The organism is Sphingomonas sp. CL5.1 (genome assembly GCF_013344685.1).
Lineage (GTDB): Bacteria > Pseudomonadota > Alphaproteobacteria > Sphingomonadales > Sphingomonadaceae > Sphingomonas.
On sequence record NZ_CP050137.1, the window covers coordinates 2225001 to 2452537 of the forward strand.

A 227537-nucleotide genomic window follows, 5' to 3' on the forward strand; every position below is an offset into this window, starting at 1 on the left:
AATGGCGTAACGACTTCCCCACTGTCTCCAGGACATGCTCAGCGAAATTGAATTCTCCGTGAAGATGCGGAGTACCCGCGGTTAGACGGAAAGACCCCGTGCACCTTTACTGCAGCTTCAGAGTGGCATTAGGAAGGAACTGTGTAGCATAGGTGGGAGGCTTTGAAGCATTGGCGCCAGCCGGTGTGGAGCCATAGGTGAAATACCACCCTGTTGTTTTCTGATGTCTAACCTCGATCGGTGAAGCCCGATCAGGGACCCTCTGTGGCGGGTAGTTTGACTGGGGCGGTCGCCTCCTAAAGAGTAACGGAGGCGCGCGAAGGTTGGCTCAGGACGGTTGGAAACCGTCTGTTAGAGTGCAATGGCATAAGCCAGCCTGACTGCGAGACTGACAAGTCGAGCAGAGACGAAAGTCGGTCATAGTGATCCGGTGGTCCCTCGTGGAAGGGCCATCGCTCAACGGATAAAAGGTACGCCGGGGATAACAGGCTGATAACCCCCAAGAGCTCATATCGACGGGGTTGTTTGGCACCTCGATGTCGGCTCATCACATCCTGGGGCTGGAGCAGGTCCCAAGGGTTTGGCTGTTCGCCAATTAAAGTGGTACGTGAGCTGGGTTCAGAACGTCGCGAGACAGTTTGGTCCCTATCTGCCGTGGGCGTCGAAATTTGAGAGGAGTTGACCCTAGTACGAGAGGACCGGGTTGAACGTACCTCTGGTGTACCTGTCGTCGTGCCAACGGCGCAGCAGGGTAGCTATGTACGGACGGGATAACCGCTGAAAGCATCTAAGCGGGAAGCCTCCCTCGAGATAAGATTTCTCAGGACGGTGGTAGACCACCACCTTGATAGATCGGATGTGGAAGCGCGGTAACGCGTGGAGCTAACCGATACTAATTGTCCTATTCGCGCTTGAGAGTCCCGCCATCAATGACAGCCCTGGGCTGAAATGATGACGTGGATGATCCAGTCGAAGCCAGAAAAGTGCGCGCATCGATTTTATACCCTTTCCCAACGCTCACCTGCTTCATTGCCTGGTGGCCATAGCGTCGGTGTCCCACCCGATCCCATCCCGAACTCGGACGTGAAACCCGACAGCGCCGATGGTACTATCGCCTAAGCGATGGAAGAGTAGGTCGTCGCCAGGCATTGCAGCCGGTGAGCATGGGAAAACCCACAGAACCCATTCACAATCAAAGCCCCGCAAGGGCGCTACGACGCCTCCGCTCGCACGGAGGCGTTTGCTTTTGCGGGAACACGCGGCCATATACGCCGCACACATGGTGACGCGGGGTGGAGCAGCCCGGTAGCTCGTCAGGCTCATAACCTGAAGGTCACAGGTTCAAATCCTGTCCCCGCAACCATCAATGTGCCCCCCCACACACACAGACCGCACTCAGCGCAAAACGGATGTTTATAATCGCAGTTGAAGCTCCGGTATTCGCCACAGATCAATGTTGACGAATGTCAAAGTGAGCGCAGAGAAAATCTGCTGGCGATAGTTTTCACACGCCTTGAACAAGCCCCCTCACAATCGTGTTTGAGCCGCGAGAAACCAGATACATGACATTTGGATTGGCGTGGTCCCATGCCATATTGGTGGGTACGTTCACGAGGCTACCATCGGGATCATGATAAGCGATTAGCAATTTCATATCGGGCATCAGGACGGCAATCTTATTGGCGAACGGAAGGGTTATCCAGAGATTGCCTGTTCGATCAAAGATAATGCCGTCGCAATAACCGAGTTGCGCACGATCATCATTGTTGAGTTGGCGTATGGCTTCAATGGACTGATCGTCAATGGTTCTCCCAAGCTTGGGTCCATATGATTCCTTTTGCCCAAGCGATCCGTCCCCCCGTCGCCTGTAGCGGAAAATGCGCCCTTCGGCCGTCGAACATACGTAGAGATACGTCTCGTCCTTATTCAGACAGGTACCGTTGGCGCCACGGATGTCTCTCGCAACGATTCTGACTTCGCCGGACGGGAGCACGGCGTAGACGAAGCCATCGGCACGGACCTTGCCGATCAGAGCCACATCGTCCCATGTCGAATGAGAACAGTAGATCGTGCCGTCAGAGGCAACAATTGGATTGTTGGAGGCGACCAATGGCCGTCCTTCCACGGATGAAGCAAGAACGTCGATCTTTCCCGTTGAAAGGTCAACCCGCTGGAGAATGCCGGGCTTCCCCGACAGCAAGCCCATATTGGCGACGATCGCATTGCCGTTGCGATCCACGGCCACGCCGCAAGGAGCCACGGCGGTTCCGTATCTGACGACCTCTCCTTCAAGCTTCCTGATTGAAACCGCGGCGTGGGCGTCGGAGAATATGATAGCGCCGCCCTGCCTCACAGCGATGCCTTCGGGATGATCCAATCCTTCGACGATTACGCTCAACCCGCTCAGGCTTGGTCTGACGTTCGCTTTGCCACCGCTTCGGAAAGCGGATGCAAAGACTGTGAAGCTCACTGCGGAGGCAAGGAGGTTGCGCCTGTCCAACTTTGCTCTCCTGTATCGATGGCTCTTTGATGACTTTCCGGGCGCAACGCCGTCAATCGCAAAGTCGCCTCTGGAAACTCGTGGTTCACTAACTCCGCACCGCGACGCCCGCCGCCGCCAGCGCGGCGTGGGCTTCGGCAATCGTCGCTTCACCGAAGTGGAAGATCGAGGCGGCCAGCACGGCGGAGGCATGGCCTTCTGTCACGCCGGCGACCAGATCCGCGAGGGTGCCGACGCCACCGGAGGCCACCACGGGCACGCTCGCCCGGTCCGCGATCGCACGGATCAGGTCGAGGTCATAGCCGTCGCGCGTGCCGTCCCGGTCCATCGAGGTGACGAGCAACTCGCCCGCGCCTAGTTCCGCGAGGCGTAGCGCGTGCGACACCGCGTCGATCCCGGTGGCGCGGCGACCGCCGTGCGTGAACACTTCCCAGCCGCCGCCGCTGCGTCGTGCATCGATGCTGGCGACACAGCACTGGCTGCCGAACCTTTCGGCGATGTCGGACACCACTTCGGGCCGCGCGACGGCGGCGGAATTGACCGCCACCTTGTCCGCCCCGGCGAGCAATAGCGCGCGCGCGTCTTCCGCCGTGCGTACGCCGCCGCCCACCGTCAGCGGCATGAAGCACACCGCCGCCGTGCGCCGCACCACGTCGAGGATCGTGTCGCGACCCTCATGACTGGCGGTGATGTCGAGGAAGCAGAGCTCGTCCGCCCCGGCGGCGTCATAGGCGCGGGCCTGCTCCACCGGGTCTCCGGCGTCGATCAGGTCGACGAAATTGACGCCCTTCACCACGCGGCCGTTCGCCACGTCGAGGCATGGGATCACGCGCGCCCGGACGGTCATGCGATGAAACTCCGGATGATGGCGGCGAGGGAGCCGATCACGATGAGCAGCATCAATGCGATCTGGCCGGTGACGGACACCCAGTAAAGCAGCGGATGCTGGTCGCGGCGCACGATGATCGGGCGGACCGGGCCGGTCAGCGGGATTGGGATTGCGCCGTCCTTTATCTGATCGCGCACGATCGTCACGTAAAAAGCGGTGACGCCGAGGCCACACACCGCCGCGACGCCCGGATTCATGCCGCCTTCGCCATCGCGAGCGCGGTGGTGAGGTCGAGCCTGCCGTCATAGAGCGCGCGGCCGGTGATGACGCCCTCCACCCCGTCGCGGGCGTGGAGCGCGAGGACGTGGATATCGCCGATCCCCTTCACCCCGCCGCTGGCGATCACCGGGATCGCGACCGCGCGGGCGAGATCGACCGTTGCCTCGACATTGCAGCCCTTGAGTAGCCCGTCGCGGCCGACATCGGTGAACAGCAACGCCGCGACGCCGGCGTCCTCGAAGCGGCGCGCCATGTCGATGACGCTGACGTTGGACACCTCGGCCCAGCCCTTGGTCGCGACCATGCCGTCGCGCGCATCGACCGCCACGACGATTCCACCGGGGAAGGCGGCGGCCATGTCGCGGACGAATTGCGGATTCTCCAGCGCCGCCGTGCCGATCACCACGCGCGCCACGCCGATGTCGAACCATGCCTCCACCGCTTGCGGCGTGCGGATGCCGCCGCCGAGCTGGACATGGCCGGGGAAGCGGGTGACGATCGCGCGCACCGCCTCGCCGTTCACCGACTGGCCGGCGAACGCGCCGTCGAGATCGACGACATGGAGATGCTCGGCGCCCGCCTCGGAGAAGATCATCGCCTGCGCGGCGGGATCGTCGCCATAGACGGTCGCGCGATCCATATCGCCCTCGGCCAGGCGCACGACCTGCCCCTGTTTCAGATCGATCGCGGGAAAAACGATAAGGCTCATGGACGCCACACCAGGAATTTCTCGAGCAGCGCGAGGCCGTAGCGCTGGCTCTTTTCAGGATGGAATTGCACGCCGAGCAGATTGTCGCGGCCGATCGCGGCGGTGACCGGGCCGGCATGGTCGGTGCGGGCGAGGACATGCTCGCCCTCGAAGGCGTAGCTGTGCAGGAAATAAGCCTCGCCCGCCGCCAGCAGCGGATGCGGGGCGAGAGGGATCACGTCGTTCCAGCCCATATGGGGCACCTTCGCCATCGGGTCGGCCGGCGTGAGCAGGCGGACGCGGCCGGCGATCCAGCCGAGGCCGCGATGCGTGCCCATCTCCTCGCCGGAATCCGCCATGAGCTGCATGCCGACGCAGATGCCGAGGAACGGCGCACCCTCTTTCAGCACGCGCTCGGCCAGCACCTGCTCGAGACCGTCGATCTTGCGCAGGTTCGCCGCGCACGCTCCGAAAGCGCCGACGCCGGGCAGCACGATGCGCTCGGCGCGGGCGATGACATCCGGATCGGCGGTGACGGCGATATCGTCCGCGCCGGCCGCGCGCAGAGCATTCTCCACCGAGCGCAGGTTGCCCGATTCGATATCGACCAGCGCGAGTGTCATTTGGCGAGCCTCGCGAGCGCATCGACCGCGAAGCTGGCCTTGAACTCCACCACCTCCGCCTCCGCGACGCCGCCGGTGACGAAGGGATCGGTTTGCGCCAGCGCCTCGATGTCCTCGGCGATGCCGCGGCACAGGATCACCCCGCCGGTGCGCGGCTCGCGCCGGCCGGCGACGAGGAACACGCCCTCGGCGAATCCGCGCTCAAGGAAGGCGACATGCGCCTTCATCAGCGCATCGACCTCGTCCAGCGGGCGGACATATTCCAGCAGGATCAGGCAGAGATGCCCCTCGGCGCGGAACCCGCCCGCCGCCATCACAAAGTCCCCTTGGTGGAGGGGATGGCGTCGGCCTTGCGCGGGTCGATCTCCACCGCCTGCCGCAGCGCGCGGGCGAGGCCCTTGAACGCACTCTCGGCGATGTGATGATTGTTCTCGCCGTATAGCGTTTCGATATGCAGCGTGATTCCAGCGGCTTGCGCGAAGGAGTGGAACCAGTGCTTGAACATCTCGGTATCCATCTCGCCCAGCCGCTTCTGGCTGAACTCGGTGTTCCACACCAGCCACGGGCGGCCGGAGATGTCGAGCGCGACGCGGGTCAGCGTCTCGTCCATCGGGGAGAGCGCGTCGCCGTAGCGGCGGATGCCGCGCTTGTCGCCGAGCGCCTTCGCCATCGCCTCGCCGATCGCGATGCCGGTGTCCTCCACCGTATGATGCTGGTCGATATGCAGGTCGCCCCTGGTGCGGACGTGGAGGTCGATCAGCGAATGGCGGGCGAGCTGCTCCAGCATGTGATCGAAGAAGCCGATGCCGGTTTCCACCTCATACAGGCCGGTGCCGTCGAGATTGACGGTGACGGCGATGTCCGTCTCGCTGGTGGCGCGGGTGATCGTCGCGGTGCGCATGGCGCGCTCCATAGCGCGCGTGCGGCATTTGGGAAGGAAAGCTTTGCTTGACCACGCCCGCGACGCCGCTACCCATAGCCGCCATATGGATGATTCCGCGCCCGACAGCCTGATACCCTATGATGAGATCGTGCAGGAGGCCCTGCGCGCCGTGGTCGGCCGCGTGCTCGGCTCGGTCGCCGAGAATGGCGGCACGTTGCCGGGCGAGCACCATTTCTACATCACCTTCAAGACGCAGGCGCCCGGCGTCGACATCCCCAAGCGGCTGATCGAGCGCTTCCCGGACGAGATGACGATCGTCCTCCAGAACCGCTTCTGGGACCTGACGGTGGACGATCGCCGCTTTTCGGTGGGCCTGAGCTTCAACCAGGTGCCGTCGAAGCTGGTGATTCCCTATTCCGCGGTGACCGGCTTCCACGATCCGGCGGTGAATTTCGAACTGCGCTTCCAGGCGCAGGAAGGGCCGGAGGACGGCCCCGGCGGTCACGATCCGGCGGAGAACGACGGCCCGAACGCCACGCCGATCGAGGACGGATCGAACGTCGTCGCGGTGGATTTCAAGAGGAAGAAGTAGGCCGGAACGAGCCGTGCAAATCCGTTGCACGGCGTTCGCACAGCGACGCGAACGGCCGGCCGGCGCGGCTGAAGCCGCAGCCGACGTCGCGGGATTTACTCCCGTGACGGCCGCTCGTTATGGTGGGGCGACATGACCCAGACCCGTACCGAAACCGACTCGATCGGCGCGATCGAAGTCCCCGCCGCCGCTTATTGGGGCGCGCAGACCCAGCGCAGCCTCGAAAACTTCCCCTTTGATGAGCGCGAGCGGATGCCGATCGCGATTTCCCACGCCCTCGCGCTGGTGAAGCGGGCGGCCGCGCGCGTGAACCGCGGCCATGGCCTGCCGGCGGAAAAGGCCGACGCGATCGAGCGCGCCGCCGCCGAGGTGGTCGCGGGCGAGCATGACAGCCAGTTCCCGCTGGTGATCTGGCAGACCGGCAGCGGCACGCAATCGAACATGAACGCCAATGAGGTGATCGCCGGCCGCGCCAACGAGATCCTCACCGGCCGGCGCGGCGGCAAGTCGCCGGTCCATCCCAACGACGACGTGAACCGCGGCCAATCGTCGAACGACAGCTTCCCGACCGCGCTGCACATCGCCGCGACGCTCGGCGTGCGCAACCGGCTGCTTCCGGCGCTCGACCGGCTGTTCGATGCGCTGGACGGCAGGGCGAAGGCGTGGGCGGGCGTGGTCAAGATCGGCCGCACGCATCTTCAGGACGCGACCCCGCTGACGCTGGGGCAGGAATTCTCCGGCTATGCCAACCAACTCTACCGCTGCCGCCGCCGCATCGAGCCGGCGGTGGAGCACGGCACGATGCGGCTGGCGCAGGGCGGCACGGCGGTCGGCACCGGGCTGAACGCGCCGCCGGGATTTGCGGCGGACTTCTGCGCCGCCTTGCGCGACATCACCGGCGAGCCGTTCATTCCGGCGGAGAATTTCTTCGAGGCGCTCGGCTCGAACGATCCGCTCGTCCATCTCTCCGGCACGCTCAACACGCTGGCGGTGGCGCTGACCAAGATCGCCAACGACATCCGCCTGCTCGGCTCCGGCCCGCGCTGCGGCATCGGCGAGCTAGACCTGCCGGCGAACGAGCCGGGCAGCTCGATCATGCCGGGCAAGGTCAATCCCACGCAATGCGAGATGCTGACGATGGTCGCGGCGCAGGTGATGGGCAATCACGTCGCGATCACCGTCGGCGGCGCGCAGGGGCATCTGGAGCTGAACGTGTTCAAGCCGGTGATCGGCGCGGCGGTGCTGCGCTCGATCGACCTGCTCGCGGTTGGGATGGATTCGTTCGCCGAGCGCTGCGTCGAGGGGCTGGAGGCGAACGGGCGTCGGATCGCCGACCTGCTCGATCGTTCGCTGATGCTGGTGACAGCGCTCGCGCCCGAGATCGGCTATGACAATGCCGCGAAGATCGCCAAGCACGCCCACGCCGAAGGGTTGACGCTGCGCGAGGCGGGGATCGCGTTGGGCCTGGTCGATGCCGCGACCTTCGATCGCATGGTGCGGCCGGAGGCGATGCTGGGAACCTGACCGGCTGGCGCGCGGTTTAACGATCGGATCTTTCAAGGGGTTTCTGGATGCTTCGTACCATTATCGGCGCCCTTGTCGGCAGCGAGCTTGAGCGGCGCGAGGGCGGCGGTGCGGTCAAGGGCGCGCTGCTCGGCGCGGTGCTGTCGCGCGCGGTGACGCGGATGGGGCCGCTCGGGCTGGCGCTAGGCGGGGCCTATGTCGCGAAGAAAGCCTATGACCGGCGCAAGGCGCGGCGGGTCGATGCCGGCGGAGCAAGCGCCGAATAAGGTTTCCCGCCATTCGCGCGATGGCCTGAAACGCGGGGCCGCGTCGGCCATCCCGGCTTGACGCGCGGCCCATGCCCGCGCCACTAGCGCGCATGGCCGATCCCTCCCAGCCCGACCCGCACGGCTTTAAGCGTCGTGGCGTGCTTTTCGTGCTGTCCTCGCCATCGGGCGCGGGCAAGTCGACCATCGCGCGCAAGCTGCTCGCCGCCGAGCCGGACCTGTGCATGTCGGTCTCCGCCACCACGCGGCCGATGCGGCCCGGCGAGGTGGACGGCAAGGATTATCACTTCGTCACGCTCGATCGCTTCCGCGAGATGGCGGCGGCGCACGAGTTCCTCGAATGGGCGCATGTGTTCGACGAGCGCTACGGCACGCCGAGGGCGCCGGTCGACGAGATGCTCGCGGCGGGCAAGGACGTGCTGTTCGACATCGACTGGCAGGGCGCGCAGCAGCTCTACCAGATCGCGGGCGGCGATGTGGTGCGCGTGTTCATCCTGCCGCCGTCGATGGAGGAGTTGCACCAGCGGCTTCTCAAGCGCGCGACCGATTCGATCGCGATCATCGACCGCCGCATGGCCCGCGCGGCCAATGAGGTGAGCCACTGGGACGGTTACGATTACGTCCTGGTCAACGACGATATCGAGCAATGTTTCGAGTGTGTCCGCACCATCCTGGCGGCGGAGCGGCTGAAACGCTCGCGGCAGACCGGGCTGATCGGCTTCATCCGCAAGCTGCGGCGGGCGAGCGAGGGCGCGGCGCCCTGATCGCTGTGGGCGTGCGTCAGGGGCGGCGCAGGAAAAGCAGATAGATCGCGCCGAACGCGATGACGACGACGCAATTCACCGCCAGCCGCGCCCAGAAGCGATGGCGCAGGAAGGCGAAGTCCACGCCGATGATGACCGCCGCCATCATCGCCACGGAGAGAATCGTCGGAAATCTGCCCATCGCGAAATTCCCTTCGGAATCGATGATCCTCCCTAATCCCGCCGCAGCGCCGCAAGAAAGCGCGCCGCCGCATCGAAGCTCGCATGCTTCGCCTCGCGCGCCTGCTTCGCGAGTTCGTCCTCGCCCCATTGTTCCGCCTGCCAGTCCTCGTCGACCTGAGCGGCCCGCCACAGGGTTTCCGCATCGACCGTGCCCTCGGCCAGCGCCAGCGTGCCGACGATCGAGCCGGTGGCCGAAACGATCGCCTGCAATGCCGCGAGCGTGAAAGGATCGCGCACCGCCACCGCTTCGGCGAGCCGCTCCAGCGTCGCCCGCGGCTGGGCGACGTGCATCACGCCGGCGGTCGTCTCGAGATGCACGTCGTAGCGCTGCCGCGCCCAGTCGAGCAAAGGATCCCACGCCGCGCGCTGGCGCTCGACCAGCGCGGCGGGCGCATCGGCGCGGTAGCAGGTGAGGTCGGTCTCGGCGTAGCGCGCGATATCGGCAGCATACGGGACGGGATCGGGCGTGATCCGGTCGATCGCGGCATTGGCGAGGCCGGTGAGCGGCATCGCGCGCGGATCGAGTGTCTCGCCCACCGCGCGCCATTCGTCAGCCACCGCCTCGGCCAGCGCGTCGGTGGGGAGGGCGAGCGGCGCGCGGCCCGGCGTGCGCACCGGGCGGCCGTCGAGCAGCACGCCGCGATCGGCATCCAGCGCCACCTTCTTCCAGAAGCGCTTCATTCGTCCCGGCTTCGCCAGCGGCGCGCGAGGCTGCGCGGCACGATCGCCATCATCGCCAGCGCGGAGAGCACGATCGCACCGCCGAGCAGCTTGCGCCCCACGGTGTCGCCGCGCGCCAGCAGCAGCACGCCCAGCACCGCCCCGCCCGAGGCGGCGAGCCGGGAAAGCGTGATGTAGAACCAGCGGACCTTCGCCGGGTCCTGATCGGGTGCGGCCATGCGCCGGCTATGGCCGATCCGCCGCCGCCGCGCCAGCCGTCGCGACGAAACGCGCCGCGCGAACGCCGAACGTCGCGTCAACCGCTTGGTAAGCTCGATGGGTCATGGTTAAGGCGGAAACGAGCGGGCCGGGGGGCACGCCGGCTGTTTGACTGGAGACGAGGGCGAATGGTCGGCCCGATAGTGTTCACTTATGGTTTGCTGATGAGCTTCGTGCTGACCGGCGCGTCGCGCAACGCGAGGTTGCGGCGGCCCAATCCGCCGATCATGCAATATACCGGCTACGTGCTGTGCGGCCTGACCGGCGCGCTTTCGCTGATGCTGTTCGCGGTGGCGGCGCTGGACGTCATCGGCACCGCGCTGGTCTAGGACGGATCGACATTCAGCCTATGCGGGGCTGCAAATGGCGGTCCTCCGCGCTTCCGGTGCTCACGGACCTTTAGTCCGCTGCGCTCCGGGTCATGGAAAACCACCATTTTCGCCGACGTCTGACCTGAATGTCGATCCGTCCTGGAGCCGCGCGCGGTTGGCGCGCTCAACCAGGTCCGCGGGATGATCCTTGCCGGCGCCGCGCAGACCGGCGATCACGCCGCGCACGTCGGCCGCCGGTTTGTTCTGGCTGAGCTTCGCCGTGCCGCGCCATTGCTCGACATGGAGCGCGAACCCCTCGATCGCCGGGCGCATCGCGTCGAAGCGGCGCGGGTCCATCTTGCCGCGCGTCCATTCCGGTTTCGGCGCGAGCCGGCTCTCCTGCGCATGTGAAGCCGCGTCGAGATGCGCGATCAGCCGCTCGTCGTCGAACGGTTCGATAACGCCTTCCGCCTCGGCCACGACATAATTCCACGTCGGCACCTGATCGGCGCCTTCATACCAGTCCGGGCTGACATAGGCGCCGGGGCCGCCGAAGCTGGCGATCGCGCGCGTGCCGGCGGCGATCGGCATCGCGCGGTTGCGCCGGGCGATGTGGAAGGAGAGGGTGCTCGCCGCATCCACCGTCACCGGCGCATGGATCACCATCGGCCGTTCGGCGACCGCGAGGAAGATATGCGCGAACGCCACGTCCGCAGCGAAGGCGCGCGCCTCGTCCGCTGACATGGCGAAGGCCGGATCGGGGTGCATCAGCCGCGCGCCGCCCCGCGCCCGCGCCGCTCACCGCGCCGCGCCTTGCGCACCGTCTTGGCATGTGCGCGCGCCTTGGCCTTCTTGTCCTCGCGGCTCGGCGGGGGAGTGGTGTCGGGCGGCAGATTGTCGCCCAGCGCCGCGTCGAAGCCGAGGCCCGCGAGGCTCTCCGCGAAATGCGCCGGCAGCGGGGCGGTGACGTCGATCTTGCCGCCGTCCGGGTGATCGACGCGGATGCGGCGCGCGTGAAGGTGCATCTTGCGGCTGATCCCGCCGGTCAGGAAGGCGGCCGCACCGCCATATTTGCCGTCGCCGAGGATCGGGTGGCCGATCGCCGCCATATGGACGCGAAGCTGATGGGTGCGGCCCGTGAAGGGCTGCAACTTCACCCAGGCGGCGTGGTTGCCGGCGCGCTCGATCACGCGGTAGCGGCTGCGCGCGGGCTGACCCTCCGTCTCGTCGACGTGCATCTTCTCGCCGCCGGTGCCGGGCTGCTTGGCGATCGGCAGGTCGATCGTGCCGTCCTCGATCGAGGGCACGCCGACCACCAGCGCCCAATAGACTTTCTTCGCCGATCGGCCGGAGAAGGCCTTGGAGAAGAACGCCGCCGCGCGCGCGGTGCGGGCGACGAGCAGCGCGCCGGACGTATCCTTGTCGAGCCGGTGGACCAGCTTCGGCCGCCCCTCCGCCTCGAACTGCAACGCGTCGAGCAGGCCGTCGACATGCGCGGTCGTCTTGGTGCCGCCCTGCGTCGCGAGGCCGGGCGGCTTGTTGAGCACCAGCGCGGCATCGTCCTTGTGGATCACCATCTCGCGCGCGAAGGCGATCTCGTCCTCCGACAGCGGCGGGCGCTGACGCACCGGGCGGGCAGCGGCGCGCGCCGGCTCGGCCGGGGGCACGCGCAGCACCTGTCCGGCCACGACCCGGTCGCCGGGGCCGACCCGCGCGCCGTCAAGCCGGAGCTGCCCCGTCCGCGCCCATTTCGCGACGATGGTGAAGCTCGTGTCGGGTAGGTGCCGCTTGAACCAGCGGTCCACACGGATGCCGTCGTCGTCGGGCGCGACGGTGAACTGGCGGACGGCTTCGCTCATGCCGCTATCTCGCGCACGATGATCGGAATGTCATGCATCCCGCCGCCCTAGCGCGGATGCCGCGCGGGCGGAAGGGAAGGCGGCTCAGTTCGCGCCGTCGGCCATCAGGTCCACCTCGGTGCCGCCGCCCTTGCGCGGGCGCAGCATGATGAAGAACGCGCCCTTGCCGCGCGTGGCGCCGGCGAGGACATGATCGCTGCCGTCGATGCCGTGCTGCGCGGCGATGCCGGCATCGGCCGCCTTGGTGAAATACCAGTCGAGCAGCCGCTGGAGCGGCGCGGCGCTGGCGAAATTGACGATGCGCAGCGCGCAGCCCCTGCCGTCCGCGCCGGCCGCCTCGATCACGCGTGCGTCGGGATAGAGCGGCGTCGCGGCGGGCAGGCGGTTCGCCCAACTTGCGGAATAGGCGACGTTGGCGACGCAGGTCGCGGGCGCGCCCTGGCTTTCCGCGAGCGAGCCGAGGGTCAGCGCGCGGCGGGCGGCGGTGCATTGCGGGCACGGACCGGGCGGCGGCGCGTGGCGCAGGTCGTCCTTCTCGGCCGGTTCCTTGCGCGCGGCGATGTCGTCGGGCGGCAGCGCGCCGCTGGCGGGCTGGGCCGGCGGCCGGACGGTGTCGGCATTGGCCTGCCGCACCAGCGCGGGATCGACCATGATCTGGTCGCGCAGCGCGCCACGGAGCGCCGGATCGTTCGCGGCGCTCGCCTCGTTCGTCGCCACGAGCATATTGCCGAGATCGTCGGCCCCGCCCGCCCCATTGTCCGGCGGGCCGCCGCAAGCGGCGAGGGCGATCGCGAGCGACAGGGCGAGGGGCGTGCGGATCATCACCGGCAAGCCATGCCCGATCATGGTTGCGGAAGCGTTGACGCCCGCCCCGTCTTATCCTTGCAATACACCGACAAGAGACCCATGTTGCGCGGCATGTTCAACATCATCTCGATCCTGATCGGCCTCGTCGCGCTGCTGTTCGCGATTCCGGGGGTGGTGCCGCTGCTCGGCTGGCTTAACTGGGCGGCGCTGCCGATCGCGGCGGTCGGCGCGCTGTTCGGCATGATCTCGTCAAGCGATTCGGGCCGCAACTTCAACCTCATCGTGCTGCTGATCGCGATCGTGCGGCTGGCGCTGGGCGGCGGCATCTTCTGAGCTAGGGGAAGGGGCGCAGCTCCGCGATCAGCTCCAGCAACGCGTCGGCCGCGCGGGTGCGATAGCGTTCCTTGTGGCGCAGCCCGAAGAAGGAGCGCGGGCCGAGATCGATCGGCAGCGCCTGAAGCCGCCCCGCGTTGATCGCCGGCACCACCACCAGCGAGGAAAGCGCGGCGATCCCCGCGCCCGCCTCGACCGCCGTGCGCGCGCTTTCGTTCGAGGGGAGGACGAGCACGACATCCAGCGCGTCGGGGTCGACGCCCAATGTGCGCAGCCCGTCGTTCAGCGTCGAGCGCGTGCCCGAACCCGGCTCCCGCATCACCCAGCGCGCGCGTTGCAGCCATGCCGCGTCGATCGGCGGCAGTTCGGCGCTGGCGGCGGCGATCAGCACCAGCCGGTCCTCGCCCAGCGGCCAGTGCGCCAGCATCGCGTCATCGACCTTCCCTTCGACGATTCCGATATCCGCCTCCCCCTCGCGGATCAGGCTGGCGGCCTGCCCGGTATTGCCGATCGAGAGGTTGACCGCGATTCCCGGATAGCGATAGTGGAAGGCGGCGAGGATCGCGGGCAGCCAATAGGCCGCGATCGTCTGGCTCGCCACGACGCGCAGCGAGCCGCGCCGCAGGCCGCCGAATTCCTCGAGCAGCAATTCCGCCGCCCCCGCCCGCGCCAGCACGCCGCGCGCCTCCTCCAGAAAGGCGCGCCCGGCCTCGGTCAGCCGGATGCCGCGCCCGACGCGATCGAACAGCTTGATCGCGTGGCGCTCCTCCAGCGCGGCGATCGCGGCGGATGCGGCGGATTGGGTGACATTGAGCGCGCGCGCCGCCGCCGTCACATGCTCGCGCTCCGCGACGCCGACGAAGATGCGGAGCTGTTCCAGGGTCATGCGTGCTTCTTGCCATGAATCATCGTGATCCGCGATTGGAAAGACAAGAATATCGCGTTGGATCGATCAGAATCCCCGGTCTACACTGGCGGCGAAAGGATCAGCCCGTGGCGACCGCCTTCTCCGCCATCACGAACGTTCGCAAAAGCAGCGACTTCGCCGCGAGCATCGCGCCCGGCGTGTTGCTGTGCCTCGCCGTCACCGCCGCCGCCTGGCTGCTGGAGCACGGGGAGACCGCGCTGTTCGGCAAGGCGTGGCTGGAGGCGCTGGTGCTGGCGATCGTCATCGGCACGATAGTCCGCAGCCTGTGGACGCCGCCGGCGCGCTGGCGGCCGGGGATCGCGTTCAGCGCCAAATATCTGCTCGAAGTGGCGGTGGTGCTGCTCGGCGCCTCGGTGAGCGCGGCGACGATCCTCCATGCCGGGCCGGTGCTGCTCGGCGGGATCGCGCTGATCGTCGCGGTGACGATCCTGTTCGGCTTCACGGCCGGGCGTCTGCTCGGCCTGCCGATGCGGATGGCGCTGCTGGTCGCTTGCGGCAATGCGATCTGCGGCAATTCGGCGATCGCCGCCGTCGCCCCGGTGATCGACGCGGACGCGGACGACGTGGCCGCCGCGATCGCCTTCACCGCCGTTCTCGGGGTGGGGGTGGTGCTCGGCCTCCCGCTGCTCGGCATGGCGCTCGGCATGAACGCGATCGCTTATGGCGCGTTCGCCGGACTGACCGTCTATGCCGTGCCGCAGGTGATCGCGGCGACCGCGCCGATCGGCAGCGCGGCCGTGCAGATGGGCACTTTGGTCAAGCTCGTCCGCGTGCTGATGCTCGGCCCGGTCTGCCTCGTCCTCGCGCTGGTGACGCGGCGTCCGGCGACGGACGGGGCGGCGACGGCGAGCCTCTCGTTCGGGCGGCTGGTGCCGTGGTTCATCATCGGCTTTCTCGCGCTGGTCGCCTGTCGCTCGTTCGGCGTCGTTCCGCAGGCGGCGATCGCGCCGCTGGGAAAGGTCGCGACCATGCTCACCGTGGTGTCGATGGCCGCGCTGGGGCTGGGCGTCGACATCCGCTCGGTAGCGAAGGCGGGTGGGCGCGTGACGGCGGCGGTGCTGCTGTCGCTCGCCGGGCTGGGCGCGATCAGCCTCGCGCTGGTGACGCTGCTCCACCTGCGCTGACCGCGCGACACGCTTGCGCATCAGGCGCGGTGCGCCTACCGCACCCAACGCGTCGGGGAGTGGCGCAGTCTGGTAGCGCGCCTGCTTTGGGAGCAGGATGTCGCAGGTTCGAATCCTGTCTCCCCGACCAACCGGCCGGGATGCGGCCGATCTGCATTTCCTGGGCTTTCCCCCGATTCGACTCTCGTGGACGAGCACGTCATGCTCTCCTCATAAAAGGGAGATATGTCGTGCGATTCGGATGGTTAACGGCGCTCGCCGCCGCGATACTCGTTGCACCGGCGGCGAAGGCGGCGACAGTCATACAGGATTTCTCCTCCTCGTTTGCACTGCACGCCAGCCAGGGGCCTGGTTACGTCGGCGGGCTGAATCTGGCGCCGAACCAGTTCATCAAATCGGCTGTCATAGAATATTCAGCGGTAACCTCGTGGGAGACCGTTCTTCCACCAGAGCAGCAACAAGGGGTGAGCGCGCCGATCACGGCCGGAATCTACATCGAGAGCATATTCAGCGACTCTCGATCGATAGTCCAAAGCCCGAGCTGTTCATCGATATTCTGCGAATGGATCTATGGGTTTTCAGACACCTATGTCGTGCCCGGTTCCCTTTTCCCGTTGTTCGCGGGACCGACTCAACTTGGTGTCGCGCCGGACAGCGGCGCCGTTCCGCCGGGCTTTCTGAATCAATTTGGAACCGGCGCCGACGGCATCATCACCTTCGAGATCGGCGAAGCGGCGCTCCCCGAACCGGCGACATGGGCGTTGATGATCCTCGGTTTCGGCGTGCTCGGAAGCGTGATCCGCCGGAAGGATTTTCTTCTCAGCGCCAGGAGCGCATAGCGATTCAGGCCGGGTTTCCACCTACTGTCCGGCCATCGCGAAAAAACGATGGTGCGGCAGGCGCAAAGCGCGCAGTCTCCTCTTCCCGGGAGTGATAACGGATTGGGAAGGATATGCCATGCACCTAATCATCGCGTTGATCATGGGCGGCATCATCGGCTGGCTGGCCGGCATGGTGATGCGCGACCAGGGCGGGATCATCTGGAACGTCCTTGTCGGTTGCGTAGGCTCGATCGTCGGGCGCTTTCTGTTCGGGGCGCTGTCCCACGACAACCACCTGAGGGAAAATCCGTTCGATCCGATGACCCTGCTGGTCGCGTTCCTCGGCGCGGTGGTGCTGCTCGCGATCTATAACCTGGTACGGCGCGGCTCGTTGCGCTGAACCGCCGACCTGACTTCCCCGCGGGTGGCGGGGAAGTCAGGTCGCGCGCGCGATCAGCCGGGTCGGCAACATCGCCGATTTCGGACGGTGGCCGTCCAGAAGCTGCATCAGTTTCTCGACGAGCATGGCCCCCGCTATGGCCGTCGGCTGCTCGATCGTGGTGATCGCAGGCGTGAAATGCGCGGCTGGCGGGATGTTGTTGTATCCGACCAGCGAATAGTCCCGCGGCGTGAGATGGCCGTGTCGGGAGAAGGCGCCGATGATCGCCATCGCGGCGGTGTCGGAAAAGGCGAAAACCGCGTCGGGCAGCTCGCCGCGCGCGATATATTGCTCGGCCGCCTCCTGGATGGAAGCGAAGGCGAGCGAATCCGTTACGAGTTGCTCGACCCGCACCTCGGGGTGGGTGGCCGCGATCTCCGCCAGACCGTCGTAGCGCAGGCGCAATTCCTCATGCGCGGGATCGCCGACGAACAACCAGCGTCGGCGGTCCATCTTCAGGAAATGTTCGCCGGCGAGCTGGCCGCCGAGGAAATTGTCGCTGCCGACCGCGCAATAATCGGAAACCTCATGCACCGCGCCCCATACGACGATCGGGATGCCGCGCCGCGCCACGTCGCACAGCATCCACTCGCGCGCGCCCTGGCCCAGCACGATGAAGCCATCCGCGCCGCGCGAGCGATGCAGTTCGACGAAACCCTCCACGCGATCCAGTCCGACCGGGGAGAGGAGCAGGTCGATCTCCCGCACCGACAGCGCCTCCGAAACGCCGGCCAGCAGTTCGAAGATGAAGGGGTCGCCGATCGCGCCGTGGCGGTGCGAGCCGAAGTCGAGCACCACCGCGACGGTGTTGGCGCGCTCCTGCCGCAGCCGCTGGGCGTTGCGGTTGACGACATAGCCCTGCGCGCGCGCCGCCTCCAGTACGCGCTCGCGCGTTTCGGCATTCACCAGCGGGCTGTTGCTGAACACGCGCGAGACGGTGGGTTTCGACACATTCGCGGCGCGGGCGATGTCGGCCATGGTGGGCCGGGGCGGGCGGCGGTAGGAAGGTCTGTCTGAAACGTCGCTGGGCATCGGTGGCGGAGCCTATGGGACACGCTGCTCGCGCGCAATCGCCAAAGCGGCGCGATAGAAACAAATATTGAAACCGATTTCAGCAAGTGATAGCCAACCCGTGTCGAAGCGGGAAACACGCCCGCTCACATGGGGAGGGTGCTCGATGCGCGCGATTCGCAAATTGTCCTATGGCCTGTCCGCAAGCGCTTCGGCGTTCGCGCTTCTCGCCGCTGTCCCGGCGCTGGCGCAGGAGGGCGACGGGACGCAGGCAGCGCCCGCCGATTCCGGCCTCGGCGATGTGGTGGTCACCGCGCGGCGCACCGAGGAGCGCGCGCAGAAGGTACCGGTCGCGATCACCGCCTTCACGCAGGACACGATCCGCGAGAAGGCGATCAGCAACGGCACCGACCTCCAGAATTTCACGCCGTCGCTGACCGTGCTGGGCGATGTCGCGCGCAACCAGGAAACCTATACGATCCGCGGCATGGGTGGCACCGAGAGCCAGGGCGCGGGCAGCGGCCCCGGCGTGGTGGCCTATTTCGCGGAGGTGCCGACCTCCGCCAGCGGGCCGGGCAATTTCTTCGATCTCGCCTCGCTTCAGGTGCTGAAGGGGCCGCAAGGCACGTTGTTCGGGCGCAACACCACCGGCGGCGCGGTGCTGCTGGAGCCGGCGAAGCCTAAGATGAATACGGTCGAGGGCTATGTGCAGGGCACGCTCGGCAGCCTCAGACGGCGCAGCGCGGAGGGTGCGCTCAACGTGCCGATCATCGACGACGTGCTGGCGATCCGCCTCGCCGGACAGTTCGACAAGCGCGACGGCTATGTGAAGGATGTCGTCACCGGGCGCGACTATCTCAACCGCAACAATTACTCGCTGCGGCTGGGCATCCAGTTCAACCCGACCGATACGATCAGCAGCTATACGGCGGTCAACTACATCGACGTGGACGAGCATGGCGGCGGCAGCGTGCTGCTCGCGGTGCGGCCGGGCAGCCCCTATGCCGATCTGCTCGCGCCCTATCTCGCCGCGCAGCAGGCGCGCGGGCCGTACAGGACCGCGCTAAGCACGCCGACGTTCGAGAAGGCCAAGAGCCTGCTGATCCTCAACAATACGCAATGGCAGCCGACATCCACGCTGACGATCAAGAACATCTTCAGCTACGCCCACGACCGTTCGACCAGCGCGACCGACCGCGATTCCACGCCCTTGCCGATCGCCGACCTGCTCGGCGCTTTCCCCGGCAGCTACAACAACAACCTGGGCACGATCACCGAGGAATTGCAGGTCCGCTACGACGACGGCACCTTCCGGCTGCAGGCGGGCGGCTTCTTCCTCGACCAGAAAAGCCCGCAGTCGGAGCCGCTGACCTTCCTGACGCGCAACCCGTTGCAGGCGCTGGGCATCCTCGGCGGTGGCCCGGTCGTCCTTCCGCCGGCGCTGCAGGCGGCGCTTGGTGTCGACGGCCCGCTGCTGCCCGCATTGAGCGTTCAGCCCTATGCCTCGGTGTGGTCGCGCAGCAAGGCTGCCTATGCGCAGGCGCAATACAAGATCACGCCGACGTTGACCGCCACCGCAGGCTTCCGCTGGACGTGGGATTCGTTCGGCGGCAACATCATGGCCTATCAGGATCCCGCCAGTTATCAGGTGTTCAACCAATTGGCCGCGCTGGGCGTAATCACGCAGGATCAGGCGGCGCAGGTGATCGGCCTCAACGCCAATCTGTGCGTCTATGACGCATACAAGGCGGTGGCGGCGGGCGGATATCCGACGCTCTATTACCCGAATTGCACCAGGCCGACCTTCGGCGGAAAGAGCAACGGCCCGACCTGGCAGCTTGGACTGGACTGGCAGGCCGATCCCTCCACGCTTGTCTATGCCGTGTCGCGGCGTGGCTACAAATCGGGCGCGAACAACCCGATCGTCACGCTGTTCCTGGGTGACAATTATCCGCTGGCGATCGTGAAGCCTGAGCGCGTGACCGACGCCGAGATCGGCCTGAAGCGCGACTGGACGATCGGTGGAATGAAGGCGCGCACCAACATCGCCGCCTTCTACACCTGGTTCAACAATATCCAGGTGATCCAGCGCGCGGCGATCGCCGGGGCGGATATCCTTGCCAATGCGCAGAAAGCGCGCGTTATGGGGCTGGAGTTCGAGGGTGTACTCCAGCCGTTCCGGGCGCTGACGCTGAGCGGCACCTATTCCTATAACGACGCGAAATATCTCGATTATACGACGATCGCGATTCCCGCGATCCCCTCGGCTCTGACCGCGGCGCAGCCGTCGATGAACCTGTCGAGCACGCCGTTCACCTTCGTCGCACGGCACAAGTTCAGCGTCGACGGGCGGCTCGCGCTGCCAATCCCGGCGTCGGCGGGCGACATGGCGTTGCGCGCGACCTATGCGTGGCAATCGCGCGAGCGGGTGGCGTCCGATCCGCAGCCGTTCGATACGCAGGCGCCCTATGGCCTGCTCAACCTGCGGCTCGAATGGAACAACGTGCGCGGCGCGCCGCTCGATCTCGCCTTCTACGGCACGAACGTGACCGGCACGAAATATCGCGTCACGGCCAATACGGGCTACAACAACACCGGCTTCTCCAATTCTATCTATGGCGAGCCGGCGCAATATGGGTTCGAGTTGAGGTATCGGTTCTGATGCGCCGGGCGATCCTGTCGCTGGCGGCCCTGCTGCTCGCCTCGTGCGGCAGCGGGCCGGAGCGGCGGGCGATCGACGGCGCGCAGCAGGGGCTGGTCGAGCGGATGCGGCAGGCCGGCGCGACCGATCTCGACGCCACCGGCCGCGCCGATGGTGGGATGAGCGTGCGCGGCAAGCTTGCCGGGCGCGGCTTCGCGATCGCGGTGCCCGCCAGGTGGAACGGCGAGGTCCTGCTGTTCGCCAACGGCTATTCGACGCCAGGCACGCCGATCCGGGTGCCCGCTGATCCGGTCGTCAGCGATTCAACGCTGGGCCTGTTCCCCGCCGCCTATCGCGATGGCTTCGCGGTCGGCGAGAGCGCCTATGACAAATCGGGCATGGCGGTGAAGAGCGCCGTCCTCAACACGATGCGGCTGCGCGGCTGGTTCGCGAAGCTCGGCGCGACCCGCTTCTATGTCGGCGGCGGGTCGATGGGCGGCAACATCACGCTGGCGCTGATCGAGAAATATCCGACCGCTTTTTCCGGCGCGCTCGCGGCGTGCGGGGTGACCGGCGGCTGGGAGGAGGAGATCGGCCACCTCGTCGATCTGCGCGCGAGCTACAATTATTTCACCAAGGGGACCGATTACGCGCTGCCCGGCGACAAGGACATCACCAGCGACGGCATATCGTCGACCCCGCCGACCGGGCTGGGCTTCGCGCAGCCGGTGTGGTTGATGATGCAGGTAAAGCGGGTGGCGTCGCCGATCGCCCGGCTGTTCAAGGCGGCGCGCGCCAATCCGCAGGGGCCGGAGGCGAAGATGGTCGCGCGCATCGCCAGCGTCGCCGACGCGGACGCCGATCCGATGAGCGTCGCCTTCCCGATCCTGACCGCGATGGTGGGGATGGACGATATGAAGGCCAGCTTCGGCGGCCTCGTCTATGGCAACCGGCACAAGGCTTATGCCAGCCCGCTGCTGAACGCGGCGGAGACGGACGCGCTCAATCGCGACATCCAGCGCAACGACGCCGATCCGGCGGCGGTCGCCTTCGCCGACCAATGGTATCGCCCGACCGGCCGTTTCCTCACCCCGCTGATCGCGGTGCATAACCCGCACGACGGGCTGGTGTTCGCCGATCAGGCGCGGATGCTGCGCGCACGGGTCGACGAGGCAGGCAACGATGCGCGGCTGTTCCAGATCTGGGCGCCGTCGCAGCAGAAGGAAATCCCCACTACCGACCTGACCGGCTGGGGTCATTGCGCATTCACGCCGCGCCAGATGGGGGTGCTGTGGAGCACCTTGCGGCGCTGGGCCGAGACCGGGCAGCGTCCGGCGGACGGGAGATATTGAGATGACGATGATCGATCGGCGCGGCGCGATCGGCGTCCTGGCGGGCGGCGCGGCCGTAGCGGGGCTCCCCGTCACGGCGGCATCGAAGCCCGCCTTTCTGTGGGGCGCGGCGACCGCCGGGCACCAGGTGGAGGGCAATAACGTCAACGCCGACATCTGGCTGCTGGAGCAGGTCAAGCCCACCATCTTCGTCGAGCCGTCCGGCGACGCGTGCGACAGTCTCAACCGCTGGCGCGAGGATGTCGCGCTGGTGAAGGCGCTCGGGCTGAACAGCTATCGCTTCTCGGTCGAATGGTCGCGGATCGAGCCGGCGCGGGGGCAGTTCAGCCAGGCCTATCTCGATCATTATGCGCGCATGGTCGCTCATTGCCGCGAACAGGGGATCGCGCCGGTCGTCACCCTCAATCATTTCACCTGCCCGCGCTGGTTCGCGGCGGCGGGCGGATGGCTCCAGCAGGACGCGCCGGACCTGTTCGCGCGCTATTGCGACAAGGTGGCGCGCGCGATGGCGGCGGGGATGAGCCATGTGCTGACCTTCAACGAACCGAACGGGCCGCTCGCCGAGTCGTGGTCGCTCAATCCGCCCTCGGCGGCGCTGCGCGCGCAGGTGGCGGCGAGCGTCGCGGCGGCGGCGAAGGCGAGCGGGTCGGACCGTTTCTCGCTGCTCAACGGGGGCGATCCCGAACCGATGATTCCCGGCATCACCGCCGCCCATGTCAAGGCGCGCGAGGCGATCCGCGCGGCGCGCGGCGATCTGCCGATCGGCATGAGTCTCGCGCTGCCCGATGACGTGGCGGTCGGCGCGGACAGCGCGATCGAGCGCAAGCTCGCCGCCGTCTATGGCCCGTTCTTCGCGGTGATGGACAAGGACGATTTCGTCGGCGTGCAGACCTATGAGCGCCGCTATATCGGCCGCGAGCGCGAGGTGCCGCCGCCGCCCGGAACGCCGCGTCGCGCGAACGGCGCGGAATGGTTCCCGGCCGCCGTCGGCAACGCCGTCCGCTATGCGCACAAGGCGACCGGCAAGCCGGTGATGGTGACGGAGAACGGCATCGAGGCGAGCGACGATGCCGATCGCGCGCGCTTCATCCCGGAAGCGGTCGCCTCGGTCGAGGCGGCGATGCGCGACGGGGTGCCGGTGACGGGCTATATCCACTGGTCGCTGCTCGACAATTTCGAATGGATCAGGGGCTATGCGCCCAAATTCGGTCTGGTCGCGGTCGATCGCACGACCTTCAAGCGCACGCCCAAGCCCAGCGCACAGGTGCTGGGCCGCATCGCCCGCGCTGGCGGCACGAGGCGGGCATGATGCGCCGCGCGGCAATCCTCCTCGCCGGCATCGCGCTGATCGTTGGCGCGGCCGACGCGCAGCAGCTCCGCCTGTGGTCCGACACCATCTCGCCCGAGGCGAAGGCGGCGCTGGCGGCCGAGGCGACGCGCCCGCCGGCCGGTCCGACGCCCGAGGCGCAGCGCGCGCCCATCGATGCGGTGCAGCGCGATCTCGGCGGCCGTCGCCTCGCGCGCTATCGCGTGACGATGAAGGAGGATGTTGTCGCCGGCGTGCCGGTGCGGATCTTCTCGCCGCCGGGCAAGGCGAAGGAAGGCGCGGTGCTGATGAACCTGCATGGTGGCGGCTTCGTCACCGATGCCGGCTCGATCACTGAGAATGTCGCGATCGCCGCGCTGACCGGCTATCGCGTGGTGGCGGTGCGTTACCGGCTCGCCCCGGAACATCCCTTCCCGGCGGCGCTGGACGATGCGCTGGCGGTGTATCGCGCGCTGCTGAAGCAGGGGCGGATCGGGCTTTACGGAACGTCCGCCGGGGCGATCCTCTCCGCTGAACTGGTCGCGCGGCTGCGCGCGGAGCATCTGCCGCAACCGGCGGCGCTCGGTTTCTTCTCGGGCAGTGCCGATTTAGGCGCGATGGGGGACAGCGTTTCGCTGTTCGCGGACCCGGCGGCGCTCGCCGCAGTCACGAGCGCCTATCTCGGCGGCACCGATCCGGCCGCGCCGGCATTGTCCCCCGCGCGCGGCGACCTCAAGGGCTGGCCGGCGACCCTGTGCGTTGCCAGCACGCGCGATTTCCTGCTGAGCGCGACCGCCGCTTTCTGCCGCAAGCTCGACGCCGCCGGAGTCGATGCGCGGCTGGTGGTGTTCGACGGGCTGCCGCACGCCTTCTGGGCCTATATCGACGCGCCCGAGAGCGACGAGGCGATGGCCGCCATGGCCCGCTTCCTGTCGGCGCGACTGGAGGGAGGGAAATGAACCGATCGCTCGCGGCGCTGGCCGCGCTCTCGCTCGCCGCGCCGGCGGCGGCGCAGATCGCCGTGCCGGCGTTCAACCTGCCGATGTCGAACCAGCTCAGCCCGGAGGCGCTCAAGGTGTTGGAGCGGATGAAGGCCGCCACCGCGCCGCCCGAGATCGAGGGCGATGTCGCGAAGCAGCGCGCCTTCTACCAGAAATACAATGACGACCGGCTGGCCGAGATGCGCCGCCACTTCGCCACGCGCGAGACGCATACGACGATGGGCGGCGTGACGGTCGATGTGGTCGAACCGAAGGACGGGATCGCGCCGGGCAATGCGCAACGCGTGCTCATCAACGTGCATGGCGGGGGCTTCCTGTGGGGCGCGGGCAGCGGGGCGCTGGTCGAGGCGATCCCGATCGCCGCGACGATGCGCGTGAAGGTGGTGACGGTCGATTACCGGCTCGCGCCCGAGCATCGCTATCCGGCGGCGTCGGAGGATGTGACGGCGGTCTATCGCGAATTGCTCAAGAGCTATCGGGCGGAGAATATCGGCATCTACGGCTGCTCGGCCGGTGGAGTCATCACCGCGCAGGCGACGGCGTGGATCGCCTCGAAGGGGCTACCGCGCCCCGGTGCGATCGGCACCTTCTGCGGCACCGGCGCGCCGTTTTCGGGCGACAGCCCGTATCTTGCCGGGCCGATCACCGGCGGCGCGCCGCTGCCCGCGCCCGTGCTGCCCCCGGTGCTGCCGGTTTCATACATGGCGGGCGTTCCGGCGAGCGATCCGCTCGCCTATCCGCTGACTTCACCGAATGAGATCAAGGCGATGCCGCCGACGCTGCTGCTGGCGGGCGGGCGTGATTTCGCGGTGAGCGCGCTGACGCTGGCGCACCGCCGCCTCGCCGCTGCGGGCGTGGAGAGCGAGCTGCAAGTGTTCGACGGCTTGCCACACGCCTTCTTCGTCTGGCCCGACATGCCCGAATCGACCGAGGCGTTCGCGACTATCGCGCGCTTCTTCGATCGCCACCTGGGGCGCCGCTCGCGCTGATGCGGACGCGGACCATCATCGCGCTGGCGCTGGGATATGCGCTGGTCGGCATCCTGATGAACAGCGTCGGGGTGGTGATCCTGCAATCGATCCGCCATTTCGACGCGACCAAGCCGATGGGTTCGACGCTGGAGGCGTGCAAGGACCTGTCGGTGGTGGCGGCGAGCTTCCTGCTGGCGACGCGCATCCCCGCCTTCGGCTATCGCCGCACGCTGATGGCGGTGATGGCCGCGATGGCGCTGGCGTGCGTGGCGGCATCCTTCGCCAATGCCTTCACCGCGATGCAATTGCTGTTCGTGGTGACAGGCCTGTCGTTCGGCGCGGCGAAGGTGGCGACCTATGCGGCGATCGGCCTCGTCGCGCACGATGCCGACGATCACGCCGCCGTCACCGGGCAGATCGAGGGCGTGTTCATGATCGGGCTGCTGGCCGGCGTGTGGCTGTTCGGCGCGTTCGTCGCGCGGGATACGGCGGGCGGATCATGGCTCGGCGTCTATCGCCTGCTGGCGGCAGGCTTCGCGTTGGTCGCGCTGGCATGGCTGGCGGTGCCGCTCGACGAGCGCGGCGCGATCGCGCCGGAGGCAGCGCGCGCCGGCTGGCGGCAGATGGCGGCGCTGGCGGCCCTGCCCACCACGATCGCCGTGCTCGCGGCGCTGTTCCTCTACGTGCTGATCGAGCAGGGGGTGGGGAGCTGGCTGCCTACCTTCAACAACGAGGTGCTGCGCCTGTCGCCCGCGATGAGCGTGGAGATGTCCAGCATCTATGTCGGCGCGCTTGCGGTCGGGCGGTTCGCGTCCGCGCCGCTGTTCCGCCGGTTCGGCTGGCTGCCGGTGCTGCTCGGCTGTGTGGCAGGGGCGGCGGCGCTGATGGCGGTCGCGCTGCCGCTGGCGCGCGGCGTGGACGCCAGCGCGGCGCAGGGTTGGGCGGACGCGCCGGCCGCCGCCTTCCTCTTTCCGCTGATCGGGGTGATGCTCGCGCCGATCTATCCCACGCTCTGCTCCGTCGCGCTGAGCGGTCTCGCGAAAGGCCGGCAGGCGGCGCTGATGGGGCTGATCGTGATCTTCTCCGCGCTCGGCGGGACGCTCGGTTCGCTGATCGTCAGCCTGATGTTCCAGCACGCGCCGGGCCGATATGTCTTCTACATCCTGCTGCTGCCACTCGCGCTGATCGGCGCGGTCCTGCCCGTCATCCGGCGGCGGCAGGCGCCGGAGGTGGCGGCATGACGCTCGCCCCGCCGCCCTCCGCGCTGTTCGGCCCCTTGTTCGAGGCGGTGCAGCGCGCGCGCCTCCATGCCGATTCCAAGACGTTCGCCGACGCCGTGCCGCGCCGTGTGCCGGACGCCATCCTTGCCGACTGGCTCGCCGCCCCAGTTCGCGACGCCACCGCGCTCAGGACGTTCGTCGCCGCCAATTTCCAATTGCCGCCGGAGCGGGGCGACCTTCCCGCCGGGCTGGACGAGCTGGCCGATCACATTCGGCAGCTATGGCGCTGGCTGACTCGCCCGCCGCTGTCGCCGCGCGAGGGCGAATCCGCGCTGGCGGTGGCGCGATGCCATGTCGTGCCCGGCGGCCGCTTCCGTGAGCTTTATTATTGGGACAGCTATTTCACCATGCTGGGCCTCGTCCGGTCCGGGCGGCAGGATCTGGTGGAAGACATGATCGCCGTGTTCGGCGATCTGCTCGACAGCTACGGCCATATCCCGAACGGCACGCGCAGCTATTATCTGTCGCGCTCGCACCCGCCGGTCTTCTACCTGATGGCGGCCTTGTCGCAGGACGGATCGGAGGCGGCGCGGCGCCGGCGGCTGGAGTGGATGCGGATCGAGCATCGCTTCTGGATGGCGGGGGAAGAGAATCTGGCTCCCGGCGCGGCGCATCGCCGCGTGGCGCGACTCCCCGACGGCAGCCTCCTCAACCGTTACTGGGACGACCGCCCCGCGCCGCGCGACGAATCCTGGCGCGAGGACGTCGCGCTGGCCGAAGCCAATCCGGGCCGCGACGCGGGCGCCCTGTGGCGCGAGCTGCGCGCCGGAGCGGAGAGCGGCTGGGATTTCAGCTCACGCTGGCTGGACGATCCCGCCGATCTCGCCTCGATCCGCGCGACCAGCTTGCTGCCGATCGACCTCAACAGCCTGCTGCACGGGCTGGAGCGCGCGATCGCGACGGCGGCGGAGGAATTGGGCGAGGCACGGACGGCGGCGCTGTTCGCCGCCCGCGCGGCGGCGCGCGCGGCGGCGATCGAGAAGCATCTGTGGAACGAGGCGCTGGGCCATTACGCCGATCACGATCTTGCTCGCGGCTTGGTCGACCACCGGCTGACCGGCGCGACCGCTTTCCCCCTGTTCTGCGGCATCGCGCGACCGGATCGCGCGCGCCTGACGGCGGAGTCGCTCGCCGGCCTGCTGCGCGCCGGCGGGCTGCTGGCGACGACGGTCCATTCCGGGCAGCAATGGGATGCGCCGAACGGCTGGGCGCCGCTGCAATGGGTCGCGGTGGAGGGGCTGCGCGCCTATGGCTGTCGTGCGCTGGCGGAAGATATCGCCGGTCGCTGGGTCGCCATGGTCGAGGCGACCTATCGCGAAACCGGGCTGCTGTTCGAGAAATATGACGTGGAGGCGTGTCGCGGTGGCGGCGGCGGCGAATATGCGCCGGTCACCGGATTCGGCTGGACCAATGGGGTGACGCTGGCGCTGCTCGACCGAGTCGCGCTGGGTGAGCGATCACGCGAGAAGATCAGTGGCCACGGCCGGTAAATTGCTCCGGAAAATCGTAGTTAACATTAAAGTAAATAGTGCTTACGCGGAGTTTACGTTCAAGAAAAAGTCGGAATTGTGCGGATAATCGCCGCTATTCTGTAACGCTGCCGTATCTTTTAACTTGATTGACTCTTGCGGGTGATCGGTGAATGATCGCTGCAAGAAAAAGAGACATGGGCGGGTCGCGGATCGTCACTAGCTGACAGGGTGACTCGTATGGCCAATGTCTGGACGCGCTTGCTGCGCGGCTGTGGAGAATTTCTCGAAGCACGCGGCAATTCGCTGCTTTCCACCAGCTTCGCTTCGCCACCGGCGCTGCTCGCATCGCTCATCAACGGCGCGCAGCCGGAGGATAAGCCCGCGCTCCAGACGTTGCGCGACGCGCTGGGCAGCGGCACCGGCCTGACCGGCGATAACAAGACCTTGTGGGACGCGATCACCACCGCGATCGGCAAGCAGCACACCGCCATCACCACCATCTCCGCCAAGCTCGCCGTGGCCGATTTCGGGCTGTCGGAGGCCAAGGCGGTCGGGCAGGCGGTAGGCGATTTCGTCTCGGCCGGCACCGACGCGATCGGCAAGATCGCCACCAAGGTCGCGAACGGCGTCACGGACGTCGAGAACCGCGTCAACTCGAACATGGAGCCGTGGGCTGACGGCCTGCGCGACCTCGCCGGCAATGTACCGGGCAATTTCGACAAATTGTGCGTCACGATCCTCGACATCCAGAACGCGAGTTCCGGCCTGTGGCACGCGCTGGAGCTCGATCTGGCGGCGGGGTGGCTCAAGGTCCACCTCGCCGCGACCGGCGCGCACGGCATCGGCCCGGTCAATTTCGACGGGGCGGAGATCGAGGGGTTCATCCAGTTCAAGCCGCCGGTGCTGGTCGGCATCGCGCTCGTCTCCAAGATCAAGGCCGGGCTGCGCGGCGATCCGACGATGAGCAAGATCATCCCCGGCGAGGCGCCTACCGCCGATACCACCGATGCGGTGGCGATCCAGCTCGACAGCGATCAGGGCTTCTCGCTCGGCTCGGGCAAGACGCAGCGCGTGGTGCTGCCGGTGCGCTTCTCCTTCCCGATCATCGAATTGCGCGAGTTCGCCATCTCCAGCCCCAACGCCGACAAGAAGGACGCGCCGGCGCAGATCGACTTCACCACGGTGATCGCCGGCAAGTTCGGATCGGTGCTGTCGTTCGTCTGCGAAGGCGGCGGCGTCTCGCTGATCTCCGGCGACGGCGGCGATTATCAGGTGCAACCGAAGATGCCGGACGGGCTGGGCCTGCGCCTCTCCGCCGGGCCGGTGGTGGGCGGCGGCTATGTGCGGCACGATCCGGTCAAGAACGAATATGGCGGCACGCTGCAACTGACCTTCGCCAAGGTCGGCATCACGGCGGTCGGGCTGTTGCAGCCGGATACGATGGCGCTGCTGGTGGTGCTGGGCGTGCGCTTCCCGTCGCCCGGCATCCAGCTCGGCTTCGGCTTCACGCTCGACGCGGTGGGCGGGCTGGTCGCGTCGGACCGGCGGCTGGATATCGACCAGCTTTCCAGCAAGCTGAAGGACGGCGCGGTATCGAACATCCTGCTGCCGGACGACCCCGTCTCCTCCGCGCCGACGATCCTCAACCAATTGTCCGATATCTTCCCGCCGCAGGCCGGCGCGTTCGTCGTCGGGCCGATCGTGCAATTGGGCTGGGGGGCGAAATCGGGGCTGGTGGAGGCGCGTGTCGGCGTGCTGATCGCGCTGCCCGATCCGACGGTGACGATCCTCGGATCGTTGCAGGTGATGGTGCCGCCCAAGATCGTCGACAAGTCGCCGCGCGTGGTCGAGCTGAACATCGACCTGTTCGCCGCGATCGAGCCGGACGAGTTCTTCCTGAAGGCGACGCTCCGCAATTCCAAGATCGCCGGGCTCGCGGTGAGCGGCGATCTCGCGCTGCTGATCCGCTGGGCATCGGACAGCGCCTTCGCCTTCTCGGCCGGCGGATTCTTCCCGACCTATAAATATCCGCCGAAGCTGGCGGGGTTGCAGCGGCTGTCGATCAAGCTCGCGCCGCCGGTCAAATGGCTGTCGCTGTCGGTGACCGGTTATATCGCGGTGACCGGCAACAGCGTGCAATTCGGCGGCGTGGTCGATCTGTCGGCGAAGGTCGGGCCGGCGTCGGGCGAGGCGCATCTGTCGATCGACGCGATGTTCGTCTTTTCCCCGCGCTTCGCCTTCATCGTCGAGTTCAACGCATCGGTCGCGATCAAGGCGTTCGGCCATTCGATCGCCGGCGCGGCGTTCCGCGGCACCATCTCCGGCACCGCGCCGTGGCATGTCGAGGGATCGGCGAGCGTCTCGTTCCTGTTCTGGGACGTCGATTTCCCGGTCGGCCCGATCGAATGGGGTGATCGCGACACCTCCGTCCTGCCGCTGGTCGATTCGATGGCGGAGGCGCTCAAGGCGCTGAACGACGATGCCGCATGGATCGCGCTGCCCCCGGCGGTGAGCGATGCGGTGACGATCCTGCGCCCGGCGGCGAGCGACGGCAGCGACGCCGATCTGGCGCGATTGCTCCAACCCTTCTCGCTGATCGAGGCGAAGCAGCAGCTTGTGCCGTTCGATGTCGATATCAGCCGCCTCGGCTCTTATGCGAGCACGATCAAGCAGTTCAATTTCGCCAATCCGAAGATCAACGGGGCCGCCGCGCCCGCCTTCTCGCAGATCAACGCGCCGTTCGCGATGGGCCAGTTCCGCGAGATGACGCAGGACGAGAAAGCCTCGAAGCCCGATTTCGAGGATCATGTCGCGGGCATCCAGATCTCCCCCGTCGCCGGCACCGCGCTGGGGGCCAACGCCAGCGCGACGCTGGAATGGGACACCTTCTTCCCGCAGGAGCGCGGCGAGGCGCCGGTGCGCGGGAAATGGGCGCTGCCGAGCGACCTCAACCGCATGGTGCTCGCCGCCGGCGCGGTCGCGCGGCAGCGGCGCGTGTCGGGCAACCCCTATGCCCCGCCGCGCCCCGGCCCGGTCGAAATGGCCGATCCGGGCATGAAGACCGTCGTTCCACTCGTCACCGCGCACGCCGCCGCCGGCGTCGCGATGACCACCACCGAGGCCGATCTCCTCGCCGCCACTGGTCAGGAGATGCAGGTCGTCAGCCTGGGACTGGCCGCATGACACAGAGCCTCAAGACCTTCGCCGGCTATCGCGCCGACCTGCCGACGGCGGTGTTCGCCGGGGCGCCGTTCGTGCCGGAGCATGTCGATCTCGGCAGCTACAGCCTCGTCTCATGGGTGCGCAACGGGCTGGCCGCCGCGATCAAGGGGCCGCCGGTCAACCTGCGCGCGGCGGTGCCGGTGAGCTTCGACGTCACCGGCACGCCGCCGCCCGCCACGCCGCCCTATCCGGTGCAGACGCAGACCGTGTCGCGCACGCTGACGCTGCGCGGGCCGGGCGACGTGATCGGCATCGACCAGGCGCAGATCGTGCGGCGCTTCCCCGCGCCGAACGTCGCGCTGGGCGACGACAGCTCGCTGGCGCTGATCGAGTTCAACCGCCCCGACCTGCCGTGGCTGCACTCGCCCGAACCGGCCGGCGACCGGCTGAAGCCGTGGATCGCGCTGGTCGTGTGCGACGCCGCCAACGCCGGATTGTCGAGCGGCACCGGCGGGCTGCCGGATCGGCTCACCACGCTGCGCGGCGAGTTGCAGGGGCTGGACGACGCCTGGGCCTGGGCGCATGCGCAGGTGCTCGGCGCGAGCGCCGACCGCGACGATATCGCGGGCCGCATGGGCGACGACCATGCCGACGCGAACCTGTCGCGGCTGATCTGCCCGCGCCGGCTGAACGTCCACACCAGCTATGTCGCCTGCGTCGTCCCGACCTATGATTGCGGGGTGAAGGCGGGGCTGGGGCTGGGCGGCGGTACGCTCGATCCGGCATGGACCACCACCAATCCCAATGCCGAGATCACGTTGCCGGTCTATGCGAGCTGGCGCTTCGCGATCGGCGAAAGCTACGATTTCGAGGCGCTGGCGCGGCGGCTCGTGCCGGTCGACGCGCCGTGGCGGATCGGTCGCCGCGCGATCGACCTGCGCACGCCGCGTGGCGGGGTGAGCGATGGCACGACCGCGCCGGGCGGAGTGCAATATCTCGATTGCGCGCTCACCTCGCCGTTCGCGCCGACCGGCAACGACGCGCTCCCCGTCGCCGAATGGAGCGCCGCGCGCACCGTGGCGCTGCGCGAGCGGATCGAGGTCGATCACGACGATCCCAACCTGCCGCGCGTCGGCCCGCGCCTCTACGCGCGGTTCCAGCGCGGCAGCACCACCGTTCCCGGCGATCCCGCGACCATCTCCCCGCAATCGGACTGGTTCACCGCGCTCAACCTGCGCCCGCTCGACCGCATCGTCGCCGGGCTGGGAACGCGCGTGGTGCAGAACGATCAGGACAAGTTGATGCAGGCGGCGTGGTTGCAGGTCGGCAAGATCCGCGAGGCCAATGCCGCGATCGACCGCATCCGGCTGTCGCGCTACGTGGCGGAGGCGCTGGTGAGCAAGACGCTCGCCAGGCTGCCGATGGCCTCGCTCACCGCGACGACGCGGGCGGTGCACGGCAAGATCGCGATGCCGGCCGGCGCGCAGACGGTATGGGCGAACATCGCCGCCAGCGCGCTGCCGCAGACCGCCGCCGGCATGGCGTTCCGCCGCGCAATCGTCTCCGGCCCGCCGGTGCGCGGCGCGATCAAGGGCGTGACGCTCGACCGGCGCAACGCGATCGCCGCGATGATCGCCAGCGGCCCGACCGAGACGGCGAAGCTGCGCGACATGCGCGTCGATTATGCCGCGCCCGCAGCGCTCGGCCCGATCGATGCCGGGATCGCCGCGACATTGCCCACCGACCGGCTGGGCAAGACGCTGGGCGTCGATCCCGGCGTGGCGGCCAGGACGCTGGTGCAGCGGTTCGGCAAGGCGCCGGGCCTTGCCGCCCAGATCGCCACGCCGCGCGCGCAATGGAAGGTGCTCGCCGCCGCCAGCAGCGACGCCGCGACCGTGCTCCAGAAGCGGAAGCTGGCGGTGCTGGACGCCGCGACGAGGAAGCTCGCCTCGCTCAGCCCCGGCCGCGTCGAGGCGCTGGGCGCGCAATATGCCGTGCTGGCGCGGCAGGCCCCGTCACTCGCCACGCTGGCGGAGAGGCAGATCGCCCTGCTCGATCGCACGCTCGGCAAGGCCTCCATCCCGATCGTGCAACTCAACAAGCCGGCGCTCGCGCCGATCGTGCGGACGATGACGACGCCGGTGCGGGCGCCGGGCGTCACCCAGACGGTGGCCGCCACCACGGCGACCGCGACCACCATCAATCTCGCCGGGATCGACCGATATCGCGATCTCGGCCATATCGACCTGCCCGGCAAGCTGACGCCCAGGCTGCTGACCAACGCGGCGATGGCGGACGGGGTGGCGGCGCTCGTCGCCGGCATCGGCGTCCGCGCGATACCGGGCACCCCGTCGCTCGCCGCGCCGTCGGTCGATCGCGGCACCTTGCTCAAGGCGCTCGATCCGGGGCCGGCGGCGCGCAAGGCCGTCATGGCGCGGCTCAAGGTGTTGCCGGACTGGCTGCCGCTGGGCTGGTTCGACGATCTGCGCATCCGCCCGATCATGGCCGCCCCGCGCTTCGACCGGCCGATGTGGGGCGCGCTGGCCGATTGGGACCAGGACTGGCTGATCCCCAATCTCGGGCTGGTCGACGAAACCGATTTCGTCACCCTGCTGTTCGACAACCCGCGCTTTTCCGAAGCCTATCTCGTCGGCCTGTCGGACGAGATGGGGCGCGAATTGCTGTGGCGCGGCTTCCCGACCGACCAGCGCGGCACCTGTTTCTGGCGGATGTGGAGCGAAGAGTCCGACGACCTCAAGCAGCAGATCGCGCGCTTCGCCGCCGGGCCGCTCGGGAGCCATCTCGTCGGCGGGACGGAGCCGCGCGTGGTGATGCTGCTGCGCGGCGCGGTGGTGAAGCGCCACCCGGAGGCGATGTTCGTCGCGGTGCGGCGCAACGCCGCCAGCGGGGCATTCTCCGATCCGCCGACCAGCGGCACCGGATCGATCCTGTTCCACGCCGCGCTGAACACCGATACGATCCTCGTCGGCTTCGACCTCAGGCGCAGCGACATCGACAACGGCAATTGGTGGTTCCTGCTCGCCGAGCATCCCGGCGCGCCGCGCTTCGGCCTCGATCTCGCCGCCGGCACGCCGCCGTCCGTGCTGCCCGCGTTGGGCGGCGCGTCGACCGTCTCGATCGACGATGTGAAATGGGCGCAGCTTCCGATGCTCGGCGGCTTCCTCAACGGGGCCGGCAACGGCGCGACCGTCACCACCAGGGACGACGGCAATTTCAAATGGGCGCCGACCAGCGCCGATGTCGCCCGCATCCTTCTCCAGAATCCCGCCCGCGCCGCATTCGAGGCGAAGGCGATGATGCCGCAGGACCATTGACATGCCTGTCGATCCAGACCTCAAAGCCCTTCAGGCCGACGCGGCGAAGCTCAGCGCGACGTTGCAGGCGCAGCGCGACGCGGCGGCGCTCGCGCGACGGACGCTCGCCAATCTCGATCGCGGCGGCGCGGATGTGACCCCGGCTTCGCAGGCCCGCGCGCGGGCGACGGCGCAGCGGAGGCTGGCCGACGCGCAGGCCGCGATCATCGATGCGCAGCGCAAGCTCGGCGACCTGATCCGGCCGCGCGCGCTCGATCCGTGCGCCTGCGCCGGCACGATCCCGCTGCTGATGCTGCCGGTGCGGATCGAGACGCGGTTCGCCAAGCCCCCGGCGGGCGCCGCCGGCGCGGTGCTGCAAGTCCGCGTGTTCCCGGATACCGTCCATGTCGATGCGCTGCGCCGCGCCTTGAGCGACAAGGAGCTTGCCGCCGGGCGCGCCTATTGGGCCGCCCTTTGGCCCGGCGACGCGGGAAGCGCACCGTGGACCAACCTGAAGATGGCGGTCGGCCGCCGCGCCGGCTGGGTGGCGGAGGCGACGCGGCCCGCCAACACCGGGGATGCGCCGCATGGCGCGCCGGATTTCGCCGATCCCGCCGCCCCGGCCAGCGACAGCGTCACCGCGCGCCTGCTGCCCGATTGCTTCGTCGCGGTCGCGCGGCAGGGCGGCAAGGAATATCGCGCCACCGGCAAGCCGATCGCCGGTGATCCGGAAATGGGCGTGTTCCTGCCTGACGAGAATGAGGATGACCTGATCGACGTCAACGGCGTGAAGGTATCGCCCGCGAGCAAGTGGATCGTCGATTTCGAGGCGGCGGTGGAGGCCGGCATGGCGCTGACCATCGCCTTGCCGACCAGCCGGCCGGTCGAGGATCTCTACGTGTTCGGGGTGCGCCGCTCGCTCGATCCGAAGGCGGGGGCGGCGTCGCTCGACGACCTGCTCTCCGCGCATCGCCATTCGGTCGGCCTCGGCTTCGTCGAGCAGGGGACGCCGACCAACAATCTCGACGACCAGCGCGCTGGCTGGGACAGCGCGGGGGACGAGTCCGGCCCGACGCTCGACGGCGCGGCGACGCTGCCGGAAAGCGGCAACGGCGCGGCGCTCGCCTCGGCGCTGGGCATCGCGGGAAGCGCCTTCGCCGGGGCGGATGATGCGGCGCTGGACGAGGATGCGCTGGCGCGCGCCGCGAACATCATCGTGTGGCACGCCGCCTATGACGTGTTCCTCGATACCTTCACGACGATCGCCGACGATGCGGTCGGCGCGATCAGCGAGCGCGATCGTGAGCGGCTGCGGCGCATGCATCGCGACATGGTGCGCGGGCGCGGGTCGTTGCCGGCGATCCGCATCGGCAAGCAGCCCTATGGCGTGCTGCCGGTCGGCGCGACGGCGGACAAATGGGTGGAGAGCGATCCCTTCCTGTCGCGTGCTCTTGGCCTGATCCGCAACGCCCGCGCGATGTGGAGCGCCGCCGCCGGCGCGGTGCCGCACATCAATCCGGGGCAGGGCGTGGACGACGCGACGATGCAAGGCCTGCTCGGCATGAGCCCGGTGTCGCTCGGCGTGCGCGCCCGCGAGGCGGCCGGCACCGATATCGGCAAGGCGTTCGGCGCGGTGACCGGTGCGGTCGACACCGAGGCGGAGCTGGCGGCGGTGCTCACCGCGCTGATGATCCCGAGCGGCGGCAACCTGATGATCGACTTCATGCCCGCCGCCGTGCTGGGCGAATCCCGCCCGGTCGGGCTGCCCTATGCGCATGAGAGCGACAATGAAGCGCTGGCCGCGCTCGCCGATCCGGCGCACCGCAAGCTGGAGATCAAGAGCGTGTTGCAGGCGATGGCGCAACTCGCGTGGTCGCAGGTCGGCGGGCGGGTCGATCGCAACGGAACGGCGGAGCTGATCGGCTCGATCCTCACCAATGTCGCCGGTGTCTCCGCCGCGCAGCAAAAGGTGGTGCGGGATACCGCGCCGACCGCCGGCGGGGCGAGCGCGACGACATTGTTCGCCGCCGCCGACCAGCTTGCGCCGCTGGCGATGGAGGGTGTGAGCCTCGCCAGCTACCAGCCGGAACTGGCGACGCGCACCAGCTTCTCCGCGCTCGCCGCCTCCAGCACCAGCGCCGCCGCGCGCACCGAGTTCGGCCGCTTCGCGCTTTCCGAATGGTTCATCGGGCAGGGCGTCAAGGCGGAACTGATCGATGCGCTGGGCGTCCTCGCCGCCGAGCCGTCGCTCGACCGGCGGCGCATCGTCTTCGCCGAGGCGCTCGACACCGCCTCGCACCGCATCGACGCCTGGGTGACGGCGCTGGTCGACGCGCGCCGCCGTGTGCTGCGGAGCAGAACGCCGGCCGGCATCCAGATCGGCGCGTTCGGCTGGGTGCAGAACATCGATCGGCTCAACGAGCCGGAGAGCGGCTATCTTCACGCGCCAAGCATGGGGCAGGCGGTCACCGCCGGCATCCTGCGCAGCGCCTACCTCGCGCACAACAAGGACGGGGACGCGGCGTCCGACGGCGCCTTCGCGATCGACCTGTCGAGCGCGCGAGTGCGCGACGCGATGGACCTTTTGGACGCGGTGCGTGAAGGGCAGGGGCTGGCCGCCGCGATCGGCTATCGCATCGAGCGCGGCCTGCAAAATGCCGGGCTGGACCGGATCGTGCTCAACCTGCGCAAGCTCGCGCCGCTCGCCGCCGGGCAACTGGTCGATGCCGGCAGCCCGCCACCGGCCGATATCGCGACGCATCTCGCCATCGCCAATGTCGTCGACGGTGTGGCGCTGGTCGAGAAGGCGAAGGCCGATTTCAACGCGGTCGCCGATGCCGCCAGCGCCGTGCCGGCGGACAATCCCTATGTCGATGCGGCAAGCTGGCAACCGCTGAGCGCCGATGACAAGACAGCGCTTCAGGCGATCATCGCTGCCGCCGCCGCCTCGCTCGACGCGGCGAGCGACGTGCTGCTGGCGGAATCGGTCCATCATCTCGCGCAGGGCAACATGTCACGCGCGGCGGCGGCGATCGACGCGACGGCGAACGGCGATTCGCCGGTGCCCGTGCCGGATTTCGTCGCCACGCCCGCGACGGGCGGCATCGTCACGCACCGGCTGATGCTGGTGGTGCAGGGCGGCGATGGCTGGGGTACGCAGCAACCGCGCGCACTGGCCGAGCCGGCGCTGGAGCGTTGGGCGGCGTCGCGGCTGGGCACGGCGGACTCGATCGTCGTCGCGACCGGCCCGGATCGCACGCTGGCGGATGCCGGCCTCGCCGCGCTCGATATCGTTTATGGCAGCGCCGATCCGGCCGCGCTCGACATGCTGGTGCGCGCGCGGCTTGGTCTGCCGGCCGATGCGGCGCTGGCCGAAACGGCGCCGGCCGGCAAGCGCGCGTGGCGCGATGTGGCGCTGGCGGCGGCATCGTTGCGCACCGTGCTGGCGGGCGCGGCGCTGGCGCTGCCCAACGACCTGTGCGCGCCGCCGCTCGCGCCCGCCGATGGTCCGCCCCCGCCGCCGCGCCGCGAGTTCAGCGCGGCGGTGCTGGCCGATGCGGTCAACCGCGCCAAGGCGGCGCGCAACGAGCTTGCCGCGCGTCGTGACACGCTCGCCACCGCGCTGGGCCACGATCCGGTCGAGCCGGATGCGTTGCGTGCGGCATTGCTCGCGCTCGCCGATTTCGGGATCATCTCCCCGGCGGGCAGCACCGGCACCGATATCGCCGGCCTCGCGGTGGAGATGGCGGGGCAGCGGCTCGCCCGCGCCGACGCCCTGTTCGCCGCGACCGGCGCGATGGACGCGGATCGTATCGCGAAGATCGCGGTCGAGCTGTTCGGCGACGGCTTCTGGATCATCCCAGCGATCAGCGTGGTGACGGATGGGGCGGCCGACGAATGGGATACCGCCTTGCCCGGCCGCGCCACGCTGGCGAGCGCGGGAGGGCTCCGCCGCTGGGTCGCGGATACCGGATCGGTGCGCGGCGCGGTGGCGCGCTACGGCGACACTCTGCTGCTCGCCGACGCACTGGGGACCGTGCCGGCGCTGTCGGCGATGCAGGTGGCGGAGCGCGACTGGCCTGCCCCCACGGAATGGATCGGCACGAGCGCGGTCGAGCATCTCGCCGGGGCGTTCGTGATCGAATCGGTCGGCTGGAGCGAGCCGTTGCAGCCGGCGACCTGTCTGGTGCTGGATCACTTCGTCGAGCGGCTGCCGGGCGGCGACACCAACACCACCGGCATCGCCTTCAACGCGCCGTCGCCCAATGCCCGGCCGCCGCAGGCGTGGCTGCTGGCGATCGCGCCGGACGACAGGAACTGGACGACCGACTCGTTGCTGGCGACGCTGCGCGACACCGCCGATCTGGCGCGGGTGCGCGGCGTGACGCTGGAGCGGCAACCCTATCCCGCGCGCATCCTGCCGGTGCTCTATCAGCAGAGCTGGTCGCTGCGCGGCGAGGATGTGATCGACTTCTCGAAATTCCCGCTCGCGGCGGTGATGGCCGACAAGTCGCTCTATTCGCTTCGTTTCGTGAAGGACAATTGAGATGATCGTCGCCGAAGCCCGGCCCCTCGCGGCGGCCCTGGTCAACAGCGGATTGTTCGTCCGGCCGCCCGCATTCTCGCGGCTGGAGCCGCAATCGGTGACCGGCGATCCCGTCGCCGGGGTCGCGGCGGCGATGCATGATCCTTTGTGGGCGCTGCTGCGGCAATGGCAGGTGGGGGAGTTCGCCGGCGAGGATGCCGGCACCCCGCTCGCGGTGACGATCGAAACGGCCAGCGCGCCGATCGCCCTGTTCACTCCCGGCGTGCCGAATGGGCAGGGCGCGCTCGCCGGCCAGCCGATCGGCAGCCGCGCGACGCTCGACCGGCTGATCGAGGCGGAGCCGCCCGCGCCGGCGGGCAGCCGCCAGCGCGCCGAGGCGGGTGCGGCGCTGATCGCCGCGCTGGCGGAGGCCGGACTGGATGTCGCCACGACGCTGCGCGCGGGCTATCCCTTCGCGGCTGGCGCGACCGGCGATCTGCCGCGCCCGGCGCTGGCGGTGATGCTGCGCGGCGCGGCGGATGCGGAGGCGGTCGCGAGCGATCTGGAGGCGGGGACGCCCGACTGGCTCGCGCCCGGCAGCGCCGCCGCCAAGATCGCCGCGCAGGACTGGCTCGGCTGGTATCGCGCCGCCGTCTCGCCCAGCGCCGGCGGGGGTTGCTGGGATCCGATGCGGCTCGAATATCATTTCTCGGTCGCGACCGATGCCGGGCGCGGGCAGAAGGTGTTCGCCGCGCCGATGCACCTTGGCGGCGATGTCGACTGGTATGCGCTCGATCAGATGCCCCGCGCGACGATGAGCGGCGGCGGCGATCCCAGCTTCCCGATCGTGCCGCCCGACGCCGCGCCTGCCGGAGATGGCGCGCCGCCGGCCGCGCTGGTGTCGCCGCTGCGCTTCGCCGGCATGGCGGCCGATCGCTTCTGGGAGTTCGAGGACGGGCGCGTCAATTTCGGGGCGATGTCGGTGCAGGTCAACGATCCGGCGCGGCTGTGCCTGATCGAGTTCGCCACGGTCTATGGCTGCGACTGGTTCACCGCCCCGGTCGAGGTGCCGGCATCGGCCTTCACTACGATCACTTCGCTGTCGGTGGTCGACACGTTCGGCGTCAGGACGGAGATATCGCGCGCCGGCACCGGGCCGGCCGATGCGCGCTTCTGCCTGTTCGAGCCGAACGTCGCGGGCGGCACGGATACCGCGCGCGGCCTGCTCACGATCGGCGGGGCGCGCGGCGCGCTGGAAGGGCCGCCGCGCGAGACGGTGCTGTTCCTGCGCGACGAGACCGCCAACATGGTCTGGGCGGTGGAGACGACGGTGGAGGATTCCTCCGGCCTGACGCGCAGCCGGCAGGACGAGCGGCGCCCCGCGCCCGACTATCCAGCGCCGGATCCGCGCGCCGAGTTGCGCTACACGCTGGAGACGGAGGTCCCGCGCCACTGGATCCCGATGGTCCCGGTGCCGACGGCCGGCGCCGCCAACGGCTTCGTGCTGCGCAAGGGGACGATGACCGATGGCGATGACAGCCTCGGCCGCATCCTCGCCGGCAAGCCGCGCGACCTTTACGATCCGGAGGTGCCGCGCGGCGGCATCCGCGTCTCGCGCATCCCGACGCTGGCGCGCGACGCGGGCGGGCGACCGGTGCGCTGGACCGCGCTGCGCTCCGGCGAGGGCTTCGGCGAATTGACCAGCGGCTTCGCCTCCGACAGCGCGGAAAAGGTCGGCTGAACGACACGGCTTTCCCTGCTCGCGGTGCCGCTTTCCGTCATTCGCCTTTGCGTGATGCGAAAGGCGGGCTAACCAGCCGCGAACTGAAAGCATGGGGAGTTCGCCTTGGCCCGCAAACCGCCGCCGATCGATTTCTACGCGACGACGTCGAACAGCCTCGGCTTTCTGACCCGCATGGCCTTTCGATCCTTCACCCGGTCGCTCGAACGGCGCACCTTGCCCTATGGCGTTTCCGCCGGGCAATGGCGGTTCCTGCGCGCCTTGTGGGCCGAGGAGGGGCTGACGCAGCGGGAGCTCAGCCGCCGCGTCGGCATCCTCGAGCCGGCCGCCGTGATCGCGATCGAAGGGTTGGAGAGGGCCGGCTTCGTGCGTCGCGAGCGCAGTTCGTCCGATCGCCGCCGCATCCACGTCTATCTGACGCCCAAGGCCAGGGCGCTCGAAGCCGAGCTGCTGCCGCACATCGCCGAGGTCAACGAACTGGCGGTGCGCGGGATGAGCGAGGCGAAGGTCGCGATGCTGCGCACGCTGCTGGCGCAGGTCACCGAGAATCTGGCGGACGATCTTTCGAGCTGAATTTTCGTCCGGCTTGATCCGGGAAATGCTTCGATATAGAAGTATTTTCAACGAGCCGTCGCGCCGGTGAGATGCGACGACGGCGGTGGATCAGGAGGGATTGCTCGATGACGCTCGTGCGACCGGACAATTACGATGCGGCCGCGCTGGCGGCGCGGGCCGAGATCAGCGACGTGATCCACCGTTATTGCCACGCCACCGATCGCCGCAAATGGTGGCTGATGGACAGCGTGTTCCACGAGGATGCGATCTGTCATCTGTCGGTGATCGGCGGATCGTGGCGCGAATTCGTGAGGCAGGGCGCGGCGTTGCTGGAGCCGGTCGACGTCACCCATCATCAGGTCGGCAACATCCAGATCGCGCCGGATGGCGATGTCGCCCATGTCGAAACCTATGTCACCGCCTTCCATCGCGTGCCTGCCGACGCGCCGCCGGGCGGCCCATTCGGGGGGACGGGCGAGGCCTATGACGCGGTGTTCGGCGCGCGCTATATCGACCACTTCGAGCGGCGTGTCGGCCGCTGGCGCATCGCCGAGCGTCGTTCGGCCGCGGAATATCGCCATTATCGCCCGGTGCGCGAAGGGTCGCTCGCCAGCGTGCCGGCGCAATTCCGGGGCGCGTTCGGTGACGACGACGTCTCCGCGCCGGTCGTCGCACGGTGGGGCAGGGGCGCCGTCGAGCCGGACGAGATCGCCCTGCTCGCCGCGCGCGCCGAGATCGCCGATGTGGTGAACCTTTTCTGCCACGCGGTCGATCGACGGCAATGGGAGTTGATGACGAGCGTCTTCCATGACGACGCCACGTCCCGGATTCTCGACAAGGTGCGGACGCGGGACGAGATGGTCGCGACGGCTCGTCAGTCCATCGGCGCGCTTGGGCCGACGCATCACCAGACCGGCAACATGCTGATCGCCTTCGACGGCGACGTCGCGCACGTCGAAACCTATGTCACCGCCTATCACCGCGTCCCGTCGAGCGCGCCCGCGACGGGGCTGTGGGACGGCCGCAGCGAAGAATATGAAGGCGTCGCCGGCGGGCGCTACGTCGATCGCTTCGAGCGGCGGGGCGGCCGCTGGAAGATCGCCGAGCGACAGACCCTGGTCGAATGGCGCAACGATCGGCCGGTCGCTGAAGGCGGCCTCGGGAACGTCCCGCAGGCGTTCCGGGGCCAGCACGGCGATGCCGACGTTTCGCGGCCGGTGGTCGCGCCCCTGCTCGACAATCGGGTGTAATCGCCATGATCGACCTGCATTTCATTCCGTCCCCCAACGGGCGGAAGGTTTCCATCATGCTGGAGGAGGTAGGGCTGCCCTACAACCTCATCCCCTATGAGATATTGAAGGGCGATCACCTCACCCGTGAGTTCCGACGGATCAATCCCAACGCCCGGCTGCCCGCGATCGTCGACCACGATCCGATCGGTGGCGGGGAGCTGCTGGCGGTGTTCGAATCCGGCGCGATCCTGCTCTATCTCGCGGAAAAGACCGGCAAGCTGCTGCCGATCGCGCCGCACCGCCGCTCGCAGGCGCAGCAGTGGCTGATGTGGCAGATGGCCGGGCTCGGCCCGATGCATGGGCAGGCGCACCACTTCCTGCGTTATGCGCCGGAGGAGGTGCCTTATGCGATCGACCGCTACGGCAACGAGGCGCGCCGTCTCCTCGTGGTGATGAACCGCCGGCTGGGGGAGGCGGAATATCTGGCGGAGGAATATTCCGTCGCCGATATTGCCTGCTGGCCGTGGATCGGCGGCATCAGGGCGATCGGCTGGGACGTGGCGGACTATCCGCATATCCTGCGCTGGTTCGATGTGATCGGGCGGCGGCCGGCGGTGATCGAGGGATCGAAGCATCTCGCGCCCTCGCAGGTTGCCGGCGGGAAGGCCAATCTGACGCCGGAGCAATGGTCGAACGTCTTCGGCGCGAAGATGCTCGCCAATTCGCTCACCGATTAGGAGAGTTCCCATGGATACGATCGCCCTGCTGAAGCGGATCTACGCGCATGACCGGGAAGCGCTGTACGGGAACATGCGGCCGGACTTCACCGTCCACTCGCCGGGGCAGAACCTGATCGCCGGCACCTATGTCGGCCCGGAAGCCTTCAAGGCGCATATGGCGAAGATGCAATCGCTGTGTGGCAATACGTTCCGGGAGGAGTTGCAGGACACTTTCCTCGCCAACGACACCTGGGGCCTCGTCGTCCACCGCATGACCGCCGAGCGGAACGGCAAGCGGCTCGACACCTGGGGCTTCGGCCTGTGGCGCTTCGAGGATGGCAAATTGACCGATCATTGGGAAAGTGTCGGCGATCAGGCGCATTGGGATGACTTCTGGTCTTAGCTGCCGGACGCGATAAAATATGTTGTTTTTCAACGCGTAATGAGAAATTCCGTCTGTTGGATGGTCGCGCATAACAATTTGATATCGAATGATTGACGCGCGCCATATCGTTTCGTATTCAAAGTATCTGCTGTGTTTCAACAAACAGGTCCGGACAAGGGCCGGGTCAGGCACGGGGAGGATGATATGGCACGAAAGATCGCACATCTGCTGGTCGGTGTGGCGTCAGGGGCTTTTTGCCTGGCGAGTCCGGCCTTGGCGCAGACTTCGGATGGAAGCGCGCAAGCCGCTGCCGGCGGCCAAACCCAGTCGGTCGGCGCTCCCGATATCGTCGTTACCGCGCAGAAGCGCGCCGAGCGGCTTCAGGACGTGCCGATCTCGATGGAGGTGCTGACGACCAAGAACCTCGCCGCCTTCCACGCCGACAATTTCAAGGCGCTGGCCGTGCCGAACATGAATGTCGGCGAGATCGGCGGAAACCAGGTCATCTACATGCGCGGTTTCGGCTCGCCGTCGCAGAATTATGCGTTCGACCAGTCGGTCAGTCTCTATGTCGACGGCGTCTATGCGGGCAAGTCGCGGCAATTCACCTTCCCGTTCTTCGATCAGGAGCGGGTGGAGGTGCTGCGCGGTCCGCAGGGCGCCTTGTTCGGCAAGAACACCGCCGCCGGCGCGATCAGCGTCATCTCGGCACAGCCGACCTCGACCTTCGAGGGAAGTGCGACCGGGATCTACAATTTCGGCCTCCACGGCTATGAATTGTCGGGCTATCTGTCCGGGCCGCTGGGCGGCGGATTCAGCGCGCGTCTGGCCGGCAAGATCGTCGACAACGATGGTTATATGAAGAACCTCGCGTTCGATCGCCGCGAGCCGTCGAACAAGTCGCAGCTCGTCCGCCTGAGCCTGAAATATGACGGCGGCAATTTCGATTATGTCGCCAAGGTCGAATATGGCCACGCCAAGAGCCTCGGGAACGTCACGGTGTCCGGGCCGCTGACCACGGACCAGCAGCCTGTCCTGACCCGCTACAATATCGATGATTCGGTATATGGCCCGGCAGGCTTCGAGACGAGATCGTGGAACATCGCCGGCACCGGCAACCTGCATCTCGGCGATTTCACGCTTACCTCGGTCACCGGCTATTCCTATTTCAAGGCCGCGCACGTCAACAATTTCGACCAGACCATTCCGGGCGGCGGCATCACCAGCGCCAGCGTGTTCAACAGCTATCCGGAAAAATTCCATCAATTCTCGCAGGAAATAAGGCTGCAATCCCCGGTCGGCGGGATGTTCGATTACATCATCGGCGCGTATTACGACAATTCCAGATACGAGGTCTGGCAAGGTAGCGAATACAATATGTCGATCGGCAACTTCCTGTTGCACAGCGATTTTCACCAGCGCGCCGAATCTTATTCCTTCTTCGGGCAGGGATCGGTCCATTTCTCGGACGAATTCCGCCTGATCGGCAGCCTGCGCTATTCGCACACCTCAAAATCTGCCTCCTTCTACGGGACGCAGGATTCAGGCCCGTTCCCGTTCAAACCGACCACCACCGCCGATGGCTCGCTCAGCGAAGGGAAAGTCGATCCTTCCGTCACGCTGCAATATGATGTCGCGCGACGCGTGATGGTCTATGCGACTTATGGTCAGGGATCGAAGTCGGGCGGGTTCGTCTCGAATACCTATGGGACGACCAACGCGAATTTCATGTTCAACCCGGAACGGTCGCAGAATTTCGAGCTTGGCGTGAAGAGTACGCTGTTCGACGGCCGGCTCGTGGCGAATGCGGCGATCTACAAGATCAAGTTCGACGATCTTCAGGTCTCCACCTATAATTCGAACCTCCAGACCTATCTGGTCGGCAACGCGGCAAAGGCCAGCGGCAAGGGCATCGAAGGATCGCTCACCTGGTATCCGGCGCCCAATTTCGACATCACGGCGTCGGGTGCCTATCAGGACGTCAAGTATGACGACTATCCGGGGGCGCAATGTCTGGCGAGGCAGCCTGGCTGTGGACCGACCTCGGCCCCCGTCAATCTCGCCGGCTATCCGTTGCCGAACATCTCCAAGTTCAGCGGCAACGTGCAGGTCCATTATGTCATCGACCTGCCGGGAGACTTCAAGCTGGGCACCACGGTCGGCGTCGACGGTCGTTCCAAATTCTTCAACTCGGACGACCAAAGCCTGACCTATGGCGTGCAGAAGGGCTACGCCAAGCTGAACGCCCGGATCGAACTGTCGCCCGCCGACAGCCGGTGGCATCTCGCGCTGGTCGGCACGAACCTGACGAACAAGCTGACGACCTCGGGGGCGTTCAAGCTGCCTGTGCCGGTCACCGATGTGGCGCGCGCCCTCTATTGGGTCGATCCGCCGCGCAATATCTCGCTCGAGGCGAGTGTGAAGTTCTGAGCGGAACGCCCCGCGAGCATAGAGGAGAAGCGGAGTGCTGGACGGGAAGGTCGCGCTGATAACCGGCTCGGCGCAATGGCTGGGCCGCGCCTATGCGGAGACGTTCGCGGCGCGGGGGGCGGCCGTCGCGATCGCCGATATCAACGAGGCAGGGGCGGGGGAAGTGGCGGCGGCGATCCGGGCCAAGGGGGGAAAGGCCTGCGCCGTCGCCATGGACGTCTCGTCGGAGGAATCGGTCGCGCGCGGCGTGGCCGAGGCATGCGCGGCGCTCGGCGAGATTTCGGTGCTGGTCAACAACGCCGGCGGTCTGTTCGCCCCGGTGCAGAGCGCGGAAACCTTCACGGTCGAGCAATGGAATCGCGCGCTGGCGGTGAATCTCACCGGAAGCTGGCTATGCAGCCGCGCCGTCATTCCGCAGATGAAGGCGGCGCGGTGCGGCCGGATTGTCAACATCACCTCCACGACCTTCGATTATGGCCTGCCGACCGAGATGGTGCCCTATATCTCCGCGAAGGGCGGGATCGTCGGGCTGACGCGGGCGCTGGCGCGCGAACTCGGCCCGTACGACATCACGGTGAACGCCGTCGCACCGGGCCTGATCCAGCCGCAGGATCGGGCCGGACGCATCTCGCTTTCCGCCGAGAAGGCCAAGAGCATCACCGACATGGTCGTGCCGCACCAGTGCATCAAGCGGCCGGGCGTGGTGGGTGATCTGGCTGGCGCGGTGGCTTTCCTCGCGTCGGACGATGCGCGTTTCATCACCGGCCAGGTGCTGAACGTCGATGGGGGCTGGGCGCTCAAATAAGGCGTGCGCCACGCCGCCGGATATCGCGCAAATGGGAGAAGGTTCATGGGCCGACTGACGGGCAAGACCGCGATCATCACCGGCACGGGAAGCGGCATGGGCCGGGCGGCGGCGCTGCTTTTTGCCCGCGAGGGTGCGCAGGTCGTCGGTTGCGATATCGATGCGGCGCGCGGGGAGAAGGTCGTCGAGGATGTCCGACGGGCCGGTGGCACGATGGTTTCGCTGCACCCGCTCGACCTGTCGAACGCGGACGGCGCCGAGGCGCTGATCGCCTTCGCGCTCGACAATTATGGCGGATTCGACATCCTCTACAACAACGCCGCCATGGCTTATTTCGCCTGGGTAGCGGACATGGAATACGACACCTTCTCTCGGACGATGAAGGAGGAGGTGGACATCATCTTCCACCTCACCCGCGCGGCATGGCCACATCTCGTCGCGCGGGGCGGCGGGTCGATCATCAACACGGCATCGATGGCGGCGCGCAAGGGGTCGCTCACCTTGCCGGCGCTCGCGCATTGCGCCGCGAAGGGCGCGGTGGCGTCGATGACGCGGCAATATGCCACCGAGGGCGGCAGGCATCGCATCCGCGCCAACAGCATCTCACCGGGCCTCATCCGCTCCGCGCAGACCGAGCCGCTCATGGCGGACCCGGACTGGAAGGAACGGGCCTCCGCGAAGATCCTGCTTGGCCGCATCGGGGAGCCTGAGGACGTCGCCGCCTGCGCCCTGTTCCTCGCTTCTGACGAGAGCGCATTCGTGACAGGAGCGGATTTCGTCGTCGATGGCGGCGCGTCGGTGATCTGAACCGCACCGCGACTACGAACTGGGCGGATGAGCGCGCACCGGGGCTTCTGGCGTGCCGCAGGCTTTGCCGACCGCCGGAGACTGTCTGGCTAGCGCGACGCCCAGGCGCCGCCAGCGCCGAAGCATCCTGATTTCGTCGAGGTGGGTGGTGGGCCCGGCAGGACTCGAACCCGCAACCTAGCCGTTATGAGCGGCCAGCTCTAACCATTGAGCTACAGGCCCACGCGGCGTTGTGACTAGCAGCGCCGTTATCAGGTGCAAGGGGCTGACATGGCCTCTTGGCGCGTGGTCAAAGAAAAAGGGGCGCTCCCTTGCGGAAGGCGCCCCTGATTCCGTGCATCGATTGGCGGACCCGGAGGACCGCCAGGATATCAATGCGCGTTCGCAGCCGCGTCCTTGACGTTGTCAGCGGTCGCGTTGAGGTTGTCGGCGGCGTTCGAGAGCGCGTCGGCGGCAACAGCGTTCGAGGTGTTGTCAGCCATCGCGTCCAGGTTGTCCGCGGCGCTCTGGAGGTTGTCCGCCAGCACGTCGGCGTTGTTCTCGGCCGGGGTCTCCGGCTTCGAGCAGGCCGCAACGGACATCAGGCCGGCGGCAGCAAGAATAAAGGCAAACTTCTTCATTCGGATGCTCCCAAGCATAGCAATCTTCGCGGCCGACCCTGTCGCCGTCGCGAACCACCGAAATACCGAACCGTTTCGGTGGGTCAATGAGGAAATTCACCAAAAGGGAAGGATGCGGTGATCGGAACGACTTTTTTCAATGCGATTTGCGCGCCACCGGACCAATTTCCTCCGGCGCGTCGGCGACAATCGCCAGCATCGTCGTCCATGCCGCGACATTCTGGCGCAGCATTTCGGGATCGACGCGATCGAGCGTGTCGTCGGCGGTGTGGTGCGTGTCGAAATAGCGCAGGGCGGATTGGTTAAAGTCGATTCCCGCGACACCGGTCGCCACGATCGGGCCGATATCGGCGCCGTCGCCACCGCCCCCGTCGGTGTGGACGATGCCGAGCGGAACGAGCGCGCTGGCGAGGCGACCGGCGACGGGTGCCGCGCTACCCTCCAGCGACGACTGGAAGCGCCAGACGCGATCCGCGCCGAGATCGCTCTCCGCCGCGACGACATGGCGCTCGGCGCCGTGGCGGCGGGCGTAGTCGCGCGCGCCGAAACCGCCGACTTCCTCCGATCCGAACCACACGACGCGGATCGTGCGGCGCGGCCGCCTGCCCGAATCCATGATCCGTTTAGCCGCCGCGGCGGTGATCGCGACGCCTGAGGCGTCGTCGATCGCGCCGGTCGCGAGATCCCAGCTATCGAGGTGGCCGCCGACCAGCACGATGCCGGCGGCGGGGTCGCTGCCGGGCACCTCGGCGATGACGTTGCCCGATTCCCGCTCGCCGATCTGGCGCGGGGTGAGCACCAGCTTCATCGTCAGCGGCTTCCCGCGCGCCGCCATCGCCTCGATCAGCTTCGCGTCGGGAACGGAAAGGGCGGCGGCCGGAATCGGCTTCACTCCTTCCGGGAAGTTGGTGACGCCGGTATGCGGCGTGCGGTGCGTATCGGTGCCGATCGAGCGGATCACCATCGCCAGCGCCCCCCGGCGCGCCGCGATCCCCGGCCCGACGAAGCGCGCGACGCCGGACTGGCCGTAGCTCGATCCGTCCTGAGTCGGCGCCATTGCGTTGCCGACATAGACGATCCTGCCCTTGATGGCGCTGTCGGGGGCGTTCATGAACTCGCCGAAGGTCTTGAACACCGCGACCTCGGCGGTGAGGCCGGCGTCCGGCGTCGCGCCGGAATTGCCGAGCGCGGTCAGCACCAGCTTTTGCGGGAAGGGCGAGACGATCTCCGCGCGTTCCTCGCCGCGCACCCACACCGGCATGCGATAAGGCTCGCTGCGCACGTTCTGGAAGCCGAGCGCCTTGAGCTTCGCGACCGCCCAGGTCCGCGCGCGCGCCTCCGCCTCAGTGCCGGCGAGGCGCTGGCCGACCTCGGTGGTGAGGCCCTCGACGATATCATAGGCGACATCGTCCTTGAGCGCGGCGTCGCGCAGCGCGGCGACGGCGGGATCGACCGGGGCCGGCACCGGCGGCGCGGCGCGCTGCGCGAGGGCGGGGAAGGGCAGGGCGAGCGCCAAGATGGCGGCGAGAAAGCGGTTGGTCATGGCCACAGGCGTAAGGCGCGCGCTTGGCCGGGGCAAGCGGTTGCGATTGCGACCAATCCGCCGCCCTCGTTCGCGCTGAGCCTCGACAAGCCCAGCCCGAACGGAGGGACAGGGATCAGGCCCGGTTCGCCGCGCTCAGCACCGCGCGGACGCCGGCGGTGGCGATATCCGGGTCGATCCCGACGCCCCAGACGGTACGCCCGTCGGTGGCGCGGCATTCGAGATAGGTCGCCGCCTGCGCATCCGCGCCGTGGCCGATCGCGTGCTCGCTGTAATCGACCACCTCCAGCGCGGGACCGGTCGATTCGGCGAGCGCCGCGATCACGCCGGAGATCAGGCCGTTGCCACGCCCGGAAAGCGAGCGCTCCTCGCCGTCGATGGCGATGCGGCCGACGAAGCGCCGGTCGCCCGCCGCGCCCGTCTCCTCATAGTCGCGCAGCACGAAGCGGTCGGCCTCGGCGGGCAGATAGGTGCGCTCGAACGCGCCCCAGATGTCGGCGGCGTTCAACTCGCGGCTGGTCTCGTCGGCCAGCGCCTGCACGATGCGGCTGAAATCGGCCTGCATCCGCTTGGGCAGCTTCAGCCCCTTGTCCTGCTCCAGCACCCAGGCGACGCCGCCCTTGCCGGATTGCGAATTGACGCGGATCACCGCCTCATAGCTGCGGCCGAGATCGGCCGGGTCGATCGGCAGATAGGGGACTTCCCAATATTCGTCGTTGCGCGCGGACTGTGCTGCGAAACCCTTCTTGATCGCGTCCTGATGGCTGCCGGAGAAAGCGGTGAACACCAGATCGCCGGCATAGGGCGTGCGCGGATGGACGGTGATGTTGGTGGCATATTCCACCGTCTTCACCACCTCGTCGATGTCGGACAGGTCCAGCTTCGGGTCGACGCCCTGCGTGTACATGTTGAGCGCGACGGTCACGAGGTCGCAATTGCCGGTGCGCTCGCCATTGCCCAGCAGGCAGCCCTCGACGCGGTCGGCGCCCGCCATCAGCCCCAGTTCCGCCGCCGCGACGCCGGTGCCGCGATCGTTGTGCGTATGGAGCGAGATCACCACGCTGTCGCGGTTCGGGATGTTGCGGCCGAACCATTCGATCTGGTCGGCATAGACGTTGGGCGTCGCGCACTCGACGGTGGCGGGCAGGTTGAAGATGATCGGATTGTCCGGCGTCGGGCGCAGCACGTCCATCACCGCCGCGCATACCTCGACCGAGAAATCCAGCTCGGCGGTGGAGAAGGTTTCCGGGCTGTATTCGAACATCCACCTCGTGTCAGGCTGCTTCGCGGCCTCGTCGCGCAGCACCTTCGCGCCCTCGATCGCGATCTGGCGGATCTCGTCGCGCGACATGCCGAACACGATCTTGCGCCACGCCGGGGAGACGGCGTTGTAGAGATGGACGATCGCCTGCTTCGCGCCCTTCAGGCTCTGGAAGCTCGTCTCGATCAGGTCGCGGCGCGATTGCGTCAGCACCTGCACCGTCACGTCGTCGGGGATGCGTCCATCGGCGATCAGGCCGGAGATGAAATCGAACTCGGTCGCCCCCGCGCTGGGGAAGCCGACCTCGATCTCCTTGATGCCGATCTTCACCAGCAGGTCGAAGAAGCGGCTTTTCTTCTCCGCGTCCATCGGGTCGATCAGCGCCTGGTTGCCGTCGCGCATGTCGGTGGACAGCCAGCGGGGGGCCTTGGTGATCGTCTTCGACGGCCAGGTGCGGTCGGGGATGTCGATGGTCGGGAAGGGGCGGTATTTTACGGAAGGATCGCGCAGCATGACGGCTCTCTCGGATCGGGAGGGCTGGGGAAAGGTTCGGTCTGCCCTTAGGCGCGTCGGCGTGGCATGGCCACGCGGCAAGGTTCGCGCCTAAGGGCGCGTAAGTCGAAGGGTAAGGCCGAGCACCTGCGTCATCGCCTCTTCCGGTAGCGCCGGAGGGGGGCCGCTGTCTAGCCCCGACGCGCGAAAAGCCGGTCGAGCGGCGTCTGCGGCACGATCCAGAACAAAGCCACCAGCGCCGCGCAGGCGATCCCCAGCCACGGCGAGACGAAGGTTAGCGCGAGGCCGCCGATATAGACCGCCATCGCGAAATAGCCCTTGCGCGTCGTCTGGACGTGATAGTCGCGTGCTCGCTCATGCTGCGCGCCGGTTCGCGCGATCACTTTCTGGAGCCAGACATAGCCGAGCGAGGGCAGGATCAGCGTGACGAGATAGACCTGCGTCGCGGTGCGGCTGAATTCATGCTCGCCGAGATAGGCGGTGCCGAACGGCACGAGGCTGAGGCCGAACAGCAGCGCCAGATTGGACCAGATCAGCCCGTTGGTGACGCTGCGCGCATGGCCGAGCAGGCGGTGATGATTGCCCCAGTAGAGGCCGACATAGACGTAGCTCAGCACATAGGCGAGGAACAGGTGCCACATCGACAGGATGTGGCTGATCCCGTCCTCAACCGGCACCTTCAGTTCCAGCACCATGATCGTGATGATGATCGCGATCACGCCGTCGGAGAAAGCCTCCACCCGGCTGACGCCCTGGCCCTCTTCCCCTTCCGCCATCGCCGGGCCTTATTTCACGAACGCGGCGCTGATCTTCAGCTTCACCTCGTCCGACACCATCGGGATGCCGTAGGCGACGCCGAACTCGCTGCGGCGCAGTGTGGTCATGGCGGTGAAGCCGACATTGTCCTTACCGCCCATCTTGCCCGCGCCGTAGAATCGGGCGTCGAGCGTCACCGGCTTCGTCACGCCGTTGAGCGTCAGGTTGCCCTCGATCCTCGCGTTCTCGCCGCTCGCCGTTACCTTCGTGGAGACGAAATGCGCGTCGGCGGGGGCGGGACCGAAGAAATCGGCCTTCGCGCCTTCCTTCGGCGCGCGGAGCAGGTGGGCGGTGAGCGCGGGATTGGTGGTCAGCACCTTGCTCACCGGGATCGTGACGTCGACCTTCGCTTCATTGGGTTTGGCCGGATCGAGCGTCAGCGTGCCGGTGGTCTCGCCGAACAGCCCGAAATAGGGCGTGAAGCCCAGGTGATCGACGGTCCATTCGATCAGCGTATGGTTGGGATCGACGGCATAGCTGCCGGCCACCACCGCGGTGGGGTTATGCGATCCCGGCGGCCCCTTCGGCGCCTGCTGCGCGACGAGCGCGGTGGAGGCGAGGGCGACGAAGGCGATTGCGGCGAAGCGCATGGCAAGGCTCCCTTTTTCGATGGAGGCCATAGAACCACAAGCGCGGCGGCGGCGAAAGCGCGCAAAATCGAAACGGCGCGTTTCGCGCGCGCTTATTTCACCGCGCCTTGAATCAGATCGAACTTGATCCGCACCCAGGCGCCGATCATCGGCCGGTTGCCGACGCGCGGCGGGCGGACGAGGAATTGCCACGACGCCTGCCGCAGCGCGCGGGAAATGCCCGATCCCGGCGTCTCGCCGATCTCGCGGCAATCCTCGACGTGATAGCGCTCGGCGGTGCGGCAGATCACCATCCCCCAGCCGGCGGTCTGTCGCGCGGGGAGATAGGTTGCCATTTCGGCATGGGTCGGCTCGCGATACCATTCGGCGTAATAGAGGTCCTCGCCGCCCGGCGCGCCGCCGGCGGCCGCGACCTGCGCGCCGTTCGGCGTGGCCTTGTCGCCCGTGTCGCCATCGGCGCTCGCGACCTGTTCGCGGGTCGGCCTGATCCGCCCGATGTCGGAGGCGGCGAAATCCGCGCGGGAGAGCATGATGACGCCGGGCAGGGTGATCGGCGGCGTCGGCGCCGATTTCGCGCGCGGCGGCGGCGCGGCATGATGCCGTTCCTCCTTCGCGACCTTGGGCCGCTGCACGGCCACCCGCGTCTTGTTCTTCTGCTCGCCCTTCGTCTGGCTGACGTTGAAGGTGGAGAGCGGCCGCATGTCGACGATGATCGGCTTGCCGGTGATCGCGCCGACCGCGATGAGCGCCAGGACGACGAGCACGCCGACGCCCAGCGCAAGCAGCAGCGAGCCGGCGCGGCCGCGCACGCCAACTTGCGACTGGTACGACGATGAACGGTAGGACGCCGTACTGAGAATCACGCCCCCGCCTCTAGAGAGGCGAGGGCGTTAATGCACCAGCGATCGAACACGGTTCGTCGCGGATTTCGGATTACGGGTGGATTACGGCGCGGATCAGTTGCGCTCCTTGTCCACCAGCTTGTTCGCGCCGATCCACGGCATCATCGCGCGCAGGTTCGCGCCGACCTGCTCGATCTGATGCGCGGCGGCGAGCTTGCGCGACGCCTTCAGCTCCGGCTGGCCGGCGCGATTGTCGAGCACGAAATTCTTCACGAACCGGCCGGACTGGATGTCCGCCAGCACGCGCTTCATCTCCTTCTTGGTTTCCTCGGTGATGATGCGCGGGCCGGTGGTGATGTCGCCATATTCGGCGGTGTTCGAGATCGAGTAACGCATGTTGGCGATGCCGCCCTCATACATCAGGTCGACGATCAGCTTCAGCTCGTGGAGGCACTCGAAATAGGCCATTTCCGGCGCGTATCCGGCCTCGACCAGCGTCTCGAAACCGGCCTGGACCAGCGCGGTGGCGCCACCGCACAGCACGGCCTGCTCGCCGAACAGGTCGGTCTCGCATTCCTCGCGGAAATTGGTCTCGATGATGCCCGAGCGGCCGCCGCCGACGCCGGAGGCATAAGCCAGCGCGACGTCATGCGCGTTTCCGCTCGCATCCTGATGCACCGCGATCAGGCAGGGCACGCCGCCGCCCTTCACATATTCGCCGCGCACGGTGTGGCCCGGCCCCTTCGGCGCGATCATGATGACGTCGATGTCGGTCGGTGGGTCGATCAGCCCGAAATGGACGTTGAGGCCATGCGCGAAGGCGATCGCGGCGCCGGGCTTCATATTGCCCTTGAGATCATTCTCCCAGATCGCCGCTTGATGCTCGTCCGGGGCGAGGATCATCAGGATGTCGGCCCAGCCGGCCGCTTCCTTGTTCGACATGACCTTGAAGCCGGCGGCTTCCGCCTTCTTCGCGGTAGCCGAGCCTTCGCGCAGCGCGATCGCGACTTCCTTGACGCCCGAATCGCGCAGGTTCTGGGCATGGGCATGGCCCTGCGAGCCATAGCCGAGGATGGCGATCTTCTTGTCGGTGATCAGGTTCAGATCGGCGTCGCGATCGTAATAGACACGCATGTCATCAATCCTTTCGTGGAATCGTGAGAGGTGGGGCCGCGCGCGGCGGAGAGGTTCAGGCGGGTTCCTTGCCCCGGGATATCGCGACGATGCCGGTGCGGGCGACCTCGATCAGGCCGACCTCGCTCATAAGCTCGACGAATTTGTCGATCTTCTCGATGCTGCCCGTCACCTCGAACACGAAGCTGGAGGTGGTCGCGTCGACCACCCGCGCGCGATAGACGTCGGCGAGGCGCAGCGCCTCGATGCGATGGTCGCCGGTGCCGCGTACCTTCACCAGCGCCAGCTCGCGCTCGACGTGATCGCCTTCGGCGGTGAGATCGTGGACGCGGTGGACGGGGACGAGCCGGTCGAGCTGCGCCACGATCTGCTCCAGCGTCGTGGGGCCGGCGGAGGTGACGATGGTGATGCGGCTGACCTGCTTGTCGGCGGTGATCTCGCTCACCGTCAGGCTTTCAATATTATAGCCGCGCGCGGTGAACAGGCCGGCGATCCTGGCGAGGATGCCCGGCTCGTTGTTGACGATCACCGCGAGCGTATGGCGCTCGGCCGTTTCTTCCCTGATGTGCATGTCGTTATCCCGGCGGGTGCCGGAATCTCCCTGGAATAGAGCAATCTGGCAGCGGTCGAGAATCAGACGAGCGCCTTCGCCTCGTCGTTCATGGTGCCCGAAACCTCGTTGGCCTGAAGGATCATCTCGGTATGCGCCGCGCCGCTCGGGATCATCGGGAAGCAATTGGCGAGCTTCGCCACCATGCAATCGACCATCACCGGCCCGTCATGCGCCAGCATCTCCGCGATGCCGCTCTCGAGCTGGTCGGGCCGCTCGATGCGGATGCCCTTCCAGCCGTATGCCTCCGCCAGCTTCACGAAATCGGGCAAAGCGTCCGAATAGCTTTCGGCATAGCGGCTCTCATAGGTCAGCTCCTGCCACTGGCGGACCATGCCCATATATTCGTTGTTGAGGATGAACACCTTCACCGGCAGGCGATATTGCGTCGCCGTGCCCAGTTCCTGGATGTTCATCTGGATCGAGGCCTCGCCGGCGATGTCGATCACCAGCGCCTTCGGGTTGCCGAGCTGCGCGCCGATCGCGGCGGGCAGGCCGTAGCCCATCGTGCCGAGGCCGCCCGATGTGAGCCATTTGTTCGGGCTTTCGAAGCCGAAATGCTGCGCGGCCCACATCTGGTGCTGGCCGACCTCCGTGGTGATGATCGGTGCCTTGGCATGGGTGGCCTCCCACAGCGCCTTGATCGCGCGCTGCGGCATGATCGCGCCCTGAAAACCGTTCGGGCCGTCTTCCGGGAAATCGAGGCTCTTCACCGCGCGCCAGCCGTCGATCCGCCGCCACCATTCGGCGATGTCGGGCTTCGGGTGCTGGCGCGACTTCCAGATGCGGATCATGTCCTCCATCGCGTGCCCCGCGTCGGCAAGGATGGGCAGGTCGATGCGCACCGTCTTGTTCATCGAGGAACGATCGATGTCGATATGCACCTTGCGGCTGTTCGGGCTGAAGGCGTCGAGCCGGCCGGTCACGCGATCGTCGAACCGCGCGCCGATCGCGACGATCAGGTCGGCCTGGTTCATCGCCATATTGGCTTCATAGGTGCCGTGCATCCCCAGCATCCCCAGCCATTGCTCGCTGGATGCGGGGAAGGCGCCAAGGCCCATCAGCGTCGAGGTGACCGGCGCGCCGGTGATCTTCGCCAGCTCGCGCAGCAACTGGCTGGCGCCGGGGCCGGAGTTGATGACGCCGCCGCCGGTATAGAAGATCGGCCGTTCGGCCGCCGCCAGCATGTCCACCACCTGTTCGATCTCGCGACGGTCGGCCTTCACCGGCGGGCGATAGCTCGTGTGCTGGATCGGACCGGGCTTGCTGTAGGCGGCGGTGGCGACCTGCACGTCCTTGGGGATGTCGACCACCACCGGGCCGGGGCGGCCGGAGGTGGCGATATGGAATGCCTCATGGATGATCGGGCCGAGCCGCGCCGGGTCCTTCACCAGATAATTATGCTTGGTGCAGTGGCGCGTGATGCCGACCGTGTCCGCCTCCTGGAAGGCGTCCGAGCCGATCAGGTGCGTCGCCACCTGCCCGGTGATGACGACCATCGGGATCGAATCCATCAGCGCGTCGGTGATGCCCGTCACCGCGTTCGTCGCGCCGGGGCCGGAGGTGACGAGCACCACGCCCGGCTTGCCGGTGGAGCGGGCATAGCCCTCCGCCGCATGGGTCGCCGCCTGTTCGTGGCGGACGAGGATGTGGCGGATGCGCCCGGCGCGGAAAATCGCGTCGTAGATCGGAAGTACCGCGCCCCCCGGATAGCCGAAGATGACTTCCACGCCGAGATCGCACAGCGCCTCGACCAGGATGTCTGCTCCGCTCTTCTCGGTCACGTCGGTCACTCCTCTTTCATGCTGCGCCGGCGAATAGCCCAGGCGGATGGTGGGCGCTAGGGCATCGAAAATTACTCGTCAAGGCTTAATGTTGAAATATTCTTTCAAATTGCCTTCTGGTACCTGCGCAATGCATGGCCAGTCCGGCGGGGGCTGGTGGTGGAACCAGGTATATTGCCGCTTGGCATAGCGGCGGGTGGCGAGTTGCGCGGCGGCGAGCGCTTCCTCGCGGGACAGCGCGCCGGCAAGCATCGCGGCGATTTCCGGCACGCCGATCGCGCGGCGTACCGGTGCGTCGGCGGGCAGGTCGCGGCGCGCCATCAACGCCGCGACTTCCTCCACCGCGCCGCCTTCGAACATCGCGACGAGCCGCGCGTCGCAGCGCGCGACGAGTTTGGCGCGATCGGGCAGCAGGATCAGCGGGCGAAGGTCGATCGCGTCGCCGATCCCGCCGCTCCGCTCGGCCTGCCATTCGGCCAGCCTCCGTCCGGTCGAGCGCGCCACCTCCAGCGCGCGCGCCACCCGCGTCGTGTCGCCGGGATTGAGCCGCGCGGCGGCGGCCGGGTCCTCGCGGGAGAGGGCGTCATATGCCTCCGCCACCGGCATCGCGCGGATCGCGGCGCGGATCGCGGGGTCGATCTCCGGCACCGGGGCGATGCCGTCGATCAGCGTGCGCAGGTACAGCCCGGTCCCGCCGACCAGCACCGGCAACCGCCCCGCCGTATGCGCCGCCGCGATCTCCCGCTTCGCGTCGGCCGCCCATTGCGCGGCGGAGCACGGAGTTGCGCCGTCGAGATAGCCGAAAAGCTGGTGCGGCACGCGCGCCTCGTCGGCGGCATCGGGGCGGGCGGAAAGGATGCGCAGGTCGCGATAGACCTGGCTGGCGTCGGCGTTGATGACCACGCCGTCCGCCTGCCCGGCCAGCGCGATCGCGAGCGCGGACTTGCCGCTGGCCGTCGGCCCTGCGATGAGCGCGACCTTCTGGAGGGAGGCGGGTTTGTTCACGGCGACGCTGATAGCAACGGGGCGGCTCGACGCCCACATCCTCTCGGACGCGGTCGCGCGCCTCGCCGCCGCCGGTTGCGCGCCGGGCGATCCGGCATGGCTCGACGAGGGCGATGCGGCGGACATTCCCTTCGGCGACGCGCCCGCCGCCGCGCGGGCGGCGCTGGAAGGAGCGTTCGATCAGGTCGATCTCGTCGTCCAGCCAGTCGCCGGCCGCGAGAAGAAGCTGCTCGTCGCCGACATGGATTCGACCATGATCACCGTCGAGTGCATTGACGAACTGGCCGATTACGCCGGGATCAAGCCGCGCATCGCGGAGATCACCGAGGCTGCGATGCGCGGCGAGCTCGATTTCGCGCAGGCGCTCGACGCGCGGGTCGCGCTGCTGCGCGATCTCGGCGCGGACGCGATCGACCGCTGCCGCGCGGAGCGGGTGCGGATCATGCCGGGCGCGGAGGCGCTGGTGCGGACGATGCGCGCGCGCGGGGCGACCGCCGTGCTCGTCTCGGGCGGCTTCACCGCCTTCGCCGAACCGGTTGGGGAGGCGATCGGCTTCGACCGCGTGATCGCCAACCGGCTTCACGTCGCCGGGGACCGGCTGGCCGGCACCGTCGCCAAGCCGATCGTTGATTCATCCACCAAGGAGCGCACGCTGCGCGAGGCGCGCGCGGAACTTGGCCTGACCGACGCGGAGACGCTGGCGGTGGGCGACGGCGCGAACGACCTCGCGATGATCGGCATCGCCGGGCTGGGCGTCGCCTATCACGCCAAGCCGATCGTGGCCGCCGCCGCCGCCGCGCGGATCGACCACGGCGATCTCACCGCGCTGCTATGGGCGCAGGGGATCGCGCGCAAGGATTGGGTGGCGGCATAACGACGCCTGTCAGGTGGTGAACACCGCGTTCCGTCTCGGCCGCTCGTCGACGTGCAGGCTGAAGACGTCCGGCCGCGCATAGTGGCCCGCCACGTCCAGGTCGTAGCGCGCGCGGATCAGGTCGCCGGTGTCGATCTCCGCGACGAGCAGCCCGGTCTCGCGCTCCAGCGGCCCGGCCAGCACGTCGCCGAGCGGCCCGACGATCATGCTGCCGCCGCCGATCAGCGGCCGGTCGGCATCCCAATGCTCGATCTGCGTGCCCAGCTCGGCCGGGGTGGGCTGGACCTGACAGCAGCTCACGACGAAGCAGCGCCCCTCATGCGCGATATGCCGCATCGAACTGCGCCAGATATCGCGCTCGTCCACCGTGGGCGCGCACCAGATCTCCACGCCTTTCGCGTACATCGCGGCGCGGAACAGTGGCATGTGGTTTTCCCAGCAGATCGCCGCGCCGAGCTTGCCCGCGTCGCTATCCACCACCGGCATGGTCGAGCCGTCGCCCTGCGCCCAGATCAGCCGCTCCGTGCCGGTGGGCATCAGCTTGCGATGCTTCGCCACCACGCCCTCGCCGGGGCGGATGAAGACGGCGGTGCAGAACAGCGAGGAGCCGGCGCGCTCGATCACGCCGAGCACCAGGGTCGCGCCGGTGCGGGTGCTGAGGTCGGCCAGCTCGGCAAGCTCGGGTCCGTCGAGATCGACGGCATTGTCGTGGTAGCGGGCGAAGTCCTCGCGCCCCTCGGGCAGGCGATAGCCCAGCCGCGTGCCGAAACTCGCGCCCTTGGGATAGCCGCCCAGCAATGCTTCCGGCATCACCACCAGCGTCGCGCCGGATGCCGCGATCCGCTCCTCGAAGGCGAGGATGTTGCGCAGCGTGGCGGCCTTGCCGGCATAGTCGGAGCCGATCTGGAGCGCGGCGACGGTGACGTTGCTCATCGCGCGGCCATAGGACGCAACTAGCTAGGGCGCCACCACCACGCATTGCACGCCGGCCTTGCCGCACGCCGCCTGCGCCGCCGCGCGGCTGGCGAAGCCGCTTGCCTGCACCTTGGTGATGTCGCCCGTCTTTACGTAATTCACGCGGCCGCCGGTTTTGCCGCCGACCTTGCCCCACAGGGCATGGGCGTTGTTCTCGTCGCGGAAGGCGCCGAGCTGGATGCGCCAGTTGCCGCTCGCCGCCGTGGCGGGGGCAGGCGCGGGCTTCGTCTCTTTCGGCTTCGCCTCCTTAGGTCTGGCCGGCGCAGGCTCCGCCCTGGCTACCTTCTCCGGTTTTGGCGCGGGAGCCGGCGCGGCCTTCCCGTGTCCCGGCACCGGGTAGCTCGCCCCTGCCGCCTTCGCTGGCGGCGGCGGCGCGGGCAGGTTCAGCGCGGCGGCGCGTTGCGGTGGCTCAGACGCCGGCAGCGGAGAGGTGGCGGCGGCGAGGCGGGCGGCGCGCCCGTCGGCCTCGATCCGCTTCGCCATCGCGAGGCCCTGCTGGCGCTGCTCGGGCGTGATATACTGGTCCATCTGCGCCAGCGTCTGCGCCGCCTGCGACAATCCCTGCTCCTGCGAGCGCGAGACCAGCGCGAAAGCGCGCGCCCAATCCTTCGCCACCGCATCGCCGTTGAACAGCATCGTGCCCAGCACCAGTTCGGTGCGCTTCTCATCGCGCGCCACGGACTTTTCGAGCCACGGCAGCGCCTCGGCCTTGTGCCCTTCCTGGAACAGGATCAGCGCGTAATTGTCCTCCGCCTGCGCATGGCCCTTCATCGCGGCCTTGTGGAACCATTCGGTCGCCTGCCCGATATCGGTCGGCACGCCGCGTCCCAGCTTATAGGCCTGCCCCATGTTGAACTGCGCGTCCGGGTCGCCGTCGATCGCCGGCTTGCGCCATTCGGCGACGGCCTTGCCGTAATCGCCGCGACTCCACGCATCGACGCCGGCCTTCACGTCCGCCGTCGCCGGCCCGGCCATCGCGATCAGCGCCAGCGCGCCGAGATACGCCACCTTCATCGCCAAGCTCCCCGTCCCGTGATGTTCCGATACCATGCCCGAAGGCATAACAGGCGGCAATTAACCATTCCTTCCCGCCGAAGCCGCGACGGATCGGGCACCGGCGGGGGCGAGAGGATAACGGTGTTGCTGCCGCGCCATTTACCTTTCCTTATCCTGCCGCATGGCATCTCCATCCGCGAACAGGCGGATTTGAGGGATTCATGCGCGTTCTCGCAATGGCATCGCAAAAGGGAGGGTCGGGAAAGACGACCTTGTCCGGCCATCTCGCCGTGCAGGCGCAGCTTGCCGGCGCCGGTCCGGTCGTGCTGATCGACATCGATCCGCAAGGCTCGCTGGCGGACTGGTGGAACGAGCGGACGGCGGAATATCCCGCCTTCGCGCAGACCACCGTCGCGCGGCTCGCGGCCGATCTGGAGGTGCTGCGGCAGCAGGGCTTCAAGCTCGCCGTGATCGACACGCCGCCCGCGATCACCATGGCGATCCAGAGCGTGATCCAGGTGGCCGAGCTGATCGTCATCCCGACTCGCCCCAGCCCGCATGACCTGCGCGCGGTGGGCGCCACGGTCGATTTGTGCGAGCGCGCGGGCAAGCCGCTGATCTTCGTGGTCAATGCCGCCACGCCCAAGGCGCGGATCACCAGCGAGGCGGCGGTCGCGCTGTCGCAGCATGGCACTGTCGCGCCGGTCACGATCCACCAGCGCACCGATTTCGCCGCCTCGATGATCGATGGCCGCACGGTGATGGAGACCGAGCCGAACGGCCGTTCCGCCGGGGAGGTCCGCGCATTGTGGGATTATATCTCGGATCGGCTGGAGAAGAATTTCCGCCGCACCGTTTTCGCCGCGCCCGGCGCGGCCAACGGCTTCGCGGTGCCGCGCCCGGCTTCGGCCGGCTTCGGCCGGCGGGTGGTGGGCTGACGATGGGCGCGCCGAAACCGCTTGCCTCGCTGTCGTCGGGGCTGCTCGCGCGCAAGGGACAGGCCCGTCCCGCGATGCGTCCGCAGGGATTCGCCAGCCTTGCCGGGCTGTCCAGCGCGGGCGAGGATCTCGGCTGGAACGACATGGGCGAGCCGGCCGCCGCCGTGCCGCCGGTGCTCGTCGAGCGCGAGGCGCTGCACGAGGTGATCGCCACGCAGCCCGAGCCGGAACCGGTGGTCGCCGAGGCGCCCGCCCGCGCGCCGGTCGCGCTGATGCCGCTGCCGCCCGCGATCGACGTGTCGGTGGCGACCGCCGCGCGCATCCGGCGCGAGACGGCGCATCGTCGCAAGGCCGCCTTCACGCTGCGGATGGACGAGGAGCGCCACCTGCGGCTGCGACTCGCTTCCGCGACACGCAATCGTTCGGCACAGCAACTCGTCACCGAGGCGCTGGATGCCTTCATCGCCACCTTGCCGGAAGTGGAGACGCTCGTCGCGCAGCTCCCGCCGCGCAAACGGCGCTGATCGGGGTAATGGGGAAATGGTCATGAGGATTCGCGCGATCGCCGGCCTGAGCCTGTCGGCGCTGATGCTCGGCGGCACGATGGTCGGCTGCGCGCAGGACGGGGCGGGCATCGCCTCCGCCAGCAGCCGCGACGAGGCGGCGATGGCGAAGCGCGCCGTCGCCAGCGCCGAAAAGGCGCGCAAGGCGCTGGCGAAGGAGCAAGCGGCGCAGGCCGTGCCCTTCGCGGAAACCGCCGTGGCGATGCAGCCGCGCGACGCCGGCTATCGCGCCCTGCTGGCGCAGAGCTATCTCAAGGCGGGGCGCTTCGCCTCGGCCGAAGCCGCTTATGGCGACGTGCTGACGCTGACGCCGGACGATTCGCGCGCGGCGCTCAATCTCGCACTGGCGCAGATCGCCGGCGGGCATTGGGAGGCGGCGCGCAAGACGCTCGACGCTCATGAAGCGCGGATCGACCCGACCGACCTCGGCCTCGCCCTCGCGCTGGCCGGCAACCCGGCGCGCGGCGTCGACGTGCTGATCGCCGCGACCCGCTCGCCCACGGCCTCCGCCAAGACCCGCCAGAATCTTGCGCTGGCCTTCGCGCTCGCCGGGCGGTGGCAGGAGGCGCGCAACATGGCCGGCCTCGATCTCGCGCCGGCCGACGCCGACCAGCGGATCATGCAATGGGCAGCCTTCGCCAAGCCGAACCAAGCCGCCGATCAGGTCGCCGCGCTGCTCGGCGTGACGCCGGTGGCGGACCCCGGCCAGCCGGTCGCGCTGGCGCTCAACGCCTCGGTGCCGGTCGCTGTCGCCAATAATGACGCTGGCGCGGCGGTGATGGCGGCGCCCGAGCCGAAACCGAAGACGGTCGCGATCGCGGCGGCATCGCCCGCGCCGGTGGTGGAAACGGCCGCGCCGCCGGCGGTGGCGAAGATCACCTTCGCTCCGCGCCGCGAGTTCGTGCAGGCGCTTCCCGCCGTCGCCTTCACGCCCGCGAACATCGGCAAGGCGCCGATCAACGAGACGGTGCGCCGCCCCGCTGCCTCCTCCTTGCCGCGCGTGCGCGAGAAGGGCGACTGGTATGTCCAGATCGGCGCCTATGATTCGGCCGATGTCGCGCGCGATGCCTGGGCGCGCGCGCGGCAGCGTTTCGCCGGCTTCTCCGGCACCGCGCCGGCCGGCATGACCTTCAAGACCGCGAGCCGCGAATATTATCGCCTGTCGGTCGGCGGCTTCTCGCGCGCCGATGCCGACGCCACCTGCCGCGCCTATCGCGCGAAGGGCGGGACGTGCTTCGTCCGCGCGGGCGCGGGCGACCAGATCGCGCAATGGGCGAAGGGCGGGGTGCAGGTCGCCGCGCGCTGACCTGCGATCCTGACGGCGCGCGCGGGATCAGCCGATCTCGCGCCCGCCCTTGAACACCCGGCGCACGCGGCCCTGCACTGGGAGGCCGTCGAACGGCGTGTTGCCGGCCTTGCCGGCCATCCGCTCCGCGTCGATCCGCCACGGCGCCTGATCGTCGATCAGGATGACGTCGCCCGGCGCGCCCGGCGCCAGCCGCCCGGCGTCCACCCCCAGCACCCGCGCCGGATTGCGCGCGAGCAGCGCGAACAACCGGTCGAGCGGAATCCCCTCGTCCCGCGCGATGCCCAGCGCGAGCGCGAGCAACGTCTCCGCCCCCGACGCGCCGGGGCTGGAGTCGACGAAGGGCAGGCGCTTCTCCTCCGGCCCGCGCGGATCATGGCCGGACGAGAGCACGTCGATCGTGCCGTCCGCCAGCGCCGCCAGCGCCGCGCGGCGATCCTCCTCGCAACGCAGCGGGGGAGAGAGGTGCGCGAAGGTGCGGAAGTCGCTCATCGCATTGTCGGACAGCATCAGATGCGCCGGGGTGATCCCGCACGTCACCTTCACGCCGCGACGCTTCGCCGCGCGCACGAGGTCGAAGCCGGCGGCGGTCGTCACCTGGCGGATATGGATCGCGGCATCGGCATCCTCCGCCAGCATCACGTCGCGCGCGATCGCCAGCGCCTCCGCCACGGCCGGCGCGGAGGGCAGGCCGAGCCGCGTCGCCGTCTCCCCGCTGGTCGCCACCGCCTCGCCGATCAGCCCCGCATCCTCCGCATGGGTGACGAGGGTGAGGCCGAGGTCGCGCGCATAGTCCAGCACGCGGCGCATCACGCCCGAATCCGCGATCCAGCGCCGCCCGGTGCCCACGGCGCGCGCGCCGGCCGACTGGCAGATCGCCATCTCCGCCAGTTCCGTGCCGGCGAGGCCGCGTGTCGCGGCCGCGATCGGGTGGATCCACAGGTCCGGCTTGCCGATCAGGGCGGACCGCTGGACGATGCCCGGCTCGTCGAGCACCGGCGACTGGTCCGGCATCAGCCCGACGCGGGTGATCCCGCCGGCACGGAAGGCGGCGCGGTCGATCGTCGCCACGCCGAGATCGACGATGCCCGGCGCGAGGATTAGCCCGCCGCAATCCACCACCGTCGCGTTCCCGGCGGGCGCGTCGGCGATCAGGCCGTTGGTGATGCAGAGGTCGCCGGAGCGCTCGCCGCCTTCGGGGCAGACGATGCGGGCATTGCGCAGGTGGAGCGGCGGCGTCATGCCCAGCCCTCCACGCCGCGCGCGCGTCTCGTCAGCACGTCGAGGCAGGCCATGCGCACCGCCACGCCCATCGCCACCTGCTCGGTGATCGCCGAGCGCTCGACATGGTCGGCGACGCTCGAGTCGATCTCGACGCCGCGGTTCATCGGGCCGGGGTGCATGACCAGCGCGTCGGGCTTGGCGCGCGCCAGCCGCTCCGGCGTCAGCCCGTAGCGCAGGCGGTATTCGCGCGGGGAGGGGACATAGCCGCCCGACATCCGCTCGGTCTGGAGCCGCAGCATCATCACCACGTCCGCCCCCTCCAGCGCCGCGTCGAAATCGGTGAAGGCGGTGACGCCCATCCGCTCGATCGCCGGCGGCATCAGCGTGGTCGGCGCGCAGACCCGCACCTCCGCCGCCAGCGCGGTGAGCGCGAGGATGTTCGATCGCGCCACGCGGCTGTGCAGCAGGTCGCCGCAGATCACGACGCGCTGGTGCGCGATCGCGCCGCGCCGCCGCCGGATCGTCAGCGCGTCGAGCAGCGCCTGAGTCGGGTGCTCGTGCCGCCCGTCGCCGGCGTTGAGCACCGGGCAATCCACCTGGTCCGCGATCAGCCGCACCGCGCCGGACGACATGTGCCGGATGACGATCACGTCCGCGCGCATCGCGTTGAGCGTCATCGCGGTGTCGATCAGCGTCTCGCCCTTCTTCACGCTGGATTGCGCCGCGTGCATGTTCACCACGTCCGCGCCGAGCCGCTTGCCGGCGATCTCGAACGAGAGCAGCGTGCGCGTCGAATTCTCGAAGAAGGCGTTGATCTGCGTCAGCCCCGCGAGCCGCTTGTCGGGCGGGGCATGCTCGGCATTGGGGGCGATCCAGCGTTCCGCCTCGTCGAGCAGGAACATGATCTCGTGCGGCTGGAGACCCTCGATCCCGGTCAGGTGGCGGTGAGGGAAAACATCGCCTCCCGGGATCAGGGTGGCGGGGCGGTGGTCCGACGATTGAGGCATCGAGATTGGGCGGATAGTAGCCGGGGCGCCCGCGCGCAACGGTGTTTTCCGGTCAATCGCGCGGTACCATCGGTTTCGCGCCTTTCACCTCCGGCGTGACCGGCACCATTTCGTAGATGTCGAGCGTCGCGCCGCCGCCCGGTCGATCGAGGATCATCCGCCAACGGAAGGCGGAGACCCGCTCGACCAGCCCGACGATATCGCGCCCGCTGTCATCGCCGTAGCGATGCTGCGTCTTCTCCCCGGCGCGCCGCCAGGTGCCGAGCAGCACCATGCGCTTGTCGCCGTCGTCGTATAGCGTTCCCTCCGGCCGGTTCTCCCCGGTGGACTTGGCGAAGGCGAGGGTGCCAGCGTCGGCGAGGACGTAGCAGACGTCCGGCGGAAAGGCGCGCATCCCGCGGGTGCCGTCGAGCCGGATCAGCCGGCAGTGATATGGCCCCGGCGGCAGTTGCGGGGCGAGTTGCGCCGCCTGCGGATCGAGCAGCGCGCCCTCCGCCTGCGCGCGGGTGGCGGCGGCGCGGGGCAGGGCGTGGACGGTCCGGGCGAAATCGGCGTCGAGCGTATCCAGCGCGCGCAGCCCCGCCGGGGTTGCGGCCTGCATCCACGCCGGCTGGGGAGCGTTGGTTTCCACCGTGGCATGGGGTCGCGTCGCCGCCCGGTGCGCGGCGCAGCCGGTGAGCGCGATGCCTGCAAGCGTGATCCCCACCCAACGGCGAACCATCTGGATCTCCAAAAGAAAGCCGGCGACCCTAATATCTACTGAAGTCCGCAAACGAATGGTTACGGGCAATGGTTCATTTTGGCACAGTTTGTCGATCCTGACAGGCCCGAAACGTCACGTCCGCACCAGCGCGTCGATCGCGCCTTGCAGGATATAGGCGGCGGCCATCTTGTCGACCAGCTCGGCGCGTTTCGCGCGGCTCGCGTCCTGTTCGATCAGCGTGCGCGTCACCGCCTGGGTCGACCAGCGCTCGTCCCACAACAGGATCGGGCCGAGATCGGCGATGTTGCGTGCGAAAGCGCGGGTGGACTGGCTGCGCGGACTTTCGCTGCCGTCGAGGTTGAGCGGCAGGCCGACGACGATGCCGGCGACCTGCTGCGCCGCGATCAGTTCGGCCAGCGCGGCCTTGTCCCTGGTGAATTTGGCGCGGCGGATGAGCAGGGCGGGGCTGGCGAAGGCCCACCCTGCGTCGCACAGCGCGGTGCCGATCGTTTTGGTGCCGACGTCCAGCCCGATCAGCCGCCCGCCGTCCGGCAGCGCCGCGCGGAACTCGGCAGCGGCGGTGGCGATCATCGCGCCGCCAGCCGCCGCGCGACATCCGCGCGGATGTTCGCCCAGAACAGGGCATAGTCATAGACGTGGAAGTTGTTCCCCGGCAGCACATACGGCCCGAGCTGCGGCGCTTCCCCGATCAGCAGGAAGCCGCGTCCGGCGCAGCGCGCCGGTACCTTGCCCGACTCGATCGTCGCGCCGGACATGTCCTGCGCCGGGAACAATGTGCCTTTGTTGGCGCTGGCCGGGGCGGCGGCGTCGGCGGTGCCGGTCAGCGGGTTGGTGCAGACGATCCGCGTGCCGCGACGGGGTTGGCCGGTGAGGCCGGTGGTGCGATCGAACGTGTCGAGGATCAGCGTGGGATCGGCCGGCTCCGCGAAGCTCTGCCATGACAGGATGCAGCCGCGCTGCGCTGCGTCGGTGCATTCCGGCAGTCCCAGCATGGGCAGGTCGACGGTGCGGCTGATCGGCCAGCCGACGACATAGGCCGCGACGACGCGCTTCGCGAGCCGCGTACCCGCGACCCGCTCCTTCAGCAGCCGCATCAGATGCAGCGCGCCCTGGCTGTGTCCGGCCAGGACGATCGGCCGATGCGGCCCGATCTCGCGCAGGAACACATCGAACGCCTCCGCCACATCGCGATAGGCGAGGTCGAGCGCGCGACCGGCATCGGGCGCGGTGGTCAGGAACGAGCCGAACGTCGCCTGCCGGTAGCGCGGCGCCCAGATGTCGCCGGCGGCGTTGAAGGCGCTCGCCTGCCCGCGCAGGAACAATCGGGTGCGGTCGTTCGCCTCCTTGTCGTCCAGCGGCGCGTTCCAATGGTCGCGCTCGAGATAGGACGTGGGGTGGATGAAGAAGATCGCCGCCTTGCCCCTGGATTTCACCTGATAGCCCGGCGGGGTCCATGAGGCGGCGTCTTCCTCCACGCCGGGCCGCGCGAACCACATCTTCGGCTCGTCATAGGCGTCGGCGGGCAGCGGCGCCCGCGCCTCGAAGCTGACGCCGGGGACGAAACGCCAGCGGATCAGCTCGTTGCCCCAGATGCGGAAGATGAACGCCGCGGCGATCACCAGCGCGATCAGGAAGGCGACGATGTAGAGGAATTTGCGGGCCATCGCGCGTGTGACTGCCCCAGCGGACCGGCGCGCGCAATGCCGGGCATTGCTTTCCCGCGACGCACAATGGTAGCGGCGGCTCATGTCAGTCGACACCGCAACAGTGAAGAAGGTCGCGAGCCTTGCGCGCATCGCGATCGACGATGCCGCCGCCGAGCGGCTCGTGCCCGAACTCAACAACATCCTCGGCTGGATCGAACAGCTCGGGGAGGTCGATACGCAAGGGGTGGAGCCGATGACGGCCGTCATCCCCAACACGCTTCGGCTGCGCGACGATGTCGTCACCGACGGCGGCATCCGCGACGCGGTGCTGGCCAATGCGCCGGCCGCCGAGCATGGCTTCTTCACCGTTCCGAAAGTGATCGAATAGTGCCCGCTCTCACCGACCTCGGCATCCGCGAGATCCGCGACGGCGTGCGCGCCGGCACCTTCTCCGCGCGCGAGGTGGCCGAGGCGTTCAACGCCGCCGTCGCCGCCGCGAAGCCGCTCAACGCCTTCCTCGTCGAGACGCCCGACCATGCGCTTGCCGCCGCCGATGCGGCGGACGCGGCGCGTGCGGCTGGCGAGACGCTCAAGCCATTGGCCGGCGTGCCGATCGGCATGAAGGACCTGTTCTGCACCAAGGGCGTCACCAGCACCGCCGCGAGCCATATCCTCGAAGGCTTCACGCCGCCCTATGAATCCACCGTCTCGCAGAAATTGTGGGATGCGGGCGCGGGGATGCTCGGCAAGCTCAACATGGACCAGTTCGCGATGGGCTCGTCCAACGAGACGAGCGCGTTCGGCAACGTGATCTCGCCGTGGCGGCGCAGCGACGGGGGCAATGCCGCGCTCGCGCCGGGCGGCTCCTCGGGCGGCTCGTCGGCGGCGGTCGCGGCGCGGATCGCGCCTGGGGCGACCGGCACGGACACCGGCGGCTCGATCCGCCAGCCCGCTGCCTTCACCGGCATTGCCGGGATCAAGCCGACCTACGGCCGCTGCTCCCGCTGGGGCGTGATCGCCTTCGCCTCCTCGCTCGATCAGGCCGGGCCGATGGCACGCGACGTGCGCGACTGCGCGATCATGCTGGAGGCGATGGCCGGCTTCGACGCGAAGGACGCCACATCGCTCGACCTGCCGGTGCCGCAGTGGGAGTCGATGCTCGACGCCGGCCTCAAGGGCAAGCGCGTCGGCGTGCCGAAGGAATATCGCGTCGACGGGATGCCCGCCGAGATCGAGGCGCTGTGGCAGCAGGGCATCGCCTGGATGAAGGATGCCGGCGCGGAGGTGATCGAGGTATCGCTGCCGCATACGAAATATGCGCTGCCGGCCTATTACATCATCGCGCCCGCCGAGGCCTCGTCGAACCTCGCGCGCTATGACGGCGTGCGCTACGGCCTGCGTGACCTGCCGGACGGCGCGAACCTCCAGCAGATGTACGCCGCCACCCGCGCGGAGGGCTTCGGCGAGGAAGTGAAGCGCCGCATCCTGATCGGCACCTATGTGCTCTCGGCCGGCTTCTACGATGCCTATTACACGCAGGCACAGAAGGTCCGCACCCTGATCGCGCGCGATTTCGAGGCGGCGTGGGAAAAGTGCGACGTGCTGCTCACCCCCACCGCGCCGTCGGCGGCGTTCGCTTTGGGCGAGAAGCAGGCCGATCCACTGGCGATGTATCTCAACGACGTGTTCACCGTGCCCGCGAGCCTCGCCGGCCTGCCCGCGATGAGCGTGCCCGGCGGGCTTTCCGCCGAGGGGCTGCCGCTCGGCCTCCAGATCATCGGCAAGCCGCTGGACGAGCAGGGCGTGCTCGATGCCGCGCTGGCGATCGAGGAACGCGCGGGCTTCGCGGCCCGGCCGCAGGCGTGGTGGTAGAGTGAACCTCCAGTCCTCTGTGGATTGGCTGACATGGGCCTCGGTAATTTTGCCACTCATGGCAATCGCATGGTCTGCCGTTCAATACGTCCTCACTCAAAAGCGTGAGCAGAACTACCGAGAGTTCGAGAAATTTCATCGGATTATGGCCGAGTTGGGGTCGCCGAATACCACGGTGCTTGGGAATATGGCGTTGACCTACGAGCTGAGAAAATTTCCTCAGTATCGCGAAGTCATAATTCGAGCCCTAGAAAATATCGAGGTGAAAGGCTCCCGTGCTGATTTACTTGAGCATGAGTTTGCCCTGACCATCGAGTTAATGAAGAGGCAATAGCGTGACCGATTCCTATCGCATCAAGGGCGCCACCGGTGATTGGGAGGTCGTGATCGGCCTCGAGGTCCACGCGCAGGTCACGTCGAACGCCAAGCTCTTCTCCGGCGCGGCGACCGCGTTCGGCGCGGAGCCGAACACGCAGGTGAGCCTCGTCGATGCCGCGATGCCGGGGATGCTGCCGGTGCCGAACCGCGAGTGCATCCGGCAGGCGGTGCGCACCGGCATGGCGATCGATGCGTCGATCAATAAGTGGTCGCGGTTCGACCGGAAGAATTATTTCTATGCCGATCTGCCGCAGGGTTATCAGATTTCGCAGCTTTATCATCCGCTTGTCGGCGAAGGCTCGATTGAGATCGAGGACGACGGGACGGTCAAGATGATCGGCGTGGAGCGCATCCATGTCGAGCAGGACGCCGGCAAGCTGATGCACGACCAGCATCCGACGCGCTCCTATGTCGATCTCAACCGCTCCGGCGTGGCGCTGATGGAGATCGTCAGCCGGCCGGACATGCGTTCTCCCGCCGAGGCAGGGGCTTACCTCAGGAAGCTGAGGGCGATCCTCCGCTATGTCGGCTCGTGCGACGGCAATATGGAGGAAGGCTCGATGCGCGCCGACGTCAACGTCAGCGTGCGCAAGCCGGGCGCGGAGTTCGGCACGCGGACCGAGACGAAGAACGTCAATTCCGTCCGCTTCGTGATGGCCGCGATCGAGCATGAGGCGAACCGGCAGGTCGACGTGCTCGAATCCGGCGGCAAGATCGTGCAGGAGACGCGGCTGTTCAACCCGGACACGGGCACGACGCGCTCGATGCGCTCCAAGGAGGATGCGCACGATTACCGCTACTTCCCGGACCCGGACCTGCTGCCGCTGGAGCTGGACGACGCCTTCCTCGCGGAATGCCGCGCCTCGCTGCCTGAGCTGCCGGACGCCAAGCGTCAGCGCTACGAGGGGCTGGGCATCACCCCCTATAACGCGGATGTGCTGACCGCCGAGGTGGAGACGGCGCGCTGGTTCGACGCGCTGCTGGAGGCCGGCGCCGCGCCGGTCGCCGCGTCCAACTGGGTGACGGGCGAATTGTTCGGCGCGCTCAACCGCATCGGCAAGGGGATCGGGGAATCGCCCGTCACGCCGGGGCAGGCGGCGGAATTGCTCGCGCTGGTGGCGGACAGCACGCTTTCCGGCAGCCTCGCCAAGCAGGTGTTCGAGGTGATGCTCGAAACCGGCGACGCGCCGGGCAGGATCGTCGAGGAGCGCGGCCTCAAGCAGACCTCCGATACCGGCGCGATCGAGGCGGTGATCGCCGAGGTGCTGGCGAAGAACCCGAACCAGCTCGAACAATATCGCGGCGGCAAGGAGGCGCTGTTCGGCTTCTTCGTCGGCCAGACGATGAAGGCGATGGGCGGCAAGGCCAATCCGCAGGTGGTGAACGAGCTGCTGAAGAAGGCGCTCGCTTCCTGAGGTGAGGATAATGTGATCCCGCGACGACCAAAGCTGTTGCGCGGCTCCGGGGCGTGACCTAGCCTTCCTGAACGCGATGTGGGGACATCGCCGGATGGGGGAGTCACGATGGGGTCGCGCCTGATCGCCGCGCTTGCGGCTTTGCTGCTGGTCATTCCGGGCGTCGCGCTCGCCAGGATCAAGGCCGACGAGACATTCGTCTTTCCCGCGGGCAAGCCGGTGCGCATCATCTTCTTCCGGCCCGACGTGAAGGTGGGGTCGCTCGGCGTCGGATCGGTCGAGGAGCCTAACGCCGACTGGACCGCCGCCGCGCGCGAGAAATTGTCCGCCCAGGTCGCCGCCAACCAGAAGGCGGCGGGCAACGAGATCGTCTTCCTGCCGGAGCAGGAGGGCGACAATGCGCAGGTCGTCGCCGATTATCAGGCGCTGTTCCGCGTCGTCGCCGGTGCGATCGCGCAGCACAAGATGTTCCCCGGCGCGTCGCTGCCGACCAAGGCCGAGCGGTTCGACTGGACGCTCGGCCCCGGCGCGGCGAAGCTCGGGGAGATCGGCGGCGGGGACTATGCCCTGTTCGTCTCCACCCACGACGCCTATGGCACCGCCGGGCGGAAGGTGGCGCAATTGCTGTTCGCCGGCATGTTCGGCGGCTTCATCCCGGCGGGCATCCACAGCAGCTATGCCGCGCTGGTCGATCTCAGGTCCGGCAATATCGTGTGGTTCAACATCGATCCCGGCTCCGGCGGCGACGTGCGCACCGACGAGGGCGCGACCAAGCGCATCGGCCAGCTGCTCAACAAATTCCCCACCGCCGCGCCGCGCGCCGCCGAACCCGCGCCGGCCCCGGCGCAATGATCCGGGCGCTCGGCGGCGCGCTGGCGCTGCTCGCGGCGGCGCCAGCGCCGGCGACGGATCAGGTGACGCCGATCGGCGCCGGCTGGCAGCCCACCGACAAGGACGAGCGCGGCCTGTGGCTGGAGGTGGACGAGCTGGAGCGCAAGCTCAGGACCAGCGCCTTCGTCATGCGCGATCCCGCGCTCAACGCCTATGTGCGCGGCGTGTTCTGCCGGCTGGTGGGCGAGGCGGCGTGCGCGCCGGTGCGCATCTATATCCTGCGCACGCCGGTGTTCAACGCGGGCATGTATCCCACCGGCATGATGGTCATCAACTCGGGCCTGCTGCTCAGGATGCGCAGCGAGGCGCAACTCGCCGCGATCCTCGGCCACGAATATACCCATTACACCAACCGCCACGTCATCCAGGGCTTTCGCGATCTGAAGCGCAAGACCAGCCTGATGACATGGCTCGCGCTGGTGCCGGTCGGCGGCTATGCGGTCGCGGCGGCGCTGACCGCAGCGCAGCTCGGCATGATCGCCTCCGTGTTCACCTTCTCGCGCGGAATGGAGACGGAGGCGGACGCAGGCTCCGTGCCATTGATGCAGAAGGCGGGCTATGATCCCGCCGCCGCGTGGCGCGTGTGGGAGCAGCTTCGCGCCGAACAGGACGCGACCGCCGCCGCTCGCCGGCGCAAGAGCCGCAAGGATGCGGACGGCGGCATGTTCAACACCCACCCGCCGACCGCCGAGCGGCTCGCCGCGCTGAAGGAGCTGGCGGCGAAACATCCGCTCGCCGGCCCGCCCGATGACGGCGCGGCACGCTATGCCGCCGCGCTGCGCCCGTGGTGGCCGGCGCTGGTGGACGATCAGGTGAAGCTCAACGATTTCGGCGCGACCGATTTCGTGCTCGGCAAGCTGGCGGAGGACGGCTGGACGCCCGACCTGCTCTACGCGCGCGGCGAGCTTTACCGCAGTCACGGCGATCTCGCGCAGGCCGCCGGTTTCTACCGCCAGGCGACCGAGGCGCCCGGCGCGCCGCCCGAAGCGTGGCGCGGGCTGGGGATCGTGGCGCTGCGCTCGGGCGACGAGGACGGCGGCCGCGCGGCGCTGGGCACCTATCTGAAGCTGAAGCCGGACGCGGCCGATCGCTCGATGATCGCGATGATGGCGGGGGAGACGAATTGATGCGGAAAGTGGCGATGCTGGCGGCGGCGCTCGCGCTGGTGGCGGCTCCGGCGGGGGCGTACAAGCTGGTCGCGCACGGCGCGCGGGTCGCGGTGGCGAAGTCGGAGATGACGATCGACCCGCCGATCGACTGGAACCGCCAGCAATCCCGGCCCGGCCGCAACGCAGAGGCATGGACGCTCGACGGCATCCCGCTCAACGAGGTCACCTTCTACGGCGGGATCGAGGGCGGCAAGGCACTGTTCAAGGAAGTCGACAGGAAGAACAAGCCGCTGCCGGTGTTCAAATCCACGATGCTCACGCCCGACGTGGTGCAGCTTTTCGAGGCGAGCTACCGCATCGCGGGCGGCTCCTCGCTGTTCGAGGTCGGCGCGGTGGAGCCGGCCGAGTTCGCCGGCCACAAGGGCTTCCGTTTCCGCTACACCTTCACGCTGGAGGGCGAGGAGGTGAAGCGGCTGGGCGAGGGGACCGGCGCGGTGGTCGGCAGGAAGCTGTGGCTGATCACCTATGAGGCGCCCGCGATCCACTATTTCGACCACAATCTCGCCGATTACCGCGCGCTCGTCGCCAGCGCCCGGATTCCGGGGCCGCAGGTGACGGTGGAATAGCGGGAGCGCTATCGCTCGTTCAGCCGGGGCATCAGCTCGACGAAGTTGCAGGGGCGGTGGCGGCTGTCGAGCTGGTCCCTGAGGATGCCGTCCCACGCATCCTTCACCGCGCCGGTCGAGCCGGGCAGCGCGAAGATATAGGTCCCGCGCGCGACGCAGGCACAGGCGCGCGACTGCACCGTGGAGGTGCCGATCGTCTGGTAGCTCAGCCAGCGGAACAACTCGCCGAAGCCTGGGATCATCTTGTCGGCGACGCGCTCGACCGCCTCCGGCGTCACGTCGCGGCCGGTGACGCCGGTGCCGCCGGTGGTGATGACGCAATCCACCGCCTCGTCGTCGATCCAGCGGTGGAGTTGCGCGACGAGATCGCCGGCGTCGTCGCGCAGGATCGCGCGTTCCGCCAGCACATGCCCCGCCGCCGTCAGCCGCTCGACCAGCGCATCGCCGGAACGGTCTTCCGCCAGCGTGCGCGTGTCCGACACGGTGAGCACCGCGATGCGCACGGGGAGGAAGGGACGGCTTTCATCGATCGGCATCCGGCCCTCTGTCTTGCGGTCCACCGCACGTATTTTAGGAGCGAAGATCGCGTTTTCCTATATGGTTGAGCCGAATAATTCGATCGGGACGGACCCGTGCGAGAGGGGAAGATGACAATGTTCAAGCCGCTTTGGCTGCACGCCGCAGCCGCGATCGCGTTCGCCGTGCCGCTGCCGGCTGTCGCCGAGACGCGACCTGCGAAAGAGGCGCCGGCGGCGAGCGAGGATGCGCGGCTTTATGCGTTCCTCGATCAGGAGTTTGCCGAAGAGCTGCGCCAGCGGCCGCAACTCGCGACGCAGCTCGGCTCGAAGGAGGGTGAGGACCGGCTCGACGACATCAGCGACGCGGCCCAGCTTCGGCGGCTGGAATGGCGCCGCGCCAGCGTCGCGCGGATGAAGGCGCGGTTCGATCGTGCGAAGCTCTCGCCCACGGGACAGACCAATTACGACATCTGGGCGCTGGAACTGGATCGCGTCGAGCTGACCTATCGCTTCCGGCATTATGCGCCGCCATTTTATTCGTTCCTCTATTCGATCCATTCGCGGCTGCCCGATTTCCTGATCAACACGCACAATGTGCAGGGGGCGGCCGACATGCGCGCCTATGCGGCGCGTCTGCACGCGATGCCGGCGGTGCTGGACGAGGCGATCGCGCAGAGCCGCGCGTCCGACGCGCAGGGCATCCGCGCGCCGAAGTTCCAGATCGAGCGCGTGATCGCGGGCAGTCGCGCGATCGTCACCGGCGCGCCGTTCGACGACGGCCCTGCCTCGCCGCTGTGGGCGGACGCGCAGGCCAAGGTCGGCAAGCTCCAGGCCGGGGGTAAGATGACCCAGGCCGAGGCCGATGCTTTGCTCGCCGATACGCGCGCCGCCCTGCTATCGATCAAGCCAGCTTATGAGCGCGTCATCGCCTGGGCGCAGGGTGACTTGCCGAGCGCGCCGAGCGGCCGGGTTGGCGCCGTCTCGCTCCCCGGCGGGGCGGAATGGTATGCCGCCGCGCTGAAGCTCAACACCACCACCGATCTTACCGCCGAGCAGATTCACCAGACCGGGTTGAGCGAAGTAAAGAGGATCGAGGGCGAGCAGGATGCGCTCGCCCGGAAAGCCGGCTTCGCGGACCGGATCGCTTATTATGCGGATCGCGAGAAGCGCAATCCGCCCCGGCCGTGGACCGACGCGCTCCGTGCCGAATATCTGCGTGGCGCCAACGCCGCCATCGCGCACAACCGCACCTTGCTGCCCAGATATTTCGGCGTCCTGCCGGAATATCGCATGGAGGTGGTGCGCGAGCCGTCGTTCAGCGAGGTCGCGGGCGGGGCCGCGCACGCGGCGGGGCCGAGCCGCGACGGCGCGCGGCCGGGCCGCGTCTATGTCCACCTGCTCGGCGACACCAGCGATCCGGCGCCCGATGCGACGATCGACCTGATGTGTCATGAGGGCGTGCCCGGCCATGTCATGCAGGGCGATATCCAGGTGCGGCAGAGCGCCGGGCCGAAGTTTCGCCAGTCCGCGCGCTATGTCGCCTTCGGCGAGGGCTGGGCGCTCTATGCCGAGGCATTGTGCAAGGAGATGGGCGCCTATCCCGACGTCGCGAGCGACTTCATGCGGCTCGAGGCGGAACTGTTCCGCGCGGCGCGGCTGGTGGTGGATACCGGCATCCACGCCAAGGGCTGGACCGAGGATCAGGCCGTCGCCTACATGATCGCCTCAGGGCGCGCATCGCCCGATCAGGCCCGTTCGGAGGTCCGCCGCTACATCACGCTGCCGGGGCAGGCGACGGGCTACAAGATCGGCATGCTCAAGATCATGGAATTGCGCCGCAAGGCGGAACGCGAGCTTGGCGCGAGGTTCGACATCAAGTCGTTCCACGATCTGCTGATCGGCTCCGGCTCGCTGCCGCTCCCGATCCTGGAACGGGAGGTCGATGCGTGGATCGCCGCCCATAAATGAGGGCGCGCCGGGCACGACGTTCCAGGCGAGGGAAGAAATGGCGCACCCGGCATGAAAGCGATGGGCACTCAGATCATTGGGAAATTTCAGTTCGACGATGATCTGAACTGCGGAAATTCCGAAAGGAACGCCGCAGTTAGGATCAAGCCGCCTTCGCCAAAAGGCCCGCCAGTGTCATGCTTTCGGTGACGTCATGCTCGGACAGAAGTGCGTATCCCCATTCCTTGCCATCTCCCTCTGCCGCAAACTGGTTGGCATTCATTACCCAAGCCCGCGCTGCTCGCGCCTTTTCGAGGACCACAGCATCCGTCATATCCCGGTGAGCCTTCACTTCGACAATTAGTTTCCGGTCGGAGCACTCAACGACGAAATCCGGCTCGTAACGGCGGCCGCGGTCATATTCGATATCGAACTGACCAGCCGCAGGGCGAAGCCAGCGTAGCACGCCCGGCATATTGCTGCTGTCTATCAGCGCAGCGAAGCGACGCTCCGGATCGGAATCAAATTTGTGAAACTGGTAGGGGCTTTTCTTTGAGCCATAGAAGAGGATCCCCGGCGTGGACGAGAGCGGCGTTGCAGCCTCGGTCAACAGCAGCTTCTTTGACAGGCTGACGCCGAGCTGCTGAGGCTTCAATGCCTTGAAAGATCGGACACGGGTGGCGCGATACTCGACCGGCGTTTCCCGATAATGGCGGCGCATCTGTTCAAACACAAAGCGGGCCAGCGCCTGCCCATGCTCCAGCGCGACAGCCTCCACTTCCTCCTCGGTGCCGAGATAGGCGCGGAGTCGCTCAATCACCTGACTGGCCCATTTATAGAGCTTGGCAGCGTGGCTGTCGTAATCGACCTCAGGGAAGTCCATCAGATGCCGGATGATGTAATCCTCCGGGCGCTTCTCGCGTGGGCCGGCATTCGACCGTGCGAGTTCGCGCTGACTGTCATCGCGCAAGTTTCGGATCAGGATGGTGTCGCTGCTCGGGCGGAAACGGATGGTGTCCAGACCGTCCAGATCGAAATCGTCGAACCAGAAATTCACCTCGCGGCTAGGCAGCACCACGATTTCCGGGATTTCGATCGTGTTGTCGGCAACACCCACTGCGATCTGGGCGATGAGCTGCTCGACTTCGTCGTGCCCGAGCAGTGTGTCGAAGCTCCCTTGCGCGGCGGCCGTCGCGGCGCGGACATCGTGAGCAATTTCGGCCTGAACTTCGGGTTTCTTCAGATCAGCCAGGCCGCCGGTCAGCTTCCGCTCGAACTTGTCGCGGATCAGCGCCAACGTCGTATCGACATAGGCGACCTTCTCCGGCGTCGGCGGGATATAATCCGCACGCTCCTCGGCCACCACGCCGCCGCCCATTTCGGGCAACCGCCCCGTGAGGGCCGCTTCGAATGCCGTCGGCACGGTCATCACTTCACGCGCCTCGGGGGTGACGTCGCCGCCTTCGCCGATCGTAATTTCTTTCAGGCGAACAATTGAGCCTGGCTCCTTCGCCCGCTTGATGACCTCGTCAAAGCGATCGTGTGCGATAACGGTCAGCGTATCGACAGCTTCGACGCCAGTGCGCACCCCATAGGGCAGGCGCAGGCCGCGCCCCAGCGTCTGCTCGGTCAGGATTTCCGACGCCGAGGCACGCAGCGGCACAATCGTGTAGAGATTGGTGACGTCCCAGCCTTCCTTGAGCTTATTGACGTGCACGACGATGTCGGTCTGTGCGTCATGCTCAAGGCCGACGAGGCGGGCCATCGCATCATTCGACTCTTCGCCGGTCTGGTTCGAGTGAACCTCGATCACGCGACCACGATAGGCGCCATCGTGGAACTCCTCGCTTTCCAGATAGGCGCGGATCGCGCTGGCGTGCGCCGTGTCGCGAGCGACGACAAGCATGAAAGGGTGAACCTGCTGGCGACCACTCTGCCGGGCATAGAGGTCCAGCTCGACCTTCACATGCTCGTGATAGGTGATGCCATCGGCGAGCATGATCCGCTCGAGTTCCTCTGGCGCAACCCCGTCGGGTCGGAAGTCGGCGCGGGTGGCGACGGCTGGCTCCTTCACATAGCCGTCGGCCATCGCCTGACCGAGGCCGTAGGAGTAAACAACATTCTTGAAATCCTTAGGGCTGGCGCCGACCGTCTTGGGCGTGGCCGTCAATTCCAGTCCGATCCGGGGTGCAAGTTCGAACACCGCGTTGGCCGCCGCCTTTGCGCGGTAGCGATGCGCCTCATCCATCAGCATGACAAGATCCGGCAGGCGGGAGAGATAGTCGAAATAGCTCTCGCCCAGCGTCTCGCGGAACGATCGGATGCGTCCCTTCTCCTTGTTGATCTTGTCGACGTTGAAGATGTTGATGATCGCCTCGCCGCCGAACAGATCGGACCCGCGAATGCCGCGGCCTTCCTCCCAGGTATCGCCTGTGACTATGATTGGTGGGGTCTGGGCGAACTCGGCGATGCCGCGGAACACGTATTTAGCCGACGACTGGCGCGAGAAATCGGTGACCAGCTTGTCGTAGATCGTTGTGTTCGGCGCGAGGACGAAGAAGTTCTTCGACCGCCCGGTGAGATAGAGCCAGGCGATGAAGGCGCCCATCAGCCGGGTCTTGCCGACGCCCGTCGCCAGCGCGAAGGCCAGCGACGGGAATGCGCGCTCGAAGCTCTCGACCGACGGGTATCGAGCCTTCACCTCGTCGAGCAGCGCCACCGGATCGACAGTGCCCGTCCAGTCGATCATGCCGGCGACATCGCCGAGGATGTGTAGGCCTTCTTCCTGCGGCTTGCGGAGGCTGAGGCGCTGCGCGACTTGACGGCGCAGACGGTCGTCCCGAGACAGGTCAGTCATTCGACGGCTCTCCGGCGAACAGCGGACCGGCATCGAGCGCGTCCGTGGCGGGCTCCTCGCGATCCGGCAGGGCGGCCACGTTCAGCGAGTAATCGTCGCGGCCCCATTCGCACTTGGTCAGAATGCTGGAAGGGATCTTGCGACAGGTGAGGTTCTCAAAGGCGTCAAGATTCCCGGAGAAGGCACGCGCGCAGATCAGCAGAGATCGCTCCGATCCCACCTCTTGCGACAGCAGACGGAGCGCATCCTGCGTCAACGCTTGCGTCGTGACGTAAAGGAAATCGGTTTCGCTTGACCGGCCATGACGCCACCATTCGGCATCGTCCTGCGCGGGATCATAGGTGAACCCGAGATGCTTGCACATTGCCTCGGCAAGCATCGGACCATTGTATTCAGGTGCGATTACCCAATTTCCAAAGCGGTCTTGCTCCAACAGCGAAGGCGCAATCGTATAATAGCGAAAACCCCCACCGCCTTTCCAACCAACATCGCCTGTGACGCCCGTGTCATCGTTGCCGTCTACAATGCCCGCGATGCGTTTTGCTACATGGGTATCGGCATGATCACCGATTTCGACAGTGATCCAGCGACGCCGCATCTTATGCGCCACCGCGCCAGTCGTGCCCGAACCCGCAAAAGAATCAAGCACAAGATCACCCGGCTCAGAAAAATGCTTGAGAATGATGTGCAGCAACTTTTCAGGTTTTTTGCCGCTTCTAAATTCTACGCCACCTTCATGCCGACAATTTCCAAAACTTCCAGCAAGATCATAAAAATTTTCGATAGGAGTTTTCTGCGTAGCTGAGGGATCAACTGACTTAGATACAGGAATTCCTTGAAAATATTTACCCTTCGTAGCGGTAGCGCGCTTGGGGCCAGTGAAATACCTGTAATCTAAATGATCATCTCCGATCCCATAAACTTTATATAGCGATCCAAGGCCGTCTCTTTCGGAGCGACCAGTCAGATAATCTCTAAAAAAACGACCCGAGGAGTTTCCATCAAGGATGGTTCCCGTGGCCCATATCTCTTTGAGTCCGTCGCTGCTAGGTTCACCTTTTACAAGATTGAACTGACCGTCTCGGAATACGTCCACCCTCTTACCGCCGAGTTCAATTGTTTCCGGCTCATCATTCTCATGAACATAGAAACAATACTTTTCGTCAGTCCAACCGATTTCGTTTAATCTCGGTTCGGCACCATACTCCTTTCTGTAAACGTGAACCATTTCAACTTCTTTGTGAAAGTCCATATCCTGCTTCAAAGTCTTTTGCGGATAGCGAACTTGAATATACAAAGTAGTTAGGTAGTTTTTTCTTCCAAACACCTCATCAAGGAGAACCTTGAGATAGTGACCCTCGCTGTCATCAATGTGGACACAAATAAATCCCTGAGGAGACAGCAATCTACGAAGAATTTCTAGCCTCTCCCGCATAAGGCTAAGCCATAAGGAGTGCTCAATTCCGTCATCGTAATGCTCGAACGCTGCACCGGTATTGAACGGCGGATCGATATAAACGCATTTCACCTTGCCTGCATATTCCTGCTCCAGCGCCTTGAGCGCGAGCAGATTGTCGCCCTTGATCAGCATGTTGTCGAACAGATCGCCTTCGCCTTTCGTGGCGGCATGATGGCCACGTTCCGGGTGCTCCAGCAGGATGCGCGGCTCCAAGCGGGGGCGCTCTTCCTTGCCGGGCCAGGTGAGTTCAAGTTTGGTCTTCTTCATTCAGGCACCCATAGTCGGTTCGTTCGGCGAGGCAATCTGAGCGTCCAAAAGGGCCACTTTTCCAAGCAATTCCGCACGCCGTTCGCTGTAAAGTTTATAGGGATCGCGTCCGCCCATCTTTCGCGCGCCGCTCCGTTCCAACAGCGCCAGCTCGGACAGCAGCCTGCTCCGGGCACCGTTCGCATTTTTCGTGGCATCAGATTGCGTCTTCACTGGGGTTTCGTCCTCTTCCTGCGTGGGCCGAGTTTGAGCCAAGGCGGCACGCAGTTCCGTATCGAGGGGATGAGCAGCTGTTTTTTGGCGCGCCTTTACCGGACGGGACGGGGGTGACAGATCATCGAGCCCGCCTGTAAGGCGAACCTGAATATCATCTCCTCCGCGCAAGGAGAGGGGATGATAGTCCGTCCGGCGAGACGCATAGATCTGCGCCCACTCCATTTCTTCCGTCATTCGCGCCTGGGCAGACCATCGGACATGATAGAGCGGTTCCACCGTGACACGGACCGCGGCGCGGTTGATCAGCGCCAGTTCCTCCCGTTCGATGGCCGTGCGCGCCCGTTGCCGCTTGGCGGAAAGGTCATCCATCGCGATCTCTCGCTCAACCTCCAGACTCACTATGGCATCGTCAAAAACACTGCGTGCATGATCCGAAAGGCTGAGCATCCTGCGGCGGCGCTGCAGGTCCATGATCTGCCGATCCAGAATTTCCAATGCCGCCTTGGCCTGATTCTCGATCGCGGCGATGCCGTCCGCCGCAGCCTGCGCCAGCCTTGCAAGCGCGACATTGCTATCGCGCAGCCATTGGAGCTGTAGCTCATGGGCCGCTTCGTCCAGTAGATCATCCAGCTCATCCGGTGGAAGCTCATCACAGTGCGCAGGCAAGGAACATGCGCATGCCATTAGATTAGGTGCCATGAACACCGGCACGGTATCGCCATAATCATCGCAGGCAGCGACGATCGTCGTCGTCCATTCATCATCTTCGCTGACCAGACATGCCTCGGCGACCACCAACCAACCGGATCGCCCCCGGAAACGCTCAACATGCGTCCACGGGCCGTCATAGCTATCGAGATCGAGTTCCAGGCAAACCGGAGCCTGTCCGAACCCGTCCAGCATGGATCAGGCCACTGTCCAGCGGAGCGTGAACAGCTCCTCGATCTGCGGCTTCTGGTCCAGCAGCTCGGCCAGTTCATCAAGGGTGCGGTTGATGTCGGCGTTAACCTTCCGCTTCGTTTCGAACTGCGACATTTTCAGTTCGTCGCGTGCGGCTTCCTTTTTTCTCAGCTCGCGCATTTGGGTCAGCTTTTGCTCCATGCCGAGGCCGGGCGCACGTTTTGCGCGCTCCATCTCTTTGATTTCGGCGTCGAGTTCCGCGACCTGCGCCTCGATCTCGATCTCACGATCCCGGCCATAACGGCCCAGTTGCTCTTCCTTTTCCTCCAGCCAGGCGAGGTTTTCCTTCGCTACCCGTTCGGAGAAGGCGGCAAACTCCTGCTCCCGCAGAACGTCGAGTTGATCGCCAGGCGCGATCTGATCGGCAGTGCCGAGGCTTCGCGCCGGCGCCATCATCATCTTATCGCCAACTTCGGCGGGAATCACGCGACCGTCGTCCGTCTGCACGACGACGAGCACCTCCTCCCGATGCGCCTCTGGGACCGGCATGATCGCCTTGAACGCGCGCAACCACCCCGATTGACCGGCGAGATCGACAACACCTCCGAGCTGTCCCGCATACGGATAGGCAGCGGGGTCGAATTCGACAGCCTCTACCTGATCGCCGGTGCGGGCCTTGGCGTCTTCGACAAGCGTGTGGCCGAGGCCATCGCCGACACGGAAAAATTGCCAGCCTTCCTCGTCGGCCATCGGCCACTTCGTCGTCCAGCGTTGACCGTCATGATCGAACCAGAGCCCGTCCGGAGCGGGGAACTGGGCATTCGGCAACTCAGCGTGAGCGACCATCAGCAAGCGCTGTTGAAATTCTGGCACTATCTCAGCCAACGCCTTCTCGCGCCGGTGCAGCTTGGCGACGACATCGCTATCCATGCTCTCCAGCACCTTGGCGCGGGCAGCTTCGAGGTCGGCGTCGATGCTGTCCTGGATCCGCGCGGTAAGGACATCGAATTCGCGGTCGGCCTCCTCGGCGCTACGACACGACTGGACGATCCGCAGCACTTCACGCTCGAAATCGATCCCGTCAGTAAGGATGCCCAGCACCTCGTCAGACGCGCCAAACACCCCTTCAAACAGGTGGAGCTTCTGCTCGAGCAGCTGATGGATCCGCGCCTCGGCTCGATTTTTGAGATTCAGCATGTTGACGACGGTCACATCGACAAGCTGCCCATACCGATGGCAGCGGCCGATGCGCTGCTCAACCCGCTGGGGGTTCCAGGGCAGATCATAGTTGATCAGCAGCGAGCAGAACTGAAGATTGATACCTTCGGCGCCACTCTCGGTCGCGATGAGGATGGACTTGTCGTCACTCTTGAAGGCCTCGACGATCGCGGCCTTCATATCGGCCGTCTTCGATCCAGAAATCCGGTCAGTGCCGGCATGGCGATCCTTCCATGCGTCATACAGCGCACGGCTATCCGGGTCGTTGTTCGATCCGTTCATCAGCGCGATGCGGCCCGCATAGCCGTGATCGGCAAGAAGCTGATTCAGATAGCGCTGCGTCCTGACCGATTCGGTGAAGATCACCGCCTTGCGTTTGCCGCCCTTTGCTTCGATTTCATCGAGAACGGCGGGCAGATTGTCGACGAGTTTCTCGCCTTTGCCGTTGGGGCCGATATTGCGGGCGAGGTCGCGCATACCCTCGACAAGGGTGATTTCGGCAGCGAGCTTTACCGGATCTATCGGCGCCTCGGCGTCGCCGTCCTCGTCATCCTGCTGCTCCTTTTCCTCCTCAAACGCTTCCTCGAAATCGTCCGTCATCTCGGTCGACGCTCGCTCCTTGCGGCGCAGACGTTCAAGCAGGGTATCAAGATAGCCGGCCACTGCTGCGGTCGACGATCCCAAACTTTTACGCGCTTGCAGAATGACAAGGGCGTTGGTTTTACTGCCGTAGGCTATGGTGTCCGGATCCTGGAGATAGGCGGACAGCTGTTCGTATAGTTCGGTCTCGACGTCATGGGGCTCGAACTGAAAGGTGACCGCATGGCGCTGGCGAAAATTGATGTGCCCCGCCTCCTGAACTTGTCGCCGCAGAGTGCGGTGGCAGATCGTTGCAAGGCGGTCGCGCAGTATTTGCTGCGACGCGGGCGTAGAGTTTGCGCCCATATACTGCGCTTTGAAGGCGCTCTCTCCACCAAAGTGCATTTCATCGATCATTGAAACGATGCCGTAAAGCTCGGTCAGCGAATTCTGTAGCGGGGTCGCAGTGAGCAAAATCTTGAAGCGGTCTTTGACCGCGTCTTTAAGAACCTTGGCGCGCTTTGCCGTCTTTCGATGGACATTGCGCAGGCGATGCGCCTCGTCGAAAATCACCAAGTCCCACGGAACAGCTCGGATCTCATCTGCTTTGCGTGCTGCAAATTCGTAGCTGACGATTACGACAGCATCCTTCGTTTCAAACGGCTTGAGGCTCCCGCCGCGCCGCTGCTCACCAAAGGTTTTCGCATCAAGGATCAGCGACTTTATCGTGAATTTCTCGAACAGCTCCTGTTGCCATTGTTTGCGTAGCGACGCCGGCACCACAAGCAGGATACGCCGTCGCCGTTCAGCCCAGCGCTGAGACATCACAAGCCCTGCTTCGATCGTTTTGCCGAGGCCAACTTCGTCAGCGAGCAATACACCTTTGGCAAACGGGGATTTCAGCGCAAACAATGCCGCATCGACTTGATGCGGATTCATCTCGACACGAGCAGATGTCAGAGACTGAGTAAAGGCGTCTTCGCCGTTGCCGGATATAGTTAGCCTGTGCGCGTGGTAGCGCCCTTGAACTGGCAGATACACGAACTTTTACTCCCCCTCGTCCAGATCATCACAGGTGACCAATCTTTTCAATCGCAATTGAAAGGCTGAACAAAATCTGGAAGCGATCCATAATTGGCGTATGCGACAAAATCGGTCGCACAAACCAGACAAATAGTGAGATTCATCGCTATCTGCATTCCAGGGGGTCGGCTCTACAAACGAGGCTTAACCGTGCCGCTGTATCAGCACCACGAGCGACATCGATCGAAAAGAGTTCGAGCCGGCCCTCACTGGAATTGACGGCATAGTCGCCGATCAGCCCTTCCTCACATCCATGATTTCCCCTTTCCCCACAGGACGATCTACCGAGCCAGCAGCCGGCGCGCGAGAATGATCATCGCTTCCGTATCGCGTCCGCAATAGGCGCGAAGGGCGGCATCCAGCGCCACGCGCCGCGCGAGAGTCGTGCCGACCGCGATCGCTTCGACATAGGCTTCCTGCGCGCTGCCGCCGTCTTTGACCTCGAGCCCGGCGTAATCCATTTCGGCAGCGATGGTCGGCAACACGGCCTTGATCGACCAGCTGCCGCGCTGATCACGATGATACCAATTCGCACGGGTGACTGGCAGTAGATCCACGATCCGGCCGGCGATGGCTTCGAGCGCGGCGGCGAGATCAGGAAAGGCCGCGGCCAGTTCCATGATGCGGCCTCGTTCGAAGCTGGCATTATAGGCGATCACCGCCCCAGATGGCGGAACCATCTCTATCAGCGCCTCAGCACACGGACGGCGCGGGTCGCCGCCATCGAGGTTGAGGAATTCACGGTGGACGATCGCACCGTCGGCCGCTTCGACATGCGCTGAGAATTGGAACGGCACCTGCTGATAGGGTCGTGTGCCGATCCACCTGGGCACCGCGAAGCCAATCGTCTCGAAATCGAGCCAGGTGCGCGGAAACGCCCAGTCCGCCATCGCTGCGCGCGCGCCTTCAACATCGTGATAAACCTCGCCTGACAAGGTGGCGCGGTGAACGCGGGCATGGATTGCATTGGTCAGAGCGGTGGGATCGACGGCGAACAGGTCATCGATACCCTGCTCGATCCAGCGCTTGCCACCGCCATGAGGCAGAACCGTCACCGGCCACTTGGGACGAGCGGGAAGCGCCACGTGGCAATATCCGCCAAATTCGCACGGGAACGGCGCGTCACAATGGTCGCCCGGCACCGTCGCGGGTTCGGCGCCAGCCAGCGTCGCGCGTGCGGCGGCGACGGTTTCGCTTCTGCCCGCGATAATCGGTTCGGCAACAGCCGAGAGATCCGTGTCGGCGAACAGACCATCGAGTTCGCCCTCGCGTTCAAGGACGAAGCTACTGTCGATATGCCGGATCGCCGCGCTGCTGATCGGCACACCCGCGTTGCGCGCAACCCAGAGCTGCGTGGCGAGGTCGCCGACGTGATAGTCCTTGGCCTTGGTCGAACTCTTCACCTCGGCCATGTGCCAGCCACCAGACCCGTCCGGCTCCAGCACGTCGATACGCACGAGGACGCCGTCATGCTGCAGCGTCGCCTCGAAGATCGGTCGATCATGGCCGGTGTCGAGCAGCGCCCGCGTTGCGGCGAGCGCCGCCGCCAGGTCCGGCTCGGCCTCGATCATCACGCCGTCCGGCAGAAGCGCACAAGCGACGGCGCCGACTTCATGCCCGGTGGCGAAGCGCGCCTCCGCGCCATCATCCTGCTCGGCCATATCCGGCCGATGCACGGAGAGCCACAGCCGCTTGGGGCATTGCTCGAACATGGTGATCTTCGACTTCGACAAGCCGAAGCGAGCGGAGGAAGTCGAAGATTGACGCTGAATCATTTAGCCCTCCTTTCGAAAAAACAGAGCACACCATGCGCGTGGGCCACGGTGTGGCATCCTCCATCTTCTGCCAAATGATATAACCCCTGTTGTGACAGAATCGGTCGCAGGAGTAGTGCTTGTTTAAGCAGGCAACATCGTCGTCGCGGCCGCGATCCGATCACGCATAATTGCTATGAGAACATCTGGACCTTCGATCACTATTTCGCCCGCCCAAGTGAACAGATGCTCAGCCAGTTCGCGCATGCCGCCAGAAGCGAAGCGGATGCGCAAGCCGCCGTCGTCAAGCTCCTCAAGCTGCTGGAGACGATGGAAGCGCCACCCTCGAGCGCGGGTGGCAGACGACGCAGGCACACGCAGTGTCACATCCTGCCGCTCGTCGCGCCAAACCCCAAAGCTCTCCGCCAACCAACCATCAATGTCCCAGTCATCCGGCGCGCAACCAAGGGTATCGCTCAATTTCGGCTCGGTCATACGGTCGAGCCGAAAATACACCGGTTGACTTCCGCTACCCGGCATCTTGCCTAGCAGATAGGTCAGCGGACCATGAACGAGTCCGTAGGGGATCACCCTCCGCCAGCGCGGCTCCGGCCGATCCTCCGTGGCATATTGGAACTCGATGCAGCATCCAGCGAGGATGGCACTTTGAATGGCCATGACCGTTTCTGGCGCCACCACCGCGACCGGACCTGCGGTGACCAATGTTCGCTGTAGCCGCGCGAGCGCATCAAGGTCCGGGTCAATCCGCCGCTTCTCCCGATCATCCAACGCCCCTTTGACCTTAGCCAGCAAGCTTGCAAGCTGGCCTGCGCGAACTGCCTTGCCTGCTGCGCGCTGGCCATCCACCTCGGCCTGCAGCGCCGCAACTTCGGCTGGCGTGGGACGGGTGTAGGCACGCCGCAGGCTATCTCGGATCAGGAAACGTTTGCGGCGGTCGTCGACGATTTCGTCTAAGTCGAAATGGCTGGCGATGATATCTCGCATGCGTTCAGCGGTGCGACGATTAACGGCAAGCCGTTCGGCCATCTCATCCAGCGTCAAGCCGTCGGAGCTATCTGAAAGAGCGTGAACCAGCGCGAGTAACCGATCCAATTTTGCCATTCTATCTGTCACCGCCGCCCCCACGTCCGGATTTGTCGCAAGTTTCGATGTAAACGGAATGATTGGCAATGGCGAGTTCGCGAGTGCTTGATCATTTTTGGCTCCAGCATGGGCATGAGCCTCCCATGCTGGAGTAAACTTAACTCAGGCTGCTTCTCGATAAGCACCTCCGACCTGGCTGATTAAGGTCGAGCAAGAGGCCGCGATGATGTTGACCATGCTGTCCGTCATGTGCCCATTTCGGCGGACCCAATCTAGGACGGAGATCATCATCGTCGTCGGCTGAAGGCATGCCTGCCCCTGCGTCCGCAGCCACGCCAGCGTGACGATCCCGACCAGTGCGGCGTCCAATTGCACATGTGCCCGCACATCCTGCCATTGTTCAGCAGTGCTCGGAAAATCGACCCGCGCTTTCGTATTCAGCAGATCAACGGGCAATCCCAGGCGCAACACCACCTCGGCCAAATGGTGCCAGGTCTTGCCGCCGCCTTTCAGCACGAGGCCGACATCGGTATGGGGATGCAGCGCGCCCCTCGAAAACGAGCGCCTCTCGATGAATTGGGACGGCAGGACAATACCATGCTCCATGGCAGCAGCCAGAAGCAGCGGGACATCGGCGGCGATGCTGCCGTATCCGACGGCTACCCGATCAGTCCGTGCCCGCAAATGATCGAATAGCCCGGATACCACCGCTTCCTCGTCGCCATGGTCATGCTCGGTCCAGCTGCGGATGGCGTCGCAAGAGATCTGACCATCGTCGGTGACGGTGACGTCCAGGGCAGCGGCCGCGAAAATGCGTTTTGAACCCAGGCGGTGATGTGGCTGCACCTTGGGGTCGATGCGGCGATAGGCCTCATGCAGATGTTCGTCCCAAGCGGACTCGGTGTCGAAGAAGGTGAAGGCGTGCATGATAAAGAACTCCATATGCGCCGACGGCCGCACATCGGCGGCCTTCGGCGTGATAAAAGGATAGTAAGCAAAGAGGCAGAGCAGCTCTGCTGTCCGGTCAGCGGAAGTTGACGACGCTCTCCTGCGATGGGGCAGGCGGCGTCCAGTCAGCGCCGTTTTTCACCCATGCGTTGCCGTCCAGCACCGTGCCATCGAGCAGTTCAGCACCACGCAGGATACGGTCCATCGCCCGTCGCTCACCCTGCAGCATCTTGCGTCCCGGACGTCCGAGCCGCTGCTGGAGGTTGAAACGGCCGTCGAGCTCGAAATATGAGTCGCGGTCCCTCGCTACGATCACGAGTGGAGCCTCATCGTCAGCCGCCCAGAATGTCACGCCCGTCACGACATCTACGCTGACACGCTGGCGGATAACCAGCGTGTAATCATGTGGGGCATCGTCAGTCACGGACGCCCACCCGGCATAGACAAAATCCTTTGCGCCACGCTCGGCGTGACGGACGAGATCCATGCCAACGCTGAAATCGAACTTCCGCCCGGCGGAGAATGCCAAGGTTGCGTTCGCTGGGGCAAAAAGCGGGTAGCCCAGTTCAACACGGATGGAGAGGCAGTGGTTCTGCATCATCTGATGGGTCAATGCCATTTAGTCGATCTTTCATGCTTGATGTTGCGGCCTGTCGGCCGAAGCTCCTTTTTTCCCCTCTGGGCGAAGCTCACTTCATCCGGCTCACCGGACATTCTTTTCATTTTGGCGACGCGCGCAGCGTTCGCCGATGCACGCGCCGCCGGGACGGCGCGCTCATTCGACTAGCGGTGACGTTGTTGCCATGTGATGGCGCACGTCCGCGGCTCTGGTCCCCAAGGGACAACCTCCCGGCCAAGCCAGAGGCGTTCGGCTTCCAGATCGCCCGCCGACACCTCGGTCCACCAGACTTTGGCACGGGCATCCCAGCTATATCCCCGAGCCTTCAGAATGCCCCGCCGGTCGAATGGCGCGCCGGTCGCTTCTATGCGGATGGTTTCCTGGCTCGCCGTGTCCAGCAGCGCGCTCATGACCGTGCTGCCATTCGCCAGCCGGTGGCTCAGCAGATGGATAAGCGACACCGCATCGGCCATCGCCCGGTGAGCGTCGTTGTAGAACCCGATCTGCATAAGAAGATGTCCAAGCGCCCGCCCGTCGAGCCCGGCATGCTCCAGCCAGTCGATGTCCTTCGCGCTGCACGCCCAGGCGGCGTCAGCGGTCATCGGCAACAGATGCCGCAGGAACGCCGCATCGAACGCGCAGTTATGCGCCACGAACACGTCCACCGGCGCCAGCGCCTCCTCAAGCACGTCGAGGTCGATTGCCTTGCCCGCGACATCGGCGTCGGTGAGGCCGGTCAGACGGCTGATCCGCTCCGGGATCGGCATGCCCGGATCGCACAGCGCTTCGCCCACGCGCACGATGCCGACGATCTCGCCTAGCGCGTCTACCGCTAGCACGACATAGGCGATGTCGATGACCTGATCGTGATCCGGATCGATGCCGGTGGTCTCCGTATCGAGAACGCAGACCTGCCGGATGGGGCCGACTGGGTCCTGCTCCAGCGGCAGATCCTTGAGCCGCGCCACCCGCCGCAGGATGCGGATGTCCCAGTCATTGGCTTGGGTAACCGTGTCGGCACGCGGTGGACGCTTCGCTGCCCCGTCATCGGCAGCATCATGATATGTCATGGTCGTAACTCCTGTTGGATGTTCGACCGGAACCAGAAGAACCTTTTTCCGCTCTTTCATTCCGATCACAGGAAGCCCGCTGCTGGGAGCTTTTCCACAGGGGCTGCATGCCGATGCCGACAAGCGCCATGCGCGCAATGATTTAACCCGCAGCTGCTATCGCCAAGTCATGACCGATGACGACATGGACCGGCTGGACGCCGAGCGCACATGGCTGGGGCCGACGCTGCAGCAGGCTTTCGACCTGCTGAAGGCGCTCCCCCGCATGCCGGACTGCGCCATCTGCCCGTCGGCGCAGTGGTATGTGCTCGAAGTGCCGCCAGACAAGACGCCGACCAATGCCCCGGCCGCAGAACCCGAGCAGCATCTGGAATGCTTCTGCACCGCGTTCCGCGCGGTCATGTTCAAGCCCGGTATGCGGGCTGTCACCGCCTGCGATGCGCGCATCGACGCGATCGCGGAAGCGGCGCCGACCACAGCAAGCCCGGCCCGATAGGACCGCTACCGCTCAGGGCCGCCGTTCGTGATGCCCGGATGCCAGCGGCGCGACGGGGCTTCAGGCCTATCGCTCCGCTCGACGCCCGGCCGTGCAGGCTGCGCGCCTGGCGCATGCACAGCGGACGGGTCGGTCCGGTCGCGCAGAACATCCGCCATTGCTGCGGCCCTCAGATGCCGTGCGCGCTGCCAGGCGGAATCAACCGGGACGTCCGTCTGGGCTGGCTGTGGCTGCGGCACGGGCTGCGGCGTCTGCACGGTGGCCGTTGCGCCTGGCGGCGCGGCAGTCCCGTCTCTGGCCGCGACATCTGCCGCATAGTCACGCTGCGCGCGCGCCAGCATGGCCCGTCGCAGATCCGGATCGCGGCCGCCGACTGCATCCAGCGTGGCGCGATCGGCGTCACCCAGGCCGGACCAGTCCATCACGATCTTCCGGTCGATGATGCGATAGGGGCGCTTGTCCGTCTGCATCACCAGCTGGCACGCGTCCGCGATCAGGGCGCGCCGCGCTTGCGCCGCAGTCTTGTCGCGCGCCAGGGCCTCGGCACGTTCGCGGGCGGTCTTCGCTTCCGCCCGGTCGCGTTCGAACCGTTCCTTGAGTAGCGCGGTGCGCGCGTCAGCGTCGAGCGACCGGAACAGCGCCACTGCATCCGCATCGAACGTTGTCAGGTCGAGCACCACCCGCGTGCCGTCGATCTGATAGGGCGGCTTTTCGGCGGTGAGAAACAGAGCCCGCGCTGCAACCTCAGCGTTGTCGCGGACGGCCTGCTGGTGAGCTGTGATGCGCTGTGCCCATGCGGCGGTGTCGGCGCGCAAGCGATCCGCCCGCTCCCGCTGATCGCTCAACCGCTGCATGGTCGCGAGCAACGGCGGCAAGGCGACAGCTTTTGCCGTCGCCGGAATGGAAGGCGGGCTGAACGCGGTGATCCGCGCCTGCAGCCGCATGGCCTGACGGGCAAGCATGCGCGATGGCGTCGGATGAGGGGGCTTGCGTGCAACGCGGAGCCTGCCGGCGATTGTCGCCGCGTGACCGCCGATGACATGTGTCGCGGCCAGGGCCGCGTCGACACCGCGACGCGGCGTGTAACCCGCGATCCGGGTGCGCAGAGCGGTGGCCACCTGCCGCACCAGAATGGCCGGCATCACGGTCACGCGACCGCGACGCGCGACTGCATCGATCCTCGCGGCAAGATCAGCCGCGCCCCGCCGCAGCGCGATGACGGCGAGGATCGCGGCATTGCGGTCCTGCACGATCGTTCGCCGGGGTGCACGCAGAACGCGCCGCGCCACCGCGTGAATACTGTCCGCTTTCACCAACTGCGCGCCAATCTCGCGCCGACGCCTGGCCAGCGTCACCGCCTGTTCCAGCAGCGCCTCCTCCCGTTCGGCGAGCACCAGTCCGTGCTCCGCCTGCCGGCAGTCCTCGGCCGCTTCGTTGCCTTCCACGACCTGCGCGTTGCGCAGGACCGCGTTGACGGTCTCGCCGCGATCATGCGCGGCCATCGCGGCGGGGCCGACATGCTCCTGGCGCACCGCGTTCAGGCCACGCTGCGCATAGGTCTGATGGGTGAACCGCACCGTCAGGTTCGCCGCCTGCGCCGCGCGGTTCATATGTGCGGCGGCCAGCGCGCGCACCAGCCGCAGACCGGCGGGATCGGTGAGCCCATTGACCTTCTCTTCGCTGACCGCCCAGCGATGATCGCCGGTCCGCTCGCACGGCCGCGTCGAGAAGCAGATATGGGCATGATAGTTGCGCTGGTCGCTCTTTGCGTCCGGTTCGTGGATGGCGGCGGCATAAGGTAGCCCCAGTCGACCGAAGGTCCGTTCACAGAATGCTTCGACCATTTCGCGCCGCTGATCCGGCGTCAGGTCATGCGGCAGGTTCCAGACCAGACGATACTGGACCTTGGCGTTGGCGCGGTAGCCTTCCTCGATGGTCTCGAGCATGCGCCAGCCGGCTATGATCTCTTCGACGCTCTCGCCCATATTGCTGATCGGTGCGCCCAGCTGGAGATCCGCCGCCTCCAGCGCCTCGTCGCGATAGATATAGTCGATATGGGCCGCGGGCAGACCGGGTCGCCAGTTCTTCGAGCGGAACCCCACATAGCCGATCTTCAGATACAGCGCGACGCGGCCGCGTCCATCGACCAACGGCGCCTTGTAGGCGCGCAGCGCCCTGCGGGATGTCGTGGTGGAAAGGACTGCGCGGGTCGGCGTGGTCTTGCGGAGCGTTGGCTTTGTCTCCGGCATGTGCACATGAAACAATCGGCCCCAGCCCGGTGCGATACTATGATTCGCCTCCTCTTGCACCCGCTCGCGTTCGGCGCGGGCATATGCGCGTGCATCGGCCGCCTGCTTCATCCGCCGCAACGTAGCGACCCGCGCCCAGGCGCCCGCCATTGTGCGGTCGGCCGCCATCAGCCGCCGCATCGTCCGGTTAGGCGTCATCAGGATCGTGAACACGCGCGCATCGGCTGCGCTGAGTATCCCGTCCTCGCTTTCGAGCATCATTGCCATGACTGCATTCCGCATAAACAAGGGGGGTGGGACGAAAGCGCCTCGCGCCTGTTGACCCCGGTCAACGTTTCTTTCGCATTCCCACCCCCCAAGTCTTCCTTTCCTGCCTGAAACGCTTGTGCCCATTTCGCTGATTATCGGCAGCGGGGACTACTCCTGATACCCGCTCTTGCTCAGCCATCGTCCGGCACACGCTCTGTCGGTATCTGGTCATTTGCGACCCTCGCAATCTGCTCGCCCGCTTAAACGCGAGTAGTCCCCGCAGACCCTGCTGATGGAAACGGCGACCCTCGCCATGTTCAATGACGAACGTGGAGAATATTCATGGATTACAATGCCGACGAACAGCGCCGCCGCCGCGAATATGACGCTGCGCTGGGCCATAAGAGGAGGCTCGAGGCGAAGATGGCCGAGTTGGATCGCAAGGCTCGTGCCGCCAAGGCGCGCCTGCTTGCGACCACGAAGAGCGAGCAGTGGCACAGGATGACCCTCGGCTGGCTCGACCGTGATGCCGGGTACACGGGCGAGATGGCTTCTGCCCGCGTGTGGTTGAGGAGCGTCCCGGTGGCGACCTATACGAGTATCCTGGCTGCTTACGTCGAGATCGCACCTAACGCCACCAACATCCAGATCGAAGTGATGGCGGTTCGTGATCACCTCGACGACTGGACGCAGAAGGGCGATGCGCTGCTCCTCGCGCGGGCCCGGCGCGATTATGATGCGGAGTGCGTGAGCTTCGCACAGTGGGAACGCGACAATCCCGACAAGGGCGGTTGGCGCTCGCAGAAGTCGACCCGCGCGCAGTGGATGCTCATCGGCCGCACGGCGACCGCACTGGGGATCGAAGCGCCGATGCGCCTGAACCGTGGCGACGCGCACGAATGGCTCAAAGCGCACGGCGGCAACGTCAGGCTGGGCGGCACGGCCAACAACACGGACGATAGTCAGATTCCTGATGCTGGCGGCGCGGGCAATCACGATATGCTGCCGTGCCGTGAGAGTCAGGCAGACGATGCGGGAGACGCGGAATGACCTCGGTCCTCGACATGCCGCGCACAGTGACGATCGGCAGCCGCACGGAGACTTTCAGGAACTATGACCATCTTGCGGAGCGGGCCGAACTCCTCATCGGATCCATCCAGAGGATCGAGACAGGCATGGCACCCGACGGCTCGAATGTGAACTGGAACGCGCTGGCTGATGCAGCCGAGGCGCTCGAGGACATTCTGGCGGTGCAAACGGAGTGGCTTCGCGAACATGACGACGCCATCGCGCTGGAAATTGAGAGTATTCGGCGGAACATACGAAACCTCAACACCTCCGGCACCAATGATGCGGCAGGAGATTCGTGATTGGGCATTTTTAGGGAAATCGCCATCGCGCTGGGCGCGGCCGGGATCGATCCGATGATCGGTCCCGGCTTGTCGCTGTGCCGCGGTTGGGATTACTGGACGCCTAAGCAATCCGCAACGGATGGCAAGGGGATCGCCCGCACAGCGCATTCCATCATTCTGGGCCAGACACATCTTCCAAAGGGTGGGCTTTACGTGCTCGCCCCGACGATGAGTGTGCCACAGCTGATCGGCGGCATATGGCGTCAGTGCCTGATACGCCCCAATGATCCTGATGCCGATAGCAGGATGGATGCATTCGCTGTCAGCATTGAGCTGGACCACAGCCTGCGCTCTCAGAATCTCGTGGCCATCATCGGCCACTCACCGCGCGACCTCGGTCTCTATTATGACCATCTACGCGCAACCGATCCGACCTTGTTTACGCTCGTCCTGGCAAAGGCGTTCAAGGCGGCGCTCCAACACCGGGCGAGTGCACTTCATGATCCATGGCCGGATGGCGTTGCGCGGCGGTGGAAGGGTATGGAAGGCGACTATCTTCCGCCCTTTCTGGTGGCCGTACTCTATGCCGAACTTGGCCGCCTCGCCATGAACCAGGCAGGACTCATAGAAATGTCGGTGGATGGCGAGAGCCTCACGAATAAACAGTTCCTGGATCGTGTTCCCCTGGCGGGGACGCCACATGCCCCTGCCGCCATTCGCCGCGCGCTCCAGTTTGCCCCCTTCCAGTCGGTGGCGCTCGGCGCTCCCTATCTCGCGCTCATGGATGACAAGGGCAACATCGATCCCGCAACGGCCGCGACATGGTCGCGGACGGCAGGCGCTACAATCGCGCTTCTGCACGGCCTCCACGGCGATATCGACATCACGCCGTCGGATGCCACGGGAGGGAACTCTCTCGCCAGTGCTTATGCCGCCAATCCGGCCTTCTGGAAAATCGAGCGCAATGGAAAGGGCGTATCGCATCAGTCGCTCGATGCAGTGGGATTCTGGGGTTTGGGCTGGCGCCGCAATGCGGCTGTCCGACTATTGGAAATCGCGACGACCGCGCGTGAATGGAACAGACAATATCGTTCCCTAGGACCAGACCTTTCCTGCCTGCCCCGCCACCAGCTCGCGAAAAGCATGGCGATTATCGGCTATGCCTGGGTTGCCGAGCAGGATGCTGCGATGGCTCTGCGCATGATCGGCAGCGTGCTGAGCCGCGAGGAGAAGGCAACTATCGGCTTCGACAGGTGGATCCCGGCCGCCGCCGATCCGCTCGCGATAGACGATTATCTTGGAGCGAAGTCTGGCGACGACATGCTTGCCCGGGCGGAGAAGATTCTGCCGCAACTTCCGAGGCCGGGCGCCTTTGGCTATACCGCACGATCTCAGGCCCATTTGTGGCTAAACGATAAGGGCGACGACATCGCCCACTACCGCAAGCTTCAAGACGACGCACTGGCCGCGCATGCCGTTGCTGCTGATGGGGCATTACCTTCAGCCCTTCAGGATACATCGCGCGTCCCGGCCAACCTTCTACCGCTCCTGGCAGCTCAACATGGCATCGATCCCGGGCACGGAAAGATAGGTCATAATCGCTCCCCAGCGCCCGAGATGACCGACGATCCGAAAGCGGCGCGAGGAGCACAGTTTATGGGGCAGAGAATATCGCCCCTGTCCACAGATTCGATGATCGCCAAAAATCATTGGCGCTGATTGAAAAATCACCAGCCATGAATCGCGAGTAGTCCCCTCCGCTATGAGGCGGTGATCCTGCCAGGTCTGCCGCATGACACGCGGCAGGCCATCATCCAGAAAGCGCAAGGTGCACTCCGCACCAGCGGTGGACGCCGTCGCGACTACCGTAGGGCTTGTCACCACCATGCTCGGCGATTCATTGTCGACGCTGGACGCCGAGGCGACGTTGATCGATCGTCTCTTCGGCGCGGAAATTGCATCCCTCTTTGGAGACCGTGGCGATGGCAAATGACATGTTCGAGGGAAAGCGCGTCGTTATCTATGCACGCGTCTCGACAACGCGGCAGGAGAAAAACGACCTGTCGTTGCCCGACCAGATCGACACCGCGGAAAGGTGGATCGACGAAGCCGGAGCCAGAAAAACCAGGATTTACTCCGAAGCAGGCAGCGCGACCGACGACAATCGGCCTGAATTCCAGAAGATGATCACCTGGATCGAGAGTGACGAACATCCCGTCGACATCATCCTCGTTCACAGCCTCTCAAGACTTTTCAGAAACGCGCTCGATTTCATGCAGTATCGCGAGCGCCTGCGCTGCAAGAAGATCAGAATTATCTCAGTCACCCAGAATTTCGGCGACGATCCCGCCTCCGACATGGCCGTCGCCATGCTCGCCATCTTCGACGAATATCACTCGGCCGAGAACGCCAAGCATGTTCGGCGCGCGATGGTCGCCAACGCCGTGAACGGCTTTTGGAACGGTCAGACCCCGCCCCTCGGCTTTCGCACCTATGCCGTTCCCCAGCCGCGCGGCAAGGATCGCAAGAAGCTCGAGCATGACCCCGAGACCGTCGATCTCGTCCGCTATATGTTCAAAACCTATCTGGAGGGCACGGCCGATGGCCCCGTGGGCGTCACCACGCTTGCCGACCATCTCAACCAGCGCGGCGAGCGCATTCAGGGCAAAGAGTTCAGCCATTCGAGGGTCCACGACATTCTGACGAACACGGCATACATCGGTTATGTCATTTACAATCGCCGATGCTCACGCACCGGTGAAGTTCGACCGGAAACGGAATGGGTTCCCATCCCCGTGCCGCCAATCATCAGCGAAGAGACCTTCTACGCCGTCCGTAAGCAGATGGCAGATCGCGATCCGAAAATGGGCGTCGATGCAGAGAAGACCAACACAAGCCTCCTCACCAAGCGCGCCGTCTGTGGCTGTGGCAACGATGGTTGCGGGTCCACGATGGGGGCACGAACCGGAGGCTCCGGCCGGCATAGCTATTACGCCTGTCTGGGCCGCGCGAATAAGGGCTCGACGAAGTGTCAGGGCCGGTGGGTTCCGAGAATGGAACTCGATACGATCGTCACCGACGCTGTAGCCGACCATCTCTCTCAGCCCGAGCGACTCAACGCGCTCCTGCAGACCTGGCTTGATCGTTCCGCAACTGCGGTTGCGGAGCGCAAAGCGGAATTGAAGCGTCTTCGCGCCCGCCTGACGGCATTGGACGGCGAGAGCGCACTGGTTATCAAGCTCGTCCGCAACAAGACCTTCAGTCCGGACGATCCCCACATCGCCAGTGAGGTCGCCAACATTCGAGCACAACGCATGAGCACTCAGGCCAACGTCGATGTTCTTGAACATCAGCTCGAAGCTGAAAATCGCCGCATCACCCCAGAGATCGTCACCAGATTCGGCGATCTCCTCCGGCAGAAGCTGCGAGGCCCGGACCCGCGGGTGCGGCGTGAGTATATCCAGTTGCTGGTCGAACGTGTCGAAGTGGGAGACCAGAATATCCGTATCACCGGCAGAAATACCGCCCTCGAAAGGGCGGTGATCGCATCCCAAAAGCCGGACACTGCTGTGCCCAAAGCTGACCGGAAATGGTGCGCCCGGCAGGATTCGAACCTGCGGCCCCAAGCTTAGAAGGCTCGTGCTCTATCCAACTGAGCTACGGGCGCGCACGCGGATGCGCCTAGCGCGGATTGCGGGCGGGCGAAACTGGTTGCATCATCGCGATCATGGACGGGGACGAGGACCAGCCGCTGCGGGCGGTGGATGCGCGGGCGGTGGCCGGGGGCCATTTCCGCTATTTCGATTTCGTGATGGCGGCGTTCGTCACCATCCTGCTGCTCTCGAACGTGATCGGCGCGGGCAAGCGGGCGGTGATCGACCTGCCCGGAATCGGCCCGTGGCCGTTCGGCGCGGGCATATTGTTCTTCCCGGTGAGCTACGTCCTCGGCGACGTGCTGACCGAGGTGTACGGCTATGCCCGCGCGCGGCGCTGCATCTGGGCGGGCTTCGGCGCGATGATCTTCATGGTGTTCATGTCGTGGGTGGTCGTCGCGCTGCCGCCGGACGTCGGCTGGACCGGGCAGGCCGCCTATGAAAGCGTGTTCGGGCAGGTGCCGCGCATCGTCGCCGCATCGATCTGCGCCTTCTGGGCCGGCGAGTTCGCCAACAGCTTCGTCCTCGCCAAGATGAAGATCTGGACCGAGGGCAAATACCTCTGGACGCGCACGATCGGCAGCACCGTGGTGGGGCAGGGGGTGGACAGCCTGATCTTCTACCCGCTCGCCTTCCTCGGCGCGCCGGACTGGCCGGTCCATGCGATGCTGCTGGTGATGCTGAGCCAGTTCGTGCTCAAGGTGTCGTGGGAGGTGCTGCTGACGCCGTTCACCTATGCGGTGGTCGGCTTCCTGAAACGGCGCGAGGGCGTGGACGTGTATGATCGCCACACCGATTTCACGCCGTTCCGGGCGAAGGTTTGAGGGCAGGGGGGAGAGGCAGTTGCTCTCCCCCGCGCCGATCAGTCCACCAGTTCCAGCGCGACCGCCGTCGCCTCGCCGCCGCCGATGCACAGCGACGCGACGCCCTTCCGGCCGCCGCGATTCTGGAGCGCGGCGATCAGCGTTGCGATGATCCGCGCGCCGGACGCGCCGATCGGATGGCCCAGCGCGGTCGCGCCGCCGTTGACGTTGACCCTGGCGTGATCCAGCCCGAGATCGTGCATCGCGATCATCGAGACGCAAGCGAATGCCTCGTTCACCTCGAACAGATCGACGTCGGCGGCCTTCCAGCCGGCTCGGTCCAGCACCTTGCGGATCGCGTCGACCGGCGCGGTGGTGAACTTCGCCGGCTGATGCGCATGGGCGGCGGTGGCGACGATGCGCGCGACCGGCTTCAGCCCCTTTTCAGCGGCGACGCTCTCGCGCGTCAGCACCAGCGCGGCCGCGCCGTCCGAGATCGAGGAAGCGTTGGCGGCGGTGATCGTGCCGTCCTTGGCGAAAGCCGGCTTGAGGCCGGGGATCTTGGAGGGGTCGCCCTTCAGCGGCTGTTCGTCCTTGTCGACCGTCTCGACGCCCTTGCGGCCCTTCACCTCGACGGCGACGATCTCGCGATCGAACGCGCCGGACTTCTGCGCCTCCTGCGCGCGGGTGAGCGAGGCGATGGCGTAATCGTCCTGCGCGGTGCGGGTGAACTGATATTCGCCGGCGGTCTCCTCCGCGAACACGCCCATCGCCTTGCCCGGCTCATAAGCGTCCTCCAGCCCGTCGAGGAACATGTGATCCATCACCCGGTCATGCCCGAGCCGCGCGCCGGAGCGGTGCTTCTGGAGCAGATAGGGGGCGTTGGTCATGCTCTCCATGCCGCCGGTGACGATGAGGTCGACCGTGCCGGCGGTAAGCGCCTCCGCGCCCATGATCGCCGCCTGCATGCCCGATCCGCACATCTTGTTGACGGTGGTCGCCTCGACCGATTGCGGCAGGCCGGCCTTGAGCGCCGCCTGACGCGCCGGGGCCTGGCCCAGACCGGCCGGAAGCACGCAGCCCATGTAGATGCGCTCGACATCCGCGCCGTCCACGCCCGCGCGCTCGACGGCGGCCTTCACGGCGGTGGCGCCCAGCTCGGTCGCGGACGCACCCGAAAGGCTGCCCTGGAACGACCCCATCGGGGTGCGGGCATAGGAAAGAATCACGACGGGATCGGTGGCCATTTCGCTGCTCCGTAAGTTTGAGCGCGATCTAGTCGGCGACGGCGCGCTTTTCAAACGATAGGAGAACGGAATGGAGATACTGATCCAGTCGCTGAAATGGGCCGCCTCGATCAGCGGGACGATCGCCGCCTTCATGGTGTCGCTGGACAGTGGCCGGAAGGTGACCGGCTGGGGCTTCGTGATCTTCGTCGGCTCGTCGATCGCGTGGATCGCCGGTGCGGCGTTGACCCGCGACTGGGCGCTGGGCACGCAGAATGTCGTGCTGTTCGGGATCAACCTGTTCGGCGTCTATCGCTATCTGGTGCGCAAGCGTGCCGTTTGAGGCCTTGTGGTCGCTGCTGCTGTTCGCCGGAGGGGCGGTAGCGGGGAGCTTCCTCGCGACGATCGTGATCCGCTGGCCCGAAGGGCGCGGCGTGACGCATGGCCGATCCGCCTGCGATTCCTGCGGGCATCGGCTGGGTGCGGGTGAGCTTGTCCCGCTGCTGAGCGTGCTGGCGTTGCACGGGCGCTGCCGTACATGCGGCGCGGCGATCGACCGGCGGCATTGGCAGATCGAGCTGGGGTGCGCGCTGATCGGCGCGCTGGCGGGCTATGTCGCGCCGGGAATCGCTGGCTTGGCGGGAGCGCTGTTCGGCTGGCTGCTGCTGACGCTCGCCGCGCTCGACGTCGCGGCGCTGTGGCTGCCGGACGCGCTGACCGGCGCACTGGCGCTGGCTGGGCTGGCGGCGGGGGCGCTGGATATCACGCCACTGCTGGAGGAGCGGCTGCTCGGCGGCGTCGCGGGGTTCGCGAGCCTGTGGACGATCGCGGCGCTCTACCGGCTGCTCCGAAAGCGCGAGGGGCTGGGCGGAGGCGACCCCAAGCTGCTTGGCGCGATCGGGCTGTGGCTCGGCTGGCGGCTGCTGCCCGCCGTGGTGGTGCTGGCCGCTTTGGTCGGGTTGGGGCTGGCGCTGTTCGAGCGGATGCGCGGGCGGCCGCTCTCCAGCGATGCGCGGCTGCCGTTCGGCGCGTTCCTCGCCGTCGCGGCTTATCCCGCATGGCTGATGATGATAGGGATGGCCGCATGATCGCGCTCCTCCTCGCGCTGCTTGCCGATCCGCCCCCTCCACTGCCGGCGTCGATCGACGGCTCGCCGATCAGCGGCCTCGCCACGCAATCGCTGCCCGCGCGCGGTTGCGCCGCTTATCTGTTCTCCACCGGTTCGACCCGTGTGCTCGCCGCGATGGCGATGGCGGACCCGGCCGGCATCCGGCTCGCGCTGGACGGCGTCGTGGCGGACTATCCGCGCGTCGGGCAAAGCGGATCGCCCGATCTCGGCTTCGCGCCGGTCAGCGAATATCGGCTGGGCGAGGTGACGGTGCGGCTCGAACTGGCCGTCACCCACCGCGCCGATCTTGCCGACGGCGCATTGATCTCCTCGGCGACGCTGAGGATCGACCGCGGCGCGAAGGATGGTATCATCATGCCGCTCGGCGGCCTGATCGGCTGCGCGAAGAAATAGCAGGAGGGGCAGGATGCAGGAGATACTGGCGGCGCAGCGCGAGAGCTTCATGGCGGCGCTGCCCGAGCCGCTTGCGTTGCGCAAGGACCGACTGAAGCGGGCGGCGGCGATGATCCGCGACCATGCGCAACGCTTCTGCGACGCGCTGTCGGAGGATTTCGGGCACCGTAGCGCCGATCAGACGATGGTGACGGATATCGCCGGATCGATCGGCCCGATCAATCACGCGCTCAAGCATCTCGATCGCTGGGCGAAGCGCGACCGGCGGCCGGTGCAATTCCCGCTCGGGCTGCTCGGCGCGCGGGCGTGGGTGGAATACCAGCCCAAGGGCGTGATCGGCGTGATCGCGCCGTGGAACTTCCCGGTGAACCTGGTGATGGCGCCGCTCGCTGGCGTGTTCGCGGCGGGCAATCGCGCGATGGTGAAGACCAGCGAATTCACCCCCGCGACAGCGGCGCTGTTCGAGGAGATCGTCGGGAAATATTTCGACCGCACCGAACTGGCGTTCGTCTCCGGCGGGCCGGAGGTGGGCAAGGCGTTCGCCGAGCTGCCGTTCGATCACCTGCTGTTCACCGGCGCGACCGGCATCGGCCGGCATATCCTCCACGCGGCGGCGGACAATCTGACGCCGGTGACGCTGGAACTGGGCGGCAAGTCGCCGGTGATCGTCGGCAAGGGCGCCGATCTGGCGCAGGTCGGGCAGCGGGTGGCGCTGGGCAAGATGCTCAACGCCGGGCAGATCTGCCTCGCGCCCGATTACGTGCTGGTGCCTTCGGAGCGGGAAGGGGAACTGGTCGACAGCCTGCAGAATGCGGCGACCGCGATGTACCCGACGCTGGTGTCGAACCCGGACTATACGAGCGTCGTCAACGACCGGCACTTCCAGCGGCTCAACGCCTGGATCGACGACGCCCGTGCGAAGGGGGCGACGGTGGAGGTGGTCAATCCGGCGGGCGAGGATTTTGCCAGCACCAATTCGCGCAAGATGCCGCTGCACATCGTCCGCGACGTGACCGACGACATGACACTGATGCAGGAGGAGATATTCGGCCCCGTCCTGCCGGTGCGCCGCTATGACGGGATCGAGGGCGCGATCGGCGAGGTCAACCGTCGCGACCGGCCGCTCGGGCTATATTATTTCGGCCCCGATGCGGCGGAGCGTCGCCGCGTGCTCGATCGCACCATCTCCGGCGGGGTCACGCTGGACGATGTGGTGTTCCACGTCTCGATGGAGGACCTGCCATTCGGCGGGGTCGGGCCGTCCGGCATGGGCGCCTATCACGGCCGCGACGGCTTCGTGACGTTCAGCCATCCGAAGGCCGTCTACAAGCAGGCGCGAGTCGATGTGGCGAAGCTGGCGGGACTCAAGCCGCCCTATGGCGCGGCGACTCGCAAGAACGCGGCGCGGCAGATCGGCTGAATTGAAAAGGGCGCCCCGGCCGGGGCGCCCCGCTTGGCTCAATGCGCCAGCGCGATTTCCTCTTTCACGCGCAATTTCTGTTTCTTGAGGTCCGCCACCAGGTACGTATCGGGCATCGGGCGATGCTCCTCCTCGGCAATGCGCCGGTCCAGAACCGCATGTTTGGCCTCAAGAGCCGAAAGATGCGCAGTCTGCATGGCAGGAACCTCCTAGGTCATATTGAAGGGACTAGGGAGTAGAACACTGATCGCGGGAAAAGTCGCCACCGAAATTGCCCGGTTTCGATCGGGAGCGCCGTCGGCGCGACATTGCGCGTGCGACACGAGAAATTGTCACCCACGCGCGCGCCGCTTCTGCTAGGGACAAAGACGGAGGGTGAGCGGGTGGACGAGCATGAACTGACGGTGCGGCTGAACGCGTTGCGGATCGAGCATCGCGATCTTGACGCGGCGATCGTCGCGCTGGGCGGTGCCGGCACGGTCGACCAGCTCCAGATGGCTCGCCTCAAGAAACGCAAGTTGCGCCTGCGTGACGAGATCGCCGCGCTGGAGGATCAACTGATCCCCGACATCATCGCCTGACGGAGCGGGAAACGGGGAGTCGGCGCGCCGCCCGCCTGTTTCTGTTCGGGACCGATCTCGCGGATTTCAGGCGTGCTGGCCGTGGCGAAAAATCGCAAAACCTGTCACCCATTCGCGATGGGGCGCGGACACTATGATTCGGCGGTGCATCGCCGGCTGATCGACGGACTGTATACAGAGGCGATGCTCCTCGCCGACGAGGCGCGCAGCTATTTCGACGAGGGCGGACGGGTCGAGCGCGAGGCGTTGCCGCCGATGATGCGCGTCAGCTTCTCGTGCGAATCGCTGAAGGTGACGACGCGGCTGATGCACGTCATCGCCTGGCTGCTCACTCAGCGCGCGATCCAGCAGGGCGAGCTTGCCGCGCGTGACGCGCTCGATCCCTCGCGCCGGCTGGGCGCGGCGCCGGACACCGATGCGGAATTGCTGCGCGGACTTCCCGAGCAGGCGCGGCAGATGATCGCGTCCAGCATTGATCTGCACCGCCGGGTCGCGCGGCTGGATGCGGCGCAGGTCGCCGGCCTGCCGGACGAAAGCCCCGCGCGGCAGATGCTCGACCGGCTGTCGCTGGTTTTCTGAGTCCGGGCCTCAGGCCGCGCCGGCCAGCCCCAGCCGCGACCGCGCAGCGCGATATTCGCGCTCCAGCCGGTCGACGCGATCGGCGACCGGCTCGATCCTGCTCACCGCGCCGATGCCCTGGCCCGAACCCCAGATATCGCGCCACGCCTTCGCCTTCGCGCCGTTGCTCTGGCCGAAGTTCATCGTCTTGTAGTCGCCCGCGGGCAGATTGTCCGGGTCCAGCCCGGCGGCGGTGATCGAGCCGCGCAGATAGTTGCCGTGGACGCCGGTGAACAGGTTGGAATAGACGATATCCGCCGCGCGGCCCTCGACGATGCCCTGCTTGTACCGCTCGTCGGCATTGGCCTCGGCCGTGGCGATGAAGGGCGAGCCGATATAGGCGAAGTCCGCCCCCATCGCCTGCGCCGCCAACACCGCATCGCCCGTCGCGATCGAGCCGGACAGCGCCACCGGCCCGTCGAACCACTGGCGGATCTCGCCGACGATCGCGAAGGGGGAGAGGCGGCCGGCGTGACCGCCAGCACCGGCGGCGACCGGGATCAGCCCGTCCGCGCCCTTTTCGACCGCCTTGCGCGCGAAACGGTCGTCGATCACGTCATGGAAGGTGATGCCGCCCCAGTTATGGACGGCCTGGTTCAATTCCTCGCGCGCGCCGAGCGAGGTGATGGTGATCGGCACCTGCCATTTCTCGCACACCGCGAGATCGGCCCCGAGCCGGTCGTTCGACTTGTGGACGATCTGGTTGACCGCGAAGGGGGCGGCGGGCCGGTCGGGATGCGCGCGGTTGTGCGCCGCCAACTCCTCGGTGATGCGATGGAGCCATTCGTCGAGCAGCCCCTGCGGCCGCGCGTTGAGCGCCGGGAAGGAGCCGACGATCCCCGCCTTGCATTGCGCGATCACCAGATCCGGGCCGGAAATGATGAACAGGGGCGAGCCGATGATCGGCAGGCGCAGGCGGGAGAGAATGGTCGGGACCGTCATAACCCGCGTTATGTCAACGCCGTTACCATCTGTCCACCGGCGGTTTCACGCGGGGTCGACGCGTTTGAGATCGCTCATCGCCTCGCGCGATTTGCCGACATAGCCTTGCGCGGAGAGCTTGAGGAAGGCGATGGTCTTGTCGTCCAGCTTGCGCACCGCCTTGGCCGGTGAGCCGACGATCAGGCTGCCCGGTTCGAAGGTCTTGCCCTCCGTCACCAGCGCGCCGGCGCCGACGATGCAATCCGCCGGGATCACCGCATGGTTGAGCACGATCGCGCCCATGCCGATCAGCGCGCGGTCCCCCACGGTGCAGCCGTGCAGGATCGCGTGATGGCCCACGGTGCAATCCTCCCCCACGGTGCAGGGCGCGCCGGGATCGGAATGGAGCATCGCGCCGTCCTGGATATTGCTGCGCGCGCCGACCGCGATGGTGGTGTTGTCCGCGCGAATCACCGCGCCGAACCAGACGCTCGCTTCCTCCGCCAGCACGACGTCGCCGATCAGGTCGGCGCTGGGCGCGGCCCAGGCGGTGGCGTGGCAATTCGGCCGTTTTCCGTGGAATTCGTAGAGCGGCATCTTCCCTCCTTCTGTGCCACGTCAGGACAGTGCCCGCGTTAACGCTCTTTAGGCATGGCGGGAATCGTAAACAGAATATTAACTCTCGCACATGAAACGACCGCTCGTCCTGACCAACGAAGCCGCAGGCCATCCGTTTCGCCGCTCTCTGCCGCCGCCGCTGGCCGCCCGGCAGCGCGATGACGACCATGACCTGAAGCTGTTCGTGCTGAGCTTCACCGCCTTCTTCATCTGCTTCTGGACTTTTCTGCTATAGGAAAGGTGCCGCCGCTGGAGTGGCGGGGAAGGAGAGGGGTTCGATGCAGCAGATTCTTGCCGCGTGGCGGCCACGGATGTTGAGCATCCTCAGGATCATGGCCGCACTGCTGTTCATGGAGCACGGGCTGATGAAGCTGTTCGCCTTCCCGCTGCCGCAGCCGGGCGTGCCGAACCCGTTGCCGACGATCCTGCTGGTCGCGGCGGTGATCGAGGTGGTCGGTGGGGCGCTCCTCGCGCTCGGCCTGTTCACCCGGCTCGCCGCCTTCATCTGCTCCGGGCAGATGGCGGTCGCCTATTTCACCGCGCATATGCCGCAGGGCTTCTGGCCCGGCGGGAACGGCGGGGATGCGGCGGTCCTGTTCTGCTTCATCTTCCTCTATCTCGTCTTCGCCGGGCCGGGGAGCTGGAGCATCGATGCGGCGCGCGGCCGCCGAAGCTAGCGTTTCTTCGCCACGCGTGGGCGATAGGCGATCGATGCCGTGCCATAGGCCTGCACCGGCATGAACAGGCCCTGGCCGGTCGGCACGACGCGGCCGTGCGTCACCTCCCCGATATCCGCGCGCAGCACGAAATCGCCCTGCCGGCGCTCGGCGATCGCGGCGCGGGCGGAGCGCAGCACCTTGGCGTAATCGTTGGCGAAATCCTGCGTCAGCGAGCGGCGGATCGCCTCCACCACGTCCGGCGTCTGGAATAGCTGGATCAGCAGGTTCACCGTCTCCCGATTGGTATCGGCGGCGACGCGCAGGTCGCGGATCTCGACCAGTTCCGAATTGGCGTCGTTATAGGGCATGCCGGTCAGCCATACCCGGCCGCGCGTATGGTCGATGAGGCCCGATTTCAGCTTCGCGTCGACCGTGATGCCCACCGCAAGTCGTCCGCCGGAGGTGGCGTAGATGGTGACGTCGCTGAACTTCGCATCGACCGGCCCTGCCTGTGGAATGGTGATCCCGCGCGCGGCGAGCTTGGCGAGCGCGCGGGTCAGTACCGGCTCCAGCTGCGCGTAATCGGCCAGCACCGGGATCTGAAAGGCGAGCTTCGGCTGCTTCACCTGCCGGGCGAGATCGGGGAGCGGCGTCGGCGTCGGATCGGTGGGGCGATCGCCGACGAAGGTCTGCGTCAGCGCCTCCGCCGTCGCGGTAAGCTCCAGGTTGCGGCCTTGCACCCGATAGCCGGCGAAGCCGATCCGCGTGGGCACGATGCGCAACCATACCGGGGGATTTTCGCGATTCAGCAGCAGCGTGGCGAAGCCCTGCCGCCACGCCTCCGCCGCCTCCTTGCGGGCATCGAGCGCGCGGAGCTGCTTCGGCAGGTCGCGCTCCAGCTTCGCCACGACATCCGCGAGCTTGTCGTCCGCCTTGTCGACGAAGGTGATGCGCTTGCCGAGCAGGGTGACGCCGGGGGGCGTCGTCCAGTCATAATCGATCGAGACCTTGGCGGTGGGCGTCCAGTCCGGCCGGATATCCAGCCGGACGTTCCCGTGGACGGTCGCGGCGCCGGTCGCCGTTTCGCGGCGGATCAGGCCGCCGATATCCTCCGCGCTGATCGTCGCGTTGACCGGCAGCGTCAGCCGCAGCGTCTTGCCGCTGCCTGCCAGCGTGACGCGCCCGCGCCGCACCGTGCCGACGATGCGGCAGCGCAGGTCGGGCGTGACCTTCACGCGCTTGCCGAACAGCTTGAGCCGCTGCGCCGGGACGCAGCGATCCTCGACGCGGTCGATCGACCACAGGGTGAGCGGCATCTCGCGATTGATCGAGCGCTCCAGATCGCCCAGCCGCGCGGTGATCGGCACGACGATCGAGGACGTGGCTTCCGGCAGTTGCACCGGCGTTTCGAGGCGCGGCGGCGGCTGTTGCGGCGGCTTGCGGTGACAGCCGGCGATCGCGATCGCGGCCAGCATCGCGAGGCACGGAATCACCCTGTCGTGCAAAGCAGCGCGCGCCGTCATATGCCGCGCACCGTGCCGCATGACGGGCCGGCAGTCGATAGCGGCGCGTGATTTTCCCCCGTGATCGGCACGGAGAGGACAAACACCGGCGTCTCGCGGCGGTTCCCGCGCCCGGTTGCCGACCGGGGCGGCACCGCCTATCTCGCACACATGGCAAGCGTCCTTTCCGATATCGCGCTCACCCCCGCCGCCGCCGCCCGCGTCGCGGCGATCGCGGCGAAACAGGGCAAGCCGGCGATCCTGCGGCTGTCAGTGGAGGGTGGCGGCTGCTCCGGCTTCCAGTACCGCTTCGGTTTCGCCGACGCGCCGGAGGCCGGGGACACGATCGCCGAGACCGACGGCGTGAAGCTGGTGGTCGATGACGTCAGTCTCGATCTCGTGCGCGGCGCGTCGGTCGACTATGTCGAATCGCTCGGCGGGGCGGCGTTCAAGGTCGATAACCCCAACGCCGCGTCCGGCTGCGGCTGCGGCACCAGCTTCTCGGTCTGAGCGCGCGTGAAGATCGTCAGCTACAATGTGAACGGCATCAAGGCGCGCCTGCCGCGCCTGCTGGAATATCTAACCGAGCAGCAGCCCGACATCGTCTGCCTTCAGGAGCTGAAATCGAGCGACGACACTTTCCCGGAGGCCGATATCCGCGCCGCCGGCTATGGCGCGGTGTGGCATGGTCAGAAAGGCTTCAACGGCGTCGCCGTGCTGGCGCGCGCGGCCGATCCGGTCGAGCGCCAGCGCGGGCTGGAGGGCGATCCCGACGATGCGCACAGCCGCTATCTCGAATGCGATGTGGACGGGCTGGTGATCGCCTCGATCTATTTGCCCAACGGCAATCCGCAGCCGGGGCCGAAGTTCGATTACAAGCTGCGCTGGATGGAGCGGCTGGCGGATCGCGCCCGCGCCTTGCTGGCGGAGGAAGTGCCGGCGGTGCTGGCGGGCGATTATAACGTCATCCCGAACGACGACGACACCTTCTCGGTCCGCGCGATGGCCGACGACGCACTGATGCAGCCGGAGAGTCGAGCGGCCTATCGCGCGCTGGTCGCGCAGGGTTGGACCGACGCATTGCGCACCCGCCATCCGCAGGGGCGCGTGTGGACCTTCTGGGACTATCAGGCCGGCGCGTGGCAGCGCGATGCGGGCTTCCGCATCGACCATCTGCTGCTCAGCCCCGCTGCCGCCGACCGGCTGGTGGAGGCGGGCGTCGACCGCGATTATCGCGGGCGCGAAAAGGCCAGCGATCACGCGCCGACCTGGGTGCGGGTCAAATAGACCTCAGTCGCAGGCGAGGTGCAGCTTCTGCGCCAGCCACGCGGAGACGAAGCACATCGCCACCACCGCCAGCAACAGGTCGTTGGGGGTGACGCCCCACCACGTCAGGCCCGCCACCAGCACCGATCCGATCGTCATCGCCCCGGCGTTGACGACATTGTTCGCCGCCACCGTCCGCGCGGTCTGGTCCTTGGGCACGGTGGTGGTGAGGAAGGCGTAGAGCGGCACCACGAACATGCCGCCGAACACCGCCACCCCGATCAGCGACAGCAGCACGAACGCCGCGCCCGGCACATGGATGAAATCCGCGATGCCGTAGAGCGTGCCGGCCGGCGCCGGCGTCCAGTGCCGCACGGCGAACCAGAAGGCGAGCACCGCCCCCGCCATCGCGATCACGGAAGCGGGGGAGAATCTGGCGGAGATATGCCCGCGCAACATCAGGTTGATCACCACCGATCCGATTGCCACGCCGATCGAGAAGATCGCCAGCACGAGGCTCGCGACGCTGGCGTCGGCGGTCAGCACGTTCTTCACCAGCGGCGGGAAGATCACCACCAGCACCGAACCGATCGTCCAGAAGAAGCTGATCGCGCAGATCGCGAGGAACAGGCGCGGGATGTGCATCGTGCCGTTGATGAGTCGCCACGAGGCGCGGAACGGGTTGAGATCGAGCGTTAGCGGCGGGCCGAGGCGCGGGGCGGGGGGCACCTGCCGCGCGGTGAGATAGCCGGCAAGCGCCACCGCGAAGGTGAGCAACGCCACCAGCGCCACCGAGCGATAGATGAAGCCGGCGAGGATCGTGCCCATCAGGATCGAGAGATAGGTGCCCGCCTCGACCAGCCCGGTGCCGCCGAGCACGTCGTCCTCGTCCAGATGCTGCGGCAGGATGGCGTATTTGATCGGGCCGAAGAAGGTGGAGTGGACGCCCAGCCCGGTCACGGCCGCCAGCATCAGCACGACCGGGATGGTCGGCACGTCCGCGCGCGCGAGCAGCAGGCCGCCGCTCCCCAGCGCCATGATGCCGAACTCCGCGATCTTCACGTAGCGGATGATCCGCGCCTTGTCGGTGGTGTCCGCGATCTGCCCGGCCAGCGCCGAGAGCAGGAAGAAGGGCAGGATGAACAGTCCCGCCGCCAGCGCGTTGAAGAAGCTCTCCTGGCGCGGATCGGCGAATATCTCATAGGTGGCGAACAGCACCATCGCCGTCTTGAACAGATTGTCGTTGAACGCGCCCAGGAACTGCGTGGAGAAAAGCGGCAGGAAACGTCGACGCTTGAGAAGCCCGAGGGCATTGATCATGGTGGGAAGCAGCCCGGATATGGCGGATTGCGGCGTGGCATAGCGCAGCGCGGCGGCGGACGCCAACCGCTAAACGGCCGCCGACGGCCCGCGCGCACCCGGATGCAGGCCGGCGTTGTCCTGATCGCTTTTGCTCCCTAAGTCTCGTTGTGATGCTGACCGTGCCGAACCTGCTTACCCTGTCGCGGATCGTCGCGGTGCCGTTGCTCGTCGCCTGCCTGTGGTGGCCGGCGTGGACGGCGGGTTACTGGCTCGCCTTCGCGCTTTATTGCCTGATGGGCGTCACCGATTATTTCGACGGCTATCTCGCCCGCGCGCAGGGCGCGGTCTCCAGGCTCGGCATCTTCCTCGATCCGATCGCGGACAAGATCATGGTCGCCGCCGTGATCCTGATGCTCGTCGCGACGCGCGACATCGAGGGTGTCCATCTGATCGCCGCGATCATCATCCTGCTGCGCGAGATCGCGGTATCGGGGTTGCGCGAGTTCCTCGCCCAGCTTCAGGTTTCCGTCCCCGTCTCGCGGCTGGCTAAGTGGAAGACGACTCTGCAACTCGTCGCGCTCGGCGCGCTGATCCTCGCCGGTGCGCTGCCGGGCGAGCCATGGGTGAAGCTGGTCGGCCTCGTCTCGCTGTGGGGCGCGGCCGGGCTGACGGTCGTCACCGGCTGGGATTACCTGCGCGTCGGCCTGAAGCACATGGATTGATGCGCGTCCTGTATTTCGCCTGGGTGCGCGAGCGGATCGGCGTCGGCGAGGAGGAGGTCGATCCTCCCGCTGGCACCGTCACCGTCGGCGCGTTGGTCGACTGGCTCGCCGGGCGCGGCGAGGGCCACGCCGCCGCCTTCGCCGATCGCGCGCGGCTGCGCGCGGCGGTGGACCAGATTTTCGTGCCGCTCGACGCGCCGATCGCGGGTGCGCGCGAGGTGGCGCTGTTCCCGCCGGTGACGGGCGGATGATCCATATCCGCGTCTCGCCCGAGCCGATCGACCTCGCCGCCGAACATGCGCGCGCGGAGCGGGGCGGGGCGGTCGCGACCTTCACCGGGCTGGTCCGCGCCGACGACGGGGTCGAGGAATTGACGCTCGAACATTATCCCGGCGCGACCGAGGCGGCGCTGGAGCGGCTGGCGCGGGAGGCGGCCGCGCGCTGGTCGCTGGCGGCCGCGACGATCGTCCACCGCGTCGGCGCGATGACGCCGGGCGAGCGGATCGTGTTCGTCGCCGCCTGCGCCCCGCATCGCGCGGCGGCGCTGGAGGCCTGCGCCTTCCTGATCGACCGGCTCAAGACCGACGCGCCCTTCTGGAAGCGCGAGCGGCGCGGCGCGGAGGCGCGCTGGGTCGAGCAGCGCGACGGGGATCGCGGCGCGGCGGCGCGGTGGGATTGACTGCCGACGCGGCTATTCCGCCTCCGCCAGCACCTCGGCCAACAGCAGGAAATCGCGCTCGCGTGGCGAGGCGCGACGCCATGCCAGCGCGATCGTGCGCAGCGGATGCTCGCCCGCGAGCGGCCGGGCGTGGATCGCGGTGTGATCGAGGATGCCCGCTTTCAGCGCCATTTCCGGCAGCATCGTCACGCCCAGCCCGTTGTCGACCATCTGCACGATCGTATGCAGCGAGGTGCCGAGCATCTGCGCCTCGGCGCGCAACTCCGGGCGGTTGCACGCGGCGAGGGCATGCTCCTTCAGGCAATGCCCGTCCTCGAGCAGCAGCAGCCGCGTCTCGTCGATCTCGTTGGCGGAGACCGGCGCAGTCCCCGCGCCCATCTCGCCCTCGGGGAAGGCGACGAACAGCCGATCGTCGAACAGCGGCCGGGTCGCGACTTCTCCGCAGGCATAGGGCAGCGCGAGCAGCACGCAATCCGCCCGCCCGTTGTGGAGCGAATCGCATGCCGCCGCGCTCGGCTCCTCGCGCAGGAACAGCTTGAGATCGGGATAGTCCGCGCGCAACCGCGGCAGAATGCGCGGCAGCAGGAAGGGCGCGATCGTCGGGATCACGCTCATCCGCATCTCGCCGGACAGCGGCCGCCCGGCGGCGCGCGCCATGTCGCCAAGCTCCTCCGCCTCGCGCAGCACCTTGCGCGCTTTGCCCGCGATCCGCTCGCCCAGCGGGGTGAAACGCACCACGCGCCGCGTGCGCTCGACCAGCGTGACGCCGATCAGCATCTCCAGCTCGCGGATGCCCGCCGACAGGGTGGACTGGGTGACGAAGCAGCTTTCCGCCGCGCGGCCGAAATGGCCGTGATCCTTGAGCGCGATCAAATACTGAAGCTGCTTCAACGTGGGAAGATAGGTTTGCGCCACTGATCGTCTCCGTCGATCTATCAATATGGAATAGCCTGTTGGATCGATCAGGGGAACGCCTATATCGACGCTCTCGACCAGCCGAATCGCCACGTCGGCGAAGCTCGGCTGAGGATTTTCAACCAGGAGGCCAGAATAAGATGCTGACCATCGGCGACACCTTCCCCGCCATCACCGTTCCCGTCCAGCAGGGCACCAGCGCGCTGCCGGCCGGCGAGACGCTCGACCTCACCACTGCCTTTCCGGGCAAGTGGAAGGTGCTGTTCTACTGGCCGAAGGACTTCACCTTCGTTTGCCCGACCGAGATCGTCGGCTACAGCCAGCTCAACGGCGACTTCGCGGATCGCGACGCGGTGCTGATCGGCGCCTCGACCGACACCGCCCATGTCCACCTCGCCTGGCGCAAGTCCGACCCCGATCTCGCGGCGGCCGACTTCCCGTGGATCGCCGACAACGGCGCGAAGCTGGCGGAGGCGCTCGGCATCCTCGATAAGAACGAGCATGTCGCCTATCGTGCCACCTTCATCGTCGATCCGGACAATGTGATCCAGGCGGTGCAGGTCAATGGCCTGAACGTCGGCCGCAACCCGGCCGAGACGCTGCGCGTGCTCGACGCGCTCCAGACGGACGAGCTGTGCCCGTGCAACTGGAACAAGGGCGACGACGTCCTGCAGGTCGCGGCGTAAACCTCCCCGAACCTCGAACGAAGGGGGCGCGGGACCGGCCGGTTTCGCGCCCCCTTTTTCATGCCATAAGGAGACACCATCCATGTCGCTCAAGGATTTCGCGGGCGCGCTGCCCGATTTCGCCAAGGATATCCGCCTCAACGTCGGCTCGCTGCTCAACGAGACGGTGCTGAACGACCAGCGCAAATACGGCACCCTGCTCGCCTGCGCGCACGGCACCGGCCACAAGCCGCTGGTGGACGCGACCGAGGCGGAAGTGGCCGACAAGCTCTCGCCCGAGGCCGCCAACGCGGCGCGCGCGGCGGCGGCGGTGATGGCGATGAACAACGTCTATTATCGCTTCACGCACCTCGCCGGGAACGAGGAATATTCCAAGATGCCGGCCAAGCTGCGCATGAACGTGATCGGCGCGCCGGGAATCGACAAGGTGGATTTCGAGCTGTTCAGCCTCGCCGTCAGCGCGATGAACGGCTGCGGCCGCTGCATCGACGCGCATGAGCAGGTGCTGAAGAACGCCGGCGTCACCGCCGAGTTGATCCAGACCGCGGTTCGCATCGGCGCGGTGATGAAGGCGGTCGCCACGGTCCACGCGGCCACCGCGTGACGCTCCGATCCGGCCGGTCGCCACGCGCGGCGGGCCGGATCGTCAATATCCCAGCGCGTGAAAGATGCCATAGGCGCTGGTGAGCGTCAGCACGATGCCGACCAGCACCAGCATCGCCCGCGTCGGAATCCGCTTCGCCATCACCGCGCCGAGCGGAGCGGCGGCGATCCCGCCGATCAGCAGCCCGATCGTCGCCGTCGCGAAATCGTGGACGCCCAGTTCGCTGATGAAGGTCGCGGAGACGGCGAGGGTCAGGAAGAACTCCACCGCGCTGACGGTGCCGACCACGCGGCGCGGCTCGACCCCCTGCACGAGCAGGTTCGACGTCACCACCGGCCCCCAGCCGCCACCCCCCGCGGCGTCGAGGAAACCGCCGATCAGCCCGAGCGGTTCGACGACCCTCGGCCGCGCGGCGCGGTGCCGGTGCGTCGCCGCGCGCGCCAGCAGATAGAGGCCGACCAGCACGAGATAGCCGAGCACGAACGGCTTCACCACGCTTGCATCGATGTTGCTCAGCAGCCACGCGCCGGTCACGCCGCCGATCAAGCCGGGGACGAGCAGCCGCACGAATAGCCGCCGGTCGATATTGCCGTGGAGCAGGTGGCTGATCCCCGAAACGGCGGTGGTGAAGGTCTCGACGATATGGATGTTGGCCGACGCGCGCGCCGGCGCCATGCCCATCACCGCCACCAGCAAGGTGTTGCAGATGAGGCCGAACGCCATGCCCAGCGCGCCGTCAACGATCTGCGCGGCGAAACCCACGAGGATGAAAGGCAACAGCGCGTCGGCCGTGGCAAGCGTAAGGTCCAAACGATGATCTCCCGTCCGGCCGCGATGATGTGATGGCGGCTCGTCAAGGGTAAACCCCGCCGGCCGCCGCGAGGTTGCGAACGGCGATGCGCGACGCCTGCTGGAAATCGCATTGGCGAACGCCTAAATGCGGGTGCTTCTAGGGGAAGACACGCCATGGCCGGATTGACGGCATATCTCGATTCGATCCGGGCGCGCGATCCGGCGCCCCATTCGCGGCTCGAAATCCTGCTTTATCCCGGTGTCTGGGCGCTGGCTTGGCATCGCATCGCGCACCGGCTCTACAAGTCGCGGTTTTATTTCCTCGCGCGGGCGGTGAACCATCTCTCGCGCTTCCTGACCGCGATCGACATCCATCCCGGCGCGACGATCGGGCACAATTTCTTCATCGACCATGGCTTCGTCGTGATCGGGGAGACGGCGGAGATCGGCGACAATGTGACGATCTACCAATGCGTCACGCTGGGCGGCACCAGCCCGGACAATGGCGTCGCGGGCAAGCGCCACCCGACATTGCTCGACGGCTCGATCATCGGATCGGGCGCGCAGGTGCTCGGCCCGATCACCGTGGGGCAGGGCGCGCGGGTCGGCGCGAACGCGGTGGTGACGCGCGACGTGCCGGCGGGCGCGGTGATGGTCGGCATCCCGGCGCGCGCCACGATGGTCGAGGGCGGGCAGGCGAACGAGCCGAAGTTCGTGCCTTACGGCACGCCGTGCAGCGAGATGTTCGACCCCGCGACACAGAAGGTGGAACTGCTGCGCTGCGAGCTTGAGACGATGCGCCGCCGGCTCGACGCGCTGATGGAGGAACAGGCCGGCTCCGATCGCGCGGCGACTCGCGCCTGATGGGGGTCGTCACCCCGTTCCCGCTCGCGCCGGGGCAGGGACGTCCCGGCCAGATCGGGTTCGACCGGCCGGAACTGATGCGCATCCTCGATCTTTACGGTCGGATGGTCGCGGCCGGGCATTGGCGCGACTATGCGATCGATCTCGGACGCGACGCGGCGGTCTTCGCCGCCTTCCGCCGCGCGGCGGAGCGCCCGGAATATCGCATCGAGAAACGCCCCGCGCTGCGCAACCGGCAGGGGATGTGGGCGCTGGTCAACGAGGCGGGCGCCGTGCTGAGGCGCGGGCACGAGCTTGGCCCGGTGCTCGCCCCGGTCGAGCGGCGGCTGATGAAGCTGGTCGAGGGGTAAGGAAACGAAGCCCCCCTTTCGAGGGAGAGGGGCTCGAAGCGTGTCAGCCGCCGGTCAGCTTCTGGCCGATCAACATCGATTGCGCCGCGCCGGAATCGGGCACGATCTCGCCCTTACGGTCGGTGATCTCGGCCCAGTGCTTCTGCACGCCTTCGGGCGACAGGTCTTCGCCCGTCAGCAGCACGCCCTGCGTCAGCGTGACGTAGCTCGCCTGCACCACGCCAGCGCCCGCGCCGAGGATCTGGTTGCTCGGCGCGTCCTCGCTGACGAGGAACAGCGCCGCCGGCACCACCTTGTCGGGGGAGAAGGCCTTGAACGCCTCGGCCGGGAACAAATCCTCGGTCATGCGCGTGCCCGCGACCGGGGCGATCGTGTTGACCTTGATATTGTTCTTGGCGCCTTCGAGGTAGAGCGTCTTGGTGAGGCCGGCGAGGCCGAGCTTCGCCGCGCCGTAATTCGCCTGGCCGAAATTGCCGAATAGGCCGGTGGACGAAGCGGTCATCAGTACGCGGCCGTAATTCTGCTCGCGGAACGTCTCCCAGCATGCCTTGGTGGCGTAGGCGGAGCCGATCAGGTGGACCTTGACGACGAACTCGAAGTCGGCCGGTTCCATCTTGGCGAAGGTCTTGTCGCGCAGCACGCCGGCATTGTTGATGAGGACGTGGATGCCGCCCCACTTCTCCTTGGCGCGGGCGACCATCTCGACCATCTGGTCATATTCGGTGACGCTGTGGCCGTTGGCCATCGCGGTGCCGCCGGCGGCCTCGATTTCCTCGACCACCTTCAGCGCGGCATCCGATGCGCCGGTGCCGGTGCGGTCGCCGCCGAGATCGTTCACCACGACCCTCGCGCCGCGGCGGGCGAGCTCCAGCGCATATTCGCGGCCCAGGCCGCCGCCGGCGCCGGTGACGATCGCTACCCTGTCGTCGAAACGGATGGTCATGGAAAAGGCGCTCCTTCGGTAGGAATGAAGCGCCTTCCCATACTCATCATTCAAACGGGCGCAACCGCCCGTGACGCCGCGCGCTTACTTCGGCGCGGTCGTTGTGGTGGTGGTCGTCGTCGTCGTGGTTTTCTTCACGGCCGCCCTGCGCACATGCTTCTTCGCATGATGCGCCGGGGCCCTGTCGACATGACCGTCACCCGTGCCGGCCTGCACGCAGCCATCGAACTGGCCCTTCTTGCATACCGGATAGCTGTCCTTCGCCGGGGGCGGGGGGAAAGCGGTGTTCGGGTCCGGCGCCTGCTTGAAGATCACCTTCGAGCCGGGCTCCGGCGTGCCCTGGAGCGCGGGCGCGCTCGGTTGCAGGCCGCCGATCTGGGCGCTGCTGTCGGTCGCCGGCGGTGTCTGATCCTGCGCCATCGCAGGGGCGGCGAGCAGCGCCGCAGCCGCCAGAAGAATGGATTTCATGCGAAAAACTCCTGTCAGGAAACGCACTTCGCGTCATGAATACGCCACCCGCCAACGCACGAAATCACGGTTGGCTCCGTCGTTTCGTTAGCGATTCAAAAAATGCGTGCTTTTTTACCCTTCCGAATCGAGCGCATAGCCCGCCGAGCGGACGGTGCGGATGATATCCGGCCGGTCTCCCTCGTTGATCGCCTTGCGCAGCCGGCGGATATGCACGTCGACCGTGCGGCTCTCGATGTCGCTGTCATGCCCCCACACGCTGTCGAGCAGCCGCTCGCGCGAGAAGACGTGGCCGGGATGTTCGAGGAAATGCTTGAGCAGGCGGAACTCGGTCGGGCCGAGCGGGATCACCTCGCCGCCGCGCCGCACCTTGTGGCCGACGGTGTCCATTTCGAGATCGGCGTAGCTCAGCATCTCACCGGCGAGGCCGGGCCGCACGCGGCGCAGCACCGCGCCGACGCGCGCGACCAATTCGCGCGGGGAGAAGGGCTTGGTGACGTAATCGTCGGCCCCGGTTTCCAGCCCGCGCACGCGATCCTCCTCCTCGCCGCGCGCGGTGAGCATGATGATCGGCACGTTCTGCGTCTCGGTCGCGCGCCGCAGGCGGCGACAGACCTCGATCCCCGAGATGCCCTCGACCATCCAGTCGAGCAGGACGATATCGGGCACCTTTTCCTTCGCCATCAGCAGCGCCTCCTCGCCATCGATGGTGTGCGCGACGTCGAAATCCTCGCGCTTGAAGTGCCAGATGAGCAGTTCGGCGAGGCTGGCGTCGTCCTCGACCAGAAGCATATGGGCGCGGGCCATCAGTTAATTACCTTCTCTCGATCGGCAAGCCGGGTGCCGGTGGCGGCGAAATAGACCATTTCGGCGACGTTGGTGGCGTGGTCGCCGATCCTCTCCAGGTTCTTGGCGACGAACAGCAGGTGCGCGACCTGGCTGATCGTGCGCGGATTCTCGACCATATAGGTGACGAGCGTGCGGAAGATGCTGTCGTAGAAATCGTCCAGCGCGTCGTCGCGGGCGCAGATCTCCCGCGCCGCATCGGCGTCGCGCGCGGCGAAGGCGTTGAGCACGTCGTGCACCATGCCCGACGCCATCCGCGCCATCGCGGGCAGGGTGGAAATCGGCTCGATCCGGCTTTCGCCCTCGATCATCGGCACGCGCTTGGCGATGTTCTTGGCATAGTCGCCGATCCGCTCGACCACGCCGGCGATCTTGAGCGCGGCGACCACCTCGCGCAGGTCGTTCGCCATCGGCGCGCGCAGCGCGATGACGCGGACGGCGGTGCGCTCCACCTCCATCTCCAGCGCGTCGAGCGCCTTGTCGCCGTCACGCACGCGTCGCGCGAGATCGAGGTCACCGCGTTGCAGCGCCGTCATCGCGTCGGCGATCGCCTGCTCGGCAAGCCCGCCCATCTGGCCGATCAGCCCGCGAAGCTGGCCGATGTCCTGATCGAAGGCCTTGACGGTATGTTCCTGTCCGGTTGCCATCCGCGATCCCTTCAGCCGTAGCGGCCGGTGATATAGTCCCGCGTGCGCTCCTCGCGCGGGTTGGTGAAGATGTCGGATGTGTCGCCATATTCGACGAGCCGGCCGAGATGGAAGAAAGCGGTCTTCTGGCTGACGCGCGCCGCCTGCTGCATGTTGTGGGTGACGATCACGATCGCGTAGCGGCCGCGCAATTCGTGGATCAGTTCCTCGATCCGCGCGGTGGCGATCGGATCGAGCGCGCTGCACGGCTCGTCCATCAGGATCACCTCGGGATCGACCGCGATGGCGCGGGCGATGCATAGCCGCTGCTGCTGGCCGCCCGAGAGCGTGGTGCCGGAATCGGCCAACCGGTCCTTCACCTCGCTCCATAGCCCGGCGCGGACGAGCGATTCCTCGACGATCCGGTCGAGATCGGCGCGTCCTCTGGCGAGGCCGTGGATGCGCGGGCCGTAAGCGACATTCTCGTAGATCGACTTGGGGAAGGGATTCGGCTTCTGGAACACCATGCCGACGCGCGCGCGAAGCTGCACCACATCCATCTCGCGGGCGTAGATATCCTCGCCGTCCAGCCGGATATCGCCCGTCACCCGGGCGGCGGCCACCGTGTCGTTCATCCGGTTGAGCGTGCGCAGGAAGGTGGATTTGCCGCAGCCGGACGGGCCGATGAACGCCGTCACCTCCTCCTGCGGGATGTCGATCGAGACGTCCGAGATCGCCTGATGGTCGCCATAGAAGACGTCGATGTGCTCGGCGGTCATCTTGGGCGGCTTGTCGTCGCGCATCACCAGCGGGTCTCGAACCTGTTGCGGAGGTAGATGGCGATGCCGTTCATCGCCAGCAACAGCACCAGCAGCACGACGATCGCGGCGGAGGTCTTCTCGACGAACCCGCGATTCACCTCGTCGGACCACAGGAACACCTGCACCGGCAGCACCGTCGCCGGGTCGGTAAGCCGGTCCGGCGGGGCGGCGATGAAGGCGCGCATCCCGATCAGCAGCAGCGGCGCCGTCTCGCCCAGCGCGCGGGCGACGCCGATGATCGTGCCGGTGAGGATGCCGGGCAGCGCCAGCGGCAGGACGTGGTGGAACACCACCTGCACCGGCGAGGCGCCGATGCCCAGCGCCGCGTCGCGGATCGAGGGCGGCACCGCGCGGATCGCGTTGCGCCCGGCGATGACGATCACCGGCATGGTCATCAGCGCCAGCGTCAGCCCGCCGACGATCGCGGCCGAGCGCGGCAGCCCGAAGGTGCCGAGGAACACCGCGAGGCCGAGCAGCCCGAAGATGATCGAGGGCACCGCCGCGAGATTGTTGATCGACACCTCAATCAGGCCTGTCCAGCGGTTGCGGAGGGCATATTCCTCCAGATAGAGCGCCGCCAGCACGCTGACCGGAAAGGCGAGCGCGATGGTGACGAACGTCGTCATCAGCGATCCCTTGAGCGCGCCCCAGATGCCGACGCGCGTCGGATCGGTGGAATCGGCGGCGGTGAGGAAATCGCGGTTGAACCCGCGTGACAATTGGCCGCCCAGCGCTCGGACGGTCGCTTCCGCCTCGGGCGTGCCGTCGCCTTTATAGGCGATGTCGATCGCGCTCGCGGCGGGCACGTCCAGCGTCGTGCGTCGCAGGAGGAGCGTCGGATCGGCCTTCACCGCGTCGCGCACCCGTAGCCATGCGCCGTCCGAGAGCAGGGCCGCTCCGCCCAGCCTTGGCCATGCGGCATTGGCGGCGGCGTCCACCGCATCCTCCAGCCCGGCGCCGGCCAGCGCGCGATCGGCGTCGCGCCCCTTTAGGCGGGCAGGATCGACCGCGAGCCTCGCGGCTCCGAGGTCCAGCGGCAGCGCGATGCGTGTCTCGGTGAAGCCGCCGACGCCGCGCGTCAGCATCGATCCGAGCAGGACCAGCAGGAACGCCGCCGACAGCGCGATCGCCGCCAGCCCGAGCAACCGGAAGCGGCGCTCCGCGCGATAGCGGCGCGCGATGCGGCGCTGCATCCGCTCACCCGACCAGTCGGTCGGCGTCCGGGGCGGCGATTCACTCATAGGCTTCGCGATACCGTTTCACGATCATCAGCGCGACGATGTTGAAAAGCAGAGTGATGGCGAACAGGGTGAGGCCCAGCGCGAAGGCGGCGAGCGTCTTGGCGCTTTCGAACTCCGCCTCGCCGGTCAGCAGGTCGACGATCTGCCTGGTGACGGTGGTGGCGCTGGCGAAGGGGTTGAGCGTCAGCGTCGCAACCCCGGAGGCGGCCATCACCACGATCATCGTCTCGCCAATTGCGCGGCTGGTCGCCAGCAGCACGCCGCCGACCACGCCCGGCAGCGCGGCGGGAAGCAGCACGCGGCGGATCGTCTCCGACGGCGTCGCGCCGAGCGCGAGGCTGCCGTCGCGCATCGCGGCGGGGACGGCGGCGAGCGAATCGTCGGCGAGCGAGGAAACGAACGGGATGATCATCACCCCCATCACCAGCCCCGCCGCCAGCGCGCTTTCCGACGAGGCGGAGGCGATGCCGAGCGACACGCCGAGATTGCGCACCGCCGGCGCGACGGTGAGCGCGGCGAAATAGCCATAGACGATCGTCGGCACCCCGGCGAGGATCTCCAGCATCGGCTTCATCCAGCGCCGCGTCGCCGGCCGGGCGTATTGCGTCAGGTAGATCGCGCTCATCAGGCCGAAAGGCACGGCGACGATCATCGCGATCACCGCGCCGATGAAGAAGGTGCCCCAGAACAGCGGCACCGCGCCGAGCGAGGCGCCCGGATCGCGCGGGTCGATCACCTGCGGCGACCAGTGCGTGCCGAACAGGAAATCGGTGACCGGCACGATCCTGAAGAAGCGCGCGCTTTCGATCAGCAGGCTGGCGACGATCCCCATCGTCGTCAGGATCGCGATCAGCGAGGCGGCGAGCAGCAGTCCCATCACCAGCCGCTCCACCTGCGTCCGCGCGGCGAAGCGCGGGGCGACGCGCAGGAAGGCGAAGCTGCCGCCGCCCAGCGCGAGCAATAGCGCGATCGCCGCCGCGATCAGGTCATGGCGTTTCTGCGCGACGGCATAGAAAGGCGCGAGCACGGCGGAAAGGGTGTGGAACGCGCCATAAGCGTGTCCGTGCGCCAGGTTGCGCGCTTCCGACAGGATCGCGGCGCGCTCCAGGCCGGGCGGGGGCAGGGCGCCCGCCGCCGGAGTGGCGAGCACCGCGTTGGTCACCAGCGCCGGGGAGACGAAGCGCCACACCAGCAGGAACAGCAGTGCCGGCGCCACCGTGCAGAGCGCGACGAACGCCGCGTGATGGCCGGGAAGCGAGCCGAACCGCCCCGGCGTCGCCAGCCGGAAGCGGACCGCGCGGGCGCGTCCGGTGAGCCAGCCGACCGTGCCCAGCGCGAAGATCAGGAACAGGAGCGTCAGTGGCGACATGGCGTCACTTCAATTCCCGCGAGTCGAGCAGCGTCTCGTTGCGGACGATCGCGGCCGAACGCGCCTGCACGGCGGCCAGCGAAGGGATCAGCCCGCGCCGCGCCAGCGCGCCGCCATCGCCCCACAGCAACGCATATTGCGCGAGGAACCGGCGCAGCCCCGGCACCGCGCCGAGATGCGCCTGCTTCACATAGAGGTAGAGCGGCCGCGCGCCCGGATAGCTGCCGTCCGCGATCGTCGCATGGCTCGGCGCGACCCCGCCAATCGGCAGGCCGACCACGGTGTCCGCGTTCTCCTCCAGATAGCTGAAGCCGAACACGCCGATCGCATCGGGGTCGGCGGCGAGCTTCTGGACGATCAGATTGTCGTTCTCGCCCGTGTCGATATAGGCGCCGTCCTCGCGGATGCGGTGGCAGCGCACCGCGAACGCGCCCGGATCGCGCGCGCGCAGCGTGGCGGCGGCCGGATCGACCTGCGCGCAGCCGCGCGCCAGGATCAGCCCGGCCAGCGCGTCGCGCGTCCCGCTGGTCGCCGGCGGGCCATAGACGCGGATCGGTGTGGCGGGCAGCGCGGGGTTCACGTCGTGCCACGTCCGCGCGGCGTTCGGGCGGCCGCCCGGCGTCGCGGCGAGCGCGCGGTAGAGATCGGCCGGGGTCAGCGCCATCCGCGCGCCGCGCTTCGCTTCGGCGAGGACCACGCCGTCGATGCCGATCTGGATTTCCAGCAGCCGCCCCGCGCCGTTACGCGCGCAGGCGTCATATTCCACCCGCCGCATGCGGCGCGAGGCGTCCTCGATATCGGGATGCGCCGCGCCGATCCCCGCGCAGAACAGCCTCATCCCCGCGCCCGTGCCGGTGGACTCGATCACCGGCGGCCTGGCGCCCGGCGTATTGACGAGGAACTGTTCCGCCACGATGGCGGTGAAGGGATAGACGGTGGAGGAGCCGACCGCCCGGATCTGCTCGCGTGTGCCTGCGCCGCCGCCCGCCGCCTGATCGTGGCAGGCGGCGAGCGACAGCGATATGGCGACGAGCAGCGCGGCGCGGCGAATCATCAAAACCCCATACGCCTTCGATAGGCGGCGTTCGTTTCCGGTACGCCTGTGTGACACTGAGGTTACGCTAATATGACAGCGGCATCGGCCGCGCGCAGCATCACCGTGACGCGCGTGCCCTCGCCGACCGTGCTGGCGATATCGAGCCTGCCGCGATGACGCTCCACGATATGCTTGACGATCGCGAGGCCAAGGCCAGTGCCGCCGAGCGAACGGCTGCGCCCGGCATCGACGCGATAGAAGCGTTCGGTGAGCCGAGGCAGATGCTCGGGCGGGATGCCCTCGCCCTGATCGGCGACGACGAGGCGGACCATGTTCCCCGCCGCCGGCGCCGCCTCGACGCGGATCGGCGTGCCGGGGCGGCCGTATTTCATCGCATTGCCGATCAGGTTGTGCAGGAGCTGGGAGAGCTGGACGGCATCCCCCGTCACCACCGGCAGGCCGGGTGTGACGTGGAGCGAGATATCGTGCCCGCGCCCGTCATGCGCGCCAGCCAGCGCTGTTGCCGTCTCGCGGATCAGCCGCGCAAGATCGATCGAATCGGGCGGCTGGCGGAACTTGTCCGCCTCGATCCGCGACAGGCTCATCAGGTCGCCGACCAGCCGATCCATCCGCTGCGCCTCGTCGAACACGATGCGCAGGAAGCGAGTGCGGATTTCCGCGTCGTCGCCCGCCTCGTCGGCCAGCGTCTCGACATAGCCGAGGATCGAGGCGAGCGGGGTGCGCAGCTCATGGCTGGCATTGGCGACGAAATCGACGCGCATCTTCTCGGCGGCATGGGCGTCGGTGCGGTCGAGCAGGTGGATCAGCCGGCGGTTGCCACCGATCGCGTTGGCGCGCATCTCCCATCGCTGGTTCAGCCCGCCCAGCCCGACCAGCTCGATCGGCGGCGGCTCGCCGTCGCGCGGCTGCGAAAGATGCGTGGCGGCGGCCGGATGCCGGATCGCGGTGCGCACGTCCTCTCCCGCGACATGCTCGCCGAACAGCGTCCGCGCCGCGCGGTTGGCGAGCGCGACGCGCGTGCCCTCGAGCAGCAGCACCGGCTCGAGGATGGCGTCGATCGCCACCTCGATCGCGGGGCCGGGGACGGCGGCGTCGCGGGCGAGGGCGGCGGCCTCCGCCTCCCGCTCCTCGCGCATCTGCGAGGCGGCGAGCAGCGCGACCAACCCGCCGGCGAGCGCGACCAGCGGCACCTGCCAGTCGCCCGCCAGCGCCCAGGTGACGGCTGCCGTCACGGCGACGATGCCGGCCGCGAGCCAGCCGCGAGGGGTGATTCCGTCCAGCACGGCGCGCGCTTTAGCCGATCGCCGGCGCGCGCGCATCCGGGCGTAAACCGAAAGGTAAACGTCCCGGCGTGATACGTCCCGGCGGCCCTGCTTGTCTCGCGGGGCCGATTGTGGGACTGCATGGACGAGATGAGCGACGAAACCGATCATGACGGCGAACCGCGCGACGCGGGTGCGACGCGCAGGCGCGCGCTGATGCTCGGCGCCGTGGGGGCGGCGGCGGTCGTGTCGATCCGCCCGGCGCTGGCGCAGACCGCCGGATCGGTGCTCACCTGCGAGATACCGGTGCCCGATCCGGGCCGCGCGGGCGGCTATATCGACGCCAACGGCAAGGTCGTTCCGGCGGGAACGAAGAACGCCTTCGCGCCGCCGCTCCGCCCATTGAAGGGCGAGGACGTGCGCCGCGCGATGGCGACCGGGGGCAATCTGCCCGGCACGGATTACGAGCGCAGCCGCGCCTATCTCAAATATGTCGGGCGGTTGCAGCGCGGGACGACTGGCTTCACCTGCTTCGCCTCGCTCCAGATGCTGCGGAAGTAAACGCGCGATGGCCGCGACGCGCTATCGCGCGCCGGCCCAGGGCGGGCTGCGCATCGCGCCGCTCGACGATCTCGTCGCCATCTATCACCGCGCGTCGGGCATCACCCATCTGGTCGTCGCCCCGGTGCCCGAGCTGCTGGAGGCGATGGCGGGCGAATGGCGCACGCTGGAGGCGCTGGCCGGTGCCTTCGGCCTCGCGCCGGACGAGCGCGGCGCGCTGACCGAGCGGCTCGGCGAGCTGGTCGCGGCCGGACTGGTCGAGGTGGGGTGAGGCACGTTTTCTCCGTCCGCATCGGGCCGACCTCGTTCCGCGTCGGATCGGACTGGCGCGCGCCGGTCGAGCAGCTCCGCGCGCTCTACGCCGGTTATCCCACTCCAGAAGGGGGGATAACCGATTACACCGTGCGGCTGTCCGCGACGCGGCCGTGGCGGCGCTTCGTCCGCCCGTCGGTGGCGATCGCGGGGGACTATATGCTGCCGGACGCGGCGCCGCTGCCGCTCGCGCACGGCCTGCTCGCCGCCGAGATGGCGATGAACCTGCAACTCGCGCTGGGTGAGCGGCGCTTCCTGCTGCTCCACGCCGCGACCGTGGAGCGCGAGGGGCGGGCGATCGTGCTGACCGGCGAATCCGGCGCGGGGAAATCGACGCTCGCGGCGCTGCTCTCCGCGCGCGGCTGGCGATTGATGGGGGACGAGTTCGCGCTGCTCGATCCCGATACCGGGCTGCTCCACGCCTTTCCCCGGCTGGTGAGCCTCAAGAACGCGGCGATCGACGTGGTGCGCGCGGCGCTGCCCGATGCGCGCTTCGGGCCATTGCTGGCGGGGACGCCGAAGGGTGATATCCGCCATCTCGTGCCGGGCGAGGCGGCGCTGGCGACGATGGACCGTCCGGCGCGGCCCGTGCGGCTGATCTTCCCGCGCTACGGCTTCGCGGCCGACGCCCGACCTGTCGGCGCGGGCGAGGCGTTCGTCCGGCTGACGCAGGCATCGACCAATTATGTCGCGCTCGGCGAGCAGGGATTCGACGCGCTGACCCGCTTCGTGCGCGACGTGCCCGCGATTGCACTGGATTATCCCCACGCGGAAAGCGCGATCGCGGCGATCGAGACGGAAGCATGAGGAGCGGCGCGGTGCATCTGCTCTGCCGCCTGCTCGCCGTTCCCGAGACGGCGCTGAGGGTCGATGCCGGACGATGGAGCGAGGTGATAACGGTCGCGCGCGCCGAGTTGCTGATCGGCTCGCTCGCATTCCGCCTGCGCGGCCTGCCGCTGCCGGCGCGGGTGGAGGCGATCCTCGCGGCGGCGATCCGCTCGGCGGAGGAAGGACGGCGGCAGGCCTTGTGGGAGGCGGAAATGGCGCGCCGCGCGCTCGCGCCGCTCGGCTGTAAGGTGGTCCTACTCAAGGGCACCGCCTTCGTCGCGGCGGGGCTGGACGCGGGGCGGGGGCGGCATATCGGCGATCTCGACATCCTCGTGCCGCGCGCCGTGCTCGACGCGTCGGAGGCGGCGCTGCTCGCGGCCGGATGGGAATGGGTGAAGCCCGATCCCTATGACGACAGCTACTATCGGCGCTGGATGCACGAGCTGCCGCCGCTGATCCATCGCGAGCGCGACCGGATGATCGACGTCCACCACACGATCCTGCCGCCGACCGCCCGGCTCACGCCCGACGCCGCGCAACTGCTCGCCGCCGCCGAGCCGCTCGAAGGCGGTCTGTCTATCCTGTCGCCGGAGGACATGGTGGTCCATGCCGCGATTCACCTGTTCGCGGACGGCGATCTGTCGGGCGGCCTGCGCAACCTGTGGGATATCGACCGGCTGGTGCGCGAGTTCACCGCGCGCGACCCGGATTGGCAGGTCAGGCTGGCGAGGCGCGCCGCCACGCATCAGGCGGAGCGGGTCGTGTCGCGGGCGCTGCGGGCGGCGCACCTGCTGTTCGATACGCCGGTTGCGGAGGGCCGCGCCGAGCGCGTGTTCGACACCATCGCGCGCCGTCGCCTGCTCGCGCGCGACGGTTGGGGGCGCGGCATCCGGCCGGCGACGCGACTTGCCTTCTACGTCCGCTCGCACTGGCTCCGCATGCCGCCGGCCATGCTGGCGCGGCATCTGTGGATCAAGGCCAAGTCGCGTGGTCGCCGCGAAAGTGCCTGAACAGCGCGACCAACGCGATCACCGCGAGGATCGCGCCGGTGTCGGCGAGCCAGTCCATGATGTCGCAATCGCGATGCAGCGCGGGGATCGATTGCGCTACTTCGATCAGTGCGCCGAGGAAGGATAGCCGTTCGGCGATCCGCCACAGCGGCGCCTTCGGATAGGCGAGCGTCGCCAGCACCGTCAGCGTGGCGAAGGCGGCCATATGCTGCCACTTGTCCCCGACGTTGACGAGTTGCGGCGGATGCGGCAGCAGCGCCATCGTGATCGCGAAGGTCGCCGCGATGGCGAGCAGCAGCCGCCAGAAGGTCAGGCGTTCCTGATGGGTCATAGTCTCTCGAGCACGGGAATCAGGTCGTCGAAATGCGCGATCACGGCGTCGGCGCCGAGCGTTTCGACGGGTTGGTTGAGGAAGCCGAACGCGCAGGCGATCGCCGGTATCCCCGCCGCGTGCGCCGCGCCGACGTCATAGACCGAATCGCCGACGAACGCGGCGCGGCCGCCGCCGCAACGCGCGATCATCGCCTCGATCGGCGCGGGCGAGGGCTTGCCCGCGCCGCCGACGATCGTCGCGAAGCGGCCGGTGATGCCGACCGCGTCGAGCAGCAGCCGCGCGAGGCGCTCCGCCTTGTTCGTCACCAGCGCGATCGTCACGTCCAGCCCCGCCAGCGCGTCCAGCATCGGCAGCGCGCCCGGAAAAGGCATGGTATGGATCGCGATGTTGGCCGCATAGAAATCGATCATCACCGGATAGAGCCGGTCGAGCATCGATTCGTCACCTCCGCCGGTCGCCGCCAGCGCGAGCGACAGCATATGCCGCCCGCCGCCGCCGATCATCGGCCGCACGCGATCGACCGGCAGCGGCGCGCGCCCTTCAGTCGCCAGCGCGTGATTCACCGCCGCGGCAAGGTCCGCGCTCGTATCGAGCAGCGTGCCGTCGAGATCGAACCCGACGATCGTGAACGGAAAAACATTCATCGGTCATGCGCCAGACAGCAGGGCTATGGAAATGGCAAGCCTCCAATGCGAAAGCACTCCGCATGAACGACAGACCGATTGCCGCCATCATCCTCGCCGCCGGCAATGGCACGCGGATGAAATCCGATCTGCATAAGGTGCTTCATCCGCTCGCCGGGCGGCCGATGCTGCTGCACCTGCTGTCGAGCGTCGCCGCGCTGGAGCCGGCGCGCACCGTTGTGGTGGTCGGTGCGCGGCGCGAGCAGGTGGAGGCGGCGGTCGCGCCGGTCGGCGCGGAGGTGGTGCATCAGGCGGAGCAACTCGGCACCGGCCATGCCGTGCATCAGGCGGAGTACGCACTCGCCGGATTCGCGGGGGACGTGCTGATCCTCTATGGCGACGTGCCGCTCGTGTCCGCCGATACGATGCGGCGGATGCTGGAGCGGCTCCACGCCCCGGATGCGCCGGCGATGGTGGTGCTCGGCTTCCGTCCGGTCGATCCCGCCGCTTACGGCCGGGTGATCGCGGACGGCGACGGGCATATCGTGAAGATGGTCGAGTATAAGGACGCATCGCCTGAGGAATGCGCCGTAAATCTCTGTAACTCTGGCCTGATGGCGGTACGGAGCGAGGATCTGTTCGGCCTGCTGGCGCGCGTCGGCAATGACAATGCCGCGGGCGAATTCTATCTGCCCGATATCGTGATGCTCGCCGCCGCCGATGGCCGCCCCTCGGCGGTGATCGAGACAGGCGAGGCGGAAGTCGCCGGCGTCAACAGCCGCGCTGAACTGGCCATGGTGGAGCGCGCGTGGCAGGCGCGCCGCCGCGCGCAGGCGATGGCCGATGGCGCCACGCTGATCGCGCCGGAGACGGTGTGGTTCTCGCACGACACCTCGCTCGGCCGCGACGTGACGATCGAGCCGAACGTGGTGTTCGGCCCCGGCGTCACCGTGGCGGACGGCGCGACGATCCACGCCTTCAGCCATCTGGAAGGGGCGAGCGTCGGCGCAAGCTGCTCGGTCGGCCCTTATGCGCGCTTGCGGCCCGGCGCGGTGATGCAGGCGAAATCGCGCGTCGGCAATTTCGTCGAGATGAAGAAGGCGGTACTTGGCGAGGGCGCCAAGGCAAACCATCTGACCTATCTCGGCGATGCCGAGGTGGGTGCCGGCGCGAACATTGGCGCCGGAACGATTACATGCAATTATGATGGTTTCTTCAAATATCAGACGAAGATTGGTGCGGGGGCCTTCATCGGCTCCAACTCCGCCTTGGTCGCGCCGGTGACGATCGGCGACGGGGCGATCGTCGGCGCGGGCGCGGTGGTGACGCGCGACGTGAGCGCCGATGCATTGGCGCTCGTCCGGCCGGCGCAGGAGGAGAAAGCCGGCTGGGCCGCCCGTTTCCGCGAGATGATGACGGCGCGCAAGAAAGCCGCCAGATAAGCACCTGAACCGAACCTTTCCCGAACTTTTCGAAAGACAGAGCAGTATGTGCGGCATCGTAGGCATTCTTGGCACCGCGGACGTGGCGGACCGGCTGCTCGAAGGGCTGAAGCGGCTGGAATATCGCGGCTATGACTCGGCCGGCATCGCCACCGTCCATGACGGCGTGATCGACCGCCGCCGCGCCTCGGGCAAGCTGGTCAATCTCGCGCGCGAGCTGGCCGCCAATCCGCTGCCCGGCGACGTCGGCATCGCGCATACCCGCTGGGCGACGCACGGCGGCCCGACCACCAACAACGCCCATCCGCACGCGACCGAGCATGTCGCGGTGGTCCACAATGGAATCATCGAGAATTTCAAACCCCTGCGCGAGGAACTTATCGCGCGGGGGCGGGTGTTCACCAGCGAGACCGATACCGAGGTGGTCGCGCATCTGGTGAGCGAGCAGGTCGAGGCGGGCCTTGCCCCGGCGGCGGCGGTCAGCGCGGTGCTGCCGCGTCTCCACGGCGCGTTCGCGCTGGCGATCCTGTTCCGCGACCACCCCGAGCTGCTGATCGGCGCGCGGCTCGGCTCGCCGCTGGTGGTGGGGCATGGCGACGGCGAGACCTATCTCGGCTCCGACGCGCTCGCGCTCGCGCCGCTCACCCAGCGCATCGCCTATCTGGAGGAGGGCGACTGGGTGGTCTGCACCCGCGAGGGCGCGCAGGTGTTCGATCGCGACGACAATCCGGTCGAGCGGCCGATCACCATCTCCGGCGTCACCGGCGCGCTGATCGACAAGGGCAACCACCGCCACTTCATGCAGAAGGAGATCTACGAGCAGCCGATCGTCGTCGCCCAGACGCTGCGCGCCTATCTCCAGCGCATGGAGGATCGCGTCACGCTGCCGATCCCCGACTATGACCTGTCGTCGATCAAGCGCGTCATGATCGTCGCCTGCGGCACCAGCTTCTATGCCGGGATGGTCGCGAAATACTGGTTCGAGCAGTTCGCGCGCGTGCCGGTCGACCTCGATGTCGCCTCCGAGTTCCGGTATCGCGCGCCGGTGATGGAGCCGGGCGGGCTGATGATCGTCATCAGCCAGTCGGGCGAGACGGCGGACACGCTCGCCGCGCTGCGCCACGCCCGCAGCGAGGGGCAGACGATCGCGGCGGTGGTCAATGTGCCGACCAGCTCGATGGCGCGCGAGGCGGACCTGCTGCTCCCGACGCACGCCGGGCCGGAGATCGGCGTCGCCTCGACCAAGGCGTTCACCTGTCAGCTCGCGGTGCTGGCCGCGCTCGCCGCCAATCTCGCGCGGGCGAAGGGCAGGCTGTCGCCGGCCGACGAGAAGGCGATCGTCAAGCATCTGTCGGAAGCACCGGCCGCGCTCAACGCCGCGCTCGCCTATGACGAGGCGATCGAGGCGATGGCGGGGGCGGTCGCCGGCGCGCGCGACGTGCTCTATCTCGGGCGCGGGACGGATTATCCGCTGGCGCTGGAAGGTGCGCTGAAACTGAAGGAAATCAGCTATATCCACGCGGAAGGTTACGCGGCGGGCGAGATGAAGCACGGCCCGATCGCGTTGATCGACGAGAATGTGCCGGTGATCGTCATCGCGCCGAGCGGCCCGTTGTTCGACAAGACCGTCAGCAACATGCAGGAGGTGCAGGCGCGCGGCGGCAAGGTGGTGCTCATCAGCGACTATGACGGCGTGGAGGCGGCGGGCGAAGGCTGCCTCGCGACGATCACCATGCCCAAGGTCCACCCGCTGATCGCGCCCCTGGTCTATGCGGTGCCGGTGCAACTGCTCGCCTATCACGTCGCGGTGGCGAAGGGCACGGACGTCGATCAGCCGCGCAACCTCGCGAAATCGGTGACGGTGGAGTGATCGCGCGGCCGGGGAGGTGACCGCCTTTCCGGCGCAACCCCCTTGCCCCGCGCTCCGGGCGTTGCCATCGGCTTGGCGATGACTGCCAGGATCGACATGGGATTCGACGGAGCGGGAGCCTCCGTCGAGCTAGACCTCGAGGAGCTGCTGGCGACGCGCCTGCTCGTCCAGGGCAATTCCGGCTCGGGCAAGTCGCACCTGCTGCGCCGCCTGCTCGAAGGCAGCGCGGGGCTGGTCCAGCAGGTCATCATCGATCCCGAGGGCGATTTCGTCTCGCTCGCCGATGCGTTCAGCCATATCGCGGTGGACGCGGCGCACTACAGCTTCGCGGAAATCGAGCGGCTCGCCGCCCGCGCGCGCGAGCATCGCGCCTCGGTGGTGCTCAATCTGGAGGGGCTGGAGGTCGACGACCAGCTCCGCTGCGCCGCCGCCTTCCTCGCCACCTTGTTCGAGGCGCCGAGGGAGCAATGGTTTCCCATATTGGTCGTGGTCGACGAGGCGCAGCTCTTCGCGCCGGCCGCCGCCGGGGAAGTGGGCGAGGAAGCGCGCCGCGCCTCGCTGGCGGCGATGACCAACCTGATGTGCCGTGGCCGCAAGCGCGGGCTGGCCGGGGTGATCGCCACCCAGCGCCTCGCCAAGCTCGCCAAGAATGTCGCGGCGGAAGCGTCCAATTTCCTGATGGGGCGCACCTTCCTTGACATCGACATGGCCCGCGCCGCCGATCTGCTCGGCATGGAGCGGCGGCAGGCGGACCAGATCCGCGATCTCGCGCGCGGCGAGTTTCTCGCGCTCGGCCCGGCGATCACGCGGCGCCCGATCAAGGTGCGGATCGGCAGCGTGACGACGGCGGCGCGCAACGTCGGCCCCAGGCTGACGCCACTGCCGGAAGCCGACGCGGACGGCCTGCGCGAGCGGCTGTTCACCGCCGACGAGACGGATGCGCCGCCGCCGATCCCCGTGCCGTCGCCGCCGAGCTTCTCCGAGCTGATGCAAAGCGCGGCCACGCCGCCGCCGGCGGCCGTGCCCGACATGCCCGTGCTCGACGAGGCCGAGCAGGCGGCGGTGCGCGGCGCCGTGCTGGCGGAAATGGCGGGGGAGGATGCGCGCGTGCCGCTGCCGCAATCCTATCAGGATTATCAGGTGCGCTGCCGGATGCGCGGCGTCACGGCGGACGAGCCGCTGGATCATTTCCGCCGCCAATATGGGATGGCCCGCGCCGGCCTGAACCCGGAGCAGGACTGGGATGACGTGCTGGCGCTGGCGGAGGCGCTGCCGGAGGAGATGTTCGCGCCCTTCCTCGGGCTGGCGCGCGCGGCGCGGTTTGGAGAGGAATGCCCCGACAACGGGACGCTCGCCGCGCTCTACCAGACCGCCTCGCCGAGCCGGGCGCGGCGGATGCTCGACTTCATCGAGGAGAAGGGGCTGATCGTGGTGCGCGTCGATATGCTCGGCAAACGCTCCGTCAGCCTGCCGCATCTGGGCTGGACGACGGAGCCGGCGATGCCCGAGCCGTCCCGCGCGCGCACGCCGCCGCGCCGCACGGCCGGCGCACGGCGGCGGGCCTGAACGCACGCTCCCCGATTGCGGCGGGCTGGAGAAAACTCCATAGCTGCCTCATCATAATTCGAACGGGGAGACGAACATGAAGTCACTGGTGATGACGACGGGCGCGCTGCTGCTGGCGCAGACCGCGATGGCGCAGACCCCGACGCTCAGGCCCGATCAGCAGGCGTTCCGTGCGATCTATCAGGAGTTGGTTGAAACCGACACGAGCATCACCAGCGGAAGCTGCACCGATCTCGCGGCGAAGATCGGCGCGCGCTTCAAGGCGGCGGGCTTCAGCGACAGCCAGATCACCTATTTCTCCGTGCCCGAGCATCCCAGGGACGGCGGCGTCGTCATCGTTTATCCGGGCACGTCGCAGGCGGTGAAGCCGATGCTGCTGCTCGGCCATATCGACGTGGTGACGGCCAAGCGCGAGGACTGGACGCGCGATCCGTACAAGATGATCGAGGAGAACGGCTTCTTCTATGGTCGCGGCACCGCCGACATGAAGGCGATGGACGCGATCTGGATCGACACGCTGCTGCGCTTCAAGGCGAGCAACTACAATTCGAAGCGCACGGTGAAGCTGGCGCTGACCTGCGGCGAGGAGACGACCGGCGCGTTCGACGGCGCGGAATGGCTCGCCAAGAACAAGCCGGACCTTATCGCCGCCGAGTTCGCGCTGAACGAGGGCGGCGGCGGCCGTGCCGGGCCGGACGGCAAGCCGATCGTCATGTCGCTCCACGTCGGCGAGAAGATCGTCCAGAACTACCGGATCGAGGCGACCAATCCGGGCGGACACAGCTCGATCCCGATCCGCGACAATGCGATCTACGAACTGGCCGACGCGCTGGTGAAGATCCGCGACTACGAGTTCCGCACGCAGGTGAACGACACCACCCGCGCCTATTTCGCCAAGTCCGGCGCGGCGCGAAAGGACGAGATCGGCGCGGCGATGCTCGCGGTTTCGAAGAACCCGGCGGACACGGCGGCGGTGGCGATCCTCAACAAGGATCGTTCCTATCACTCGATGCTGCGCACCACCTGCGTCGCGACCCTGCTCGACGGCGGCCATGCCAACAACGCGCTGCCGCAGCGCGCGGGCGCCAACATCAACTGCCGCATCTTCCCCGGCAATGACGTGGAAGCGATCCGCGCCGAGCTGGAGAAGGTGATCGGCGATCCCAGGATGAAGGTGACGCTGACGCCGCCGATCCGCCCGGCCGCCGTGCCGCCGACGCTCGATCCCAGGATCGTCGGCCCGGCCGAGAAGCTGGTCGCCAAATATTATCCCGGCGTGCCGCTGGTGCCGACCATGTCGACCGGGGGCACCGACGGCATCTATCTGGAGACGATCGGCATCCCGTCCTATGGCCCGCCGGGTCTCTACAACGATCCCGAGAGCGGGGCGCATGGCCTGAACGAGCGGATGCGGGTCGACGCGGTCTATAAGGGGCGCGACTTCCTGTTCGACCTCGTCAAGGATTATGCCGGCTGATGTGAACGCATCGCCCCGCCGGAAACGACCGGCGGGGAGTGGCGTCGCCCCGCCGGTCGTGGGATGGCGCGGGCGATGACACCGCTGACTCGCCGCGATATCTTCGCCCAGGCCTGGCCGATCATCCTCGGTCAGGTGCTGGTGCCGCTGGTCGGGGTGGTCGATACCACGGTGATCGGGCGCACCGGGAACGCCGCGACGCTGGCGGGGGTCGCGCTGGGCGTGACCACCGTCAACCTGATCTTCTGGACCTTCGGCTTCCTGCGCATGGGCGTGACCGGCCTCACCGCGCAGACGCTCGGCGCCGGCGGCGGGGAGGAATTGCGCGCCTTGCTGCTGCGGGCGTTGCTGCTCGGGCTGGGGCTGGGCATCGCGCTGCTGGCGCTGTCGCCGGCGATCGTGCCGCTCGCGCTTTCGCTGATGCAGGTGCCCGCGTCGGCGGCGGAGGCCGCGCACGGCTTCACCACCGCGCGCTTCGCCGGGGCGCCCGCCGCACTTGGCTTCTACGTCCTCAACGGGTGGCTGCTCGGGCTGGGCCGGACGCGGCTGGCGCTGGCGTGTCAGGTGGCGTTCAACGGCGTCAACATCGCGCTAGACGTGCTGCTGGTCGCCGGCTTCGGCCTTGGCGCATGGGGCGCGGGAATCGGGACGTCGATCGCCGAATGGGTCGCGCTGGCGAGCGGCCTATGGGCGGCGCGGCATGTGCTGGGGCCGGGCTGGTGGCGGATCGGGCGGCGCGCGACATTCGCGCCGGGCGCGTTCCGACGGCTGCTTTCGGTCAACGCCGACATCATGATCCGCACGGTGGCGCTGCTGTTGCTGTTCACCTGGTTCGCGCGCGCCGGGGCGCGGCTGGGCGCGGTGCCGCTCGCCGCCAATCATGTGCTGATGCAGTTCGTCAGCGTCAGCGCCTTCGTCCTCGACGGTTTCGCCTTCACGGCGGAGGCGCGCGTCGGGGCGGCGACCGGCGCGGGATCGCGCGCGGCGTTGCTGCGGGCGGCGCGGCTGACGGGGGAGTTCTCGCTGGCCGGAGGACTGGTCTTCGCCGGCGTCATTGCCGCGACTGGACCGTGGCTGATCGCGCTCGTCACGCACGATCCGGCGGTGCAGCGACAGGCGCTGGCGATGCTGCCCTATTGCGCGCTGGTGCCGCTGTTGGGGATGCCGAGCTGGCTGCTCGACGGCATCTTCATCGGCGCGACGCGTGGGCGCATCTTGCGCAACGCGGCGCTCGTTTCGGTGGCGCTCTATCTAGTGACCGACACGATGCTGCGCGGGTGGGGCGATATCGGCGTGTGGATCGCGCTGCTGGCGAGCTACCTCTATCGCGCGGCCGCGCTGGGCGTGGCGCTGCCCCGGCTGGTCAGGAGCGTGGAAGCGGCGTAGCTCACTTCGCCTTCTGGTCGGGCAGCCGCGTCTTCCCCCAGAACCCCTCGGGCATCTCTGTATATTTCTCCAGCCCGGCGCGATGGATGGCGAGATCGGATTCGCGTTGCGCCGCTGTCAGCACCTTGTCCTCGTCCACCGTCAGCACCTTGCGATCACGCATCAGCACCCGGCCGTCGACCAATACGGTCGAGACGTCCTCGCCATTGGCGTAATAGACGATGCGATAGACCGGCATGTTCATCGGCGTCAGGTGCGGCTTGAACCAGTCGACCAGGATGACGTCGGCCTTCTTGCCCGGTTCGAGCGAGCCGATCTCCTTCTCCAACCCCAGCGCCTTGGCGGCGTCGATCGTCGCCATTTCCAGCACCTTGCCGGCGGGCAGCACCTTGGCGTCGTGGAAGTAGAACCGGTGATAGCGCGTCGCCTGGAACATGTGGCGGAACATGTCGAAGCTGCGATCCGGCGCGACACCGTCCGAGCCGAGCATGACGACTGCCCCGGCGTCGATCAGCTCGGTCGTCGGATTGCGGCCGTACATGGAGAAGACCGCGCTGGGATTGTGCGAGATGCGCGTGCCGGTGGAGGCGATCAGCCTGATCTCCTCGTCGGTCAGGCTGGTGGCGTGCGAGAAGATCGCGTCCGGGCCGAGCAGGCCGAGCACGTCATTGGCATATTTCACCGTGCCGCGCGTGTGGCCGTCCTGCAGGAACAGGACATGGTAGCGTTTCGACAGGTCGCGCGCGGCGTGGGCCTCGCGCTTCACCTCGTCCAGCGCGGCGCCTTCCAGTTTCTGGTCCGGGCTGATCGTCGGGAACACCACCGCCATCTTCACCCGGCCGTCCGCCGCGCCGTTCCATTTGCGGATCAGTGTTTCCGACACCGCCATCTGCTTGTCGAACGGCACCGCGACGTCATGGTGCGCCGTGCCGTTCCATTCGGTGAAGGAGCTGGGATAAGGGCCGCGACGCGGGCCGACGCCGAGAAACCAGCGGACGCCGATATCCTTGACGCCGTCGAGATAGGCGTCGCCGTATTTGGGGTCGTCCACACGATAGACGTCCGCGCCACCGCCGAAGAAGTTGACCGAGGTGGTGACACCGAATTTCAGCCGCTCCAGCCCGGCGAGCATCGCGTCGGCGCGCCAGAAATCCGGCGTGGAGCCGTGCGCGTACATGCGCTCGGCGATATCGTTCCAGTCGTCGCTGTCGGCGCCGAGCGACTTGAGCAGTTCGTGGCCGGCATGACCGTGGCCGTCGATCAGCCCCGGCATCACGATCTTGCGGCGCGCGTCGATCACCTCGCGCGGGTGGAAGCGCGCCTTCAGCTCGGCGGTGGTGCCGACGGCGGCGATGCGATTGCCGACGATCGCCACCGCGCCGTCCTCGATCACCCGCCGCGCCGGGTCCATGGTGATGACGGTGCCGTCCGCGATCAGGATATCGGCCGGTTCGGGCGCGGCCGCGCCGGCCGGGGCGTGGAGCGCGAGCAGCGCGGCGGCGAGAGGAAATGCCCTGATCGAGCGGCGAACGTCGTCCATTTCCATCTCCCCCCATCGCCTTGCCCGCTCGATAGGCCGCTATTCCATCATCCGAAAATTAAATGTCTGCATGGCTTTTATCGCGAACCGCAATGGAAGGGCAGGGGCCGATCACTCAATCCTGGCTTCGGCCCAGCGCGGTGATCGTCGGCCAGTCGCCGTCAAGCTCCACGCGGGCGCGGATGCCATAGACGGTTTCGAGGTTGGCGGGAGTCAGCACCTCGCCCGGCGTGCCTTCGGCGATCAGCGTGCCGCGATCGATCAGGAGCAGCCGGTCGCAGTAGCGCGCCGCCATGGTGAGATCGTGGAGCACCGCGATCACGGCCGCCCCGCCGCGCGCCTCGGCGCGGAGCAGTTCCATCACGTCGATCTGGTGACCGGGATCGAGGCTGGCGAGCGGCTCGTCGGCGATCAGCGCGGGCGCCTCCACCGCCAGCGCGCGCGCCAGCAGCACGCGCGCGCGCTCGCCGCCGGAAAGATTGGTGGCGAGGCGATCGCGCAGCGGCAGCACGTCGGTGCGCGCCATCGCCCGCTCGATCGCGGCCTTATCGGCATCACGGATGCGCGACATCGGCCCGAGGTGCGGCAGCCGGCCCAGCCCGACCAGCCGCTCCACCGACAGTGGCCAGTGCAGCGTCTGCCCCTGCGGCAGATAGGCGATGCGCCGCGCCAGCGCCGGGCGCGGGATCGCGGCGATATCCTCGCCGTCCAGCGTTATCCGGCCGCCACGCGGCACCAGCGCGAGCATCGCGCGGGCGAGCGTCGATTTGCCCGCGCCGTTCGGGCCGACGATGCCGGTCAGCTCGCCCGGCACGAACGTGGTGCTCACCTCGCGCACGACCGCGCGGCGCCCGAGCGTGACGCCGATCTGTTCGAGACGGATGCTCACCACAGCCGCCGCTCCCGCATGAGATGGACGAGGAAGACGGGCACGCCGAGGAAGGCGGTGACGACGCCGAGTTTCAGCTCGTTGCTGGTATCGATCAGCCGCACCGCGAGATCGGCGAAGGTGAGCAGCGCCGCGCCGCCGATCGCCGAGGGGACGAGGATCGCGGACGGGCTGCGATCGGTCAGCGGGCGCACGAGATGCGGCACGATCAGCCCGATGAAGCCGATCGCGCCCGACACCGCCACCGCGCCGCCCACGCCGATCGCGGTGCCGGCGAGCAGGCGCAGCCGGGTGCGGCGCAGGTCCACGCCGAGCGTCTGCGCGCCGTCCTCGCCCAGCGTCAGCGCGTCGAGCGCGCGGCCGTCCCACAACAGCAGCGCCATGCCGGCCGCGATGCACGGAAGCGCGATCCATAGATGCTCGAACGAGCGGTTCTCAAGGCTGCCGAGCAGCCATGTCATGATCTCCATCGCCGCGAACGGATTGGGCGAGAGGTTGAGCGCAAGGCTGACCCCGGCGGTCGCCAGCGTGCCGATGGCGATGCCGGCGAGGATCAGGGTGAGCGGGCTTTCGGAACGTCCGGCAAGGATGAACAGCGGCGCCAGCGCGAGCATCGCGCACGATACGGCGAGCAGCGGCAGCATCACCGGATGCAGCCCGGCCAGCCCGAAATAGATCGCGGCGACCGCTCCCAGCGACGCCGCGTTCGACGTGCCCAGCACCGAAGGCTCGGCGAGCGGATTGCGCAGATAGCCTTGCAAAGCCGCACCGGCGAGGCCGAGCATCGCGCCGACCGCGAGGCCCAGCAGGGTGCGCGGCATCCTGAGATCGAACAGGATGGTGGTGGCGATCGGATCGCCGTGACCCGCGAAGGCCGCGATCATGCGCGGCAGCGACAGGCCGACCGTTCCCAGCAGCAGCGAGCCGGTCGCCGCGAGCAGGGTGAAGGCGAGCAGGCCGGCGATCAGCAACGGGCGGGACGGCGTCATGCGGCGCACCCGTTGCGCTTGCCGGCGGCGGGGAGTCGGTTATGGAAGCGCTCATGCTGCGATACAGGCTTCTCGCGCTTGCCCTGCCGCTGGCCGCGTTGGGCGGCGCCGCGCTCCATGCGGCGACGGCGGCCGGTTCCGCGCCCGTGGTCAGGCCGAAGCGGATCGTCTCGCTCAACCTGTGCGCGGACCAGCTCATCCTCGCGCTCGCCGATCGCGATCAGATCGCCGGGCTGACGCGCAGCGCCACCGATGTGGAAATGTCGGGCGAGGCGGCGCGCGCGCGCGGGTTGCCGCTCCTCTCCAATTCGGCCGAGCAGATACTGGCGATCGACCCCGATCTGGTCATCGGCATGCCCGCGCGGGGCAGCGCCGCGATGGCGGCGCTCAAGGGGCATCATTACCATATGCTCGATCTGGAGATCGCCGATACGCTCGACGGCGTCTATGCGTCGATCCGCCAGACCGCCGCCGCTGTGGGCCATCCGGAACGCGGCGAGGTGCTCATCGCGCGCATGGAGCGCGACCTCGCGCGGATCGGCCGGCCGGGCAGGGGCAAGGTCGCGGCTTACTATCAGCGGCGCGGCTTCATGACGGGGACCGGCACGCTGATCGACGAACTGATGCGCCGCGTCGGGCTGGTGAACCTCGCGACGAAGCTCCACAAGCCGGCGCTGGCGCGGGTGAGCCTGGAGGAGATGGTCGCCGCGCGGCCCGATTTCCTGATCGTCGAAAGCGCCACCGATCGCGTCACCGATCAGGGCACGGAGATGCTGCATCATCCGGCGCTCGCCGGCATCCCGCGCATCAGCGTGCCGGAGGCGTGGACGGTCTGCGGCGCTCCGGCCTATGTCCTCGCGGCGAAGCGGATCGCGGAGCAGATCGAACGCCGCTAGGACCGCGCGGCATTCGATTCCGGCGTCCCGCGAATGGCGCTTTCGCATGCTTCCGGCGCTCCCGCCGGCGCACCGGCGTTCCGCCCGCCGAACCGGCGCTACGCCAGCATCGGGATCGTCGCCGGTGCGGAGCTTCATTGCCGTCTCCCGCCGATCAGAACGTCACGCGCACGCCGCCATAGGCCGCGCGGCCGGGCGCGTTGTACGTGAACACCTCCTGATATTTCCGGTCGAGCAGGTTCTCCACGCGACCGAAGACCTGGACATGCGCGCCGATGTCGTAGCTCGCGTTGAAATTGACGAGCGTATAGGCCTTCAGGTCCACCAGCAGGCGCGAATAGTCGGAATTGAAGGCATAATCGCGCTGGCGGCCGTTGTAGCGGACGGTCAGCGTGGCGGTCAGCGGCAGGGACTTCGGCGCATAGGTGGCGTTGAACGAGGCGACGTCCTTCGGCCGGCGGACCGCCTGGCCGGTGATCGGCACCGGGAACTGGAAGCTGCCGTCGCCCGGCGCCGGCCCGGCGAGCGCGTCGATCGTCTGCGGCGCGTTCAGGTAGGTGTAGCTCGCGTCCAGCCGGAAATCGGAAACCCGCGCGGAGGCATAGACTTCGACGCCCTCCTGCCGCGTCCGGCCGCTCTGGTTGTAGCTCTGCTGAATATAGGTGCCGCTGCCGGAATCATAGACGTAGGTCGTGTCGATCTGGTCGGTGAAGATGTTGTTGAAATAGGTCGCGCCGATCGTCACCGACCTGTCCAGCAGCGACTGCTCGACGCCCGCTTCCCAGCCCTTCGACTGTTCCGGCCGCAGCGCGGGATTGCCGATGTAGAGGCCGCTCGTATAGCCGAACAATTCGCCCGGCGTCGGCGCCTTGATGCCGGTGCCGTAGGCCGCGTGGAAGCGCGTGCCGCCGGGCAGGAGATAGCTGGCGGTCGCGCGATAGGTCGCGGCATCGCGGAAGCGGTTGTAGTCGTCGATCCGCGCGGAGGCGCCCAACGCGAGGCGATCGTCCACCGTCACGTCATAGCTGGCGACATAGCCGCGGGTCTCGAGGACGTGCGTGCTCTGGTCGGCATAAGCGGTGGTGTTGCGGAATTCCTGCCGCTCGTAATCCATCGCCAGCGTGAAGCGGTTCTTCACATGGTCGCTGCCGAAGCGCACCGTGCTGTCGAAGGTCGCGCGGTAGCGGCGACCGACGTCGCCGGACGGGCCGTAGGGGCCGTCGAAGTCACGCCGGTTGTCGGTGATCGCAGCGGTGGCGGCGTTGGTCCAGGCGTCGTCGAACAGGCTCCACGTCGCCCCGACCAGCCCGTACCAGCCGCGATTGCGCGCCGTGTCGCCCGGCGTGTCGATCGCGGTGATGACCGGATAGCCCTGCACGATCGGCGAGGTGGGGGCGATCTGCTGATCGTTGAGATCGGCGTGGGTGAGGCTGTAGCGGCCGACGGCGGTCAGCTTGAAATTGGCCGCGGGCGTCCAGTTCAGCTTCGCCGACGCGCCCAGGTTGTCGGAGCCGACGTCGAGCTTCCCGCCGGGCGCCACGGGATAGCCGTCGGTCTGGTAATAGCTGGTCGTGAGCGCATAATCGAACTGGTCGCCGACCACGCCGCCGGCACGCGCGCCGCCGGAGAAGGTGCCCATCGAACCGCCCTCGGCGCGGAGCGAATAGCCCGGCTTCTCGCGGCCCGAGAGCGTGGTGTAGGTGATGACGCCGCCGATCGCGTCCGAGCCGTAGAGCGAGCTTTGCTGGCCGCGCAGCACCTCGATCCGCGACGCCTCGTCGTTGAGCAGCGTGCCGAAGTCATAGGTGCCGCTATAGGGGTTTTCGGCCTTGATGCCGTCGATGAACACCAGGGTTTGATTGGCCTCGGCGCCGCGGATGCGGATATCGATCAGCCCGCCGATCGCGCCGTTGCGGTTGACCGCCACGCCTGGCACGTCGCGCAGCACGTCGGCGACGATGCGCGTCTGGCGGTCCTGCATCTCCCGATCGTCGATCACGGTGACCGACGAGCCGATCAGGTCGAGCGGGATCGCGTCGCCTGAGCGGCTGGCGGTGACGACGACATCGTCGCCCGCCGCCGCGTCCACGGCCGCCATATCCTCGGCATGGGCCTGACCGGCGATGACGATCGCCAGCAACGAAACATAACTGGTCTTCATGGGTATTCCCCCCGCGGCGTCGCGAGCCTGACGGAGGGAGCGGCCGCCCGATGCGAGCGGTCGGCGTGCGATGGTGAGCGGACGCCAATGCACCCACCCGCGCGCCGATGCGGCCCCCGCCGCATGTTCGCCGCTCAGACGGATGGATACCGTGCCCCGGTCTCTCCCTGGACCAAGGCAAGAGCGACCAATACGCCGGCAGGTCTCCTGGCTCGCGGGTCACGGCCCGATGCACGCCTTCCCAGGTTGCCCCAGTGGCCGCCCGGACGAATCCGGGCAGTGCATCGCGCTCGCCGCTTACAGTTGCAGGGACAGCCCCGGATTCGGCGCGCCTTTCGGACGTGCCTCACCGCGTTCCCATATTAAGCCCTTTCGGGCACCGGCGCGATCTTGCGAGGAATGACTTCCTCAGGCGCGCCCATAGCGGAACTGCGGCACGGCGCAATGATGAAGATGGACTCTCGTTCAACGGAGGGGCCGGAGCAGCGAAAAGGCCCGCCGGATCGCTCCGACGGGCCTTTTCCTGTCCACGAGGAGAGAGGGCTTACGCCTGCTCCGCTTCCTCCGGCTGAACCTCGGCGGTGGCGCCCGGCTCGGCGTTGGGATCATAGTTCTCGGTGAAGCCGCCCTGATCGCGGCCTTCCTCGAACATCTGCGCCGTCACGTCGACGCCCGAGGCCTGAAGCTCGGCTTCCTCCGGCGAGCGGGCGACGTTGACCTTCACCGACACCGCCACTTCCGGGTGCAGCGCAACCTTCACCTCGTACACGCCGATCGCCTTGATCGGGCGATCGAGCACGACCTGGCTCTTGGCGACCTTGTGCTTGTCGGCCACCAGCGCCTCGACGATGTCGCGCACCGCGACCGAGCCGTAGAGTTGGCCGGTGTTCGACGCCTGACGGATGATCGTCACGGCGACGTTGTTGAAGCCCTTGGCCTCCTTCTCGGCGTCGACGCGGCGGTTCGCGTTCTCGGCCTCGATGCGGGCGCGGTTGGCCTCGAACACCTTGCGGTTGGCCTCGTTGGCGCGCAGCGCCTTCTTGTTCGGCAGCAGGTAGTTGCGGGCGAAGCCGTCCTTCACCTTCACCACATCGCCGATGGTGCCGAGCTTTTCGATGCGCTCAAGCAGAATCACGTCCATAAGAGCGCTCCTTACTTCACGACGTAGGGCAGCAGGCCCAGATGACGCGCGCGCTTGATCGCCTGGGCGAGTTCGCGCTGCTTCTTCGCCGACACGCTGGTGATGCGCGACGGCACGATCTTGCCACGCTCAGAGACGAAGCCCTGGAGCAGCCGGACGTCCTTGTAATCGATCCGGGGCGCGTCCTTCGCGGAGAAGGGGCAGCTCTTGCGGCGGCGGAAGAACGGACGGGCCATTATGCGAGCTCCTCTTCACGGTCACGACGCGGGCGCTCACCGCGCTCGCCACGCTCGGCGCGACGCTCGCGGTCACGCTCCTGCTTGCGCATCATCACCGACGGGCCGGCCTCATGGGCGTCGACCTTGATGGTCATGTAGCGGATGATGTCCTCGTTGATCTGGTTCTGGCGCTCCAGCTCGGCGATGGTGTCGCCGGGGGCGTCGATCTCGATCATCACGTAATGCGCCTTGCGGTTCTTCGCGATGCGATAGGCAAGGCTGCGCAGCCCCCAGGTCTCGGTCTTGACGACCTTGCCCTCGTGGGCCTCGACGATCTTGGTGGCGGCTTCCGCCAGCGCGTCCACTTGCGCCTGCGCCAGGTCCTGGCGCGCAAGGAACACGTGCTCGTAAAGAGCCATCTGCTTTCCTTCGTTGACCGATCGCTGACATGGCCCCGTGCCATGCCCCTCCGGCTGTCGTCACAACAAACAATCTCGCGGGCGAAGGATCGCTCCGCCGCCCGTGAAGGCGCGTCCCTTAGCGGAAAGCGACGGAAAGGCAAGCGCGACGGCGGCCCTTAAACCAAATCTCCATCGCTGGTCGGCTAGGGGCGGCGCATGACATTGGCTGGCTCGCGGATATCATGGCGCTGGTGCGCGCTGCTCGTCGCGCTGGCGGCGCTGGCGCTGTGGATCGGCTGGGTCGGGTTCATCGCATCGGACGATTCGCTTTATTATGCCGGCGCGCGGGCGTGGCTCACGCACCCGCCGGCGGCGGGGACGGACCATTGGTCGACGCGCTTCCCGTTGCTCCTGCCCTTCGCCGCCATCATCGCCGCGCTCGGGCCGGGCTTCGCCGCCTTCGGGGTGACGGCGGTGCTGTTCTATATCCTGCTGGTGACGCTGACCGGCCTGTTCGCGCGGAGCGTCGGCGGGCAACGCGCGGGATGGATCGCGGCGCTGCTGATCGCGACGCTGCCGGTGGTGATCGTCTATGCCTCGACCGTCAGCGTCGATCTGGCCGAGGCCGCCGCGCTGGTCGGCGGCGCGCTGCTGCTCGGCGGCGCGGCGGACGATCGCGCGGGGCTGTGGCGCGGTATTGGCGCTGGGCTGTGCTTCGGCATCGCGATCCTGTGCCGCGAGACGAGCGTGCTGCCGCTCGTCGCCTTCGCGCCGATGCTGCTGATCGGGCGCCCGGTGCCGCGCCGCGTGCTGGTCGCGATGGGCGTCGGCGTCGCGCTGGTGCTGGGGGCGGAGGCGCTGTTCCAATATGCCATGACCGGCGATCCGCTACGCCGCTACGGTATCGCCTTCCATCACGACGAGCATATCGACCGCGCCGCCAATCTGGAGGGTAATTTCCTGTTGTGGCCGCCGATCGACCCGCTGCTGGTGCTGCTGGTCAACGACGATTTCGGGCTGCTGTTCTGGCTCGCGGGGATCGCCCTCGCGTTCGGCGCCGCGCGCGGGCTGGAGCCGGGCGCGCGGCGGCGGCTGATCGTGCTGGCGGCGATGGCGGGGGCGAGCTTCCTGCTGGTCGCGGCGCTCTACACCAAGCTGGTGCTCAACCCGCGCTACTTCACGCTGGCGGCGGTCGCGGCGGCGGTGGTGCTGGCGCTTTGGCTCGACCGGCTCGCGGCGCGCTGGCGGGCACTGCTGCTCGCCGCCATCGTCGGGAGCAACCTGCTGCTGCTGAGCGTCGGCAACCGCCATCCGCACTGGGAGATGGAGGTGCTGGTGGACGCCGCGCGCAGCCACCCGCGCGAGATCGTGGCGGGCGATCCGCACGAGGTGCGCCGCGCGGAGATACCGATGGCCTTCGCGCATCTCGCCAACCTCCGCTACGCGCCCACCCGGCCGGGCGGGCTGGTCGTCGCGCCGGCCACATCCGCGCCGCCCGGCACGATCGTCGCGCATTATCCCGTCCCGCCGACGCGGCTGGGGCAGGTGCTGCGCGCGCTCGGGCTGGAGGCGATCGTTCCCGCGCCCGTCGCGCGGCGCATGTTCGCGCCGGGCGCGGAAATGGTGCTGGTCCGCACGCGAGGTTGACCCCGCGCCGTTCCCGCGCTTACGCCGCGCGCTTCGATCAGGGAGGCATCATGCGCGCGTTCATCTTTCCGGGGCAGGGCAGCCAGTCCGTCGGCATGGGCAAGGCGCTAGCCGACGCCAGCGGCCATGCCCGCGAGGTGTTCGAGGAGGTCGACGAGGCGCTCGGCCAGAAATTGTTCCGGCTGATGACCGAAGGCCCGGCGGACGAACTGACCCTCACCGAGAACGCCCAGCCCGCGATCATGGCCAACGCCATCGCCACCTTGCGTGTGCTGGAGCGCGAGGGCGGTGTGTCGCTGGCCGACAAGGCCGATTTCGTCGCGGGGCATTCGCTGGGCGAATATAGCGCGCTGTGCGCGGCGGGGACGTTCGACCTCGCGACCACCGCGCGGCTGCTCAAGCTGCGCGGGCAGGCGATGCAGGCGGCGGTGCCGGTGGGCGAGGGCGCGATGGCAGCGCTGCTCGGCGCGGACCTCGAAAAGGCGCAGGCGATCGCGGCCGCAGCCGCCGAGGGGCAGGTCTGCACCGTCGCCAACGACAATGATCCGTCGCAGGTCGTCATCAGCGGCGCGAAGGACGCGATCGATCGCGCGGTGGCGATCGCCAAGGATCACGGCGCGAAGCGGGCGCTGCTGCTCCCCGTTTCCGCGCCGTTCCACTGCCCGCTGATGCAGCCCGCCGCCGATGCGATGGAGAAGGCGCTGGCCGACGCGCGCATCGCCGCGCCGCTGGTGCCGCTCTACTGCAATGTCGACGCTAGGGCGGTGAGCGACGTCGATGCGATCCGCGCCGGGCTGGTGCGGCAGGTGACGGGCATGGTGCGCTGGCGCGAATCGATGCTGGCGATGCAGGACGCCGGGGTGGGCGAGTTCGTCGAGTTCGGCGGCAAGGTGCTCGGCCCGATGGTCAAGCGCACTGCGCCCGACGCCAATGCGACCAGCGTGGTGTCGATGGACGACATCGAAGCGCTGCTGAAGACGCTCTGATTCAAATCGCGGTTCTGGCCCGCTCCCCCACCCGCCTCCCATCGGCATCATGGCTGGGAGGCCGGGTGGGGGAACGGGCCGGAACCGCCTCCGATAATCGGGAGATTCTGGAATGTTCGACCTGACAGGCATGACCGCGCTGGTGACCGGCGCTTCGGGCGGGATCGGTTCGGCGATCGCGCGCGGGCTGGCGGCGCAGGGGGCGCGGCTGGCGGTTTCCGGCTCCAATGCGGAAAAGCTCACCGCTTTCCGAGCCAGCCTCGGCGGGGATCATGTCGCGGTGCCGGCGGACCTTTCCGATCCGGTTTCGGTCGATGCGCTGGTGCCGGCGGCGGTGGAGGCGCTCGGCGGGCGGCTAGACATCCTCGTCAACAACGCCGGGATCACGCGCGACAATCTCGCGATGCGGATGAAGGACGAGGAGTGGCGGCAGGTGATCTCGGTCAACCTCGAAGCCGCCTTCCGCCTGATTCGCGCCGCCGCCAAGCCGATGATGAAGCAGCGCTTCGGCCGCGTCATCTCGATCACCTCGATCGTCGGGCAGACGGGCAATCCGGGGCAAGCCAATTATGCCGCGTCCAAGGCGGGCCTCGTCGGCATGTCCAAGGCGCTGGCGCAGGAGCTGGCGAGCCGCAACATCACGGTGAATTGCGTCGCCCCCGGCTTCATCCGCTCGGCGATGACCGACGTGTTGCCGGAAGCGCAGAAGGCTGCGCTGCTCGGCAAGATTCCCGCCGGCGATCTCGGCACGGGCGAGGATATCGCCGCCGCCGTGGTCTATCTCGCGTCGAAGGAGGCGGGGTACGTCACCGGCCAGACGCTGCACGTCAACGGCGGGATGGCGATGGTGTGATACCCGCGAAGGCGTGATCGAGCAGCGCCATTCGCCGCACCGCGACGGCGAACAGCGCGAGCAGGCTCATCACGCCGAGCGGGATCAGCGTCAGATGGGCGATGCTCCGCGCGAACAGCGGCATCGCCCAGGCGATCGCCAGCACGCTCGCCTCCCAGCGCAGGAAGCCACGCGCGCGCCCGTCCGCGACGAGGAAGGCGATCGCCATTCCCGCGAGCGTATAGTCGTAATCGAGCGCATAGGGCGTGGAGAGCAGCGCGGCGGCGAGCACCACCGCGTTGCGCACCGCCGGCGTGGCGCGCAGCGTCGCGATCAGGGCGGCGAGCAGCGCGATGGCGGTGACGGCGCCCTGCACCGCATAGGCCAGCGCCACCGATCCGCCCAGCGCGCGCACCGCGCCGAACGCCGTCTGGATCTTCTCCCAGCCGGTGTTGCCGGCCTCGATCACCACGCTGCGGGTGAGCGGCAGCGAATCGAGGAACGCCTGCCACACCGGCCAGCCCCAGATCGCATAGGTCGCCAGCACCAGCGCGCCGGCGGACAGGATCGCGCCGGCCACCGCCCGCCGCCGCCCGCTCGCGAGCAGGACCAGCGGCAGCAGCACCGCGAATTGCGGCTTGTAGACAAGGCACCCGATCAGCAGCCCGGCGGCGAACGGCCTGCGTTCCAGCAGGAACAGCCCGCCGCCGAGCAGGGCGGCGGTGAGGAAGCCGTTATGGCCGTGGCCGAGGCACACCATCACCACCGGCGCGGCGGCGGCGATCAGCAGGGTCAGCCGGTGCGGCACGATGCGGGTGACGAGCCACAGCGCGGCCGCGAGCGTCACCGCCTGCCACAACACGAGCGCGGCGACATAGGGCAGCAGCGCGAGCAGCGTCGCGACGAGCAGGAACGGCGGCGGATAATGCCAGCCGTAGAAGGGAACGTGCGGATCGTGGTGCACCGCGCGCTGCACCGCCGCCTGCGCTCCCCAATCCCACGCTTCCGCCGCGTGGCCATGCAGCGCCATGTATCCCGCCGACCAGACGTTCGAGAAATCGGTGCCGAGCGGCCGGCCGAGGAAATCGCGCGTGCCGTGCGCGGTGGCGAACAGCGCGACGAACATCAGCACCGTCGCCGCGAGCGACATCCGCGCGACCATCGCGATGCGTCGCCGGTCGAGCCAGCTTCCGGTGGCGATCGCCTCGAACATGGGCATCTGCATGACGCCGATCCGTTAATGTTTCGCGGACGACTCCCCTGCCTCCCCCTTGCCAGTGGTGGGGCCGCGCTCTACGTGCGTGGGGCAACAGCAAACCTCGCAAGAAGGAACAGGGTATGAGCGAGACCGCCGACCGCGTGAAGAAGATCGTCGTCGAGCACCTCGGTGTCGAGGCCGACAAGGTGACCGAAGACGCGAGCTTCATCGACGATCTCGGTGCCGACAGTCTCGATATCGTCGAGCTGGTGATGGCGTTCGAGGAAGAATTCGGTGTCGAGATTCCTGACGACGCCGCCGAGAAGATCACGACCGTCAAGGACGCGATCAGCTATATCGACGAGCACAAGGGCTGATCCGGGGCTGACCTTTTCAGACCGGAACTGTCCTCAAACGCCCTGAGCTTGTCGAGGGGCTGCCGTTCGCCGATCATGGCGAACCGGCAGGACAGAGCTTCGACAGGCTCAGCCCCGCAGCGGGCTGGGCCTGTTGTTATTTTTCGGAGAGTTACGAATGCGCCGTGTCGTCGTCACTGGTCTTGGCCTCGTCACCCCGCTGGGGGCCGATGTGGAAACGGCCTGGGCCAACCTCATTGCCGCCCGTTCGGGCGCCGGCCCGATCACCCGCTTCGATGCGTCGGACCAGAAGTGCCGCATCGCCTGCGAGGTGAAGCCGGCCGATCACGAATATGGTTTCGATCCGTCGAAACGCGTCGACCACAAGATCCAGCGGCAGGTCGATCCGTTCATCATCTACGGCATCGATGCCGCAGGGCAGGCGCTGGAAGACGCCGGCCTGACCGAGATGAGCGAGGCCGAGCGGTTGCGCGCCGGCTGCTCGATCGGCGCGGGCATCGGCGGGCTCCCGGGCATCGCGAGCGAATCGATCGTCTGCGAAACCAAGGGGCCGGGCCGCGTCTCGCCGCATTTCGTGCATGGCCGGCTTATCAACCTGATCTCGGGGCAGGTTTCGATCAAATACGGGCTGATGGGGCCGAACCATGCGGTCGTCACCGCCTGCTCGACCGGCGCGCATTCGATCGGCGACGCGGCGCGGATGATCGCGATGGACGATGCCGACGTGATGCTGGCGGGCGGCGCGGAGGGGGCGATCTGTCCGCTCGGCATCGCCGGCTTCGCGCAGGCGCGCGCGCTGTCGACCGGCTTCAACGACACGCCGGAGAAGGCCAGCCGCCCCTATGACCGCGATCGCGACGGCTTCGTGATGGGCGAGGGCGCGGGCGTCGTCGTGCTCGAGGAATATGAGCGGGCCAAGGCGCGCGGCGCGAAAATCTATGCCGAGGTGATCGGTTACGGCCTGTCGGGCGACGCCTATCACGTCACCGCGCCGCACCCGGAGGGGTCGGGCGCGTTCCGCTCCATGGAGATGGCGATGCGCAAGAGCGGCCTCGCGCTGTCCGACATCGACTATATCAACGCCCACGGCACCTCCACCCCGCTCGGCGACGAGCTGGAGCTGGGCGCGGTGCGCCGCCTGTTCGGCGACGCGCTCGGCGGGCTTTCGATGTCCTCGACCAAGTCGGCGATCGGACATCTGCTGGGCGGCGCCGGCGCGGTCGAATCGATCTTCTGCATCCTCGCGATGCGCGACCAGATCGTGCCGCCGACGCTCAACCTCGATAACCCGAGCGAGAATTGCGTCGGCGTCGATCTCGTCCCGCATGTCGCGAAGAAGCGGCAGGTGAAGGCGGTGCTGAACAATTCGTTCGGCTTCGGCGGCACCAATGCCTCGCTGGTGATGAAGGCCGTATAAATTCTCCCTGTCGTCATGCCGGGCTTGACCCGGCATCCAGAGCCAAGACACCATCGCGCGTTGCTCTGGATGCCGGATCAGGTCCGGCATGACGTTTGACGATGGCGGCAGGCTCGGCACGGACGGAGGATAGGGCGGTGAGAAGGCTCGGGTGCCTTGGAACGCTGGTCGTGCTGCTGGGCGTCGTCACGCTCGGCTGGCTGACGCATGACTGGACCGGCGCGGGCCCGGCGCGAAAGCCGGTCGCGGTGATCGTGCCGGAGGGGGCGACCCTCGCCCGTGCGGCGAGCGAGCTTCAGAAGGCCGGCGCGATCCGCTCCGCGACGCGTTTCCGCGGCTTCGCGCGGCTCTTCGGCAACGGGCAGGCGATCAAGGCCGGCGAATATGCCATTCCCGCCCACGCCAGCGCCTCCGACGTGCTGGCGCTGTTGCAGGAGGGCAAGGTCCGCCAGCGGCTGATCCCGGTGCCGGAGGGCTATCCCTCGATCCTCGTCCACGAGGCGCTGATGAAGGCGGACGGGCTGGTCGGCGACGTGCCGGTGCCCGCCGAAGGCTCGATCCTGCCCGACAGCTATGCCTATCAGAAGGGCGATACCCGCGCCTCGGTCGTCGCGCGGATGCAGAAGGCGATGCGCGATTATCTCGCCGCCGCGTGGAAGCGCCGCAAGCCCGGCATCGCGGTGAAGACGCCGGAGCAGGCGATCATCCTCGCCTCGATCGTCGAGAAGGAAACCGGCAAGCCCAGCGAGCGGCGCGAGGTCGCGGCGGTCTATGCCAACCGGCTCAAGCGCGGGATGCCGTTGCAGGCTGATCCGACCGTCATCTACCCGATCACTAAGGGCAAGCCGCTCGGCCGCCGCATCCTGCAATCGGAACTGCGCGCCAAGAACGGCTACAACACCTATGCCCAGCCCGGCCTGCCGATCGGCCCGATCGCCAATCCGGGGCGCGCCTCGATCGACGCGGTGCTCGATCCTGCGCAGACCGCCGCGCTCTATTTCGTCGCGGACGGCACCGGCGGCCATGTGTTCGCCAACACGCTCGACCAGCATAATGCCAACGTGAAGAAATGGTACGCGATCCGCCGCGCGCGCGGGGAGATGTAGCGACGCGCGTGAATTGATCCCGTAACCGACCGTGACAAATCGGCGACAGCCACTATATGCGGCCCGGCACGACGCGAGCCTGGCCGGACATGCTGACCACAAACCCCTTCGATGACGACCATCTGCACGAGGAGTGCGGGATCTTCGGCGTTTCCGGCGCGGAGAGCGCCGCCGCGCTCGTGGCGCTGGGGCTTCATGCGCTCCAGCACCGCGGGCAGGAGGCGGCCGGGATCACCTCGTTCGACGGGGCGCAATTCCACACGCATCGCGCGATGGGCCATGTCGCCGGGAATTTCGATCGCGACGAGGTGATTCGCGCGCTGCCCGGCACCGTCGCCTGCGGCCATGTGCGTTATTCCACCACCGGCGAGACGGCGCTCCGCAACGTCCAGCCGCTCTATGCCGATCTCGCGTCCGGCGGGTTCGCGGTGGCGCATAACGGCAACATCTCCAATGCGATGCGCCTGCGCCGCGAGCTGGTGCGACGCGGATCGATCTTCCAGTCGACCAGCGATACCGAGACGATCATCCACCTCGTCGCGACCTCCAGCTACCGTTCGCTGCTCGATCGCTTCATCGATGCGCTGAAGCAGGTCGAGGGTGCCTATTCGCTGATCGTGATGACGCCGGAGGGCATGATCGCCTGCCGCGATCCGCTCGGCATCCGCCCGCTGGTGATGGGCAAGCTGGGCGATGCGGTCATCTTCGCTTCCGAAACGGTGGCGCTCGACGTTGTCGGCGCGGAGTTCGTCCGCTCGGTCGAACCGGGTGAGCTGGTGATCGTGCAGGGCGCGGAGATGCGCTCGATCCACCCGTTCGCCACGCATGCGGCGCGGCCGTGCATCTTCGAATGGGTCTATTTCTCGCGGCCGGATTCGATCGTCGGCGATCATTCGGTCTATTCGGTGCGCAAGGCGATCGGCGCGCAGCTCGCGATCGAATCGCCGGTGGACGCCGATCTGGTGATCCCGGTGCCGGATTCGGGCGTACCGGCGGCGATCGGCTATGCGCAGGAATCGGGCATCCCGTTCGAGCTGGGCATCATCCGCTCGCATTATGTCGGCCGCACCTTCATCCAGCCGGGCGACAAGGTGCGCCATCTCGGCGTGAAGCTGAAACACAACGCCAATCGCGCGCTGATCGCGGGCAAGCGCGTGGTGCTGATCGACGATTCGATCGTGCGCGGCACGACCAGCGTGAAGATCGTGCAGATGATGCGCGAGGCCGGGGCGGCCGAGGTGCATATGCGCATCGCCAGCCCGCCGACCAAGCATAGCTGCTTCTACGGCGTCGACACGCCGGAGCGCGCCAAACTGCTCGCCGCCAAGCTCGATCTCGCCGCGATGACCGGCTACATCGGCGCGGATTCGCTCGGCTTCGTCTCGATCGACGGGCTTTACAAGGCGCTGGGCGAGCAAGGCCGCGCTGATGTCCGCCCGCAATATTGCGACGCCTGCTTCACCGGCGATTACCCCACCACACTGACCGATCACGACGAACTGGCCGAGGTCGACCAGTTCGCCTTGCTCGAAGAGCGCGTCGCCTGAACCAGAGCATCGAGATGACCGAACAGAACAAGCCACTCGCGGGAAAGCTTGCGCTCGTGACCGGCGCCTCGCGCGGGATCGGCGCCGCGACCGCCATCGCGCTCGCCGAACGGGGCGCGCATGTCGTGCTCACCGCGCGCACCGCGAAGGAACTGGAGGGTGTCGAGGAAACCATCTTCGATGCCGGCGGGTCCGCGACGATCGCCCCGCTCGACCTGACCGAAACCGACGCGATCGCGCGGCTGGCGATGGCGGTGGCGGAGCGGTGGCAGGCGCTGGACGTGCTGGTGCTCAACGCGGCCATGCTCGGCTCGCTCGCGGCGGTGCCGGCGATCGACGCCAAGGAGCTTGCGGCGGTGCTGACGCTCAACGTCTCGGCGCAAGTCGCGCTGATCCAGGCGTTCGATCCTTTGCTCAGGCGCGCCGATGCGGGCAAGGTGATCGCGCTCACTTCGTCGGTCGGTCGCAAGCCGCGCGCCTATTGGGGCGCTTACGGCGCATCCAAGGCGGCAATGGAGACCCTCGTCGCGGCCTATGGCGACGAGGTGGAGGAGATCAGCCGCATCCGCACCGCGATCGTCGATCCCGGCGCGACGCGCACCGCGATGCGCGCGCGCGCCTATCCCGGCGAGGACCCGGCGTCGGTGAAGGAACCGCGGGTCGTGGCGGAGCGGATCGCCGCGCTGGCGGTGGAGGGATTCGCCGCGAATCATTTCGAGCGCGTCGGCTGAGAATCCGTTGTGCCGGGCGGGCGGCACGCGCTAACGCGGGCCGCGATGCTGTTCCCGCCCGATACCTGCCCCCGGATCGTCGTCAAGATCGGATCGGCGCTGCTCGTCGATGCCGAAGGCGGCGTGCGCCGCGCGTGGCTGGAGGGGATAGCGGCCGATATCGCGGAGCGGACGCGCGCCGGGCAACAGGTGGCGGTCGTCTCGTCGGGCGCGATCGCGCTGGGCGCGCGGCGGCTGGGGCTGGCCAAGGGCGGCCGCGCCAGCCTTGAGGATGCACAGGCGGCGGCGGCGACCGGGCAGATCGCGCTGGGCCACACCTGGGCCGAGGTGCTCGGCGGCGAGGGGCTGACGGCGGCGCAGATATTGGTGACGCTCGACGATCTGGAGGATCGCCGGCGCTACCTCAACGCGGCGGCGACGTTGGGGAGGCTGCTCCAGCTCGGCGTCGTGCCGATCATCAACGAGAATGACAGCGTTGCGACCGCCGAAATCCGCTTCGGCGACAATGACCGGCTCGCGGCGCGCGTGGCGCAGGCGGCGGGCGCGCAGGGCGTGGTGCTGCTGTCCGACATCGACGGGCTGTATGACCGCAACCCGGCGCTGCCCGGCGCGCGGCATATCGCGCGGGTCGAGCGGATCGACGCGCGGATCGCGGGGATGGCCGACGACGGCTCCGCGTCCGGCATGGGCTCGGGGGGAATGGTTTCGAAGATTCAGGCGGCGCGGATCGCGGGCCGGGCGGGGGTCGCGCTGGCGATCGCGTCGGGCCGGATCGAGCGGCCGCTGTCGACCGAGGCGCGGCACACGATCTTCGTCCCCGAGCGGCGCGCGCGGGCGCGCAAGGCGTGGCTGGCGGGACGATTGACCGCCAAGGGGGTCATCACCGTCGATGCCGGCGCGGCGCAGGCGCTGGCGGCGGGACGCAGCCTGCTCGCGGCCGGCGCGACTGGCGTGACGGGGCGGTTCGCGCGCGGCGATGTGGTGACGATCGAGGGGCCGGAAGGCGCGGTGGCGCGCGGGCTGGCCGAATATGATGCCGCCGACGCGATGCGGCTGCTCGGCCGACGGAGCGATGAGCAGGAGGCGATCCTTGGCTATGCCCCGCGCGCGGCGCTGGTCCATCGCAACCATATGGCGCTGCTGTGATCCTTGCGCTGACCGGCGCGACCGGTTTCGTCGGCGGCCATGTTGTCCGCCGCGCGCTGGAAGCGGGGCATCAGGTACGCGCGCTGGCGCGGCGGCCGCAACCGGCCCGCGATGGGGTAAGCTGGATCGCGGGCGCGCTCGACGATCCCGCGGCGCTTGCAGAACTGACCGCGGGCGCGGACGCGGTGATCCATATCGCCGGGGTAGTGAACGCACCCGACCGCGCCGGCTTCGCGGCGGGGAATGTCGACGGCACGCGCGCGATCGTCGCCGCCACGGCACCGGGGACGCGCTTCGTCCATGTCTCCTCGCTCTCGGCGCGCGAGCCGCAACTGTCGATCTACGGCTGGTCGAAGCGTGAGGCGGAAGAGGTCGTCGCGGCCTCCGCGCTGGCGTGGGATATGGTGCGCCCGCCCGGAATCTACGGGCCGGGCGACATGGAGATGCTCGACGTTTTCCGCTTCGCGCGGCGGGGCTTCTCGATCACGCCGCCGGCGGGGCGGGCGTCGTGGATACACGTCGACGACCTCGCCCGCTTGCTGGTGGTGCTCGCCGAGACGCCGGCCGGGCGGGCGATTTACGAGATGGACGATGGGCGCGAGGGCGGCTGGACGCATCATGCGTTCGCGGAAGCGGTCGGCGTGGCGCTTGGCCGCGCCGTCCGTCCAATCGCCCTGACGCCGGGCCTGCTGCGGCTGGGCGCGCGGGTCGATCGGCTGATACGCGGGAAGCGCGCCAGGCTGACTGCCGACCGGGTGGCCTATTTCTGCCATCCGGACTGGACGGTCGATCCCGCGAAACGCCCGCCAGCGGCTTTGTGGGCCCCGGCGATCGCGAGCGACACGGGGTTGCGCGAAACCGTTGAAAGCTATCGCGCGGCGGGGTTGCTGTAGCCGAAACTCGACCGGCGGCGCCATGCGGCCGCCGGTCGAGTTTCACGCGTCCAGGGGTCAGGCCGTGGCGGCCCGGCGGAAACGGATGCGCAGCCCAGCGCCGACCATGCCGAAACCCACGATCATCATCGCCCATGTCGCCGGCTCCGGCACGCCGCCGGCGCCGGAAACCAGCGCGGTGAAGCCGCCGGTGTTGTCGGCGTAATAGCCCGAGGTGCCCTGGAAGCCATAGGCATCGGCAAAGCCGAGATAGAACATCGTCGCGCCGGTGGGCACGGAGAAGGTGCCACCCGAGCCGATCTTGAAGATCGTGTCCACCCCGGCGCCGCTGCCGGTGAATACGCCGAGCAGCGCCAGCGACATGGGATCGTTGAAATTGCCGATCGAGGAGCCGGTCGCATTTGAGATGTTCGAGGTCAGCGAGAAACCGTCAGGCCCGTGCGCGCCATAGCCGCCGCCGGGGTCCGCCTGCCCCGTGGCGGTGATCGTCAGCGTCTGTCCGCCGGAAACCGCAAGCGAAGGTGGCAATATGCCCGCGCCTCCCCCGGCCGATGGTATCGAGCCAAGCCCCGCCGCGAAGATATTGGCCTGTGCGTCGACATAGACCGAGGTGGCGGCGAACGCCGGGCTGGCCAGGGGCGCGGCGGCCAGGGCGACGCCACACATCAATTTCGAAAGAGCACGCATCTGACTGATCCTTTGCAAAGCCAAGATCAGGCGACACGGCCCGTTTTTTTGAGTCGCCTCCGGCGCTTTCTACACGCGATTAACCATGATTCACAGGGATATTCCGTGCCATATTGGCACAGTCAGCCGCGCAACCTTGCGGCTGCTCGCGCCTTGGACTCCACCTCCGCCATGCTTGCGCCGGCCGGCGTCACCCAGCTTCCGCCGACGCACAGCACGCGATCGAACGCCAGCCAGTCACGCGCGCTCGCTTCGGTGATGCCGCCGGTGGGGCAGAAGCGGCACTGGTGGAAGGGGGCGGCGAGCGCCTTCAGCGCCTTCAGTCCGCCGGAGGTTTCGGCGGGGAAGAACTTGAAACGGGTAAGGCCCAGATCCAGCCCCCGCATGATGTCGCCGGCGGTCGCGACGCCGGGGAGGTAGGGGACGCCGCTGTCGATCACCGGTCGGGCGAGCCGCTCGGTGAGGCCGGGGGACACGATGAACTCTGCGCCTGCGTCCATCACCTGTTCGAACTGCTCGGTGGAGACGACGGTGCCGGCACCGACGATCGCGCCCGGCACCTCCTTCATCGCGCGGATCGCGTCGAGCGCGGCGGGGGTGCGTAGCGTCACCTCCAGCACGCGCAGGCCGCCTGCGACGAGCGCCTCGGCCAGCGGTTGCGCCGTCGCCGCATCGTCGATGACGAGCACGGGAATGACCGCGCTGGCGCGCATGATCGCGTCGATCGCGGGAAGGGGGGCGGACATCAGCTATGCTCCTGGGCGAAGGCGGCGGCGGCGCCGAACAGGCCGGGCTGGGGGTGGGTGATGAGCTTTACCGGGATGGCGGCCATCATAGACTGGAACCGCCCCTTGGCGACGAAACGGTGCCCGAAGCCGGAGCGCAGCAGCCGGTCCTTGATCCGGAGGCCAAGCCCCCCGGCGATCACCACCCCCTTCGCGCCATGCGCCAGCGCGAGATCGCCCGCCACCGCGCCGAGCGCGAGGCAGAAGCGATCGAGCGCGGCGAGCGCGATCGGATCGCTGCCCTCCAGTGCCTCCTGCCAGATCGTCTTGTCGTCCCGCGCAGGGACGGCTCGCCCTTCAAGCGCGGCCAGCGTCTCGTAGATCGCGACGATGCCTGGCCCGGCGCAGACGCGCTCGGCGGAAACGCGCGTAAAACTGCCGCGCAGCCGCTTCACCAGCGCGTCCTCGATCGCGTCGAGCGGGGCATAATCGATATGGCCGCCCTCGGTGGCGAGGACGTGATAGCGATGCGGCGTGCGCAGCACCTGCGCCACGCCCAGCCCGGTGCCGGGGCCGCAGACGGTAGAGACGCCCTCCGCCGGCAGCGGATCGTCCGGGCCGCAGAGATGCTCGAACTGGTCGGGCGGCAATTGCGCCGCGGCATGGCCGACGGCGCCGAAATCATTGATGACCGTATAGGTATCGACGCCGAGCCGTTCGGGGATCAGCGACGGGCGGATCACCCAGGGATTGTTGGTCAGCCGGATTACGTCGCCGGTGATCGGCGAGGCGATCGAGAGCGCCGCCGCGCGGGGCAGGGGGCGATCGAGTGTCGCGGCGAATGCCTGCCACGCGGTTTGCAGCGAGGCGTGTTCCGCCGTCTTGAACGTCACCGGCTCGGCGAGGCGCGTCACCTTGCCGCCCCCCACTTCGGCGATGGCGAAGCGGGCATGGGTGCCGCCGATATCGACCGCTACGACCTCCACCGCCTATAGCCCCGCGCCCGCGAGCATGGCGCTCGCGCCTTTTTCAGCTTCATCGGCCAAGCCACGGAACATGCCGAACAATTCACGCCCGAACCCTTCTGCCGGGGGCGGGGCAGGGGCCTGCTCGCGCGCGGCCCATTCCGCCGGATCAACGAGGGCGTCGAGCGTCCCCGCCACCGCGTCCACCCGGATCAGGTCGCCGTCGCGGATGCGGCCGATCGCGCCGCCACCCAGCGCCTCGGGCGAGACGTGGATCGCGCACGGCACCTTGCCGCTCGCGCCGGACATGCGGCCGTCGGTGACGAGCGCGACACGGAAGCCCCGGTTCTGGAGCACGCCGAGCGGGGGTGTCAGCTTGTGCAGCTCCGGCATCCCGTTGGCGCGCGGCCCCTGATAGCGGACGACGACCACCACGTCGCGCTCCAGCTCGCCGCGCCGGAAGGCGTCGAGCACCTCCGACTGATCGTGGAACACGCGCGCCGGGGCCTCGACGATCCAGCGCTCACGCTCGACGGCGGAAACCTTGATGCAGGCGCGGCCGATATTGCCGGCGAGGATGCGCATCCCGCCGTCCGGCGAGAAGGGCGCGGCGGCGGAGCGCAGGATCGTCTCATTCCCGCTCGCGCCCGGATCGCGCCACACCAGCGCATCGTCCTCCAGCGTGGGCTTGCGCGCGGCGTCCGCCAAGGTCTCGCCGCCAGCCGTCAGGATATCGCCGTGGAGGTGGCCGCTGGCGATCAACTCGCGGATCACGAACGGCATCCCGCCCGCCGCCTCGAAGGCGTTCACGTCCGCCGATCCGTTGGGATAGACGCGCGCGATCAGCGGCACGGCGGCGGATAGCCGGTCAAAATCCTCCCAGTCGATCACGATCCCCGCCGCGCGCGCGATGGCGGGGACGTGGAGCAGGTGGTTGGTCGAGCCGCCGGTCGCGAGCAGCCCCACCGCCGCGTTGACGATCGCGCGCTCGTCGACGCACGCGCCCAGCGGGCGATAATCCGCGCCGCGCCAGCCCAGCCCGGCGAGGCGGTGGACGGCGGCGCGGGTCAGCTCCTGCCGCAGCTTGGTGCCCGGATTGACGAAGGCCGCGCCGGGGATGTGCAGCCCCATCACCTCCATCATCATCTGGTTGGTGTTGGCGGTGCCGTAGAAGGTGCAGGTGCCGCGATCGTGATAGGCGGCGATCTCGCTGTCGAGCAGTTCCTCGCGCGAGGCGTCGCCGGTGGCGTAGCGCTCACGCACCGCCGCCTTGTCCTTGTTGGCGAGGCCCGAGGGCATCGGGCCGCCGGGCACCGGCAGCATCGGCAGGTGGCCGAAGCGCAGCGCCCCCATCAGCAGCCCCGGCACGATCTTGTCGCAGATGCCGAGCAGTAGCGCGCCCTCGAACGTGCCGTGGGAGAGCGCGACGGTGGTCGCCAGCGCGATCGTGTCGCGGCTGAACAGCGACAGCTCCATCCCCGGATAGCCCTGCGTCACGCCGTCGCACATCGCGGGCACGCCACCCGCCACCTGCGCCGTCGCGCCCACCTCGCGCGCCCAGAGCTTCATCAGCTCCGGGTAGCGGTAATAGACCGCGTGGGCGGAAAGCATGTCGTTATAGGCGGTGACGATGCCGATGTTCATGCCGCCGCCGGCCTTCATCGCCTCGCGGTCCTCCGGCGTGCCGGCATAGGCGTGGGCGAGGTTGGCGCAGCCCAGCGACGGGCGGCCGATCCATATCTCCCGCTGGCGATCGAGCAGCGCGAGGTAACGGGCGCGGCTCTCCCGGCTGCGCTCGATGATACGATCCGTGACGGCGCTGACGATCGGGTTCATGCGGCCAGCCTACGGCGCCCAGTGGATATCGACCGGCAACTCCGCGTCCGCCAGCACGCGCCCGATCGGATAGGGCGAACCGGCACCCTTCGCGATCGCGTCCTCGATCACCTTCCGCTTGGCGCCGCCCGTCACCGCGATCATCAGCGCGCGGGCGGTGACGATGCCCTGCCGAGAGAGGGTGACGCGGGGGACCGGCGCTTCGCTCGGCAGCGGATCGGGCATCACGCCCAAGGCGCGACGCTCGCGCGGGCCGTTCAATGCCTCGTCATAATCCGGGCCGGGGAAGATCGAGGCGGTATGCCCGTCCGCGCCGACGCCCAACAGGCACAGGTCGAGCGGCCAGTGCAGGTCCTGCATTAGCGCGTCGGCCGAGCGCCCGGCGGCCTTGTAGTCGTCCACAGCCTTGGGGACGATCGGTATCACCCGCGCGCCCTTGGGGATGAAGGTCTTGCCGATCATCGTGACGTTCGACAGCGGGTCGCCCAGCGGCACGATGCGCTCGTCGGTCGGCACGATCGTCACGCGCTTCCAGTCCAGCTTGGCGGCGGCGAGCTTTTCATAGACCGGCACCGGCGTCTTGCCGCCGGCCAGCGCGATCACCGCCGCGCCGCGCGCTTCGATCGCGCTGTCGATGATGAAGCCGATATCCCCCGCGATGGCCTCGGCCATCTCGGCCGCGTCGTCATAGTCCCACCATTCGATCTCGTCGCTCATGTCGTTTCCCGTAGCGGCGGCTGTGCCGCGGTTTCAATCGTCCTGCCAGGTCACGCCGTCGCGCTCGGTCAGCGCGATCGCGGCGGACGGTCCCCAGGTGCCGGCCGGATAATGTTTGGGCTTCATGTCGTTCGCCGCCCAGCCGGCGCGGATCGCGTCGATCCACGTCCATTGTGCCTCCACCTCGTCGCGGCGGACGAACAGGGTCTGGTCGCCCTCGATCAGGTCGAGCAGCAGCCGCTCATAGGCGATGCGGCGGCGTGTGCCGGCGAACTCGGCGTCGAGGCTGAGGTTCAGCGGCACCTCCCGCAGGCGGATGCCGTCGCGGTCCAGCCCCGGCTCCTTCGCCATGACGAGAAGCTGGATATATTCCTCAGGCTGCAAGCGGATGATGAGCATGTTCGGCTGGAGCAGCCCGCCGCGCCCGGCGAACATCGAATGCGGCACCGGCTTGAACTGGATCGCGATCTCGGAGCGGCGCACCGGCATCCTTTTGCCCGTGCGCAAATAAAACGGCACGCCCTGCCAGCGCCAGTTGTCGACATGCGCCTTGATCGCGACGAACGTCTCGGTATTCGAATCGCGCCCTAGCTCCTCGTCGTAACCCTTTACGATCTGGCCGTTAACCGCGCCGCCGAGATACTGGCCGATCACCGTGTTCTGCGGCACTTCCTCCGGCTTCATCTGGCGCAGCGAGCGGAACACCTTGGCCTTCTCGTCGCGGATCGCGCTGGTGTCATAGCGCGCCGGCGGCTCCATTGCGATCAGCGCGACGAGCTGGAGCATATGATTCGCCACCATGTCGCGCAGCGCGCCGGCGCCGTCGTAATAGCTCGCGCGATCCTCCAGCCCGACCGTCTCGGAGACGGTGATCTGCACGTTGTCGATCCCGCGGGCGTTCCATACCGGCTCGAAGAAGGAATTGCCGAAACGCAGCGCGAGGATGTTCTGCACCGTCTCCTTGCCGAGATAATGGTCGATGCGGAAGATGCGGTCCTCGGGAAAGGCGCGCGCCACCGTGTCGTTGATCTCGCGGCTCGAGGCGAGGTCGTAGCCGAGCGGCTTTTCCAGCCCGATGCGCACTGTCTCCCCGGCGAGGCCGACCGATTCGAGGCCCTTCACCGCCGGCTCGAACAGCGAAGGCGCGGTGGAGAGGAAGATCGCGAGGCCGCCCGAGACGTCGCCGACCTTCTCGGCGAGCGGCTTGAATGTCTCTTCATTCGAGAGGTCGGCCGGCTGATAGGAGAGACGATCGAGGAAGCTGCCCAGCGCCTTCTCGTCCTTGCGGTCGGCGGGGAGGAATTCGTCCAGCGCCTTCTTGGCGAACTGGCGGAAGCCCTTGTCGTCGAGGTCCGAGCGCGCCGAGCCGATGACGGCCAGCCCCTGCGGCAGCAGCCCGTCGGCATGGAGGCCGTAGAGCGACGGCAGCAGCATCCGCTGCGCCAGATCGCCGGTCGCGCCGAACAGCAGGAGCTTGGAGACCGGGTTGCGCTGCATCGTCTTTCCCGAAAGGTCTAGAGGTTGAGGCCGGCGAGCGGGTCCAGCCCCGCCATCAGGTTGAGGTTCTGCACCGCCGCGCCCGACGCGCCCTTGCCGAGATTGTCGAGGCAGGCGACCAGCCGCGCCTGCGCGCCGTCCGGGCCGGTGAAGACATAAAGATCGAGCCGGTCGCTACCCGCCGCGCCTTGCCGCACGAGCAGTTCGTCGGGCTGGTCGTGATGCACGGTGACGATCGGGCTGCCGGCGAAGGCGGCGGACAGCGCATCGACGATCGCCGCGCGCGTCGGCCGGCCGGGCAGCAGCGCGAGCGGCAGCGGCACCTCCACCACCATGCCGCGCAGCGCGTTTATCACCATCGGCGCGAAGATCGGCGCATGGGCGAGGCCGGCATGGCGCTGCATCTCCGGCAGATGCTTGTGCGCCAGCCCGAAGCCGTAATCGCGATATGCCAGCGTCGCATCGCCCTCGAACCGCTCGATCAGCGACTTGCCGCCGCCCGAATAGCCCGAGACGGCATTGACGCTGAGCGGCCAGTCGGCCGGCACCAGCCCGGCGCGCACCAGTGGCGCGACCAGGGCGAGGAAGCCGGTGGGATAGCAGCCGGGATTCGAGACGAGCCGCGCACTGGCGACGTCGAAGCCCAACTCCGGGAAGCCATAGGTCCAGCCATCGGCCACGCGATGCGCGCTGGAGGCGTCGATCACGCGGGTGCGCGGATTGTCGATCAGCGCCACCGCCTCGCGCGCGGCGTCGTCGGGCAGGCAGAGGATGACGAAATCGGCATCATTCAGCGCCTCGCGCCGCGCCGCGCGGTCCTTGCGCCGCGCCTCGTCGAGCAGGGCGAGCGACAGGCCGTCGCGCCCCTCCAGCCGCTCGCGGATCTCGAGGCCGGTGGTGCCGGCCGCGCCGTCGATGAAGACGCTCGCGCTCATTCCGGCTGCCCCAGCAGGGCGGCATCGAGATAACCGACCAGCCCGTGCCGCGTGGCGATGCCCCAGCCGTCATCGCCGGTCACGTCGAGCAGCTCGAACGGCTCGCCGGCGGCAAGCGTCGCGAGCGTTTCGGAATCGGCCGCGCGCGCGGCGCGCAACGTGGTGGCGGCCCTGAGGATGCGCTGCACGGCGGCGGCATAATGCGGGGCGAAGACATATTCGGCGAGCCGGACATCGGCGATGTCCGGGCGTACCGCGTTAGTCAGCGGATCGAGCGGACGCGAGCGCCCCGTCAAGGCGAAGGTCCTGGGCACGCCCGCCCGTTCTGGCTGGCGATCGTCTTGCTTCGCCGATGAGTTGGCCGAACTCCTCAAGAAAATCTGCCCCTTCGGATGTCTGCGCGACAAAGATATTGCGCTTGTCGCTGTCGTCGCGCTGGCGGCGCAGATAGCCGAGCGCGCCCAGTCTGTTCAAGGCGCGCGTGATGACGGGTTTCGAGACGTTCAGATTTTGCGCGAGTCCGCGGACGGTATGCGGCCCCGGCAGGAGATAGACCACCAGCAGAAGGGCCATCTGGCGGTTGGTCAGATCCGGTTCGCCGGACCGGACATAATCGACCAGGGTGTTCATCCACGAACTCAACGCACGCTTGGACAGACTCGGCACAGGGACATTCCGATACGAAGAAGTCGGGAACGGAGCTTCCATGCGCCGTCAACGCCGGAGCGGGGCAGTGGTTTCAGGGGTGTCACGAATAACCCCCGGTTGATGTTGCGGGGCGGCTCGCCTATGTCCCCGCCGGTTCGCCAGACAGGCCCATTCCGGAAGATCGATGTTCACCTTTCTCCTCGTCGTCCATGCCATCATCGCCGCCGCGCTGGTGACGGTGATCCTGATGCAGCGGTCGGAGGGCGGGGGGCTTACGTCCGGCGGCAGCCCGGCGGGGCTGATGTCGGCGCGCGGCGCGGCCGATTTCCTGACGCGCTCGACGGCGGTGCTCGCCACGTTGTTCGTGCTGATGTCGATCGTGCTGGCGGTGATCTCGGCGACGCGCAGCTCCACCTCGGTCGACACGTCGCTGCAACGCGCGCCGGTGACCGCGCCGGCGGCGGCGCCCCAGCCGCAGCAGCCGGTCGATACCGCGCCGGCCGCCCCGCCCGCCGACAACGGCGTGCCGCTGGCGCGCTGACTTTTTAACGGTTCGCCGGATTTTGTCGCGCCCGCGTGGTTGCGGGCGCTTGTCGTTTTCATTGTTTCGAGGCTAAGCGTTATCTCCCATGGCGCGGTTCATTTTCATCACCGGCGGCGTGGTCTCCTCGCTCGGCAAGGGTCTCATGGCGGCATCGCTCGCGGCGCTGCTCCAGGCGCGCGGCTATCGCGTGCGCATCCGCAAGTTCGATCCCTACCTCAACGTCGATCCGGGGACGATGAGTCCTTATCAGCACGGTGAGGTCTATGTCACCGACGACGGGGCGGAGACCGACCTCGACCTCGGCCATTACGAGCGTTTCACCGGGGTCGCCGCGCGGCAGAGCGACAACATCACTTCCGGCCGGATCTACCAGCAGATCATCCAGCGCGAGCGGCGCGGCGACTATCTCGGCGCCACCGTGCAGGTGATCCCGCACGTCACCGACGCGATCAAGGAATTCGCGCGGGCCGAGACGGACGACCTCGATTTCGTGCTGTGCGAGATCGGCGGCACGGTGGGCGATATCGAATCGCTGCCATTCATCGAATCGATTCGCCAGCTCAAGAACGAGGTGGGACGCGGCAACGCCATCTCGATCCACGTCACTTTGGTGCCCTATATCGCGGCGGCGGGCGAGCTTAAGACCAAGCCGACGCAGCATTCGGTGCGCGAGCTGGCCGCGCTGGGCGTGCAGCCCGACGTGCTGGTCTGCCGCTGCGAGCAGCCGCTGCCGGCGGGCGAGCGGGCCAAGATCGCGCTGTTCTGCAACGTCCCCGAATCCGCCGTCATCCCGGCGCTGGATGCCAGGAGCATCTATGCCGTGCCGCTCCAGTATCACGCCGAGGGGCTGGATTCGGAGGTGCTGCGTGCCTTCGGCATCACGCCGTCCTCGCCGCCGGACCTCACGCGCTGGGAAGAGATCGTCGATCGCCTGACCAATCCTGAGGGCGAGGTGACGATCGGCGTGGTCGGCAAATATGTCGGGCTTCAGGACGCCTACAAGTCGCTCAACGAGGCGCTGGTGCATGGCGGGATCGCGAATCGCGTGAAGGTCAACATCCGCTGGATCGACGCGGAGCTGTTCGAGGGCGAGGACGCGGCGATCGCCGCACATCTGGAGCCGTGCCACGCGATCCTCGTCCCCGGCGCGTTCGGGGAGCGCGGCGCGGAGGGCAAGATCGCCAGCGTGCGCTTCGCCCGCGAGCGCGAGATTCCCTATTTCGGCATCTGCTTCGGGATGCAAATGGCGTGCATCGAGGGCGCGCGCGATCTTGGCGGGATCGCCGGCGCCTCGTCCACCGAGTTCGGCCCGACCGACGAGCCGGTGGTCGGCCTCATCACCGAATGGATGGGCCGCGACGGGCTGGAGAAGCGCGAGGCGAGCGGCGACATGGGCGGCACGATGCGGCTCGGCGCCTATGAGGCGAGCCTTGGCGGCAACAGCCGCGTCGCCTCGATCTACGGCTCGGACACGATCAGCGAGCGGCATCGCCATCGCTACGAGGTGAACACCGGCTATCGCGACGTGCTGGAGCAGGGCGGGCTGGTCTTCTCCGGCATGTCGCCGGACGGGACGCTGCCGGAGATCGTCGAGCGGCCGGACCATCCGTGGTTCATCGGCGTCCAGTTCCACCCGGAGCTGAAATCCAAGCCGTTTGACCCGCATCCGCTGTTCGCCAGCTTCATCGAGGCGGCGGTCAAGCAGAGCCGGCTGGTCTGACCGGCCCGCAGCGCGCTATCGTCGCCGCGATGGCCCGCATCCTGGTGATCGAGGACGACGAGAGCACCGCGCGCGAGATCGCGGCGGAACTGTCCGCGCACGGCCATGACGTGCTGATCGCGGCGGACGGCGCGGCGGGGCTGGAGCGCGCCACCCGCGAGGCGTTCGACGCCATCACGCTCGACCGGATGCTGCCGGGGCTGGACGGGCTGGAGGTGGTCGCCAGCCTGCGCCAGCGCCGCGTCGACGTGCCGGTGCTGATGATCAGCGCGCTGAGCGACGTGGACGAGCGGATCGCCGGGCTGCGCGCCGGGGGTGACGATTATCTCGTGAAGCCCTTCGCCCCCAACGAGATGGCGATGCGCGTCGAGGTGCTGATCCGCCGCCGCCGCGAGCAGGCCGGCGTGATGGTGCTGCGCGCCGGCGATATCGAGCTGGACCTCACGCGCCGCACCGCCACCGTCGCGGGCGAGCCGGTGCGGCTGCTGCACATGGAATTCCGCCTGCTCGAATTCCTGATGCGCAACCAGGGCGAGACGGTGAGCCGCCGCATCATCTTCGAGCAGGTCTGGGGCTATTATTTCGATCCCGGCGCGAACCTCATCAACGTCCATATCGCGCGGCTGCGCAAGAAGCTCGACCGGCCCGGCGCGCCATCGGCGATCGCGACCGTGAAGGGCGAGGGCTATCGCCTTGATGCTCGCTGACCGGCTGCGCTTCGCGGACATCCGGCGCACCAGCGCCTTCCGCCTGACGGCGATGCTCGGCGTGACCTTCGCCGCCGGCATCGTGCTGCTGCTCGGCGCGATCTACCTGCTGACCGCGCGGGAGCTGACCAGCCGCAGCGACCGCATCCTCGCGGACCTTGCCGCGCAGGTGCTGGCGACGCCGGCCGAGGCGCTGCCCGACCGCATCCGGCAAGAGAATGCGCGCGACGAGCCGGGGCTGAACTTCTTCGGCCTCATAAGCGGCGACGGGGAGACGATCGCCGGCAAGCTCTCCACGATGCCGGCGAAGGGATATGACCGGCCGGTCGACGTGGAGGACGCCGGCGGCGGGATCGGGCCGATCCGCCTGCTCGCTCGCCGCACCCCGAACGGCGAGACATTGCTGGTCGGGCGCGACATCAGCCAGATCCGCGACCTGCGCCTCAGGATGCTGGAGATATTGGTGTGGAGCGGCCTTGCCATCGTGCTCGGCGTCGGCCTCACCGCGATCGGCCTCAGCATCGGTCCGCTGCGCCGGGTGCGCGATCTCCAGGCGGCCAGCCGGGCGATCGCGGCGGGCGACCTCGCGCTGCGGATGCCGATCGCCGGGCGGCACGACGAGCTGGACCTGTTCGCCGATACCGTGAACGCGATGGTCGAGGACGTCGCGCGGACCATCGCGCAGGTGAAGGGCGTGACCGACGCGATCGCGCATGACCTGCGCACCCCGCTGACCCGCGTGCGCGCCGGCCTGCATCGCATCGCGCAGGACGATGCCCTGTCGCCCGGCCAGCGCGAGCGGCTCGAGTCGGCGGTGGTCGATCTCGATACCGTGCTGGAGCGGTTCGCCGCGCTGCTGCGCATCTCCGAGCTGGAGGCGGGGCAGCGCCGCGCCGGCTTCGCCTCGGTCGATCTCGGCGCGATCGCGGCGCGGGTGGGGGAATTGTACGAGCCGCTGGCCGAGGACAGCGGCATCGCGCTCGTCATCGATTGCGCGCCGCTGCCCTTCCACGGCGACGAGAAGCTATTGTTCGAGGCGGTCAGCAACCTCGTCGACAATGCGATCAAGTTCGGGCGCGAGGGCGGTCATGTGTCCGTCGTCACCGGCGGCGGGGACGAGGACTGGCTGCTCGACGTGCGCGACGACGGGCCGGGCATCGCGGCCGACGAGCGCGAGGCGGTGCTGCGGCGCTTCCATCGCGGCAGCAACGCGGCGGGCGCGCCCGGTTCCGGGCTGGGGCTGAGCGTGGTGTCCGCGATCCTCGGCCTTCACGGGCTGCGGCTGGAATTGCTCTATGCCGGCCCCGGGCTGATCGCCCGCATCCAGCCGGCGGGATGAGCGCCGCCCAAGGTGAAATTCATTTCACTCGCCAATCCCCGCTTTCGGGAGGATTAGGCCGGTCCCGTCGGCGGCGCCCCCTGACACCCCCCTCGTCATGGCGCCGCCGGCAACTGTTTTAGGTCAACGGGACGTTTATGCTCCAGCTCGTCAAGATCGCGCTCAGCAAGCCTTATACGTTCGTCGTCCTTGCGATCCTGATCCTGCTGTTCGGCGGCGCGGCGGCGTTGCGCACGCCGACCGACATCTTCCCCGACATCAAGATCCCGGTGATCGCCGTGGTGTGGACCTATCGCGGCCTGCCGCCGGAGGACATGGCCGGGCGAGTCATCTATTATTACGAGCGCCAGCTTTCCTCCTCGGTCAACGATATCGACCATATCGAGAGCCAGTCGCTCGCCGGCATCGGCGTGGTGAAGATCTTCTTCCGCCCCGGCGTCGATATCCGCACCGCCACCGCGCAGGTGACGGCGACCTCGCAGACCGTGCTGAAGCAGATGCCGCCGGGCATCACCCCGCCCACGGTGCTGAACTACAACGCCTCGACCGTGCCGATCCTGCAACTGGCGCTGTCCGGCGCGGGGCTTTCCGAGCAGAAGATCTTCGATCTCGGGCAGAATTTCATCCGCCCCGCGCTGGCGTCGGTGCAGGGCGCGGCGATCCCGTCGCCCTATGGCGGCAAGGAGCGGCAGATACAGGTCGATCTCGACCCCGCCGCGCTCGCCGCGCACCGCCTCTCCGCGACCGACGTGGCGGCGGCGCTGGCTTCGCAGAACCAGATCGTCCCCGCCGGCACCGCCAAGATCGGGCAGTACGAATATAATCTGAAGCTCAACAACAGCCCCTCGGTGATCGACGACCTGAACCGCCTGCCGATCAAGACGGTGGATGGCGCGACGGTGACGATCGGCGATGTCGCGCACGTCCGCGACGGATCGCCGCCCCAGCGCAACGAGGTGCGCGTCGACGGCGGCCGTGCGGTGCTGATGACGGTGCTGAAAAGCGGCTCCGCCTCGACCATCGCGATCGTCGATCAGGCGAAGGCACTGCTGCCCAAATTGCGCGAGACGCTGCCGCCGTCGCTGAAGATCGACCTGCTCTCGGACCAGTCGCTGTTCGTGAAGGCGGCGGTGTCCGGCGTGGTGCGCGAAGGCATGATCGCCGCCGGGCTGACCAGCCTGATGATCCTGCTGTTCCTCGGCTCGTGGCGCTCGACCGTCATCATCGCCGCGTCGATCCCGCTCGCCATCCTCGCGGCGATCGCCGGGCTGGCGGCGTTCGGGCAGACGCTCAACATCATGACGCTCGGCGGGCTGGCGCTCGCGGTCGGCATCCTCGTCGACGACGCGACCGTCACGATCGAGAACATCAACTGGCATCTCGAGCAGGGCAAATCGGTGCGCCAGTCGATCCTCGACGGCGCGGAGCAGATCGTCGGGCCGGCGTTCGTCTCGCTGCTGTGCATCTGCATCGCTTTCCTGCCGATGTTCTTCCTGCCGGGTGTGGCGGGGTTCCTGTTCGCGCCGATGGCGATGGCGGTGGTGTTCGCGATGATCGCCTCGTTCGTGCTGTCGCGCACGCTCGTGCCCACGATGGGCAATTACCTGCTGCGCGATCACGCCACGCCGCACACCGCCGAGGTGATGGCGACGCACGACGCCAAGGCCGGGCGGCCGCAGACGCGTAATCCCCTCCGCCGCTTCCAGCACGGGTTCGAGGCGCGCTTCGAGCGGGTGCGCGCCTGGTATGTCGAGTTGCTCGCGTTCGCGCTCGGGCGGCGCAAGCCGTTCGTGATCGGCTTCATGGCCGTGGTGCTGCTGTCGTTCGCGCTGGTGCCGATGCTGGGGCGCAACTTCTTTCCGGCGGTGGATTCGGGGGAGATCAACCTCCATGTCCGCGCGCCGGTCGGCACCCGGCTGGAGGAAACGGCGGCGCTGTTCGACCATATCGAGGACCGCATCCGCCAGGTGGTGCCGCCCGAGCAGCTCGGCTCGATCGTCGACAACATCGGCCTGCCGGTCAGCGGCATCAACCGCGCCTATTCCAACACCGGCGGCGTCGGCCCGCAGGACGGCGACATCATGATCACGCTGAAGGAGGGGCATGCGCCGACCGCCGGCTACGTCCGCACCTTGCGCCAGGTGCTGCCCGCGGCCTTCCCCGGATCGACCTTCTCCTTCCTGCCCGCCGACATCGTCAGCCAGATCCTGAACTTCGGCGCGCCGGCCCCGATCGACGTGCAGATCGCCGGGCCGGACACCAAGGGCGGCGCGGCCTATGCCCGGATGCTCGCGGCCCGGCTCGGCCGCATCCCCGGCATCGCCGACGTGCGCGTGCAGCAGGCGGACAATTATCCCGAATTCGGCTTCGACGTGGATCGCGCGCAGGCCGATCGCGTCGGCATCACCGAGAATGACGTGACCCGCAACCTGTCGGTCGACCTCGCCGGCAGCTTCCAGGTCGCGCCGACCTTCTGGCTCAACCCGAAGAACGGCGTGTCCTATCCGATCGTGGTGCAGGCGCCGCAATATCGCACCGAGAGCCTGTCGCAGCTCGACAATCTGCCCGTGTCCGGCACGAAGCCGGGGACGTTCCAGCTGCTCGGCGGGCTCGGCACGCTGCATCGCGAGGCCAGCCCGGCGGTGGTGTCGCACTATGCGGTGCAGCCGGTGTACGACGTCTATGCGACGACGCAGGGCCGCGATCTCGGCGCGGTGGCGGGTGATATCCAGAAGGTGCTGAAAGATACGCAGGGCGCGCTGCCCAAGGGCGCGCGGGTGGCGTTGCGCGGGCAGGTGGAGACGATGAACACCGCCTTCACCGGCCTGCTGATCGGCCTCGCCGGGGCGATCGTGCTGATCTACCTGTTGATCGTCGTGAACTTCCAGAGCTGGCTCGATCCGTTCGTGATCGTCACCGCCTTGCCCGCCGCGCTCGCCGGGATCGTGTGGATGCTGTTCGCGACGCATACTCCGCTCAGCGTCCCGGCGCTGACCGGCGCGATCATGTGCATGGGCGTGGCGACCGCCAACAGCGTGTTGGTGGTGAGCTTCGCCCGGGAGCGGCTGCGCGCCGGCGGCAATGCCTTGCGCGCGGCGGCGGAGGCTGGCGCGACCCGCTTCCGCCCGGTGCTGATGACCGCGCTGGCGATGATCATCGGCATGGCCCCGATGGCGCTGGGGCTGGGCGAGGGCGGCGAGCAGAACGCCCCGCTCGGCCGCGCGGTGATCGGCGGGCTGATCTGCGCGACGATCGCCACTCTCGTCTTCGTCCCCGTCGTCTTCGCCATCGCCCACGGCCGCAAGCAGCACGCGCCGGCCACGCCCGAACCCACCGGAGAACCGATCCATGCCTGACGCTCCCTCCACCGCCGCCGCCCCGCGCGGGCTGAAGCAGGCCGGCATCATCGCCGCGCTGGTCGCGGCGGGCGTGGTCGCGGCCGGCGCCTTCACCCGCGGCCATGATGTACAGGCGGCGACGCGCATCTCGGACGCGCAGTCGATCCCGACCGTCCACCTGATCGCGGCGAAAGGCGGGGCGGCATCGAACGCCCTGGAGCTGCCGGGCACGATGGAGGCGTGGAACGCGGCGAAGCTCTATGCGCGCGTCAGCGGCTACGTGCGCGGCTGGTCGAAGGATATCGGCGCGACGGTGGGGGCGGGAACGCCGCTCGGCACGATCGACACGCCGGAGCTGGACCAGCAGATCGTCGAGGCGCGCGCCGCGCTCGCCAGCGCCAAGGCCCATGCCGGGCTGGCGCGCAGCACGGCGGCGCGGTGGAATGACCTGCTCACCACCGCTTCCGTCTCGAAGCAGGAGGCGGACGAGAAGAACGGCGACCTCGCGGTGAAGGTCGCCGCCGTGCGCGAGGCGCAGGCCGCGCTCGGCCGCCTGGAGGCGATGAAGTCCTTCGCGGTGGTCCGCGCGCCCTTCGCCGGCACGGTGACGGCGCGCAACGTGGATATCGGCGATCTCGTCGGCCCCGGCAACGGGGGCACGCAACAGCCGATGTTCGCCGTCGCCGACACCCGGCGCATCCGCGTCTATATCAGCGTGCCGCAATCCTATTCGGCGACGGTGAAGCCGGGCATGGCGGCGACGCTCGGCGTTCCCGCCTTTCCGGGGCGCAGGTTCCCGGCGCACGTCACCGGCACGTCCGGCGCGGTGGATGCGCAGACCGGCGCGTTCCAGGTCGAATTGCAGGCGGACAATCCCGGCGACCTGCTGAAGCCGGGCGGCTTCGCGCAGGTGTCGTTCGACCTGCCGGGGCAGGCGGGCGGCGTCGAGGTGCCGTCGAGCGTGCTGCTGTTCCGCTCGGCGGGCAGCGAGGTGGCGACGGTCGATCCGAACGGCCGCATCCATCTGCGCCGCGTGCAGATCGGGCTGGACAAGGGACAGACGGTGCAGATCCTCTCCGGCCTGCGCACGGGCGAGCGGATCGTCGACAACCCGCCGGATTCGCTCGCCGAGGGTGAACTGGTGCGCGTGGGGGCCGCGCGTGGCTAAACGTCGGTTCGGCGCGATCGCCGCCCTGGCCTGCGCGGTCGGGGGCTGTTCAATGGCCCCGGCCTACCGGCCCCCGACGGCGGCGGTCCCCGCGCATTACAAGGAGGATGCGACGTGGAAGCCAGCCGCGCCCGCCGCCTTGCCGGCGAAATGGTGGACGCTGCTGGGCGATCCGCAGCTCGATCGGCTGGAGGAGCAACTCGCCGCCGCCAATCCCACGCTGGCGGAAGCGCTGGCACGCTACGATCAGGCGAGCGCCTATGTGCGCGAGGCGCGGTCCGGCCTGTTCCCGCAGATCGGGCTGGGCACGAACCTCACCGCCAACCGCCAGTCCGACAATCGCCCGCTGCGCGGATCGAACCAGCCGGACCTCTATGGCGCGGAGACGGTCGGCGGCGGCATCTCGCTCGATCCCGATCTGTGGGGCAGGGTGCGCAGCTCGGTCGCGGCCGGCAAGGCGCGGATGGAGGCGAGCGGCGACATGCTCGCCGATGTGCGGCTCAGCCTGCAGGCGCAGCTCGCGCTCGATTACGTGCGGTTGCGCGGGCAGGATCGGCAGCTTGCCCTGCTCGCCCGCACGGTCGATGGGTTCCGGGAGGCTGACGCCCTGGTCGAACGGCGCTTCAGGGGCGGGATCGCCTCGGGCGTCGATACCGCGCGGGCCGGCTCGCTGCTGGAGGGCGCGCGGGCGCAGGTGGAGGATCTGCGCTCCGCGCGCGCGCTGACCGAACATGCCATCGCCAGCCTGACGGGCACGCCGGCATCGGACTTCACGCTCGCGCCCGCCGACATGCGCTTCGCCATCCCCGCGACGCCGGCGGGCCTGCCCTCCACCTTGCTTGAGCGCCGTCCCGACATCGCCGCCGCCGAGCGCGAGGTGGCCGCCGCCAATGCCGAGATCGGCGTGGCGAAGGCCGCCTTCTTCCCCTCGATCATCCTCGGCGGCGCGGGCGGCTTCCAGAGCACCGCGCTCGCCGGGCTGATCTCCGCGCCGAACCTGTTCTGGTCGGTCGGCCCGGCGGCGATCCTCAACCTGTTCGAGGGCGGGCGGCGGCACGCGAAGCTGGCGGAGGCGAAGGCCGGCTGGGCGGAGGCGACCGCGAGATATCGCGGATTGGTGCTGCGGGCGTTCCAGGACGTCGAGGATCAACTCGTCCTGTCCGATCGCCTCGCCGTGGCGCAGACGGACGAGAACAGGGCGGCGGCCGATGCCGGGCAGGCGCAGCGCATCGCGCTCAACCGTTATGTGAAGGGCGCGGCGACCTATCTCGACGTGGTGACGGCGCAGGCCAGCGCGCTCGATCTGGAGCAGCGCGCGCTGTCTCTGGAGACGCGCCGCGTGCAGGCGCAGGTCGGGCTTATCCGTGCGCTCGGCGGCGGATGGAACGTCAGTCCTCCAGCATCGCCAGCAGGGCGGGGCTGAGTCGCTCCGCGCCGCCGTCGAGGACGACCCGCGCGGCGATGCCGTGGCGCTCCGCCAGCGCCAGCGCGGCCGCTTCGCCCAGTACCGCGAAGGCGCTCGCCCAGGCATCGGCGTCGATCGCGGCTTCGGCGATGACGCTCGCCGCGATCACGCCATTGGCCGGCGGGCGCCCGGTGCGCGGGTCGATATTGTGGTCGCCGCGCACGTAGCTGCCCGAGGTCGCGACAGCGAGGCCGTGGAGCGCGATACGGAGCGGCGGCAGGGCCATGCCCGGCGGATTCTCCAGATCGACCCACCACGGCTCGCCATCGGGGCGGATGCCACGTCCGGCCAGTTCGCCCCCGATCTCGACCAACGCATGACGTAGCCCATGCGCGCCGAGCAGATCGGCCACCGCATCCACCGCATACCCCTTGGCGATGCCGGACAGGTCGAGCGCGAGGCCGCCGGGCTGGCGCAGCCGCCGCGTTGCACCCTCCCATGCCAGCCGCCGCCACCCGCTTCCGGCGCGCGCCGCCGCGATCGCCGCCTCATCGGGCGGGGCGCGCGGTCCCGGCGGGCCGAAGCCCCACAGGTCCACCAGCCGGCCGATCGCCGGATCGAAGGCGCCGCCGCTCGCTTCGGCAATGGTCAGCGCGCGCGCGATCACCGTCGCGAAATCGGGCGGCAGCGCGATCCATTCGCCGGGTGGCGCGCGATTGAAGCGGCTGAGCAGCGAGCCGTCGTCCCAATGGCTCATCTCCGCGACCAGCCCCGCCAGCCGCGTCACGATCGCGCGTTCGGCGCCGGCGACATCGCTTCCGCGCGGCGCGGCGACAAGGACGCGCCAGCGCGTCCCCATCGTCTCGCCCTCCAGCGTCACCACCGGCGCGGTGCGGTCGTGCCCGGCGAGGACGGCGGGGTCGATCGCCGGGGGAAGCGCGATGCGCGGGGTCAGGGGGTCATCACCTCGAGCGTTGTGGTGTAGTTCATCCGCCGCTCGGTCGCCCTGGGATTGCTGACCTTGGCATCGGTCGCGGTCGCATTGAGCCAATACATGCCGGCATTGGGCCAGTTGACCGTCACCACGCCGTCATTGCCGGTGGTCAGCTCCACCGCGCCCTCGGCGTTGCGGTAGCGTTTGCCGCCGGGGATCACCGTCACCTTCAGGCCCGGCGCGGGCTTGCCGTCGATCAGGAAGCGGAAGCGCGCCGGCTCGCCCGCGACCAGCTCGTCCGGGTGCGTGACGGGCGCGAACTCCAGCCCCTTGCCGGTCGGCTTGAACACCGTCGTCGTCGGCTCGCCCGCCGTCACGAAGATCTCGTTGCGGCTCAGCGATTCCGTCACCTTCACGTCGGTGGCGTTGGCGGGGATATCGTCGATCGTCAGCGGCGCGGGCGCGCCGGGCTGCGGCGGGCCGCGCCGGCCGATGCGCTTTTCAACGCCGTCCGCCTTGAAGCTGCCCATGAAGCCGGTCATCTCGCTGCCGATCTTCCACGTCCCCGGCTTGTCGAGCTTCACGTCGAACACCGAGCGATAGCGCCCGGTCGCGCAGTTCTGGATCTCGCCGGCCGCGCCGTCCGGCTGCCATACCTTCACCGATTCGAGCCGGCCAGGCTGGTGATCGGCGTAGAACAGGTCGTTCGAGACGGCGCTGTCCACCGTCACCCAGCTATCGGTGCCGGAAAAGACCGTGCCCGACGGCAGTAGCCACATGCGATGCGCGGAAAGCCCGGCCGGCACCGACAGCAGGGCTGCGGCGGCGAGCAGGCGGGTGGTCAGCTTGTTCATGTCTTGCTCCCCTTAACGGACTTCGATCGCGCCGAGCTCGTGGCTGCCGCTGGCGCGTCCCTTCGCTCCCGGCACCGTCAGCGGCACGGTGACGATCTCGCGGCCGCCGGTCTCGCGCGCGGCCTCGACGTTCAGCACATAGGCGCCGGGCTTGAGATCGGCGGGCAACGGAATCTGGTACTGGCCCGGCGCGCGGGTCGCGCCGCTCACCCCGTTCGCCGGCATGGACAGGCTGCGCCCGCCCTTGCGCCACCATGCGCGCAGGTCGGACAGCCACTTCGTCCCCGGCTCGTTGCCGCCCTTCTTCACGTCATACCAAACCGCCAGCGTGCGCGCCGCGCCGCCCCCGGCCGGCTCCAGCCAGATCGCGACATACGGTTTGTGATATTCCGCGACAGACAGGCGCGGCACGGTGACGGTGATCGTGCCGGCGCTGGCGGGGGCGGCTATCACACCGCCGAGAGTAAGCATCAGGGCAGGACGCATCGGATATCCTCTCAATGGATCAGCAGGACGGCGATCAGCGCCGGAATGGCCAGCCCGGCGCCGACCAGCGGCCAGGTCGACGGGCGGTGGCGGGCGTGGAGTTGCAGCAGCAGCAGGCCGGTAAGGGTGAACAGGATGCAGGCGCCCGCGAACACATCGATGAACCAGAACCACGCCCCGCCGGCGTTGCGGCCCTTGTGGAGATCGTTGAGGTAAGAGATCCAGCCGCGATCGGTGACCTCGGCGGTGATCTTCCCGCTCGCGCGATTGATGCTCACCCAGGCGTCGCCGCCGGGGTGCGGCATCGCGACATAGACCTCGTCGTCGGACCACTCGCCCGCCCGCGCGCCCGGATCGAGGCCGACCGCCGTCAGCACCGCCGCGGCCACCGGCGCGGGGAGCGGCGCGTCATTGGCGGGCGAGTGGGCGAGCGAGGCGCGTAGCGGCGCCGGCAGCTCGCCCGCGCGCTGCGTCACCACCGGCGAGGCGCTGATCGTCGCGGCGTGGTTCAGCGTGATCCCGGTGATCGCGAACAGCAACATCCCGATCAACGAGAGCGCGGCACTCACCCAATGCCAGGTGTGGAGCTGCTTCAGCCACCACGTGCGCCAGCGCCGTCGTGGCGGCGCGCGCAGGGCGGGGGAGGGAGAAGGCGAAACGGAACCGGTCACGAAACGTCCCCTAGCCTGACATCAGGGCACGGGCAACGGCTATTGCGAGGCACTCGCGATAGCCGTATCTGATAAATCCGGCGATATGCGGTTCCGGCGAAAATCCGGCGATCGGAAGCGTCCGTGGGGAAGGATGGAGGCCCGACCGGGAATCGAACCCGGGTGCAAGGATTTGCAGTCCTCTGCGTCACCACTCCGCCATCGGGCCTCGATATGCGGGAGGCGGGCAGATGCGTCGGCGGCCGCGCCGTGTCAAGCGCGCCGCGACTGTTGGCGTGGCGAGGGGGACGCGATACAAGCTGCGCGCAGGCATTAGTGTATTGAATCAGTAAAACAGTTATGCAACAGGGCATGGTGATGATGGGGACCCCTTCCTTGGCGAATGAATTCGAGGCGATGCGCACCGCGATGGTGGCGAGCCAGCTCCGCCCCAACGCGGTCAACGATCCGCGCGTCGTGATCGCGATGACCGGGGTTGCGCGCGAGAGGTTCGTCCCGTCGGAAGCGGCGCCGCTCGCCTATCGCGACACGGCCGTCCCGCTGGGCGGCGGACGCGCGCTGAACCTGCCGATCGCGACCGGGCGGCTGCTTACCGAGGCGCGGCTCCGGCCCGCCGACCGCGTCCTGCTGATCGGTGCCGCCACCGGTTATGCCGCGACGGTGCTCGCCGGACTGGTCGCGCATGTCGTCGCGGTGGAGAGCGACGCGGACCTCGCCGCCCGCGCGCGCGCCACGCTGGCCGGGCTCGGCAATGTGGAACCGGTCGAGGGGCCGATGGAGCAGGGCCATGCCGCCGGCGCACCCTATGACGTGCTGATCGTCGACGGCGCGATCGAGGAACTGCCCGACACGCTGGTCGCGCAGCTTCGCGACGGCGGCCGCATCGCGACCGGGCTGGTCGATCGCGGCGTGACGCGGCTGGCGAGCGGCAGCCGCACCGGCGGCGGTTTCGGCCTCGCCGACTTCGCCGATATCGAATCGGTCGTGCTGCCGGGGTTCGCGCGGCGGCGCGGGTTCAGCTTCTGAGGTATCCTTTGGGCCGCTACACATCCCTCGTCGCGGTCGCCGCGATCCTTGCCGCGCCGGCTTCCGCCGAGACGCTGCGCGATGCCCTGGCCAAGGCTTATCGTGACAACCCCACGATCACCGCCGGCCGCGCCCAGCAGCGCGCGACCGACGAAAACGTGCCGATCGCCAGGGCGGCGGGGCGGCCGGGCGTGTCGGCCACCGGCTCGATCACCGACAACCTGATCCGCTCCGGCAATTCCTTCACCACTCCGGAGCGCATCGCCCAGACCGGGATCTCGCTCAACGTGCCGGTCTTCTCGGGCGGCGCGGTGCGCAATTCCGTCCGCGCGGCCGAAACGCGCGTCGCGGCGGGGCAGGCGGGCCTGCGGGGCACGGAGGCGACGACCTTCACCAATGTCGTCGCGGCCTATAACAACGTGCTGCGCGACGAGGCGATCGTCAGCCTCAACGCCCAGAACGTGAAGGTGCTGGAAACCAACCTGAAGGCGGCGCAGGACCGTTTCCAGGTCGGCGACCTAACCCGCACCGACGTCGCCCAGTCCGAGGCGCGGCTCAGCCTTGCCCGCGCGCAATTGCAGGGGGCGGAGGCCAGTCTGATCGGCAGCCGCGAGAATTATGTCCAGCTCGTCGGCGAGGCGCCCGGCGCGCTCGAGCCGCCGCCGCCGCTGCCCAATTTGCCGGCGTCGCCCGATTCGGCGGTGGACGTGGCGTTGCAGGAGAATCCCGACCTGATCGCCTCGCGGCGTCAGCGCGACGCGACGCGCTACGACGTGAAGGTGGCGCAGGCGAGCCGGCTGCCGACCGTCGGCGTCGGCGTCGGCGAGAATTACACCAGCTATCTCGGCTCGCTCGGCGCCGGCTCCGGGCTGGGCATCGGGCAGAATGGCGCGGCCACCTCGATCGGCCTCAACGTGTCGCTGCCGATCTTCCAGGGCGGCCGTCCGGCGGCGCAGATCAGGCAGGCGCAGGCGCTGCGCTCGCAGGCGATCGAGAACGCCACTGCCGCCGAGCGGCAGGTGATCGCGCAGACCCGCTCGGCCTATGCCATGTGGCGGTCGGCGCAGGAGGTCATCAAATCGTCCGAGACGGCGGTGAGCGCGAATCGGCTGTCGCTGGAGGGCGTGCGCGCCGAGAACAGCGTCGGCAACCGCACGATCCTGGATATCCTCAACGCCGAGCAGGAATTGCTCAACAGCCAGGTGACGCTGGTGTCGGCGCGGCGCGACGCTTATGTCGCGGGCTTCGCGCTGCTCGCCGCGATGGGCCGCGCCGAGGCGCGCGACCTGGGGCTGGACGGCGGCCCGCTGTACAATCCGGCGGACAATTACGACGCCGTAAGGAACCGCATCTCCGATTTCGCCACCGGCCCGGCGCCGTCGCCGATCGCGCCGACCACCGCGAAAGTGCCCGCGCAAAGCGCCACTGTGACGCGTCCGCTCGACCCGGAACTGGACACGGCTGTTGACAGAAGCGCTCCCTTAACCACAGGTGAGCATACACCGAACCGCTAATCCGGCGCGTTCGCGAAGCAATGGTGGAACGTCGCGTATGGGGGACGCTAGCGCCGAGCCGTCGATGGAGGACATCCTGTCCTCGATCAAGCGGATCATCGCCGAGGAGGGAGAGGGCGTCCAGCGCTCGCGCCGCGCCTCGATTCGCCCCGTGCCTTCGGTCGTTCCGCCGCCCGCCCCCGACGATGAGGCGGACGAGGTGCTGGAACTGAGCCACCCGGTGCCGATCCCGTCCGAGCCGGCGCCTTCCGCCGCCGCGCCGCGCGCGCCGGAAGCGATCGTGTCGCAGGAAACCGCGCAAGCGACTCGCGGCGCGCTCGACGCGCTCTCGCGCCTGCTGGTGAAGCCCGAGCCGGACAGCGACGGCACGCTGGAGGGACTGGTGCGCGAGATGCTGCGGCCGATGCTGCGCGAATGGCTCGACGCCAATTTGCCTGGACTCGTCGAATCGATCGTCGCGCGCGAGATCGCCAAGATCACCGGCGGCGGCCGCTGAGCTTCCGCGCTGCTCCGGCCGCGCTCGGAGATTGTCGCAACGGTTACGATCTGCTCTATCTGCGGCCATGAAATCGCTTTCCGTCGCGAGTCTGCTCGCCATCGCCGTTGCCGCCGCCCCCGCCGCGGCGCGTCCGCTCACCATCGACGACGTGATCAGTTTGTCGCGCGTCGGCTCCCCCACCGTTTCCGCCAACGGCAGATGGCTGGTGTGGGCGCAGCGCGAGACCGATCTCGCCGCGAACAAGGGGCGATCCGACCTCTGGAAGCTTGATCTTTCGAGGCGCGGCGCGCGGCCGGAGAAGCTGGTCGCCGATCCGGCGGTGAGCGAATCAGATCCGCAGATCGTCGGCGAACTGGTCTATTTCTCCTCCGATCGCGGCGGCGAGGATGCGATCTGGGCGGTGCCCGTCACCGGCGGCGCGCCGCGCAGGATCACCGACTTCAAGGGCGGTTTCAACGGCTTCAAGGTCGCGCCGACCGGCGACCGCCTCGTCGTCTGGGCGGATCGCATGCCGGGCGCGCCGTCGCTCGAGCCGCCGATGGTGAAGAAAGACCCCAATGCCGGCGAGGCGCGCACCTACGACCAGTTGTTCGTCCGCCATTGGGACAGATGGGCGGACGGCACCCGCTCGCAACTCTTCGTCCTGCCGCTTGCCGCGACCGGCGCGCCGGGCAACGGCAAGGCGATCGTCGGCGCGCTGGTCGGCGACACGCCCTCCAGGCCGTTCGGCGGCGGCGAGGAGATCGCATGGTCGCCCGACGGCAAGACGATCTATTTCGCGATGCGCGAGGCGGGGCGGATCGAGCCGCTCTCCACCAATCTCGACATCTTCGAAGCGCCGGCGGACGGCAGCCGCGCGCCGGTGAACGTGACCGCCGACAACAAGGCGACCGACAACCAGCCGGTCGTCTCGCCGGACGGGCGCAAGCTCGCATGGTTCGCGATGCGCCGCCCCGGCTACGAGGCCGACCGCCAGGTCCTGACGGTGCGCGATCTCGCCACCGGCAAGACCGTGTCGCTCACGGAGCGGTGGGATCGCTCGGTCGGCTCGATCGCCTGGGCGCCGGATTCGAAATCGCTCTACGTCACCGCCGAGGACACGCAGGAGAACCCGCTGTGGCGGGTCGACGCGCAGAACGGCCAGATCACCCGGCTGACGCAGGAGGGCAATGTCTCGTCGGTCAACGTCACGCCCGGCGGCGTGATCGTGGCGATGAACAGCCTGACCGCGCCGGACGATTTCTGGCGCATCGCCGGCAAGGGCGCGCCCGAACGGCTCACCTCGGTCAACGCGGCGAAGCTCGCCGGCGTCGACATGCCGGAGGTGGCGCGCTTCAGCTTCAAGGGCGCGAACGGCGATACCGTGTGGGGCTATGCGGTGAAGCCCTATGGCCTCACCGGCAAGGCGCCGATCGCCTATATGGTCCACGGCGGGCCGCAGGGGTCGTCGAACAATAGCTGGTCGTATCGCTGGAATCCGGCGGTGTTCGCGGGCGCGGGTTACGGCCTCGTCGCGATCGATTTCCACGGCTCGACCGGATACGGGCAGGCGTTCACCGATGCGATCCGCAACAATTGGGGCGGCTGGCCGCTGGAAGACCTGAAGAAGGGCCTCGCCGCCGCGACCGATAAATTCCCCTGGCTCGCCGCGGACGACGCGTGCGCGATCGGCGCGTCCTATGGCGGCTATATGATGAACTGGATCGAGGGCCAGTGGCCCGATCGCTTCAAGTGCATCGTCCAGCACGACGGCGTATTCGATGCCCGCGCCATGGCGTATGAGACCGAGGAACTGTGGTTCGACGAATGGGAGCATGGCGGCAAGGCCTATTACGAGGACCCGGCCGCGTTCGAGAAATGGAACCCGGTGAACTACGTCGACAAATGGAAGACTCCGATGCTGGTCATCACCGGCGAGCGGGATTTCCGCATCCCCTATACGCAGGGCATCGCCGCCTTCACCGCGCTCCAGCGGCGCGACATTCCCTCGCGCCTGATCGTCAACCCGAACGAGAACCATTGGGTGCTGAAGCCGCGCAATTCGCGCCAATGGTACGGCGAAGTGATCGGCTGGATGGACAGATGGACGGGAAAGGGCGCGCGCTGACGCGCCCTTTCATCACGGGTTCAGCTTCGCGGGTCTAATCGGGAACACGCTCCGTCAGTTTCCTTCGAGAGGTTGATCGATGCGTGTTTCCAATATGTTGCTTGCCGGCGCGGGTGCGCTGCTGATCGCGGGCGGCGCTTATGCCGCGGAGCGCGTCCATGCGCTCGACGTCGCGCTGCCGGATGGTTCGATCGAGCATATCCATTATCTCGGCGATACGCCGCCGGTGGTGGCCTTCGCCCCGGTCGAGCGGATCGCCTTGCCCGTGGCCTTCGCGCCCGATCCGATGTTCGCCGCGTTCGACCGGATGTTCGCGGACATGGATCGGCAGGCCGCCGCGATGATGCGTCAGGCGGCGGTGTCGCCCGATCCGGCCGTGCTCGGGTCGCTGCCGGCCGGCACGGTTTCCTATTCCTTCTATTCGGCCAGCATCGGCGGGCAGGGCGGCTGCACCCGTTCGTTCCAGATGACGTCCTATGGCGCGGGCAAGCAGCCGCAGGTGGTGCGGCACACGAGCGGCGATTGCCCGGCGCCGGATCGGCCGCAGCAGCAGGTGGTCGCGCCTGCCGATACCGCTCCGGCGATCAGGACGATCCCGGTGAAGGCCGACGCGCCCGCGCCGAAGAAATACGATCCGCGCACGATCTGAAGCTCCCTCGTAGCGCGCTTTCACGGGCGGCCCCTGGCCACGGGGGTCGCCCTGATTGCGTGCGCCGGCTTTTCTTTTGGCGCTCCACCGGTAAAGCCGCTGCATGACCGAACTGTCCAAGACCTTCGACCCCGCCGAAATCGAATCGCGCTGGTATGCGCATTGGGAGGGCAAGGGCCTGTTCCGCCCCGAACGGCCGGGCGCGGAGCCGTGGACGATCGTCAACCCGCCGCCGAACGTCACCGGCTCGCTGCACATCGGGCATGCGCTCGACAATACGTTGCAGGATATCCTGACGCGCCACGCGCGGCTGAAGGGCAAGGATGCGCTCTGGGTGGTCGGCACCGACCATGCCGGCATCGCGACGCAGATGGTGGTCGAGCGCCAGATGGCAGAGCGGCAGGAGAAGCGCACCGATTTCACCCGCGAGGAATTCGTCGCGAAGGTGTGGGAATGGAAGGCGCAGAGCGGCGGCGCGATCACGCGCCAGCTCCGCCGGCTCGGCTGCTCGATGGACTGGGCGAACGAGCGGTTCACGATGGACGAGGGCTTCAGCAAGGCGGTGCTGAAGGTGTTCGTGGACCTGCATCGGCAGGGCCTGATCTATCGCGACAAAAGGCTGGTGAACTGGGATCCCGGCCTCGGCACCGCGATCAGCGACCTCGAGGTCGAGACGCGCGAGGTGAACGGCAAGTTCTGGCACCTGCGCTATCCGCTGGCGGACGGCAGCGGCTTCATCTCGGTCGCGACGACGCGGCCGGAGACGATGCTGGCCGACATGGCCGTGGCGGTGAACCCGGAGGATGAACGCTACAAGGCGCTGATCGGCAAGCGCGTGAAACTGCCGATCACCGGCCGGCTGATCCCGATCATCGCCGACGAACATGCCGATCCCGAGCTAGGATCGGGCGCGGTGAAGATCACGCCGGGCCATGATTTCAACGACTTCGAGGTCGGCAGGCGCGCCGGGATCGAGGCGCGCGACATGCTCAACATGCTCGATGCCAAGGCGCAGGTGACGCAGGTGGCGGACGGCCTGATCCCGGCCGATCTGATCGGCATCGACCGCTTCTGGGCGCGCAAGCAGGTGGTCGAGCGGCTGGAGGCGGAGGGCTTCCTGGAGCGTGTCGAGGATCGCGTGATCCAGACGCCCTACGGCGACCGTTCCGGCGAGGTGATCGAGCCGTGGCTGACCGACCAATGGTATGTCGATGCAGCGACGCTGGCGAAGCCGGCGATCGAGGCGGTCACCTCCGGCAAGACGCGCATCGTGCCGAAGACGTGGGAAAAGACCTATTTCAACTGGATGGACAACATCCAGCCGTGGTGCGTCTCGCGGCAATTGTGGTGGGGACATCGCATCCCGGCGTGGTTCGCGGATGATGGCCGCATCTTCGTCGCGGAGAGCGAGGCGGACGCACAGGCGCAGGCCGGCGAGGGCGTGGCGCTGGTGCAGGACCCGGACGTGCTCGACACATGGTTCTCCTCCGCGCTCTGGCCGTTCGCGACGATGGGCTGGCCGGAGGATGCCGATCCCACGCTCCACGGCCGCTACCCCAATGACGTGCTGATCTCCGGCTTCGACATCCTGTTCTTCTGGGACGCCCGCATGATGATGCAGGGCCTGCATTTCATGAAGGACGTGCCGTTCCGCACGCTCTATCTGCACGGGCTGGTGCGCGCGGCGGACGGCGCGAAGATGTCCAAGTCGAAGGGCAATACCGTCGATCCGCTCGGGCTGATCGACAAATATGGTGCGGATGCGCTGCGCTTCTTCATGGCGGCGATGGAGAGCCAGGGCCGCGACATCAAGATGGATGAGAAGCGCGTCGAGGGTTATCGCAACTTCGCGACGAAGCTGTGGAACGCCAGCCGCTTCTGCCAGGCTAACGGCATCGGCGGATCGGCCACGCTGGAGCCGCCGGCGGCGAACGCGGCGGTCAACAAGTGGATCGTCGGCGAGTGCGTGAAGGCGATCCAGTCGGTCGATCTCGCGCTGGCGGAGCTGCGCTTCGACGCGGCTGCCAACGCCATCTACCACTTCGTGTGGAGCCAGTTCTGCGACTGGTATCTGGAGCTCATCAAGAGTCAGATCGACGACGAGACGCGCGCCGTCGCGGGCTGGGTGCTCGATCAGGTGCTGGTGGTGCTGCATCCGTTCATGCCGTTCATCACCGAGGAATTGTGGCATGCGCTCGCCCCCCGCGCGCATGAGCTGATCGTCGCGCAATGGCCGATGGTGGATGCGCGCGCGATCGATCCGGCGGCGGCGGCCGAGGTGGACTGGCTGATCGATTTCCTTAGTACCCAGCGCGAGGTGAGAGCGGAGGTGAACGTGCCGCCGGGAGCGCGCCCGGCGCTCTACGTACTGGGACATCAGACCGTAGCCGGTAGCGCCGATCCCGCGACCTTTCCTGATGCCTTGATTCACCGGTTCGATCGCTATCGCGCGACAATTAACCGGATGGGTCGCGTTGACGTGGTGACCTTCCTCAATACGGGAATGCGGTTCGATCTGAAGTCGGGCGAGCGAGAAAGTCGAGTCGGCGAGACTCCATTGCTGGGCAGTGGTGTTCAGTTTGTTGTGGGAGACGATACCTACTTCATTGCATTGGAAGGAACGATCGACCTCGACGCCGAACGCGCCCGCCTCGCCAAGTCGATCGCGGGCGCGGAGAAGGAGCGCGATGCTCTCGCCGCACGGCTCGGCAACGCGAGCTTTGTCGAGCGCGCCAAACCGGAAGCGGTGGAGAAGGCGCGCGCCGACCATGCCGACAAGGCGGCGGAGGCCGAGCGGCTCGCGGCGGCGCTGGCGCGGCTGGGGTGACGGAGGCAATGCGGCGGGCTATGGCTCGCCCGAACGAAGGAAGGGTCGCAGGTGTCGGAAGCGGATGCAGCGCAAGGATCGCCCGCCGCCGCGCCGCGGCATCCGCACGGCCATTCGCATAACCTGACGACCGGGCCGATCGGCTCGGCGCTGCTGATGTTCGCGCTGCCGACACTGGCGTCGAACATCCTGCAATCGCTGAACGGCTCGATCAACGCGATCTGGGTCGGGCGCTTCCTTGGCGAAGGGGCGCTGGCCGCGACCTCCAACGCCAATATCATCATGTTCCTCACGTTCGGCGCGGTGTTCGGCTTCGGCATGGCGGCGACGATCATGGTCGGCCAGAGCTGGGGCCGGCGCGACGTGGAGGCGGCGCGGCGCGCGTTCGGCTCGGCGATCGGGCTGGTGCTGGCGACGGCGATCACCGTCTCGACGCTCGGCTGGATCTTCGCGCCGCAGATCCTCCGCCTGCTCGCGACGCCGCCGGGCGCGTTCGATCCGGCGCTGACCTATCTGCGCGTGATCTTCCTCGGCCTGCCGGCGTCGATGCTGCTGGTGCTGATGTTCATGGGGTTGCGCGGCACGGGCGATTCGGTGACGCCGCTGTGGTTCATGGGGCTGTGCGTCGTGCTGGACGCGGGGCTGAACCCGTTGCTCATCATCGGCGTGGGGCCTTTTCCCCGGCTCGGCATCGCGGGATCGGCCACGGCGACGCTGATCGCCAATGTCGTCGCGGTGACGGCGCTGGTGCTGCATATCCAGGTCGCTGACCTGCCGCTGCGCTTGAAGGGCGCGGAACTGCGCTACCTGTTGCCCGACATGGCGCTGGTGCGCACGATCGTCGGCAAGGGGCTGCCGATGGGTGCGCAGATGCTGGTGATGTCCACCTCGTCGCTGGTGATGATCGGGCTGGTCAACCGGCACGGCATCGACACGATCGCGGCCTATGGCATCACGCAGCAGCTCTGGAACTACGTCCAGATGCCGGCGATGGCGATCGGCGCGGCGGTGTCGGCGATGGCGGCGCAGAATATCGGCGCGGGCCAGTGGGACCGGGTGACGCGCATCACCCGCGCCGGGCTGATCTACAACGTGATGATGACCGGCACGATGGTGATGCTGGTGGTGCTGTTCGATCGTCCGCTGCTCAGCCTGTTCATCGGCGCGGACAGCCCGGCGGTGCCCGTCGCGCGGCACATCAACCTGATCGTCACCTGGGGCCTGATCCTGTTCGGCGCGACGATGGTGCTGTTCGGCACGGTGCGCGCGAACGGCGCGGTGTGGGGGCCGCTCATCATCCTCGCGATCTCGATGTTCCCGGTGCGGCTTGGGTTGGCGCTCAGCCTCGATCCGGTGTGGGGCGCGAATGCCCTGTGGTGGAGCTTCCCGCTCGGCTCGATCGTGAACCTCGCGCTGGCGGTGCTATACTATCTCTACGGGCCGTGGCGCCGCGCCGGGCTGCTGGTGCCGGAGGAGCATGTCGACGAACGCAGCCATGCCGATATCGAGCCGGCGGCGAACCTGCATCCGGTGAGCTAGGGTCCTGGCCCAAGGCTTGCTCCGCGCTGCGCGAAAGCGCATGTCGCGCGGCATCATGCACGCATCCTTCCCCGCGCTTCGCCTTCGCCGTACCCGCATCGCCGACTGGAGCCGCCGCCTGCATCGCGAGACGGTGCTGACTCCCGCCGACCTGATCTGGCCGCTGTTCATCACGGAGGGGCAGGGGGTGGAGGAGCCGATCGCCAGCCTGCCCGGCGTGTCGCGCTGGTCGGTCGACGGCATCGTCGCGCGCGCGCGCGAGGCGCGCGATCTCGGCATTCCTTGCCTCGCCCTGTTCCCCTATACGCCGCCCGCGCTGCGCACCGACGACGGGCGCGAGGCGCTCAACCCGGACAATCTGATGTGCCGCGCGATCCGCGCGATCAAGGACGCGGTGCCGGAGGTGGGGGTGCTGACCGACGTCGCGCTCGACCCCTATACCGCGCACGGGCATGACGGGCTGGTCGATGCGGGCGGCTATGTGCTCAACGACGCGACGGTGGAGGTGCTGGTCGGCCAGTCGCTCAACCAGGCGGCGGCGGGGGCGGACATCATCGCTCCGTCGGACATGATGGATGGCCGCATCGGCACGATCCGCGCCGCGCTGGAGGGCGCGGGGCACATCAACGTGCAGATCATGGCCTATGCCGCCAAATACGCCAGCGCCTTCTACGGCCCGTTCCGTGACGCGGTGGGCAGTCGCGGGCTGCTGAAGGGCGACAAGAAGACCTACCAGATGGATCACGCCAATGCCGAGGAGGCGCTGCGCGAGGTGGCGATGGACCTCGCGGAGGGCGCGGACAGCGTGATGGTGAAGCCGGGCCTGCCTTATCTCGACATCGTATGCCGCGTGAAGGAGGCGTTCGCGGTGCCGGTGTTCGCTTATCAGGTGTCCGGCGAATATGCGATGATCGAGGCCGCCGCGGCGGCGGGCGCGGGTGATCGCGACGCCCTGGTGCTGGAGACGCTGCTGGCCTTCCGCCGCGCGGGTTGTTCCGGCATTCTTACCTATCATGCGGCCCATGCCGCGAGATTGCTGGCCGGATGATCGAGACGGAACGTCTCGTCCTGCGCCCGTTCGAGGAGCGCGATCGCGCGCCGCTTCAGGCGATGTGGGCCGATCCGCGTGTGATGGTCGATCTCGGACCGGTGAAGTCAGCGGCGGACAGCGATGCGACGATCGCGCGTCATTCTTCTTATGATCCGCTCGGTTTCTTCGTAGTGGAACAGCGCGAGGACGGCGCAACGATCGGTTTCTGCGGCCTGAAGCCGGGGGCGCCGGGCACACCGATCGAGAGTATGCTCGAGGTCGGCTGGATGCTTGCGGTGCCCTGGTGGGGCGGCGGCTACGCGCGGGAGGCGGCCGAGGCGAGCATCGCGTGGGGCTGGGCGACGCGCGACGATGCGGCGATCGTCGCGATCACCGCGCGCCGGAACGCGAAGAGCCGGGGCCTGATGGAGCGGCTCGGGATGCGCCACGTCCCGGTCATGGACTTCCCCCATCCCTCGTTCGCACCGGGCGATCCGCTGTCCGATACGGTGACCTATCGGATCGAGCGCCCGTGATCGAAACCCCGCGCCTCCTGCTCCGGCGCTGGCGTGAGACGGACGTCGCGCCATTCTTCGCGATGGGACAGGACCCGGAGGTGATGCGTTACCTCGGGCCGCCGATGTCGCGCGCGGATTGCGCGGCGGCGGCCGTGCGGCAGAACGCCTGCGCCGACGAGCACAATACCTGCTTCTGGGCGGTCGAGCGGCGCGGCGACGGCGCTTTCCTCGGTTTCTGCGGGATCAAGCCCGGTCCGGCCGGGACGCCGATCGCCGGCCAGCCGGAGATCGGCTGGCGGCTGTCGCGCGCTTCATGGGGACAGGGCTATGCGCTGGAGGCGGCGCGGGGGTCGCTCGACCGGGCTTGGCGCACGACCGACTGGCCGGAGGTCACCGCGATCACCGTTCCCGCCAACGAGCGGAGCTGGGGCCTGATGATCCGGCTCGGCATGACGCGCGACCCGGCGGGCGATTTCGATCACCCGTGGCTCGCGCCCGGCGATCCTTTACGCCGACATCTGGCCTATCGGATCGCGCGGCCGCGATAGATCCTGCTCATGTCGCCGGCGCGAGACCCTGCTGCAACGCCGCGATTCGCGCCGCCGAAGCATCGGCGGCCTGCTGAGCCTCGGCTACTGCCTGATCGAGCGCGGGATAGGGCGGGGCAAGCGTCACGGCGCGATCGGAGGCGAGTTGCTCCAGATCGGTCAGGATATCCACCTGCCGCGCGCGGGCGGCGTCGAGATCGGCCAGCGCGGTCTGCGCGTCGAGCCACGCATCGCTTCCCGCCGGAGCGCCGCTCGCCGCCCTGGTCAGCCGTTCGGCGCGAACCGCCGCTTCGCCGAAGGCGGTAGCGGCCTGTTTCAGGACATCGCGCGCGGCGGCAATTCGCGAATCGAGCGAAGGATCGGCCGCGACCGGCTGGGGAGGGGGGGCTGTCGGCTCGCGGAAATCGAGCTGCTCGCCCGCGCGCGGCAGCAGCGAGGGATAGTCATGCTCGGCGCAGGCTCCGAGCGAAACCGCCAGAGCCACAAGGGGAATGAGACGCTTCATCGCCTTCGTGCTGTACGGAGCGAGAAAAGTGTTCGCAACGCTCTTGCGCAACGCGAAAACCCCTTCTAGGGAGGCGCCTCCCAAGCGCCCGTAGCTCAGCTGGATAGAGCATCAGACTACGAATCTGAGGGTCGGACGTTCGAATCGTTCCGGGCGCGCCATTTTTCTCTTCGGTAAATCAGTGGCTTAGCTGATGAGGAGAATATGGCCCCTCCATAGAATTTCATCTTATGGAGGGTTTATGGAGGGGAATTTCCCTCCATAAAGCGAATCAATGAAATTCTCGCCGTCATGTTCTCTCAGACGGTATGTTCGCGACGCTGACGCGAGTTCGAAATCCGCTATCGCAAGCTCAGTTTGCACCGAACCGCTGACCGTTTGGGCTGCGGCGAGGCGATATGGTCGATCAAAGATGCGCTATTTCGGCTGTTTCAAAAGCCGATCGTCGAAGCACAAGGTGACGCCTAGCGATATTCCTCGGGCACGTCCTCCTCATGCCCCTGCCAGACGATGTGGTCGCCCTCATAGACCGTGACGAATCCGCGCCCGCGCTGAACGGGTGGCGGCGGCTTGGTCGAGAAATTGAGGCAGCCGAACGTGTCGACCGTGGCCGCGAAGGCGAGCGGCTTGCCCGGCTGCATCAGCACGCGATCGCACGTCCCGCTCGGTCGCTTCACCCGGCGACGCGACAGGCCGAGCCGGAACCATTCATAGGTCCGGACCTCCCCATCGGACGGCGGCGACCAATGCCGACAGTATTTGCAATAACGCGGCACCGGCGGCCCCTCGTCCTCTTCGAGTGGCGGTCCACCATTATGGTCAGACGGGAACGGCCCGGTCACCGCCCACGCCACTGTTCGAGCCAGACGTGCAGACGCTGGCGCATCACGCCGATCCCCGCGTTGATCTCGGTGATCTCGGCGTCGGCGGTGACGCAGCGCATCTCGCGAAAGCCGTCGAGGAAGGCGCGCATCACCTTGAGGTAAAGCCCGCCCCCGACCAACGCGACATGGGTGAACGGCCGGGTGCCGTGATAGGCGAGCGAGGCGATCTCGCAGCCGGGATGCGAGCCGTAATTGTCGGGCTTGTTCGGCGACGGCGGTCGTGGCCATCGCGTCGTCATGCCGCCGGCGATCATCCGCTCGGCAAGGTCGGGCGTCAGCCGCGCATCATAATCCTCGATCGGGCTATCGGTGGTGCGGAACCCATAGCGCGCCGAGAGGAAACCGACGCGTGCGAGCCGCCGCTCCGGATCGACCGTCCGCCATGTCTGCCAGAGCGGCCCGTCGTAGCGTTCCCATGCTGGTATCCAACCGGGGTCGTGCCGCTTGGTCGCCGAACAGGGAAGGATGAGCAAGCGATGCGAGAAGCCGGCCGCGCGCGTCTGCGGTACATCGACGCGCACGACCTTGACCGCGCGCTTCTCGGCGTCGGCGGCGAGACGGCCGATCAGCGCGATATCGGCATCGGTGCACACCCCGCGCACATGGATCGTCACCGGGTCGATCGGTGCGGCGGGTGGCACGACGTCGAGGAACAGGATGCCGTTGCCGAGATTGCCGACATAGTGCGGCGCTTCGACCGCCGGCATCCCCGGCTCGGGTTCGATCATGCGCTGGCCGACGCGCTTGAAGGCATCGCCGAAGCATTGCGGGTCCGGCGTGGTCCGTGCGCGTACCGGCGCATGAAACCGCCAGGGCGGGCGATCGGGATCGAGCCGGCCGACGCGGATCTGGTGGAGGAAGTCGGCGAAGCCATAAGGGTCGGCCGGATACGGACAGTCGCGCCAGGTCCGGCGAATGGTCTTGCGTTTCGCCGCCGGGAACTCGAACAGCCGCGCGCGTGCCCGCCGCCACACCGCGGCGCGTTCGTCGCGAAGCCGTTGCTGTTGTTCGGGCCACCATCGTGCGCGGTGCGCCATCTCCTCGTCGACGCTATGCTGGCCGGCGGCGATCAGGTCGGCGAACAGCGGCAGCGCCTCGCGCTGGCGCCGCTGCTTGGTGACGAAGGCGGCGCGCTTGCGCGAGGTTTCGACATAGGGAGTCGGCCTGGGCCATCTGGCGAAGCGCATCACCGGCCTCCCTTCAATGCGGCGGCCGCCTTGCGGAGATGACGCTCGGCGAGGACGAGCGAACCGACACGGCGCGCGGCCTCGGCATAGACCGACAAGGGGAAGGCGCCTTCGAACAGGATATCGCGCTCGATGCCAAGCCCGAACGGCAGCCGGATCGACTCCATCTCCTCGAGCGCGAAGCTGCCCAGCTCGGGCGAGCCGAACCCGAGGTCGGCAACGCCGAACATGATCCCGTCATCATCGATCTCCGTGGCGAGCCAGGTGGCGGCTCCGACCGGGTTGAAGAAGCGGACCACGGGCACCGGATCGGGCTCGCGCTGGCCGTTCGCCTGTGCCGAGAAGCGGGCGCGATCGTTGGCGCGCAGCGCCGCGCGGATTTCCGGGGTGACGAGGATCATGCCACGATCCTCCCTTCAAGAGCCATGGCCCCGTCGGGATCATGGTCGGGGTCATCGTCATTGGCGGCGATGGTGGCCTGCGGCTGGAAGGCGAGCAGATAGTCGGCCGCTTTCGATGCCGCACTCGCGGCGCGCAGGATCGCACGATTGTCTTCGCGGATGATTTCCAGCCAGGAGCCAAGATAGTCCGCATGCCGCACGCTGGGCGTGATGCCGAGCGCGGCGCAGACGAACGCCCCGGCCATTTCGGCGATCAGTTCCTCCTTGCCGTAGGAGACCGAGCCGAACACGCCGGTCTGGTCGCGGTTGAGCCGCGCAGCGCCGCCCGCCCAATGACCGAGTTCGTGAAAGGCGGTGCGGTGCCAGTTCACCGGATCGTGGAAATCGTCCGGGCGCGGCACCTGCACATAATCGTGCGTCGGCGAATAGAAGGCCGATGGACCGCCGATGCGGAAGTCGGCTTTGGTCGCCTTGATGAGCGCATCGGCCTGCGGGAGGATCAGACCGTCGGGGATCGGGGGCGGCGGTTCGCAGATATGCGCCGGAAGCCCGTTGCATTGTTCAACCGAGAAGACGGTGAACCATTTGAGGAACGGGATGCCGCCGCTCGGTTCACGGCCTTCGAGATCGGCGCGGCGGCGCTCCTCGCGTGGGATGAAGCGCCGGGTATAGATCACGGCCGTTCCGCGCTCGCCCTTGCGGACCGAGCCGCCGAGCGCGATCGCCTGCCGGAAGGTCAGGAAGGCGTGGCTCGCAAAACCGCGCGACACCATGGCATCCCAGAGCGTGAGGATGTTGATGCCGCTGTAACGCCGATCGCTGACGGCATTGTGCGGCAAGCCGATCGCGGCTTTGGCGGTGCCCCATGGCTGGACCCACGGGACGCGTCCGGCTTCGAGTTCGGCGATGATCCGGTCGGTGATCTGCTGGTAGAGGTTGGCCCGGTCGCCCGCCGGGCGGTTGGCGCGTGGATGTGCCATGTTGCTGCCTTTCGCGACGGGCCGCGGCGAGCCTCTCTCTCCGCGCTCAACCCGTCACGGCCAGCCAGCCATCCTCTCCCTCTGGCGGGGCGCCCTCGGTGCGGCGGCCCCGCACGAAAGGGGGCCGGGGAGACCCTCGGGCTGGCCGTCAGAGGAAGGCTTTCCCCCCGCCAATCCTGTGCCGCTGGTGTGCGCTTGGTGCCTACTGCCCGACGTCGTCAGTCTCGAGCGCTCGCGGCATGTACCTTTGCGGGGACATGCAAGAGCCACGCTATCAAGACATTCCTGCGATGTAAGAAGCGTAGGTGAGAAAAGCACGATGGCCGGACCTCTGGCAGGAATGAAATTGATCGAGTTTGATTCGATGGGCCCAGTGCCGCTTGCGGCGAAGCTGCTTGCGGATATGGGCACTGAGGTCCTGCGCATTGCACGCGCGGGTATCTCCGACCGGGCGGGGGGCGCCGATCTGCTGCGCAATCGCCCCGTCGTTAGGATTGATCTAAAATCACCCGAGGGACGTGAGACAGTGCTCCGTTTACTCGCTGAAGCCGATGGGCTCATGGAAGGTTTCAGGCCGGGCGTGATGGAGAGGCTGGGATTGGGTCCGGAGGCATGTCTCGCGGCGAACCCGCGCCTGGTCTACGTGCGCATGACCGGCTGGGGGCAAAATGGTCCTCTCGCCGCGCGCGCCGGGCACGACCTGAATTATATTGCGATTACCGGCGTGCTGAATGCGATAGGCGGAGCAGACCGGCCACCGCCGCCTCCGCTGAATCTGGTCGGGGACTACGGCGGCGGCACCACCTTCGCTATGATCGGGCTTCTCGCCGGGGTGCTGAGCGCGCGCGAAACCGGACGAGGCTCCGTGATCGATGCCGCGATGGTAGACGGGGTGGCAGCGCTGTCGAGCGGAATTCACGGCATGATGAACGCGGGGGACTGGCAGGATTGCCGCGCGGAAAACCTGCTCGATGGCGCCGCGCCTTATTATCGCTGTTACACCTGCGCCGACGGCAAATATGTATCGGTTGCCGCGATTGAGCCCCAGTTTTTTAGCCTTTTGCTGGAGGGCCTCGGCATCGAAGGCACCCGCTTCGTCCAGCGTGACCGGGATGGCTGGGATGCGATGGAGGCGGCGTTCGCGGCATGCTTCGCTTCCCGTCCGCGGGACGAATGGGCCGAGATTTTCGCTCGGACGGACGCCTGCGTTGCGCCCGTGCTCAGTTTTGCCGAGGCTCGCCGGTTTCCGCACAATGTGGCGCGGGGAATCTTCTCCGGCCCCCTGCCTGCCGCCGCGCCCCGCTTCGGGGGCGTGTCCGGTGCCGCGAAGCAGGCAAGCGAAATCACCGCGGAGGCCGTACTCTCGCGATGGCGGGGTCCCCCGCATAGGGACATGGCCGATCCGGCAGCCTTGCCCATATCGACAACCGATGAATAGCTATGACTATGTGGTGATCGGGGCGGGGTCGGCGGGGTGCGTGCTGGCCACGCGATTGGTCGAAGCGGGGAAGAGCGTCCTGCTGCTCGAATCCGGCCCCCAGGATCACGACTTCTTCATCTCGATGCCCGGCGGTCTCCAGAAGATCGCCAAGAACCTGTCCTGGCATCTCTGGACCGAGCCTGAGGCGGCCGTCGGCGGCCGGCGCGTCTATATGAAGCAGGGCCGGTTGCTCGGCGGCGGATCCTCGATCAACGGCATGGTCTACATCCGGGGACAGGCCGAGGATTACGACCAGTGGCAAGCGTCTGGATGTGAAGGCTGGAGCTGGGAAGATGTGCTTCCGGTGTTCAAGCGCGGCGAGGCCAATCAGAAATATTCAGAGCCGTTCCACGGCGTGGACGGCGCGCTCAAGGTGTCCGACGCGGGATATCACCATCCACTGAGCTACGCCTTTGTGCGGGCGGGGCAGGAAGCAGGCCTTCCCTACAACGACGATTTCAATGGCGCATCGCAGGAAGGGGTGGGATTCTACCAGACCACGTCCGCCGAAGGCCGGCGCCAATCTACCGCCGTCGCATTCCTGTCGCGCGTGCGGAGCAATCCGCTGCTCACGCTACGTTGTGATGCCCATGTCGAGGCGGTGACGACGGAGAACGGCGCTGCAACCGGCGTGCGGTATCACGCTAGCGACGGTACGGTTCAGCAAGCCATGGCGCGTGAGGAGGTCATCGTGGCCGCGGGCGCCTTCGGTTCGCCCAAGGTGCTTCAGCTTTCCGGTATCGGCCCCGAGCCGCTGCTCGTCGAGCACGGCATTCCCGTAGTGCGGGCACTGAAGGGTGTCGGGGAGAATTTCCAGGACCATTTCCAGGCAGGTGTCTACGGCCAGACGCGTGATCCAATCAGCCTGCTGGGTGCCGACAAGGGGCTGGCTGCTGTGCGCCACGGCCTGCAATGGCTGATGTTCAAATCCGGGTTGCTGACCTCGAACATCGTTGAATCGGGCGGGTTCGCTTGCACGGACGGCAGCGGCCGGCCCGATATCCAGTTCACCGTGGTAGCGGCGCTGACCGGGGATGCCGAGCGCCCACCCTTGCCGGGTCACGGCATTTCCATCAGCCCCTGCGTTCTGCGCCCGAGCGCGCGTGGATCAGTCCGAATTACTGGCCAAGACCCCACCGCGCCCGTCCACATCAACGGCAATGTGCTTGGTCACAGGGACGACATGGCGACCTTGGTCCGGGGCGTGCGGCTCGCGCGGCGCATCCTCCATTCGCCGTCGCTTGCGCAGTTGCTCGCTTGCGAGCTGGCACCGGGGCATGGGCCTGAAGAAGAACTCAGCGATGCGGCGATCGAAACGCACATCGCTAGCGTCGTGAAGACGGTCTATCACCCGTGCGGGACGTGCAAGATGGGACCGGTGAGCGATCCTGGGGCTGTGGTCGATGCCGAATTGCGCGTGCATGGCGTTCCGCGCCTGCGTGTGGCGGACGCCTCCATCATGCCCAATCTGGTGAGCGGGAACACTAATGCGCCGGCGATCATGATCGGCGAACGCTGCGCCGATTTTGTCCTGCAGCGAGCCTAGGAGAACGAAGTTGAGTATCGCGCATGAAGGCTGCCTCTACATTGGCGGCGAGTGGATCGCGCCAAAGGGCGGGATGCGCGAAGCCGTCATCGACCCGGCCTCCGAAGTGGTAATCGCCCATGCCGGGCTCGCGGGGGTCGAGGATGTCGAGGCGGCGCTGGACACGGCGCGAACCGCGTTCGACGCGGGCCCCTGGCCGCGCATGACGATGGAGGAGCGCGCGGCGAAAATCACTGCAATGTGCGACTGGATTGAAGCACGGACCGAGAGCCTGCGCGCGCTGGTCGCAATGGAAACCGGATCGATCCAGCCCTTCGCGCGCACCATGCAGTTCGCGACGGGCATCGAGCATTCGCGCTACTATGTCCAACTGGCCCTTCGGCAAGAGGCGCAGCCCTTGCCGCTCGAGCCGGTGGTGCAGGCGGATGGCCGCATCATGCTGGGCGGCGGTGTCGCGGTTCGCGAGCCCGTGGGGGTCTGCCTTGCGATCACGCCCTTCAACGTGCCGTTCACGCTCAACATGGGCAAGGCGGTGCCCGCGCTGCTGATGGGTAATTCGGTCATCCTCAAGCCGTCGCAGCTGACGCCGCTCTCCGCCTTCATCCTCGCCGAGGCTGCCGAGGCCGCCGGGTTGCCGCCCGGTGTGTTCAACGTCGTGAATGGCGACCTGTCGGTGGGCGAGGTGCTCACCACCGATCCCCGTATCGACCTGATCACCTTCACCGGCTCGGACCGCGTAGGCGCAGCTATACAGGCGCAGGCGGCAGCGACGCTGAAACGGTGCATCATGGAACTCGGCGGGAAATCGGCGATGATCGTGCGCGCCGACGGCAATCTCGTCGCGGCGGCGCAAAACGCCCTCGGCAGCCTTACCTTCCACGCAGGCCAGGCCTGCGCAGCGATGACGCGTTTTGTTGTCCATAATTCGGTGCGTGCGGAATTCGTCGGGCGGCTCGCCGAGATGTTTCGCACGGTCAAGATCGGCGATCCCGCGGATCCGGCGACGCGTATGGGGCCGCTGATCCGCGCCGCGGCGCGCGAGCGGGTCCAGACATTGGTCGATTCGGCGATCGACGACGGTGCCAAGCTGATTACCGGCGGCCGTATTCCCCCGGGCTTCGATCGCGGCTTCTTCTACGAGCCTACATTGTTGGATGATGTCGACAATCGCTGGCGCGTGGCACAGGAGGAAGCCTTTGGCCCGCTTGGGGTGGTGATCGGCTACGATACCGACGAAGAGGCGATAGCCATCGCCAACGACAGCGATTTCGGTCTGTCCGGTGGCATCTATTCCGCCGATGTCGGGCGCGCGTATGAGCTCGCGCTGCAGCTGCGCACAGGCAAGGTCAATCTGAACGGTGGCTCGGGCAAGATGAGCTCGTACCACCCGTTCGGCGGGATCAAGCGCTCCGGCTATGGACGTGAATTTGGCGAGGTCGGGCTGCACGAATTCACTTATATCAAGACGATCGCCTATCACGTCGCCTGATTGTGTCAGGCGAACAGCGCTCGCGCGACGATCATCCGCTGAATCTCGGTCGCTCCCTCGCCGAGCCGCTTGATTCGCAACTCGCGGAACCAGCGCTCGAGCGGCAATTCGCAGGATACGCCCATGCCGCCGAACAGCTGGATGCAGGTATCGAGCGTCTTGAAGGCCGCTTCGGTCGCGCTCCATTTGGCCATCGCAGCTTCGGCGCGGGCGGGCTCGCCACGATCCGCTTTCCAGGCGGCGCGATAGGTGAGCAGGCGCGCGGCGTCGAGCGCGATGCGGCAGTCGGCAAGCATCCATTGCGCGCCCTGCTTGTCTGCGAGAAGCCCACCGAAGACGCTTCGCTCCTTTGCCCATTCGACGGTTAGCCGGAGCGCCTCTTCCGCGATTCCGATCGGCCCGGCGCCGTAGGTTATCCGGCCCCGAGTGAGGAAATCATCAGCGAGTGCAAAGCCGGCGCCTTCTTCGCCGATGCGATTGGCGACGGGTATGCGCGCATCATCGAAATGCAGTTCGTTGGGGCTGTTCGAGATCAGCACCGGAATGGGCGTACGCGTGAGGCCGGGCGTATCGGTCTCGACGATGAAACAGCTAATGCCGTCGCGGCGGCCGGACTCGCCGGTTCTGGCATAGACGATGCCCCAATGCGCCCGATCAGCGTGGGTGATCCAGGTCTTGGATCCGTTCAGGACATAATGGTCGCCATCGCGCACGGCGCGGCACTGGATCGCACGTGCCGGATCAGATCCGCCGGAGGCTTCGCTGATGGCGGTAAACGCTTTCGGCATGCGGCCCTCGACGATGGGTCGGCCGTAGCGCTCGAACTGATCCGGCGTTCCATGGAAGATCACTGATGGCGGATCGCCGGCGATCGCGCCTGCGGCGGGAAAGAAAGCGCCAAGGCGGCACTTTGCCGCCTCCTCGGCGACCACCACTTGCGCAAGCACGCTCATCCCAGCACCGCCGAATCGCTCTGGCGTCGCGAGAGCCCACAGTCCTGCGGCGCGCGCCTTTTCCTGGAGAGCCGCCTGCTTTTCGGGATCGAGCTTGGCTTGGCCGACCTCCAGCGTCGCCTCTGCCGGGGCAACTTCGTTGGCAATGAAGCGCCGTACGGTGTCGCGGAGCATTTCGAGCTCCGCCGGCAATTCCCATCCTCCGATTGCGGCGAAATCGGTCATGCAGCCTCCGGCGCGTTCACTGCCCGGAATGCGATCGCACCGAGCGGACCATAATCGAAGTGGAAGGTATCGCCGTGGCGGACCGAGACCGGCGCAGTGAAGGACCCTCCGAGGATCACCTCGCCCGCTTCCAGTCTCTCTCCATAAGGATGGAGCTTGTTCGCAAGCCAGGCCGGCCCGTTCGCTGGTTGATTGAGCACGGCCGCCGCGACTCCTGAATCCTCGATGACGCCATTGCGGTAGCACAAGGCCGATACCCAGCGCAGGTCGAGGTCGTCGGGGCGAACCGGCCGCCCGCCCAGCACGATGCCGGCATTGGAGGCATTGTCTGAGATCGTGTCGAACACCTTCCGCGTCCTCCCGGACGCGGGATCGACCGGCTGGATGCGCTGGTCGATGATCTCGATCGCTGGTACGATATGGTCGGTGGCGTTGAGCACGTCGTAGATCGTGCAATCGGGTCCTTCGAGCGGCGCTTTGAGGATGAAGGCAAGCTCGAGCTCAACCCGGGGCAGTATGAAGCGGGACATATCGATGTCGCCACCGGGCTCGAACATCATGTCGTCGAGCAATGCGCCATAGTCGGGTTCGGTGATGTTCGAGGTTCGCTGCATCGCCCGGCTGGTGAGGCCGATCTTGTGACCGATCAGCTTGCGTCCCGCCGTGCGCTTGATCTCGACCCAGGCGCGCTGGATCGCATAGGCGTCGGCAATCGTCATCTGGGGGTGTTCCAGCGAGAATTGCGGGATCTGCTTACGATCACGTTCTGCCTGGTCCAGCCGCTTCGCAAGGTCGGTGACGATCGCAGTTTCTAGGAAACGCTCGCCGTTCAACGCATCCCTTCCGCCATCAGGGCGCAGGACTTCCGGGTCAGGCATATGCGGCGTACTGGCTACTGGCGACATCGCCTGGAATTCCTCCCCTGTTTTCCTAACCCTCTGGCTAAAGGGGGGCGGTCTTGTGCGCCATCGCGCGGTCGCGATACGCGCCATAGTTTCTAGCTGTGGCTCCGTGTAGGGAGTGACCAATAGGTAACCAGTGCGCGTGGCCGATGGACGAGATCCAACTTCGTAATTTTGTGATGATAGGGCGCTGCGCCTCGATTACCGAAGCGGCCGACCGCTTGGGAATCGCTCAACCCTCATTGAGTCAGCAGCTGCTCCGGCTCGAAGACGAATTCGGCACCAAGCTGTTTCGCCGGACCTCGCGCGGGGTAGTGGCGACCGATGCGGGGCGAATGCTGCAGGAGCACGCCGCGACGATCCTCCAGGCGATGAACCGGGCTCGGGAGGAGGTTCAGGCAACCGAACGCGTGCCGCAGGGGAATGTAGCGGTAGGCCTGCCGGCGACGGCCAGCATGATCCTCGGTGTGCCGCTTCTCGTCGCGGCGCGAAGATCATTGCCATTGGTCAACATCCATGTCCGCGAGGCGATGACCGGAACGATTCGCAGATGGCTGGAGGAAGGGCGGATCGAACTGGGCATCCTCTATGCCGCTGAAGGCACGCGCCACCTTTCGACCAAAGTGATTGCACGCGAGACGCTCTTGCTTGTCGGGCCCGCCGGCGCATTTGGAGAAACCGATGCCTTTGGCATCGCCACGCAGCCGATCGAGCAACCGGCGCTCAAAACCTATGGCTTCATCCTTCCGTCGGTATCACATGGCCTGCGCGAACTTGTCGAGCGGCAGCTGCACATGGAGGATCTCTCGCTCTCCACCACGATCGAGATTGATTCGCTGGCGCATACCAAGACCCTGGTCGCATCGCGTCTGGGGTATACGCTCCTCCCGCATGCGGCGATCCGCAGTGAACTGGCGGGCGGAGAACTCTCGGCCGCGCACGTTGAAGGCATCGACTTGTCCCGCAGCGTGGCCTTTGTGCGGAACCCCGCACAGCCGCTCACACGCGCGTCGATCGAGGTCGAGGATCTGGCGCGGCAGCTGTTGCGCGAAATGATTGCGGACGGGCGTTGGCTGGCCTCGCCTGTCGAGGACGAATGATCCTCCCATAGGTTTCGGCTATTTCTGCTGGTCGGCAAAATCGAAGGACGGCCCTGTCGAGGCGTGCGAGACACCGTTGCACGGCGAAGGCTGCGAGGGCCGCGGCGCTTCCGGATGCGGTCGGTCCGATCGGCACGAAGCGGTTTCCCCAATGTAGCGATCGCCCGACATTCTTGAGGAAAGATGCTTGATATGGCTACTAAGATATCGGCCGAGATCGCTGCGGCCCATATGCCGAGCGACATAGCAGCGCGTATCGTGAACCCCAAGGCATATGGCGAATGGAATCAGCTCCAGAAGGATTTTACGTGGCTGCGCCAGAATATGCCGCTGAGCGTCGCGCAGGCCGAGGGCTACGACCCGTTCTGGATGGTGACGAAGTATGACGATATCCAGGAAATCGGCCGCCAGCCGGGCATCTTTGCGAACAACGGGGCCCGAAAGACACTGATCGACCGGAACTTCGCGGGCCACGTTGCCAGGGTGGAGGCGGAAGGAAAGCGTGCTGTCAACCGCTCGCTTCTCACCATGGATGCGCCGGTGCACATGCGCTACCGGCTGATAACCGCCGGGCAGTTCGCGCCCAAGGGCATCAAGATGCTTGAGCAGGACATCCGCGAGATCGCCCGCGAAGCGATCGACGCAATGGTCGGGCATGACGAGATCGACTTCCTCAATGCCGTATCGCACCGCTTTCCGCTCCGTGTCATCCTGAGCCTGTTGCAGCTGCCGCGTTCGGACGAGGACATGCTGCTCTCCATGACACAGCGCTTCTTCAATCCGCGCGATACCGAGATCGCGGGCATTCAGACCGGCAACTCGGTCGGCGCCACGTCGAACCACGATGTCGTGAACGAGATGTACGGTTATTTCGCGGCGCTGATCGCCAACCGCCGTGCCAATCCAACCGGCGACCTTGCCTCGGTGATCGCGAACTCGACGATCGACGGGCAGCCCATCGCCGAGGCCGATGCGGTAAGCTATTACATGACGATCGCGACGGCGGGGCACGACACCACCGCATCCTCTACCGCCGGCGCGGCATTGGCGCTGGCCGAGCGGCCGGAGGAGTTCGCCAAGGTCAAGGCAGACCGCAGCCTGATCCCCTCGCTGGTTAACGAGGCGATCCGCTGGACCTCGCCGGTCAGTCATTTCATGCGCACGGCGCTCTCCGATTATGAACTGCGCGGGCAGACGATCCGCGCGGGCGACTGGCTGATGCTATGTTATCCTTCAGCTAACCGCGACGAGGACATCTTCGATGCGCCGTTCGAGTTCCGCGTCGATCGCGCGCCCAATCCGCAGATGGCGTTCGGCTATGGCGCACACGTCTGCCTGGGTCAGCATCTCGCCAAGATGGAAATGGCGATCTTCTTCGAGGAGTTCTTCAACCGCGTCGAAAGCATCGAGCTGGCGGGTGAGCCCAAGCGCGTCGACTCGATTCTGGTTGGCGGGCTCAAGCGCCTTCCGGTGCGCTACAAGCTGGCGAGCTGATCGGCACATGACCACGCTTGACGGCAGAGTGGTCGCGATCACCGGCGCTTCGAGCGGGATCGGCAGAGCGATTGCACGCGCATTGCGGCCACTCGGGGCCCGGCTGGTGCTGAACGCGCTGGCGGACTCCGAACTCGACGCGTTGCGCGAGGAGTTTGGCGCCGATGCTGCGATCGTGGCCGGCGACATCGCGGACGCGAAGACCGGGCAGGAGCTGCTTGCTGCGGCGCTGGGGCGGTTCGGATGCGCAGAAGTGCTGGTCAACAATGCCGGCATCTTCCGCAACGGCTCGGCCGACGCAATCGACCTCGACGCGATGGAGCGGATGATCGCAGTCAATTTCACTGCGGTGGTGCGCAACTGCTATCTCTTCGCGCGTGCCATGGCTGCGCAGGGAAGCGGCCACATCGTCAATTTGTCGAGCATCAGTGCGACCCTCACGACACCGGGCTGCGGCGTATATGCCGGCACCAAGCGCGCCGTGGAGGGGTTCAGCGAGGCGTTGCGGATCGAACTGGCCGGGACGGGCGTCCGTGTGGGCGTGATCGCGCCGGGCACCACCGACACCGATCTTTTCGATCGCGTGCCGGGCCAGCCGCGCAGCTCGAACGTCGCGGTGCGCAAGCTCGATCCCGCCGACCTGGCGGATGCGGTGCGCTACGTGCTCGAACGCCCGGACCACGCCAACATCCCGCACCTCCGCCTCTATTCGGCGGACCAGCGGCACTGACTGTCGTCAGCCTGCCGGAGAGAAGATGGGAACTGCGCAGGCGGCCCGATATTCGCTCTCGAGTCTTTCCACCAGACTCTCGACGCTCTCGATCGCAGCGATCGCGGCCAGTCCCTGGCCGGCGCTGAAGATGTCGCGCCATGGCCGCGTGCCTTCGGGCAGATGGCTGTAATCGCCTCGCCCGGGGGAGCGGGGCAGGGACTCAGGGGCGAGCCCAATGTCGCGCAACGACGCTTTCAGCCAGTTCGCGCCGACGCCGTTGATCGCCGTCGAGAAAATCACGTCCTCGGCGTCCCCGGCGACCAGCATCGCCTTATACTCGTCGGGCGCTTCGGCCTCCGACGTGGCGATGAAGCGTGTGCCCAGATAGGCTAGGTCGGCGCCGAGCATCTCGGCCGCACGCACGCCCGCGCCGGTCGAGATCGCGCCGCCCAGCAGGATCGTTCCGGCGAACATCGCGCGGATGCGCGGCACCAGCGCGAACGCACTGATCTGGCCCGAATGCCCACCGGCTCCCGAGGCGATGCATGTGATGCCATCGACCTGTGCCTCGATAGCCTTTTCGGCGAAACGCAGACTGGTGACGTCGTGGAAGATCCGCCCGCCCCAGTCATGCACACGCCTGGCGAGTTCCGTCGGATTGCCGCGCGCGGAGATGACGATATCGACCCCATAACGGCGATACAGGTCGAGCTCACGGGCCAACTCGGCGGTGTCGAGCGCGGTCGAGAGATTGACCGCGAGCGGTCCCACCGGCGCGTCCGAGGCCTCGTCCAGCCGTCGTGCAAGCGCATCATGGATTTTGCGCAGCCATTGCTCGAACTGCTCGAAGCTCGCGGCGTTATGGCGCGGCAGGGCCGCCATGATTCCGGCCTTGCACGCGGCAGTCACCAGGCGTGGGCCCGAGACGTGGATCATTGGCGCGCAGACCAGCGGCAATCGCAGTTGCGCGCGGATATCGGCGGGCAGCGTCATTGGCGATCGCCGTCAGAACCCCGTAACCGTCCGGATCAATCGGCGGGCGGCCTCATCGTCAGGCAAAATATCCCCGCGCCAGCAGACGTGCGCGTCGGGCCGGACGAGCACGAGGGCGCGCTCATAGAGCCGCGCGATCGAAGGATCCGCGATGTCGATGACCGCCAGGGTCACGCCCTGTTCGCGCGCGGCGCCGGTCAATGCCGCGACGCTTGCCTCGGGGTCGAAGCGCAGCAGCACATAGCCGTACCCGAACAGGTCGATCGTCGAGCGGCCGTTGGACAGCCAGGCATGCGGCGCGCGGTGGCCGGGGCGGGCAGTCTGGCGATAGGTCTCGGGCGGATCCAGCGGCGCGGGCGTGCCGTCGGGAACGATGAGCGGTGACCCCTCGTAGCGATAGCCCAGGCCGACGCCAGTCGAGGTCCATTCCTGTTGCAACGCGGCGCTCATTTCCGCACCGATCCGCGCGCGTGCGTCATCGCCCTGCTCGCCGGGTGCGAGCACGTCTGAGAAGTTCGCGGCTGCGATCCAGTTGGTGAAATTCTCGGTCGAGATCGAGCTGTTGCGCATCGCGACCGGGCGCCGTTCGGCCTCATAGGCGTCGAGTAGCGCCGGACCGCCCTGGTCAGTGAGCGTGGCGTGGAGTAGCCAGCCAAGCGACAGGGCGTCGCCCACGCCGGTGTTCAGGCCATGCCCGCCGGTCGGCGACGTGGTGTGCGCCGCGTCTCCTGCCAGGAAGACGTTGCCCACCCGGTAGCGCGCGGCTGTGCACTGGCTTCTCCGCCAGGGTAGGACGCGCAGGATCTCGACCGGAATATCCGGCCCGAACGCTCGTGCGATGTCTTCGCCAATGTCGTGGACGGCAGGGTCGAGCTTTTCCTCGTTGCCGACCAGGGTGAACCGCCATAGGGTGCGGCCATCGACCGAGGTGAGATTGGCCCAGGTTCCCTTCTCGTCGACGAACATGTAGCGGTTGCGCACGCCGAATTTGGTGTCGCCCAGCTCCGCGCGGATCATCGCACTCACCGAATAGCTGAGCATCCGGCCCGGAAAATCCACGTCGAGCCCGCGGCGGATACGGCTGCCCGCGCCGTCGCAGGCGACGAGGTACCGCCCGCGCAGCGTCTGTGTCGCGCCGGTGGCGATCTCGGTCACGTGGATTGCGACGCCGTCATCGTCCTGTTCCATCCGTTCGAAGCGGTGGCCGTAGAGCAGGTTGACCTTGCCGGTCGCTTCCGCCGCTTTTGCCAGGATCGGATCGAACAGGAATTGCGGGCATTTCCGAAGCATCTCGACGGCGCCATCGGGCGGCGTCCTGCCACTTGTCGCCGGACGCGGATCCGCGCCGATATAGAGGCCGTCGAGTGCCGTGCAGTAGATCGTGTCGAGATTGACGTCGTCGGGAAAGCCGCATTCGGCGACGGCATCGGCGATGCCCCAGAAGCGGCATATCTCCATCGTGCGCTCGTTGAGCGTTCCCGCCTTGGCGAGCAGTTCGATGCCGGTGCCGGCATCGCGCTCCACGACGATGCTGGCAACACCGCGGCGGCCGAGGTCGAGCGCGGTGGCGAGCCCGACAGGCCCTCCTCCGACGATCAGGACCGGCGCATCCATTGTCATCGGGGCGCCCTTGCGGTGCACGCCGCCGTTTCGGGGAGCGGGATAGCTGCTTTCTGTCGAGTATCAGGCATTGTTCACTGCGATGCCGCTCTCTTCGGCGCCGCGCAATGTCCCGGGTCGGGGTACATTTGCTACGCCAGATCGGTCGGCATTACGGAGGCCTCGGTGGAATGGCTCTGAGGGGCGACTACAAACCGGCGAATTCGCGGCGCTTCGTCACCGCGGTCGAGCGCGCGGATTTGTGCGAAAAGCTGAGCTTCGTATTCGGCGATGCGTTCGCGGTGGCGCAGGTAGTCCGACCAGGCGCGCAAGTGGATGGTTTCGATCCAGATTTCGGGATCACTCATATCCTGGAGCAGTTGCCAGCGCCGCGCGCCATTGCGCCCGCGGATGCGCCTCCGTTCCTGCATGAGCCCTAGGAATTTGGGGTGATCCGCCACGTGGATGCGGAACTCGGTGAACAGCACTACCGGACTATTCTGTCGATCCGGGGCGACTTTCGCCTCGATCGGCTTCCGGCCGCTGAATGGCATAAGGTCGAGGTTGTTCGAACCGCGCAGCGGCAGCCAGCGCGTCAATGAGATGACGCCGAGCTGAAGCACGGCGGAGACGAGCAGCGCGTCGCGAACGCCATGGTGATCAGCCAGGAAACCGCCGAGCCAGCTGCCTGCCGCGACTCCCCCAAAGGCGGCCATCTGATAGAGTGCCAGCGCGCGCGCGCGAGCACCCAATTGGGCGCGTTCATCTGCACTGTCACGTTCAGCGTGGAAAAGGTGACGAGCCAGCCGGCACCCGTCAGCGCGAGGGCTGCGAGCGACATTGCGAGCCAGGGACTGAGCGCGATGCCGACGGTCCCGATCACGAACGCCAGCGAGAAGATGCGCGAGAGCTGTTCGGGCGACCAGCGCCTGCCGAGCTTCGCGATGCCCAACCCGCCCGCCACCGCGCCAAGCCCGAAAGCGCCGAGCAGCAGCCCATAAGTGAAGGCATCGCCATGCATGCGGTCGCGCACGATCAGCGGCAGCAGTGCCTGTACGCTGCTCGCTGTCAGCCCAAACAATGCGGCGCGGGGAAGCACTGTCAGGATTGCCGGGGCCATTGCGACATACCGGATGCCGGCATCGATGGCGGCGAGAAAGCTTTCCCGGGGTAGCGTGCGCGTCGTGCGCGGGCGGCGCCAGCGACGGAGTGCGGCGAGCATGCCGATGTTGCTGAGCGCATTGGCGATGAAGGCGACAGCTGGTCCTCCGGCCGCGACGATAAGCCCTCCAATCGCCGGGCCTACGCTGCGGGCAAGGTTGAAGCCGACGCTGTTCAATGCGATCGCGCTGGGCAACGCGGCTCGCGGCACCATCTCGCCGACTGCGGCCTGCCACGCCGGGGTCTTCATCGCGCCCCCGCATCCGATGAGGAAGGTGAAGATCAGCAGCGACCACGGGCTCAGCCATCCCGCCCATGCGCAAAAGGCAAGCGCCGCCGAGACGATCATCGTGAAGGCCTGGGCCATCATCATCACGTCGCGGCGATCGAATCGATCGGCGATGGTGCCGCCCCAGAGCGCCAACAGCATCAGCGGCAGTGCCGTGCTCGCCTGAACGAGCGCGATCATCTGTTCGGACGTGGTGAGCGAGATCATCAGCCATGACGCGCCGACCAGCTGGATCAGGCTGCCCAGATTGGACACGGTGTTCGCCGCCCAGATCTCCCTGAACGTTCGCGAGGCAAGGGGCGAAGAGCTTTCTGCCGGGGCGGGCGGTCCGTTGCTCATCCGCCTAGAGTTGTGGCGCTGCGGCAGCGGCCAGCTCCTTGAGCGGAACGTCCGCGCGCGCGATTGCCTCGGGATCAAGAACGATGCGCGAGGTAATCAGCGCACGGCCCTGGACATAATCCTTGGTCATGTTGACGCAATCGAGCGCGATCACGTGGCCCTGCTTCAGATAGACCACTGAGAAGCTGCGCATCGCCGGGTCGCCGCGCACCACCGTCGCATCGTGGCCTATGGACAGGCCGACGGTCTGGAGCTTGATGTCGTACTGGTTGGACCAGAACCAGGGCACGGCGTCGTAGCGGAGCGCCTGGCCCATGATCGTCTTGGCGACGAGCGTTGCCTGGTCCGTAGCGTTCTGCACCGATTCGAGGCGAAGCAAAGCGCCATCGGCAAAGTTGTTCGCATGCGCGGCACAGTCGCCGATCGCGAAGATGTCGGGCAGGTTTGTGCGGCATTGCGCATCCACGGTGACGCCATTGCCGCCCGCCGCGCCTGCGGTGAGCAGCGGCTCGACGGCGGGGACGATGCCGATGCCGACGATGATCATCTGCGCCGCCAGCGTCTCTCCGGTCGCCAGCCGCACGCCGGAGACGCGGCCCTCCTGCGCTTCGATACTCTCGATCGAAACGCCCAGGCGAATATCCACCCCGTGGCGGTGATGCTCGGCTTCAAAGAAGCGCGAAAGCGGCTCGCCGGTGACGCGCGCCAGCACCCGGTCCTGCGCTTCGAGCACCGTGATCGACTTGCCGAATTTGGTAAGCACGGCTGCCGCCTCGAGCCCGATATAGCCGCCGCCGATGACGATGACGCGGTCGGTCTCGCCGAGCTCGGCCTCGAGTTGGTCAACGTCGGCGCGCGTGCGCACGTGATGAAGGCCCGCGAGTATGCCGACATGGGGCATGCGGCGCGGATGACCGCCGGTTGCCCAGATCAACGTCCCGTAGCGAACGCTTTGCCCGTCGGCGCATCGGAGCGCATGCGCGTCCGGGTCGATTGCGACGACGCGCTCGCCCAGCCGCATCGTGATCGCGCGGTCGCGCCAGAAATCGGCCGGGCGGATCAATATCCGCTCGAAGCTCTTTTCCTTCGCCAGATATTCCTTGCTGAGCGGGGGGCGCTCATAGGGTAGCTCAGGCTCCTCGCCGATGACTGCGATCGTTCCTTCGAATTTCTGCTGCCGCAGCGCGATCGCCGCCTGCGCCCCGCCATGGCCCGCTCCGACGACGACAATGTCGTAACCAATAGTCACTGCCGCTCTCCAGAACGTCCGCCAGGCGCGCCCAAAGGCGTTTGACGCGATCGTAGCGTATCCCTTCACCCATCTTTGCTGGCTCCTCGTCGAACAATCCCCGCGAAAGGGACATGCCGACCGGACGTAGGGCCGCGAAATGGGCGGCATGGCTGAAAATATCAGATTCGATGCAATCGTGGTCGGCGCGGGGTTTGCCGGGCTCTACGCGGTCCACAAGCTGCGCGAGCAGGGACTGTCGGTTCAGGGCTATGAGCGTGGCGCCGGTGTCGGCGGCGTCTGGTATTGGAACCGCTACCCGGGCGCGCGCTGCGACATCGAGAGCATGGAATATTCGTACAGCTTCTCGGAAGCGCTCCAGCAGGAATGGGAGTGGACGGAAAAGTTCGCGAGCCAGCCGGAAATCCTCGCTTATCTGAACCATGTCGCCGATCGCTTCGACCTGCGCCGCAGCTACCGGTTCGAGACCGAGGTTCGCTCGGCGCATTACGACGCGGAAGATGGCGCATGGACCCTCACGCTCAGCGACGGTTCCATCGCGGTATCGCGCTATCTCATTCTCGGGGTCGGATGCCTTTCCACGGCGATGAAGCCGCAGATAGAGAGCTTCCAGCGCTTCGCCGGGCAAATCCTTCATACCGGGCACTGGCCGCATGAGGGCGTCGACCTTGCCGGCAAGCGCGTCGGTATCGTCGGGACGGGGTCGTCCGGGGTCCAGGCGGTCCCGATGATCGCGAGGCAGGCGGCGGAGCTGACCGTGTTCCAGCGCACGGCGACCTACACCGTTCCGGCGCGCAATGCGCCGCTCCATCCGGCGGAAGTGCATCGCGTAAAGTCGGACTATGCCGATTTCCGTCGGCGCAACCGCAAGATGGTCGGCGCGCGGGGCGCCGACCGGCTTAATCCTGATCCCAAATCGGTGTTCGAAGCCTCGCCGGAGGAGCGCCGCGACGCGTTCCTTGCGCGGTGGGCGGAAGGGGGGATGGGGATCCAGGCCACCTATAGCGACCTGCGGTCCGATCTCGAGGCGAACACGATCGTCGCCGATTTCGTCCGCGATCAGATCCGCGCGACAGTGCAGGACCCGCAGACCGCCGAGCTACTTTGCCCCAAGCAGACTCTGGGCTGCAAGCGCATGTGCATCGATACCGGTTATTACGAGACGTTTAATCTTCCGCATGTGCGCCTGGTCGACGTAAAGGCGAACCCGCTCACGCACTTCACCGAAAAGGGGCTGGTGGCGGGCGAGACCGAATATCCGCTCGACGTGGCGATCTTCGCGACCGGTTTCGATGCGATGACCGGCTCGCTACTGGCGATGGACATTCGCGGGCGCGACGGCGTGCCGCTGCGCGATGCCTGGGCCGCCGGGCCGCGAACCTATCTGGGGGTCGGCACCCTGGGCTTTCCCAACATGTTCATCCTCGCGGGCCCGGGAAGTCCTTCGGTGCTCGCCAACGTTCCGATCGCCGCAGAGCAGCATGTCGACTGGATTGCCGGCATGATCGCCTATCTCGACGCGCGCGGCGCAAAGGCGATCGAGCCGCAGCAATGTGCGCAGGATGAATGGGTCGATCATGTCAACGCAGTGGCGGCCGGCACGCTCTATACGAGTTGCGATTCCTGGTATCTCGGCGCGAACGTCCCCGGAAAGTCGCGCGTGTTCATGCCATTGCTTGGTTTTCCCGCTTACGAAGCCCGATGCGACGCGGTCGCGGCCGAGGGCTATTCGGGCTTCGACATCACACCGGCATAGGGATGCCGGCTCAATCGCCGATGATGCGACCGGCCCAGCGACCGGTCCGCACCAGGTCGCTCGCCACCTGCGCGAACGCATCGCCAACGAAGCGCGCCGCCGGCATCGCAGGGCGATCGGCCGGATAGGCGATCAATACGTGCCTGCTGGGTGCAGGCTCGATGAGCGCCGCTGCGGTCAGCGCGCCGCTCAGCACCTGTGCATGGATTGGGGCGAGCGGCAGGATCGTCATGCCGAAACCGCCGCGGACCAGATCGATCATCGCCGTAAGCGAATCGACTTCGAGCGAAGAGGTGAGCGTGATGCCCGCACGGCTGGCATAAGCGTCGAGGATATTGCGCAGGCCATGCGCGGGGCTGGGCAGCACGAGATGCTCACCGGCCAGCGACTTGAACGTCACGGGCGAGTCCATCGCGAGCCGCTGCTTGCTGCTGCCGACCAGGAGGAGCGCTTCATCAAGGATGGCGCGCGTCCGCACCAATCCGCTCTCTTGCGTATCATAGGCCACGCAGCAATCGAGTTCGCCCCGCTTGAGCCATTCAACGAGATGCCCGGAAAAGCCCGAGGTGAAGCTGAGCGATAGCTGCGGATGCGCGTCGCGGATCGCGCGGACGAGGGGGAGTGTCGCGACTTCAGCGACCGTCGGCGTTACGCCTACGCGCACGCGCCCGAGGTATGACGTGCTGCCCTCGACCGCGAGCCGCCGGATTTTGTCGAGGGACGCCAGTATCTCGCCTGCCGGATCGAGCAAACGCTGGCCAAGTTCGGTCAGGACCATTCCCCGTCCGTGGCGCGTGAAAAGCGGCGCGTTGAGCTCGGCCTCCATCAGCCGAATCTGCCGGCTGAGCGCTGGCTGGGCGATGCCGAGCCGCGTCGCCGCCTTGCTGACGCTGCCGAGCTCGGCGACGTGTATCAGCGTCTTGAGCTGCGAGATATCCATTCGACGGACATAGTCAGCCATACAATTCATGTATAGCTCATTGGCTGAAACTATATTCGTCCGTACCGGGCTGAAGGCGTAGTCAAATCTCGATAGTCAGCTCACGGCAGATGCGCCGCACGAGAATTAGGGGACGTCCAATGGCGCTCGACAGCCTGCAAGCCACGAGTTTTCCGGAAATTCGCGGCGCGGTCGCCCAGCTGTGCGAGTCCTTTCCGGACGAATATTGGCGCCGGCTCGATCGCGAGATGGCCTATCCTGCGGAGTTCGTGAAGGCGCTGGGGGACGCGGGGTTCCTCGCCGCGCTGATTCCGGAAGAATATGGTGGATCGGGCCTGCCGCTCCCGGCGGCCGCTGCGATCCTCGAGGAAGTTCAGCGCGCGGGCTGCAACGGATCGGCATGCCATGCCCAGATGTACATCATGGGGGCACTGCTGCGCCACGGCAGCGAGGGGCAGAAGCAGGCCTATCTACCCCGGATCGCTAGCGGCGAGCTTCGCCTCCAGGCTTTCGGGGTCACCGAGCCGAGCAGCGGAACCGACACCGGCGCGCTCAAGACGACCGCGGTGCGCGACGGGGACCGCTATATCGTCAACGGCCAGAAGATCTGGACCTCGCGCGCCGAATACTCCGATCTGATGCTGCTCCTCGCCCGCACCACGCCGCGCGACCAGGTGGCGCGCGGGATCGACGGCCTGTCGATCTTCATCCTCGACATGAATGCGGCACGCGAAGCGGGCGGCATGACGATCCGGCCGATCCGCACGATGATGAATCACGCGACGACCGAAGTCTTCTTCGATAATGTGGAGGTGCCTGCCGAAAATCTGATCGGCGAAGAAGGCAAGGGGTTCCGCTACATCCTGTCGGGCATGAACGCGGAACGCATCCTGATCGGCGCCGAATGCATCGGCGACGCGAAATGGTTCATCGAGCGATCGCGCCGTTACGCCAATGAGCGCTACCTTTTCGGGCGCCCGATCGGGCAGAACCAGGGCGTGCAGTTCCCGATCGCCAAGGCCTATGCCCAGATGCGTGCCGCCGAGTTGATGGTGACGCATGCGGCGGAATTGTTCGAATCCGGCGAGCAGTGCGGCGAGCAGGCGAATATGGCCAAGATGCTGGCAGCCGATGCTTCCTGGGCGGCGGCCGAGGCGGCTGTTCAGACGCATGGCGGATTCGGGTTCGCTGAGGAATATGACGTAGAGCGCAAGTTCCGCGAGACCCGGCTCTACCAGGTCGCGCCGATCTCGACGAACATGATCCTCAGCTATCTATCCGAACACGTTCTCGGCCTGCCGAGGTCCTACTGATGGCCGGACGGCTGCCGCTTGAAGGCATCACCGTCGTCGCGGTGGAACAGGCGGTCGCGGCGCCGTTCTGCACCTCGCGACTTGCCGATGCAGGCGCGCGCGTCATCAAGATTGAGCGACCCGAGGGCGATTTCGCGCGCGGCTATGATGCAGTCGCGGCGGGGCAGAGCAGCTATTTCGTCTGGCTCAACCGCGGCAAGGAATCGGTAGTCCTCGACCTTGCGGGCGAGGAGGGGCGCACCGCCTTCGCGGGACTGGTGGCCGAAGCCGACATCCTCGTCCAGAACCTCAAGCCCGGCGCGCTGGTGCGGCTGGGTTTCGGGCCGGATGCGTTGCGCGAGCGCCATCCGCGCCTGATCGTCTGCTCGATCAGCGGCTATGGTGACACGGGCCCGATGGCGGAGCGCAAGGCCTATGACATGCTGATCCAGGCCGAGTCCGGTCTCGCATCGGTCACCGGTGGTCCGGAAGCCCCCGCACGCGTGGGAACCTCGATCGTCGACATTGCCACCGGCGCGACCGCGCATGCCGCGATCCTCGAGGCGCTGATCGGACGCGCGACGAGCGGCGAGGGGGCCGATATCCGGGTCTCGATGTTCGACGTAATGGCCGATTGGCTGACCGTTCCCCTGCTGCATCACGAGGGTGGCAACTCTCCCAAGCGCCTCGGCCTCGCCCACCCTTCGATCGCGCCCTATGGCGTGTTCAAAACCCGCGACGGCAAACAGATGCTCCTTTCGATCCAGAGCGACCGCGAATGGGCGATACTCGCCTCGCGCTTCCTCGGCGACGCCGCGCTTGCCAGCGATCCGCGCTTTGCAACGAATGTGCAGCGCGTGGCGAACCGCGAGGCGACGGATAGCCTCGTGGCAGATGCCTTGGCCAGGCTGACGGAAGACCAAGCGCGCGATCAACTCGCTGCGGCGGACGTCGCCTTTGCCAGCGTCAACGACATGGCCGCGCTTGCAGCGCACCAGCATCTGCGCCGGATCACGGTCGATACACCAGCGGGGCAGGTCTCCTATCCGGCGCCCGCGCCGATCGTGAATGGTGAGGACCGCTGCTACCGTCCGGTCCCTGCTCTGGGAAGCGCCCGGTGAGCGGCGAGTTGGATATCGACCATCTGCGGCAATGGATCGGTCGCGAGGAAGCCTCGCAGGACGTTCTCACCGCGGCACTGGCCGCACGGTTCCACGCGACGCTCGATCTGCCCGGCGCAGCAGCGACGCAAAGCGAAGTGGCGCCGGCGCTCATCCATTTCTGCCTTTGCCAGCCCGCCGCCGCCATGCACGAGCTTGGCGGCGACGGGCATCCGGCCACGGGAGGTTTCCTGCCACCGGTGCTGTTGCCGCGCCGGATGTGGGCGAGCAGCGCGATCGATTTCCACAAGGGGCTGCGCGTCGGGGATGTCGTCGCCAAGCGCTCGCGTGTCGCGGAGGTGACCACCAAATCGGGGCGCAGCGGCAATCTGTGTTTCGTCACGGTGGAGCACGAGATCAGGGCGCACGATAGGCTGGCCATCAGCGAGCGCCAGACGATCGTTTATCGGGAGGCAGCAGGCTCGCGCGCAAGCGTGGCGCCCATGCCAGAAACAGCGCCGCAGGGCGTCACGGTCGAGACAATCACCGCCTCCGCGTCATTGCTGTTTCGCTATTCCGCGGTGACCTTCAACGGGCATCGGATCCATTACGATCTTCCCTATGCGATGGGCGAGGAGCATTATCCAGGGCTGGTGGTCCATGGACCGTTGCAGGCGACGTTGCTGGTTCATCTCGCCGCGCGGTGCAACGGCGGCCGCGCGCCCGATCATTTCTCGTTCCGTGGAGTCCAGCCGGCGATCGGCGGAGAAGCGCTGTCGCTCAATGCGGGGGCGCTGATCGACAACAGCATGGAACTCTGGTCCGCCCGGCCCGGCGGTGCGTTGGCGATGCGGGCGACGGCACAATGGCGTTGAGCGTCCTGCGCTTCGTCACCCCCTTGTTCGTCCCGGCGAACGGGCTGGAGCGGTTCGCCAAGGCCGCGGCGCGATCATCCTCGAAGTGGAGACGCAGTCGCGCGGGTGGATAAAGACGCGCCGCGCGCCGCGCTTTCGGCAGGCTTCACGGATCTGCCGGTCATCGTCCGAATCCACCCCGTCGGGACCGCGTCGCCCGCGGCCGATCTGGCGGTTGCAGCGCAATCGCCCTTCGTCGCTATCATGCCGCCTAAGACGGCCAGTCTCGACAACATCATCCGGGTGGCCGCGATCTGCCCCGACGTCGCGTTGATCGAGACTGCGGCCGGCATTGCCGAGGCGCGGACGATCGCTCGATACGGGCATGTGGCGCGTCTGGTCTTCGGCTCGGTCGACTTCGCCACCGATCTGGGTGGCAACCATGTTCCCGAGGCGCTCGCGGCAGCGCGCCTCGGATTCGGGGGCAAGCCCGCGATCCATCCGCACCAGATCGAGCCGATCAAGGCGGCCCTCCCGCCCGAGCCAAGCGAGATAGAATGGGCGCGGCAAGTGCTGGACAGTGGCGATGGTACGGTTCGGATTGATCGACGCGCTGGTGCGGGCTCGTGCACGCGTCGTGCTGGCCCGTGCATCCCAGCCATAGGCGATCGCAATGATGCACAATGCAAGTCCGCGCTAACGCGCTGCGGACTGCTGGCCTAGGCGGATCCTGCCGCGCGACTTGATACGCGTCCAGGCGATGCGGATGGAGGAAAGGATAGGCATGGAGCTCGTAGGTCTGGTGGGCATGTCCCACTCGCCTTCCTGGGATCTTTCGCCGGTCGAGGGGGCGGCCAAGCCGTATGTCGATGCCGTATTTCGCGCTCGGGACGAAGTCGCCCGCCTCATGCCCGACGTGCTGGTCGTGTTCGGTCCGGATCACGTTCGCAACTTCTTCTTCGACCTGATGCCCGCCTTTTGCATCGGCGTCGAAAACGTCACCGGGTTCGGCGATTACAGTTCACCGAAGGGGCCGTTCGCGACTTGTCCCGACCTCGCCAGTTTCATTGCCGAGCAGGTGCTTGCTGCCGGATTCGACCCCGCGTTGTCGCACAATATGGGGATCGACCACGGGATCAGTCAGCCAGTGGCGGCGCTGGTGCCAGATCTGCGCACGCCCGTCATTCCGATCATGATCAGCTCGGGCGGGGCTCCGTTGCCGACGCTCGCCCGTTGTCATGCCTTTGGCAGCGCGGTCGGGGATGCCATTCGCGCCTTTCCGGGAAAGGCGCGTGCGCTGGTAGTCGGATCGGGGGGACTTTCGCACTCGCCGCCGTCGATCTCGCCGGCGGATCCCGGGTTGAGCGCAGAAACGCGCGACTATCTCATCAACGGTCGTCCCAGGGTGCAGGAATTCAACCGGCAGCGCGAGGAAGCGTCGCGCAAGCGGCGCGGCGTGGGGGGGATCGGACCGATCAACGAGGAATGGGATCGCTGGCTGCTGGATTGCATGCGCACCGGCGATCTCGCGCCCGTGCTCGCCATGGATAACGCCACGCTGCTCGAGCAGGGCGGCGTGGGCGGACAGGAAATCCGCGCCTGGCTGGCCGCGCTCGGCGCTTGGGGGAAGCCGGCGGAAACGACCGATTACGCCCCGGTGCCCACGTGGATCACCGGCATGGGCTGCGCCACCGCATTCGACAAGGAAGCCGTATGACCGAAGAATATCGCCACCGGAGCATCTGGGGCCATCTGATGAAGCTGGCGTTCTCGCAGAACTATGTGGACGCGGGCGGCATCCGCACCCGCTATGTCGAGGCAGGTCCCAAGGACGCGCCTGTGCTGATCATGATTCACGGGACTGGCAGCAGCTGGGAATGCTTCTGCGCGACGCTGGAAAGCCATGCCCGGCACTTCCGGTGCCTCGCCATCGACATGGCGGGCAGCGGCTTCAGCGATCGGCCCGATGAGCCGTATGAAATCCAGTTTTATGTGAACCACGTGCTTGCATTCATGGACGCGCTGGGGATCGCGACGGCGTCGTTCATTGGCGTGTCGCTCGGGGCGTGGGTGACGAGCCGGCTCGTGGTAGATCATCCCGAGCGCGTCGAGAAGCTGACGTTGCTCGCCTCTTCGGGGCTCATCATCAACAACGCGACCATGTCGCGGACCAAGACCGTCCGGAATGCGGCGGTCGATGATCCGAGCTGGGAGAACATCAAGCCGGTGTTCAATTCGATCCTGTACAAAGAAGAGGATCGGATTCCCGATCTGATCCAGCTTCGCCAGGCGATCTACCGCGAGCCCAACATGAAGATGGCGATGGGCAACATCCTGGTGCTTCAAAACGAGGAGGTTCGCCGCCGCAACCTCGTGAGCGAGGAGGAGTGGCGCGGCGTCACGGTCCCGATTTTCATCATCCTCGCTCCTGACGACAACCCTGATTACACGACCACCGGCGAGCGCATCGCCGAACTGGCCACCGACGTTCGCACGCTGACGATCGAGAAAGTGAAGCATTGGGCGCATTACGAGGCGCCTGAAATCTTTAACCCCGCCAACCTTGCATTCCTGCTCGGTGAAACCAGGCCGGGCTGAGCACCGGCAATCCGTTTTTCATCTTTCGGACCGGCTGATTCCGCCGGCCAGCGATACGCCAGGAAATGCCAATGTCGAACAATGTCGAAAACATCGTGAACGGCGCCTTTATCGAGAATAAGCTGGTGCCGGTCGCGAGCGACGTCCGCGTGCCGGTTGTCGATCCGACGACGGGTGCCGTGTTCACCGAGCTTCACGAGGCCGGGAAGGACGAAGTCGATGCGGCGGTGGCCGCCGGGCGACATGCGCTCGAGCAGGGCGAGTGGGGCAGGCTCGCCGGGTTCGAGCGCGGCCGGTTGCTCGCCAAGCTGTCGCAGGCGATCCTCGACAATGCCGACGAACTCGTTGCGCTGGAATCGCGCGACACAGGAAAGCCGCTGGGCCAGGCGCGGGCCGACATCGTCGCGACTGCGCGCTATTTTGAATTCTACGCGGGCGCGGCGGACAAGATGCACGGCGAGACGATCCCGTATTTCCGTGATTTTTTCGTGGCGACCGAGCGCGAGCCGCACGGTGTCGTTGCCCACATCATCCCCTGGAATTATCCGGCGCAGATGTTTGGCCGCAACGTCGCGCCGTCGCTTGCGGTGGGCAATGCGGCGGTGGTCAAACCGGCCGAGGACGCCTGCCTTTCGGTTCTCCGCATGGCCCAGCTCTCGGCCGAAGTCGGGTTTCCGGCGGGGGCGCTGGCGGTGCTGCCGGGACGGGGTTCCGTGACCGGCGCGGCGCTCAGCGCGCATGACGATATCGACTATATCGCATTTACGGGCAGCCCCGGCGTTGGCGAGATGATCCAGGTCGCCGCGGCGCGACGCGCAATCGGCTGCACGCTCGAACTGGGCGGTAAGTCGCCGCATGTGGTGTTCGGCGATGCCGATCTGTCGCTTGCGGTGCCGGCTATCGTCAATGGGATTGTCAACAACGCCGGCCAGACCTGCTCCGCAGGTTCGCGCGTGCTCGTCGAGCGGGCGCATTTCGACCGTATCGTCGGGGCAATCGCCAACGCTTTCAGCAAACTTCGTGCCGGGAGTCCGGAGATGAACGTGGATCTCGGCCCGGTAATCAACCAGCGCCAGCGCGAGCGCATCGAGCGCTATTGCGAACAGGCCAGGGCGGACGGCATTCCGCTGCTTGCCGAAGGAAGCATCGAGGCCGGCACGTCTTCCGACGGCTTCTTCGTCGCGCCGCGGCTCTACGGGCCAGTCGATCCCTCCAACATCCTGGCGCGCGAGGAAGTGTTCGGACCTGTGCTTTGCGTGATTCCGTTCGAGGACGATGCGGATGCGCTGCGCCTGGCCAACGACAGCGAATTCGGCTTGCTTGCGGGAATCTGGACGCGGGATGGTGGGCGGGGGCTTCGCCTCGCTCGAAAGATTCGCGCCGGGCAGGTGTATATCAACGGCTTTGCCGCGGGCGGTGGGATCGAATTGCCGTTCGGTGGTGTCAAGCGCTCGGGGCATGGCCGCGAAAAGGGCTTGGCCGCGATGGAGGAGCTGTCCACGGTCAAGACGATCATTCACCGTCATGGCTGAGACGGAGCGGAATCGCGCGCAAGTGACAGAGTCGATCGAACAATTCGACGTAGTCATTGTCGGTGCGGGACCCTGTGGCGTGACGCTGGCCAATCATCTCGGCCTGTATGGCGTGCGCACGCTGATCGTCGATCGTTCCTCTGAGATTCTCGACTATCCGCGCGCTGTAGGGATGGACGACGAGGCGCTGCGCTCGTTCCAGACGGTCGGGCTTGCAGAGTTGTTGCTCGCCGACATGATCCGCAACGTACCGGCCCGCTACCACACGGCAGGCGGTTGGTGTTTCGCGCATGTCCATCCGCAGGAGCAGCCGTTCGGTTGGAGCCGGCGCAACCTATTCATCCAGCCGATCGCGGAACGCACGCTGCGGCGCGGGCTAGACCGCTATGAAGCCGTCCGCCTTGATCTGGGGGTGTCGCTGCTAACCCTGGACGAAGAGAGTGACGGGGTGCTGGCGACCTTGGAACGTGCCGATGGAACGACCTATGCTGTCCGTTGCGCGTATCTCGTCGGGGCAGATGGCGGGCGGAGCACCGTGCGCGGGCTGATCGATGTGAGACTCGACGGGAAGACCGACGCGGCGCGTTGGCTGGTCGTCGACATGCAGAATGACGATCTGGATTCGCCCTATTCGAGCGTATTCACCCACCGCCATCATCCGCGGATGTCGATCGCGCTGCCTTATGGGCACCGGCGCTTCGAGTTCCGGTTGCCGGACACGGAAAGCGACGAAGCCGCGGTCGTACCGGAGCGGCTCGAGGAGCGGCTGCGGCTCTTCTATGGAGCGGGCCCCCGGCGGGCGAATGTGTTGCGCGCGCGCGTATATCGGCACCACTCGCGAATTGCCGAGCGCTTCAAGGTCGGCAGGGTTTTCCTGGCGGGCGATGCCGCGCACCTCCAGCCGCCGTTTTTCGGACAGGGGATGAATTCAGGCCTGCGTGACGCGACGAATCTGGGATGGAAGTTTGCCGCAGTTTTGCGCGGTCTGGCCGGCCCTCGTCTGCTCGAAAGTTATGAGGTGGAGCGGCATGATCATGCGCGCAAGATGGTCAATATCGCGACGATGTTCGGCAAGCTCTACTCGCCGGGCTCGCGAGCGCTGGAAATTGCGCGGGATCTCTTTTTCCGCGTCGTCCAGCGCCAGCCGCGCCTTCGCGACTATGTGCTCCAGATGAAATTCAAGCCGATTCCGCGCTACACCGAGGGGCTGGTGCTTCCCGCGACCGATCCCACGAGGGAAGGCATTGTCGGCCGGATGTTCATGCAGCCGCTCGTCGAAACGGCGGACCGCCAGCAGGTGAAGCTGGACGACGCCCTAGGTCCCTGGTTCACGGTGATCGGCATCGGCGCCGATCCGAGCACGGCGATGTCGGCGGATTCCCGGAAATTCTGGGCGGATCTTGGCGCCAATCTGGTGCAGGTGCGATCTTCACGGTCAGAGGAGGCTGCGGCAAGCGACGGCGTAATCGTGATCGAAGACCTGATGGGCGCGTTCCGGGACTGGCGCCGGGCGCGGCCCACGATCCGCTTCATCGTGCTTCGGCCTGACCGGTATGTTGCCGCAGTCGCCGGGGATAACGAGCTGGATAGTGTTAGCGAGCAGTTGCGGTCTTTACTGAGGACCTGAAGTGCGAAGCCTGAACTACTCGACCAGCCAGCCGCCGGAGGACAACAGCTCGTCCAGGCATTTTCGGATTACGCTCTCCACCGCGGATAGCGCTTCGGGCGGCCGTATCCCGGCGCGTACCAGCGAAAGGGGGAGGGTGAGATTCATTCCACTAACCCGCGCGGCGGAAAGCTGCCCCGTACGCAACTCATCGCGCACGCCGATATAGGGCAGCAGCGAATAGCCCTCGCCGCCCAACAGCAAAGTCTTGAGAACGCGCAGCGAATCGATCTCGCTGCGCACCGAGAGATGGATTGCCTCCCCATGCGGTTGCTGGTTGATGCGCCGCTTCAGCCCCTTGCCCATCGGCGGCAGCAACAGATCGAGATGCCGCAGGCTCTCGGCGTCGATCGGCTCGGGCGCAATGCCACGCTCGTCGACCGATCCGAACGCGTCGGCGGGGCCGATGAGCAGGAGCACTTCGTCCGCCACGTGCTCGGCCTGGAGATAGGAAAGCTCGTCGGAATAATAGGTCAGGGCAGCGTTGAGCGATCCGTCCTCGAGCAGAGTTACGAGATCGCTGGCGAAGCCCAGGCGTAGTCGCAGCTTAACGCCAGGCAAGTCGCAATGCATGGTACGAAAGATCTCGGGGCCAATCAGTTCGCCGATCGAAACCGGCAGGCCGATCGAAACCTCTCCGATCGGGCCGCGCACGGAGCGACGGACTTCCTCGCGCGCCTGGCGAGTCGAGAGAAGGATCGACTCGGCATGCGCCTTGAAGGCGTGGCCGGCGGAGGTCATCGAAACGCCGCGCGAGGTTCGATCGAACAGCTTTGCGCCCAGCTCGTCTTCCAGGCGCAGCAACTGCTGGCTGAGTGAAGGCTGGGCGATGCCCAGTTCGTCCGCCGCCTTGGTGATCGAATGGAAATCGCCGATCTTCAGGAAGGCACGTAATTGTCCCTCATCCATGAATCGCTCTCCTGAGGTTTGAGACAAGTTTTTTCATGCATGCAGGTTTCGCGTGCCGGTCAAAGCAGCGACAGGTAACGCTGCAACAGTTCGTGCCGGCCACCGATGCACAACCGGGCATAGAGGCGCTTGCGATACGTGGCGATCGTCTCTTCGCCGAGCCCAAGATCGATCGATATACCATAGGCTGAAATGCCGTAGAGGATACGCGAACTGACCTGAAGTTCCCGTTCGGATAGGCCCCAATCGCTCTCGCGCAGATTGCCCTCAATCACTGCCACCGATGCGAAATGCGCGATCGCCTTTCCGCGATCCCAATGGAGTGCGGCATGCTTCGCGCAAGCAGCGACGAGCAGGTCGGCATTCTCGGCAAGGCCAGTAAGCTCCCGCGCGTCGAACTGGCCGGCGTCGCGTGAACGCATCACCGACAGCGCATAAAGATCATCGACCGCGCGTCCGCACACCATCACACGATCGACGATATCGAAATGCTCGAGCGCGGAATGGAGCGTGGGATCCGCGACATGATTGAGGTCGTCGTGGAGCATGACTGCGTTGCGCGATCCTCGCGCCGCTTCGTCGGCTGCGTGCAGTTCCACGAATGAGCGAGCCGGCCAGCGTTTCTCGGACTTGTGGTGACGCATCGCGTGCTGCCCGCGGATGCTGGCGCCGCCCAGGAATTTGGGAAGGCCATCGCGAACCCGATAGACGCAATAATGCTCGGTGCCCGACGTCGAATTGAGGAAGCGAAGTGTTTCTTTTTCGAAGGCGTCGGTACCGAGCGCGTTCACGACTGCGGCAAGCGTCTGGTGCCGCGGTGCCTGTTCGACGGTTATTGCGTGCATCGCTATCCTCTCCTGCCGCCTCACTAGCTGAGGCTCGACGGTCAGTATTCTTGGAAGCCAGCCTGCCCGCCGGGTCTGGTCATCACGGTAGCCTCTTGCCAATCCGCTGACGCCGTACCCATTGGATGTCGACCGGCCACCGACATCTGATCCTTGCGAAGATAATGACGCGACAATGCGCGGCCCGCTCGCTTCTTGGTGAGCTGCCTGCCATTGCGATTTCCTATGGCCTGCGATGGTGGTCGGGCGGTTAGGCGGGAGTGCTGCCTAACCGCTTAAATTGAGGCGGTTTCTCAGTCGGCCCCCAAAATCATCGTTCCGCTCGAGCAGAACCAGCCACCCGTGCCGCTGACGCAGGCGAGCTTCGCGTCCTCCACCTGCCGGTCGCCACAGCCACCCCGCAGCTGCCGGGCCGCCTCGACGAGGAGGAAGAGCCCGCGCATGCCCGGATGGCAGGCGGAAAGGCCGCCGCCATCGGTGTTGGTCGGCAGCGCGCCGCCAACGCGCAGGCGCCCGTTCTCAACGAAGGCGCCGCCCTCACCCTTGGCGCAGAAACCGAGATCCTCGAGGGTGATCAGCGCCATATAGGTGAAGGCGTCATAGATTTGCGCCACGTCGATCTCGTCCGGGCGAATGCCGGCGCGTGCGAAGGCGGTCGGCCCGGTCATCGCGGCGGGTGAGGTTGTGAAATCGTCCCACTGGCTCATCGAGACGTGCGAGCCTGCTTCGGCGCTGCCGAGCACCCAGACCGGCTTGACCGCGAGGTCGCGGACTCGGTCTTCAGCGACCATGATGACCGCCGCGCCGCCATCGGAACGGATGCAGCACTGCAGCTTGGTGAAGGGGTCGGCGATCATCGGTCCGTCCAGCACGTCGGCGATATCGATCGGGTCGCGATAGGCCGCGAAGGGCGTGAGGCCGGCATTGTAGCGGGCCGAGACGGCAATCTCCGCCATCTGCTCGAGCGTGGTGCCGTATTCATGCATGTGCCGGCGGGCGGCCATGGCGTATTTCGAGATGAGTGTGTGACCAAACGGTGCCTCGAACTGGCTCGGCCCGCGTGTGCCCCATGCAAGGCTGGCGGTGCGCAGCTTGCGCTTCAGGTCAGTGCGCGCGGTAGAGCCGTAAGCGAGCAGGATGACGTCGGCGCGCCCCTCGGCGATCGCGTCCGCGGCGTGTGCCGCCATCACTTCCCAGGTGGCGCCGCCGACTCCGGTCGAATCGATCCAGCGCGGTTTGAGCCCCATATACTCGGCGACCTCAAGCGGCTGGAGTGCGCCTAACCCTGCCGACGCAAAACCATCGATATCCGAAGGCTTCAGCCCAGCCTCGACCAACGCCGCACGCGAGGCCTGGGCGTGCAACGCAAAGGGTGTTGCCTCGGGCGACCCCGGCAATCCCGACAACCCAACACCTGCAATCGCCACTCGCCTGCCCATGTACGATTCCTTCTTTACGACTGCCTTTCCGATAACGCGTTTTGTGTGGACTGACTGTCACCGTAGCGGGGACTGGTCCGGCACTCGCCGCGCCGGGTAACTCCAATTTCGGTACATGGCAGCCGAAATCTGCCTATTGAATGGGAGTTGCAAATTGGCCGAGGCAGCAACTGATATAGTATTGAGCGATGTTGCGGATGGCGTCATGCGGATTACGCTCAATCGCCCTGACCGAGCCAACGCGATCCCTCCGGAATCGCGTGAGAGACTGGTCGAGCTTTTTGGCGAGGCGGATGGCGATGTCGCGGTTCGCGCCGTGCTGCTCCAATCGACGGGCAAGCATTTCTGCTCGGGCGCCGATGTCAGCCGGATGTCCGGCGCGCTGGCAACGCCGCGGCCGAGTGGCACGACGATGCGCACCATGCTTGGCGGCGCCCAGAAGCTGATCGCGGCGATCCTGGACTGCGGCAAGCCGGTGGTAGCCGCGGTGCAGGGGCCCGCGGCCGGGATGGGCGCGCATCTCGCGCTCGCATGCGATCTGGTGGTCGCGGCTGAAGAAGCCTGGTTCTCGCAGCCGTTCGTGCTGCGCGGTCTCGCGCTTGACGCGGCCGGTGCCTATCTGTTGCCGCGAAGGGTCGGGCTGCAAAAGGCCAAGGAACTTGCCTTTCTCGGCGATCGGCTGACCGCGCAGGACGCGCTGGGTCTTGGCCTGGTCAACCGGGTCTGTGCCGCCGCCGATCTGGAGGCCGAGGCAAATGCGCTGGCCCGCCGGCTTGCCGAGGGCGCGACCACCGCGATCGGTCTTTCCAAGCGGCTGCTCAATGCCTCGCTCGACACTGACCGCGCGAGCGCTTTCCTTGCCGAGGCGATGGCCCAGGAAATCAATGGGAAGACCGACGACGTTCGGGAAGGCGTGGCGGCGTTCGTGGAGAAGCGTCCGGTCAAATTCAGGGGGTATTGATGGCTAGTATTGCGCCGCGCTTCGATCTGCCGACGATCGAAGCCGAGACCCGGCCGTTCTGGGATGCATTGCGCGAAGGCGTGCTGATGTTGGGCCGCTGCGATTCCTGTTCGCGCATCCATTATTATCCGCGCCCGATGTGCCCGCATTGTTGGAGCGAGGGGGTGACGCTCGTGCCCGCCGGAGGACGCGGAACGCTCTATACCTGGTCGACCGTGTTCGTGAATGACCTGCCCCCGTTCAACGCCAAGCTGCCTTATGTCGCGGCGCAGGTCGATCTGGACGAGGGCGTGCGGATCACCACGATCATTACAGGCGCCGAGCCCAACGAGCTGAGCATCGGCATGCCGGTCGAGATCGGGTTCGAGGCAATTTCAGAAGATGTGACGATACCGGTATTCAGTCCGGCAAGGAGTTAGAAGCAGATGGCAGGAATTCTGGACGGCAAGGTCGCGCTAGTCACCGGCGCGGGCCACGGCATCGGGCGCGGACATGCGCTTGAGCTGGCGCGGCAGGGCGCAAAGGTCGTGATCAACGATCTGGGCGGCAATGCGAAAGGCGAAGGCGAGGGGCGCGACGCTGATGTGGTGGTCGATATCATCAAGTCGCGTGGCGGCGAAGCGGTCGCGGACTATGGCAATGTCAGCGACGAGGCTGCGGCCGAATCGATGGTCAAGCGCGGCATTGAGGAATGGGGCCGCCTCGACATCGTCGTCAACAATGCCGGGATCGTCCGTGACAAGGCGATCTGGAACATGTCGGCGGACGATTTCGATCTGGTGATGAACGTCCATCTGCGCGGAACCTGGCTGACCTGCCGGGCGGCGGCACAGCATTGGCGCGCCGTCGCCAAGGCAGGCAGCGGCCGCTATCCGGGCCGGATCATCAACACCACGTCGGGCGCCGGCCTGCTCGGCAATTTCGGCCAGACGAATTATGCCGCCGCCAAGGCAGGGATCGCGGGCCTGACGCTCACGCTTGCAGTCGAGCTCGCCGCAATCGGCGTCACCGCCAACCTCATCTCGCCGGGTGGGCTGACGCGCATTTCCTCGACGCTGGGCATGGGGGCACCCAAGGAACCCGATGATTTCGGCCCGGACGAGTTCGACCCGCTCGATCCGTCGCTCGGCTCGCCCGCAGTCGCCTGGCTCGCCAGTGACGAGGCGCAGATGGTAAGTGGCCAGTGCATCCGCGCGGTTCGCGACCGGCTCTCCGTGCTGAAGGGATGGCATGAGGCCGCAGGCATCACGAGCGGAGGCAAGCGCTGGAAGACCGAG

The 227537-nt window shown here is 67.2% G+C and carries 215 protein-coding genes, 6 tRNA genes, 2 rRNA genes, 2 pseudogenes and 1 riboswitch (2 of these 226 cut by a window edge); of the genes and pseudogenes, 123 read left to right on the forward strand and 102 right to left on the reverse strand.

Going from position 1 to position 227537, the window contains the following annotated elements:
* The 3 genes from F9288_RS10770 to F9288_RS10780 form a co-directional block, all read left to right on the forward strand.
* Positions 1-916: ribosomal RNA gene (locus F9288_RS10770) — 23S ribosomal RNA — on the forward strand (it extends 1906 nt beyond the left edge of the window).
* Between the two features lie 116 nt (positions 917-1032).
* Positions 1033-1147 (forward strand): 5S ribosomal RNA (gene rrf / locus F9288_RS10775).
* A gap of 139 nt (positions 1148-1286) precedes the next feature.
* A tRNA-Met gene (locus F9288_RS10780) sits at positions 1287-1363 on the forward strand.
* Positions 1364-1504: 141 nt separating this feature from the next.
* On the opposite strand, the gene F9288_RS10785 is transcribed toward F9288_RS10780, so the two are convergent.
* The 7 genes from F9288_RS10785 to hisB form a co-directional block, all read right to left on the reverse strand.
* Positions 1505-2500 (reverse strand): SMP-30/gluconolactonase/LRE family protein, encoded by a 996-nt coding sequence (locus F9288_RS10785; protein WP_174836737.1) that lies wholly within the window; start codon positions 2498-2500, stop codon positions 1505-1507.
* 88 nt (positions 2501-2588) lie between these two features.
* A complete protein-coding gene (gene hisF, locus F9288_RS10790) occupies positions 2589-3347 on the reverse strand; it encodes an imidazole glycerol phosphate synthase subunit HisF (protein WP_174836739.1) in 759 nt (252 codons plus the stop codon).
* Entirely contained in the window at positions 3344-3586 is a 243-nt protein-coding gene (locus F9288_RS10795; protein WP_174836740.1) for a hypothetical protein, read from the reverse strand. The genes hisF and F9288_RS10795 overlap by 4 nt, the downstream gene beginning before the upstream one ends.
* On the reverse strand, positions 3583-4317 hold the full coding sequence (gene hisA, locus F9288_RS10800) for a 1-(5-phosphoribosyl)-5-[(5-phosphoribosylamino)methylideneamino]imidazole-4-carboxamide isomerase (RefSeq protein ID WP_174836742.1): 735 nt from the start codon (positions 4315-4317) through the stop codon (positions 3583-3585). The genes F9288_RS10795 and hisA overlap by 4 nt, the downstream gene beginning before the upstream one ends.
* Positions 4314-4919 carry an imidazole glycerol phosphate synthase subunit HisH gene (gene hisH, locus F9288_RS10805; protein ID WP_174836744.1) on the reverse strand — a complete coding sequence of 202 codons (606 nt, stop codon included), beginning with the start codon at positions 4917-4919 and terminating at the stop codon, positions 4314-4316. The genes hisA and hisH overlap by 4 nt, the downstream gene beginning before the upstream one ends.
* Positions 4916-5233 (reverse strand): YciI family protein, encoded by a 318-nt coding sequence (locus F9288_RS10810; RefSeq protein WP_174836746.1) that lies wholly within the window; start codon positions 5231-5233, stop codon positions 4916-4918. Before F9288_RS10810 ends, hisH begins: the two co-directional genes overlap by 4 nt.
* Positions 5233-5820 carry an imidazoleglycerol-phosphate dehydratase HisB gene (gene hisB, locus F9288_RS10815; RefSeq protein WP_174836747.1) on the reverse strand — a complete coding sequence of 196 codons (588 nt, stop codon included), beginning with the start codon at positions 5818-5820 and terminating at the stop codon, positions 5233-5235. Before hisB ends, F9288_RS10810 begins: the two co-directional genes overlap by 1 nt.
* Positions 5821-5905: 85 nt before the next feature.
* Between hisB and F9288_RS10820 the strand changes: the two genes are divergently transcribed.
* The 4 genes from F9288_RS10820 (at position 5906) to gmk (ending at position 8948) form a co-directional block, all read left to right on the forward strand.
* The gene (locus tag F9288_RS10820) at positions 5906-6394 is read left to right on the forward strand and encodes an SspB family protein (protein WP_174836749.1); all 489 of its coding nucleotides are present in this window, start codon (positions 5906-5908) and stop codon (positions 6392-6394) included.
* 132 nt (positions 6395-6526) lie between these two features.
* Complete coding sequence (fumC, locus tag F9288_RS10825; RefSeq protein ID WP_174836750.1) at positions 6527-7918, forward strand: class II fumarate hydratase; 1392 nt, start codon at positions 6527-6529, stop codon at positions 7916-7918.
* Between the two features lie 47 nt (positions 7919-7965).
* A complete protein-coding gene (locus F9288_RS10830) occupies positions 7966-8184 on the forward strand; it encodes a hypothetical protein (RefSeq protein ID WP_174836752.1) in 219 nt (72 codons plus the stop codon).
* 92 nt (positions 8185-8276) lie between these two features.
* Positions 8277-8948 (forward strand): guanylate kinase, encoded by a 672-nt coding sequence (gene gmk / locus F9288_RS10835; protein ID WP_174839028.1) that lies wholly within the window; start codon positions 8277-8279, stop codon positions 8946-8948.
* A 16-nt stretch (positions 8949-8964) separates the two neighbouring features.
* On the opposite strand, the gene F9288_RS10840 is transcribed toward gmk, so the two are convergent.
* The 3 genes from F9288_RS10840 to F9288_RS10850 are packed head-to-tail and all read right to left on the reverse strand — an operon-like array spanning position 8965 to position 10150.
* The gene (locus F9288_RS10840; protein WP_174836753.1) at positions 8965-9129 is read right to left on the reverse strand and encodes a hypothetical protein; all 165 of its coding nucleotides are present in this window, start codon (positions 9127-9129) and stop codon (positions 8965-8967) included.
* Between the two features lie 32 nt (positions 9130-9161).
* Complete coding sequence (locus F9288_RS10845; protein WP_174836755.1) at positions 9162-9851, reverse strand: ATP12 family chaperone protein; 690 nt, start codon at positions 9849-9851, stop codon at positions 9162-9164.
* Complete coding sequence (locus F9288_RS10850) at positions 9848-10150, reverse strand: hypothetical protein (RefSeq protein ID WP_254620834.1); 303 nt, start codon at positions 10148-10150, stop codon at positions 9848-9850. Before F9288_RS10850 ends, F9288_RS10845 begins: the two co-directional genes overlap by 4 nt.
* An 87-nt stretch (positions 10151-10237) precedes the next feature.
* Between F9288_RS10850 and F9288_RS10855 the strand changes: the two genes are divergently transcribed.
* Positions 10238-10438 carry a hypothetical protein gene (locus tag F9288_RS10855; RefSeq protein ID WP_174836757.1) on the forward strand — a complete coding sequence of 67 codons (201 nt, stop codon included), beginning with the start codon at positions 10238-10240 and terminating at the stop codon, positions 10436-10438.
* A 90-nt stretch (positions 10439-10528) separates the two neighbouring features.
* Here the strand turns inward: F9288_RS10855 and F9288_RS10860 are convergent, their stop codons facing one another.
* The 3 genes from F9288_RS10860 to F9288_RS10870 form a co-directional block, all read right to left on the reverse strand.
* On the reverse strand, positions 10529-11188 hold the full coding sequence (locus F9288_RS10860) for an FMN-binding negative transcriptional regulator (RefSeq protein WP_174836759.1): 660 nt from the start codon (positions 11186-11188) through the stop codon (positions 10529-10531).
* The gene (locus F9288_RS10865; protein WP_174836760.1) at positions 11188-12279 is read right to left on the reverse strand and encodes an RluA family pseudouridine synthase; all 1092 of its coding nucleotides are present in this window, start codon (positions 12277-12279) and stop codon (positions 11188-11190) included. Before F9288_RS10865 ends, F9288_RS10860 begins: the two co-directional genes overlap by 1 nt.
* Before the next feature lie 84 nt (positions 12280-12363).
* Positions 12364-13101, reverse strand: coding sequence for a hypothetical protein (locus tag F9288_RS10870; protein WP_174836762.1), 738 nt, complete (start codon positions 13099-13101; stop codon positions 12364-12366).
* 84 nt (positions 13102-13185) lie between these two features.
* On the opposite strand from F9288_RS10870, the gene F9288_RS10875 reads away from it, so the two are divergent.
* Positions 13186-13419: a hypothetical protein gene (locus F9288_RS10875; protein WP_368076152.1), complete on the forward strand. Its 234-nt coding sequence runs from the start codon at positions 13186-13188 to the stop codon at positions 13417-13419.
* Between the two features lies 1 nt (position 13420).
* Here F9288_RS10875 and F9288_RS10880 read toward each other — a convergent pair whose 3' ends face one another.
* On the reverse strand, positions 13421-14305 hold the full coding sequence (locus F9288_RS10880) for a LysR family transcriptional regulator (RefSeq protein ID WP_174836764.1): 885 nt from the start codon (positions 14303-14305) through the stop codon (positions 13421-13423).
* Between the two features lie 107 nt (positions 14306-14412).
* Between F9288_RS10880 and F9288_RS10885 the strand changes: the two genes are divergently transcribed.
* From F9288_RS10885 to F9288_RS10900, 4 genes are all read left to right on the forward strand, one after another.
* The gene (locus F9288_RS10885; protein ID WP_254620835.1) at positions 14413-15471 is read left to right on the forward strand and encodes a YeiH family protein; all 1059 of its coding nucleotides are present in this window, start codon (positions 14413-14415) and stop codon (positions 15469-15471) included.
* A 53-nt stretch (positions 15472-15524) separates the two neighbouring features.
* Positions 15525-15601: transfer RNA gene (locus F9288_RS10890), tRNA-Pro, on the forward strand.
* Positions 15602-15701: 100 nt separating this feature from the next.
* The gene (locus tag F9288_RS10895; protein ID WP_254620836.1) at positions 15702-16310 is read left to right on the forward strand and encodes a PEPxxWA-CTERM sorting domain-containing protein; all 609 of its coding nucleotides are present in this window, start codon (positions 15702-15704) and stop codon (positions 16308-16310) included.
* Between the two features lie 118 nt (positions 16311-16428).
* Complete coding sequence (locus F9288_RS10900; RefSeq protein ID WP_174836769.1) at positions 16429-16692, forward strand: GlsB/YeaQ/YmgE family stress response membrane protein; 264 nt, start codon at positions 16429-16431, stop codon at positions 16690-16692.
* A 36-nt stretch (positions 16693-16728) separates the two neighbouring features.
* On the opposite strand, the gene F9288_RS10905 is transcribed toward F9288_RS10900, so the two are convergent.
* On the reverse strand, positions 16729-17709 hold the full coding sequence (locus F9288_RS10905) for a LacI family DNA-binding transcriptional regulator (RefSeq protein WP_174836771.1): 981 nt from the start codon (positions 17707-17709) through the stop codon (positions 16729-16731).
* Positions 17710-17908: 199 nt separating this feature from the next.
* Here F9288_RS10905 and F9288_RS10910 point away from each other — a divergent pair, with 199 nt between their 5' ends.
* The 18 genes from F9288_RS10910 to F9288_RS10995 all read left to right on the forward strand — a co-directional run bounded on the left by F9288_RS10910 (position 17909) and on the right by F9288_RS10995 (position 47440).
* Entirely contained in the window at positions 17909-20404 is a 2496-nt protein-coding gene (locus F9288_RS10910; RefSeq protein WP_174836773.1) for a TonB-dependent receptor, read from the forward strand.
* Positions 20404-21735: a S9 family peptidase gene (locus F9288_RS10915; protein ID WP_174836774.1), complete on the forward strand. Its 1332-nt coding sequence runs from the start codon at positions 20404-20406 to the stop codon at positions 21733-21735. The genes F9288_RS10910 and F9288_RS10915 overlap by 1 nt, the downstream gene beginning before the upstream one ends.
* A 1-nt stretch (position 21736) precedes the next feature.
* Positions 21737-23044: a glycoside hydrolase family 1 protein gene (locus tag F9288_RS10920; protein WP_368076153.1), complete on the forward strand. Its 1308-nt coding sequence runs from the start codon at positions 21737-21739 to the stop codon at positions 23042-23044.
* Positions 23041-24000: an alpha/beta hydrolase gene (locus F9288_RS10925; protein ID WP_174836776.1), complete on the forward strand. Its 960-nt coding sequence runs from the start codon at positions 23041-23043 to the stop codon at positions 23998-24000. The genes F9288_RS10920 and F9288_RS10925 overlap by 4 nt, the downstream gene beginning before the upstream one ends.
* Entirely contained in the window at positions 23997-25031 is a 1035-nt protein-coding gene (locus F9288_RS10930; protein ID WP_174836777.1) for an alpha/beta hydrolase, read from the forward strand. The genes F9288_RS10925 and F9288_RS10930 overlap by 4 nt, the downstream gene beginning before the upstream one ends.
* Positions 25031-26254, forward strand: coding sequence for a sugar MFS transporter (locus F9288_RS10935; RefSeq protein ID WP_174836779.1), 1224 nt, complete (start codon positions 25031-25033; stop codon positions 26252-26254). Before F9288_RS10930 ends, F9288_RS10935 begins: the two co-directional genes overlap by 1 nt.
* The gene (gene treA, locus F9288_RS10940; protein WP_174836780.1) at positions 26251-27783 is read left to right on the forward strand and encodes an alpha,alpha-trehalase TreA; all 1533 of its coding nucleotides are present in this window, start codon (positions 26251-26253) and stop codon (positions 27781-27783) included. Before F9288_RS10935 ends, treA begins: the two co-directional genes overlap by 4 nt.
* Positions 27784-28002: 219 nt before the next feature.
* The gene (locus F9288_RS10945) at positions 28003-30948 is read left to right on the forward strand and encodes a DUF6603 domain-containing protein (RefSeq protein WP_174836782.1); all 2946 of its coding nucleotides are present in this window, start codon (positions 28003-28005) and stop codon (positions 30946-30948) included.
* Positions 30945-34262 (forward strand): hypothetical protein, encoded by a 3318-nt coding sequence (locus F9288_RS10950; RefSeq protein WP_174836784.1) that lies wholly within the window; start codon positions 30945-30947, stop codon positions 34260-34262. The genes F9288_RS10945 and F9288_RS10950 overlap by 4 nt, the downstream gene beginning before the upstream one ends.
* Position 34263: 1 nt before the next feature.
* Positions 34264-38787 (forward strand): hypothetical protein, encoded by a 4524-nt coding sequence (locus F9288_RS10955; protein ID WP_174836785.1) that lies wholly within the window; start codon positions 34264-34266, stop codon positions 38785-38787.
* 1 nt (position 38788) lies between these two features.
* Complete coding sequence (locus F9288_RS10960; protein WP_174836787.1) at positions 38789-40507, forward strand: hypothetical protein; 1719 nt, start codon at positions 38789-38791, stop codon at positions 40505-40507.
* 105 nt (positions 40508-40612) lie between these two features.
* Positions 40613-41080: a MarR family winged helix-turn-helix transcriptional regulator gene (locus F9288_RS10965; RefSeq protein ID WP_254620837.1), complete on the forward strand. Its 468-nt coding sequence runs from the start codon at positions 40613-40615 to the stop codon at positions 41078-41080.
* A gap of 107 nt (positions 41081-41187) precedes the next feature.
* Positions 41188-42312, forward strand: coding sequence for a nuclear transport factor 2 family protein (locus F9288_RS10970; protein WP_174836789.1), 1125 nt, complete (start codon positions 41188-41190; stop codon positions 42310-42312).
* A gap of 5 nt (positions 42313-42317) precedes the next feature.
* Positions 42318-43031, forward strand: a complete 714-nt coding sequence (locus F9288_RS10975) for a glutathione S-transferase N-terminal domain-containing protein (protein WP_174836790.1) — start codon at positions 42318-42320, stop codon at positions 43029-43031.
* 10 nt (positions 43032-43041) lie between these two features.
* Complete coding sequence (locus F9288_RS10980) at positions 43042-43416, forward strand: nuclear transport factor 2 family protein (RefSeq protein ID WP_174836792.1); 375 nt, start codon at positions 43042-43044, stop codon at positions 43414-43416.
* A 255-nt stretch (positions 43417-43671) separates the two neighbouring features.
* Entirely contained in the window at positions 43672-45828 is a 2157-nt protein-coding gene (locus F9288_RS10985; protein WP_174836794.1) for a TonB-dependent receptor, read from the forward strand.
* A 34-nt stretch (positions 45829-45862) separates the two neighbouring features.
* A complete protein-coding gene (locus F9288_RS10990) occupies positions 45863-46633 on the forward strand; it encodes an SDR family NAD(P)-dependent oxidoreductase (protein WP_174836796.1) in 771 nt (256 codons plus the stop codon).
* A gap of 45 nt (positions 46634-46678) precedes the next feature.
* Complete coding sequence (locus tag F9288_RS10995) at positions 46679-47440, forward strand: SDR family NAD(P)-dependent oxidoreductase (RefSeq protein ID WP_174836797.1); 762 nt, start codon at positions 46679-46681, stop codon at positions 47438-47440.
* Between the two features lie 146 nt (positions 47441-47586).
* Here F9288_RS10995 and F9288_RS11000 read toward each other — a convergent pair.
* The 11 genes and pseudogenes from F9288_RS11000 to miaA all read right to left on the reverse strand — a co-directional run bounded on the left by F9288_RS11000 (position 47587) and on the right by miaA (position 58158).
* Positions 47587-47662 (reverse strand) — tRNA-Ile (locus F9288_RS11000).
* 149 nt (positions 47663-47811) lie between these two features.
* Positions 47812-48060 (reverse strand): hypothetical protein, encoded by a 249-nt coding sequence (locus F9288_RS11005; RefSeq protein WP_174836798.1) that lies wholly within the window; start codon positions 48058-48060, stop codon positions 47812-47814.
* Positions 48061-48196: 136 nt separating this feature from the next.
* Positions 48197-49603 (reverse strand): M20/M25/M40 family metallo-hydrolase, encoded by a 1407-nt coding sequence (locus F9288_RS11010; protein WP_174836800.1) that lies wholly within the window; start codon positions 49601-49603, stop codon positions 48197-48199.
* A 115-nt stretch (positions 49604-49718) separates the two neighbouring features.
* On the reverse strand, positions 49719-51377 hold the full coding sequence (leuA, locus tag F9288_RS11015; protein ID WP_174836802.1) for a 2-isopropylmalate synthase: 1659 nt from the start codon (positions 51375-51377) through the stop codon (positions 49719-49721).
* 170 nt (positions 51378-51547) lie between these two features.
* Positions 51548-52153: a TMEM175 family protein gene (locus F9288_RS11020; RefSeq protein WP_174836804.1), complete on the reverse strand. Its 606-nt coding sequence runs from the start codon at positions 52151-52153 to the stop codon at positions 51548-51550.
* A gap of 9 nt (positions 52154-52162) precedes the next feature.
* A complete protein-coding gene (locus F9288_RS11025) occupies positions 52163-52783 on the reverse strand; it encodes a YceI family protein (RefSeq protein ID WP_174836805.1) in 621 nt (206 codons plus the stop codon).
* Positions 52784-52875: 92 nt separating this feature from the next.
* On the reverse strand, positions 52876-53646 hold the full coding sequence (locus F9288_RS11030; protein WP_174836807.1) for a hypothetical protein: 771 nt from the start codon (positions 53644-53646) through the stop codon (positions 52876-52878).
* Positions 53647-53739: 93 nt separating this feature from the next.
* Positions 53740-54777, reverse strand: a pseudogene (ilvC, locus tag F9288_RS11035) (ketol-acid reductoisomerase); the annotation flags it as partial.
* A gap of 37 nt (positions 54778-54814) precedes the next feature.
* Positions 54815-55330, reverse strand: a complete 516-nt coding sequence (gene ilvN, locus F9288_RS11040; RefSeq protein ID WP_174836816.1) for an acetolactate synthase small subunit — start codon at positions 55328-55330, stop codon at positions 54815-54817.
* Between the two features lie 62 nt (positions 55331-55392).
* Complete coding sequence (locus F9288_RS11045) at positions 55393-57153, reverse strand: acetolactate synthase 3 large subunit (RefSeq protein WP_174836818.1); 1761 nt, start codon at positions 57151-57153, stop codon at positions 55393-55395.
* 78 nt (positions 57154-57231) lie between these two features.
* Positions 57232-58158 (reverse strand): tRNA (adenosine(37)-N6)-dimethylallyltransferase MiaA, encoded by a 927-nt coding sequence (miaA, locus tag F9288_RS11050; protein WP_254620838.1) that lies wholly within the window; start codon positions 58156-58158, stop codon positions 57232-57234.
* Between miaA and serB the strand changes: the two genes are divergently transcribed.
* Entirely contained in the window at positions 58151-59032 is an 882-nt protein-coding gene (serB, locus tag F9288_RS11055; protein ID WP_174836821.1) for a phosphoserine phosphatase SerB, read from the forward strand. The two genes, miaA and serB, sit on opposite strands and share 8 nt — an antisense overlap.
* A gap of 9 nt (positions 59033-59041) precedes the next feature.
* Here serB and F9288_RS11060 read toward each other — a convergent pair whose 3' ends face one another.
* Both F9288_RS11060 and F9288_RS11065 read right to left on the reverse strand, forming a co-directional pair.
* Positions 59042-59965, reverse strand: a complete 924-nt coding sequence (locus tag F9288_RS11060; RefSeq protein ID WP_174836823.1) for a carbon-nitrogen hydrolase family protein — start codon at positions 59963-59965, stop codon at positions 59042-59044.
* Positions 59966-59989: 24 nt separating this feature from the next.
* Positions 59990-61021, reverse strand: a complete 1032-nt coding sequence (locus tag F9288_RS11065; protein ID WP_174836825.1) for an SPOR domain-containing protein — start codon at positions 61019-61021, stop codon at positions 59990-59992.
* Between the two features lie 203 nt (positions 61022-61224).
* Between F9288_RS11065 and F9288_RS11070 the strand changes: the two genes are divergently transcribed.
* From F9288_RS11070 to F9288_RS11080, 3 genes are read left to right on the forward strand one after another with little or no spacing between them, the layout of a single operon-like run.
* Positions 61225-61941 (forward strand): ParA family protein, encoded by a 717-nt coding sequence (locus F9288_RS11070; RefSeq protein WP_174836827.1) that lies wholly within the window; start codon positions 61225-61227, stop codon positions 61939-61941.
* Positions 61942-61943: 2 nt separating this feature from the next.
* Positions 61944-62465 carry a hypothetical protein gene (locus F9288_RS11075; protein WP_174836829.1) on the forward strand — a complete coding sequence of 174 codons (522 nt, stop codon included), beginning with the start codon at positions 61944-61946 and terminating at the stop codon, positions 62463-62465.
* Between the two features lie 22 nt (positions 62466-62487).
* The gene (locus tag F9288_RS11080) at positions 62488-63810 is read left to right on the forward strand and encodes an SPOR domain-containing protein (RefSeq protein WP_174836831.1); all 1323 of its coding nucleotides are present in this window, start codon (positions 62488-62490) and stop codon (positions 63808-63810) included.
* A 27-nt stretch (positions 63811-63837) separates the two neighbouring features.
* On the opposite strand, the gene F9288_RS11085 is transcribed toward F9288_RS11080, so the two are convergent.
* From F9288_RS11085 to F9288_RS11105, 5 genes are all read right to left on the reverse strand, one after another.
* Positions 63838-65052, reverse strand: coding sequence for a dihydroorotase family protein (locus tag F9288_RS11085; protein WP_174836833.1), 1215 nt, complete (start codon positions 65050-65052; stop codon positions 63838-63840).
* The gene (locus tag F9288_RS11090) at positions 65049-66041 is read right to left on the reverse strand and encodes an aspartate carbamoyltransferase catalytic subunit (RefSeq protein ID WP_174836834.1); all 993 of its coding nucleotides are present in this window, start codon (positions 66039-66041) and stop codon (positions 65049-65051) included. The genes F9288_RS11085 and F9288_RS11090 overlap by 4 nt, the downstream gene beginning before the upstream one ends.
* Before the next feature lie 52 nt (positions 66042-66093).
* Complete coding sequence (locus tag F9288_RS11095) at positions 66094-66762, reverse strand: DUF4893 domain-containing protein (protein WP_174836836.1); 669 nt, start codon at positions 66760-66762, stop codon at positions 66094-66096.
* Between the two features lie 114 nt (positions 66763-66876).
* Positions 66877-67335, reverse strand: a complete 459-nt coding sequence (gene ruvX, locus F9288_RS11100; RefSeq protein ID WP_174836838.1) for a Holliday junction resolvase RuvX — start codon at positions 67333-67335, stop codon at positions 66877-66879.
* Positions 67332-68429, reverse strand: coding sequence for a DUF3089 domain-containing protein (locus F9288_RS11105; RefSeq protein ID WP_174836840.1), 1098 nt, complete (start codon positions 68427-68429; stop codon positions 67332-67334). Before F9288_RS11105 ends, ruvX begins: the two co-directional genes overlap by 4 nt.
* Before the next feature lie 82 nt (positions 68430-68511).
* Here F9288_RS11105 and gatC point away from each other — a divergent pair, with 82 nt between their 5' ends.
* The 7 genes from gatC (at position 68512) to F9288_RS11140 (ending at position 74702) form a co-directional block, all read left to right on the forward strand.
* Complete coding sequence (gatC, locus tag F9288_RS11110) at positions 68512-68799, forward strand: Asp-tRNA(Asn)/Glu-tRNA(Gln) amidotransferase subunit GatC (protein WP_174836842.1); 288 nt, start codon at positions 68512-68514, stop codon at positions 68797-68799.
* Positions 68799-70283, forward strand: a complete 1485-nt coding sequence (gatA, locus tag F9288_RS11115; RefSeq protein WP_174836844.1) for an Asp-tRNA(Asn)/Glu-tRNA(Gln) amidotransferase subunit GatA — start codon at positions 68799-68801, stop codon at positions 70281-70283. The genes gatC and gatA overlap by 1 nt, the downstream gene beginning before the upstream one ends.
* A gap of 1 nt (position 70284) precedes the next feature.
* Positions 70285-70617: a hypothetical protein gene (locus F9288_RS11120; protein WP_174836845.1), complete on the forward strand. Its 333-nt coding sequence runs from the start codon at positions 70285-70287 to the stop codon at positions 70615-70617.
* 1 nt (position 70618) lies between these two features.
* Complete coding sequence (gatB, locus tag F9288_RS11125; protein WP_174836847.1) at positions 70619-72076, forward strand: Asp-tRNA(Asn)/Glu-tRNA(Gln) amidotransferase subunit GatB; 1458 nt, start codon at positions 70619-70621, stop codon at positions 72074-72076.
* A gap of 108 nt (positions 72077-72184) precedes the next feature.
* Positions 72185-72928 (forward strand): hypothetical protein, encoded by a 744-nt coding sequence (locus F9288_RS11130; RefSeq protein WP_174836849.1) that lies wholly within the window; start codon positions 72185-72187, stop codon positions 72926-72928.
* The gene (locus F9288_RS11135) at positions 72925-74094 is read left to right on the forward strand and encodes a M48 family metallopeptidase (RefSeq protein WP_174836851.1); all 1170 of its coding nucleotides are present in this window, start codon (positions 72925-72927) and stop codon (positions 74092-74094) included. Before F9288_RS11130 ends, F9288_RS11135 begins: the two co-directional genes overlap by 4 nt.
* Positions 74094-74702, forward strand: a complete 609-nt coding sequence (locus F9288_RS11140) for a hypothetical protein (RefSeq protein WP_174836853.1) — start codon at positions 74094-74096, stop codon at positions 74700-74702. Before F9288_RS11135 ends, F9288_RS11140 begins: the two co-directional genes overlap by 1 nt.
* 8 nt (positions 74703-74710) lie before the next feature.
* Here F9288_RS11140 and moaB read toward each other — a convergent pair whose 3' ends face one another.
* Entirely contained in the window at positions 74711-75238 is a 528-nt protein-coding gene (moaB, locus tag F9288_RS11145; protein WP_174836855.1) for a molybdenum cofactor biosynthesis protein B, read from the reverse strand.
* Positions 75239-75355: 117 nt separating this feature from the next.
* Here moaB and F9288_RS11150 point away from each other — a divergent pair, with 117 nt between their 5' ends.
* Positions 75356-77188 (forward strand): DUF885 family protein, encoded by a 1833-nt coding sequence (locus tag F9288_RS11150; protein WP_254620839.1) that lies wholly within the window; start codon positions 75356-75358, stop codon positions 77186-77188.
* A gap of 142 nt (positions 77189-77330) precedes the next feature.
* Here F9288_RS11150 and F9288_RS11155 read toward each other — a convergent pair whose 3' ends face one another.
* The 9 genes from F9288_RS11155 to F9288_RS11195 all read right to left on the reverse strand — a co-directional run bounded on the left by F9288_RS11155 (position 77331) and on the right by F9288_RS11195 (position 91241).
* Entirely contained in the window at positions 77331-80024 is a 2694-nt protein-coding gene (locus F9288_RS11155; RefSeq protein WP_174836859.1) for a DEAD/DEAH box helicase family protein, read from the reverse strand.
* Complete coding sequence (locus F9288_RS11160) at positions 80017-81750, reverse strand: site-specific DNA-methyltransferase (RefSeq protein ID WP_174836861.1); 1734 nt, start codon at positions 81748-81750, stop codon at positions 80017-80019. The genes F9288_RS11155 and F9288_RS11160 overlap by 8 nt, the downstream gene beginning before the upstream one ends.
* Positions 81751-82869: a hypothetical protein gene (locus F9288_RS11165; RefSeq protein WP_174836862.1), complete on the reverse strand. Its 1119-nt coding sequence runs from the start codon at positions 82867-82869 to the stop codon at positions 81751-81753.
* Between the two features lie 3 nt (positions 82870-82872).
* Positions 82873-85704, reverse strand: a complete 2832-nt coding sequence (locus F9288_RS11170) for an SNF2-related protein (RefSeq protein ID WP_254620840.1) — start codon at positions 85702-85704, stop codon at positions 82873-82875.
* Positions 85705-86027: 323 nt separating this feature from the next.
* Complete coding sequence (locus F9288_RS11175) at positions 86028-87521, reverse strand: DUF2779 domain-containing protein (RefSeq protein ID WP_254620841.1); 1494 nt, start codon at positions 87519-87521, stop codon at positions 86028-86030.
* Between the two features lie 123 nt (positions 87522-87644).
* Positions 87645-88622, reverse strand: coding sequence for a YafY family protein (locus F9288_RS11180; RefSeq protein ID WP_254620842.1), 978 nt, complete (start codon positions 88620-88622; stop codon positions 87645-87647).
* A 144-nt stretch (positions 88623-88766) separates the two neighbouring features.
* Positions 88767-89531, reverse strand: coding sequence for a hypothetical protein (locus F9288_RS11185; protein ID WP_174836864.1), 765 nt, complete (start codon positions 89529-89531; stop codon positions 88767-88769).
* Between the two features lie 97 nt (positions 89532-89628).
* Positions 89629-90171: a hypothetical protein gene (locus F9288_RS11190; protein WP_174836866.1), complete on the reverse strand. Its 543-nt coding sequence runs from the start codon at positions 90169-90171 to the stop codon at positions 89629-89631.
* Positions 90172-90335: 164 nt separating this feature from the next.
* Positions 90336-91241 (reverse strand): 3'-5' exonuclease, encoded by a 906-nt coding sequence (locus tag F9288_RS11195; RefSeq protein WP_174836867.1) that lies wholly within the window; start codon positions 91239-91241, stop codon positions 90336-90338.
* On the opposite strand from F9288_RS11195, the gene F9288_RS11200 reads away from it, so the two are divergent.
* Positions 91240-91737, forward strand: coding sequence for a hypothetical protein (locus F9288_RS11200; protein ID WP_174836869.1), 498 nt, complete (start codon positions 91240-91242; stop codon positions 91735-91737). The two genes, F9288_RS11195 and F9288_RS11200, sit on opposite strands and share 2 nt — an antisense overlap.
* A 5-nt stretch (positions 91738-91742) precedes the next feature.
* Here the strand turns inward: F9288_RS11200 and F9288_RS11205 are convergent, their stop codons facing one another.
* Entirely contained in the window at positions 91743-94253 is a 2511-nt protein-coding gene (locus F9288_RS11205) for a MobA/MobL family protein (protein ID WP_174836870.1), read from the reverse strand.
* 324 nt (positions 94254-94577) lie between these two features.
* On the opposite strand from F9288_RS11205, the gene F9288_RS11210 reads away from it, so the two are divergent.
* The 5 genes from F9288_RS11210 (at position 94578) to F9288_RS22395 (ending at position 99219) form a co-directional block, all read left to right on the forward strand.
* Positions 94578-95285 (forward strand): hypothetical protein, encoded by a 708-nt coding sequence (locus tag F9288_RS11210; protein WP_174836872.1) that lies wholly within the window; start codon positions 94578-94580, stop codon positions 95283-95285.
* Positions 95282-95605, forward strand: a complete 324-nt coding sequence (locus tag F9288_RS11215) for a hypothetical protein (RefSeq protein WP_174836874.1) — start codon at positions 95282-95284, stop codon at positions 95603-95605. The genes F9288_RS11210 and F9288_RS11215 overlap by 4 nt, the downstream gene beginning before the upstream one ends.
* Positions 95606-97306, forward strand: coding sequence for a hypothetical protein (locus F9288_RS11220; protein ID WP_174836875.1), 1701 nt, complete (start codon positions 95606-95608; stop codon positions 97304-97306).
* 73 nt (positions 97307-97379) lie between these two features.
* The gene (locus F9288_RS11225) at positions 97380-97580 is read left to right on the forward strand and encodes a hypothetical protein (protein WP_174836877.1); all 201 of its coding nucleotides are present in this window, start codon (positions 97380-97382) and stop codon (positions 97578-97580) included.
* A 1-nt stretch (position 97581) separates the two neighbouring features.
* Positions 97582-99219: a recombinase family protein gene (locus F9288_RS22395; RefSeq protein ID WP_368076235.1), complete on the forward strand. Its 1638-nt coding sequence runs from the start codon at positions 97582-97584 to the stop codon at positions 99217-99219.
* On the opposite strand, the gene F9288_RS11240 is transcribed toward F9288_RS22395, so the two are convergent.
* Positions 99178-99254 (reverse strand) — tRNA-Arg (locus F9288_RS11240). The genes F9288_RS22395 and F9288_RS11240 overlap by 42 nt on opposite strands.
* A 60-nt stretch (positions 99255-99314) precedes the next feature.
* On the opposite strand from F9288_RS11240, the gene F9288_RS11245 reads away from it, so the two are divergent.
* Positions 99315-100064, forward strand: coding sequence for a queuosine precursor transporter (locus F9288_RS11245; protein ID WP_174836878.1), 750 nt, complete (start codon positions 99315-99317; stop codon positions 100062-100064).
* Positions 100065-100102: 38 nt separating this feature from the next.
* Here the strand turns inward: F9288_RS11245 and F9288_RS11250 are convergent, their stop codons facing one another.
* A complete protein-coding gene (locus F9288_RS11250; RefSeq protein WP_174836879.1) occupies positions 100103-101290 on the reverse strand; it encodes an acetyl-CoA C-acyltransferase in 1188 nt (395 codons plus the stop codon).
* A 70-nt stretch (positions 101291-101360) separates the two neighbouring features.
* Between F9288_RS11250 and F9288_RS11255 the strand changes: the two genes are divergently transcribed.
* Genes F9288_RS11255 through F9288_RS11270 form a run of 4 tightly spaced genes read left to right on the forward strand, consistent with a single transcriptional unit; the run spans position 101361 to position 104211 of the window.
* Positions 101361-101612: a hypothetical protein gene (locus F9288_RS11255; protein WP_174836880.1), complete on the forward strand. Its 252-nt coding sequence runs from the start codon at positions 101361-101363 to the stop codon at positions 101610-101612.
* Positions 101602-102357 (forward strand): A24 family peptidase, encoded by a 756-nt coding sequence (locus F9288_RS11260; protein WP_254620845.1) that lies wholly within the window; start codon positions 101602-101604, stop codon positions 102355-102357. The genes F9288_RS11255 and F9288_RS11260 overlap by 11 nt, the downstream gene beginning before the upstream one ends.
* Positions 102354-102791, forward strand: coding sequence for a hypothetical protein (locus tag F9288_RS11265; RefSeq protein ID WP_174836882.1), 438 nt, complete (start codon positions 102354-102356; stop codon positions 102789-102791). Before F9288_RS11260 ends, F9288_RS11265 begins: the two co-directional genes overlap by 4 nt.
* A 13-nt stretch (positions 102792-102804) precedes the next feature.
* Positions 102805-104211, forward strand: a complete 1407-nt coding sequence (locus F9288_RS11270; protein WP_174836883.1) for a coniferyl aldehyde dehydrogenase — start codon at positions 102805-102807, stop codon at positions 104209-104211.
* 38 nt (positions 104212-104249) lie between these two features.
* On the opposite strand, the gene F9288_RS11275 is transcribed toward F9288_RS11270, so the two are convergent.
* On the reverse strand, positions 104250-104408 hold the full coding sequence (locus F9288_RS11275) for a YdcH family protein (RefSeq protein WP_174836884.1): 159 nt from the start codon (positions 104406-104408) through the stop codon (positions 104250-104252).
* A 186-nt stretch (positions 104409-104594) separates the two neighbouring features.
* On the opposite strand from F9288_RS11275, the gene F9288_RS11280 reads away from it, so the two are divergent.
* Both F9288_RS11280 and F9288_RS11285 read left to right on the forward strand, forming a co-directional pair.
* Positions 104595-104792 (forward strand): YdcH family protein, encoded by a 198-nt coding sequence (locus F9288_RS11280; RefSeq protein ID WP_174836885.1) that lies wholly within the window; start codon positions 104595-104597, stop codon positions 104790-104792.
* Between the two features lie 117 nt (positions 104793-104909).
* A complete protein-coding gene (locus F9288_RS11285; protein WP_174839037.1) occupies positions 104910-105371 on the forward strand; it encodes a DUF1465 family protein in 462 nt (153 codons plus the stop codon).
* A gap of 9 nt (positions 105372-105380) precedes the next feature.
* Here F9288_RS11285 and F9288_RS11290 read toward each other — a convergent pair whose 3' ends face one another.
* Positions 105381-106352, reverse strand: coding sequence for a nitronate monooxygenase family protein (locus tag F9288_RS11290; RefSeq protein WP_174836886.1), 972 nt, complete (start codon positions 106350-106352; stop codon positions 105381-105383).
* Between the two features lie 45 nt (positions 106353-106397).
* Positions 106398-106928, reverse strand: a complete 531-nt coding sequence (locus tag F9288_RS11295) for a gamma carbonic anhydrase family protein (protein WP_174836887.1) — start codon at positions 106926-106928, stop codon at positions 106398-106400.
* A 91-nt stretch (positions 106929-107019) separates the two neighbouring features.
* On the opposite strand from F9288_RS11295, the gene F9288_RS11300 reads away from it, so the two are divergent.
* Together F9288_RS11300 and F9288_RS11305 are read left to right on the forward strand one after the other, a co-directional pair.
* On the forward strand, positions 107020-107184 hold the full coding sequence (locus tag F9288_RS11300) for a hypothetical protein (RefSeq protein WP_174836888.1): 165 nt from the start codon (positions 107020-107022) through the stop codon (positions 107182-107184).
* A 43-nt stretch (positions 107185-107227) separates the two neighbouring features.
* Positions 107228-107626 carry a DoxX family protein gene (locus tag F9288_RS11305; RefSeq protein ID WP_174836889.1) on the forward strand — a complete coding sequence of 133 codons (399 nt, stop codon included), beginning with the start codon at positions 107228-107230 and terminating at the stop codon, positions 107624-107626.
* On the opposite strand, the gene F9288_RS11310 is transcribed toward F9288_RS11305, so the two are convergent.
* Positions 107623-109131, reverse strand: a complete 1509-nt coding sequence (locus F9288_RS11310; RefSeq protein ID WP_174836890.1) for a DUF4403 family protein — start codon at positions 109129-109131, stop codon at positions 107623-107625. The two genes, F9288_RS11305 and F9288_RS11310, sit on opposite strands and share 4 nt — an antisense overlap.
* 150 nt (positions 109132-109281) lie before the next feature.
* Between F9288_RS11310 and erpA the strand changes: the two genes are divergently transcribed.
* A complete protein-coding gene (erpA, locus tag F9288_RS11315; protein WP_174839038.1) occupies positions 109282-109620 on the forward strand; it encodes an iron-sulfur cluster insertion protein ErpA in 339 nt (112 codons plus the stop codon).
* Positions 109621-109626: 6 nt separating this feature from the next.
* Positions 109627-110397, forward strand: a complete 771-nt coding sequence (gene xth / locus F9288_RS11320) for an exodeoxyribonuclease III (protein ID WP_174836891.1) — start codon at positions 109627-109629, stop codon at positions 110395-110397.
* 3 nt (positions 110398-110400) lie between these two features.
* Here the strand turns inward: xth and F9288_RS11325 are convergent, their stop codons facing one another.
* Entirely contained in the window at positions 110401-111696 is a 1296-nt protein-coding gene (locus F9288_RS11325) for an MFS transporter (RefSeq protein ID WP_174836892.1), read from the reverse strand.
* 152 nt (positions 111697-111848) lie between these two features.
* Here F9288_RS11325 and pgsA point away from each other — a divergent pair, with 152 nt between their 5' ends.
* Genes pgsA through F9288_RS11340 form a run of 3 tightly spaced genes read left to right on the forward strand, consistent with a single transcriptional unit; the run spans position 111849 to position 113079 of the window.
* Positions 111849-112400: a CDP-diacylglycerol--glycerol-3-phosphate 3-phosphatidyltransferase gene (pgsA, locus tag F9288_RS11330; protein WP_174836893.1), complete on the forward strand. Its 552-nt coding sequence runs from the start codon at positions 111849-111851 to the stop codon at positions 112398-112400.
* The gene (gene moaD, locus F9288_RS11335) at positions 112400-112651 is read left to right on the forward strand and encodes a molybdopterin converting factor subunit 1 (RefSeq protein WP_174839039.1); all 252 of its coding nucleotides are present in this window, start codon (positions 112400-112402) and stop codon (positions 112649-112651) included. Before pgsA ends, moaD begins: the two co-directional genes overlap by 1 nt.
* Positions 112648-113079: a molybdenum cofactor biosynthesis protein MoaE gene (locus tag F9288_RS11340; RefSeq protein ID WP_174836894.1), complete on the forward strand. Its 432-nt coding sequence runs from the start codon at positions 112648-112650 to the stop codon at positions 113077-113079. The genes moaD and F9288_RS11340 overlap by 4 nt, the downstream gene beginning before the upstream one ends.
* 12 nt (positions 113080-113091) lie before the next feature.
* Here the strand turns inward: F9288_RS11340 and F9288_RS11345 are convergent, their stop codons facing one another.
* Complete coding sequence (locus F9288_RS11345) at positions 113092-113994, reverse strand: hydrogen peroxide-inducible genes activator (protein ID WP_174836895.1); 903 nt, start codon at positions 113992-113994, stop codon at positions 113092-113094.
* 140 nt (positions 113995-114134) lie between these two features.
* Between F9288_RS11345 and F9288_RS11350 the strand changes: the two genes are divergently transcribed.
* Both F9288_RS11350 and F9288_RS11355 read left to right on the forward strand, forming a co-directional pair.
* A complete protein-coding gene (locus F9288_RS11350; protein ID WP_174836896.1) occupies positions 114135-114680 on the forward strand; it encodes a peroxiredoxin in 546 nt (181 codons plus the stop codon).
* Positions 114681-114762: 82 nt separating this feature from the next.
* Entirely contained in the window at positions 114763-115284 is a 522-nt protein-coding gene (locus F9288_RS11355) for a carboxymuconolactone decarboxylase family protein (RefSeq protein ID WP_174836897.1), read from the forward strand.
* 42 nt (positions 115285-115326) lie between these two features.
* Here F9288_RS11355 and F9288_RS11360 read toward each other — a convergent pair whose 3' ends face one another.
* Complete coding sequence (locus F9288_RS11360; RefSeq protein ID WP_174836898.1) at positions 115327-116094, reverse strand: sulfite exporter TauE/SafE family protein; 768 nt, start codon at positions 116092-116094, stop codon at positions 115327-115329.
* A 156-nt stretch (positions 116095-116250) separates the two neighbouring features.
* Between F9288_RS11360 and epsC the strand changes: the two genes are divergently transcribed.
* Both epsC and F9288_RS11370 read left to right on the forward strand, forming a co-directional pair.
* Complete coding sequence (gene epsC / locus F9288_RS11365; RefSeq protein ID WP_174836899.1) at positions 116251-116940, forward strand: serine O-acetyltransferase EpsC; 690 nt, start codon at positions 116251-116253, stop codon at positions 116938-116940.
* A complete protein-coding gene (locus F9288_RS11370) occupies positions 116940-117290 on the forward strand; it encodes a DUF2794 domain-containing protein (RefSeq protein ID WP_174836900.1) in 351 nt (116 codons plus the stop codon). Before epsC ends, F9288_RS11370 begins: the two co-directional genes overlap by 1 nt.
* Positions 117291-117333: 43 nt before the next feature.
* Here F9288_RS11370 and F9288_RS11375 read toward each other — a convergent pair whose 3' ends face one another.
* The 9 genes from F9288_RS11375 to F9288_RS11415 form a co-directional block, all read right to left on the reverse strand.
* Entirely contained in the window at positions 117334-118233 is a 900-nt protein-coding gene (locus tag F9288_RS11375; RefSeq protein ID WP_174836901.1) for an SDR family NAD(P)-dependent oxidoreductase, read from the reverse strand.
* An 84-nt stretch (positions 118234-118317) separates the two neighbouring features.
* The gene (locus tag F9288_RS11380) at positions 118318-118701 is read right to left on the reverse strand and encodes a hypothetical protein (protein ID WP_174836902.1); all 384 of its coding nucleotides are present in this window, start codon (positions 118699-118701) and stop codon (positions 118318-118320) included.
* A gap of 114 nt (positions 118702-118815) precedes the next feature.
* Entirely contained in the window at positions 118816-119508 is a 693-nt protein-coding gene (gene phoB, locus F9288_RS11385; protein ID WP_174836903.1) for a phosphate regulon transcriptional regulator PhoB, read from the reverse strand.
* Positions 119508-120194, reverse strand: coding sequence for a phosphate signaling complex protein PhoU (phoU, locus tag F9288_RS11390; protein WP_174836904.1), 687 nt, complete (start codon positions 120192-120194; stop codon positions 119508-119510). Before phoU ends, phoB begins: the two co-directional genes overlap by 1 nt.
* A gap of 11 nt (positions 120195-120205) precedes the next feature.
* Positions 120206-120976, reverse strand: coding sequence for a phosphate ABC transporter ATP-binding protein PstB (gene pstB, locus F9288_RS11395; protein ID WP_174839040.1), 771 nt, complete (start codon positions 120974-120976; stop codon positions 120206-120208).
* Entirely contained in the window at positions 120976-122235 is a 1260-nt protein-coding gene (gene pstA / locus F9288_RS11400) for a phosphate ABC transporter permease PstA (RefSeq protein WP_254620846.1), read from the reverse strand. Before pstA ends, pstB begins: the two co-directional genes overlap by 1 nt.
* On the reverse strand, positions 122228-123604 hold the full coding sequence (gene pstC / locus F9288_RS11405) for a phosphate ABC transporter permease subunit PstC (protein ID WP_174836905.1): 1377 nt from the start codon (positions 123602-123604) through the stop codon (positions 122228-122230). Before pstC ends, pstA begins: the two co-directional genes overlap by 8 nt.
* A 4-nt stretch (positions 123605-123608) precedes the next feature.
* Entirely contained in the window at positions 123609-124658 is a 1050-nt protein-coding gene (locus tag F9288_RS11410) for a substrate-binding domain-containing protein (protein ID WP_174836906.1), read from the reverse strand.
* Positions 124659-124720: 62 nt separating this feature from the next.
* A complete protein-coding gene (locus F9288_RS11415) occupies positions 124721-125944 on the reverse strand; it encodes an ATP-binding protein (RefSeq protein WP_254620847.1) in 1224 nt (407 codons plus the stop codon).
* A 129-nt stretch (positions 125945-126073) separates the two neighbouring features.
* Here F9288_RS11415 and F9288_RS11420 point away from each other — a divergent pair, with 129 nt between their 5' ends.
* From F9288_RS11420 to F9288_RS11435, 4 genes are read left to right on the forward strand one after another with little or no spacing between them, the layout of a single operon-like run.
* Positions 126074-126484, forward strand: a complete 411-nt coding sequence (locus F9288_RS11420; protein ID WP_174836908.1) for a hypothetical protein — start codon at positions 126074-126076, stop codon at positions 126482-126484.
* 7 nt (positions 126485-126491) lie between these two features.
* Entirely contained in the window at positions 126492-126755 is a 264-nt protein-coding gene (locus F9288_RS11425) for an HPr-rel-A system PqqD family peptide chaperone (protein ID WP_174836909.1), read from the forward strand.
* Positions 126752-127603: an HprK-related kinase A gene (locus F9288_RS11430; RefSeq protein WP_174836910.1), complete on the forward strand. Its 852-nt coding sequence runs from the start codon at positions 126752-126754 to the stop codon at positions 127601-127603. The genes F9288_RS11425 and F9288_RS11430 overlap by 4 nt, the downstream gene beginning before the upstream one ends.
* Positions 127600-128634, forward strand: a complete 1035-nt coding sequence (locus tag F9288_RS11435; protein WP_174836911.1) for a nucleotidyltransferase family protein — start codon at positions 127600-127602, stop codon at positions 128632-128634. The genes F9288_RS11430 and F9288_RS11435 overlap by 4 nt, the downstream gene beginning before the upstream one ends.
* Here the strand turns inward: F9288_RS11435 and F9288_RS11440 are convergent.
* Entirely contained in the window at positions 128597-128965 is a 369-nt protein-coding gene (locus F9288_RS11440; RefSeq protein ID WP_174836912.1) for a hypothetical protein, read from the reverse strand. The genes F9288_RS11435 and F9288_RS11440 overlap by 38 nt on opposite strands.
* Positions 128962-129612 carry an HAD-IA family hydrolase gene (locus F9288_RS11445; RefSeq protein WP_174836913.1) on the reverse strand — a complete coding sequence of 217 codons (651 nt, stop codon included), beginning with the start codon at positions 129610-129612 and terminating at the stop codon, positions 128962-128964. Before F9288_RS11445 ends, F9288_RS11440 begins: the two co-directional genes overlap by 4 nt.
* 62 nt (positions 129613-129674) lie before the next feature.
* Between F9288_RS11445 and glmU the strand changes: the two genes are divergently transcribed.
* From glmU to F9288_RS11470, 5 genes are all read left to right on the forward strand, one after another.
* Positions 129675-131033, forward strand: a complete 1359-nt coding sequence (gene glmU / locus F9288_RS11450; RefSeq protein WP_174836914.1) for a bifunctional UDP-N-acetylglucosamine diphosphorylase/glucosamine-1-phosphate N-acetyltransferase GlmU — start codon at positions 129675-129677, stop codon at positions 131031-131033.
* A 46-nt stretch (positions 131034-131079) separates the two neighbouring features.
* Complete coding sequence (glmS, locus tag F9288_RS11455) at positions 131080-132903, forward strand: glutamine--fructose-6-phosphate transaminase (isomerizing) (protein WP_174836915.1); 1824 nt, start codon at positions 131080-131082, stop codon at positions 132901-132903.
* A gap of 78 nt (positions 132904-132981) precedes the next feature.
* Positions 132982-134469, forward strand: coding sequence for an ATP-binding protein (locus F9288_RS11460; RefSeq protein ID WP_174836916.1), 1488 nt, complete (start codon positions 132982-132984; stop codon positions 134467-134469).
* A 76-nt stretch (positions 134470-134545) separates the two neighbouring features.
* The gene (locus F9288_RS11465; protein WP_174836917.1) at positions 134546-135946 is read left to right on the forward strand and encodes a M20/M25/M40 family metallo-hydrolase; all 1401 of its coding nucleotides are present in this window, start codon (positions 134546-134548) and stop codon (positions 135944-135946) included.
* Positions 135947-136021: 75 nt separating this feature from the next.
* Positions 136022-137332 carry an MATE family efflux transporter gene (locus tag F9288_RS11470; RefSeq protein ID WP_174836918.1) on the forward strand — a complete coding sequence of 437 codons (1311 nt, stop codon included), beginning with the start codon at positions 136022-136024 and terminating at the stop codon, positions 137330-137332.
* A 1-nt stretch (position 137333) separates the two neighbouring features.
* On the opposite strand, the gene F9288_RS11475 is transcribed toward F9288_RS11470, so the two are convergent.
* The 3 genes from F9288_RS11475 to F9288_RS11485 all read right to left on the reverse strand — a co-directional run bounded on the left by F9288_RS11475 (position 137334) and on the right by F9288_RS11485 (position 140750).
* Positions 137334-138872, reverse strand: coding sequence for an amidohydrolase family protein (locus tag F9288_RS11475; protein WP_174836919.1), 1539 nt, complete (start codon positions 138870-138872; stop codon positions 137334-137336).
* A gap of 115 nt (positions 138873-138987) precedes the next feature.
* Positions 138988-139764 (reverse strand): ABC transporter ATP-binding protein, encoded by a 777-nt coding sequence (locus F9288_RS11480; RefSeq protein ID WP_174836920.1) that lies wholly within the window; start codon positions 139762-139764, stop codon positions 138988-138990.
* Positions 139758-140750 carry an iron ABC transporter permease gene (locus F9288_RS11485; protein ID WP_174836921.1) on the reverse strand — a complete coding sequence of 331 codons (993 nt, stop codon included), beginning with the start codon at positions 140748-140750 and terminating at the stop codon, positions 139758-139760. Before F9288_RS11485 ends, F9288_RS11480 begins: the two co-directional genes overlap by 7 nt.
* Positions 140751-140803: 53 nt before the next feature.
* Here F9288_RS11485 and F9288_RS11490 point away from each other — a divergent pair, with 53 nt between their 5' ends.
* Positions 140804-141646 carry an ABC transporter substrate-binding protein gene (locus tag F9288_RS11490; protein WP_254620848.1) on the forward strand — a complete coding sequence of 281 codons (843 nt, stop codon included), beginning with the start codon at positions 140804-140806 and terminating at the stop codon, positions 141644-141646.
* Positions 141647-141800: 154 nt separating this feature from the next.
* Here the strand turns inward: F9288_RS11490 and F9288_RS11495 are convergent, their stop codons facing one another.
* The 4 genes from F9288_RS11495 to rpsF form a co-directional block, all read right to left on the reverse strand.
* Positions 141801-143807, reverse strand: a complete 2007-nt coding sequence (locus F9288_RS11495; protein ID WP_174836923.1) for a TonB-dependent receptor — start codon at positions 143805-143807, stop codon at positions 141801-141803.
* 179 nt (positions 143808-143986) lie between these two features.
* A riboswitch (cobalamin riboswitch) is annotated at positions 143987-144206 on the reverse strand.
* A gap of 145 nt (positions 144207-144351) precedes the next feature.
* Positions 144352-144948 carry a 50S ribosomal protein L9 gene (gene rplI, locus F9288_RS11500; RefSeq protein ID WP_174836924.1) on the reverse strand — a complete coding sequence of 199 codons (597 nt, stop codon included), beginning with the start codon at positions 144946-144948 and terminating at the stop codon, positions 144352-144354.
* Positions 144949-144959: 11 nt separating this feature from the next.
* Complete coding sequence (gene rpsR, locus F9288_RS11505; RefSeq protein WP_007403456.1) at positions 144960-145184, reverse strand: 30S ribosomal protein S18; 225 nt, start codon at positions 145182-145184, stop codon at positions 144960-144962.
* Positions 145184-145585, reverse strand: coding sequence for a 30S ribosomal protein S6 (gene rpsF / locus F9288_RS11510; protein WP_174836925.1), 402 nt, complete (start codon positions 145583-145585; stop codon positions 145184-145186). The genes rpsR and rpsF overlap by 1 nt, the downstream gene beginning before the upstream one ends.
* Before the next feature lie 198 nt (positions 145586-145783).
* Between rpsF and F9288_RS11515 the strand changes: the two genes are divergently transcribed.
* The 3 genes from F9288_RS11515 (at position 145784) to fabG (ending at position 149053) form a co-directional block, all read left to right on the forward strand.
* Complete coding sequence (locus F9288_RS11515; RefSeq protein ID WP_174836926.1) at positions 145784-147214, forward strand: glycosyltransferase family 39 protein; 1431 nt, start codon at positions 145784-145786, stop codon at positions 147212-147214.
* 50 nt (positions 147215-147264) lie between these two features.
* Positions 147265-148200 (forward strand): ACP S-malonyltransferase, encoded by a 936-nt coding sequence (gene fabD, locus F9288_RS11520; RefSeq protein WP_174836927.1) that lies wholly within the window; start codon positions 147265-147267, stop codon positions 148198-148200.
* A 112-nt stretch (positions 148201-148312) separates the two neighbouring features.
* On the forward strand, positions 148313-149053 hold the full coding sequence (gene fabG, locus F9288_RS11525; protein WP_174836928.1) for a 3-oxoacyl-[acyl-carrier-protein] reductase: 741 nt from the start codon (positions 148313-148315) through the stop codon (positions 149051-149053).
* Here fabG and F9288_RS11530 read toward each other — a convergent pair.
* Positions 149028-150257, reverse strand: coding sequence for a glycosyltransferase family 87 protein (locus F9288_RS11530; protein ID WP_254620849.1), 1230 nt, complete (start codon positions 150255-150257; stop codon positions 149028-149030). The two genes, fabG and F9288_RS11530, sit on opposite strands and share 26 nt — an antisense overlap.
* Before the next feature lie 113 nt (positions 150258-150370).
* Here F9288_RS11530 and F9288_RS11535 point away from each other — a divergent pair, with 113 nt between their 5' ends.
* The 7 genes from F9288_RS11535 (at position 150371) to F9288_RS11565 (ending at position 157447) form a co-directional block, all read left to right on the forward strand.
* On the forward strand, positions 150371-150607 hold the full coding sequence (locus F9288_RS11535; RefSeq protein ID WP_093663957.1) for an acyl carrier protein: 237 nt from the start codon (positions 150371-150373) through the stop codon (positions 150605-150607).
* A 157-nt stretch (positions 150608-150764) separates the two neighbouring features.
* Positions 150765-152024 carry a beta-ketoacyl-ACP synthase II gene (gene fabF / locus F9288_RS11540; protein ID WP_174836929.1) on the forward strand — a complete coding sequence of 420 codons (1260 nt, stop codon included), beginning with the start codon at positions 150765-150767 and terminating at the stop codon, positions 152022-152024.
* Between the two features lie 137 nt (positions 152025-152161).
* A complete protein-coding gene (gene mltG / locus F9288_RS11545) occupies positions 152162-153130 on the forward strand; it encodes an endolytic transglycosylase MltG (protein WP_254620850.1) in 969 nt (322 codons plus the stop codon).
* 89 nt (positions 153131-153219) lie between these two features.
* Positions 153220-154677: an amidophosphoribosyltransferase gene (gene purF, locus F9288_RS11550; RefSeq protein WP_174836931.1), complete on the forward strand. Its 1458-nt coding sequence runs from the start codon at positions 153220-153222 to the stop codon at positions 154675-154677.
* Between the two features lie 14 nt (positions 154678-154691).
* On the forward strand, positions 154692-155408 hold the full coding sequence (locus F9288_RS11555; RefSeq protein ID WP_174836932.1) for an SDR family NAD(P)-dependent oxidoreductase: 717 nt from the start codon (positions 154692-154694) through the stop codon (positions 155406-155408).
* 45 nt (positions 155409-155453) lie between these two features.
* A complete protein-coding gene (gene proB, locus F9288_RS11560) occupies positions 155454-156554 on the forward strand; it encodes a glutamate 5-kinase (RefSeq protein WP_174836933.1) in 1101 nt (366 codons plus the stop codon).
* Positions 156551-157447 carry an NAD(P)-dependent oxidoreductase gene (locus F9288_RS11565; protein WP_174836934.1) on the forward strand — a complete coding sequence of 299 codons (897 nt, stop codon included), beginning with the start codon at positions 156551-156553 and terminating at the stop codon, positions 157445-157447. The genes proB and F9288_RS11565 overlap by 4 nt, the downstream gene beginning before the upstream one ends.
* A gap of 57 nt (positions 157448-157504) precedes the next feature.
* On the opposite strand, the gene F9288_RS22170 is transcribed toward F9288_RS11565, so the two are convergent.
* The 9 genes from F9288_RS22170 to F9288_RS11610 form a co-directional block, all read right to left on the reverse strand.
* Positions 157505-158134 carry a PEPxxWA-CTERM sorting domain-containing protein gene (locus F9288_RS22170; protein WP_254620851.1) on the reverse strand — a complete coding sequence of 210 codons (630 nt, stop codon included), beginning with the start codon at positions 158132-158134 and terminating at the stop codon, positions 157505-157507.
* Positions 158135-158256: 122 nt separating this feature from the next.
* Complete coding sequence (gene eda, locus F9288_RS11575) at positions 158257-158880, reverse strand: bifunctional 4-hydroxy-2-oxoglutarate aldolase/2-dehydro-3-deoxy-phosphogluconate aldolase (protein WP_174836935.1); 624 nt, start codon at positions 158878-158880, stop codon at positions 158257-158259.
* A complete protein-coding gene (glk, locus tag F9288_RS11580; protein ID WP_174836936.1) occupies positions 158880-159845 on the reverse strand; it encodes a glucokinase in 966 nt (321 codons plus the stop codon). Before glk ends, eda begins: the two co-directional genes overlap by 1 nt.
* Before the next feature lie 3 nt (positions 159846-159848).
* Positions 159849-161660 (reverse strand): phosphogluconate dehydratase, encoded by a 1812-nt coding sequence (edd, locus tag F9288_RS11585; RefSeq protein ID WP_174836937.1) that lies wholly within the window; start codon positions 161658-161660, stop codon positions 159849-159851.
* Between the two features lie 9 nt (positions 161661-161669).
* Positions 161670-162377 carry a 6-phosphogluconolactonase gene (gene pgl / locus F9288_RS11590; protein ID WP_174836938.1) on the reverse strand — a complete coding sequence of 236 codons (708 nt, stop codon included), beginning with the start codon at positions 162375-162377 and terminating at the stop codon, positions 161670-161672.
* 33 nt (positions 162378-162410) lie between these two features.
* Positions 162411-163874, reverse strand: coding sequence for a glucose-6-phosphate dehydrogenase (zwf, locus tag F9288_RS11595; RefSeq protein ID WP_174836939.1), 1464 nt, complete (start codon positions 163872-163874; stop codon positions 162411-162413).
* A 17-nt stretch (positions 163875-163891) separates the two neighbouring features.
* Positions 163892-164809: an N-acetyl-gamma-glutamyl-phosphate reductase gene (gene argC / locus F9288_RS11600; protein ID WP_174836940.1), complete on the reverse strand. Its 918-nt coding sequence runs from the start codon at positions 164807-164809 to the stop codon at positions 163892-163894.
* The gene (locus F9288_RS11605; protein ID WP_174836941.1) at positions 164806-165105 is read right to left on the reverse strand and encodes an SH3 domain-containing protein; all 300 of its coding nucleotides are present in this window, start codon (positions 165103-165105) and stop codon (positions 164806-164808) included. The genes argC and F9288_RS11605 overlap by 4 nt, the downstream gene beginning before the upstream one ends.
* Positions 165068-165439 carry a MarR family transcriptional regulator gene (locus F9288_RS11610; RefSeq protein WP_174836942.1) on the reverse strand — a complete coding sequence of 124 codons (372 nt, stop codon included), beginning with the start codon at positions 165437-165439 and terminating at the stop codon, positions 165068-165070. Before F9288_RS11610 ends, F9288_RS11605 begins: the two co-directional genes overlap by 38 nt.
* Before the next feature lie 202 nt (positions 165440-165641).
* Here F9288_RS11610 and secG point away from each other — a divergent pair, with 202 nt between their 5' ends.
* From secG to F9288_RS11645, 7 genes are all read left to right on the forward strand, one after another.
* Positions 165642-165998 (forward strand): preprotein translocase subunit SecG, encoded by a 357-nt coding sequence (gene secG / locus F9288_RS11615; protein ID WP_174836943.1) that lies wholly within the window; start codon positions 165642-165644, stop codon positions 165996-165998.
* Positions 165999-166086: 88 nt separating this feature from the next.
* Positions 166087-167721 carry a CTP synthase gene (locus F9288_RS11620; RefSeq protein ID WP_174836944.1) on the forward strand — a complete coding sequence of 545 codons (1635 nt, stop codon included), beginning with the start codon at positions 166087-166089 and terminating at the stop codon, positions 167719-167721.
* A gap of 29 nt (positions 167722-167750) precedes the next feature.
* Positions 167751-168428 (forward strand): response regulator transcription factor, encoded by a 678-nt coding sequence (locus F9288_RS11625; protein ID WP_174836945.1) that lies wholly within the window; start codon positions 167751-167753, stop codon positions 168426-168428.
* On the forward strand, positions 168418-169767 hold the full coding sequence (locus F9288_RS11630; RefSeq protein ID WP_174839044.1) for a HAMP domain-containing sensor histidine kinase: 1350 nt from the start codon (positions 168418-168420) through the stop codon (positions 169765-169767). The genes F9288_RS11625 and F9288_RS11630 overlap by 11 nt, the downstream gene beginning before the upstream one ends.
* Positions 169768-169904: 137 nt before the next feature.
* A complete protein-coding gene (locus tag F9288_RS11635) occupies positions 169905-173123 on the forward strand; it encodes an efflux RND transporter permease subunit (RefSeq protein WP_174836946.1) in 3219 nt (1072 codons plus the stop codon).
* A complete protein-coding gene (locus tag F9288_RS11640) occupies positions 173116-174273 on the forward strand; it encodes an efflux RND transporter periplasmic adaptor subunit (RefSeq protein ID WP_174836947.1) in 1158 nt (385 codons plus the stop codon). The genes F9288_RS11635 and F9288_RS11640 overlap by 8 nt, the downstream gene beginning before the upstream one ends.
* Positions 174266-175696 (forward strand): efflux transporter outer membrane subunit, encoded by a 1431-nt coding sequence (locus F9288_RS11645; RefSeq protein WP_302675296.1) that lies wholly within the window; start codon positions 174266-174268, stop codon positions 175694-175696. Before F9288_RS11640 ends, F9288_RS11645 begins: the two co-directional genes overlap by 8 nt.
* Here F9288_RS11645 and F9288_RS11650 read toward each other — a convergent pair.
* The 5 genes from F9288_RS11650 to F9288_RS11670 form a co-directional block, all read right to left on the reverse strand.
* Positions 175662-176537 (reverse strand): FAD:protein FMN transferase, encoded by an 876-nt coding sequence (locus tag F9288_RS11650; protein WP_174839046.1) that lies wholly within the window; start codon positions 176535-176537, stop codon positions 175662-175664. The genes F9288_RS11645 and F9288_RS11650 overlap by 35 nt on opposite strands.
* A gap of 92 nt (positions 176538-176629) precedes the next feature.
* Complete coding sequence (locus F9288_RS11655) at positions 176630-177466, reverse strand: DUF4198 domain-containing protein (RefSeq protein ID WP_174836948.1); 837 nt, start codon at positions 177464-177466, stop codon at positions 176630-176632.
* 12 nt (positions 177467-177478) lie between these two features.
* Entirely contained in the window at positions 177479-177952 is a 474-nt protein-coding gene (locus tag F9288_RS11660) for a DUF2271 domain-containing protein (protein WP_174836949.1), read from the reverse strand.
* Between the two features lie 11 nt (positions 177953-177963).
* Positions 177964-178587 carry a PepSY-associated TM helix domain-containing protein gene (locus F9288_RS11665; protein ID WP_254621198.1) on the reverse strand — a complete coding sequence of 208 codons (624 nt, stop codon included), beginning with the start codon at positions 178585-178587 and terminating at the stop codon, positions 177964-177966.
* A gap of 170 nt (positions 178588-178757) precedes the next feature.
* Positions 178758-178831: transfer RNA gene (locus F9288_RS11670), tRNA-Cys, on the reverse strand.
* Positions 178832-178980: 149 nt separating this feature from the next.
* Here F9288_RS11670 and F9288_RS11675 point away from each other — a divergent pair.
* The 10 genes from F9288_RS11675 to F9288_RS11720 all read left to right on the forward strand — a co-directional run bounded on the left by F9288_RS11675 (position 178981) and on the right by F9288_RS11720 (position 190880).
* Positions 178981-179649 (forward strand): protein-L-isoaspartate O-methyltransferase, encoded by a 669-nt coding sequence (locus F9288_RS11675; protein ID WP_174836951.1) that lies wholly within the window; start codon positions 178981-178983, stop codon positions 179647-179649.
* Between the two features lie 8 nt (positions 179650-179657).
* Complete coding sequence (locus F9288_RS11680) at positions 179658-181163, forward strand: TolC family outer membrane protein (RefSeq protein ID WP_254620853.1); 1506 nt, start codon at positions 179658-179660, stop codon at positions 181161-181163.
* A gap of 37 nt (positions 181164-181200) precedes the next feature.
* Positions 181201-181659, forward strand: coding sequence for a DUF2497 domain-containing protein (locus F9288_RS11685; RefSeq protein WP_174836952.1), 459 nt, complete (start codon positions 181201-181203; stop codon positions 181657-181659).
* A 67-nt stretch (positions 181660-181726) separates the two neighbouring features.
* Positions 181727-183769 carry a S9 family peptidase gene (locus F9288_RS11690; protein ID WP_174836953.1) on the forward strand — a complete coding sequence of 681 codons (2043 nt, stop codon included), beginning with the start codon at positions 181727-181729 and terminating at the stop codon, positions 183767-183769.
* A 79-nt stretch (positions 183770-183848) separates the two neighbouring features.
* Complete coding sequence (locus F9288_RS11695; protein ID WP_174836954.1) at positions 183849-184418, forward strand: hypothetical protein; 570 nt, start codon at positions 183849-183851, stop codon at positions 184416-184418.
* A 103-nt stretch (positions 184419-184521) separates the two neighbouring features.
* Complete coding sequence (locus F9288_RS11700) at positions 184522-187245, forward strand: valine--tRNA ligase (RefSeq protein ID WP_174836955.1); 2724 nt, start codon at positions 184522-184524, stop codon at positions 187243-187245.
* 156 nt (positions 187246-187401) lie between these two features.
* On the forward strand, positions 187402-188784 hold the full coding sequence (locus tag F9288_RS11705) for an MATE family efflux transporter (RefSeq protein ID WP_174839048.1): 1383 nt from the start codon (positions 187402-187404) through the stop codon (positions 188782-188784).
* 55 nt (positions 188785-188839) lie between these two features.
* The gene (hemB, locus tag F9288_RS11710) at positions 188840-189832 is read left to right on the forward strand and encodes a porphobilinogen synthase (protein WP_174839049.1); all 993 of its coding nucleotides are present in this window, start codon (positions 188840-188842) and stop codon (positions 189830-189832) included.
* Entirely contained in the window at positions 189829-190350 is a 522-nt protein-coding gene (locus tag F9288_RS11715; RefSeq protein WP_174836956.1) for a GNAT family N-acetyltransferase, read from the forward strand. The genes hemB and F9288_RS11715 overlap by 4 nt, the downstream gene beginning before the upstream one ends.
* Positions 190347-190880, forward strand: a complete 534-nt coding sequence (locus F9288_RS11720) for a GNAT family N-acetyltransferase (RefSeq protein WP_174836957.1) — start codon at positions 190347-190349, stop codon at positions 190878-190880. The genes F9288_RS11715 and F9288_RS11720 overlap by 4 nt, the downstream gene beginning before the upstream one ends.
* 7 nt (positions 190881-190887) lie before the next feature.
* On the opposite strand, the gene F9288_RS11725 is transcribed toward F9288_RS11720, so the two are convergent.
* A complete protein-coding gene (locus tag F9288_RS11725) occupies positions 190888-191436 on the reverse strand; it encodes a hypothetical protein (protein ID WP_174836958.1) in 549 nt (182 codons plus the stop codon).
* Between the two features lie 33 nt (positions 191437-191469).
* Between F9288_RS11725 and F9288_RS11730 the strand changes: the two genes are divergently transcribed.
* Positions 191470-191546, forward strand: a tRNA-Arg gene (locus F9288_RS11730).
* 303 nt (positions 191547-191849) lie between these two features.
* Here the strand turns inward: F9288_RS11730 and F9288_RS11735 are convergent.
* The 4 genes from F9288_RS11735 to F9288_RS11750 are packed head-to-tail and all read right to left on the reverse strand — an operon-like array spanning position 191850 to position 194837.
* The gene (locus tag F9288_RS11735; protein ID WP_174836959.1) at positions 191850-192227 is read right to left on the reverse strand and encodes a hypothetical protein; all 378 of its coding nucleotides are present in this window, start codon (positions 192225-192227) and stop codon (positions 191850-191852) included.
* The gene (locus tag F9288_RS11740) at positions 192224-193456 is read right to left on the reverse strand and encodes a hypothetical protein (protein WP_174836960.1); all 1233 of its coding nucleotides are present in this window, start codon (positions 193454-193456) and stop codon (positions 192224-192226) included. Before F9288_RS11740 ends, F9288_RS11735 begins: the two co-directional genes overlap by 4 nt.
* Positions 193456-193857 carry a DUF2958 domain-containing protein gene (locus F9288_RS11745; protein ID WP_174836961.1) on the reverse strand — a complete coding sequence of 134 codons (402 nt, stop codon included), beginning with the start codon at positions 193855-193857 and terminating at the stop codon, positions 193456-193458. Before F9288_RS11745 ends, F9288_RS11740 begins: the two co-directional genes overlap by 1 nt.
* A complete protein-coding gene (locus F9288_RS11750; protein WP_174836962.1) occupies positions 193854-194837 on the reverse strand; it encodes an ArdC family protein in 984 nt (327 codons plus the stop codon). Before F9288_RS11750 ends, F9288_RS11745 begins: the two co-directional genes overlap by 4 nt.
* Positions 194838-195156: 319 nt before the next feature.
* On the opposite strand from F9288_RS11750, the gene F9288_RS11755 reads away from it, so the two are divergent.
* Genes F9288_RS11755 through F9288_RS11765 form a run of 3 tightly spaced genes read left to right on the forward strand, consistent with a single transcriptional unit; the run spans position 195157 to position 199352 of the window.
* On the forward strand, positions 195157-196275 hold the full coding sequence (locus F9288_RS11755; RefSeq protein ID WP_174836963.1) for a CaiB/BaiF CoA-transferase family protein: 1119 nt from the start codon (positions 195157-195159) through the stop codon (positions 196273-196275).
* Positions 196268-197863, forward strand: coding sequence for a GMC family oxidoreductase (locus F9288_RS11760; protein WP_174836964.1), 1596 nt, complete (start codon positions 196268-196270; stop codon positions 197861-197863). The genes F9288_RS11755 and F9288_RS11760 overlap by 8 nt, the downstream gene beginning before the upstream one ends.
* A 10-nt stretch (positions 197864-197873) precedes the next feature.
* Positions 197874-199352 (forward strand): aldehyde dehydrogenase family protein, encoded by a 1479-nt coding sequence (locus F9288_RS11765; protein WP_254620854.1) that lies wholly within the window; start codon positions 197874-197876, stop codon positions 199350-199352.
* Positions 199353-199357: 5 nt separating this feature from the next.
* Here F9288_RS11765 and F9288_RS11770 read toward each other — a convergent pair whose 3' ends face one another.
* Both F9288_RS11770 and hpaH read right to left on the reverse strand, forming a co-directional pair.
* A complete protein-coding gene (locus tag F9288_RS11770; protein ID WP_174836965.1) occupies positions 199358-200530 on the reverse strand; it encodes an acyl-CoA dehydrogenase family protein in 1173 nt (390 codons plus the stop codon).
* Positions 200527-201435: a 2-oxo-hept-4-ene-1,7-dioate hydratase gene (gene hpaH / locus F9288_RS11775; RefSeq protein WP_254620855.1), complete on the reverse strand. Its 909-nt coding sequence runs from the start codon at positions 201433-201435 to the stop codon at positions 200527-200529. Before hpaH ends, F9288_RS11770 begins: the two co-directional genes overlap by 4 nt.
* 146 nt (positions 201436-201581) lie before the next feature.
* Between hpaH and F9288_RS11780 the strand changes: the two genes are divergently transcribed.
* The 3 genes from F9288_RS11780 to F9288_RS11790 all read left to right on the forward strand — a co-directional run bounded on the left by F9288_RS11780 (position 201582) and on the right by F9288_RS11790 (position 204756).
* Positions 201582-202532 carry a LysR family transcriptional regulator gene (locus tag F9288_RS11780; RefSeq protein WP_174836966.1) on the forward strand — a complete coding sequence of 317 codons (951 nt, stop codon included), beginning with the start codon at positions 201582-201584 and terminating at the stop codon, positions 202530-202532.
* A gap of 192 nt (positions 202533-202724) precedes the next feature.
* A complete protein-coding gene (locus F9288_RS11785) occupies positions 202725-204026 on the forward strand; it encodes a cytochrome P450 (RefSeq protein ID WP_217482503.1) in 1302 nt (433 codons plus the stop codon).
* 28 nt (positions 204027-204054) lie between these two features.
* On the forward strand, positions 204055-204756 hold the full coding sequence (locus F9288_RS11790; protein ID WP_217482504.1) for an SDR family oxidoreductase: 702 nt from the start codon (positions 204055-204057) through the stop codon (positions 204754-204756).
* A gap of 6 nt (positions 204757-204762) precedes the next feature.
* On the opposite strand, the gene F9288_RS11795 is transcribed toward F9288_RS11790, so the two are convergent.
* The 5 genes and pseudogenes from F9288_RS11795 to F9288_RS11815 form a co-directional block, all read right to left on the reverse strand.
* Complete coding sequence (locus F9288_RS11795; RefSeq protein WP_174836968.1) at positions 204763-205731, reverse strand: nitronate monooxygenase family protein; 969 nt, start codon at positions 205729-205731, stop codon at positions 204763-204765.
* Between the two features lie 12 nt (positions 205732-205743).
* Positions 205744-207351, reverse strand: coding sequence for an FAD-dependent monooxygenase (locus tag F9288_RS11800; protein ID WP_174836969.1), 1608 nt, complete (start codon positions 207349-207351; stop codon positions 205744-205746).
* A 131-nt stretch (positions 207352-207482) separates the two neighbouring features.
* Positions 207483-208046 (reverse strand): MFS transporter, encoded by a 564-nt coding sequence (locus tag F9288_RS11805; protein ID WP_254620856.1) that lies wholly within the window; start codon positions 208044-208046, stop codon positions 207483-207485.
* Between the two features lie 29 nt (positions 208047-208075).
* A pseudogene (locus F9288_RS11810) lies at positions 208076-209119 on the reverse strand (MFS transporter); the annotation flags it as partial.
* Between the two features lie 4 nt (positions 209120-209123).
* A complete protein-coding gene (locus tag F9288_RS11815; RefSeq protein ID WP_254621200.1) occupies positions 209124-210368 on the reverse strand; it encodes an NAD(P)/FAD-dependent oxidoreductase in 1245 nt (414 codons plus the stop codon).
* 148 nt (positions 210369-210516) lie between these two features.
* Between F9288_RS11815 and F9288_RS11820 the strand changes: the two genes are divergently transcribed.
* Positions 210517-212124, forward strand: coding sequence for an NAD(P)/FAD-dependent oxidoreductase (locus tag F9288_RS11820; RefSeq protein WP_174836972.1), 1608 nt, complete (start codon positions 210517-210519; stop codon positions 212122-212124).
* Positions 212125-212134: 10 nt separating this feature from the next.
* Here the strand turns inward: F9288_RS11820 and F9288_RS11825 are convergent, their stop codons facing one another.
* The gene (locus F9288_RS11825) at positions 212135-213094 is read right to left on the reverse strand and encodes a LysR family transcriptional regulator (protein WP_217482505.1); all 960 of its coding nucleotides are present in this window, start codon (positions 213092-213094) and stop codon (positions 212135-212137) included.
* A 110-nt stretch (positions 213095-213204) separates the two neighbouring features.
* Between F9288_RS11825 and F9288_RS11830 the strand changes: the two genes are divergently transcribed.
* The 8 genes from F9288_RS11830 to F9288_RS11865 all read left to right on the forward strand — a co-directional run bounded on the left by F9288_RS11830 (position 213205) and on the right by F9288_RS11865 (position 222067).
* The gene (locus F9288_RS11830) at positions 213205-214377 is read left to right on the forward strand and encodes an acyl-CoA dehydrogenase family protein (RefSeq protein ID WP_174836973.1); all 1173 of its coding nucleotides are present in this window, start codon (positions 213205-213207) and stop codon (positions 214375-214377) included.
* The gene (locus F9288_RS11835) at positions 214377-215477 is read left to right on the forward strand and encodes a CaiB/BaiF CoA-transferase family protein (RefSeq protein ID WP_174836974.1); all 1101 of its coding nucleotides are present in this window, start codon (positions 214377-214379) and stop codon (positions 215475-215477) included. The genes F9288_RS11830 and F9288_RS11835 overlap by 1 nt, the downstream gene beginning before the upstream one ends.
* Positions 215474-216331 carry a MaoC family dehydratase N-terminal domain-containing protein gene (locus F9288_RS11840; protein WP_174836975.1) on the forward strand — a complete coding sequence of 286 codons (858 nt, stop codon included), beginning with the start codon at positions 215474-215476 and terminating at the stop codon, positions 216329-216331. The genes F9288_RS11835 and F9288_RS11840 overlap by 4 nt, the downstream gene beginning before the upstream one ends.
* Before the next feature lie 105 nt (positions 216332-216436).
* Positions 216437-217033 (forward strand): aldolase/citrate lyase family protein, encoded by a 597-nt coding sequence (locus F9288_RS11845; RefSeq protein ID WP_174836976.1) that lies wholly within the window; start codon positions 216437-216439, stop codon positions 217031-217033.
* Positions 217034-217094: 61 nt separating this feature from the next.
* Positions 217095-218027: a 2,3-dihydroxyphenylpropionate 1,2-dioxygenase gene (locus F9288_RS11850; protein WP_174836977.1), complete on the forward strand. Its 933-nt coding sequence runs from the start codon at positions 217095-217097 to the stop codon at positions 218025-218027.
* Positions 218024-218908 (forward strand): alpha/beta fold hydrolase, encoded by an 885-nt coding sequence (locus F9288_RS11855; protein ID WP_174836978.1) that lies wholly within the window; start codon positions 218024-218026, stop codon positions 218906-218908. Before F9288_RS11850 ends, F9288_RS11855 begins: the two co-directional genes overlap by 4 nt.
* A gap of 71 nt (positions 218909-218979) precedes the next feature.
* Positions 218980-220440, forward strand: coding sequence for an aldehyde dehydrogenase family protein (locus tag F9288_RS11860; protein WP_174836979.1), 1461 nt, complete (start codon positions 218980-218982; stop codon positions 220438-220440).
* Positions 220433-222067: a bifunctional 3-(3-hydroxy-phenyl)propionate/3-hydroxycinnamic acid hydroxylase gene (locus F9288_RS11865; RefSeq protein ID WP_174836980.1), complete on the forward strand. Its 1635-nt coding sequence runs from the start codon at positions 220433-220435 to the stop codon at positions 222065-222067. The genes F9288_RS11860 and F9288_RS11865 overlap by 8 nt, the downstream gene beginning before the upstream one ends.
* Positions 222068-222082: 15 nt before the next feature.
* On the opposite strand, the gene F9288_RS11870 is transcribed toward F9288_RS11865, so the two are convergent.
* From F9288_RS11870 to F9288_RS11880, 3 genes are all read right to left on the reverse strand, one after another.
* Positions 222083-223015, reverse strand: a complete 933-nt coding sequence (locus F9288_RS11870; protein ID WP_174836981.1) for a LysR family transcriptional regulator — start codon at positions 223013-223015, stop codon at positions 222083-222085.
* Positions 223016-223074: 59 nt separating this feature from the next.
* Positions 223075-223884 (reverse strand): LuxR C-terminal-related transcriptional regulator, encoded by an 810-nt coding sequence (locus F9288_RS11875; RefSeq protein ID WP_174836982.1) that lies wholly within the window; start codon positions 223882-223884, stop codon positions 223075-223077.
* Between the two features lie 269 nt (positions 223885-224153).
* The gene (locus F9288_RS11880) at positions 224154-225299 is read right to left on the reverse strand and encodes an acetyl-CoA acetyltransferase (RefSeq protein WP_174836983.1); all 1146 of its coding nucleotides are present in this window, start codon (positions 225297-225299) and stop codon (positions 224154-224156) included.
* A gap of 154 nt (positions 225300-225453) precedes the next feature.
* On the opposite strand from F9288_RS11880, the gene F9288_RS11885 reads away from it, so the two are divergent.
* The 3 genes in view from F9288_RS11885 to F9288_RS11895 are tightly spaced (at most 6 nt apart) and all read left to right on the forward strand, a layout consistent with a single transcriptional unit that may run on beyond the window.
* Positions 225454-226260, forward strand: coding sequence for an enoyl-CoA hydratase/isomerase family protein (locus F9288_RS11885; protein WP_217482506.1), 807 nt, complete (start codon positions 225454-225456; stop codon positions 226258-226260).
* The gene (locus F9288_RS11890) at positions 226260-226679 is read left to right on the forward strand and encodes a Zn-ribbon domain-containing OB-fold protein (RefSeq protein ID WP_174836985.1); all 420 of its coding nucleotides are present in this window, start codon (positions 226260-226262) and stop codon (positions 226677-226679) included. Before F9288_RS11885 ends, F9288_RS11890 begins: the two co-directional genes overlap by 1 nt.
* A 6-nt stretch (positions 226680-226685) precedes the next feature.
* Positions 226686-227537, forward strand: the 5' portion of a protein-coding gene (locus F9288_RS11895) for an SDR family NAD(P)-dependent oxidoreductase (protein ID WP_174836986.1). The gene runs 69 nt beyond the window's last position; only the first 852 of its 921 coding nucleotides appear in the window; the start codon lies at positions 226686-226688; the stop codon falls past the right edge of the window.

Bases quoted from the DNA above. Each gene is read 5' to 3' on its own strand.
- hemB (WP_174839049.1), top strand. From the start codon at position 188,840: ATGCACGCATCCTTCCCCGCGCTTCGCCTTCGCCGTACCCGCATCGCC.
- phoU (WP_174836904.1), bottom strand. From the start codon at position 120,194: ATGGCAACCGGACAGGAACATACCGTCAAGGCCTTCGATCAGGACATC.
- zwf (WP_174836939.1), bottom strand. From the start codon at position 163,874: ATGCAGCGCAACCCGGTCTCCAAGCTCCTGCTGTTCGGCGCGACCGGC.
- F9288_RS11075 (WP_174836829.1), top strand. From the start codon at position 61,944: ATGGGCGCGCCGAAACCGCTTGCCTCGCTGTCGTCGGGGCTGCTCGCG.
- F9288_RS11830 (WP_174836973.1), top strand. From the start codon at position 213,205: ATGGCGCTCGACAGCCTGCAAGCCACGAGTTTTCCGGAAATTCGCGGC.
- F9288_RS11715 (WP_174836956.1), top strand. From the start codon at position 189,829: ATGATCGAGACGGAACGTCTCGTCCTGCGCCCGTTCGAGGAGCGCGAT.
- fumC (WP_174836750.1), top strand. From the start codon at position 6,527: ATGACCCAGACCCGTACCGAAACCGACTCGATCGGCGCGATCGAAGTC.
- F9288_RS11195 (WP_174836867.1), bottom strand. From the start codon at position 91,241: ATGACATATCATGATGCTGCCGATGACGGGGCAGCGAAGCGTCCACCG.
- F9288_RS11420 (WP_174836908.1), top strand. From the start codon at position 126,074: ATGAGCGACGAAACCGATCATGACGGCGAACCGCGCGACGCGGGTGCG.
- F9288_RS11250 (WP_174836879.1), bottom strand. From the start codon at position 101,290: ATGGCCACCGATCCCGTCGTGATTCTTTCCTATGCCCGCACCCCGATG.
- F9288_RS11380 (WP_174836902.1), bottom strand. From the start codon at position 118,701: ATGAAATCCATTCTTCTGGCGGCTGCGGCGCTGCTCGCCGCCCCTGCG.
- F9288_RS10855 (WP_174836757.1), top strand. From the start codon at position 10,238: ATGGTCGGCCCGATAGTGTTCACTTATGGTTTGCTGATGAGCTTCGTG.
- hisB (WP_174836747.1), bottom strand. From the start codon at position 5,820: ATGCGCACCGCGACGATCACCCGCGCCACCAGCGAGACGGACATCGCC.
- proB (WP_174836933.1), top strand. From the start codon at position 155,454: ATGCTGTTCCCGCCCGATACCTGCCCCCGGATCGTCGTCAAGATCGGA.
- pstA (WP_254620846.1), bottom strand. From the start codon at position 122,235: ATGAGTGAATCGCCGCCCCGGACGCCGACCGACTGGTCGGGTGAGCGG.
- F9288_RS11090 (WP_174836834.1), bottom strand. From the start codon at position 66,041: ATGCCTCAATCGTCGGACCACCGCCCCGCCACCCTGATCCCGGGAGGC.
- fabG (WP_174836928.1), top strand. From the start codon at position 148,313: ATGTTCGACCTGACAGGCATGACCGCGCTGGTGACCGGCGCTTCGGGC.
- F9288_RS11445 (WP_174836913.1), bottom strand. From the start codon at position 129,612: ATGAATGTTTTTCCGTTCACGATCGTCGGGTTCGATCTCGACGGCACG.
- F9288_RS11010 (WP_174836800.1), bottom strand. From the start codon at position 49,603: ATGACCAACCGCTTTCTCGCCGCCATCTTGGCGCTCGCCCTGCCCTTC.
- F9288_RS11855 (WP_174836978.1), top strand. From the start codon at position 218,024: ATGACCGAAGAATATCGCCACCGGAGCATCTGGGGCCATCTGATGAAG.
- F9288_RS11005 (WP_174836798.1), bottom strand. From the start codon at position 48,060: ATGAAGAAGTTTGCCTTTATTCTTGCTGCCGCCGGCCTGATGTCCGTT.
- F9288_RS11310 (WP_174836890.1), bottom strand. From the start codon at position 109,131: ATGACGGCGCGCGCTGCTTTGCACGACAGGGTGATTCCGTGCCTCGCG.
- F9288_RS10875 (WP_368076152.1), top strand. From the start codon at position 13,186: ATGTTGCGCGGCATGTTCAACATCATCTCGATCCTGATCGGCCTCGTC.
- F9288_RS10930 (WP_174836777.1), top strand. From the start codon at position 23,997: ATGAACCGATCGCTCGCGGCGCTGGCCGCGCTCTCGCTCGCCGCGCCG.
- F9288_RS10915 (WP_174836774.1), top strand. From the start codon at position 20,404: ATGCGCCGGGCGATCCTGTCGCTGGCGGCCCTGCTGCTCGCCTCGTGC.
- F9288_RS10900 (WP_174836769.1), top strand. From the start codon at position 16,429: ATGCACCTAATCATCGCGTTGATCATGGGCGGCATCATCGGCTGGCTG.
- F9288_RS11660 (WP_174836949.1), bottom strand. From the start codon at position 177,952: ATGCGTCCTGCCCTGATGCTTACTCTCGGCGGTGTGATAGCCGCCCCC.
- F9288_RS11530 (WP_254620849.1), bottom strand. From the start codon at position 150,257: ATGCAGATGCCCATGTTCGAGGCGATCGCCACCGGAAGCTGGCTCGAC.
- F9288_RS10955 (WP_174836785.1), top strand. From the start codon at position 34,264: ATGCCTGTCGATCCAGACCTCAAAGCCCTTCAGGCCGACGCGGCGAAG.
- F9288_RS10995 (WP_174836797.1), top strand. From the start codon at position 46,679: ATGGGCCGACTGACGGGCAAGACCGCGATCATCACCGGCACGGGAAGC.
- F9288_RS11135 (WP_174836851.1), top strand. From the start codon at position 72,925: ATGATCCGGGCGCTCGGCGGCGCGCTGGCGCTGCTCGCGGCGGCGCCA.
- F9288_RS10945 (WP_174836782.1), top strand. From the start codon at position 28,003: ATGGCCAATGTCTGGACGCGCTTGCTGCGCGGCTGTGGAGAATTTCTC.
- rpsR (WP_007403456.1), bottom strand. From the start codon at position 145,184: ATGGCCCGTCCGTTCTTCCGCCGCCGCAAGAGCTGCCCCTTCTCCGCG.
- rplI (WP_174836924.1), bottom strand. From the start codon at position 144,948: ATGGACGTGATTCTGCTTGAGCGCATCGAAAAGCTCGGCACCATCGGC.
- F9288_RS11355 (WP_174836897.1), top strand. From the start codon at position 114,763: ATGTCGCTCAAGGATTTCGCGGGCGCGCTGCCCGATTTCGCCAAGGAT.
- F9288_RS11625 (WP_174836945.1), top strand. From the start codon at position 167,751: ATGGCCCGCATCCTGGTGATCGAGGACGACGAGAGCACCGCGCGCGAG.
- F9288_RS11180 (WP_254620842.1), bottom strand. From the start codon at position 88,622: ATGGCAAAATTGGATCGGTTACTCGCGCTGGTTCACGCTCTTTCAGAT.
- phoB (WP_174836903.1), bottom strand. From the start codon at position 119,508: ATGGCCCGCGCCCATATGCTTCTGGTCGAGGACGACGCCAGCCTCGCC.
- ruvX (WP_174836838.1), bottom strand. From the start codon at position 67,335: ATGATCGCCACCGCCGCTGCCGAGTTCCGCGCGGCGCTGCCGGACGGC.
- F9288_RS10925 (WP_174836776.1), top strand. From the start codon at position 23,041: ATGATGCGCCGCGCGGCAATCCTCCTCGCCGGCATCGCGCTGATCGTT.
- F9288_RS11470 (WP_174836918.1), top strand. From the start codon at position 136,022: ATGACACCGCTGACTCGCCGCGATATCTTCGCCCAGGCCTGGCCGATC.
- hisA (WP_174836742.1), bottom strand. From the start codon at position 4,317: ATGAGCCTTATCGTTTTTCCCGCGATCGATCTGAAACAGGGGCAGGTC.
- F9288_RS11555 (WP_174836932.1), top strand. From the start codon at position 154,692: ATGACCGAACAGAACAAGCCACTCGCGGGAAAGCTTGCGCTCGTGACC.
- F9288_RS11085 (WP_174836833.1), bottom strand. From the start codon at position 65,052: ATGACGCCGCCGCTCCACCTGCGCAATGCCCGCATCGTCTGCCCCGAA.
- epsC (WP_174836899.1), top strand. From the start codon at position 116,251: ATGGCCGGATTGACGGCATATCTCGATTCGATCCGGGCGCGCGATCCG.
- hisF (WP_174836739.1), bottom strand. From the start codon at position 3,347: ATGACCGTCCGGGCGCGCGTGATCCCATGCCTCGACGTGGCGAACGGC.
- F9288_RS11270 (WP_174836883.1), top strand. From the start codon at position 102,805: ATGCAGGAGATACTGGCGGCGCAGCGCGAGAGCTTCATGGCGGCGCTG.
- argC (WP_174836940.1), bottom strand. From the start codon at position 164,809: ATGAGCGCGAGCGTCTTCATCGACGGCGCGGCCGGCACCACCGGCCTC.
- F9288_RS11265 (WP_174836882.1), top strand. From the start codon at position 102,354: ATGATCGCGCTCCTCCTCGCGCTGCTTGCCGATCCGCCCCCTCCACTG.
- F9288_RS11130 (WP_174836849.1), top strand. From the start codon at position 72,185: ATGGGGTCGCGCCTGATCGCCGCGCTTGCGGCTTTGCTGCTGGTCATT.
- F9288_RS11080 (WP_174836831.1), top strand. From the start codon at position 62,488: ATGAGGATTCGCGCGATCGCCGGCCTGAGCCTGTCGGCGCTGATGCTC.
- F9288_RS11285 (WP_174839037.1), top strand. From the start codon at position 104,910: ATGGGGCGCGGACACTATGATTCGGCGGTGCATCGCCGGCTGATCGAC.
- F9288_RS11740 (WP_174836960.1), bottom strand. From the start codon at position 193,456: ATGCGCTTCGCCAGATGGCCCAGGCCGACTCCCTATGTCGAAACCTCG.
- treA (WP_174836780.1), top strand. From the start codon at position 26,251: ATGACGCTCGCCCCGCCGCCCTCCGCGCTGTTCGGCCCCTTGTTCGAG.
- F9288_RS11275 (WP_174836884.1), bottom strand. From the start codon at position 104,408: ATGCAGACTGCGCATCTTTCGGCTCTTGAGGCCAAACATGCGGTTCTG.
- F9288_RS11325 (WP_174836892.1), bottom strand. From the start codon at position 111,696: ATGATCAATGCCCTCGGGCTTCTCAAGCGTCGACGTTTCCTGCCGCTT.
- moaD (WP_174839039.1), top strand. From the start codon at position 112,400: ATGCGCGTCCTGTATTTCGCCTGGGTGCGCGAGCGGATCGGCGTCGGC.
- F9288_RS11060 (WP_174836823.1), bottom strand. From the start codon at position 59,965: ATGAGCAACGTCACCGTCGCCGCGCTCCAGATCGGCTCCGACTATGCC.
- F9288_RS11255 (WP_174836880.1), top strand. From the start codon at position 101,361: ATGGAGATACTGATCCAGTCGCTGAAATGGGCCGCCTCGATCAGCGGG.
- F9288_RS11025 (WP_174836805.1), bottom strand. From the start codon at position 52,783: ATGCGCTTCGCCGCAATCGCCTTCGTCGCCCTCGCCTCCACCGCGCTC.
- F9288_RS11295 (WP_174836887.1), bottom strand. From the start codon at position 106,928: ATGCCGCTCTACGAATTCCACGGAAAACGGCCGAATTGCCACGCCACC.
- F9288_RS11780 (WP_174836966.1), top strand. From the start codon at position 201,582: ATGGACGAGATCCAACTTCGTAATTTTGTGATGATAGGGCGCTGCGCC.
- fabD (WP_174836927.1), top strand. From the start codon at position 147,265: ATGCGCGCGTTCATCTTTCCGGGGCAGGGCAGCCAGTCCGTCGGCATG.
- F9288_RS11795 (WP_174836968.1), bottom strand. From the start codon at position 205,731: ATGACGCTGCCCGCCGATATCCGCGCGCAACTGCGATTGCCGCTGGTC.
- fabF (WP_174836929.1), top strand. From the start codon at position 150,765: ATGCGCCGTGTCGTCGTCACTGGTCTTGGCCTCGTCACCCCGCTGGGG.
- F9288_RS10830 (WP_174836752.1), top strand. From the start codon at position 7,966: ATGCTTCGTACCATTATCGGCGCCCTTGTCGGCAGCGAGCTTGAGCGG.
- pstB (WP_174839040.1), bottom strand. From the start codon at position 120,976: ATGCGCGACGACAAGCCGCCCAAGATGACCGCCGAGCACATCGACGTC.
- F9288_RS11245 (WP_174836878.1), top strand. From the start codon at position 99,315: ATGGACGGGGACGAGGACCAGCCGCTGCGGGCGGTGGATGCGCGGGCG.
- F9288_RS11370 (WP_174836900.1), top strand. From the start codon at position 116,940: ATGGGGGTCGTCACCCCGTTCCCGCTCGCGCCGGGGCAGGGACGTCCC.
- F9288_RS11340 (WP_174836894.1), top strand. From the start codon at position 112,648: ATGATCCATATCCGCGTCTCGCCCGAGCCGATCGACCTCGCCGCCGAA.
- F9288_RS11020 (WP_174836804.1), bottom strand. From the start codon at position 52,153: ATGGCGGAAGGGGAAGAGGGCCAGGGCGTCAGCCGGGTGGAGGCTTTC.
- secG (WP_174836943.1), top strand. From the start codon at position 165,642: ATGTTCACCTTTCTCCTCGTCGTCCATGCCATCATCGCCGCCGCGCTG.
- glmU (WP_174836914.1), top strand. From the start codon at position 129,675: ATGAACGACAGACCGATTGCCGCCATCATCCTCGCCGCCGGCAATGGC.
- F9288_RS11105 (WP_174836840.1), bottom strand. From the start codon at position 68,429: ATGGCCCGCAAATTCCTCTACATCGTCGCCTTCCTGATCGCGCTGGTG.
- edd (WP_174836937.1), bottom strand. From the start codon at position 161,660: ATGAACCCGATCGTCAGCGCCGTCACGGATCGTATCATCGAGCGCAGC.
- F9288_RS11095 (WP_174836836.1), bottom strand. From the start codon at position 66,762: ATGGTTCGCCGTTGGGTGGGGATCACGCTTGCAGGCATCGCGCTCACC.
- F9288_RS11435 (WP_174836911.1), top strand. From the start codon at position 127,600: ATGAGGAGCGGCGCGGTGCATCTGCTCTGCCGCCTGCTCGCCGTTCCC.
- leuA (WP_174836802.1), bottom strand. From the start codon at position 51,377: ATGCTGCGCGATCCTTCCGTAAAATACCGCCCCTTCCCGACCATCGAC.
- F9288_RS10920 (WP_368076153.1), top strand. From the start codon at position 21,737: ATGACGATGATCGATCGGCGCGGCGCGATCGGCGTCCTGGCGGGCGGC.
- F9288_RS11495 (WP_174836923.1), bottom strand. From the start codon at position 143,807: ATGAAGACCAGTTATGTTTCGTTGCTGGCGATCGTCATCGCCGGTCAG.
- F9288_RS10880 (WP_174836764.1), bottom strand. From the start codon at position 14,305: ATGACCCTGGAACAGCTCCGCATCTTCGTCGGCGTCGCGGAGCGCGAG.
- F9288_RS11750 (WP_174836962.1), bottom strand. From the start codon at position 194,837: ATGGCACATCCACGCGCCAACCGCCCGGCGGGCGACCGGGCCAACCTC.
- F9288_RS10935 (WP_174836779.1), top strand. From the start codon at position 25,031: ATGCGGACGCGGACCATCATCGCGCTGGCGCTGGGATATGCGCTGGTC.
- F9288_RS11835 (WP_174836974.1), top strand. From the start codon at position 214,377: ATGGCCGGACGGCTGCCGCTTGAAGGCATCACCGTCGTCGCGGTGGAA.
- eda (WP_174836935.1), bottom strand. From the start codon at position 158,880: ATGTCCGCCCCCCTTCCCGCGATCGACGCGATCATGCGCGCCAGCGCG.
- F9288_RS11185 (WP_174836864.1), bottom strand. From the start codon at position 89,531: ATGCACGCCTTCACCTTCTTCGACACCGAGTCCGCTTGGGACGAACAT.
- F9288_RS11630 (WP_174839044.1), top strand. From the start codon at position 168,418: ATGCTCGCTGACCGGCTGCGCTTCGCGGACATCCGGCGCACCAGCGCC.
- F9288_RS11225 (WP_174836877.1), top strand. From the start codon at position 97,380: ATGACACGCGGCAGGCCATCATCCAGAAAGCGCAAGGTGCACTCCGCA.
- F9288_RS11290 (WP_174836886.1), bottom strand. From the start codon at position 106,352: ATGACGGTCCCGACCATTCTCTCCCGCCTGCGCCTGCCGATCATCGGC.
- gatC (WP_174836842.1), top strand. From the start codon at position 68,512: ATGTCAGTCGACACCGCAACAGTGAAGAAGGTCGCGAGCCTTGCGCGC.
- F9288_RS11150 (WP_254620839.1), top strand. From the start codon at position 75,356: ATGTTCAAGCCGCTTTGGCTGCACGCCGCAGCCGCGATCGCGTTCGCC.
- F9288_RS10970 (WP_174836789.1), top strand. From the start codon at position 41,188: ATGACGCTCGTGCGACCGGACAATTACGATGCGGCCGCGCTGGCGGCG.
- F9288_RS11205 (WP_174836870.1), bottom strand. From the start codon at position 94,253: ATGGCAATGATGCTCGAAAGCGAGGACGGGATACTCAGCGCAGCCGAT.
- F9288_RS11695 (WP_174836954.1), top strand. From the start codon at position 183,849: ATGCGTGTTTCCAATATGTTGCTTGCCGGCGCGGGTGCGCTGCTGATC.
- hisH (WP_174836744.1), bottom strand. From the start codon at position 4,919: ATGACACTCGCGCTGGTCGATATCGAATCGGGCAACCTGCGCTCGGTG.
- F9288_RS11635 (WP_174836946.1), top strand. From the start codon at position 169,905: ATGCTCCAGCTCGTCAAGATCGCGCTCAGCAAGCCTTATACGTTCGTC.
- F9288_RS11860 (WP_174836979.1), top strand. From the start codon at position 218,980: ATGTCGAACAATGTCGAAAACATCGTGAACGGCGCCTTTATCGAGAAT.
- F9288_RS11640 (WP_174836947.1), top strand. From the start codon at position 173,116: ATGCCTGACGCTCCCTCCACCGCCGCCGCCCCGCGCGGGCTGAAGCAG.
- F9288_RS10950 (WP_174836784.1), top strand. From the start codon at position 30,945: ATGACACAGAGCCTCAAGACCTTCGCCGGCTATCGCGCCGACCTGCCG.
- F9288_RS10865 (WP_174836760.1), bottom strand. From the start codon at position 12,279: ATGAGCGAAGCCGTCCGCCAGTTCACCGTCGCGCCCGACGACGACGGC.
- moaB (WP_174836855.1), bottom strand. From the start codon at position 75,238: ATGCCGATCGATGAAAGCCGTCCCTTCCTCCCCGTGCGCATCGCGGTG.
- F9288_RS11700 (WP_174836955.1), top strand. From the start codon at position 184,522: ATGACCGAACTGTCCAAGACCTTCGACCCCGCCGAAATCGAATCGCGC.
- F9288_RS11890 (WP_174836985.1), top strand. From the start codon at position 226,260: ATGGCTAGTATTGCGCCGCGCTTCGATCTGCCGACGATCGAAGCCGAG.
- F9288_RS10980 (WP_174836792.1), top strand. From the start codon at position 43,042: ATGGATACGATCGCCCTGCTGAAGCGGATCTACGCGCATGACCGGGAA.
- hpaH (WP_254620855.1), bottom strand. From the start codon at position 201,435: ATGTCGCCAGTAGCCAGTACGCCGCATATGCCTGACCCGGAAGTCCTG.
- F9288_RS22170 (WP_254620851.1), bottom strand. From the start codon at position 158,134: ATGCGTGCTCTTTCGAAATTGATGTGTGGCGTCGCCCTGGCCGCCGCG.
- F9288_RS11465 (WP_174836917.1), top strand. From the start codon at position 134,546: ATGAAGTCACTGGTGATGACGACGGGCGCGCTGCTGCTGGCGCAGACC.
- pgsA (WP_174836893.1), top strand. From the start codon at position 111,849: ATGCTGACCGTGCCGAACCTGCTTACCCTGTCGCGGATCGTCGCGGTG.
- F9288_RS11460 (WP_174836916.1), top strand. From the start codon at position 132,982: ATGACTGCCAGGATCGACATGGGATTCGACGGAGCGGGAGCCTCCGTC.
- F9288_RS11800 (WP_174836969.1), bottom strand. From the start codon at position 207,351: ATGACAATGGATGCGCCGGTCCTGATCGTCGGAGGAGGGCCTGTCGGG.
- F9288_RS10820 (WP_174836749.1), top strand. From the start codon at position 5,906: ATGGATGATTCCGCGCCCGACAGCCTGATACCCTATGATGAGATCGTG.
- F9288_RS11515 (WP_174836926.1), top strand. From the start codon at position 145,784: ATGACATTGGCTGGCTCGCGGATATCATGGCGCTGGTGCGCGCTGCTC.
- gmk (WP_174839028.1), top strand. From the start codon at position 8,277: ATGGCCGATCCCTCCCAGCCCGACCCGCACGGCTTTAAGCGTCGTGGC.
- erpA (WP_174839038.1), top strand. From the start codon at position 109,282: ATGGCAAGCGTCCTTTCCGATATCGCGCTCACCCCCGCCGCCGCCGCC.
- F9288_RS10795 (WP_174836740.1), bottom strand. From the start codon at position 3,586: ATGAATCCGGGCGTCGCGGCGGTGTGTGGCCTCGGCGTCACCGCTTTT.
- F9288_RS11440 (WP_174836912.1), bottom strand. From the start codon at position 128,965: ATGACCCATCAGGAACGCCTGACCTTCTGGCGGCTGCTGCTCGCCATC.
- F9288_RS10810 (WP_174836746.1), bottom strand. From the start codon at position 5,233: ATGGCGGCGGGCGGGTTCCGCGCCGAGGGGCATCTCTGCCTGATCCTG.
- F9288_RS11175 (WP_254620841.1), bottom strand. From the start codon at position 87,521: ATGATTCAGCGTCAATCTTCGACTTCCTCCGCTCGCTTCGGCTTGTCG.
- F9288_RS11425 (WP_174836909.1), top strand. From the start codon at position 126,492: ATGGCCGCGACGCGCTATCGCGCGCCGGCCCAGGGCGGGCTGCGCATC.
- F9288_RS11805 (WP_254620856.1), bottom strand. From the start codon at position 208,046: ATGGCCGCCTTTGGGGGAGTCGCGGCAGGCAGCTGGCTCGGCGGTTTC.
- F9288_RS11305 (WP_174836889.1), top strand. From the start codon at position 107,228: ATGCAGCAGATTCTTGCCGCGTGGCGGCCACGGATGTTGAGCATCCTC.
- F9288_RS10845 (WP_174836755.1), bottom strand. From the start codon at position 9,851: ATGAAGCGCTTCTGGAAGAAGGTGGCGCTGGATGCCGATCGCGGCGTG.
- F9288_RS11300 (WP_174836888.1), top strand. From the start codon at position 107,020: ATGAAACGACCGCTCGTCCTGACCAACGAAGCCGCAGGCCATCCGTTT.
- F9288_RS11745 (WP_174836961.1), bottom strand. From the start codon at position 193,857: ATGATCCTCGTCACCCCGGAAATCCGCGCGGCGCTGCGCGCCAACGAT.
- F9288_RS10960 (WP_174836787.1), top strand. From the start codon at position 38,789: ATGATCGTCGCCGAAGCCCGGCCCCTCGCGGCGGCCCTGGTCAACAGC.
- F9288_RS11160 (WP_174836861.1), bottom strand. From the start codon at position 81,750: ATGAAGAAGACCAAACTTGAACTCACCTGGCCCGGCAAGGAAGAGCGC.
- F9288_RS11200 (WP_174836869.1), top strand. From the start codon at position 91,240: ATGGTCGTAACTCCTGTTGGATGTTCGACCGGAACCAGAAGAACCTTT.
- F9288_RS11215 (WP_174836874.1), top strand. From the start codon at position 95,282: ATGACCTCGGTCCTCGACATGCCGCGCACAGTGACGATCGGCAGCCGC.
- F9288_RS11865 (WP_174836980.1), top strand. From the start codon at position 220,433: ATGGCTGAGACGGAGCGGAATCGCGCGCAAGTGACAGAGTCGATCGAA.
- F9288_RS11375 (WP_174836901.1), bottom strand. From the start codon at position 118,233: ATGACCATCCGTTTCGACGACAGGGTAGCGATCGTCACCGGCGCCGGC.
- F9288_RS11490 (WP_254620848.1), top strand. From the start codon at position 140,804: ATGCTGCGATACAGGCTTCTCGCGCTTGCCCTGCCGCTGGCCGCGTTG.
- pstC (WP_174836905.1), bottom strand. From the start codon at position 123,604: ATGTCGCCACTGACGCTCCTGTTCCTGATCTTCGCGCTGGGCACGGTC.
- F9288_RS11785 (WP_217482503.1), top strand. From the start codon at position 202,725: ATGGCTACTAAGATATCGGCCGAGATCGCTGCGGCCCATATGCCGAGC.
- F9288_RS11070 (WP_174836827.1), top strand. From the start codon at position 61,225: ATGCGCGTTCTCGCAATGGCATCGCAAAAGGGAGGGTCGGGAAAGACG.
- ilvN (WP_174836816.1), bottom strand. From the start codon at position 55,330: ATGCACATCAGGGAAGAAACGGCCGAGCGCCATACGCTCGCGGTGATC.
- F9288_RS11705 (WP_174839048.1), top strand. From the start codon at position 187,402: ATGTTCGCGCTGCCGACACTGGCGTCGAACATCCTGCAATCGCTGAAC.
- F9288_RS11155 (WP_174836859.1), bottom strand. From the start codon at position 80,024: ATGACTGACCTGTCTCGGGACGACCGTCTGCGCCGTCAAGTCGCGCAG.
- F9288_RS11870 (WP_174836981.1), bottom strand. From the start codon at position 223,015: ATGGATGAGGGACAATTACGTGCCTTCCTGAAGATCGGCGATTTCCAT.
- F9288_RS11165 (WP_174836862.1), bottom strand. From the start codon at position 82,869: ATGCTGGACGGGTTCGGACAGGCTCCGGTTTGCCTGGAACTCGATCTC.
- F9288_RS11820 (WP_174836972.1), top strand. From the start codon at position 210,517: ATGGCTGAAAATATCAGATTCGATGCAATCGTGGTCGGCGCGGGGTTT.
- F9288_RS11190 (WP_174836866.1), bottom strand. From the start codon at position 90,171: ATGGCATTGACCCATCAGATGATGCAGAACCACTGCCTCTCCATCCGT.
- pgl (WP_174836938.1), bottom strand. From the start codon at position 162,377: ATGAGCGACGAGATCGAATGGTGGGACTATGACGACGCGGCCGAGATG.
- F9288_RS11825 (WP_217482505.1), bottom strand. From the start codon at position 213,094: ATGAATTGTATGGCTGACTATGTCCGTCGAATGGATATCTCGCAGCTC.
- F9288_RS11350 (WP_174836896.1), top strand. From the start codon at position 114,135: ATGCTGACCATCGGCGACACCTTCCCCGCCATCACCGTTCCCGTCCAG.
- F9288_RS22395 (WP_368076235.1), top strand. From the start codon at position 97,582: ATGTTCGAGGGAAAGCGCGTCGTTATCTATGCACGCGTCTCGACAACG.
- F9288_RS11685 (WP_174836952.1), top strand. From the start codon at position 181,201: ATGGGGGACGCTAGCGCCGAGCCGTCGATGGAGGACATCCTGTCCTCG.
- F9288_RS11770 (WP_174836965.1), bottom strand. From the start codon at position 200,530: ATGACCGATTTCGCCGCAATCGGAGGATGGGAATTGCCGGCGGAGCTC.
- F9288_RS11675 (WP_174836951.1), top strand. From the start codon at position 178,981: ATGATGGGGACCCCTTCCTTGGCGAATGAATTCGAGGCGATGCGCACC.
- rpsF (WP_174836925.1), bottom strand. From the start codon at position 145,585: ATGGCTCTTTACGAGCACGTGTTCCTTGCGCGCCAGGACCTGGCGCAG.
- F9288_RS11485 (WP_174836921.1), bottom strand. From the start codon at position 140,750: ATGACGCCGTCCCGCCCGTTGCTGATCGCCGGCCTGCTCGCCTTCACC.
- F9288_RS11880 (WP_174836983.1), bottom strand. From the start codon at position 225,299: ATGGGCAGGCGAGTGGCGATTGCAGGTGTTGGGTTGTCGGGATTGCCG.
- F9288_RS10905 (WP_174836771.1), bottom strand. From the start codon at position 17,709: ATGGCCGACATCGCCCGCGCCGCGAATGTGTCGAAACCCACCGTCTCG.
- F9288_RS10860 (WP_174836759.1), bottom strand. From the start codon at position 11,188: ATGCACCCCGATCCGGCCTTCGCCATGTCAGCGGACGAGGCGCGCGCC.
- F9288_RS11850 (WP_174836977.1), top strand. From the start codon at position 217,095: ATGGAGCTCGTAGGTCTGGTGGGCATGTCCCACTCGCCTTCCTGGGAT.
- F9288_RS11210 (WP_174836872.1), top strand. From the start codon at position 94,578: ATGGATTACAATGCCGACGAACAGCGCCGCCGCCGCGAATATGACGCT.
- F9288_RS11690 (WP_174836953.1), top strand. From the start codon at position 181,727: ATGAAATCGCTTTCCGTCGCGAGTCTGCTCGCCATCGCCGTTGCCGCC.
- F9288_RS11760 (WP_174836964.1), top strand. From the start codon at position 196,268: ATGAATAGCTATGACTATGTGGTGATCGGGGCGGGGTCGGCGGGGTGC.
- F9288_RS11650 (WP_174839046.1), bottom strand. From the start codon at position 176,537: ATGGGGACGCGCTGGCGCGTCCTTGTCGCCGCGCCGCGCGGAAGCGAT.
- F9288_RS11475 (WP_174836919.1), bottom strand. From the start codon at position 138,872: ATGGACGACGTTCGCCGCTCGATCAGGGCATTTCCTCTCGCCGCCGCG.
- F9288_RS11065 (WP_174836825.1), bottom strand. From the start codon at position 61,021: ATGAAGGTGGCGTATCTCGGCGCGCTGGCGCTGATCGCGATGGCCGGG.
- F9288_RS10870 (WP_174836762.1), bottom strand. From the start codon at position 13,101: ATGATCCGCACGCCCCTCGCCCTGTCGCTCGCGATCGCCCTCGCCGCT.
- F9288_RS11620 (WP_174836944.1), top strand. From the start codon at position 166,087: ATGGCGCGGTTCATTTTCATCACCGGCGGCGTGGTCTCCTCGCTCGGC.
- F9288_RS11410 (WP_174836906.1), bottom strand. From the start codon at position 124,658: ATGATTCGCCGCGCCGCGCTGCTCGTCGCCATATCGCTGTCGCTCGCC.
- F9288_RS11140 (WP_174836853.1), top strand. From the start codon at position 74,094: ATGCGGAAAGTGGCGATGCTGGCGGCGGCGCTCGCGCTGGTGGCGGCT.
- purF (WP_174836931.1), top strand. From the start codon at position 153,220: ATGCTGACCACAAACCCCTTCGATGACGACCATCTGCACGAGGAGTGC.
- F9288_RS11755 (WP_174836963.1), top strand. From the start codon at position 195,157: ATGGCCGGACCTCTGGCAGGAATGAAATTGATCGAGTTTGATTCGATG.
- F9288_RS10975 (WP_174836790.1), top strand. From the start codon at position 42,318: ATGATCGACCTGCATTTCATTCCGTCCCCCAACGGGCGGAAGGTTTCC.
- F9288_RS10910 (WP_174836773.1), top strand. From the start codon at position 17,909: ATGCGCGCGATTCGCAAATTGTCCTATGGCCTGTCCGCAAGCGCTTCG.
- glmS (WP_174836915.1), top strand. From the start codon at position 131,080: ATGTGCGGCATCGTAGGCATTCTTGGCACCGCGGACGTGGCGGACCGG.
- F9288_RS10840 (WP_174836753.1), bottom strand. From the start codon at position 9,129: ATGGGCAGATTTCCGACGATTCTCTCCGTGGCGATGATGGCGGCGGTC.
- F9288_RS11610 (WP_174836942.1), bottom strand. From the start codon at position 165,439: ATGAACACCCTGGTCGATTATGTCCGGTCCGGCGAACCGGATCTGACC.
- F9288_RS11535 (WP_093663957.1), top strand. From the start codon at position 150,371: ATGAGCGAGACCGCCGACCGCGTGAAGAAGATCGTCGTCGAGCACCTC.
- F9288_RS11655 (WP_174836948.1), bottom strand. From the start codon at position 177,466: ATGAACAAGCTGACCACCCGCCTGCTCGCCGCCGCAGCCCTGCTGTCG.